This window comes from Methylomonas sp. MED-D, from assembly GCF_050276835.1.
GTDB lineage: Bacteria > Pseudomonadota > Gammaproteobacteria > Methylococcales > Methylomonadaceae > Methylomonas > Methylomonas koyamae_A.
Map to the genome: position 1 here is coordinate 287,230 of NZ_CP189965.1, position 230,686 is coordinate 517,915.

Consider the following 230,686-nt stretch of genomic DNA (forward strand, 5'->3'; position numbering starts at 1 on the left):
CTGTATCCGGCTGATCCTTACCAACGCGCGAAATGCCGCGAGTTCATTCAACATATCGAATTGAACGTCGAACTGATCGCTCGCCGCCTCTACGGCGAAGTGTTGTTCGGCACCGCCGTGTCCCAGGAGGTTAAGGACGAGGTAAAAACCAAGGTGGAAAACGGTTTGAAAGGTCTGAACCGCATCATGCCCCGGAGCCCTTACGCGCTGGGCGAGCACTTCACGTTGGCCGACGTGATCGCCTGGCCGCACTTGCAATTGGTGGGGTTCGTGACGCAGAAGATTTACGGCGTCGATTTAGTGGCGGAGCATTTGCCCGACGTTGCCGCTTACATCGCGCTGATCGAAAGTCGTCCGCATGCGCAAACGGTGTCGGCGGGACGAGCCGAAGCTCTGGCGAAGTTTTTCGCACGTTAATTGTCGGGAAGACGGGCTGGCCTTAACTCAGATGTTCCCAAGCGACGTCGGCGCTCAAAAACGCGGAGATGGCCTGGGGCGAGTCGAAATTGGCGAGCGCCAGTATGAGTTTGGCGTAAGCCGCTTCCAGCGATATATTCCAAATCATTTCGGCGCCGGCCGAAAGCAATGCGCGGGTCGAGGCGTAAGCGTCGTCCGAATACAGCGCCGGGGCCAGATACAGCGGAATGCCGCGCTGCCGGCACGTGGCGGCGAACTCGATAAGGTTGTATTCGGCGCCAGCCTCGGCCGATACGCAGGCGGTGCCGGAGTGGTACAGGTCGTGCAGCACTGCATCGCAGCCATCCAGACGGAAGTCGCGGTAATTCAAGCCGGGATAGGGGCGGATCACCAGCAATTTTTTCGAGAAGTCAGGTTTTAGCGCGTACGGGCTACGTGGCGACAGCGGATGATGGAATTCGAAACCGTCGGGCGAATAGGTCGCGTAGGGCCGGGATTGAGCGCTGATGAAATCGCTACCTAGCGGCAGACAGGAGGCCAGGCGACTGGCCAGATGTAAGCGCATCACGCCGCCTGGGTTGCGATACGCCGCAAACACGCCGGCCGTGCCGATGTCGCGGATATAAGAAACCGCGCAACTGAAGTTATCCAGCCCGTTAGCCCGCGGATCGGCAAGCGGTTTATCGCTGGAGACCAGTACCAGCGGTATAGGCAAACGGTTGAAGTACAGCGCCAGCATCGCGGCGGAAAACGCTAGGGTGTCGGTGCCGTGGGTAACGATGATACCGGCGAAACTCGCCAGATCCAGGGCTTCTATCGCGGAGACCATGGATCGCCAATGGCTGGGGTGTAGATTTTCCGATAGTATGCCAAACGGCTGCATACTGGAAAACGTCACGGTTTCGGCAATGTCCGGGTGGCTTTGCCGGTAGAGTTGCAACAACGCGAAGCCGGCGTCGGCCGAGGTGTTTATCGTGCCCGCCTCCGATTTGGAGCCTATCGTGCCGCCGGTAAATACCACCAGTATGTTTTTCTTCATGGGCTGATGTCTAGTATCATCTTCGGTTTGAACAAGGCTAGCCATCTTAACCCACTCCATGAAAATTTCACTGATCGTCGCGATGTCGTCCAATCGGGCGATCGGCTTGGACGGCCGTATGCCCTGGCATTTGTCGGCCGACTTGCGGCGCTTCAAACGCATCACGCTGGGCAAACCGGTTTTAATGGGGCGTAAAACCCATCAGGCGATCGGCCGGCCGCTGCCGGGTCGGGAAAATCTGGTGGTCAGCCGCGCGAGCGATTACAAAGCCCAGGGTTGTCTGGTGTTCGCAGGCATCGACGCGGCGCTGGCGCATTGCCGGGACAATGACGAGGTATTCGTGATCGGCGGCGCCGAACTTTACCGGGCCTTGCTGGACCGGGCCGACTGCTTGTATTTGACCTGCATAGACCGGGATTTCGCCGGCGACACGTTTTTTCCGGAAATTGATGCCGAAGCTTGGCTTGAGGTCGAATCCGAGGAAGTCGACGACGACCCCGTCGTCGATTTCCGCTATCGGTTTTTGACGCTACGCCGCGCCGCCGTAGCCGATAGCTCGGTTAGGCGCGAGTGACGCCGGCGGCCGGCTAGGCCTACAATTCGCCGGCAATTGTCACAAAACTGTCATATTCGCTTCATACTATTGTCACGCTTGCTTGGCAAACTGTTTGCAAGTTTTAAAACAAACCTTTTCGAGATCATTTATGAAAAATACTTTCGCGCTGAAGTCACTGGCATTAGGATTCGGGTTCGTATCGGCAACGCTGACTGGAGTCGCGGCCGCCGCGCCTGCCACCTTAGATCCCGCTCTGCCCGAATACGCGCCGGCCAGCGGCGTCTCCGGTAACATTTCCAGTGTCGGCTCCGATACCCTGGCCAACCTGATGACACTGTGGGCGGAAGAATTCGGCAAGATTTACCCTAACGTCAATATTCAAATTCAAGCCGCCGGCTCATCGACCGCGCCGCCGGCGTTGACCGAGGGAACCGCGAATCTGGGTCCTATGAGCCGGAAGATGAAAGACAACGAAATCGACGATTTCGAAAGCAAATACGGTTATAAACCAACCGCTATCCCGGTCGCGATCGATGCGTTGGCGGTATTCGTCAACAAGGACAACCCGATCAAGGGTTTGAGCATTCCGCAGGTCGACGCCATCATGTCGTCCACCCGAAAATGCGGCTATGCGAACGACATCGGCACCTGGGGACAAGCCGGCCTGACCGGCGGCTGGGCGAGCAAGCCGATCCAGTTATACGGCCGCAACTCGGTTTCCGGCACCTACGGCTTCTTCAAGGATGAAGCACTGTGCAAGGGCGATTTCAAAAGTAACGTCAACGAACAACCCGGCTCGGCTTCGGTCGTGCAATCGGTGACCACGTCCAATAACGGCATCGGTTATTCCGGTATCGGCTATTCGACTTCCGGCGTAAAAGCCGTGCCGCTGGCCCGCAAGGACGGCGAAGCCTTCGTCGAAGCGTCTCCCGAAAACGCCACCTCCGGTGCTTATCCGTTGTCGCGCTTCCTATACATTTATGTCAACAAAAAACCCAACGAGCCGTTGGCACCGTTGGAAAAAGAGTTCTTCAAGATGGTGCTGTCCAAAGCCGGTCAGCAAGTCGTGATTAAGGACGGCTATATTCCGCTGCCGGCCAAAGCGGTCGAAAAAGCCCTGTCCTTGGTACAGTAATCTAAGTTTCAGGGATGGACGATACATGGATTTCGTTGCAGGGATGCAACCAAGGAACGGCGACTTGCATCAATGCCTATTCCCCACTCCCCCTTTCTACGGGCGTTGATCTTGTATAATGCTCAAGCCGATAATCCCTAAAGGTTATCGGCTTTTTTGTTGGCGCCGCGTCGTTTCCAAGCGGCGCAACCCAAGTTAACTACACATGCCTTGTTATGACTGAAGTCCAATCGATTCCGGCGAAACCTACGTTGCTGCAGAGCGCCTCGAGCGAACGTCATCAGCGTTGGCGGCTGTTAAAAGACAAAATCGTCGCGCGCGGCGTGGTGGCGGGTGGTCTGAGCATCATTGTCGCCGTCGTCCTGATTTTCTTCTATTTGCTGTATGTGGTGTTTCCGTTGCTGTTGCCGGCGACACTGCAGCCGGCCGGCGGTTATCCGGTGCCGGAGCCGGCCTTGGGCAAGACTCGTTTCCTGGCCACCGAAGAGCAAAACGAATTGGCCGTGCGCTTTACCGATACCGGTAATGCGGTATTTTTTCGGGTCGCGGACGGGCAGACAGTGAAAGCCCAGGAATTGCTTGGCGCCGACGCCGCCAAGATTGCCAGTTTTAGCCACGGCAGCCCGGACAGCGGTGTCGTCGGCTACGGCCTGTCCGACGGTCGCGCGGTAATTATGAAGCACGAGTACAAATTAAGTTACCCCGACGGCAAGCGGGTGGTGACGCCGAATATCAGTTACCCGCTCGGCGAGCAGCCGTTGACGATAGACAACTCCGGTCAGTCCTTGCTGCAATTGACGTTCGCGATCGGCGATGAGCATAGCCTGCTGGTTGCCAAGACCGCCGATCATCGTTTGATTCTGGTTAGGCTCAGCAAGAAAGAGTCGATGTTCGACGACGAAGTCACGTTGGATAGAAGCGATGCAACGCTGGATGTACCGGGCGACGATGTCGAATTCATGTTGTTGGATAAGGAACAGCACAACCTTTATCTGCTCTCCAAACAGAGCCTGACGGTGGTCGATGTTGGCGAATCGTCAACCTTGGCTGTCAAGCACAAAATGAACTTGGTCGATAACGGCCGGCAAATTACCGACGTCGAGTTTTTGAATGGCGAAAATTCGCTGCTGGTCGGCGATTCCAAGGGCGAATTGGCGCAGTGGTCGATGGTACGCAACGAGCAGAATTACGTTAGCTTGCAAAAATTGCGCAGTTTCAAGCTCGCCGACAGCCCCATCGTCAAAATCAATCCTGAGCAGCGCCGGCGCGGCATGCTGGTGGTCGATAACAGCGGTATGCTGGGCGTGTTTAATTCCACCGCCGAGCGCGAACTGATCAAACAGCCGGTAATGCCCGGCGCGCCGATGGCAATGTCGTTGTCGCCGAAAGCCGACCATGTGCTGGCCGAGGACGCCGACGGCAACCTCAAGGCCTGGAAGCTGACCAACGAACATCCGGAAATTTCGATGAAATCGTTGTGGCGGAAGATTTGGTACGAGAGCTATTCCAAGCCGGATTATATTTGGCAATCCTCCTCCGCCAGCAACGACTTCGAACCGAAAATGAGTTTGACGCCGCTGGTGTTCGGCACATTGAAGGCGTCGTTTTACGCGATGTTGGTCGGCATTCCGCTGGCCTTGTTCGGCGCGATTTACACCGGCTATTTCATGTCTTCGGGGATTCGCCAATACGTCAAACCGGGCATCGAAATCATGGGGGCGTTGCCGACCGTGATATTGGGTTTCCTGGCAGGTTTGTGGTTGGCGCCGTTCGTCGAAGCGAATCTGGCGGGAATCTTCGCACTACTGATGATCGTGCCGTTGGCGGTAATGCTGTTTGCCTACGCTTGGCAGTTCCTCCCGGAGCAAAAACGGCAAAAAATTCCGGACGGCTGGGATGCCATTGTATTAATCCCGGTCGTGGTTTTCGCCGCTTGGCTGGCCTTTCAAGTCAGTCCCGGTATCGAAGCCTTATGCTTTAACGGTGATCTGCGCACCTGGATGCGCGAGGAATTCGGCATCGCTTACGATCAACGCAATACATTGGTTGTCGGCCTGGCGATGGGGTTCGCGGTCATTCCTATGATTTTTTCGATCGCCGAGGATGCGATTTTCAGCGTTCCCAAGCATTTGACCACCGGATCGCTGGCCTTGGGAGCGACGCCCTGGCAAACCTTGACCAAGGTGGTTTTACTGACGGCCAGCCCCGGTATTTTTTCGGCGATCATGATCGGCTTCGGCCGGGCGGTCGGCGAGACGATGATCGTGTTGATGGCGACCGGCAATACCCCGGTGATGGACCTGAGTATTTTCCAGGGCCTGCGGACCTTGTCCGCGAATATCGCGGTGGAAATGCCCGAATCCGAAGTCAATAGCACCCACTATCGGGTGTTGTTTTTGGCCGCGCTGGTCTTGTTCATGTTTACCTTTGTGGTCAACACCTTGGCTGAAATGATTCGGCAGAATCTGAGACAAAAATACAGTTCATTATGATGAAAGAATGGTTCAAAAGCGGCACGCCGTGGATTTGGTTCACCGCCGGCGCGGTCAGTATCAACCTGGTTCTGGTGATCGGTTTGCTATTGTTGATTGCGGTGCGCGGTCTGGGGCATTTTTGGCCGGCCGACATCGTCGAATATCACTACCGCGATCAGCAAGGCTTGGACAGCGTTATCGTCGGCGAGCAGGTTGCCACCGCATTGCTGCCGACCGCGCAAGCCAGGGCCGCCGGTCACGAAGTCTTGAACAATGCCGAATACTTGGAACAGCATCTGGTCAAGACCGGCAATCGGGATATATTAGGTAGCGATTTCCGTTGGATATTGCAGCAATACATTACCGGAATAGCGCATCCGGACGATCTGGCGTGCATCGAGCGCCGCGAGTGGGGCAATTTTTACGGCCGACTGGTCGCGGTCAAGGAGGACGGCAACGTCCTGGCGCAAGGCGGATCCGCTTGGTCGGTAGCCCAGCAAAAACTGAATGACGCGCTGGCCTTGCATGAACAGATCGACCGTTTGCAAAACAAGGACATCGGCGCGATTAATTACAATCTGGAGCGCCTGCGCTTGCGGCAACGCAAGCTGGAGTTGGAAGGTACCTGGAGCGCCGACACCGAGCGCGAATTCGCCGCCCAAAAGCAGGCCTATCAGGTGCAATATCAGCAAATTCAACAACAACTCGCACAGCTCAACCGGGAGATCAAACGCGTCAATCTGGTCGTCGCGGAAGCCGGCGGAAGAGAAGTCAATCTACCGTTGCATCGGGTCGTCAAACTGACGCGGCCCAATGCGATGAGCACCTTCGATAAATCGATCGAATACGTAGCGCGCTTTATCGACTTCATCAAGGAAGAGCCGCGCGAAGCCAACACCGAGGGCGGCATATTCCCGGCCATTTTCGGTACGGTGCTGATGGTGTTGCTGATGGCGGTGGTCGTGACGCCATTCGGCGTGATTGCGGCGGTTTATTTGCGCGAATATGCCAAGCAAGGTTTCATCACCCGGGTGATCCGCATCGCGGTGAACAATTTGGCCGGGGTGCCGTCCATTGTGTATGGCGTGTTCGGTTTGGGCTTTTTCGTTTATATCATCGGCGGCAATATCGACCGGCTGTTTTATCCGGAGGCGGCGCCCGCGCCGGTGTTCGGTACGCCGGGTCTGCTCTGGGCGGCATTGACCTTGGCGTTAATGACCCTGCCGGTGGTTATCGTCGCCACCGAGGAAGGTTTGTCGCGGATACCCAAATCCATCCGCGAAGGCAGTCTGGCGCTCGGCGCGACCAAGGCCGAAACCTTGTGGCGCACGGTGCTGCCGATGGCGAGCCCGGCCATCATGACCGGTTTGATCTTGGCCGTGGCTCGTGCCGCCGGCGAAGTGGCGCCGCTGATGTTGGTGGGTGTCGTCAAGCTGGCGCCGACCTTGCCGCTGGACGGCAATTTTCCCTATCTGCACTTGGACCGCAAGTTCATGCATTTGGGTTTCCATATCTACGACGTCGGTTTTCAAAGCCCCAACGTCGAGGCGGCCCGGCCGCTGGTATACGCGACATCGCTGCTGCTGGTGATGGTCATCGTCGGTCTGAACATGACCGCGATCGCGATACGCAATAACTTGCGGGAAAAATACCGCGCCCTCGAAAACTAACAGCCATCGATATCCCGATGTTCGGACCCGATAACATGACGACACTACAAAAACGCACTCACGGCATTGACATTAATGCGCTGAATCGAGAAGAGAAGCCCGATGCCGGCAAAATCGAAACCTGCATCAAAGTTGAAAATCTGGAATTGTTTTACGGCCAAAAACAAGCCTTGCATAGCATCAATATGGAAATGCCGCGTAAGAAGGTCACGGCCTATATCGGTCCCAGCGGTTGCGGCAAATCGACCCTGTTGCGTTGCATCAACCGGATGAACGATCTGGTTGACGGTGTCAGCATCCGCGGCAAAATATTGCTGGACGGCGACGACGTCTACGACAAATCGGTCAATGTCGCGGCCTTGCGGCGCCGGGTCGGCATGGTGTTTCAAAAGCCTAATCCTTTTCCGAAGACCATTTACGAAAACGTCGCTTACGGTTTGCGTATCCAAGGCATCAACGACCGACGGGTTCTCGATGAAGTGGTCGAGAAATCGCTACGCGGCGCGGCGCTGTGGGACGAGGTGAAAAATCGCTTGAACGACAACGCCTTGGGTATGTCCGGCGGCCAACAGCAGCGCTTGGTGATTGCCCGGGCCATCGCAATCGAACCGGAAGTGATTCTGCTCGACGAACCCGCTTCGGCCTTGGACCCGATTTCTACGTTGAAAATCGAGGAATTGATTAACGAGTTGAAGGAACAGTACACCATCGTTATCGTCACTCATAACATGCAGCAGGCGGCGCGGGTATCGGACTACACAGCGTTCATGTACATGGGCGAACTGATCGAATTCGGTGAAACCAGCGAGTTGTTTACCAACCCGGCTAAGAAACAAACCGAAGATTACATTACCGGCAGGTACGGCTAGGAGGTAAACATGGATAACAGCAAAATCAAACAACACATCTCCCAGCAGTTCAACCAGGAAATGGAGGAGCTGCGTAACAAAGTGATGATGATGGGCGGGTTGGTGGAAGAGCAAGTCGATCTCGCTACCAAGGCCTTCATGAGTTACGACATGGAAAGCGCCGATCAGGTGGTGTTGCAGGATCATCAGGTCGATACGCTGGAAAAGGAAATCGACCACGAATGCACCGATATCATGGCGCGCCGCCAGCCCGCCGCCTACGATTTACGGATGCTGATCGCGACGATCAAGATCATTACCGACCTGGAGCGGATCGGCGACGAGGCTACCCGGATCGCGCGGATGGTGATGCGTCTGGAAGGCACCGACTACTACCAGGACAAATACTACGAAATCGAGCATTTGCTGAATCTGGTCAAGGGTATGCTGAACGGCGCGCTGGATGCCTACGCCCGCAACGACGTCGAGGAAGTCATCGCGATCACCGCGCAAGACGCCAAGGTCGACCGCGAATACAACAGCATCACCCGCCAGCTGATCACCCAGATGATGGAAGATCCGCGCAATATCACCCGCGCGTTGGATATGCTGTGGACCGCCCGCGCCCTGGAGCGGATCGGCGACCATTCTTGCAACGTCTGCGAACATGTAATTTACATGGTCAAGGGCAAGGACGTTCGCCATCTCAGCCGCGAGGAAATGGAACGCACCATCAATTCCGTGCGTTAGCACCGAGCTCGGCCGGAACCCGCGAGCCAGGGGGCCGGCCTTGCGCCCTTACGGTTACCGGTGAAGGGAAGTTCCCGCCCTACCCTTGACTGGACTCAGGGGTCACGCCGTATCCGGTATAAACCCCTGGCTCCGACTGGTCGGCGTCGGTGGAGGCGACCGGCAGTAAAATCGTGAAGCGACTGCCCACGCCGGGCCTACTGTCGACCAATAATTCGCCGTTCATCAACTCCACCATGTGTTTGGTGATCAAAAGACCGATCCCGGTGCCTTCGATGGTTTCCTGTTCCAAATGAAAACGGGTGAAGGGTTGAAACAGCAGGGGCATATTCTCGGCGGCGATGCCGCGGCCGCTATCTTCGACGGCGATTGCGACTTTGGTCTCGGCCATGAAGATCGATACCTGGATCGTGCCGTCGGCGCGGTTGTATTTCATGGCGTTCGACAGCAAATTCAACAAGCACTGTTTCAAACGCAAACGATCGGCGCTCGCCGGCGGTAGCGCTTCGCCGCCGCTGATGCCGATTTGCAGTCCCGCTTGATGAACTTGCGGGGTGACAAGTCGGACGGTTTCCTCGACCAGCGATCGGCACTCGATCGGTCCGGGTACCAGATTCAGTTTGCCGCTTTCCACGGTAGCGAGGTCCAGCAACTCGCTGATCAGCGCCAGCAAGTGATTTCCGGAATTCAGGATATGCCGCACCGAGTCGTGTTGCTCCTCGCTTAGCGGGTGTTCGGGGTCCGATTCCAGTAATTGGCCGAAACCGATAATGGCGTGCAGCGGTGTGCGCAGTTCGTGGCTCATCCTCGACAAAAACTCGGATTTGGCGCGGCTGGCGCGCTCGGCTTCCCATTTGGCGTGAGATAGTTTGACGATCAGGGCATTCTTGTTGTGTTCCTGTTGTTCGAGTCGGTCTAGCATGTTGTTGAAACTGTGGATTAAAACGCCGGTTTCGTCGCGGCTGTCGGTATTTAGGCGCGTGTTGAAACTATGATTGCGGCTGACTTGTTCGATGCTACGGGTCAGACGTTGCAATGGACGGCTGACCCGCCGCCCCAGCCAACGGGCTAGTAATACCGAAAATAGAATGGCGATCGCTAAGCCGGAAACGGCTTCGTGGACCGTGCGTCTGAAATGTTCCGAAGTTTCCGCCAGCGACAGATGCAGGTCGATGAACCCGACCCATCGGCTGTCCAGTCGAATCGGTACGACGACGGCCAGACAATCGTCATTAAAGCGGTAGGTCGCGTCGTCGCTGGATAGCGTGTCGACGGTGTGGGAACCCGCTGAAATCCCTTGGTCGATTTCAGCCAATAACGCCATGTGTTGGCTTAAGCGGCTGCGATATTCCGCGAAAACCTGGCGGTCCGGTGTGAATACGTGGGCCGAGATCACGTCGGACTTTTCCTTCAGCGCGGCCAATACCTCGGTCGCGGTGGCCGGATCGTGGTAAATCACGGCGGCGGCCACGTTACTGGCTAGGATGCGCGAGAGTAATTTGCTTTGCTCCAGCAGGGTTTGTCGCTGCTGATGAAAATCGGTAACCAAAAAAAACGACAACGACAGGATTCCGGTCAGCAAGGCAGTCGCAAGCGCCATCGCTAGAATTTTTTGTCTGATGGATGGCGTGCCGCTGAACATAATGCCGCCTACTCGACCAGATGGGAGCTGCGCAACAACTTGGAGCTGATCCGCAGGTTGCCGTTCGAGACATTGCGCAGTTGGATCACGGGTACTATCCGCCGACCCTCGCTAGCGAGTCGAATCATGCCGCCGCGTTGTTCGAAATCCGGTATGTCGCTAACCGTCAACACCGGGTATGGCTTGATTTGTTCCAGCGCGGCGGCCGTTATGCGCTCCTGTTGCAGCGGAATGAACAAAATCTGGCATTCGCTCAGTCGATCGGAACCCGGATCGACAACTAGCCGGAACGGACGGTTGTGCAATCGTTCGCCGTCAACCAATCGGGCCAACACCGGCGTCACCGGCGAGGCGGAATAGCTGCAAATGTTGAAGTTCGCATGGATGTCGTCATCGGGCCAGCTGGCGAAATACGCGAAGTTGTATAAGAACGCGGCTTTTAGTTCGTGTTCGCTAAACTGGTGTTGCTCGGTGGCGCAAACGATGCCGGAAAGCAGCCAGCCCAGCAGCCAGCCGCGTCGCGGCCCCTTGGCGGGACCCGGAAGTCCGGGCTTGCGGATGCGGAAGCTTTGCTTCGCCGGCATTTAGTAGCGCACCGTGGCTTTAAGATAAAAATTGCGTTCGATTTCGCTGGCAACCAGGGCATTGTCCGGGCTGGGTGCGAATTCCAGGTGCCGGTTGTCCAGCAGGTTCTGGGCGCCGAGTGCTAGTTCGAGATGTAAATTAGGCTGCCAGCCCAGTCTCGCGTCGAAGCGGTGGTATCCGTCAATTTGGCTGCGCAAGCGGCCGGTGTAGTACCAGTGTAGGTCCAATTCCAGTTGGTGGGGCAGGTTCAAGTACGAGCTGATGTTGAAGCGGTTGGAGGGGCTAGCGGTCTCGGCGGCTTCGGCGGCGCTATCCAAACTGGCCGGACGCTTGTGCAGCGCAATGCCGAACAAGCTGTAGCTGGCTTGCAACCGCCAACTTTGCGCGGGTCGCCAATTCACAGCCGATTCCCAGCCGTAGGTTTCGCCATAAGCCTGATTGTCGATCAATAGCGGGATCGTTATGGTCCGATTCCCGTTGATGGGATCGAGCGGTTCGGTCGTGGTCAGTCGGCTATAGTCGCCGTAGAACAAGGTGGTGTCCAGACTAAACGCCGAATTGGGAAAGAAGCGATAGCCGATCTCGTAATTGACGACCGTTTCGGCAGCTAAGTTCGGGTTGCCGCGAATGTTGGCGGTCGTGCCCGGTCCCAACGAGAAAAAGGTATTCAGGTCATGTTCGACGCGCGTCGGAACGCGGACGGCCCGCGAAACGCCGGCCCAAGCACCGTGATGGGGTGCCGGTTGCCAAAGTAGGCGGGCGGAGGGTTGCAACTGGTAACCGCTAAAATCGTTATGCTCAAGACGGCCGCCCAAAACCAGGCGCAGTTCTTCCGCCAGTAAGCGCCACTCGTCTTGGGCAAACAGGTTGAACCAATGTCGGTCTCGATGCGTTGGGCATATCGTCAACGACGGCGACTTAAGTTGGAGCATGTCGCCGACGTAACGATAGCCGGCGCCCCAAGTCAACAGATGGTCATTCCAGGGGAAATCGTGCTGCATGTCCAAGTCGAGGGAGTCGCGGCTGTAGTCGAGTAACGACTGGTCGCGGGTGGCATGGTCGAAGTAGCCGCGAATTTGCAGGCGAGCGTCGTCGGCCAGCGCCTGCTGCCAGCGAAGCAGTAAGTTGCCGCCGTAGGATTTACCGGGATCGGCCGAGATGCTCATACCGTCCAGCGGATTGCTTAGAGTCTGGTCGGTGTTACCGTTGTAATAGTCGCCTTGGGCGATCAAGCTATGGCGAGCGTCCAAACTCCAATCGCTACGAAAACCGGCACGGCCGATGTCCAATGCGTCGTAAGCCAGATCGCCGCCGTTCAGATGTAAACGGTCGCGGTGGTTGTATTTGCCGTATACGCGATAATGCAAGTCGTTGTCGAGTTTTCCGCCGTAGCGGACACTGACGAAGCCGGGTTCTTCCTGGCTCGTGCCGGTACTGACCAGCGTGCCTTGGGTCTCCTGCGCGGAGCGAGTGACGATATTGATCACGCCGTTAACGGCATTAGAACCCCACATTGTAGCGGCGGGTCCGCGAATCACCTCAATACGGTCGATATCCTCGAGCGGATAATCCTGTTCGTTCCAAAACACGCCGGAGTTGAGAGGATCGTAGACGGTGCGGCCGTCCACCATCACCAACAATTTATTGGCGTAAAGTCCGTTGAAACCGCGACTGGTGATAGCCCAATGATTTCCGTCCACTCGGGCGACTTCCAGGCCGGGCACTCGGCGGAGAATCTCCGGGATAGACTGCAAACCCGAACGGCGGATTTCTTCCTGATTGACCACGAATACCGCGGAGGGTGTTTCGCCGACCGCCTGGCTGCGCTTGGCGGCGATCGCCACGGTACTGCTGCTTAGCGCCTGGAGAGACAGCGATTTAAGCTCCGAAATCGCTTCCTCGCCATGGGTCGGTTCGGCGGTGACCGCCAACAGCAGTAAGAGGCGCGCTCGCGCGATGATATGTGAAAGTGGCATAAACCCAAAGCCGATTGCGTTAGCGTCCGGCCATTTTAGACCGGGGGGCGCAAATGGTAAAACCGGGATGCCGTTGGCCTACTTGACCGCGCGGATCAGTTTGATCATGTCGCCGCTGGCCGGATCGACGTAGATATGTCGGAAGGGGCAGGATTGGACGTTTTTGACGGTCTCTCGGTTGATGTTGGCACCGAACAGACGGACGGTTAATGGATTGCACAGCCGCATCAGTGCTGCCATGATCCGGTTCGTGCTTAATACGTGTTCCAAAAGCAGCACTTGACCGCCGGGCTTGCAGACTCGGTAAAGTTCCTTCAAGCCCTTGCGCGGACGCGGTACCGAGCAGAACACGAAGCTGGCGATCACGGTATCGAAACAGTTATCGGCGTAATCCAGAGCCTGCACGTCCATCAGCGCCAGTTCCGCGCTCAGGCCCTTGCGTTCGCGCTTACGTTGGGCGATCGTCAACATGTTGGGGCTGAAGTCTATCGCGGTCACGCGAGCGTCGGCCGGGTAAAACGGAAAATTCTTGCCGGTGCCGACTCCCACTTCGAGTATGTGCTGCCCTTGGACCTCGGCCCAAAGTCGCTTGCGCCAGCGGCGGAAGAAAAGCCCTTCCAGGACGCTCTCCAGGCCGTCGAACCACGGCGCCAGCCGGTCGTAGCGCCGCCGAATCTCGCGACTGTCGGCCGCCATGCTCAATTCTCGATTTGCTGGATACCGTCCAGATACCAGCGCGGCTCATTACTGAATTTCGGTTTGGTAAAATGCCAGGCTTCCCTTACGGGGTTCGCTTGACCGCCGTTTTCGCGGATCGTGGCATCGAATAGCACCGAGGCTTCCAGTTCGCTACCGACTTCCCGGACATCCAGTAACTCAGCGGTCAGCGCCAGCACTTCGGTGCTGTGGGTTTCGCCGGAAGCGCGCAGCTGCTCCTGTATCTCGGCGAACACTTTATCGGTAGTGAGGCTGCGGATTTCCGCCAGATCCCGGTTGTCCCAGGCCGCTTGCAAATGTCGATAGACGTTTTGCGCGCCGTTCAGAAAGGTTTTCGCGTCGAAACCGGCCGGCAGGTTGCCGGCGTCGAAGGCTTGCGGCGCCGGAGCGCTACCGACTGCCTTGCCCTTGCCGAATAATAAATCGGTGTTGAAACCGGCCGTGCTTTGCGCGGGTTGTCGGTAGTCCGCCGGATCTGCTTGGGGCGGGTAAGCTTCGCGGGCATGCGCGCCTTCAACGGCGGGCTGGCGCGCGGATTTGGCGGCGAACAGCCGGTACAGGAGGAAGGCGAGGCCGGCGAATAGCGCGATATCCATCAAATTGAGACCCTCGAAGGCGCCTCCGAAGAACATCGAACCGAGCAAGCCGCCCAACGCCAATCCGCCCAGCATACCCATCAGGCCACCACGTCCGGCCCAGTTTTGCCGGGCGGCCTGATTTTGCGCGGCGGCTTGTTGCTGAGCCGGCGAGCGGATAGGTTGGCTGGTCGGCGCGCTGGGTGTGGGACGCTGGTACGGCGTGCTGTAACTGGGTTTACTGCCGAACGATTTGCCGCCGCCCATGCGCTTGGCGTGGGCCGCGTCAATGCCGCCGAACGCCAAGGCCATTGCGATCAGCAAGCCGGCTAAAGTACGCGTTTTGTTGTTCATGTTGTGGTTTACCTGGTGTTGATTGAAGTCTATGCCGATAGTCGGGGTAAGATCGTCTTTTTCAAGTAGAATAACGGTTCGTGCCAACGGCAACAACCCGAGCTTACCTGAATCCGCCATCATACAGAGTATTAAACATTAAAATGGTTGCATTCTTGCGTCGGTTTCTCGTGGTGTTTTTGGTGTTGCTGCAATTGGTAGCCCCGCTGGTGCATGCGCATGTCGGCGATGAAGTCGGTGTCGGCGGCTGGCATTTGCATGAATTCGAGCAATGGCGTGCCGCGAACGCCGACGAAGTGCTGGCCCATATCCATCACGAGCTCCATGCGCAAAGTGCCGTGGTTGAAGTCGGTTCGGCAATTAAGCTCAATTTACCGTTATTTTACGCCGATAACCTTTCCCATGCGTTCGACACGTCGATATTCGGCCCAGCACCGCTAGCGTCTGCGACTTTGGTATTCCGTCGTCTCGATCCCCCTCCGGAACTCATCCAGCCCGGTGTTAGTCTCCATTCTTCTCGCGCGCCTCCCTGTTGATTAGTCAAACGTCGCGCTGACGTCCGGCTTGCTTCGGCCAAGCTCGGTATTTTGGCGCTCACCCGTTTCAAATCGGGTATTCTGGATTTCTGCATACCTACATTTTCGGAGAAAAATATGACCGGATTTCGTCATATTCCAAACGCGTTGTTCGGCGCGTTGTTGTCAGCTGGCGCGTGTTGGGCGGAGCCGCCGGCCACTGAGTTACCGCCGCCCGTTCACGCAATGTCGGCGGGGCCGATGATCGTCGAGCATCTCGATCCGATAGAAACCGATCCGCAACTGAGTTTACCGGGCTTGATCGAACAAACCTTGGAAAAATACCCCGACCGCTTGATCAGCGAGGCCTTGAGCCAGGAGGCCGAGGCTCTGACCGAGCGTAGCGACAGCTGGGTGGCGGGTTCCACCGCCTTGCAATTGGGTTACATGGACGACCGGATCGCCGACGATCTGGGTTCGCGGGAAGCGTCGGCCCAAGTGGAGATCACCACCTGGAAATGGGGGCAGCGCGAAGCAGGTCAGGTCGTGGCGGATCGCGCCGGCGCGGCCGCGCAAAAACAACTGGCAGCGGTTAAGTTGGAAGTCGTTCGGCTGGTGCGCGATGCCTTGTGGAATATGGAAATTGCCAACATCGGCTTGCAGCAGGCGCAAAACGCGCTGTCGATCTCCGAGCAATTGATGAAAAAGGTCGAGCGCCGGGTCGAGCTGGGCGATTTGCCGCGCGCCGACTTGCTTTTGGCCAAGGGCGAATATTTGCAAAATCGGGCGCTGGTGACGCAGGCGGAAGCCGAAGTCATGCACAGCCGCAAGGCCTACACCAATCTCACGACACTGACCAAGGTGCCGAGTAGCTATCGCGAACGCCAGAGCGAGATTACCACGGTCGCCAACGATCATCCGATGTTGGATGCCATCAACGCCATCATCGAGCGGCGGCGCGCCGAGGTCGAATGGATACGCACGACCGATCCGATCAACCAGCCGAAACTAGGCGTAGGCGCAAAGAGCCAACGCGACGGCCGGGGCGGGCAGAATGTCGAAAGCGTGGGCGTGAACGTCGTCATGCTGTTTGGTGGCGATGCTTACAACGCGCCGGAAATCGCCAAGGCTAATCTGGAGTTGAACAATGCGATGGCCCAACGCGAACATTTGTACCGGCAGCTCGAAAAGAATTTGCACGAAGCTGAGCATGCGCTGGAAGTGACCCGCGCGGAACTGGCCATTGCCAACGAACTGAAAGACATCGCCGAAACCCATTTGAAGATGACCGAGATCAGTTTCTCGGCCGGCGAGATCAACCTGCTGGATTTGTTAAAAATTCAAGCCAGAGCCTTGGAGGCGATTCGTAACGCCAAGCTGCAAGAGGTCAAGTTGGAACGCAATATCGCCTTTTATAATCAGGCAGTAGGAGTAGCGCCGTGAGATCGATGTTTTTGTACGGTCTTTTTATCGTGTCTTGCGGACAAGCGAGCGCGGAACTCTCGCAAATTCGCATGTCCCAACAGCAAATCGACAATCTGGATGTGCGAGTGGCGCCTCTTGCCGCCGGCTCGGACATCCCGCTGTTTTACGCGCCGGCGCGCGTGACTGTGCCGGCCGATCGCGAAGCGCTGGTCGCCAGCAGCGTGGCGGGTCTGGTCACTAAAATTCACGTCAATATCGGCGATCGGGTGGTCAAGGGCCAGGTGCTGGCCACGTTGAACAGCCCGGAGTTGGTTGGTTTGCAACAGGCTTATTTGACGGCCGGTAGCGAGCATAATTTGGCCGATATCGAGCAAGGGCGCGACCAAAAGTTGTTGCAGGAAGGCGTGATCGCCGAACGGCGTTTGCAAGAAACCGAAGTGTTGCATGGCAGCAAATCGGCCAAGGCCGATGAAACCAGACAATTGCTCGAGCTTGCGGGCATGTCGGTTGGCGAAATTAAGCAACTGGCGAAAACCAAGCGCTTGAATAACCAACTGGCGATCCGCTCTCCGCTGGATGGCGTGGTATTGGAACGGCTGGTGGTGTTGGGCAGTCGATTGGATATGCAGACGCCGCTGTTCCGGGTCGCCGATCTCTCGCAATTGTGGCTGGAAATCAATATTCCGCAAGAACGGATGGGGCAGGTCAAGATTGGCGACAGCGTCGGCGTCGAAGATAGCGGTATCGTCGCCCGCGTTGCTTTGCTGGGCCAAAGCGTCAACCGAGATAACCAAACCGTCGCCGCCCGGGCCGTGCTCGATGGCAAGGCCGAGGGCTTACGCGTCGGTCAAAGCGTCAACGTCAAACTGCTGGGTGGTGGTCAGACCGGTTTCCGGGTACCGAATACCGCGTTGGCGCAAAACGAAGGCCATAGTTATGTATTCGTGCGCAATGCCGAAGGCTTCGCGGTGACCGAGGTCAGCGTGGCTGGTAAACAAGCCGATGTGACTTTGGTTAACGGCCCGTTGACCGGTAACGAGCAAATAGCCGTCAAGGGCGCGGTGGCGTTGAAGGCTAACTGGTTGGGTTTAGGGGGCGACGAATAATGGCCGGCTTGATCCGCTTTGCGCTGATCCAGCGCCTGTTGGTCATGCTGGCGGTCGCGTTGCTGACCGGCGGCGGCTATTACGCGTTCACCAATATCCCGATCGACGCGTTTCCAGAGGTGTCGCCAACTCAGGTCAAAATTATCGTCAAGGCCAACGGCATGACACCGGAAGAGGTCGAAGCCAGAATTACCGCGCCCGTCGAAGTCGAGTTGCTGGGCATTCCCCACCAAGTCATGCTGCGCTCGCTAGCCAAGTACGCGATCACCGATATTACGCTCGATTTCGAGGAAGGCACCGATATTTATTGGGCGCGGCAACAGGTGGCGGAGCGGCTGAACGGGATTTGGGGCAACTTGCCGGAAGGGGTTCAGGGCGGTATCGCGCCAATGACGACGCCGCTCGGCGAGATGTTCATGTTCGCGATCGAAGGCGGCGATTTGACTCTGATGCAGCGCCGCGAGCTGCTCGATTGGACGATACGGCCGGCCTTGCGGACCGTTAAGGGCGTGGCGGATGTCAACGCCTTGGGCGGCGAGGTTCGCAGTTTCGAAGTGGTGCCGGACAACATTCGAATGGCGGCACGCCATATCGACATCGCACAACTCAGCGCGGCCTTGAAGAAAAACAATGCCAACGATGGCGCGGGGCGCTTGACCGAGGGCGAGGAGGCACTGATCGTCCGTGCGGAAGGCCGGATTCGCGACGAGCACGACATCGCGACGATCGTGGTCGCCGAGCGCGACGGTCTGCCGGTCAAAATCGAAGACGTCGCCGAAATCAGGATAGGCGCGCTGACTCGTTACGGCGCGGTCAGCAAGGATGGGGTCGGCGAGGCGGTCACCGCGGTGGTGCTGGGCTTACGCGGCGCCAATGCTCGGCAGACCATCGCGCTGCTAGAGGAGAAATTGGGGCAATTGCAGCCCAGTTTGCCTGAAGGCGTCAGGATCAATGTGTTTTACAACCGGGGCGTGTTGGTCGGCAAGGCGGTTGCGACCGTATCCCAGGCGCTGCTCGAAGCGATCGTCCTGGTCGTGATTCTGCTGATTGTGTTTCTGGGCGATTTGCGGGCCGCTGTAACCGTGGCCTTGGCACTGCCGATGGCGGCGCTGATAACGTTTATCCTGATGCAGGCCTTCGGCATGTCGGCCAATCTAATGAGTCTGGGCGGCTTGGCGATTGCGATCGGCATGCTGGTGGACGGTGCCGTCGTGGTTGTCGAAAACATCATTACCCAACTCGCCGACCATCGTAAAGCCGAGCGTTTGCCGCGCCTGCACCTGATTTATCGGGCGACCCGGGAAGTCGCCGCGCCGGTGACGTCGGGCATCCTGATCATTGTCATCGTATTTTTGCCGTTGTTGACGCTGCAAGGGCTGGAAGGCAAATTGTTCGGCCCGGTCGCGATGACGATCGTGTTCGCGCTGAGCGGTTCCTTGTTGTTGTCGCTGACGGTGATTCCGGTGTTGGCCTCGTTTCTGTTGAAGAATGTGTCGCACGAAGAGCCTTGGTTGCCGCGTAAATTACTGGCTTTGTATCAGCCGGTGTTGGCGTGGTGTTTGGCGAACGCCAAAACGGTGTTTATCGTTGCGGGAGGATTGCTGCTGACAACGCTACTGGTTTTCAGTCGAATCGGCAGCACTTTCATACCGACGATGGACGAAGGCGACATTATCGTGCAACTCGAAAAATTGCCGTCGATTACGTTGGCGGATTCGGTGGCGCTGGATGTGCGGGTGCAGAAAAACATTCTCGAGCATGTTCCGGAAGTGGCTCACGTGGTGTCCAGGGTCGGCACCGACGAATTGGGTTTGGATCCGATGAGCCTCAACGACACGGATACCTTTTTAATTCTGAAACCGAAAGCCGAATGGCGGATGCATACCAAGGAAGCGCTGATCGAGGAAATCCGCAAGGTCATGCCGCACACGCCGGGTATTGCGTTCGGCTTTACCCAGCCCATCGAAATGCGGGTTTCCGAGATGTTGACCGGTACGCGCGGCGACGTGGCGATCAAGCTGTTCGGCAGCGATCTGAATGTGTTGAATCATAAGGCGGAGGAAATCGAAGCGGTATTGAAGACAATACCCGGCGCCAGCGACGTCTTCACTCGCAAGAACGAAGGCATGCAATTTCTGCAATTGAAAATCGACCGGTCGGCCGCCGGTCGTTACGGTTTGGATGCCGAAGGTATCGAGAATCTGCTCAGAGCGCAGATAGAAGGTTTGCAGCTCGGTATCGTTCAAGAAGGCGTCAAGCGCACACCTCTGTTACTGCGCGGCGCCAGCAACACCGCGAATTTCGATAATTTGCAAATCACGCTGCCGAGCGGCAGCCACATTCCGATTTCGGCGGTAGCGAAAATCGAAGCGGTAGAAGGCGTGGTATCGATAGACCGGGAAAAAGGCCAGCGCTTTGTCGTGATTCGCTGCAATGTCGAAGAGCGCGATCTGGTCGGTTTCGTCGAAGAGGCTCGCAAGACGGTCGCGGAACGTGTCCGACTACCGACCGGTTTTCACGTCGAATTCGGCGGTCAGTTCGAGAACCAACAACGCGCCGCAGCCCGGCTCGGTTTGGTGATCCCGTTGGCGCTTGGCTTGATCTTCCTATTACTGTTTTCGACCTTCGGTTCGGTGCGGCAAGCCTTGCTGGTGTTGTCTAACATTCCGTTGGCGATGGTGGGCGGCGTGTTCGGACTGTGGTTATCCGGGGAATATTTGTCGGTGCCGGCCTCGGTGGGTTTTATCGCGCTGCTCGGTATCGCGGTATTGAATGGCGTGGTGATGGTCAGTTACTTTAATCAGCTATGCGCGACCGGTATGGAATTGTCGCGCGTCGTGATTGTCGGTTCTTGCCGTAGGCTGCGTCCGGTGCTAATGACGGCTAGTATCGCCGCGTTCGGCTTGATTCCGCTATTGTTCGCCTCGGGGCCTGGCTCGGAAGTGCAACGGCCCTTGGCCATCGTGGTCACCGGAGGGCTGGTGTCGTCGACGCTACTCACGCTGATTTTGTTGCCAATACTGTATCGTGCTTACGGGCGCGGCGAGGAGACCGCTGAATGAATCATGAGGCTTATCTGCTAATGGTCGACGTTCCGCCGGATTTGGAGGAGCAATTCGTGGACTTTTTATTGGCGTTGGCGTGGCGGCAAAGTTTTTCCTGTATGCCGGCGAATATCCACGACGCGGACGACCAGGGCCTGTCGCTGGCCGAGCAGGTCAGCGGTTATCGGCGCAAGGTCCGCTTTCAAATTTTTATCGAAAAAACCAACATTTCCGGGTTATTGACTAAGCTAAAAGCGGACTTCGCGGGCGCCGGCTTAAAGTATTGGTTGTTGCCGGCATTGGAGCGCGGAAAAATCTGACCGCGAGGTATGCAGAATTCAGTACGGAATGCTACAGTTGTCTCGTATGTTTAAAAAACCGACCCTGTCACTTTGCAAGCGAACCGATGAACATATTTCTGAGAAGAATTCCGGCCAACACCAGACACTCTGAAATTACCGAATTCATTAGTCCTGCCTTGAAAAGCGGCTTTTTCCTGAAGCCGGGCCGGATAGTGGACGTGCAGATTCTGGCACTGCAAGACAGTCGCTTTGGTTCCATGGAGTATCACGGCTTGGTGACGCTGGATTCGGAGTTGACCGTGCAGCGGGTCATCAAGGGTTTGAAAAACCGGCGCTTCAACGGCCGGATGGTGGTCGTTAGACCTTATTACCATCGCAGTTGGTATAACGATCCCCGGCAGCATCAGCGAGCCGATAACGAATTTGTCGAAAAACGCAAGGGAGACCGGCGGCGCGGCAAATTTCTGCAAGTCGTCAAAAATGCGTCGGATCGATTCAATAGCGAGGACGACTTTGTCAACACGCTACAGCATCAGCAGTTTTCGATTTCGTTTGTCGTGCCCGGCGATATGGAAGCGGCGGTGATGGAGTGTTTGGACGAGTTCGAAACCATGTGCTTGAACGGGGACGCGGCCAGTCACAAAATCGTCAAGCTGCCCAGCGAGCATGACGAAGCAGAGCCCAGAAATACCAGTTTTCAGATTTACTCGGAAAAAATTGTGATTTCCGCGCTTTTGGAGCGCTTAAAGGCGGAGTTCGCCGGCTCGGGTATCCATTATTGGATCATGCCGGTCGTCGAGAAAGGCGAGATTTGATGCTTTAAAGCGTTAGCCTACGTTGTTGGCGGGGAGCGCCAGCGATGTCGCGGCGCTCCCTGTATCCCGTAACGGATTATTTTTCCAGCAATTTAAATTTGTCCGGCTTGCCGTTCCATTCGTCGGCGTCCGGCATCGCGTCCTTGACTTCTGTGATCAACGGCCAGGTTTTGGCCAATTCGGCGTTCAACGCCGCGAAGTGCTCTTGGCCTTCCGGCAGCTCATCTTCGGCGTGAATCGCACCGGCCGGGCATTCCGGTTCGCACAGCGTGCAATCGATGCATTCGTCCGGATCGATAACCAGAAAATTGGGTCCTTCGTGAAAGCAGTCGACAGGGCATACGTCGACGCAATCGGTATATTTGCATTTGATGCAGTTTTCGGTAATTACAAATGCCATAGTGTTCTCCCAAAGTGGGGTGCGGGATTAAGCTGACGTACATCGCGCAAGCTTTATCGTTAAAGAGACGCCTGAAAGACAGGCGGCCAAATCGCAAAAAAGGCTGCTCGGAGACCTTGCGGTCTCGGGGCAGCCCCACTGTTTACTTGTCTTTGTTTTTGTTGCGTTCGTTGACTTCCTTGATCACTTCGTCGGCCACGTTTTTCGGGCAGGCGATGTAATGCGAGAATTCCATCGAGAATTGGCCGCGACCGGAGGTCATCGTCCGCAAGTCGCCGATGTAACCGAACATGTCGCTCAGCGGTACGTCCGCTTTGATGCGAACGCCGGTGACGCCTGGATCTTGGGATTTGATCATGCCGCGGCGGCGGTTCAAGTCGCCGATCACGTCGCCCACGTGTGCTTCCGGTGTGAACACGTCGACTTTCATGATCGGTTCCAGCAATTGCGGACCGGCTTTCGGAATCGATTGACGATACGCGGCGCGGGCGGCGATTTCGAACGCGATGGATGACGAGTCAACCGCGTGGAACGCACCGTCGGTCAGGTTGACTTTGAAGTCCAAGCAAGGGAAGCCCGCCAATACACCTTTCTCGATACTGGCTTTGAAACCTTTTTCGACGGCTGGCCAGTATTCGCGAGGTACGTTACCGCCGACAACCGAGGATTCGAATTGGAAGCCGCTGCCGGGTTCGCCGGGTTCGATGATGTAGTTGATTTTCGCGTATTGGCCTGAACCGCCGGATTGTTTTTTGTGGACGTATTCGTCTTCGATACGTTTGGTGATGGTTTCGCGGTAAGCCACCTGTGGTTTACCGACGTTCACTTCGACACCGTGGGTCCGTTTCAGGATGTCCACTTTAATATCCAAGTGCAGCTCGCCCATGCCTTTGATGATGGTTTCGCCGGATTCCTGGTCGGTTTCGACGCGGAATGACGGGTCTTCGGCGACCATTTTGCCGATCGCGATACCCATTTTTTCGTTGCTGCCCTTGTCTTTTGGCGAAATCGCAATCGAGATAACGGGGTCAGGGAATACCATCGGCTCCAATGTGGCCGGTTTGTCAGGATCGCACAAGGTGTGACCGGTTTGCACGCTTTTCAAACCGATCAGCGCGACGATGTCGCCGGCTTGCGCGGTTTCGATTTCGTTACGGTCGTCGGCGTGCATTTCCACCATCCGGCCGACCCGCTCGGTTTTGCCTGTGTAGGTGTTCAGGACCGTGTCGCCTTTTTTCAGCTTGCCGGAGTAAATACGTACGAAGTTCAGCGCACCGAAACGGTCGTCCATGATTTTGAACACCAGGCCGCGGAATGGGCGCTCGGGGTCGACGATCGCGTGTTCGCCGGTCGGAACGCCTTCGATGTCGGTTTCCGGTTGCGGATTGACTTCGGTCGGGTTCGGCAGGTATTCGACGACGCCGTCCAATACCAATTGCACGCCTTTGTTTTTGAACGAAGAGCCGCAAAAGGTTGGGAAGAAATCCATCGCGATGGTGCCCTTGCGGATACACTTTTTGATTTCTTCGATGGTCGGCTCTTCGCCTTCCAGATATTTTTCCATGATGTCGTCGTCTTGATCGGCGACTTGGTCGATCAGTTTGGCGCGCCATTCTTCGACTTGCTCGACCATATCGGCCGGCACGTCTTGGATTTCATATTTCAACGGGTCGCCGGAGTTATCCCAAATCCAGGCTTTGCGGGTCAATAAGTCGATCACGCCGACAAAGTTTTCTTCCTCGCCGATCGGCAGGGTCATAACCACTGGTTTGGCGCCTAGTACGTCCTCGACTTGTTTGACGACGCGGTAGAAGTTCGCGCCCAAACGGTCCAGTTTGTTGACATAGATAACGCGAGCGACTTTGGAGTCGTTCGCATAGCGCCAGTTGGTTTCCGATTGCGGTTCAACGCCGCCGGAGCCGCAGAATACGCCGATACCGCCGTCCAACACTTTCAGCGAACGATACACTTCGATCGTAAAGTCGACGTGGCCCGGGGTGTCGATGATGTTGAAGCGGTGCGGCGGAAATTGGTTGGTACTACCCGGCCACATACAGGTGGTCGCGGCCGATTGAATGGTGATGCCGCGTTCTTGCTCTTGCACCATGAAGTCTGTGGTCGCCGCACCGTCGTGTACTTCGCCGATTTTGTGGATTTTTCCGGTCAGCTTCAAAATCCGCTCGGTCGTGGTGGTTTTACCGGCATCGACGTGAGCGAAGATCCCGATGTTTCTATAAAGCGATAGATCAGTCATGGTTATACTCTAAAAATGGACATAAAAATTCTTTAACCCCAGCACCATTGCCACGGTTTTAGTGGGTCACATAGCTGCTGTTCTAGCGAAGTATGCGGCCGGACTCCACTTTCCAAGCAACTTGGAAGTCAGCGAGCGGCTTCTTCAAAGACAAGGTCAATGAAAATCTTCACATTCTAACCGAAAAATCGGTAAAAACGGAATGTCAATTGTGTAACGGGTGTTTTCCGCCCAGGCCCGTCGCCGACTGTTGTTCCCGTAAGCGCATCAACGCATATAAGGATTGCAGGCAAGGCACATCCAAACCCAAACGTTCGGCGGCGCGGACAGTATTGCCGAGTATCGCCTCGGTTTCCATACTCTGGCCGGTTTCGAAATCCAGCAACATACTGGTTTTGTAGGGCGGCATGCTTCGAGTCATCGCGATATTTCGCTCGATAATGTCGGCAGGCAGCGGATGGCCGGCGGCTTCGGCGATGGCTTGGACTTCCGTCATGATACGTCTGACCAGTGATTCCTGATTCTGCAGGATGGTCTGAGTCGCCAATCCGCCGGACAGTACCGACAGCGGGTTGAACGGCGCGTTCCAGACGCATTTTTGCCAACGGCCGCCGACGATGTCTTCGCAAGTTTCGGCCTCAATGCCGCTGGTCCGGTACAGGTCCGCCAAGCGGCGGGTTTTGTCCGAGACTCCGCTCGGCATATTGCCTAACAGCAGCCGGCCGTAGGCCAGATGTTGAATTTCGCCCGGTGCGATCCGGTTACAGCAAACGAAGGCCAGGCCGCTGATCAGTTCGTTATCGGGAAACGCGGCCTGCAACTCCGCTTCGATGTCGATGCCGTTTTGAATGAAGACGATCGCGGTATTTGGGCCAACCGCGTCGCGAATCAATTCGGCCCGGTCCAAATCGGGTTTGACCTTGGTACACAGCAGCAGGAAATCCGGCTCGCCGCCGTATTCGCCGGCGCGTTGCACCAGGCGCCGCGGAAAAAACCGCCAACTGCCCAGCTCCCGGCTGTCAATTCGGAAGCCGCGCCGCTTGACGGTCTCGAAATCCGAGCGGCAGGTCATCGTCACGTCGGCACCGGCCTTGGCCAGTAAGGCGCCGTAAAAGCCGCCGATCGCGCCGCTGCCCACCACCAATACTTTATTGCTCATAGCTCACCCGCCAAAATTTGTTTCAGGAACGGCACGGTCAGTTTGCGCTTCGCCGCTAGCGTCGCTTGGTCGATTTTGTCCAATAACAACCAAAGTGCCGGCAAATCGTGGACGTAGTGGCTCAGTAAAAACCGTCCGACCGATGCCGGAATGTCGAAACCCAGAAAATGCGCTTTGTGATTTAACGCCGCGATTAATTGATCGTCGCGCAAACTCTGGATTTTTAGCGTCAGTCCCCAACCCATTCGGGTTTTCAAATCCAGTAGCTCGTAAGGCAGGAACTTGGGTGGACAATCGGCCGCCAACACCAATTTGTGTCCGTTTTGGCGGTGGCGGTTGTAAAAATTGAATAAAGCTTGCTGCCAATCGGCGCGCCCGGCTAAAACCGGCAGGTCATCCAGACAAACCAGTGCCATGTCTTCCAGGCCTTCCAGTACGGCAGGCGGCGGCAGAGGCTCCGCGGTCAGGCACAGGTAAAATGGGTCCATGCCGATCGCCTTGGCGTGTTGGCAACATGCCTGCAGTAGATGGCTCTTGCCGCTGCCGGTATCGCCCCAGATATACAATTGCTGTTCCCCGTTCGGTGCCGCCAAGCTTTGCAGTTGTCCGACGATTTCGGCGTTCTGGCCGGCGTAATAGCTCGCGAAGGTCTGATGGCTCTGGAATTCGAACTGAAGCGGCACTTGCATCGCGGCTAGCCTCTGATTTTCTCGGCTTTATACACGTAAAGCCCCGCGCCGAAACACAGTAACAGGCTGAAGCCGACCTCGGTCAGTGCATAGGTCCGGCTAGCCGGATCGACATAGGCTTCGATAATGCCGTGCACGAAGTACGGCAAACTCAGGTAGCTCATCCAGGTGCAGCTTTTCAGGTCGCGGTTTAACAAGCCGCGCATCGGCAACAGCAATGGACCGGCGCTGACCAACAATACCAGTGCCGTCGGAATGTGCTTGGGCGGCGCCAGCAGCGTGGGCCAGGCCATCAATAACAAAAACAGGCCGAAAAATCCGGCCAGGCCGGCGTAGTAATAATGGATGCGTTGCATGAACGGGACAGGGCGTTGAGCGATTCGACAGGCGGCTATTATCACAGACTCGGCTCGGGAATGTTGGCCGGCTACCTTCGGCTGCCCGGGCGGCGCTAAGAAATCTTCGGTAGCAGCGCGTATAATCTCGCCATTTTACGACAAGGCAGATCCAGATGAGACCCAGCGGACGCACCCCCGAGCAACTGAGAGAAATACGCTTTACCTGCAATTACACCAAACACGCGGAAGGTTCGGTGTTGGTGGAGTTCGGGGATACTCGGGTCTTGTGTACCGCCAGCGTCGACACTAGCGTGCCGCGCTTTCTGAAGGGCAAGGGCGAGGGCTGGATCACCGCCGAATACGGTATGTTGCCGCGTTCCACGCACAGCCGGATGGAGCGCGAAGCCGGTCGCGGCAAGCAGGGCGGGCGTACCCTGGAAATTCAACGCCTGATCGGCCGGTCGCTGCGTGCCGCTATCGACCTGAAAGCCTTGGGCGAAAACACGATCACCATCGATTGCGATGTGTTGCAGGCCGACGGCGGCACGCGCACCGCCTCGATTACCGGCGGCTTCGTGGCCTTGTCCATCGCCATCGAACATATGCTGAAAACCCAACGAATCAAGAAAAATCCGCTGCACGGCCAAGTGGCCTCGGTTTCGGTCGGAATCTACGGCGGCGTGCCGGTACTGGATTTGGATTATGCCGAGGATAGTCAGGCCGAAACCGACATGAACGTTGTGATGAACGATGCCGGTGCTTTCATTGAAATTCAGGGCACCGCCGAGGGGCATGCGTTCCGCAAGGACGAACTGAATGCGATGCTGGAGCTGGCCGAACTCGGCATACGCGAGTTACTGGACAAGCAAGCAGCGGCATTGCAAGCCGCCAAGACGCCGGCCGCCGCATGAGTTCCATCGTGCTGGCCAGTGGTAATGCCGGCAAGATTCAGGAAATTCAGGCGATTTTGCAAAACGATTTGATTCTGCCGCAATCGCAATTTCAGGTCGTCGAGCCGGAGGAAACCGGTTCGACCTTCGTCGAAAATGCCATCATCAAGGCGCGCAATGCCGCGCGGCATTGCGGGTTGCCGGCCATCGCCGATGACTCCGGCTTGGTCGTCGATGCGCTGGGCGGCGCGCCCGGTGTGCTGTCGGCCCGCTACGCCGGCGCGGCTGCGTCGGATAGCGACAACAACGCCAAGTTGCTCGATGCTCTGTCGGCTGTGCCCGACCACCAGCGCACGGCCCGCTTTGTCTGCGTAATGGTGTTCATGCGTCATGCCGACGATCCGACCCCGATCGTCGCTCAGGGCGTTTGGGAAGGGCGTATCCTACGCGAACCGCTCGGCGGCAACGGCTTTGGCTACGATCCGTTGTTTTGGGTGGAGACCTTCGCAAGTTCTTCGGCGCAACTGGCGCCCGAGCAAAAAAATGCCGTCAGCCATCGCGGCCAGGCTCTGCAAGAGCTGCGCCGCCGACTCGGCGGCTTGTGAATAGCCTACGCGGCATCGCCGAGCATTTTGCCGGCGGGCAGTCGGTGTTGGCCGTCGAACCGCTCGGTAACGGTCTGATCAACGATACTTACGCGGCGGCAACCGCAACCGGGCGGTTCGTGCTGCAGCGCTTGAATTCCGAGGTGTTCGTTCGGCCCGATTGGGTGATGGCCAACTTGCGGTGCCTGACGGCTCACGCCGCACGGTGCGCCGAAACTAGCGGCTTGCAAGTACCGGGCTTGTTGACCGGCGCGAACGGCGCCGACGTTCTAATCGACGATCGGGGCCAATATTGGCGAGCGCTCGAATACCTCGGTCCGTCGGAAAGCCGAGAGGCGCTCAGCCGTCCGGCCGAAGCCACGGCCGTCGGCGAGGCGCTGGCCCGGTTTCACCGCTTGTGTGCCGATTTGCCGGGCGAAGCGCTGCACGATACCTTGCCGGGCTTTCACATTACGCCGACCTATTACCAGACGTATCTGCAACGCCTCGAGCAGCCGTTACGGGTGGCCGCCGATGCCGACTTTGGTGAATGCGTTGCTTATATCGAGCGCCACGCCGCCGCTATTCCGGTGCTGGAGCAAGCCAAACAGCGCGGCGAGCTGGTCGAGCGAGTGATCCACGGCGACCCTAAACTCAATAATTTTCTGTTCCGGCCCGGTAGCGAAAGCATTATCGGCCTGATCGACCTGGATACCGTCAAACCCGGCCTGCCGCACTACGACATCGGCGATTGTTTGCGATCTTGTTGTCATACGGACGGCGACCGTTTCGATCTGTCCACCGCGCGGCGCGTTCTCGGCGGTTATTTGACAGTCTGCGGCGATCTTATCGATGCCGCCGCCGACGAAAGCCTGTATGCGGCCATCTGGTTGATTCCGTTCGAGCTGGGTTTGCGATTTTTCAGCGATTATCTGGACGGCAGTCGCTATTTCAAGGTGAGCGATCCGTTGCACAACTTGCGGCGCGCCCTAGCGCAGTTTCGGCTGTGCGGCAGCATCGCCGAGCAGCGCGCGGCGTTGGAAAGCAGCATTTCGAAAGCGCGTCGCGGGATGGTTTGACAATCCGCAAGGCGCGGGAACACTGGTTTATGTCAACAATCCGCCAGGAGACGATTATGACAACTACCGTGGTTTCCGGACTGCCTTCCGCCCGTTCCGAATTCTCCGACGCCGTGCTTGTCGGCGCTATCGTCGATCGCGTTTGCGAAAAGATGCTCGACGATTATCGGATCAACCGATTTTTCAACAATCGCCCGGTTGCCGAACACGCCAAGGCACTAAAGGCCTATTTGAACGTGGCCTTATCCAGCGACTTAGACGCGTCCAAGCTGTTGGATGCTTATTTCGCGGTGGCTTTCGGACGCGACAGTTCCAAGCCCAGGACGTCGGCCGGTCATAATTTCGTGCCTTTGCCGGACGTCGTCCGCGCGGAGGAAGCACGCGCGAACAACTTGTTATGTCCGGCGCATCGGTGTTTGATGAAATTCCATCCGGACGACGCGCATTACGACGTAGCGATGGCGCATTTGGCTGCCGTCTTGGGCGAGCTTAAGGTTAGCGAAGCCGGCACCTACCGTCTGACCATGCTGGCGGAATCCGTCAGGGATGCCGTGTTGGGGCGGCGCGTTTATGACCGTAAAGTGGCCTAGGATTCGCTTGAGCGGCGGCCAAAGCCCTGTCCTGATTCGGTCCGGTTCCCGCCGGGCGATTTTTTTTCTTTGGCGTCACCGCGGGAGTAAGATACTCCGCCCCGGACCGCGCACAGCATTGGTCTCGGTCCGAAATCCACGACTCCTGGTGCTTTGCCATGGCCGTTGCCAATCTAAAATTTGCCGATCTTGTCGATGTCGCGAGTTTGCAGACATTGATGGACGGGTTATGCGAGCTGATTGGCATCGCCAACGCCGTCATCGATACCGACGGCATCGTTATCACCCACTCCGGTTGGCAAGACGCCTGCGCGCTCTATCATCGCGTCGATCCCCGCACTCGCGGCAATTGTTTGGACAGCGATACGGTATTGGCCGCCAGTTTGCTGAAGGGAGAGGCGTTTGCGATTTACGCTTGCCTGAACGGTTTGGTGGACTGCGCGATGCCGATTATCGTCGACGGTTATCATGTCGCGAATATTTTTACCGGCCAGTGTTTTACCGAGCCGCCCGACTCCGATTATTTCCGGGAGCGAGCACAGAATCTGAAATTCGATGAAGAAGCGTATTTGCGTGCCATCGCCAAGATTCCGGTGGTGCCTCGAGAGCGTTTGGAGAAAATCACCCGCATGTACGCCGATCTGGCGCAAATTCTCGGCGCATACGGACTGGATCGCTTGCGCCAGCGGCAGACCGCCGAGGAATTAGTGACGTTAAGTCAGCGGCTGGCTGAAAAAGTCGAGGAACGTACCCTGGAGTTGCACGAACGCAATAGTCAGTTGCAGCGCGAGAAGCAGGCATTGACGGATAGCGAGGCGCGCTTGCAGGCCTTATTCGAAAACATGAGCAGCGGTGTTGCCGTGTATTTGCCGATTGACGATCAAGCCAGCGATTTCGTGTTTCTGGCCTTTAACAAAGCGGCCGAGGCAATTGACAAGATTCAGCGTGACCAAGTGATAGGCCGCCCGTTGAGTCAGGTGTTTCCGGGCGCCGCCGAATTCGGTTTGGCGGCGGTATTGCGCCGGGTCGCCGCGACCGGTCGGGCCGAGGCGTTTCCATCCGCGCATTACCGGGACGGACGAGTCGACGGCTGGCGCGACAACTACGTTTACCAATTGCCCAGCGGCGAATTGGTGGCGATTTACGACGATGTGACCGAACTTCGCGAGCGCGAAACCGTGCGTCAGGAACTGGATGCCCGCTTCCGCTCCACCTTCGACGCCGCCGCCATCGGCATGGCGTTGGTTTTACCGGATGGCCGTTTCATGCAAGTCAACGCCGCGTTGTGCAAGATCGTCGGTTACAGCGAGGCGGAATTGCTGGGTCTGACTTTTCAAGACATCACCCATCCCGACGATTTACAAAGCGATTTGAGTCAAGTTCAAGCGCTGTTGGACGGTGACGGTACCGGCTATCAGATGGAAAAACGTTATTTTCATAAGGACGGCCGGCTGATTTGGATTTTGCTGAGCGTTTCGGCGGTTCGGGACGGCGAAGACCGGATTTTGTACTTCGTGTCGCAAGTACAGGACATCACCGATCGCCGACATTTGCTGGAACAATTGGAACGACAGGCTCATCTGGATTATCTGACCGGTATCGCCAATCGGCGGTACTTCATGGAGCAGGCCGAACTGGAACTGGCCAGGGTACAGCGTTACGGCAACCACTTGTCGGTGTTGATGCTGGATATCGATCGCTTCAAGGCCATTAACGATACTTACGGCCACGCGATCGGGGATAGGGTTTTGCAGAAAATGGGGCAAATCTTCATCGAGACGCTCCGCGAAATAGACATTCCCGGCCGCTTGGGCGGCGAGGAATTTGCGGTGTTGTTGCCTGAAACCGGTTTGCAAAAAGCGGTCGAAGTGGCCGACCGCTTGCGGGTCATCGTCGCCGCCAGCAAAATTGCGCTGGCGTCGGGGTTGCCGTTACGGTTCACCGTGTCCATCGGTATCGCTACGTTGCGCGAATCCAGCGTCAACATCGATACCTTGCTGAATCTGGCGGACCAAGCGCTATACCAAGCCAAGCAAACCGGGCGTAACAAGGTGTGCTGCCTCGAGGAATAACGGCAACGACAAACGAGAGTCGCGTCTCGCGCTAAACTTACCCTGTCCGACTTGACTTGCGTCGGTACCCTTGTCGCGGATTTCGCATGTACCGATGCCATGGATCGCGACTAGCGGAATCGTGCAGGCGATTTGATCGGCGACAATTCCGGCCAATTTTCCGGCGATGTGATCGGTGCTAGCATGTCGGCGCTTAGTCATCGTTGCCAACTCGAACCCAAGGATGTCATGAATTCGGAAATTTTCAGCAAGCTGCATATCGACGTCGCCCGCAACTCCACCGACGACTTCAACCTGTTTCACGACAGTAAGAAGTGGGGTCGGATCAGTCGGAATCCGTTCGCCGGCCCGATCGTGATGGGGTTTCAGTTGGAATCGCTGGTCGAGGGCAAAGTGGCGGATTTCCGCCGCGAGCTGGGTGAAGAGCGGTTGATTGCCGAGCACGGTCTGCATTTCAGCAATTACCAGTTTACTTTCGCCAACGCGGTCAAGCCGGGTCAACACGTGGCGGTCGAGATCAAACAGTCGCAATTCAAACTCGAACCCGAGCCGGTACTGAGCAACCGGATCGCGGTCAAGGCCGATGGCGGCCTGGCGTTGATGGGCTTTAAAAAGGAAACCACCCGGCCGTTGGTGACGGGCAAGCCGGATTTGCTCGGCATTGGCGAGATGCGGATCCAGCCGGATCGCTGCTTTCTGCCGAACGGCTATTTCCTGAAACGCAAGTTCATGATGAACAGCAATGCCAAGAATTTTCTGTGCGGCTCATTGCGGGATCAATCGGAATACATCGACGAAATTCAGGATGTCGTCGGTTTTCCGGAGTTGTTTCCTTGCGCGCTGTTGTCCAGTGCCTTATTGGAAAAAGCGTTGAAATGGCAGCACGACTTCGAGCGTAATCCGATGGTGTACACCTCTCACAAAATCAGCATCGACCGGCGGCTGTTGGCCGAATTACGCAGTAACGACGCTTTACATATTCTGATCAAACCGGCCGCCAATTGCGCCGAACACGATTTCGGCGATCTGCGCGCCACGCCGCTGGATTACGAATGTTACGGGCTATTTCGCGCGGACAACGCCTTGTTGTTCAGCGCCGAAATTTCGTTGGTGCCGCTGGAAACCATCTTGCAGGCCATGGCCGCTTCCGCTTGAAGCCGTATCCCGTCCAACGCCATTTCACCTCTCGAGGAAATTCAATGAAGTTTTTGTTTGCGATGTTGCCGCTGCTGATGTTGATCGGCTGCGAGCAACCGGTGCCGCCGCCGCCGCCGCCCAGGCCGGCATTGGTGACGACGGTGGGGGAACGCACTGCCGAAGCGCCGACCACGCTGGTCGGCGAGGTTCGTTCGCGATACGAAAGTGTGCAGGGTTTCAGGATCGCCGGCAAGATTATCGAACGCAACGTCGACGTCGGCGCCGTGGTCGTGGCCGGTCAGATGTTGGCGAAGTTGGATGCGGTCGATACCGGCTTGTCCACTCAGGCCGCCCAGGCCGAAGTGCGGGCCGCCGAAGCCGATCTGGCGCTGGCGCAGGCCGAATTGGACCGGCAGCGGCAATTGTACGCCCGCAAGTTTATCTCCAATCAGGCCTTGGATATTCAGGAAGCCCAGTACAAGGCCGCCGCCGCCCGCGCCAAGCAGGCACGCGCTCAGGCCGCCGTGACCGGCAATCAGTCGCGCTATACCCATCTATTGGCCGAACGCGACGGCGTGGTGACCGAGATCCGCGCCGAGCCGGGGCAGGTTGTCGCGGCTGGCGAACCCATCGTTCGGATCGCGGTGGCCGAAGCCAAGGAGGTAGCGATCGCGGTACCCGAGTCGCGGATGGCTGGAATTGCGGTCGATACGCCGGCTGAAGTCCGCTTATGGGCGTATCCGGGGGTGACGTATCAGGGCCGGGTCAGGGAGGTGGCGCCGGCCGCCGATAGCGCCACCCGCACCTTCCAGGTGCGGGTGGCGCTTCAGAATCCCGATGCGGCGGTACGCTTGGGCATGACGGCCGGGGTGCGTTTTTATCGGCAAGATACCGCCGCCTATTTGCTGCCGACGCCGGCGTTGACCGAGCGGGACGGACGGACGGTGGTTTGGGTCGTCAATCCAGCCAATGGCGAAGTGCGGCCCAGACCGGTGCGGGCCGGCGATTACCGTGAGGATGGCGTGCTGATCCTAGAGGGTTTGCAAAGTGGGGAGCAAGTCGTCGCGGCGGGTGTTCAGACCTTGGTGCCGGGCCAGATCGTCAGAGCGGTGCCGTCGCGGAGTCGGCCATGAAGGGATTCAACCTGTCCGAGTGGGCCTTGCGCCACCCGGCGCTGGTACTGTACGCGATGCTGGTAATGACGTTGGTCGGGATGGCGTCTTATACCAAGCTGGGGCAATCCGAGGACCCGCCGTTTACGTTCAAGATCATGGTGATAAGAACCGGTTGGCCTGGAGCTAGCGCGGAAGAGGTCGAGCGGCAGGTCACCGATAAACTCGAGAAAAAACTCCAGGAAGTGCCGTGGCTGGATACCTTGCGCAGCTACTCGCGAGCCGGCGAATCATTGATATTTCTGTCGGCCCTCGATTCGACGCCGCCCAGCGAAGTCCCCAATATTTTTTATCAGGCGCGGAAAAAGGTCGGCGATATTCGCTATACCCTGCCCGACGGCGTCGAAGGGCCAACCTTTAACGACGAATTCGGCGATGTCTACGGCAATTTATACGCGTTGACAGGGCCGGGTTACGACTACGCCGAATTGAAACGGCACGCCGAAACGGTACGCGCCGAATTGTTGCGGGTGCCGGACGTCGTCAAGGTGGATTTTTTCGGCGAGCAAAAACAGCGTATCTACGTCGATTTGTCGAATGCCAAGTTGGCGACGATGGGTATCGATGTGGTCAGCATGCTGCAGACCCTACAGGCCCAAAATCTGGTCACCGGCAGCGGCAGTTTCGACTCGCCCGACGAGCACGTCCGGATCGCCGTATCCGGTCGCTACGACCAGGTGGAGGCCTTGCGGGATGTGAGACTCCGGGTTAACAATCAGGAATTTCGCCTCGGCGATGTCGCGACAGTCGGCAGGGGCTACGAAGATCCGCCCAAGGACAAGGTGCGTTTTAACGGTCAAGAATCCTTATTGCTCGGTGTCGCCATGCGTGACGGCGGCGACATCATTCGGCTGGGCAAGGCTCTGGACGCCGCGGTCACCCAAATTCAAAGCCAGTTGCCGGTCGGTCTGGAACTGCATCCGGTTTCGTCTCAACCTAAAGCCGTGCAGCGATCGGTCAACGAATTCGTCAAATCGCTGGCGGAAGCGGTCGTGATCGTGTTGGCGGTTAGCTTGATGTCGCTGGGATTACGTACCGGCATCGTCGTGGCCATTAGCATACCGGTGGTATTGGCGATCACCTTTTGGCTCATGCATTTGTTCGGCGTCGGTTTGCATAAGATTTCGTTGGGCGCGTTGATTTTGGCGCTCGGCTTGCTAGTGGACGATGCCATCATCGCGGTCGAAATGATGGCTTCGAAAATGGAGCAGGGCTGGGAGCGTACCAGGGCGGCGGCCTTTGCCTATACCTCGACCGCGATGCCGATGCTCAGCGGTACCTTGGTCACCGCCGCCGGTTTTTTGCCGATCGCCACCGCCGAATCTTCGACCGGCGAATACACCCGCTCGATTTTCCAGGTGGTGGTGATTGCGTTGTTGGTGTCTTGGGTCGCTGCGGTGGTGTTTGTGCCTTATTTGGGATTTCGGCTACTGCCGAATTACCGAGATCGCCACGCCCGACCGTCGGTGTTTGCCCGCTGGTTGGCGCGCGCGGGAATCGGCAGCGAGGCGACCGGTCACGACGATTTGTACCAGACGCCTTTTTATCGCCGGTTTCGCGGGTTGGTGGCCGGCTGCGTCTCGCATCGTTGGTTGGTGATTACGATTACGTTGGCAATGTTCGTCGGGGCGATCGTCGGTTTTAAATTCGTGCAACAACAATTTTTTCCGGATTCGACCCGGCCCGAACTCGTCGTGGATCTACGTTTGGCCGAAGGCGTATCTTACGCGGCGACCGAAGCCGAGGTGAAAAAACTGGAAGATTGGTTGAGCCGGCAATCCGGCATCGAAAACTACGTGGCCTATGTGGGCAACGGCAGTCCGCGCTTTTATCTGCCGTTGGATCAACAGTTACCGCAGCGCAATTTTGCCCAATTCGTGGTTTTGACTCAGGGACCCGCGGAACGCGAGGCGCTGCGGCTTCGCTTGATTCAATTGTTCGAACAGGATTTCCCCAATTTGCGGGGCAGCGTTCTGCGTTTGGAAAACGGCCCGCCGGTCGGTTTTCCGGTGCAGTTTCGGGTATCCGGACCGGATTTGAGCGAATTGCGCCGTCTGGCTCGACAGGTGGCCGATACGATGCGCGCCACCCCTTATTTGTCCAATGTGCAATTGGACTGGGAGGAACCGGTCAAAGTCGTCAGGGTCGATGTCGATCAATCCAAGGCTCGTCTGCTCGGCATTGGCTCCAACGACATTGCCAATCTGATCAACGGCGCTTTGCAGGGATTGTACGTCACCGAGTTTCGCGAGGACATCGAGCGCATCGATTTGCTGATTCGCGGCACCAAGGTTGAGCGCCAGCATTTATCGCTATTGCAACATCTGATGTTGCCTACCAGGAGCGGGCATAGCGTGCCGCTGTCGCAAATCGCGATTCTGGAATACGGCTTTGAGGAGGGCGTGATCTGGCGCCGGAATCGGATTCCGACCGTGACGGTGCGGGCGAATCTGTACGGCGACATCCAGGCGCCGATGGTTTCGGCCCGGATCGAGGCCGATCTGGCCGAATTCAAACGTAAGCTGCCGGTCGGGTATCGCTTGGAAACCGGCGGCGCGGTCGAGGAGTCGGCGAAAGGCGGCGAGTCGGTGGCTGCCGGTATGCCGCTGTTCGTCATCAGCGTCTTGACGGTGTTGATGATTCAGTTGCAAAGTTTTTCCCGAGTCGCGTTGGTCGTATTGACCGCGCCGCTTGGCATGATAGGCGTGACACTGTTCTTGTTGCTGTTTCATCAGCCGTTCGGCTTTGTGGCGATGTTGGGCACGATCGCGTTGTCGGGCATGATCATGCGTAATTCGGTAATCCTGGTCGATCAAATCGATCAGGATAAAGCGGCCGGCCGTGCCGATTTCGATGCCATCGTCGATTCCACGGTGCGGCGTTTTCGCCCTATCGTGTTGACGGCGGCGGCGGCGATATTGGCGATGATTCCGCTGACGCGCAGCGCGTTTTTCGGCCCCATGGCGGTCGCCATCATGGGCGGGCTCACTGTGGCCACGTTGCTGACCCTATTGTTTTTGCCAGCCCTATATGCCGCCTGGTTTCGAGTCGAAATGCCGGAAGCGAGCGATTAGTCGTCGCATCTCCGTGTGCGGCGATCCTTTCAATTTTCAATGATAAACCGATTGCATGAGCAGAATTGTATCTTCGTTGCCTGGACGAATCAGAATACGCGACAAAGGCTTGCGGGACCCGGCTCGACAAACTCAACTTAGCCGGGAGTTGGCAAACATCACGGCGATTACCCAATGGCAAGCCAATCCACGCACCGGCAGTGTCGTCGTGAGTTTCGATCCCGGCGATATAGACATGGCGGTGCTGGAAACTCATCTCGATGCCGCCGTCGACAAGGTGTTGGGCGACACGTTAACGCCGCCGCTGTTGACCAAGAAGCGCATTAACCGTTACAACAAAATCGCCATGTTGGGGAGTCTGGCGGCCTCGCTGGCACTTACTACGGTGCGCCGAAAACGCTGGCGGCACTGGCATGCGGCGACGGGCTACCTGTTCGTCGCCAATTTAGGCGTGCATTTATATCTTTACCGGAAATCGCTATTTCGCTAAGTACCGCGCTCGCGGTTGTAAAAGGTGGAGCGTGCGACCTTGGAGTCCGCCGGCGACTTGGCTGGATTGCCAAAGTGATGGTGGCAATCGAGGCTGCGGGTTTTTGTATCTGAAAAAGGCATAATAGTATTCATTTTTATCATTAAAATGCCGACCGGTAACACTGGCATAATGTCCGCGCTTATCTGAATTAACGAAATAGAAGGCCGGAAATTATGAATTTAATGTATACGCTGTCGGGTTTTGTAGTCGGTTTGCTGGTGGGCGTGACCGGCGTCGGCGGCGGCTCTTTGATGACGCCGTTGTTGGTGTTCCTTTTCGGTTTCAAACCAGCCGTCGCGGTCGGTACCGATCTGTTATACGCGGCGATTACCAAAACCGCCGGCGTTTTTGTTCATCACGGTAAGCACAAGTCCGTGGATTGGCGCATCGTCGGTTGGCTCGCGCTGGGTAGCTTGCCGTTCGCGGGTATGACGCTTTACGTGCTGAAAAATCTGATGGCGGTCGGTAAGGAAACCACCGGTATGATTACTTTCACGTTGGGCGTGGCTTTGTTGCTGACGGCCTGCGCGTTGCTGGTTCGTAGCTGGATGCTACGTCATTCGGCGAAAGAAGAAATCGACGACGAGCATAGCAATCAGGATAACAGTGGCCGGTTTTCGCCGAGTTGGGAGCGATTTGCAACGGTGTTGACCGGCGCGATATTGGGCGTGTTGGTGACCCTGTCGTCGGTGGGAGCCGGTGCGCTGGGTACCGTCGCGCTGCTATTTCTATATCCGAGAATGACGACGCTGAAAATTGTCGGCACCGATCTGGCCCATGCGATTCCATTGACCGCAGTGGCCGGGCTTGGGCACTTGAGTCTCGGAAACTTCGATTTGCAATTGCTGTTGAGCTTGTTGGCGGGTTCTCTGCCGGGTATCTGGCTGGGTAGCCACTTGAGCGCGAAGATTCCGGAGCAATTTCTCCGTCCGGCCCTGGCAACCTTGTTGCTCGTGATCGGTTTGAAGTTTGTGCTGCAATAAACCGAGGTTCAACGCGTGCGGCAATACCGGTTGGCGCGTGCCGATTTTTGTCGATGATGCTGTTTGGCTGGATTGACTGAGTGCGGCAAGACGGCGTGGCGGGTCGTGGATTCGCCGGTCCGGCAATAGCGGGGTTCCGGACCACTCGATCAGATCGCCGGCCTCGAAGCGAGAAACCGGCGATTTTCAGGTTTGCGCGTGCTGGTTTATTCAGCTGAACGCGAGGCGCGTTTGCGGTCGTTCTCGGATAGCAGCTTTTTACGCAGGCGTATCGATTGCGGCGTGACTTCGACCAGTTCGTCCTCGTCGATGAATTCCAAGGCCTGTTCCAGCGTCATTTTTTGGATGCGGGTCAGGATCAGGTTTTCGTCGGTGCCGGCCGCGCGGATGTTGGTGAGCTGTTTGGCCTTGGTCGGGTTCACAACCAAATCGTTGGCGCGCGAATGAATGCCAACCAGCATGCCTTCGTAGACTTCGTCGGCATGCACGATGAACAATTCGCCGCGTTCTTGAAGGGCGAACAGCGCGTAGGCCAAAGCCTTGCCTTGAACCATCGAGACCAATACGCCGCGCTTGCGCACACCGAAGGTGCCGGGTTTGACCGGGCCGTAATGGTCGAAGACATGGTAGAACAAGCCGGAGCCGGAGGTGGCGGTCATGAACTCGGTCTGGAAACCGATCAGGCCGCGCGACGGTACCATATATTCCAGGCGGATACGGCCCTTGCCGTCCGGGACCATGTTCAGCAAATCGCCCTTGCGCTCGCCGAGTTTTTCCATGATCGCGCCCTGATGTTCGTCTTCCACTTCGATGGTGACCATTTCGAACGGTTCGGTGGTGACGCCGTCTTCTTCCTTGAAAATCACTTCAGGACGCGACACGCCTAATTCGAAGCCTTCGCGACGCATGTTTTCGATCAAAATCGACAAATGCAATTCGCCTCGGCCGGACACTTTAAATTTGTCCGGATCGCTGGTGTCCTCGACGCGCAATGCGACGTTGTGCTGCAATTCCTTGTGCAACCGATCGCGTATTTGCCGCGACGTGACGAACTTGCCTTCCTTGCCGGCGAACGGCGAGTTGTTGACCTGGAACGTCATGCTGACGGTCGGTTCGTCGACTTTCAGCGGCGGCAAGGCTTCGACCGCGTCCTGCTGACATAACGTGTCTGAAATTTCCAGTTTGTCGATACCGGTGAACGCGATGATGTCGCCGGCTTGCGCTTGCGGCACTTCGATACGTTCCAGCCCCTTGAAACCGAAGATTTGCAGCATTCGGCCGTTGCGGGTGGCGCCTTCTCGGTTGATCAAGGTCAGCGGTTGGTTGGTTTTGACGCTGCCGCGCTGGATGCGGCCGATGCCGATCACGCCGACATAGCTGTTGTAGTCCAGGCTGATGACTTGCATTTGGAACGGGCCGTCGATATTGACCGGCGGCGGACTCACCTTGTCGACGATGGTTTGGAACAGCGGGGTCATGTCGCCGCCCTCGACGGTGCTTTCCAGTTCCAGACCCGCGTAACCTTTCAGCGCCGAGGCATAGACGATCGGGAAATCCAATTGTTCGTCGGTGGCGCCGAGCCGGTCGAACAAATCGAAAGTTTGGTCGATGACCCAGTCCGGGCGGGCGCCGGGGCGGTCGACTTTGTTGATGACGACGATGGGTTTCAAGCCCAGGGCGAAGGCTTTCTGAGTCACGAAGCGGGTTTGCGGCATAGGGCCGTCCACGGCGTCGACCAGCAACAATACGCAATCGACCATGGACAGCACCCGCTCCACTTCGCCGCCGAAATCGGCGTGGCCCGGTGTGTCGACGATGTTGATGTGATAGCCGTTCCAGTCGATCGCGGTATTCTTCGCCAGAATGGTGATTCCGCGTTCTTTTTCCAGCGCGTTGGAGTCCATCACGCGTTCGTCGACTTTTTCGTGGGCGTCGAAGGTGCCGGATTGTTGCAGCAATTGATCGACGAGGGTGGTTTTGCCATGGTCAACGTGAGCGATGATGGCGATGTTTCTAAGTTTTTCTATCACAGGATTGTCGGATTTTTAGAGAATAGGGAAATCGATGTAGGTAGAGGCGCTTGCCTCGATACTGAAAAATACTTGCGACGGCTTAGCTTTGTTCCCAGGGCAGGCCGTGGAAACGCCAGCCGCCGAGTTTTCCGCGGTGTTTTTGCTCGTCCAGCGGGCCTTCGAAGCCTTCCAGGATGTTGACCAAATGCCGGTAGCCGGCCGCTTCCAGAGCTTTGGCGGCTTCGACCGAGCGGACGCCACTGCGGCATAACAACAAAATCGGCGCCGATGGGTCCGGGGCGTGTTGTTGCACCTGCTCCACGAAGGTCGGGTTGAGTTGCATGCCGGGGAATTCCTTCCAGGCGATGTGTATCGCTTTAGGCGGATGGCCGACGAAACCGTGTTCGATCGCGGTTCTAACGTCGATCAGTACTGCGGATGGGTTGTTCTGCAGTAAGGCCCAGGCTTGTTTGGGGTCGAGATTGTCTATCATGGTGTCGAGTCAAGGTTGGTATTCTGTCCGATGAAGGCCGCTTCGTTGCGTGGTCCGCGCCGCAAGTCGCCGGTGCGGGCGTATTCCCGGTAATATACCGGCGTCAGCGGGGCAAACAGTTGTAACAATTCGTTGCGGTTCAGCAGGAAAGCGGGGTTGCTGGGGCCGATCGGTTCCGGTTTGTCGCGGATAAAGGTTTGATAAAACAACAAGCCTTCGGGCTTCAAGGCCGTCATTATCGCATTACACAGGGTGCGGTCAAGAAAACGACTGATGACAATTACATCGAATAGCTGATTGCGCAAGCTGTCGGCTTCGATACGGTGTTGCCGGCAGGTGATGTCGAGCGATCTTAGCTTGGCGTGGGAGGCCAGTATTTCCAGTGCGCGCGCGGAGATGTCCCAGGCTTGGACGCGCAGGCCTTGCTCGGCTAAATACAAAGCATTTCCGCCTAATCCGCAAGCCAGATCCAGCGCAGAGCCCTCGGCCGGTAACAGGAAGGGGTGTTCAGCCAGCACTTCGGTCGGCGGTCCTGGTTGGTGGGCGGCTTGATAGATCGCGTCCCATTTTGCTTGCAGGTCGTTCACGGCGGATCCATGCCGATGCGATGCGGCAGCCAAGCTTGGATAAAGTCCAGAAAAGATCGTACCTTGGCCGACAAATATTTGCGGTGCGGATAAACCGCGTAAATTTCCAGCGGGGTGATGCCGTATTGTTCCATCACCACTTGCAAGCGACCTTGTTCGATGTCGCGGCCGACGATGTAGCGCGGCAGCATGATCAGGCCAAGGCCGTTGACGGCGGCATTGCGGATCGGGTCGGCCATATTGGCCTGCATCCGGCCGGTCACGGTCACTGTCCGTTCGCCGAGAATGCCTTTGAAACGCCATTTGTTACGTGGCGGAATCGCCCAGTTGATCAAGCAGCTATGATCCTCCAGGTCTTCCGGATCTTGAGGAGTGCCGTGCAGCTTCAGATATTCCGGCGAAGCGCAAACCACCAGCGACGAGGTGGCGATTTTGCGGGCGACCAAGCTGGTGTCGTTAAGTTGGCCCAGGTAAATCGCCAAATCGACGCCTTCGTCGATCAGGTCTACCTGGCCGCCTTTTAGCACCATATCGACCGACAGGTCCGGATAGTTTTTCAGATACTCGGTCAGTCCGGGCGAAATGTGGCTGGCGCCAATGACCGGCGGCGCCAGGATTTTCAACATGCCGCGCGGTTCGGTTTGCAAATGGGTGACCGCCGACTCCATCTCGGCGACGTCCAACAGCACCTGCTGACAGCGTTCCAAATAGGCTTCGCCGGCCTCGGTTAGACTTAGGCTGCGGGTGGTGCGGTTGAACAAGCGGGTGTTCAATTCGCTTTCGAGCTGCATGATGTGTTTGGTGGCCATCGCCCTGGAAATGTCCAAGTCCTTGGCGGCACCGGCAAAGCTACCGGCTTTGGCGACGCGTACAAACACATTCATGCTGGTCAGTTTATCCATCGAAACCTCCTTGGTCGTCTGGGGGGGATAGGCGTGCTAATACGCTAATTGTTTCTCTAATGGATACAATTTATTTAATAAATTCCGAATTGTAAACTTTTTTTTGTACTGTATAGTATGCGGCAACTGAAAAGCAAACAGATGGAATCTTGTCAAGGGCAAGGTTGAGAGGAGATGAAAGCGATGCAAGGCATGAAAAAAGATATTCTGATCGGTACTTTGTTTTTTGCCGGGATTTGGAACTTTATGTCCGGTTTGTTTTTGGTCTCGACGGTTCTGTTTGCGGCGACGTCGATGTTTAGCAATATGTCCAAAGCTCAGTCCAACGGCTGATCCCGAATTTGTAACTACCTCCTGGTGTTGTAATAACGAGCGGTAACCTCCTTCTTAAGTACTCCGCTTGGTTTTTTGCCTTCCACCGCGCAAGCGCTGGGAGGTTTTTTTTGCCCGTCGGTTTTTGCGGCGGTCGTGTTATGATTTTGACTTTATTAACCATTGTCCCTGGTTGAATGAGCGACGTTCTGCACCAACTTGCCGAAGTTCTCGAACAGCGCAAGCAACAATCCGCCGATCAGTCTTATGTGGCGGGTCTTTACGCCAAAGGTCTGGATCAAATCCTAAAAAAGATCGGCGAGGAGGCCACCGAGACGGTTATGGCCGCTAAAGACGGCGATCCGGAAAAGATTGTCTACGAAGTCGCCGACCTCTGGTTTCACAGCATGGTGTTGCTGGCGCATCAAGGGCTGGGCCCGGATGCCGTGTTGAACGAGTTGCGCCGGCGTTTCGGCTTGTCCGGACTTCAAGAAAAAGCGCAGCGTCAATCTTCCCAAACGAATTAATTAGGAGCGAGTCATGGGCTTCAGTATTCCGCATTTGTTAGTGGTGTTGGTGATCGTGGTTCTGGTCTTCGGTACCAAGCGCTTAAAAAACGTCGGTGCCGATCTGGGCGAGGCGATCAAGGGTTTTCGTTCGGCGGTCAAGGAAGGAGGTGAATCCGATAAGTCGTTAGCTAAGGAAAATGGCGAAACCCTGGAAGGCGAAGTGACTCATAAAGAAAAAGATCAGGTCTAAGCCATGTTCGAAGTCGGTTTTTCCGAGTTGCTGATGATAGGGCTAGTGGCCCTTCTGGTGCTGGGGCCCGAAAAGCTGCCTAAGGCCGCGCGCATCGCGGGTTTATGGGTGGGTAAGGCGCGCGGCATCATTTCGACCGCCAAGGCCGAAATCAAACAGGAATTGCAGGCCGAGGAAATGCGGCAATTGTTGCAACAGCGAATCGGAACCGACGAATTGCAACAGGCCTTGAGAGACACCCAGTCCGCCGTGGACGACATCAACTTTAGCTTGCAGGCGCCGACCGAGACCGATCAGCCCAATGACCCGCCCAAATCCGCAGGATAGCGAACAATCTTTTTTCAGTCATCTCGTCGAATTGCGCGACCGCCTGCTTAAGGTGGTGTTGTGCGTACTGTTGGTGTTCATCGGTACCGCCAGCTATGCCAACGAGATTTACGCCTATTTGGCGGAGCCGCTGTTGGCGCACATGCCTAAAAACAGCTCGATGATCGCTATCGACGTCGCTTCGCCGTTTTTCACGCCGTTCAAGCTGGCCTTCGTCGTCGCGGTGTTCGCCGCTATTCCGTTTATTCTCTATCAGTTTTGGGGCTTCGTCGCGCCGGGTTTATACCGCCATGAAAAGCTGATGGTATTGCCGCTATTGGTTGCCAGTACCTTGTTGTTTTACGGCGGCGCGGCATTTGCGTATTTTCTGGTGTTTCCGTTGGTGTTCGGTTATTTGACCGCGACCGCGCCGGCCGGGGTCGCTGTGATGACCGACATCGCCACCTATCTCGATTTTGTATTGGGGATGTTTTTTGCGTTCGGAGTTTGCTTCGAGGTACCGATTTTTACGATCGTACTGGTTTGGGCCGGCATCGTTTCGCCGGAAAGTTTGGCCGAAAAGCGTCCTTACGTCATCGTCGGTGTGTTTGTGGTTGCGATGTTTTTGACGCCGCCGGATGCTTTGTCGCAAACCTTGTTGGCCGTGCCTATGTGGATGCTGTTCGAGTCCGGCTTGTTGTTTTCCCGTTTGTTCGTGGGTAAGCGGAGCGATGAGTCGTCATGACGACGATAGCAGAGCGCTTCGCGGCGGTGACCGCCGAATTGCGTGCCGCCGAGATCGCCGTCGGCCGGGCGACCGGATGCGTGCGTTTGTTGGCAGTCAGTAAAACCAAACCCGCCGCCGACGTGGCCGCCGCCTATCGTTGGGGGCAGCGCCATTTCGGCGAAAATTACCTACAGGAGGCTTTGATAAAGCAGCAGGCATTGTCGGCGTTTGCGATCTCCTGGCATTTCATCGGGCCGATTCAATCCAATAAAACCAAGCCGATCGCCCAGCATTTCGCCTGGGTGCATAGCGTCGATCGACTGAAAATCGCCGAGCGGCTCAGCGAGCAGCGGCCGGATTATCTGCCGCCGTTGAATGTTTGCTTGCAAGTCAACATCAGCGGTGAAGCCAGTAAATCCGGTGTGGCGCTGGCCGAGCTGCCGGCGTTGGTCGAACAAGTGGCGAAGTTGCCCCGGTTGAGGTTGCGCGGCGTGATGGCCATACCCGAGCCGCAATCCGACTATGCCGCGCAATGCCAGCCTTACCGCTCGCTTTGCTCGGTGGTTCAGGCGTTGAATCTGCCTGGGTTGGATACCTTGTCTTATGGCATGAGTGGCGATTTGCGGGCCGCGGTCGCCGAAGGCTCGACGTTGGTGCGGATCGGCACGGCGCTGTTCGGCGAGCGTTCTAGCCTTCGCTAGGGTTTTCGTGGATAATGGCGAACATTTTTCGACGAATCCGCATCGACCGACGCAATGAAACAAACGCTGGAATCTCTGTTACAACAATCCGTTAACGCACTGAAAGCGGAAGGCATACTCGACAGCGATTTTGAAGCTCAAATCAATCTGGAGCGGACCAAGGACGCCCAGCACGGCGATTTCGCGACCAATCTAGCGATGTTGTTGGCCAAGCCGGCCAAATCCTCTCCCAGAGTTCTGGCCGAGAAAATCGTGGCAGCGTTGCCTGTCGATACGTTGGTTAGCAAAGTCGAGATCGCAGGCCCCGGCTTCATCAATTTTTTCATTAATCCCGACAGTCAGTTCGAAGTCGTCAAACAAGTCCTGGACGCCGGCGCCGGTTTCGGCTTGAGCACGATCGGCGCAGGCCAGCGGGTACAGGTCGAATTCGTTTCCGCCAATCCGACCGGGCCCTTGCATGTCGGGCACGGACGGGGAGCCGCCTACGGTTCGGCGGTGGCCGATCTGCTCGAAGCGGCCGGTTTCGAGGTCGAACGCGAGTATTACGTTAACGATGCCGGCCGACAGATGGATATTTTGGCCACCAGCGTCTGGCTACGCTATTTGGAGGCCGTAGGCGAAGTCTTGACGTTTCCGAGCAACGGCTATCGCGGCGAATACGTTCGCGACATCGCGGCGAATCTGCAGCGAAATGCCGGCGAGGCCTACCGTCGGCCAGTGGAGCAAGTGCTGGCGGATTTGCCCGCCGACGAGCCGCAAGGCGGCGATAAGGAAAAGCATATCGATGCGCTGATCGAACGCGCTAAAAGTTTGTTGGGTGCCGAGGCTTACGGCGCGGTATTCGATGCCGGCCTGAATGAGATTCTGGCTGATATCAAGGACGATCTCGAAGAATTCGGCGTTGGTTACCAGCACTGGTTTTCCGAACGCTCGCTGATGGACGACCGGTCGGTGCAAACCGCATTGAAGCGCTTGGAAGACGCCGGGTATTTGTACGTGCAGGACGGCGCCACTTGGTTCGCGTCCAGTCGGCTCGGCGACGAGAAGGATAGAGTGGTGGTGCGCGATAACGGGCAGACCACCTATTTTGCGTCCGATATTGCCTACCACATGAATAAGCTGGATCGAGGTTTCGACCGGATCGTCAACATTTGGGGTGCCGACCATCACGGTTACATTCCGAGGGTGAGGGCGGCGATGCAGGCGCTGGGCGCCGACGAGGCCAAATTGAAAGTGCTGCTGGTGCAATTCGCGGTGTTGTATCGCGGCGACGAGAAGGTGCAAATGTCCACGCGATCCGGCGAGTTCGTCACGCTACGCCAGCTTCGCGGCGAAGTCGGCAGGGATGCCTGCCGCTTTTTCTACGTCATGCGTAAGTCCGAGCAGCATATGGATTTCGACCTGAAATTGGCGACCTCGAAAACCAACGAAAATCCGGTGTACTACGTGCAATACGCGCACGCCAGGGTGTGCGCCGTGTTACGGCAGTTGGACGAGAAAGGCCGCCGCCGCGATCCGCAATTGGGCCTGGCCAATCTAAACTTGCTGACCGAGGAACAGGAAAGCGCGTTGTTGACCACCTTGGCTAAGTATCCGGAGGTGCTGGAAAAGGCCGCCGTTCAATATGAACCTCACCAATTGATTCAGTATCTACGCGAGTTGGCCAACCAGTTCCACGCTTATTACAACGCCCACCAATTCCTGGTCGATGACGAGCGCTTATGCAATGCCCGCCTGAATTTGATTTGCGCGGTCAAGCAGGTACTGGTTAATGGTTTGACCTTGCTGAAAATTAACGCTCCAGAAGCGATGTAAATGGCCAGAGATTACAAACATCGCGTCCAGTCGGCCAGTTATGCCAATAGCCGCAGGCGCCCCCAGAAAAAAGGGATAGCGCCGTGGCGTTGGTTGGTTGTGATCGGCTTGGTGGCGGCTTTTGTGGTGTTTTTGAATATGATCCGCAAAATGGTACCGGAACTGACCGCCGCCAAGCCGGAATCGGCGACGCCGCCGGCCGCCGAGATCGTCAAGCGCGAATTGCCGGTGCAAGCGCCGACGCCGGCCAAGGTGGATTCGAAAGAGACCAAGCCCGAGGAGGCTAAAGCCGAAACGGCCGCGCCGGCGGAGCCGGAAGAGCCGCGTTACGAGTTTTATACCATCCTGCCGCAGGCCGAAGTCGTGGTCCCCGATTACGAAATCAAGACACGGGTGCGCGAGCAGTTGGTCGGCAAAACCAAGGCGACCAAATACGTGATGCAGGCCGGCTCGTTTCGCGAGGCGGCGGAAGCGGAGCGGCATAAGGCCAAGCTGGCTTTGTTGGGGATAGAATCTCGCGTCGAGAAAGCGAAGGTCGGCGAAACCATTTGGCACCGTGTCAAGATTGGCCCCTATGACAACCCGGCCAGCGTATCGACGATCAAGGAATTGCTGCAGAAAAACGGCATCGGCGTGATTGTGACCGAGAACGGTCATTAGTCCGCTTATTTATTCAGATGCCGCTGCCGGCGGCGCGGCGCGATGATGCCGGTCGCCAGTGAAATTTCCCGCAAAAAGCATAACAATCCGGCAATCAATGCCAGCATCGCCGCGACGAATAGCGTCGACACCAAATTCGACAGATCCACCGTGACCTGGACGCCTAGGAACATCGTGACGATCGATAAGCAAATCAATAGCGCGCACACCGTGCACAACGTAATCGCCCAGCGAATCCAGAGGCCGCGTCTGGCCAGTGTTTGCATCTCGGCATAGTGTTTGTCGCCTTCCTCTCCGGCCAGCTTGGACAGCGTCCGAAACCGGTCTACAGCTCGGCCAAGCCGGTTAGTTAGGACACTCAACAAGCCGGCGACACCGGTCAGCAGAAACACCGGGGCAACCGCCTGTTGGATAACGTGGGCGACGGTGGGGATATTGTCTATGGCGTCCATCTGATTTTTTCCGCGAATGAATTGTATTTTGACCGAAGGTGGGGCCTGAACTATTCGGTCGGCTAAGCGATCGAACAGCTATCTTGTGGCCCGCGCATTGGTTTGGGGATTTTACAAATCCTGGTTGCATTTAGGCCAGTGCCGACTACATTGGCGGTTTAGCTTTACTCGTCGGCAGTCGTCTTTTTGGAGTTCCCCGGTGTCCTATCTTCGAATCCTCAACTTGGCGTTAATCGCTTTATTGGCGAGCGGCGTATGCTCGCGGGCCGGGCTGGCGGCGATTTCGCCGCTCTATCAGCCGTCGCCGGCGCTGGAGGCGGCCGATTTGGCGGTCATTGTAAATGACGCCGATCCGTTGAGCCGGCGCATTGGCGAATATTATCAGGTCAAGCGGCGCATCCCGGCCGATCAGATCATCCATGTCAGCTTCGCGCCGAATCGACCGGTCATGTCTAAGCAGGAATTCACGGCGCTGAAACAAAAGCTGGACCAGCGGACGCCGGAAGCCGTGCAAGCGTATGCGATCACTTGGTTGCAACCGTTCCGGGTTGAATGTATGTCGATTACGACCGCGCTGGCGGCCGGTTTCGATTCGGCGTTTTGCGCGAATGGCTGTCAGCAAACCCGTGGGAATCCGTATTACGCGTCCGAAACCGATCGTCCTTTTAAGGCGCACGGCTGGCGACCGACGATGGCGGTGGCCGGTGCGACGTTCGAGGAGGCCAAGCGCTTGATCGATACCGGTGTCGCCGCCGACTACAGTCAGCCCAAGGGCGCGGCCTATTTGCTGAAAACCTCGGATAAGGCGCGCAGCTCGCGGGCCGTTTTGTTTCCGGAAATCGCCAAGGGTTTGAGTCAGTTTTGGCCGGTGTATTATTTGGAACAGGATTACATTGCCGGTCGGCAGGATGTGATGTTTTATTTTACCGGCTTGACCAGAGTGCCGCATATTGCCGATAACCGCTATTTGCCCGGCGCGGTGGCCGATCATTTGACGTCGTCGGGCGGCGTGATGTCGGGCAGCGATCAAATGAACATTCGGGAATGGTTGCGGGCCGGGGCGACCGGCAGTTACGGCGCGGTGGTCGAGCCGTGTAATTTTCCGGCCAAGTTTTCCAATCCGGGTGTACTAATGTACTTTTATTTACGCGGCAGCAGCCTGATCGAGGCTTATTGGAAGAGCGTCGCGCAACCCGGTCAAGGTATTTTTGTCGGCGAGCCGCTGGCCAAACCGTTTGCCTACCCGCCGCGCGTCGGCGCGGAGCATTGAGTACTTTGCGTCAATCCGCGACGACAACCCGGTTGCGGCCGCCGTTTTTGGCCAGATACAGGGCCTGATCCGCGCGGGTAATCAAATCCAGGCGGTTATCGCCGTGCTCTGGATAGAGCGACATACCGATCGAGGCCGTGACGCTCGTTCTGGTCCCGGTTTCGGTTTTGTAAGACAGGCTTTCCACCGCCGACCGTAGCGAATTCAGGCGTTCGACGGCGGCGTCCACGGCGATTTCGGTCATGACGATGACGAATTCCTCGCCGCCGTATCGGCAGACGATGTCGTTGCCGCGCCGGAAGCGACTCATCAATTGCGCGACTTGCCTTAATACCTCGTCGCCGGTGTCGTGTCCGTAAGTGTCGTTCAGCCTCTTGAAGTGATCGATGTCCAGTATGGCGATTGCCAGCGTTTGGTCGGCTCGGTGCATACGGACCAGCTCCCGATCCACTGCTTCTTCTAGAAAACGGCGATTGAACAGTCCGGTCAACGGATCCCGTATCGATAGCGCATGCAATTCCTCGCGCAAGGTCAGATTGGCGAGCGCCAGACGGGCGCTGTCGGCCGCGGTTTCGGCAATCGAGAATTTGCGCTGAATTTCTTCCGGGTCCATACCGCCTAAGTGGTACTCGATGTGAATCAGGCCTAATCCGTGAGAGTGGGCCAGTAGCGGAATGCAAATATAAGCGGCGGTCGTTTGCTTAACGTGCCGGCAAATTGGATTGATGGCGCGTCCGTCGCCGGCGATATGAATTCGCCCGCGCCGCATGCCCCAGCAATCGTTCGGCATGAACAGTTTTTCCAAGTCCGTCCGGCCCCATTGATCCACCAGAGTCAGTGCGCGGGATTGCGGTTCCATGATGTAAACCCCGCCTTCGGTGTTGGGAAACAGTGCGACCAGCGCCGTTTTGATAATCGGGTAGGCTTCGTCCGTTTTCTGGCAGCTCTGCAACAAGTCCGTCATTTCCCGAATCAATTGCATTTGGGCGATCGCCGATTCGAGTTCCCGTTGGGCTTTTTTCAGCGCGGTGATGTCGCGCGCCGCCGCGAATAGGCCGGCAACATTGCCTTCCTCGTCCCGGTATACCGACGCGTTATAGAGCACCTCGGTGATTTTGCCGGAGGCGTGGCAGATTGCTAGCGGGTAGTCCATCACCGTGCCTTGCGAGAAGGCCAGCTGATAACCGTCTCGGGCTCTCTGTGGCTCGGTGAAGTAATTGGAAAAATCGCTGCCGATCAGGGCTTTTCGTGGGACGCCGGTGACTTTTTCGGTAGCTCGGTTTACATCCATGATTTTGCCGTCGGCGCTAATCGTTACCAAGGGGTCCAAACTGGCTTCTATCAGGCTGCGGGCGTAAGAGCTTCTAGAATGTTTCATGGCATGGGCTCCGGCGACGACGATATGGCGCTCCCTGCGACGCGCGACATAAGGCGGCTAGACGCGCGCTTGGTCTGGACGCGCGAAATCCTTGAGGTTTCAAGAGATTCTTCGAACGGCGATTTTACCTGCCTGGCGCCGGGATTATTCGTCCCAGTGGCCGAAGTATGCACGTTGCCGCAGTTCAGCGCGGCTCCGAACCGCCAGTTCGGCCGTTCGAAATTCCTCGGGAAGTTCCTCGGCGTCCGCTTGATAACCGATCGCCAGCATCGCCATCGGCGTGCATTGCTCGGGTAGGCCGAAAGCTTGCCGGGCCGCCGCCGCGTCGAAACCGCCCATTTGATGGCTCGCCAGGCCCAGCGCACCGGCTTGCAGGCATAGGTTTAAGGCCGCCGCCCCGGTATCGTACATCGCCCAACGGTTGGCTTGGCCGTTGTGGTTGAAGTTCGCCATCGCGACCGATAGGATTAGTACCGGCGCGTGGCGGGCCCATAGCCGATTTTTGTCGTTGATGATTTCCAAAGCCCGCGCCCAAGCGTCCGGGTGGGTGGATTTGTCGCAAACCACGAAGCGCCAGGGTTGATCGTTGAAGCAGGAGGGCGCCCAGCGCGCGGCTTCCAGTAACGCGGTCAGGTCTTCGGCCGATACCGGACGATCCGGGGCGAAAGCCCTGGGACTCCAGCGTTTGGCGATCAGTGGGTGAATGGCGACCGAGGTGAGGGCGGGTTTGTTGGACATCTCGACTCCTTGCCGCAGGTGTAGGGAAGTGACTTGCAAAAACCGAAATTAGCGCTAATATAATAGCGAATCAAAATTATAATAACGAGAAGGGGGTTCATTATGCCAAAAAGCACTCACTTTTGGACCATGATTTATTTCGGTATGGCCTTTATTGTGGCGCAGTTTGCCGAATCCGCCATCGCGATAACGGGGGATTCCGCCGCATTGCGAATGTCCAACCTTTTGGATTACGACCATCCGTTTACCGCGGTCGCCGTCAGCGCCTTGATTGCGGGCGTCTACTGGCTGTACTGGTTGCGACACAGGGTCTGACACGACTCTCTCTTTGACATCCGCGTCAAGCGGATAGCGCCCGTCGGATTCCGGCCGTCATTCGGCTGGATAACCGCAGTCCACGCTTTCTAGCGGTCAGTTAATGATGCTAGAATCGCTCGTTCAATTATGCCATTTAATTCATCAGGCTAATCGATACCGGCGCTTTTCGCTCGCTCGGCGTCGATTCGCCCATCCAGATACGAGCATGGACTACAAACAAACCCTGAACCTCCCCAAGACCGAGTTCGCGATGAAAGCCAATCTGGCCCAGCGCGAGCCGGAGATGCTGAAACAGTGGAACGAAAACCAGCTGTATCAAAAAATTCGCGAGGTTTGCGCCGGCCGGCCCAAGTTCGTGTTGCACGACGGCCCCCCTTACGCCAACGGCGCGATCCACATCGGTCATGCCGTCAATAAGGTCCTGAAAGATATCATCGTCAAATCGAAGACCCTGGCCGGTTTCGATGCACCCTATGTGCCGGGTTGGGACTGCCATGGTTTGCCTATCGAATTGATGGTTGAAAAGTCGGTCGGCAAGGCCGGCGTCAAGGTTTCGCCGGCCGAATTTCGCAAGGAATGCCGCGCTTACGCCAAGAAACAGGTTGGCATTCAAAAAGAAGAGTTCATTCGTCTCGGGGTATTGGGCGATTGGGACAATCCCTATCTGACGATGGATTTCGCCTTCGAGGCCGACATCGTCCGCGCCTTGGGTCGCATCGCCGCCAAGGGTCATCTCAGCAAGGGTTTCAAGCCGGTGCACTGGTGTACCGATTGCGGCTCGGCGCTCGCCGAGGCGGAAGTCGAATACGAGGACAAGCACTCGCCGGCGATCGATGTGCGCTTTGCCGTCGTCGACGAGCATGCCTTCATGGAAAAATGCCATCACGCCGGCGACCGCGAAGGTAAAGGCCCGCTGTCGGTGGTGATCTGGACCACCACGCCGTGGACCTTGCCCGCCAACCAGGCCGTGGCCTTGAATCCGGAGCTGGAATACGCCGTGGTGCAATGCGAGATCGACGGCCAGACCGAGCGGCTGCTATTGGCCGAGGCCTTGTTGAAAGACGCCGTGTTGCGTTACGGTATCGGCGAGCACCACATCGTCGGCTACTGCAAGGGCAACGCGCTGGAAGGCTTGTTGTTGGAGCATCCGTTCTATGACCGGCAAGTGCCTATCATCCTCGGCGAACACGTCACCACCGATGCCGGTACCGGCGCCGTGCATACCGCGCCCGGCCACGGCCAGGAAGACTACGTGGTCGGCATGAAATACGACCTGCCGGTCGATAATCCGGTCGGCGGTAACGGCGTGTTTCTGCCCGGTACCGAGTTATTCGCCGGCCTACACGTATTCAGTGCCAACGACAAAGTACTGGACGTGTTGCGCGAACGCGGAAAGCTGTTGCACCACCATGCCTTGCTACACAGCTACCCGCATTGCTGGCGGCACAAAACCCCGATCATCTTCCGCGCCACGCCGCAATGGTTTATTTCGATGAACCAAAATGGTCTGCGCGACACTGCATTGAACGAAGTCAAGCGCGTCGATTGGGTGCCGGATTGGGGCCAGGCACGCATCGAGGCGATGATTTCGAATCGCCCGGACTGGTGCGTCTCGCGCCAGCGCACCTGGGGTGTGCCGATTGCCTTTTTTGTGCATAAAGAAAGCGGCGAGCTGCATCCGCGCAGTGCCGAATTGATCGAACGAGTCGCGCAGCGTATCGAACAACACGGCATTGATGCCTGGTTCGAGCTGGATGCGGCTGAGTTATTGGGTGCCGAAGCGGAAGACTACGAAAAAGTCGCTGACACGTTGGATGTCTGGTTCGACTCCGGCGTGACCCACGCCGCCGTGTTGGAACGCCGCGAGCAACTGAAATTTCCGGCCGATTTGTATCTGGAAGGCTCGGACCAACATCGCGGTTGGTTCCAGTCGTCGCTGATGGCCTCGGTGGCGATGAACGACGTCGCGCCGTATAAGGAAGTGTTGACCCACGGCTTCACGGTCGATGCCGAAGGCAAGAAAATGTCCAAATCCAAGGGCAACGTGGTGCTGCCGCAAACGGTGATGAAATCGCTGGGCGCCGACGTGTTGCGGCTTTGGGTGGCCAGTACCGACTACCGCTACGAAATGTCGGTCTCCGACGAAATCTTGAAACGCACTTCCGACGCCTATCGCCGCTTGCGCAATACCGCGCGCTTTTTGCTGGCAAATCTGGACGGCTTCGATCCCGCGCATCATCTGGTCGCCAAGGATGACTTGCTGGCGCTGGACCGTTGGGTAGTCGACAAGGCCTGGCAGTTGCAGGAAGAAATCAAGGCCGCTTACGACAGCTACCAATTCCAGGTGATCTATCAAAAAGTGCTGAATTTTTGCAGCATAGACTTGGGTGGCTTCTATCTAGACATCGTCAAGGATAGGCAATACACCGCTAGGGAAGATTGTCTGGCGCGCCGCTCCGGCCAAACTGCGATGTATCACGTGGTGGAGGCGTTGGTACGCTGGCTGGCACCCATTACCAGCTATACCGCCGACGAAATCTGGTCTGTCATTCCCGGCCAGCGAGGCGAATCGGTATTTATGGAAACCTGGTACCAAGGCCTGTTCCCGTTGGAGGCCGATGCCACGATCAATCGCGACACTTGGGAGAAGGTCATGGCGGTGCGCGCGGCGGTTTCCAAGGAACTGGAAGCCCTGCGTAAAGACGGGGCGATTGGCGCGTCGTTGAATGCCGAAGTCGAACTTTACTGCGACGAGGTCTACGGCGCGGAATTGAACAAGCTGGGCAAGGAGCTGCACTTCATCTTCATTACGTCGAACGCCGGCGTTTCCGATATGCGATTCTGCCCGGACGATGCGGTCGCAACCGACATCGACGGCTTGAAGGTCAAGGTCAGCGTCTCCGAACAACAAAAATGCGTGCGCTGCTGGCATCAGCGCTACGACATCGGCGAACATCCGGAGCATCCGGAGTTGTGCGGCCGGTGCGTCGAGAACGTGGCGGGCGTAGGCGAGACGCGATTGTATGCTTAAGTGGTTATGGGTTTCCGTATTGGTGTTGGTGCTCGATCAGGCCAGCAAACTGGCGATCGACGCCCACTTTCAGCTCTACGAATCAATTCCGCTGTTGCCGAATTTCAATTTGACTTACGCCCGCAATACCGGCGCCGCGTTCAGTTTTCTGGCCCAGGTCGGGGGATGGCAGCGCTGGCTGTTCGCCGGACTGGCGGTAGTGATGAGCGGTATTATCGGCATTTGGCTGTACAGGCTGAAACGGCACGAAACCATGATGGCCTGGGCCTTGTCGCTGGTGTTGGGCGGCGCGATAGGCAACCTCATAGACCGAGTGGCCTATGGTTATGTGATCGATTTTCTCGATGTTTTTTACCGGGATTGGCACTGGCCCGTCTTTAATATTGCGGATTCGGCGATCTGCGTCGGCGTTGGCTTGATGGTGTTGGAGAGCTTCGGCATCGGGCGACGAACGGCGGAGGTTCTGGAGTAGCGTTGCGCCAACCAGTTGACTTGCCGCAACGAACCCTATCGGTTGCGCGATTGGTATCGGTAAATTGCGGCGTCGGTTGAGGATCTAAGGCTCGCCAGTTTGGCGAGCCTTTTTGTATCAAGCTTTCCGTAAGCGTTTGTAAGCGTTGATCAAACCATTGGTAGAAGAGTCGTGGTCGTCGATGACATCCTCATTCTTCAATTGCGGAAGAATGGCGCGAGCCAGCACTTTGCCGAGTTCCACGCCCATCTGGTCGAACGAATTGATGTTCCAGATCACGCCTTGCACAAAGATTTTGTGTTCGTAAAACGCGATCAGCATCCCTAGCGTTCTCGGCGTCAGCTTTTTGAATAAAAAGGCATTGGACGGTTTATTGCCTTCGAAAATTTTCGAGGCAATCAGCGCGTCGTCCAGATTAGGTTCGTGACTTAGGTCGTTACGGACTTCGGCTTCGGTCTTGCCGCGCATTAGCGCTTCGGCCTGCGCCAGGAAATTGGAAATCAGGATGTCGTGATGATCCGGCAAATCGTACTGGCTCTGAGCCGCCGCCAAAAAGTCGCCGGGTATCAGTTTGGTGCCTTGGTGGATCAACTGAAAAAACGCATGCTGACCGTTGGTGCCGGGCTGGCCCCAGATGATGGGGCCGGTGTTGTAATCGACTTTGTCGCCATTGACCGTCGCGCTCTTGCCGTTGCTTTCCATGTCGCCCTGCTGGAAATAGTCGGCGAAGTATTTTAGCGATTGCGCATACGGTAGGATTGCGTAGGTTTCGGCTTCGAAGAAGTTGTTATACCAAATCCCAAGTAGGCCCATGATGACCGGGATATTTTGCTGATAGGGCGCGGTACGAAAATGTTGGTCGGCCAAGTGCGCGCCCATCAACAGCTCCTCGAAGTTGTCCATCCCGATGTACAACGCGACCGACATGCCGATCACCGACCACAGCGAATAGCGGCCGCCGACCCAGTCCCAGAATTCGTACATATTCCGCGGGTCGATGCCGAATTCCTTGACCTTTTCTTCGTTGGTGGAAATCGCAATGAAGTGTTTGGCCATGTGTCCGGGGTCCCGCGCGGTTTTGAGAAACCAGTTGCGCGCCGAACGTGCGTTGGTCATGGTTTCCTGGGTCGTGAAGGTTTTGGATGAAATCAAAAACAGGGTGGTTTCCGGGTTTAGCGGCGCCAGGGTTTCGACGATGTCGGTCTGGTCGACATTCGAAACGAAGTGGGCTTTCAAGCCCTCCTTACCGTAGGGAGTTAGCGCGGTATCGACCATTTTCGGCCCCAAATCGGAGCCGCCAATGCCGATATTGACGATGTCGGTAATCGCCTTGCCGGTATAGCCGGTCCAGGCGCCGGAACGGACTTGTTCGGTGAATACCCGCATGCGCGACAACACGGCGTTGATTTCGGGCATGACGTCCTCGCCGCGAAAATAAACCGGCGTGTTGCTGCGATTTCGTAGCGCGGTATGCAAGACAGCGCGTTTTTCCGTGGTATTAATGATGGAGCCGGAGAACATCGCCTCGGTTTTTTCCTTCAGCTTGGCGCGTTCCGCAAGCTGAATCAACAGCGGCAGCGTTTCCTCGGTGATGAGATTCTTGGAGTAATCAAACAGTAAATCATTGAAGGTCACCGAGAAGTTGTCGAAGCGATGTTTATCCTTGTCGAACGCATCCTTCATGCAAAATTTGCCGGCAATTTGTTGGTGGTGTTGTTTGACGGCTTTCCATTCGGCGGATTCGATTAGTTTGGACATATATTAGTGAGACAGGATGAGAGATTCTTTCAGCTGATCAGAACAGATCGGCGCAGTTTGGGAGAGAATTCATAACCCCATTATAAAGATTGTCTTTGATTGCTGACAAAAAAAATTGAACATAGCCGGTCGCCAACTATTGCCTTTCTTTGGATAGGGTGATGTGCTAGAGTTAGCGCCGGTTTAAGGCCGATTCGAGCGGATTTCTTGCACGGCGGCTTTAACGATATTCGTGCATAAGTGCATGAATCATAATAAAAAATGATATTAGAACACGGGAAGGGTGTATATGAGAAACTCACGCATAGTTAGAAAAGGCTTGTTGGTATTGTGGGGTCTGTTTTTTTCCTCCGCGCTTTGGGCGCACGGTGGCGCGGCCGGTACCGATACGGACCAATGTAAATTCGAGCTGGAGAAAGACCACTGGATCCACTACACAGCCTATCAGCCCCAAGCTTATCCCGCCGAAGAATTCTGCGGCAATATCCCCGATACTGCTACGTTGACTCAATTGGTATTTGACTATCAAGATCAACGCTATCGCGGTATGGCGGTGGAATTCGAAGTCACCAAGGAGCCGGAAGGCAAACGGGTGTTTTTCCAGGGCGCCGAGAAACACAAATCCGGTACCGTCGTTCTGTCGTTGCCGCAGGGCGTGCCCGAGCAAGGCAAATACCTGATTCATATCACGCTGCTGCAAGATAACGGCGAGCGTTTGGACGCACACATGGGCTTTAAGGCTGGAGCAGGTCAACCGACTAGCAAAGGTAGCATGGGGTTGTACGCTTTGGTTTTGTTTGCCGGTCTGTACATTCTTTATCTGTCCAACGCCGGTTTCAAACGTCAAATCGACGGATTGTTGGGTAAAGCCAAGGAGTTTTAAGGCTTGCGGTATCCGCCATTCCGTCGGTGCTACGCGGCGGAATGGCTTGGGCATTACACACACGTGTATGCCCGCGTCGGAACAGTAGATGGACAGTATTAAGATTCGCCCCTCAGAGGTAAACCCGCCATGTTCGAAAAGAACAAACTCGCATTCCTAGCCCCGTTAATCTGCCTACTCTCGCTATCCTCGGCCCGCGCGGTCGAGATCGAGGATCACAACCAGATGATGAATCACGGCGACGGGCATCTGATGGACATGGAGGGCGCCATGGTGATGGGACAAAACACCGATACACTGCCCGGCGGCTGCGAAAAAATCGCCGCTACCAAAGAAATTACGGTTCGGGCTGGGCACAAGTATTCGGAGAAATTTCCTGGAACGATGTACGCGTTCGATCAGCAGGAGTTTCACTTCGAGCCTTGTACCAAACTCACCGTTCACTTCATCAATGAGGACCAAATTCGCCATCAATGGATGATGCACGGTCTGCCTAAGTATTTGTACCCGAAAGGCATGTTTCACCTGGAGGTCAGTGGTCCCGGTAAAGTGTCCGGCACTTTGATTTTGCCGCCCGGCGATAAAACCTATCTGGTGCATTGCGACATTGCCCAGCATATGGAAAAAGGCATGAAGGGCCAGTTGAAAGTCGGCAAGGGCAGTGAAGATTTGCCGAGTATTCCCGGCGTGACGCCAGCGGTGTTTCCGGACGATTACAGCGGAAAGGTTTACGATCCTAAAGTCGACGCTCCTGTGACGCCGGTTGCCCTCGCTCAGCCGCCGGCACAGCCTGCCGCGCCAGTCGCCGCGCCCGCTCCGGAGCCCGGCTTTATCTCCGGCGGCTCCGTGATCGGCTTGGCAATCGGTCTGGTATTGGCCCCCTGGCTGGTCAAGCGCTTTAAAGGCATGTCGGCCGGCGAAATCGTCGCGACATTGATTGAGCAAGCCGCTCATTTAGTGAGTGTCGCGATAGAGTTTATCGCTAAATTGATCAAATTGGTCGGTGGCAAAAAAGCGATTCCGCTCCCCGATAAATAATTCGTTACTTATCAAGCCCCTGAAACTTGCGGTTTCAGGGGCTTTTTTGCGGGACAAAACACCATGCCGTTCGAATCCTGGGGCCTGATCGGTTTATTCGCCAGCGCCTTTATCTCCTCGACCGTCGCGCCGGGCGGATCCGAAGCGGTGCTGGCCTATTTGGTAAGCCGGCACGGCCACTCGGTGCTAGAGCTGGTAGCGATCGCGAGTGTCGGTAATACCCTGGGGGCGCTGACCACCTGGTGGCTAGGACAGTGGGGGGCGCAAAAATACCCGGCTGAATCCCTGGTCAAAGATCGGCAAAGATCGTTGCAAACGATCCGGCGCTGGGGGGCTTGGGCCTTGCTGCTTTCTTGGTTGCCTTTAATTGGCGATGGCCTGTGTTTTGCCGCCGGCTGGTTGAGGTTATCCTTTTTGGCCTCGCTGACCGCGATATTTTTCGGTAAAGTGCTGCGCTATATTGCCGTGGCTTACGTTTTCGTTTGATCGCCTATGAGTTTTTTCTCGCTCCCTCATTTTCCGTCGGTCGACTGTCAGGCTGAACACCGCTCGCGCGACTACCAGATCGCCGCATTCACGTTCGTGACTACCACGATCTGTCTGACCACCGATGGCTTCGCGCCGCAATTCATGCAATATCTACTGGCGTTTTTCGGCTGGCTGTTTTTGTTTGCCTGGTTGCGCGGCGAATGTAAATACGTGCGGACCCAGGTTGCGGTCGCCGTGACGTTTGCGGTGATTGGCGAATATTTCGCGTCGGTCTACATGAAGGGCTACATCTACCGTTTCGGCAACGTACCGGCTTACGTGCCGGCCGGGCACGGTCTGGTCTACTTGACTGCCGTGGCTTTGGGGCGCTCCGGATTGTTTCAACGCCACGCTCGTCGGATCGCCGTGTTGGTGGTCGCTGCTTGCGGCGGTTGGGCGGCGGTCGGTCTGAGCGGCTTGGTACGGCTGGACATCATCGGCGCAGTGCTGTTTTTGGTGTTTTTAGCTTATCTGTTTAAAGGTCGCTCGCCGATGGTTTATCTCGGCGCGTTCTTTATTACCTCATGGCTGGAAATTGTCGGTACCGGCGCGGGCACCTGGGCTTGGGCCGAGATCGACCCGGCCTCGCATTTGCCCCAAGGTAATCCGCCCAGCGGCGTCGCGGCTTGGTATTGTCTGGTCGATGCGGTTGCGATTGCCGGCGCCGGGCCGGTACTGCAACTATTCGGCAAGACCGCGCAAGCCTTACAGCGGCAACGAGCTTGACGTAGTTGGGCGCGAACGTCTAGCCGAATTTATTGATTCGCCGATTCGGTCCGCACCTGGATCAAGTTAACCGAATCGCCGACGCGAATTTTGCCGCCCGTCAAGATCCGCGCCGTGACGCCGCCATGCCCTCGCAGCGCGTTATAACTCCCCATGCCCAACTCGGCCGCTATCTTTGAACAAGGATCGCAAGGACCGGTCACTTGCATGCGAACTTCCTCGCCTATCGCCCATTCCAACCAGACACCCGGAAACAGTGAGCGCATTCCGATCAGATTTATGCCGGACACCAGCAGATTTCGCCGCAAGCGAATCGGGTTCAATGTCGCAAGACCACACCAGTTGGCAACGAGAGGCAAGTGTTCGGCTTGGAACAACGTCAATTCGCGCTTCGATGCCTGCCGGCGGGTAGCGCGGTGGTCGCCGAGCAAGCCTCGTCCCGGTTCGGCGATGGCCTCGCCGACCGATAGCGCCGGTTCCCGGCGCAACGGGCGTAAGATGATCGCTTCGATACGGCCCGTGGTATTGAATTGCTGGCTGAGATCGCGGAGAGTCGTAATGGAGATCGGCGCGGATAAATTGGATGGCATAAGCCCTTGGTATTGGGGTTTCGGTAACCGGCGAGTGGTTCAGTCGGCCGTCAAGCGTTTTTGATATTCCATCGTCTATTCGTCGGCGCTTCTGGTACAAGCGTCCGCGGACGGGTGAGTAACTTCATTTCTTTTTCGGTCCGGTTAGGTTAGATTTTATCGGTCTTTATCGGCCGGAGCTCTTAGGATGTTTCATTCGGTTGCGATAGTAGCGTTGAACCTCACCCCCATCTCCATCGACCGAGAGTTGCCCCATGCCAGTCCGCTCAGTTTTGACGCCGCTCGATGTATTTTGTACCGTTTTATTGGTGGCGTTGCTAGGCGCGGTGATCTTTTTGACGCCGGTCGACATACCGGATGGCTTTCCATTCCGGGCCGAGGCCATACCGACGTCTAAGTTGGTCAAGGCGGCGCATCCGTCGGCGGCGACGTTCGCCGATCGGACCTGGGAGTCGGGATTAATGTTTTCCCATCAACAAGGCGACGAACATCTGGCCGGCATCGACGAGTCTTTAGGTTCGGGAGCGTGCGCGGCGGATTTTAATAACGACGGCTATGTGGACTTGTTTCTGGTGAACGGCTCCGGGCAAACCCGTTATTACGGCAAAGCGTATTGGTGGCAACAAGCCGAGGGTAATGCGCTTTTTTTGAATGAAGGCGGTCGTTTTAGAAATGCCACCGAAGAGAGCGGATTGGTCAGGACAATCTGGGGCATGGGCTGTTTGGCGGTTGATTTGGATAACGATGGCAACACCGATTTATTGGTGACCGGCAAAGACGGCAACCTGCTCTACCGCAATAGCGGCGCGGGGCGTTTCGTCGACGTGACGGCCGATGCCGGGTTTGCCGGCGACGGGTGGGCGACGTCGGCCGCGGCGGCCGACTTTAACCGCGACGGTCTGTTGGACCTCTACGTCGGCCAATTCGTCGATTTCGAGAAAGGTAAGAAAACCTTCGAAGCCAACAGCCAATTTGTCGGCGAAAAAAAAGGCGTGTTCGACGCTAGTCTGTATCCGGCGCTACCCAACCGTCTGTATTTGAATGACGGCGGCTTTAAATTCCGGGAAATCGCCGAGGCTGCGGGAGTTCGGGATGCCGACGGCCGCACCCTGGATGTGAGCTGGCAAGATTTGGATAGCGATGGTTGGCCGGATTTGTTGGTGAGTAACGATCGCGGCACCGGCTCTAACAGCGCTTATCTGAACCGGAGTGGTGAGCGGTTCGAAGCCGGAGGCCAAGCCTTGGGCTTGCGGTCGGCGTTGGGCAATCGCGGCATCGCCTCCGGTGACTTGGATGGCGATGGGCGTGGCGATCTGGCGGTGGCCAGCGCCGCCGGTGAAAATACGGTTGCGTTAATCCGGGAAACGGCGGCGGATGGGAGCGAGCATTTTAAGGATAAGGCCAAGGAAAACGGCATCGGCGCCAATCGCTATCTCAGTCTGTCCGGTTGGTCGCCGTTGATTCACGATTTCAATAACGATGGGTTTGACGACCTGCTTCTGGCCGCCGGACATTTGGAGCCCGATCCCGACACCGCCCGAATCAGCCAAGGGCAAGCCAAACAACTTTGGCTAAACGACGGCAACGGTCAATTTGTAGACGCGGGTAGCGAAGCGGGTTTGGCTCTGAAAGACGCTCAGTCGGCGCGCGGCGCGGTGGCTGCGGACTTCGACAACGATGGGGATATCGACGTCTACGTCAGTCATAACAACGATTTGGGCCAGTTTTTAGCGAACGAGTCGCCGCCTCGGCATTGGTTAGGCTTGAAATTGGTCGGCGAAAAATCCAACCGCGATGCAGTCGGCGCGGTCGTCCGTGTGTATGCGGCCGGACGAGTTCGAATCAAATCGGTGCTTAGCGGTGAAGGATTTTTGTCCGATAGCGACAAGCGTTTGGTGTTTGGGTTGGGAGACACCGCTGCGGTCGAAAGATTGGAAATCGCGTGGCCGAGCGGCCTTCGCCAGACGCTGCATCCAACCGTTATCGATCGTTATTGGTTGATACGCGAGGGGAGCGACGAACTCGTCGCATTGGGCGGATCGCAATCCGGTCCACCGGTGCGGCCGCAACTGAGATTGAAATTGGGGGCCGACCGTCCGGAACTGCGGATTCGCTATTTGCACCTGCTAGAGCATCGCCAGTCCGAAGCCGATATTTGGCCGGAATTGACGGCCGGCGCGCGCGATCCGGAGCCAGCGGTGCGACGCGCGGCTATCGATATCGCGGCTCGGGCCGGCAATGGGCGGGGATTAGGCCTACTGATCCAGTCCCTGGAAGATTCCGAGCCAGCCAATGCGGTCGCCGCGGTCGCCGGCCTGCGAAGTCTCGAGGACGAAGCGTCGGTGCGCTGGCTGCTCAGGGCGTTCTCGCGGGAGAGCGCCGAGGTCAAAATCGCACTCGCCGATACCTTTGCCTATTTCTTTCAGGAAGAAGAGGCGGTGGTTTACCGCAAGTATTTGGCGGTGCCGTATTTGATTCGCCTGCTGGAGGACGCCGAGCCGAGCGTGCGCGTCGCCGCCTCGCGGGCCTTGGCGAATGCTGAACGCTTTCGGGGTGTGCATGCCTTGCTTGCCGGCTTGAGCGACAGTGATGCCTCTGTCCGGGCGGAATTCGTCCGCGCCTTGGGATTGATAAGGCAGACCGAGGCTAGTCCAAAACTGGCTAAGCTACTAACCGATGAAACGCAGGAATCACAGGTTGTCGCCAATGTGTTCGTAGCTTTGAAGCGATTGGGCGATACGGAAAATGCCGGCAGATTGTCGGATTACATTGGTGGACGTGGCGATTTCTCGGGCTTGGCGCAAGACAAGCGGTTGGCGACGCTCGAATGTTTGCTGGCGCTTGGCGACGAAGCGGCGGTATTTAATGCCGATGAAATCAATTCGTTGGTTCGAGAAAGTTTCGGGCGAACGAAGCCGACTGAAACCGCGTTGCGCGCGCGTTGGATTTCTATTTGGCGGTATGTGGCCGACCCGGCGGGTTCGGCTTGGTTGGTGGCTCAAACCAGGGCCGCCGAAGCGGATATCCGCACAAGGGCTTTCTCGGCGCTATCGACTCAAAACCCTCGCGACACCGAGTTGTTGCGACAAGCCTGGCGCGACCCGGACGAGTCGATTCGCCGATGGGCGCTCATCGAGCTTCTGAAGCGAAAAATCGACCTGGCGCGCGACGAGTACCAGTCGATTTTGAAGAGTTCGGACTGGCGAGAAGTGGCTGTGGATGCCTGGATGGAGCAGGGTTTGCCCGGAGATTCGTCGCGCTTGCTAGAGGCGCTGTCGGCGGTGTTTCCAATGGCCGGCAAGCCGGCGACATTGGCATCGGTTTGCGGCAACTCCGACATGCGAATTCAAGCGCTTTGCCCGGTATTGTTGCTCGCCGATTCGAACGCCGAAAGCCGTCGGCTTGCTGGGCAACTGTTAGCAGACCGTTCGACGGCCTTATCCTTACGTCAGGCGGTGTTGGCGCGGTTGACGCCGGTCTTCGAGCCGGATGCGCTGAATGTCGTGTTTGCTCTGGCTCAGGCCAAAAAAGATCCGTTACGCCACGCGGCAATAGAGAAGTTGTTGACGTTTGATGGGGAATCGTTGGTCGCCTTTGCGCGGAAAATCGCCGACAATCCTAGCGAAGACCCTGAAATTCGATTCCTGGCCGTCGAGTTTTTACTGCGCAACGGTGATCAGGCTGCGCTGGACATACTGTACAGATAACACCACGCGGGGAAGCTTATGAACGTTTCGAATAGCCAAATGATCGCCGAGCGCCGCTTCGCCCGGCCCTTGGTCGCCGTGACGGCCGTGTTGGCGTTGAGCGGATATATCAGTTGGTGCTGGCCTGGGTTCTCGGTAACCGAGCAATGGCTGTATTTGCTGCATACCTTGTTGGGCCTGGTGGTCGCGGCGTTGCTGGCGCCATATTTGATCTTGCATTTTCGGCGCACGATAGGTCTCAGGCGTTCCTGGATTGCGTTTTCCGGCATCTTGACCGCGCTGCTGTTTTTGGCGCTTGCGCTGACCGGAGTTCAGATTGCTTGGCAAGGCCAGTCGGAAGCCGGACGCTGGATTTTCGAATCCCACGTAGGCTTGTCGGTCGGTGTGTTGCTAATGACGCTCGGACATGTGTTGTTTCACGCGGTGTCTTTGCCGGAACGCAGAAAACGAAACGAACCCAGCCGATTTCCCTCGCTAATCGGCGGAATGACAAAGGCGGTCATCGGCTCGGTGGTTGTCGCGGCGATAGCGGTGCTGGTGGCTAGCGCGGCTTATCAATGGCGCACAAGCCCTTATCGGGACGCGCCGGCCGTCGAGCCTTATCTCTACAGCTACGGCGAACATCCTTTTCGGCCCAGTCAAACCGAGACCAGTACCGGCGGTTTTTTCGATCCCCGGCGGATAGGGGCTTCCGAGCGGTGTGCCAGTTGTCATCGCGAGATCGCGGAACAGTGGAAGGCATCGATTCATTCCCAGGCCGCTTCCGACAAAACCTACCAAACCAATATCAAGCTGCTTTCAGAGCGCAAAAACATGGAAGCCACCCGCTATTGCGAAGGCTGCCACGCGCCGGCGGCATTGTTGAGCGGACAACTAACCACGGGCGGTAAGCTTGATACGCCAGGCCATCTGCAGGAAGGCGTCAGTTGCATGACTTGTCATGGCATCGAGCGCATTGAGCATCTAAAGGGCGTCGCCAGTTATCGATTCGCTCCGCCCCAACCATATTTGTTCAACGGCGCCGAGCGAGCGCTGCCGGTGTTTTTGCATAATCTGCTGATTCGCTTGAAACCCGAGCAGCACAGGGCCGATTTGGCCAGAAATGTGTTGTCGACGCCGGAAATGTGTGCGACGTGCCATGCTCAGTTTATGGACAAGGATTTTAATAACTGGGGTTGGGTGAAAATGCAGGACGATTACACGGCTTGGCTGAACGGACCGTATTCCGGCCAAACCCGACAGACTTTCGCTCATGCGCAACAACGCCGCTGTCAGGATTGCCATTTTCCGTTACAGCCGGGTAGCGACCCTTCCGCGAGTAGCAGCGGATTGATCAAGACCCATTTCAACGTCGGAGCCAACACGGCCATTCCCTGGGTGACTCGAAATCAGGCGCAACTTGAGCGAACGCGTCGGTTTTTGACGGCCGATCAAGTCAGGATCACTATTGACAAGCCGAATCGTAGTGACGCCGTTGAAAGCGCCCGTCATGTCGACCCGGCCTTGATCGCGTCTTCCGAGGCGCCGGCGTATTGCTACTTGGGCGAAGCCGTGACCTTGAAAGTCGCGGTGACTAATGCCCAAGTCGGTCATGCCTTTCCCGGTGGAACTACCGATATCAACGAAGCGTGGATACACTTTCTGGTTAAAGACGGTCAGGGCCGGACGGTCTACGAATCCGGACAATTGGATGCCGGCAACAATGTCGAACCGGCCGCGTATTTTTACCGCTCCATTCCAATCGATCGGATCGGCAACGCGGTTTGGCGCCACGACTTGTTCAACATGGTCGGCGACAGTTTCAAGCGCATCATTCCGCCTGGCGGTACCGATGTGACGAGCTACGTATTCAACGTGCCGGACGACATTAAAGGGCCACTAACCATCACGGCCGGCGTCAATTACCGCAAATTGAATAACCGTTATGCGCGTTGGGCGTTGAAGGATGAGCAAGTCGAGCTGCCCATCGTGGAAATGGCTTCGACATCGCTGGTTTTACCGGTGCGGATTAAACCGGAAGTGGTGAATAACCTCCAAGTCGATTCCGGCCGGTAAGTCATTACCGTGGCAGGGAGTTGTTGGTTTTTTTTACACTTTTTCTATATGGTTATGGTCTTCGTCTCTGTTTGAATATATAAGTTATTATTTATTCTATGGAATATTTTGAATGGAACGAAAATTGAGTGCCATTGGCTTCAACAAATTTATTCAGGATGTAGGACTATGCTGAAAACACGCCTATTCTTTTCAAGCTTAATACTCGCGGCATTGAGTTCCGCCAACCCTGCGGTGGCCGGCACCATCGTGAATGGCAGTTTTGACAACGATCTCTCCGGTTGGGCGGCATTGACCAGCGGAGGGAGTGCGCAATGGGAAGCCGGCGCCGCCGTTTTAGCGGGTGGACAAGGCGCAAATCCGTTCGCGGCCAGTCTGGTGCAAGGCGATGACGGTAGTTTTAGTTTTACTTCACCGATCATCCTTAGTGCCGGTAACGACTGGTTAAAGTTTGATGTCAGTTTCACTTCGCTAGGCGTTGATGCGCTGGAGACCCCAAGCGGATTTACCGACAATTTGACGCTTACCTTATACGACGCGGACGATATTACGGGCGCCAGCGATGCGTTGATCGCATCAATCGATTCGACGACCATTGGAGTGACCTCTATCGCTTTCGATCTGTCGGCGTTTATCGGTCGATCCGTCGCGTTTTCCTTCGAGTTTAACGACGAGAACGATGGTTTCGATTATTCGGCGGCCATAGACAACGTGCGTTTTGAAGCCAGTCCGGTACCCGTGCCGCCGTCGGTTTTATTCGAGGCCACAGCACTAGCCGGTTTCGCGGTTGCCTCTATCCGCCGTCGCAGAAACGCTTGATTTGATCTAGAAAGTTTGAATTGCCTCAGGTGTTGGCCGCTGATAGACTCGGCGGCCAATATTCGCGGGAAGTGTCGGAAGATTTTACGGATATAAATCTTCTCAGACGGCTAAGGTCGCGAATCGTAAACGACAAAGGTTCCCCTTGTAATGGGTGTCTAAGCGATCGATAAAAATTATAAAAGGAGTGAGGGATGTCGCCGAGCCAGCGAGCGATCAAGTCGAAAGTGGAGCTTGATCCAAATACGCCGATTCTAAAGTCAGGCGAGACGAGGACCGCAAATTCGGCAGTCTGGCTGTTGTTGCCTTTGCTCGTGCTGTCTTTTTTTTCCAAAACGGCTTTGAGCGTCGCGGCGACCAACTGGGAACCTGTCTCGACCAGCCAAGTGACGGTGAAGGTAGCCAACCCGGTGCGCAACCGACGTGCGGCGGACGCGACGGTGGCGGTGACGCTGAACAACGTCAGCGGCCAAAGCCTGAAAGGCCCGTTCCGGCTGGTCATCGTCGGCCTGAGCCCGGCGGCGAAAGTGGCTATCGGCAACGCCAGCGGCACCACCGCGGCCGGCGAAGCCTACTACGACCTGACCGGCTATCTCGGCAACGACTTCACGCCCGGCGGCAGCGGTCTGGTCTCGGTCATCGTCACCGGCGGCGGCCCCAATACCTTCAGCTTCACGACCCGGCTGGAACGCCAGGTGCAAAGCCCAGCCCTGGCCGTCAAAATCACCAGCCCGGCCACGCTCTTGACCGTCGGCCACACCCCGCAAACCGTCAAAGGCACCGTCAACGACCCCAGCGCCCAAGTCACCCTGAACGGCGCGCCGGTCACCCACGGCAACGGCAGCTTTCAAGCCGACGTCGCACTGGAAGAAGGCCACAACACCATCACCGCCCGAGCGGTCAACGCCCAGGGCGAAGACGTCAGCGACACCATCTCGCTATCGCTGGACATGACCCCGCCCTACCTGACCGTCGAATCGCCGAAAAATGGCGACACCGTGCGCACCGACCACATCGCCGTGTCCGGCCTGATCAACGACATCGTACGCGGCACCGTCGCCGCCGGCCAAGCCAACGTCAAAGTCAACGGCATCGCCGCCACGATCGCCAACCGCAGCTACCTGGCCCAAAACATCCCGCTCGCCGTCGGCACCAACACCCTCAAAATCGACGCCGCCGACAACGTCGGCAACACCAGCAGCCTCAGCCTGCAAGTCAGCTACCAACCGCTGGCGCCGCAACACATCGAACTGCTCGGCGGCCAAAACCAAAGCGGCAAGATCAACAGCGTGCTGGCCCAAACCCTCAAAGTCAAACTGCTGGACGGCGCCAACCAAGCGGTCGCGGGCAAACCCGTGATCTTCCGCGTCACCGAAGGCGACGGCATCGTCGGCGCCGGCAACAGCGACCAAGGCCAAGGCGTCCTGGTTCAAACCGACGCCCAAGGCATCGCCGCCACCGCCTTCAAACTCGGTAGCCGAGCCGGCAGCGGCAACCAACGGGTCCGCGCCACCTCGGTCGGCTTCGACGGCGAAGCCCTGTTTTATGCCAGCGCCTCAGTCGGGGCCGGCGGCAAAGTCACCGTCAACAGCGGCAACAACCAACGCGGCGCGGTCAGCCAAGCGCTGCCGCTACCCTTCGTCGTCGCCGTGGTCGACGACGGCGCCAACGTCGTGCCCGGCGCCCAAATAGAATTCAAAGTCACCCAAGGCAGCGGCCGCTTCCAAAACGGCCAAACCACGCTGACCGCCACCACCGACAGCGACGGGCGGGCCACCGCCGAATTCACGCTGGGCAGCGAAGACGGCCTCGACGTCCACCGCGTCACCGCCACCCTGGTTGGCACCAGCCTCTACGCCGGCTTCACCGCCTCCGCGCTAAAAACCGGCAACGCCGGCCAAACCAGCATCAGCGGCGTCGTGCTCGACAACCAAGAACACCCGTTGCCGAACGTCACCGTCCGAGTCGACGGCACCACCCGCGAAGCACAAACCGACGCCCAAGGCCAATTCAAAATCAGCGAAGTCCCGGTCGGCGCGGTACGCCTGGTCGCCGACGGCAGCACCACCAGCGCCGAAGGCGAATGGCCCACGCTCGCCTTCAACCTCGTCACGATCGCCGGTGCCGACAACCCGCTGTCCGCGCCGATCTACCTGGTCAAACTCGACACCGTCAACGCCAAAACCGTCGGCGACCAAGACGTCACGCTGACCCTGCCCGACGTACCCGGCTTCGCGTTGGAAATCAAACGCGGCTCGGTCACCTTCCCGGACGGCAAGAAGACCGGGAAGCTCTCGGTCACGCCGGTCAACGCCAGCAAAATCCCGATGGCGCCGCCGAACGGCATGCAGCCGCAGTTTATTGTCACCATCCAACCGGTCGGGGCCAAATTCGACCCGCCGGCCCGGCTGACCCTGCCCAACGTCGACGGCCACAAACCCGGCGCGCAAGTGGAAATGTACTCCTACGACCACGACCTGGAAGAATTCGTAGCGATCGGCCTCGGCACGGTCAGCACCGACGGCAGCATCATTAAATCCAATGACGGCGTGGGAGTAATTAAGGCAGGGTGGCATTGTGGGAGTCAGCCGGGCGGGAGCGGGTGTGCGGCCAGTCCGGGGGAATGTCAAAAATGCGAGGGCAATTGTGTCATCGTCGATTTACCCAAGGTGCCGAACGTGGCGGGCGATTGCTTGAAACCCAAGGATTGCAAGTCCTCGGAAGCCGACCCGAGCGACGTTCCGGCTGATGTTGCCGGCGATTGTAAAAAGCCCGCTTGCCCGTCTCCAACCGTGGATACCAGCGACAAGCCGTCCGAGGAATGTAAACAATGTCAATCCGACGGCTCGATCGGTAACAAACCTGATGGTCAGTTTCCGGAATCGACAACGCGCTGTTGCTATCAAGGTGAATCGGTGCCGAAAACGCCGGCCGATTTTGCAAGCTTGGCGAAGTGCCCTCAAAAAACGCAGAACACCACACGAAATCATGAAATCGACGGTTGCTCCAATTCGCCCGACGACTTGGAGAGTTGGGACAACCTGCCGTTCGCCACGAATTACGACATGTACGTGACTAATCCGATCTGGGGTACCGTGTTGGGCACGATTTCCAATGCGACTGCCGCGACCCAGACCTTGCCGTGCAATTTGCACGACATTTGTTATCAAACCTGCGGCTCCAGCCAAGCTACTTGCGATGCCGCCTTGGGCGCCGGAATTACCGCGAGTTGCGATACCGGCTACCCCTTCCCCTGCCCTTATGCAACGGCGTCGCAATGTCTGGAATACGATGAGGAATACGCGAGTTGTCGTGGTATCGGCCCGGTCTATCAAGACGGGGTTGCCAATTTCGGTAGCTCGGCTTTTGAAGAACGGCAAACTCAGTATTGCGAGTGTTGCTAAGCGCCATGAAAACGATTAGCTGGGGAATCTTTTTAGTGCTGGCGGTGATGCTGCGAGTCGAACTCGCGGCGGCAGACGTCAAAGTCTTCGAGTCATTATTTGCTAGGTATCAGGCAAATATCGATCAACAGTTTATTCGAATGATTCCGGAGGACGCGGATTCCCCTGCGATCCTGTATAAAAAATATCTGGATCACCGCAAGGCAAAAGCGCTTCCAGGCCAGGCCGAAAGCGTCGAATATTTAATCTATGATAGCCGCGCCGGTAAATCGATTAGTTTATGGGAAGCGAGAGCGGCCGATAAAACCGTCGTTGGCAAGATCGTCAAGAGAGATGACGGATATCTGATACCTTTGCTGAACGGAAAAGATCTCAAGATATTTAAATACAGTCCGAAGCAACAAAAACTTGAATCGGTAAATTTGAAGCCGTTCGGTGTTAAGGCCGGTAATTCAGTCAAGCAACTTTTTCACATTTCTACCGGTTATATTGCCTTGGTTGACGCGGAAAAAACTTCAAAATTGGTTTTCCAGGCCTATGGCTCCGATGAGCAATTGTCCGTGGATTTTGCCTACCTCCAATTGCCGATCGTCGGAATAGAGGATGTTGCGGAGGCTAATGATACGATCTACATCGCAGCTAAGGCGAAAAAGAATTTGGATGAAGCAGCTAGCTTTCTTTTTAGAGTTAATAACAAGTTTGCGGCGGACAGCGTAAAAGTGGAAGGATTGGATGTTGATCCGAGATTAGCGCAGCATGCGTCGTTTATATCGACGACGCATGTTCAGCCCTCGCTACAAATAGTCAGTCGTAAGCGAAACCCTAGTCCGCCAAGTTTGTACTTGTATCGTGTTGGAGAGAAGGCCAAATTGATTTGGCATTTCGACTTCGATGAAATCGAAGCCGGGAGTCATTTGCAGATATCTGGAATTTGTCATGATAATTACCTGTTCGCAAGGCGAACAAAGCCAAACGGTAAAATTTCCGATACTGCTGAATTCAGATTACTGAATGCAGAGGGAAAGGAGTTGATGACTTGGACGAAGCAAATGATGACTAACGGATCACTGGTTGATGTTCGGCCTGAATCGATTGGACAAAGCGTTTTCTTAGTCAGCAATTTTTCAAAACTGGAAGATGCCCGCCGGCAGGACGGTTGGTACAGTTGGATGGGATTACAGATTGATAGAGTGCCGGTTTCAGAAGTATGTGCTACCAATCAAAAGGTTAATTGAAACAGTATTTCCGGCTCTTAACGAGTCTATGACTAATGCAGTTTTTCAAGAAATTCAGGTGTGTAAGGTATTGATTGAAGCTGAAATTCGACATGACGAATTAATCAGAGGCTTCTTAAGGTTTCAAGGTCCTAAAATTTAGCGAAGAAATTAGATTTAAAGCGCAGGATTTGATAATGCTTTCCGCGACATTAATTTAGCTTGAAGTTATTTAGGCAGGTTGCGAGGAATGACAAGTGATTAGAATTTTTCGGGGGTACTGATGTCGGTTTTTTGGCACGTATTGAGTAATACGATATCGAGAAAGTTAGTTGGCCAAGTTCGCGGTTCCGTATTGGTTAACTTTATAATGGTTCTGTCGGTAGTCTTAATTAGCTGGATCACCCCCCCGGCGGAAGCGGCGGCGAACTGGGAACCTGTCTCGACCAGCCAAGTGACGGTGAAGGTAGCCAACCCGGTGCGCAACCGACGTGCGGCGGACGCGACGGTGGCGGTGACGCTGAACAACGTCAGCGGCCAAAGCCTGAAAGGCCCGTTCCGGCTGGTCATCGTCGGCCTGAGCCCGGCGGCGAAAGTGGCTATCGGCAACGCCAGCGGCACCACCGCGGCCGGCGAAGCCTACTACGACCTGACCGGCTATCTCGGCAACGACTTCACGCCCGGCGGCGGCGGTCTGGTCTCGGTCATCGTCACCGGCGGCGGCCCCAATACCTTCAGCTTCACGACCCGGCTGGAACGCCAGGTGCAAAGCCCAGCCCTGGCCGTCAAAATCACCAGCCCGGCCACGCTCTTGACCGTCGGCCACACCCCGCAAACCGTCAAAGGCACCGTCAACGACCCCAGCGCCCAAGTCACCCTGAACGGCGCGCCGGTCACCCACGGCAACGGCAGCTTTCAAGCCGACGTCGCACTGGAAGAAGGCCACAACACCATCACCGCCCGAGCGGTCAACGCCCAGGGCGAAGACGTCAGCGACACCATCTCGCTATCGCTGGACATGACCCCGCCCTACCTGACCGTCGAATCGCCGAAAAATGGCGACACCGTGCGCACCGACCACATCGCCGTGTCCGGCCTGATCAACGACATCGTACGCGGCACCGTCGCCGCCGGCCAAGCCAACGTCAAAGTCAACGGCATCGCCGCCACGATCGCCAACCGCAGCTACCTGGCCCAAAACATCCCGCTCGCCGTCGGCACCAACACCCTCAAAATCGACGCCGCCGACAACGTCGGCAACACCAGCAGCCTCAGCCTGCAAGTCAGCTACCAACCGCTGGCGCCGCAACACATCGAACTGCTCGGCGGCCAAAACCAAAGCGGCAAGATCAACAGCGTGCTGGCCCAAACCCTCAAAGTCAAACTGCTGGACGGCGCCAACCAAGCGGTCGCGGGCAAACCCGTGATCTTCCGCGTCACCGAAGGCGACGGCATCGTCGGCGCCGGCAACAGCGACCAAGGCCAAGGCGTCCTGGTTCAAACCGACGCCCAAGGCATCGCCGCCACCGCCTTCAAACTCGGTAGCCGAGCCGGCAGCGGCAACCAACGGGTCCGCGCCACCTCGGTCGGCTTCGACGGCGAAGCCCTGTTTTATGCCAGCGCCTCAGTCGGGGCCGGCGGCAAAGTCACCGTCAACAGCGGCAACAACCAACGCGGCGCGGTCAGCCAAGCGCTGCCGCTACCCTTCGTCGTCGCCGTGGTCGACGACGGCGCCAACGTCGTGCCCGGCGCCCAAATAGAATTCAAAGTCACCCAAGGCAGCGGCCGCTTCCAAAACGGCCAAACCACGCTGACCGCCACCACCGACAGCGACGGGCGGGCCACCGCCGAATTCACGCTGGGCAGCGAAGACGGCCTCGACGTCCACCGCGTCACCGCCACCCTGGTTGGCACCAGCCTCTACGCCGGCTTCACCGCCTCCGCGCTAAAAACCGGCAACGCCGGCCAAACCAGCATCAGCGGCGTCGTGCTCGACAACCAAGAACACCCGTTGCCGAACGTCACCGTCCGAGTCGACGGCACCACCCGCGAAGCACAAACCGACGCCCAAGGCCAATTCAAAATCAGCGAAGTCCCGGTCGGCGCGGTACGCCTGGTCGCCGACGGCAGCACCACCAGCGCCGAAGGCGAATGGCCCACGCTCGCCTTCAACCTCGTCACGATCGCCGGTGCCGACAACCCGCTGTCCGCGCCGATCTACCTGGTCAAACTCGACACCGTCAACGCCAAAACCGTCGGCGACCAAGACGTCACGCTGACCCTGCCCGACGTACCCGGCTTCGCGTTGGAAATCAAACGCGGCTCGGTCACCTTCCCGGACGGCAAGAAGACCGGGAAGCTCTCGGTCACGCCGGTCAACGCCAGCAAAATCCCGATGGCGCCGCCGAACGGCATGCAGCCGCAGTTTATTGTCACCATCCAACCGGTCGGGGCCAAATTCGACCCGCCGGCCCGGCTGACCCTGCCCAACGTCGACGGCCACAAACCCGGCGCGCAAGTGGAAATGTACTCCTACGACCACGACCTGGAAGAATTCGTAGCGATCGGCCTCGGCACGGTCAGCACCGACGGCAGCATCATTAAATCCAATGACGGCGTGGGAGTAATTAAGGCAGGGTGGCATTGCGGCAGTCAGCCGGGAGGGAGCGGCTGCGCATATAGCGCGGAATGCCAGACTTGTAGCGGAAACTGCCAGCTAAGCAATAAGCCGGATGGACCAATCGCTGGAGAGCCATGTGCCAGTTGTAGCAACGGCAGTAAGGTTCCTCCTCCCACGGATGGCGAATGTTGCACTCAGCCGGATATACAAAATGACTCTGATTATCAGGCGGGAACATTACTTGGCACGGTGACCTGTTGTCGAGGTGCGCCAATTTTATGTATGTATCCCGGTAATTTTCCTAGTAGAGGGAACGTTCTCGGTGACGCAATCGCTCAGCAATGCGTTGCTGTCCACGAAGGAAAGCATAAAGATCACGTTAATTGTGTTGGGGGGGACTGTAAAACTTGGCCTGGTTTCAAACCGGAAGTAAGCCAGGCTCAGGGCGAATGCGAAGCGAGTAAGGCTGAAAAGCAGTGCTTAGACAACGCTCGGTCTTCATGTAATTTGAGTCCCGATCCGGATGCCTGTAGAGCGGTAGTAGATCATTGGATTCAAGAAGCTATTTCATATGGCAATGGCTTCTTTACTCCGCCCGCCACCTGTTTCTAATGACTTTGTGAGGAACGCATAATGTTTTTTCAGAAAATAATAAATTTGGCGATTCTAGTTTTAATGGTGGATCTGGCTTGCGCGGAGCCAAACTGTACTGCTCTAGAATTATCAAAGGAACAGGTGGTGGATATTGTCAATGCCGAGAGACGGAGTAGAGGCGATTTGCCGAAAGCCTTTTCGGAAAGTCAATATACGTTGAACAGACATGGTTGTTATTATATTTTAATTGAGTCGGCGGTCCCCTTGCGTCCGGGTAAAAACATTGTTTTTAAACTGAATCAGAATGGTGTTATTGTTGATGCCATGCGCGGTCGATGACCTTGGAGATGCGATGAATAAAATTTTTCTGGTCTTGTTTGTTTTATTTTCGAATTCGGTTTTGGCGCAGGAATTAAGTTGCCCAGGTAGAGGACTTTCGGAATCTGAAATTATAGATATTGTAGAAAAGCAACGTGCGTTGAGGCCGGAGCTCCCTAAAAAATATGGCGTTTATGAAACCAGCGTCACGAGATTAAGGTGTCTATACGTGATGTACGAAAGACAGGTCCCGGTTGAGAATGGGATATACCAGACTTTTACTGTCGATCCATTTGGGGAGTTGATGGAGTATTACGTGAACAGGAAATAATGACTATTTTAAGTAGATACACCGTGGTGAATAAGTTAAGTGTGCTTGTGATTCTTTTGCTTGGATTAACAGAACTCGTTTGGGCAAAGGATGACTGGGTCGCCGACGAAATCTTTATGCAAATTTCGGAAATGCGCAAAGAAATTAGTGGGCTAAAGGAAAAAGTCGCTAATTTAGAGAAAAAATTAGCGGATGCCAAACCTAAAGTGGCACCTGTTTCCTTGTCCGATACCGAGGCAATGGCGTTGGGAAAGAGCGATGCACCCATAGCAATATTGGAGTTTTCGGATTACGAATGCCCATTTTGCGGAAAGCATTACAAAAACGTTTTCCCCAAACTGCGCGAAAGTTATATCGATAAAGGCAAGGTTAAATACGTTATGAAGGATTTCCCGCTGGATTTTCACGCGCATGCCAAAAAGGCCTCGCTGGCCGCGCGTTGCGCGGGCGAGCAGAAGCAATACTGGGCGATGCACGATGCAATTTTCGAGGCCCGCGGCCAGGCTAGCGACGAATTAATTGCCGGCGTTGCGCAACAACACAAATTGGATGAATCCGCATTGAAGAAGTGTCTTGATGACCCGGCGCAATTAACAAAGGTACAGAACGACATCGCGCTTGGCAGTCGTTTGGGCGTTAACGGTACGCCTGCGTTCTTAATTGGGCGGATCAAGGATAAACAGTTAGTCGATTACCGGCGCTTCGACGGCATGCAGTCGTTCGAAACCTTCGTCGCCGCGATCGACAGTTTAAAAAAGTAATATTCGAAGCGTCTGCGGTATCGGGAGATAAAGACGATGAACACTCAGGTCATGAAAGCTTTTTATGTGTTGGTCTTGTTGTTGGGGCTTGCTGGAAGCGGGCAATCGGCGGCCAACGTGCTGGATGAGAACTGCGTCGTCAATATTCTCAACCGAACCGTACAGGTCGGCAAGGATGGTGCTTGGTCGATGCCTAACGTGCCCTCGCAAATGGGCCGGGTCAGAGCCAGGGCGACTTGCACCAAGCTGGGCGACACCTTCTCCGGAGAAAGCGATTACTTCAATATTGTCCAAAACGGCATCGTTAACGTGCCGGACATCACGTTTGAGAATATTGAACCCATCCCTGTTAGCCTGAAGGTCAGCGAACCCACAGTCGAAACTCTCTCCAGCCAAGGCGCAACCGCGCAGTTAAAGGTTGAAGCAACCTACCGCGACGGTACCGTCAAAAACGTCACCGCCTCCTCGAACGGTACAAACTATAGTTCCAGCAACCCGGCTATTGTGTCGGTCAACGCCGAAGGCTTGGTTACCGCGGTCTCCAGCGGTAGCGTATTGATCACTGCCCGCAAGGATGAAGTCGTCGCCTTCAAACGCATCAGCGTGTCGACGACCGGAGATGCCGATAACGACGGTCTGCCGGACGATTTCGAGCTGGCCAACGGTTTGAACCCGAACGATCCTCTCGACGCGCAAGAAGACCCCGATAACGACGGTTTGACGACCAAACGCGAGTACCAGTTGGGTACTAATTTCCGTTTGGCGGATACCGACGGCGACGGCTTAAGCGACGGCATTGAAGTCGCCGGCTCCAACGGCTACACCACCGATCCGCTGAAAGCCGACAGCGACGGCGACGGCGTCAACGACAACGATGAAATCCTCGCTGGTTACAACCCGACCGACGGTACTGACGGCGGCGGTCGCAGTTTTGTCGAGCTGATCGTCGCGCCAGCTAATCCGACGATGACGTTCAATACGGTTTATAACGAGGCCAATTTACAGGTGAAAGTGTCCGGCAAGCGCGGAAACGGCACGCTTGAGGACATTACCGCTAAATCCACCGGCACTAGTTACAGCTCCAGCAACTTGAGCGTTGTTAGCTTCGGTGCCAAGGACGGTTTATTGTTTGCAGGCCAGGCCGGAACCGCGAATTTAACGGTTCGTAACGGCGGATTGGAAAAAACCGTCACAGTCACCGTCGGTTCGTTCAGCCCGACCGCGCTATCGTCGATTTCAATCCCCGGTTATGCCAACAATGTCGATGTGGCCGGCGATTTCGCTTACGTCGCCGCCGGTAGCAAGGGCTTACAAATCGTTAACGTGGCCAACCATGCCAGCCCGACGATAGTTGGCGGTTTGGATACTGCGGGTACCGCGATCGACGTCAGGGTGGTTGGTAACGTGGTTTATCTTGCCGACGGCGAAGATGGTTTGCAGATTATTGACGTCAGCGATCCGGCCAATCCTCTTCTACTCGCCTCTTACGAAACGGCGGGCGTCGCGCAAGACGTCAAAATCGACAACCAATTCGCCTACGTTGCCGACGGTAACGGTGGCCTGGAAATCGTGGATGTCCATAAACCCGCACAACCGATCGCGGCTGGCTCTCTCGGTGGACTCGGCGAAGCTAAAGGTGTGGATGCGCAAGGTAATATCGTGGCCGTGGTCGCTGGAACTTCGCTGCATATCATTGATGTAACCGACAAAGCCAATCCTGTTAAAAAAGGCAGCCTTAGTATCGGTCCGGTAAAAGACGTTGCCGTCAAGGACGGTTACGCGTATGTCTCGGCCTATACCTCCGGCTTCAAGGCAGTCAATATAGGCGATCCAACAAATCCTATCATCGTGGCTTCCGATGCGGCGTTTTATCCGTACGACGTTGAATTGACCGATAGCTTTGCGTTTTTCGCCGAAGTCTTGTTTGTCAATTCAGTCCCGTACGTCAATATCGAAGACCCGGAATCCGCGGTGTTTCAAGGCACTGTCGACTTTAGAAATTTCAACGACTACAACGGCACCGGCGTCGCGCTGGATTCCAACTACGTTTACTTGACCGCATCCAGTTCAATCTCCGATTTCGAAGCGAACGGTACCTCGACGTTATTGATCGGACAATACCGTTTGACCGAAGACAAAGGTGGCGTCGCGCCGACGATAGAAATCAGCGAGCCGCCGCAAGATACCATTGTTGTCGAGGGTAAAAAAGTTACCGTGACGGCGACCGCCGATGACGATATTGGAGTGAAGTCGGTATCGTTCATTGTAGATGGTCAGACGGTCTACACCGATACCTCTCGGCCTTATCAGTACCCGGTAACCGTGCCGTTCGGCACCGTCGGCAACACGATAACCGTGGTCGCCAAAGCAACCGATTTCGGCGGAAACCAACAAACCTCAACCAGTTTGACGCTGACCGTGCAAGCGGATACCGACCGGGATGGCTTGAGCGACGAACAAGAAGCTGTATACGGTTCGAACGTTAACGACACCGATTCCGACGACGATGGTCTTTCCGACGGCGACGAAGTCGACATGCACACCAACCCGATCGATACCGATTCCGACGACGACGGCGTTCCCGACGGGACCGAGGTGCAAAACGGTACCGATCCTTTGAATCCCGACGTAACGCCGCCGACGGTGTCCGGAACGTCGCCGGCCGACGCATCGATCGACATTCCGGAGAACAATCCGATCATTGTCAGCTTCGGCGAGCCTTTGTCCGCCAAATCGATTAATGCCGATTCTATTACCATTTTTCAAGGTTTGTTGGAAGGGGGCGCCAAGATTGCCGGGAAGGTGCGATTGTCGAGCGACGGCTTGCAACTGATTTTTACGCCCTCCGATTTATTGGCGGACTATACCGAATATAAGGTTGTAGTCGCTGGAGTGCGCGATCGCGCGGGAAATCCGATCGCGACTCCCTATTCGTTCCATTACAAAACCGGAAACACTGTCGATACGACGCCGCCCACGGTAGCGGCTATCGACCCAGCCGCCAACAGTACCGGCGTAGCAGTCAATGTTGTAGTCGGTATCCGCTTTAGCGAACCGGTGCATGGAGATACCGTTAACGATCAAAGCGTTCAACTCTACGATCAAGTCACGGGGCAACAAATTCTCGGCGTCGTAACGCTAAACGGCGACGGGCAAAGCGCGACCTTCGTTCCGAACGTCGCGTTGGCGGTTGGGCGGCAACACCGGATAGCCGTCACTAACGCCATCAAGGACTTGTTCGGAAACCCACTGGGCTACGTCAATTACTACTTCACGACCTCGTTTGACCGAGACGCGAATGGGCCACGCATCCTTGGATTCAGCGTCGGCGCAGCTCAACTCGACGTCCCGACGAACGCAGTGCTGCAAGTGCAATTCGACGAACCGGTGAGCGGTTTGAGCTTGGGCGGAGTGGAACTGCGCAAGGGCGGCGACGCGATCGCGACGACCCGCGAGCTGAGCGGCGACCGGAAAACCCTGACGCTGAAGTTGCAACAACCGCTGCTGGCGAACACCGGCTACAGCCTGCACGTCGAAGGCGTGGAAGACCTGAGCGGCAACGTACTGGGCACGGCACAGGACAGAAGCTTCACGACCGGCGCGGGTGCCGACCTGCTCTCGACCAGTGTGGTGCAATACAGCCCGGCCAACAACACCAGCGGCATCGGCCTGAACAGCCCGGTGGTGATCACCTTTGCCGAACGGCTCAACCCGCTGGCATTGAACAGCGACACGATCGCGCTGTACGACGCGGTGACCGGGCAACGGCCGAGCGCGAGCTACGCGCTGAGCGCCGACGGCAAAACCGTCACGCTGACGCCGAACGCCGCGTTGACCGCCAACCGGCAGTATTATATTTACATCAGTAACTGGGCACCGCTACCGGACCAAGCCGGCAATCGGATCAACTACGCCAACTGGTACTTCCGGACCGGAAGCGCCAGCGACCAGGAAGTACCGCTGGTCAGCGGTCAAAACATCGTTGACGGCGCCAGCGGCATCGCGGTCAACGCCAAACTGCGCTTCGTGCTGGACGAACCGATCAGCGCCTTCAGCGTCGCCGGCAGCGTCCGGCTCAGCGTCGGCGGCGTCGACGTGGCCGGCACCGCCAGCCTGGGTAGCGACAACCGGACCATCACCTTCACCCCGAGCAGCACGCTGGCGATCAACAGCGACTACACCGTCGTGCTGGATGGCCTGTACGACTATATCGGCAACCGGCTGAGCACCGTAACCAGCCACTTCACGACCGGCGCCAGCGCCAGCGCCGACACCACCGGCGCGACGGTAACGATCAGCCCGGCCAACGCCGCCACCGGCGTTAGCGCCAGCGCGCCGATCACCTTCAGCTTCAGCGAAGCGATCGACCCGACCACCCTGGACAGCGGCATCGCCATCAGCGCCAGCGGCTATAGCGGCCAACTGGCCGGCAGCTTCGCGCAAAGCGGCAACGTCGTCACCTTCAGCCCATTGACCCCGCTGCCCGGCAACACCCAGATCAACATCACCGTCAACGGCGTCCTCGATCTGGCCGGCAACAGCAACAGCTACCGCTACCAATACTTCACCACCGGCACCGGCGGCGACAATACCGCGCCGCAACTGCTATCCATCACCCCGAACGACGGCGCGATGGACGTTTACGGCAACAACCCGATCGTCCTGACCTTCTCCGAATCGCTCAACCAAAGCACGGTCAGCAACAACGTCGGCTTGTTCGTCAACGGTGACGTCGTCAGACCGTCGATCAGCTACTCGGCCGACAGCCGCACCGTCACCCTCAACTACAACCTGCCGGCCTCGGCCCTGGTGACCGTCCTGCTGACCGACGACATCAAAGACCTCAGCGGCAACCGGCTAGCCGACACCGTCAAAGTCTTCACGACCGCGGCGGCCAACGACACCGGCCGGCCTAGCATCGCCACCGCCTTACCCGGCAACGGCGCCTACAACGTGCTGTCCAAAAACAAAATCGTGCTGTACAGCAACGAAGCGCTCAAAGCCAGCAGCCTGGCCGGCGCGCTGCACGTCTCGCAAAATGGCGTCCTGATCACCGGCAACCTGCAACTGATCGGCGACGGCCGCACCTTGGTCTACACCCCGGCGCAGCCCTGGGCGAAAGACGCGCGGATCGAAGTATTCTTGGACAGCACCGCCCAAGACCTGAGCGGCAATGCCCTGAACAGCTTCTACACCTCGTTCCGGACCGAAGAAGACCCGGCGACGAAAACCCCGTACGTCCTGGCGTTGAACACCGACGACGGCATCACGCTGCCGCTGAACCCGGCGATCGAGCTGCAATTCAACGAAGCGCTAGACCCGGCCACGGTCGACAACAGCCGCTTCGTCCTGCGCAACTACTACTACGGCGCCGAAATACCGACCACGGTCAGCCTGCTGAAAGGTAACCGCGTCGTCAGGCTCGTGCCCAACGCCGCGTTGCAAGCCAACCAAGGCTATCAAATCGGCATCCGCGCCGGGGTCAAAGACGCCAGCGGCGCCGAATCGACCTACAACAGCGACTACCTCTGGTACTTCGCGACGGCAGTCGGCGCCACGGCGGACAGCATCGCGCCGAAAGTCACGGCGCTCAGTCCGATCGACGGCGCCGGCCAAGTCGGCATCAACAACCGCGTCTCGATCCGCTTCGACGAAGCGGTCAGCCCGCTGAGCTTCCTCGGCGACGACGGCGACCAGCCGCTGGCGCAAGTGCCGAACTACGATGCGCGTAGCTACTCGCTCAGCTTCAGCGACGGCAACCGGCAAGTCAGCTACCTGCCGCACGAACCGTGGCCGGTGGACAGCGACGTCACGCTAACGGTGGATCAACCCCAAGACTACGCCGGCAACGCCGTGGTCAGCCGGAGCAGCCAATTCAGCACCGGCAACGGTCCGGATACCGCCTCGCCCAGCGTCGTGGAATGGAGCATGGCCGCGAGCGCGACCAACGTCCCGGTCAACGCCGTCTTCAAAGCACGGATGAGCGAAGCGATCGACCCGGTCACGGTCAACGACGGCGGTTTGTACCTGTACGACACCGTCACCGGCCAGCACGTCCCGGCGAGCCTCGACCTGAGCACCGACGGCCGCACGCTCACCCTCGTGCCGACGCAAGCCTTGGCGGTAGGGCGCAACTACTACTTCTACGTCTACTCCGTTCAAGACATGAACGGCAACAACGCCTATCAGAGCCGCTACTTCACGGCGGCACTGACGGCGGACAACCTGGCGCCCAACGTCGTCGGCTACAGCATCGTCGCCGACCAACTCGACGTCCCGACGAACGCAGTGCTGCAAGTGCAATTCGACGAACCGGTGAGCGGTTTGAGCTTGGGCGGAGTGGAACTGCGCAAGGGCGGCGACGCGATCGCGACGACCCGCGAGCTGAGCGGCGACCGGAAAACCCTGACGCTGAAGTTGCAACAACCGCTGCTGGCGAACACCGGCTACAGCCTGCACGTCGAAGGCGTGGAAGACCTGAGCGGCAACGTACTGGGCACGGCACAGGACAGAAGCTTCACGACCGGCGCGGGTGCCGACCTGCTCTCGACCAGTGTGGTGCAATACAGCCCGGCCAACAACACCAGCGGCATCGGCCTGAACAGCCCGGTGGTGATCACCTTTGCCGAACGGCTCAACCCGCTGGCATTGAACAGCGACACGATCGCGCTGTACGACGCGGTGACCGGGCAACGGCCGAGCGCGAGCTACGCGCTGAGCGCCGACGGCAAAACCGTCACGCTGACGCCGAACGCCGCGTTGACCGCCAACCGGCAGTATTATATTTACATCAGTAACTGGGCACCGCTACCGGACCAAGCCGGCAATCGGATCAACTACGCCAACTGGTACTTCCGGACCGGAAGCGCCAGCGACCAGGAAGTACCGCTGGTCAGCGGTCAAAACATCGTTGACGGCGCCAGCGGCATCGCGGTCAACGCCAAACTGCGCTTCGTGCTGGACGAACCGATCAGCGCCTTCAGCGTCGCCGGCAGCGTCCGGCTCAGCGTCGGCGGCGTCGACGTGGCCGGCACCGCCAGCCTGGGTAGCGACAACCGGACCATCACCTTCACCCCGAGCAGCACGCTGGCGATCAACAGCGACTACACCGTCGTGCTGGATGGCCTGTACGACTATATCGGCAACCGGCTGAGCACCGTAACCAGCCACTTCACGACCGGCGCCAGCGCCAGCGCCGACACCACCGGCGCGACGGTAACGATCAGCCCGGCCAACGCCGCCACCGGCGTTAGCGCCAGCGCGCCGATCACCTTCAGCTTCAGCGAAGCGATCGACCCGACCACCCTGGACAGCGGCATCGCCATCAGCGCCAGCGGCTATAGCGGCCAACTGGCCGGCAGCTTCGCGCAAAGCGGCAACGTCGTCACCTTCAGCCCATTGACCCCGCTGCCCGGCAACACCCAGATCAACATCACCGTCAACGGCGTCCTCGATCTGGCCGGCAACAGCAACAGCTACCGCTACCAATACTTCACCACCGGCACCGGCGGCGACAATACCGCGCCGCAACTGCTATCCATCACCCCGAACGACGGCGCGATGGACGTTTACGGCAACAACCCGATCGTCCTGACCTTCTCCGAATCGCTCAACCAAAGCACGGTCAGCAACAACGTCGGCTTGTTCGTCAACGGTGACGTCGTCAGACCGTCGATCAGCTACTCGGCCGACAGCCGCACCGTCACCCTCAACTACAACCTGCCGGCCTCGGCCCTGGTGACCGTCCTGCTGACCGACGACATCAAAGACCTCAGCGGCAACCGGCTAGCCGACACCGTCAAAGTCTTCACGACCGCGGCGGCCAACGACACCGGCCGGCCTAGCATCGCCACCGCCTTACCCGGCAACGGCGCCTACAACGTGCTGTCCAAAAACAAAATCGTGCTGTACAGCAACGAAGCGCTCAAAGCCAGCAGCCTGGCCGGCGCGCTGCACGTCTCGCAAAATGGCGTCCTGATCACCGGCAACCTGCAACTGATCGGCGACGGCCGCACCTTGGTCTACACCCCGGCGCAGCCCTGGGCGAAAGACGCGCGGATCGAAGTATTCTTGGACAGCACCGCCCAAGACCTGAGCGGCAATGCCCTGAACAGCTTCTACACCTCGTTCCGGACCGAAGAAGACCCGGCGACGAAAACCCCGTACGTCCTGGCGTTGAACACCGACGACGGCATCACGCTGCCGCTGAACCCGGCGATCGAGCTGCAATTCAACGAAGCGCTAGACCCGGCCACGGTCGACAACAGCCGCTTCGTCCTGCGCAACTACTACTACGGCGCCGAAATACCGACCACGGTCAGCCTGCTGAAAGGTAACCGCGTCGTCAGGCTCGTGCCCAACGCCGCGTTGCAAGCCAACCAAGGCTATCAAATCGGCATCCGCGCCGGGGTCAAAGACGCCAGCGGCGCCGAATCGACCTACAACAGCGACTACCTCTGGTACTTCGCGACGGCAGTCGGCGCCACGGCGGACAGCATCGCGCCGAAAGTCACGGCGCTCAGTCCGATCGACGGCGCCGGCCAAGTCGGCATCAACAACCGCGTCTCGATCCGCTTCGACGAAGCGGTCAGCCCGCTGAGCTTCCTCGGCGACGACGGCGACCAGCCGCTGGCGCAAGTGCCGAACTACGATGCGCGTAGCTACTCGCTCAGCTTCAGCGACGGCAACCGGCAAGTCAGCTACCTGCCGCACGAACCGTGGCCGGTGGACAGCGACGTCACGCTAACGGTGGATCAACCCCAAGACTACGCCGGCAACGCCGTGGTCAGCCGGAGCAGCCAATTCAGCACCGGCAACGGTCCGGATACCGCCTCGCCCAGCGTCGTGGAATGGAGCATGGCCGCGAGCGCGACCAACGTCCCGGTCAACGCCGTCTTCAAAGCACGGATGAGCGAAGCGATCGACCCGGTCACGGTCAACGACGGCGGTTTGTACCTGTACGACACCGTCACCGGCCAGCACGTCCCGGCGAGCCTCGACCTGAGCACCGACGGCCGCACGCTCACCCTCGTGCCGACGCAAGCCTTGGCGGTAGGGCGCAACTACTACTTCTACGTCTACTCCGTTCAAGACATGAACGGCAACAACGCCTATCAGAGCCGCTACTTCACGGCGGCACTGACGGCGGACAACCTGGCGCCCAACGTCGTCGGCTACAGCATCGTCGCCGACCAACTCGACGTCCCGACGAACGCAGTGCTGCAAGTGCAATTCGACGAACCGGTGAGCGGTTTGAGCTTGGGCGGAGTGGAACTGCGCAAGGGCGGCGACGCGATCGCGACGACCCGCGAGCTGAGCGGCGACCGGAAAACCCTGACGCTGAAGTTGCAACAACCGCTGCTGGCGAACACCGGCTACAGCCTGCACGTCGAAGGCGTGGAAGACCTGAGCGGCAACGTACTGGGCACGGCACAGGACAGAAGCTTCACGACCGGCGCGGGTGCCGACCTGCTCTCGACCAGTGTGGTGCAATACAGCCCGGCCAACAACACCAGCGGCATCGGCCTGAACAGCCCGGTGGTGATCACCTTTGCCGAACGGCTCAACCCGCTGGCATTGAACAGCGACACGATCGCGCTGTACGACGCGGTGACCGGGCAACGGCCGAGCGCGAGCTACGCGCTGAGCGCCGACGGCAAAACCGTCACGCTGACGCCGAACGCCGCGTTGACCGCCAACCGGCAGTATTATATTTACATCAGTAACTGGGCACCGCTACCGGACCAAGCCGGCAACCGGATCAACTACGCCAACTGGTACTTCCGGACCGGGACGGAATAGCAGAAGAGGGCAAATCGATGATGAAGTTTCCCAGGCGGGTTACCGAGCCATATGGCGTTTGGTCACCGCGCTTTAATACGCAAGCTATCGACCGGGTTGAATGACGATGAGGCTCCGGTTTAGTGTGGCTGCTTTGGCTATGTTACTAAGTGCTTGTTCGTCCGACGACAGTTCGTCGAACAAACAATCCGTACAACAGACGAGTGCAAGGCCGCCGACTTCCGGGGCGGGGGGCGGCGTGCCGCCGGTTGGGCAGAGCGTCGTACCCGGGATTTCGGATGAGCCGGTAAAACCTAACCGTAGCGAATTGCGGGTGATGACTGAAGACGCCAAGGCTACCGAAAACGCCGTCAAGAATGTTATTGAGCGCTTCGACGCTAATTTAAGCGATCATCAGGCTCGAGAATCCGCGCAAAACGAATTTAAAGCGATGCTGCCCGACTATAAGGAAAAGATGTTGCAAATCGGTAAGGCCAAAATGAAGGGCGAGTCACATCCAGTTGAAACGCCGTGAACACCCTATTTCGGAATGTCGTTAAAAATCCGCGGGGATTGATACATCGGAGTGATGATCTGTGATGGTTGCCGTTCTCGCGGCGCGTCGGCGTTCCTGCTCGGAATTCCGTAGTCGGCGCGGAGTATGCTGAGTAAGGTCTAATAATTTTTTAGGTATTGCAATAATTCCAATACGCGGCTTTTGATCAGAGCGGTTCGGTAGCCGTGACGGGAAATCGCTGAAGAAGAGCCGAATTGCTCGATGGTCCAATTTCCGTTAATAAAATCCAGTTCAGCATCGCGAAATTGTAGCCATAAGCGTTGCGAACGCAACAAGGTTTGTTTGCTCGGTTCGGGCAGATTTTTCTGCAGAGATGAATACGCGCGGTTAAGCGCCTTATCCAAAAACTCTGCGTAGTCGCGGTAAGCCTGATCGGTTTGTTCCGCGGTTTGCGCGTGTTGGTAAATTGCCTGTTCGAACGCATCGGCGCGAGATAGGAATTCCGCTGTAAGATCCGGGGTGTCGGGGTTGTCGATCGCGTGCGCGAAATTAAAACTTAAGCTCAACACAACCGCGATCAACGCGGAACGGCGACGGAATCCGATCATTTGCTCACCATTTTTTGTAAACGCCTTGTGAAAAAACCACCCATTCGCATGCGAGGCGATTCTCCAAGCCTTTCAATACCTTGCCTTGCGACTTATTCCAAGCCTTCCAGGCGGCTTCCAGATTGGGGTAATTGGTTTTCGCGGTGGGGTCGTTGATCATCTTAACCACTGAGGAACCGGCAAAGCCGTTGGCACCGGCGCCGATGTTGAAAGCCAGCATCACTAAGGCATCAAACTGGTGCTGTTCCAAGGAACTCGTAATCCCGCTACGAACCGCCGTGACAAACGGCGTGAGGTCCAGACCGAACAATGTTCTCGCGGTAAACTCGGTGATGCCGTTTTTGTACAAATTCCATTCGGCGGCTTTGATCAAATGCCCGTAACCGACGGTTGCTCCCGCGACCCATGCGTTAACCAAAAATGAGAAATCCCCCGGCTTAGCCGGGGAGACAGCAGGAGTTTGACATTTAGAGGAGTCCATCAGGAAACTCGAGAGCGTGAGCCGCCAAGCAAACGCAAGAGGAGAACCTGATGGACGAGAACGGTAAGCGATCTTTGAAGGACGCACTAGAACTGAAACGGACAATGACTTAACCGTTGGCGTACGATTAGTCCGTTAGGGCGTCGAGATTCCAAGGCAACAGCGCTTCGAACTCTTCGACAGTTTTTGCGGTGGGAAGCTTTCGGAACAGATCGACCAGATAGGTGTAAGGGTCGACGCTATTGGCCTTACAGGTTTCGATCAACGAGTAAAGATTAGCGCTGGCACGGGCGCCGGCCACCGTATCGCAAAACAACCAATTGCGGCGGCCCACCACGAAGGGGCGTATGGCGTTTTCGCAGAGGTTGTTGTCGATGGGCCAAGCGCCGTTGTCGACGAAGCGGATCAGTTTGGACCACTGCGATGACAAGTAATGCAAAGCCTTGCCCAGCAAACTACCGGGGATTACCGCATGCAGATGTTGTAGCAGCAGGGCTTCGATTTTGACCAAAACCGGTCGGCTTTGCTCCTGGCGCCGCTGCCCACGCTGTTCGACGCTCAGGTCTTCCGTCTGAGTTTCAATCGCGTACAGTTCACCCATCGCCGCGATAAACTGCGTCGCCAGTTGCTCCGGGCCGCGCGCGGCTTTAGGAATGGCGGCTTCGGCCTCGACAAAATAACGCCGCGCATGCGCCCAACAGCCGAGGTGAATCGCACCCCGGCTGGCTGCAATGGCGTTATACACCTCATAGCCGTCGCTCATCAGTACCGCGCCGGGTTTGATGCCTTCATACAACGGCTGCGCATGCGTTCCGCCGCGCCCCGGCGTGTAGCTGAACAGCCGAATCGGCGGTCCGGAGCCGGTCATTTGTGCCCACAGATAGCTTTTGCTTTGCGCGGCTCGGCCGGATTCTTTGAGCACTTGAACCACGGTTTCGTCGCCCAGGATCAGATCGGCATCGAGCAGATGGTCGCGCAGCAAGTTGATGATGGGTTGCACTGCGTCGCCAACCCGCACCATGCTAGCCGCCAGCGTGTTGCGCGACAGATCGCCGCCGAAACGGCTCAACAGCGCGGCTTGCCGATACAGCGGCAGGCTATCCTGGTATTTGGCGGTGACGACCCAGGCTAATGCCGTTTCGGTGAGTAAGCCTTTGGGGATGATGCGAACCGGTGCCGGCGTCACGCGAATGCTTTCATCGCAGCACGGGCAGGCATATTTGACGCGGTGATGTTGAATGACTCGCACCTGTTGCGGCACGATGTCGAGCTGCTCGCTGATTTCAGCGCCGATTTCCACCAGACGAGTACCGTCATGCGCACAGATGCGTTCGGCTTCCGCTAATTCATGGCGCACGATCTCACGCGGCAGATGCGGATCGAGCGGTTTGCGACCGCGTTTCTTACGGCGGTGACCGGCCACCTCGACCGCTTCGGGCGTGGCTTCCTCGGCGATTGGAGCACCGTTCGGCGCCAACACTTCGGCTTCGTTCAGGAACAGGTCGCGCTGGGCCGGATTGGCCCGCGCCTCGGATTTTGCGGCATACAGCCTATGCAGAAAGGCATCCACACGTTCTTTCAATAAATCCCGCTCGACCGTCACCAACCGCAGTTGACTCGCCAGCCGTTGCTGCTCGGCCAGCAAGGCTTGGTAGTCTTCGGTGGACAGCGTGATGGTGGGCGTCATGCCGTTATTTTACCGGCTTTACATCCGCGTTTCAGCCTACTTGGGTATAGGTTCGTGCCGGATGCGGCCGCATCGCGGCCAAGTCAATACCGGCTAACAACCAGTGGAGTTGCTCGACCGTCAACATCACAACTGCTGCCTCTTTCGGCCAGTGAAAACGGTCGGCTTCCAGCCGCTTGAGCATCAACCAAAAACCGGTGCGGTCCCACAACAGCAGTTTGATCCGATCCCGCCGGCGGTTGCTGAACACGTAGATGGCCGGCTCGAACGGATTCAAGCCTAATGCCTGCTCAACCAGCAGCGCTAAACCATTGATGGCCTTGCGGCCGTCGACCGGCTCGCGGTGCAGGTAGACCTTCAATCCTGCGTCGAAACGAAACATGGCAGCTCGGCCAACGCCTTCAAAATCACCGGCAGGTCGCTCAGTGCGACAGGCTGTAACGCGAGTTTAACGCCGTTGGGCAACTCCGCACTGAGCGCTGACTCAGCCGGTTTCTCTGCGCTCAGCGACTGAACGGGCACAAAAGCCGGCAACGTTAATGGACTGTTCGGATTCGGATGTCCTGTTTCTCGGTAATGCCCCATCCACTTGCGCAGCAGATTGGCATTGATACCGTATTGCAGAGCGATCTTGGCAACCGATGTGCCCGAATGCAAGCAAACTTTCACTAGCTCCCGCTTGGCTTCCGGATCATAAAGGCAACGGCCGTCTCGCCCGTGCCCCACGATTAATGGCCGCGATAATCGCGTGTTATGCTCCTTCATAGGTGTCCACCTGATTATAAGTGGACACTATCTTCGTTCCTTTCGAGCTGTTTATACAGATGCTGTTAAAGGACCGCTTACCGAGAACGAAAGCTTAAGCCACTCGAAATGGGAGTGCAAATATCACGTTGTGTTTATTCCCAAGTGCCGTCGCCGAACGCTGTATAGGGCGTTGCGCAAGCATTTGGGCGAGGTGTTTCGAAGGTTAGCGAGCCAGAAAGAAAGCCGAATATTGGAAGGGCATTTGATGCCGGATCATGTGCATATGTTGATATCGATTCCACCGAAATATGCGGTGTCGCAGGTGATTGGCTACATCAAAGGGAAGAGTGCGATTCACTTGGCCCGTGTTTATGGTGAAAAGAAGCGTAACTTTGTCGGTCAACATTTCTGGGCGCGAGGGTATTTTGTTTCGACGGTGGGCCGGGACGAAAGGATGATACGGGAGTATATCCGTCATCAAGAACAGGAAGACCAACGAATCGAACAAATGAACCTTTGGCAATGAGTCGCCGCCTATTGGCGGCTAAAGTTAAAGGGCCGCGTTAGCGACCCTATTTACCGCTTTGAGCGGTTCACAACATAAAGCCCCCGGCTTTGCCGGGGGATATTTACTTTCCTTGCCGGTTTGGTCGTCGTATGGCTTTAAACGCAATGTTTCGATGTCTTTCAATAGCTTCAATCCGTCTCCGCTCAGGGCTAGTTCCTTGGCGGGGTTGGTGTCGCTTTGCAGCGAAGTGCCACTCAAGCTCGACCTGCCGGAGGAGACTTCCGCGAACAAGCAGGGTATCCAGTCGTGAGTATGTGCGGGCCGGGTAATGGGCTAAGCGACCGGCATAGCGTGCCTTGGTCGATATCGTTGTCGAACAATCCTTGTAACGGGCCTGGAATGCGGTAGCTCGCCATATCGAATTCTCATTGCAAAAAAGCGCGGCATACAAGCTGTCTGGAATGCGTGTTAAGCGCTTAACAACAAATCACCATGCATTAAAATAGCGAGATTTCAGGTGTGGTGGTAGCGACAGAATGCGGGCAAGAGCAATAGAATTGAACGAAAGCGAACGAGAGCAGCTCCAGCAAATTATCAAAAAAGGGAGCGATTGGCGAGAACGGGAGCGGGCACAGACCATTTTGATGTTAGCCAATGGCCAGACAGTCATTGCGATTGCAGAACAGCAAGGCGTGAAACCGGAAGCTATACGGGAGCGGCGGCGGAAGTGGTGGAGAAATGGGCTGAACAGTTTACCGGATCAACCCCGCAGTGGTGCACCAAGTAAATTGACTGACGCGCATCGATGCCGGCTCAAAGAATGGATCGATGCGGAACCTTTAAACTGCCGGGCATTGGTCAGTCGTCTAACGACGGAATGCGACGTGACGATTAGCGCCAGCACCTTGCGGAACGAGTTAAAACGGATGGGCTATGTATGGAAGCGCACCCGTTACAGTTTAAAAAAAAGCGTGATCCCGAGCGCTTCGAGCGGGCCCAACACGACATTGCCGCACTGATTCAGCAAGCGCAAGCCGGCGAAATCGAATTGGCCTATGTGGATGAGGCCGGATTTGCACCACAACCACCGAATCGTTCGGCTTGGACCAAAAGCGGAGAAGTTCATGCCATTACCGCTAAACGCGCGCAGCGGATGAACGTCATTGGCGCTTTGCTTTCATCGGGTCGATTAATGCTGACTAAGCTGTGGCAAAGCGTCAATGGTCTGTGGTTTTTGGGCTTTCTGATGGCATTGGTCCAACGCGTCAGCAAGCCATTGGTGGTGATTTTAGATAATGCGTCCATTCATACGGCCAAAAAACTGAAGCCGTATTGGGATTTGCTGGAAGAGAAAGGTATTCGATTTTATTTCCTGCCGCCCTATAGCCCTGAGTTGAATCGGATTGAATTGCTGTGGCATAAAATGAAATATGAATGGCTGCCATTCAAAACATTTATGCCGGATGAGCTTGAGCAGGCTATTGACGAAATTGGCCGAGGGTTTGGCTCACAATACACGCTAACTTTTTGCTAAGAGCTTACCGGAGTATAGACCGGAATTGTTTCTCAGCAGGCATCGGGCCGATGCCGCAGTCCAAATTTTCCGGATAAAAAAACCGGTAGAGAGCCTAGCCCTCTACCGGTTTTTGCTCTACGGCCTTGGCTATTAGTGTACGTCTTTCCAGTACTCCTTCTTCAATAAGTAAGCGAGTGCGATGAACATCAGCAGGAAGAACAGCACGAATTTACCCATTTGCTGGCGTTCCAACTGCACCGGCTCGCCAACGTAGACTAGGAAGTTAACCAAGTCGGTCACCATCTTGTCGAATTCCTTGGGCGACAACTGGCCGGGTTGCTCCAATTTGAGCTCGGTGATCACGTCGCGACCGTCGACCTTATGAACCACTGCGGTCTGCGTGCCTTGCAACTGCCAGAATACGTTGGGCATGCCGACATCCGGAAAGACCGAGTTGTTGACGCCTAGCGGCTTGTTTTTGTCGTTGTAAAAGCTCCGCAGATAGGTATATAACCAGTCCGCGCCGCGTGAGCGGGCAATTAGCGACAGATCCGGCGGCGTAGTGCCAAACCACTTTTCGGCGTCGTGGGCATTCATCGCCGAATGCATCTGATCGTATATGCCGGCACCGAGCGGCGCGACGTTTTTCAGGATTTCGCTTTCATCCAGCTTTAAATCCATCGCGATGCGCTTGTAACGAATGTGCTTCGCGGAATGGCAGCCCAAGCAATAGGTGACGTAATGCTTGGCGCCGCGTTCCAACGATGCGGTGTCGCTGAGATCGATGTCCGGACTATCCAGTTCGATTCCGCTACTGGCGTTAACGCAAAAAGGCAGCAAAAACAAAAGAGTGCAGAGTATCTTTTTCATGGCTTAGTCCAGGCTCTTTTTCAGGTTTTTGACAAAACGAATCAGCACGGCTTGAACGCCGGCCCAATTCGGCCTTTTCTTGGCGATGGTTCCTCCTAAATTGTCGGGAACATGATGAACTTCGACGACTTCGTCTATCAGTGCCAATACCGCTGGAATGCGGTCTTCCAGCGTTGGTTGCTCCGTCAGGCGCTCGGGCAGCGGTTTGGTCTTCTCCCAGCGGGTATATAACGGCATCAGAAGGAAGAAGCCGAAGTAGATCGCGGTCAGGAAGCGGGCTACCGTCGTCGCCGCCGGCGTGGCCGGTTGGGTGCCCAAATAACCCAAGCCGATGAAGCTAATCACGAACAGCAACAGTGCTTTCTTGAACATACCGCCGCGATAGCGGATGGATTTGACCGGGCTGCGATCCAGCCAAGGCAGCATGAACAGCACTACGATCGCGCCGCCCATCGCGATGACGCCGGCGAACTTGTCGGGAACCGCGCGCAGAATCGCGTAGAACGGCGTGAAGTACCAGACCGGCGCGATGTGTTCCGGGGTCTTCAGCGGATCGGCCGGGATAAAGTTGGCGTGCTCCAAAAAGAATCCACCCATTTCCGGCATATAAAAAATTACCGTCGCGAAAAAGAACATGAACACGCCGACGCCAACGATGTCCTTGACGGTGTAGTACGGATGGAAGGGGATGCCGTCAATCGGATGTTCTTTCCAGTTCAGATTTTCCTTGATTTCGATGCCGTCCGGATTGTTCGAACCTACTTCGTGCAGTGCGACGATGTGCAGGAATACCAGAATCAGCAAAACCAGCGGCACCGCAATGACGTGGAACGCGAAGAAGCGGTTCAAGGTAGCGTCGGAAACCACGTAGTCGCCGCGGATCCACAGCGACAATTCGTCGCCGACTACCGGTATCGCGCTAAACAGCGAGATGATGACCTGCGCGCCCCAGTAGGACATTTGGCCCCAAGGCAGTAGATAGCCCATGAAAGCTTCGGCCATCAGGCACACGAAGATCAGCATGCCGAAAATCCAAATCAGCTCGCGCGGTTGTTTGAACGAGCCGTACATCAGGCCGCGGAACATGTGCAGATAGACGACGATGAAGAAGGCCGAGGCACCGGTGGAATGCATGTAACGCACCAGCCAGCCCCAGTTGACGTCGCGCATGATGTATTCGACCGAGTCGAAGGCCAGTTTGGCATCCGGTTTGTAATTCATTGTCAGCAGAATGCCGGTTATGAACTGGTTGACGAGTACGAACAGCGCCAGCGAGCCGAAGAAATACCAGACGTTGAAATTTTTCGGCGCGTAGTAATGCGCCATGTGTTCGTTCCACAAATCGGAGAGTGGAAAACGCTCCAGCAGCCAGTCGCTGCATTGATTCATTTTTTGCTTCATGCTGATTTCGCCTCGTTGTCTTCGCCGATCATGATCAGGCTGTCGGTCACATAACGGTAGGGTGGAATCTCGAGATTGGTCGGAGCCGGCACGCCGCGATAGACGCGGCCGGCTAAATCGAACCAGGAGCCGTGGCAAGGGCAGAAAAATCCGCCTTTCCAATCGGGGCCTAGATCGTTAGGGGCGATTTCCGGGCGAAACGTGGGCGAGCAGCCCAGATGGGTACACAGGCCGACCGCGACGAAAATTTCAGGTTTCAGCGCGCGCAACGAGTTTTTGGCGTAATCAGGTTGATGAGATTCGTTGGAGACAGGGTCTGCGAGTTTGCTGTCCAAAGTCGCCAGCGTAGATAAAACCTCCGGGGTTCGATTCAAAACCCAAACGGGTTTGCCGCGCCAAGCGACGCGGATCAATTGGCCGGACTCCATTTTGCTGATATCGACCTCGACCGGCGCGCCGGCGGCCATGGCCTTGGCGCTCGGCTGCATTTGCGAGAGAAAGGGAACGGCCAGATAGCCGGCCCCCACGGCTCCGACCACCGACAAAGCCGAGGTCAGAAACTGGCGTTTTGAATGATCGACGCCTTCTTGGTTCATAGGTAACACTCCTGCGTGATGTGCGGTGTATCGGGCAATACACCGATTATTATAGTTTTTGGCAAATATACCTTACTGGCCCGGATTAATGAAATGGTTCTTGGGCTGGCGGCCGCGCCTGGCGTGGGTTGCTGGCGGTTTTGGCCCAAACGGGGAGCTGGCGCCTTCAGCGCGGTAATTCGGCCAGAGCAGCGGCCAGCGCGTTCAGAAAACTCTGGTTTTCTTCGGGTTTGCCTATCGTGACACGTAGGCAGTCGCTTAGCACGCCGCCTTGGCCGGACAGATTCTTGATTAAAATTCCGCGGGCTTTCAGTCCGGCGAACAATTGGTCGGCTGTGCCAACCGGTGTGCGAAACAGGATGAAATTGGCCGAGCTGGGATAGACGGTCAGCGTCGGCCAGGCTTTTAAGGCCTTGGCCATTGCAGTTCGCTCGGCACGGATGGCTTGGGTTTGTTGCGCGAGGAAATCGCCGTGTTCCAACGCGAAGCCGACCGTCGCTTGGGTCAGGCTGTTGATGTTGTAAGGTAGACGGACTTTGTCAAGTTCGGCGACGATCTCGGCCGGGCCGGCCAAATAGCCCAGACGTAAACCCGCCAGACCGAGTTTGGAGACGGTACGCATCACTAGCAGATTGGGATAATTCCCTAATTCGCCGACGAAGCTGGCGTCGGCGAACGGCGCGTAAGCCTCGTCAACGACAACCAATCCCGGCGCCGCGGCGATGATGGTTTTGATGGCTTGGGCGTCGAACAGATTGCCGGTTGGGTTGTTCGGATAGGCGATGAAAATCGCCGCCGGCCGGGTGTCGGCGATGGCTGCCAGCATCGCGGACAAGTCCAACGCGAAATCGGTCGCCAACGGTACGCCGACATAATTTAGTCCCAGGCTACGGGCGATTTGTCGGTACATCACAAAGCCGGGTTCCGGAGCCAGTACCGTGGCATCGGCGGATAGCGCCATCAGCAGAATCTGGATGATTTCGTCCGAACCGTTCCCGAGCAATAGCGCGGCATGATCCGGAATCGCGTTCGCGCGTCTTAATTGTTCGCACAAGGCGGAACCGGTCGGGTCCGGATAGCGGTTGATCGGGCAGGCTTTCAACGATTCCAACCAGCGTTGCTGAATGTCTTCCGGCCAGGTGTACGGATTTTCCATCGCGTCGAGTTTGATCAAGTTGCGGGCATCGGCGACATGATAGGCCGACATGGCGAGAACTTCGGGGCGGAACAGCTTGGTAAGCGCGTGGTTAGGCATGGTGTCGAAATCGGCGAAATCGGAATGGGCGGCGAGGTACTAGGTCCGGTCAATCGGACGGCCGCAGGCAAATTGGGCCGATTCTACCAAAGCGGAGAGCGAAAGCCTAACCTCGGAAAACCGACGGTCCAGCGTCCCCGTTGACGCACATCGTTCGCTTCGGCGCGAGATCGATGCCGCGCGGATTCTAACACCGCTGGCGATAAGCAGGCAAAGCCCGGCCGCACCCTTCACAGAGTTCCAGAAGGTATGCGCGCAAATGGCCGAAAGCGAACGCCTCCATGCACAAATTCGAACACCGACTACATTTTTAGGCCTGGTTCTAAAGTAGCAAGTCAAGGCTCCGTCGTGCACAAACAAACCCACATTAGCTATCTCGACACGATTCGCGGCTTGGCGGCGTTGACCGTGGTCAGCGAGCATTATGTGATTGCTTATGGCTTGCCCTGTCAAACACCGTTATGCGAACAAATTTTGGATTTTTCGCCGTTGCATTTTTGGTGGGAAGGTTCCGCGGCGGTGTCGATGTTCTTCGTGTTGAGCGGTCTGGTGCTTTCCCTAAAGTACTTCCAGCATGGCCACATGCCGGACTTGACGCGCTTCGATTTGACACGGTTTTTGATCGGTCGAGTGTTTCGAATTTGGTTTCCTTACCTATTGGTGTTGGGGCTCAGCGCCGGATTGTTCAATCACACCTTCGGTCGCCCGGTACCGGTTACCGCGCTGGCGCCGACCGACTGGATCGTAAATATGTGGCATAAATTTCCGTTGGATGCGTCGGCGATGGTCAGGGAGGGCTTTTTGCTGGATATGCCGGATCTTATCGTGCTGTTGCCGCAATCCTGGACCCTGGGCGTCGAGTTGGTGTTGTCCCTGTTACTGCCGGTTGGCTTGCTGCTGGTCGATCGTGGCACGTCCTGGGTAGTCTTTTTCAGCGTGTTGGCCATTGCTTTGTTGGGCGTATCGGCCTTTTTGCTGCATTTTTTGTTGGGTTTGACCATTGCCCGCTATCTGCCTACGATCAAAGCCTATCTGGTCGGATCTCCGGCGCTACGGCGTTTCTTGTTAGGCGTGGGGGTTTTGTTTTATACCGGAGCAACTTTGCTACCCAAGCCGTGGATAGCGTGGAGCGACGGTCAATTGGTGTGGTTAGGAACCGGTCTGGGTGCCGGCATGATCTTGCTGTTCGTGCTTGCGTCGGTCCGCGTGCAGGCCATTTTGTCGAAGGCCTCGCTGCGGCAAATCGGCAAGGTTTCCTACAGCACCTACCTGATTCACATGGCGGTCCTGATATGTCTGACCCCTTACGTTTTGATGGGTCTGCAAGCGTTTAGCGAGAACCGCCTGTTCTTGTGGTTGGGGGGATGGTTGCTGACGATGTTGATCGTGCAAGGCTTGGCCTTGCTTTGTTATCGTCTTGTGGAGATCCCCAGTATAGTGGTCGGTCGTTGGTTGGCGGACCGCGTCGTGCTCGCAAGACACTGATCGTACCTCGGGCAATTGGAGCTTAGGAAGGCCGGAACGTCGCCTGGGATGGTTTGACTCGGTCCGGTGTTTTACGAAAAACACTGAGGCGAACGGGCCGTCGATGGCAAACGGCTCTGCCTCGGGTACTATGTTAACTATCATCGTAACCACTCAGCGCGACCATGTCTCTACTCAGATCGGTGCACACCGACATTGATGCCCGAGTCGCCGCGACCCGTACCGCGTATTCCGGTTGGCTGTGTCGGCGTGGTTGCGAAGGCTGCTGTCACAGGCTGGCGGACATCCCCAAAATCAGCCGTGCCGAGTGGGAGCTGCTGGCCGAAGGGCTAGCGTTGTTGCCGCCGGACGTGATGCGGACGGTGGGTCAAGAGATCGTTGATCTTGCTAAACAAGTCAATCGTCCGTTAGTTTGCCCGCTACTCGATCGCTCAACCGGCAGTTGCCGGGTTTACCTTCAGCGCCCGGTCGCCTGCCGCACTTACGGCTACTATGTGCAACGCGACAAAGGTTTGTACTGCAAAGATATCCAAGCTCAAGCCGACAGCGGCGTTTTAAACGATGTGGTTTGGGGTAATCACGATGCGATCGATAGACGGCTTGACGCGATGGGTGTGGCCAAGGCGTTAACGGAGTGGTTTCAAGAGTCGTTGCTTGCTGAGAATTCTGGATGATGTTTGAGTTGTGCCTGTCGCTGGGATGTAACTCCTACTGATTTGACGAAGCATTTGCGTGCGTTTCGAGGGAAATTAAGCAACTTCATGAGCTCTGTGCCGACCTTTCTTCGGCGAATCTCAACCGGTCCTGGTCTTGGACTCCAGTCGGCCATTCGAGCGGTCGACCATCTATTGCGGTCACTTAAAGGAACTTTCCCCAGTCTTGCATTGACTTAAGCTCGAGGACTCATGGAAAATAACCCGTTTAAATCTAATATCCGCCGGCGAACTCCGCAAATGCCCAGCAGCGCAAGCCCCGAAAACCATATCGTTTCCGTCAGCAACTTGAGCTTTGCCAGGGGCACTAGAAAAATTTTCGACGGCGTCGATCTGTCCATACAGCGCGGCAAAATCACTGCGATCATGGGGCCCAGTGGCACCGGTAAAACCACTTTGCTGAAACTGATCGGCGGCCAACTGGCGCCGGACCGGGGTCAAATTCTGGTCGATGGTCAAAACGTGCATCGCCTGAAAACCCGCGAGCTTTACGAATTGCGCAAGCGGATGGGCATGCTGTTTCAAAGCGGTGCCTTGCTGACCGACATGAACGTTTACGATAACGTGGCGTTTCCGTTGCGCGAGCACACTCATCTGCCGGAATCCATGATACGTACGCTGGTGCTGATGAAGTTGCATGCGGTCGGCTTGCGCGGTGCTCACCGTCTGATGCCCAACGAATTATCGGGCGGCATGGCGCGCCGGGTGGCTCTGGCTCGGGCCATCGCCCTCGATCCGTTGATGATTATGTACGACGAACCGTTTACCGGCCAGGACCCGATTTCGATGGGCGCATTAGTGCATTTGATCAAGTCGCTGAACGTGACATTGGGATTGACCAGCATCATCGTATCGCACGACGTGCAGGAAACCGCCGCGATCGCTGATTACATCTACGTCTTGTCGGAAGGCAAAATCGTCGGCCAGGGCACGCCGCAACAGTTGCGACAGTCGGACTCGGCTTGGGTGCAACAGTTTATGCACGGCGACGCGGACGGTCCGGTACACTTCCACTACCCAGCGCCCGATTACCTGGACGACCTGCTGGCCGGCAAAACTACCTTGTAATTAGCGATGCTAGAATTTTTGCAAAACCTGGGCAAAACCACCCGCGACAGCTTTGCCAAGCTCGGTCGCGGCGCGTTTTTCCTGTCCCATACCTTGACCGGCATCGGCGACGTGTTGCCGCGTCCCAATTTGCTGCTCAAACAACTGTATTCGGTCGGCGTTTTGTCCTTCCTAATCATCACCATTTCCGGTCTGTTCGTCGGCATGGTGCTCGGCTTGCAAGGCTTTAATATCCTGTCGGACTTCGGCGCCGAAGAGTCGCTGGGCGTGATGGTCGCCGCATCGCTGGTTCGAGAGTTGGGGCCGGTGGTGTCCGCTCTGTTGTTCGCCGGCCGGGCCGGTTCGGCGCTGACCGCCGAGATCGGTCTGATGAAGGCTACTGAACAACTGTCCGGCATGGAAATGATGGCGGTCGACCCGATCAAGCGCATCATTTCGCCGCGTTTTCTAGCCGGCTTCCTGTCGATGCCGCTGTTGGCGGCTTTGTTCAGCGCGATCGGCGTGATGGGCGGCCATCTGGTTGGCGTCGGCATGCTTGGCGTGGACGACGGCGCGTTTTGGGCGCAGATGCAAGCCAGCATCGATTTTCAGGAAGACATCGTCAACGGTGTCATCAAAAGCGTGGTATTCGGCTTCGTGGTGTCGTGGATTGCGCTATTCGAAGGTTACGACGCTATCCCAACGTCGGAGGGCGTCAGTCGCGCCACCACCCGTACCGTGGTCAACTCGGCGTTCTCGGTACTGGCTCTCGATTTCATACTAACCGCACTGATGTTTGGAGACATTTAACATGCAGCATTCCAAGACACAGGACACCTTGGTCGGCCTGTTCGTCGCTTGCGGCATTGCCGCACTGTTTTACATGGCCTTGCAGGTCAGCAACCTGGGTACTTATACCAGCGACGACAGCTATACCGTGATTGCCCGCTTTCAAAACTCCGGTGGTCTGAAAGTCAAGTCGCCGGTGTCCATCGCTGGGGTCCGCATCGGCAGGGTGTCGGCGATTACGTTGGACCACGAAAGCCACGAGTCTGTCGTGGAAATGCGCATAGAAGCCAAGTACGACAATCTGCCCGAAGATTCCGGTGCCAGTATTTATACGGCGGGTCTGCTAGGCGAGCAGTACATCAATATCGATCCGGGTTCGTCGGACAGTTTTTTAAAGGACAAGAGTAAGCTCGATATCACCAGCTCGGCCATCGTATTGGAGGAAATGATCAGTAAATTCATGATGAATAAGGCGGAAGGCAAGTAATGGCCGTATTGACGCTGAGCGAACTGGCGCCCGGTCACTACGCCGTCACCGGCAATTTGACCTTTGCCAGCATCGACAGACAATCCCTGAAATCGTTTAAGTTCCTGAAAGGCATGGACAGTATCTGCATCGACCTGGCTCAAGTCGGTACCACCGACAGTGCCGGTTTGGCTTTGATGATCGAATGGATCAAGCAGAGCCGGGCCAGCCGGGTGCGCCTGACTTTCAAAAACGTGCCGGCGCAACTGCTGGCGCTCGCCAAACTCAGCGGTTTCGACGAAACCGAATATTTTGCCAACCGCGGCTGATCGCGCCGCCAAACCATCGCATACACCCATGGATAAATTGTTAATAACCGGCGGTAAACCGCTGACCGGCGAACTGAGAATCTCCGGCGCCAAGAACGCCGCTTTGCCGATTCTAGCCGCCACCTTGCTGTCCGAAGTGCCGGTCAGCGTCGGCAACATTCCGCATTTGCACGACATCACCACCACAATGGAATTGCTGGGGCAAATGGGCGTCGGCTTGACCGTCGATGAGAAAATGAACATCGAAGTCGATTCCAGCACCATTCATAAGTACGAAGCGCCCTACGAATTGGTAAAAACCATGCGCGCGTCGATCCTGGTACTGGGCCCCTTGCTGGCTCGCTTCGGCGAGGCTTACGTGTCATTGCCGGGCGGTTGCGCGATCGGTACTCGGCCAGTCGATATTCACATCGATTCTCTGATCAAAATGGGCGCGGACATTACTGTCGAATCCGGTTACATCCACGCCAAAGCCAAGCGCCTGCAAGGCTGCAGGCTGGTGCTGGACAAAATCACCGTGACCGGTACCGAAAATATTCTGATGGCCGCCACGTTGGCCGAAGGCGTGACGATTATTGAAAACGCCGCCAAGGAACCGGAAGTCACCGATCTTGCACACTTTCTCAATAAAATGGGCGCCAAGATCACCGGCATTGGCACCGACATTCTGACAGTGGAAGGTGTCGAAAAGCTGGGCGTGGCCGGCCTGCACTACGACATCCTGCCGGACCGCATCGAGACCGGCACCTATCTGGTGGCCGGCGCGATCAGCCGCGGCCGGGTTAAACTGAAAAACACCGATCCGACGATTCTTGACGCGGTACTGGTCAAACTCAAGGAAGCCGGCGCCGACATCACCTGCGGCGAGAATTGGATCGAACTGGACATGCACGGCAAGCGACCCAAGGCGGTCACGGTGCGTACCGCGCCCTACCCCGCCTTCCCGACCGATATGCAGGCCCAGTTCACCGCGCTGAATTCGGTGGCCGAAGGCGTGGGCTTGATCACCGAGACCGTGTTCGAAAACCGCTTCATGCACGTCCAGGAATTGCAGCGGATGGGGGCGCAAATCAAATTGGAGTCCAATACCGCGATCTGTACCGGTATCGAACAAATGAAGGCCGCGCCGGTGATGGCGACAGATTTGCGGGCCTCGGCCAGCTTGGTTTTGGCCGGTTTGGCCGCCGAGGGCGAAACGCTGGTGGATCGGATCTATCATATCGACCGCGGCTACGACCACATTGAGGAAAAGCTGGCGCAACTGGGCGCCACCATTCGCCGCGTTCCCAACTAGCCAAGACATCCGCCATGCTGACCATCGCCGTATCCAAGGGCCGAATTTACGAAGAAGCCTTGCCGTTTTTGGAACAAGCCGGTATCACGCCGACCGACGATCCTGACAAAAGTCGCAAGCTGATTTTGCAAACTACCCGGTCCGACGTGCAATTGGTGATCATCCGCGCCACCGACGTGCCGACCTTCGTTGAATACGGCGCGGCGGATCTGGGCATTGCCGGCAAGGACGTGTTGCTGGAGCACGGCGCGGAAAGCCTGTACGAGCCGTTGGATTTAGGTATCGCCGGCTGCCGGCTGATGACCGCCGCGCCGGTCGGGGCCCCGGCCTTGAAGGCTAACTTGCGGGTGGCGACCAAATATGTCAAAACCGCCCGACGTTATTACGCCGACTTAGGGGTGCAAGCCGAAATCATTAAGCTCTACGGCTCGATGGAGCTGGCGCCGCTGGTAGGTTTGGCCGATTGCATAGTCGATCTGGTCGATACCGGGAACACGTTGAAAGCTAACGGTTTGGAGCCGCGCGAATTGATCGCTAACATCACCTCGCGGTTGGTGGTCAACAAGGCCGCGATGAAAATGAAACATCAGGCTATCCAGGCGTTAATCGACCAGTTCGAAACCACCTTAGCGCGGAGGTCCGCATGACCGCGATCAAGATGCTCAGACTCGACGGCAACTCCGCCGACTTTGAAAAACGCCTGCAAGCCCGTTTGGCTTGGGATGCCAGTGAAGACCTGGAGATCCACAAGCGCGTGTTGGACATTATCGGCGATGTCCGCAACCGCGGAGATCGGGCGTTAATAGACTACACCAACCGCTTCGACCGAACCGCCTTTAAATCCGGTGCGGAACTGGAGCTGTCCAGCGGCGAGCTGAAACTAGCTTGGGACACGCTGCCCAGCGCTCAAGCCATCGCCTTGCAAACCGCCGCCGACCGGGTAAGCGCCTACGCCGAGCATCAGAAGCTGCAATCCTGGCAATTCACCGAACTCGACGGCACGTTGTTGGGCCAAAAGGTCACTCCACTGGATAGGGCTGGTCTGTACGTGCCGGGCGGCAAGGCGGCGTATCCGTCGTCGGTATTGATGAACGCGATACCGGCCAAAGTGGCAGGCGTCGGCGAACTGGTCATGGTGGTGCCGACACCGGGCGGCGAAACTAATCCGTTGGTGCTGGCAGCCGCTTACGTGGCAAGGGTCGACCGGGTGTTCACGATCGGCGGCGCTCAAGCCGTCGCCGCACTGGCCTACGGCACCGAAACCGTGCCGGCCGTCGATAAGATCGTCGGCCCCGGCAATATTTACGTCGCGACCGCAAAAAAACTAGTGTTTGGCCAGGTCGGCATCGACATGATTGCCGGACCTTCCGAGATTTTGATCATTTGCGACGGTCAGACTAATCCGGATTGGATTGCGATGGATCTGTTTTCTCAAGCCGAGCACGACGAAAACGCCCAAGCCATTCTGATTAGTCAGGATGCGGTTTTTCTAGATAAGGTTGAAGCCAGCATTAACCAACTATTGCCGACGATGGAGCGGGCCGACATTATCCGTGCTTCCTTGACCGGTCGCGGCGCCTTCATCAAAGTCGCCGACTTGGCTCAAGCGGCCGAGGTTGCCAATCGCATCGCGCCGGAACATCTGGAGTTGTCGGTTGAAAACCCGGAGGCGCTGGCCGATAACATCCGTAACGCCGGGGCTATCTTCATGGGCCGCTACACCGCGGAAGCACTGGGTGACTATTGCGCCGGGCCTAATCACGTATTACCCACTTCGAGCACTGCCCGTTACTCGTCGCCGCTAGGCGTTTACGACTTCCAAAAGCGCAGCAGCCTGATCAACTGTTCCGCCGCCGGCGCGCACAATTTAGGCAAGATTGCGTCCGTGCTGGCGCGCGGGGAAAGTTTGACGGCACACGCGAGGTCGGCGGAGTTCAGGGTTTGATCCGGCGGTTGACACTCCGCACAGGGTCATTTTGCGGGTAATTCCATTGCATTGTTCCGTGCGTTCGGCGGTAGCAGGTTGCGTGGCTTGCGATTACGTCGTATCATAAGCGGCTGTCTATCAAGTTAAGTGGCCCCAAGCGGGTATGTGAGCGCTATGAAACCAGAAATCCACCCTCAATATAAACAAATTACAGTGACCTGCGGTTGCGGCAACACGTTCGAAACCGGTTCGGTTTTGGGTAATGACCTGCATATCGAGGTCTGTTCGTCTTGCCACCCTTTTTACACCGGCAAACAACGTGTCGTTGATACTTCTGGCCGGGTAGATAAGTTCCGTAAAAAATTCGGTAAGTAATTTGTTGTGTCCCTCGAGCCTCGGTAAGCGTTATTTGTAATTTGTACGCTTGCCGACGGTTCGCTGATGTTTGGCTGGGTTTTCCGCCGCCCTCTTTCAGTTAAAACAGCGCGTCTTCCGGGGTGAAGTCCTCAAACTCAGGTTCAAGTTTGGGTGTGGACATCGCGGTTGGCGCGGTCTCCTTCGCGAAATATTCCCAAATCCCGCCTTTTTGGTCTTGCGGTAACAGTAAGCCGTCCGAAGGATTGATGTAGGCTTGGACGATGCCTTCCGGTACCGTTAGCGGTTTTTCCGGAAAATGGTGCTGTATCGCTTTCATGAATTTTATCCACATCGGCAGCGCCGCTTTGCCGCCGGTTTCGCCGTGTCCAAGCGGCGCGGAGTTATCGAATCCAATCCATGCGGAGGCAACGATGCCGGTCGCAAAGCCATTAAACCAAGCGTCTCGTTGCGCGTTGGTTGTGCCGGTCTTACCCGCTAAATCTGCCCGGTTCAGTTGCTTGGCTTGAGTGGCGGTGCCGCGCTGTACCACGTCGCGTAGCAGGCTGTTCATCAAAAAATTGGTTTTCTCGGAAATAACTCGCGTGGCCATGTTCGGCCGGATTTCGCCGGTCGTCGCGCAGTCCTGGCAGGCCGTCGCCGGTTTCGCGGAGTATATCAGTCGATTCTCGCGATCTTCGATGCGTTCGATTAAATAAGGTTGAATCGAAAACCCGCCGTTGGCGAACACTGAATAGGCGGCCGCCATCTTTAGCGGTGACGCCGAGCCGCTACCCAGCGCGAGCGAAAACGTGGTCGGCAGTTGGTCCTTGTCGAATCCGAAGCGTTGGGCGGTATCGATAGCGTGAGGGATGCCGACTTCTTGCAACAAGCGTATCGAAACCAGATTGATCGATTCCCTTAGCGCCACTCGCAATGAGGTTGGCCCCAAATACCGGCGATTGTAGTTTTCAGGGCGCCAGTCGTTTTCCTGAGAGGGGTCTTCTATGACGATGGGAGCGTCGTTGATGATACTGGCCAGGGTGTAACCTTTTTCCAGCGCGGCCGTGTAGATGATGGGCTTGAAGCCCGAGCCGGGTTGTCGTTTGGATTGGGTCGCCCGGTTATACTTGCTGTGGTAAAAATCGAAGCCGCCGGCCAGGGCCAAAATAGCACCGTCATCGGGGTTCAAGGCTACGAACGCGCCTTCCACGGTGGGGATTTGGGTCAACGCCCAGCTTTGGTTTTCGAGTTGTCTGACCCAGATCAAGTCGTTGGTTTTAATAATGTCGCGGCTTTCCCGTGCAGTTTTTGCCGATGCCTTTGCCCAATTCACAGATTCCCAAGCCAGTTCGATATTGGTGCCATCGTGGAGCTTGGCCGCAACGCCGCTGTCAGTCAGACCGGTAACGATGGCTCGATGCGCGTCGCCGACCAGGGTGTCGCCGTCGCCCTGGCCATTTATATGAGGAGCATTTCGGTAGCCGTGACGTTCTTCGTACTCATGTAGCGTCGCTTGCAGGGCGCGATCAGCGGCAAGCTGAAATTCTTGGGTGATAGTCGTGTAAATTTTCAATCCTTGCGTGTAGGCATCTTCGCCGTATTTGGCCATGATCTCCTGTCTAGCCATTTCCGCGGCGTAGGGGGCCTGCATTGCGATGCCTGACGGTTGTTGGGCGGCGTCATCGCTCGTGCTTAGCGCCGCATCGTAGGCGCGCTGGCCGATATACCCAAGTTCCAGCATTCGTCTGAGTACGTAATTGCGACGCTGCAGCGCACGTTCCGGGTTCGTTAGCGGGTTATAAATTGACGGAGCCTTGGGAAGGCCGGCGATCATGGCCTGTTGCGCTAGCGTGAGCTGGTTTAGTTCCTTGCCGTAGTAGGTTTGCGCCGCGGCCGCCAGGCCATACGCGCGTTGCCCCATGTAAATTTTGTTTAAATACAGCTCGAGTATCTGATCTTTTGAATAGCGCTGTTCGATCTTTAGCGCCAGCATGATTTCCTTTAACTTGCGTAGGTAAGTCTTCTCATTACTCAGCAGGAAGTTTCTGGCGACCTGCATCGTAATCGTACTGCCGCCTTGACGCTTTTGTCCGGTCGAAATCAAGCGATTCGCGGCCCTGGCCAAGCCTTTGAAATCCACGCCGCCATGCTTGTAAAACCGGTCGTCTTCAGCGGCGATGAACGCCTGTAATTGGCGTTGAGGGACTTCGGCGATTTCGATAGGGATGCGGCGCTTTTCGCCGAATTGGCCGATCAACAAGCCCTCGCGGCTGTAGATGCTGATTGGTGTTTGATATTGGACGTTATCGAGCAGGGATATGTCAGGCAATTCTTTATCAAGCTCCAATAGGAAGTAGTAGCAGGCTACCGCCAGGGTGCCGACGAACGTGAAGATGACCAACATCAGCCATTTGAACAAGGTTTTGAGCAATGACTTCGGTTTGGGGGGCTTTTTTAACGGCACTGGCGGCGGGGCGTTTGGAGTTTACCGGAAATCGGCAAATATCAGCGTATAAGATCTTAGGAACAACTTAAAGTATGTTCTATAACTTACTGTCATAAATGTGTGAAAATCAAAAAATCTAACTATACTTCGGCTTTAAACGGGTGGCGCGTTGCGGCGCTGCTCCCGAATTGACTTTCAATGTTTGGTAAGGGTTTGTTCATGAGCTGGTTTAGCAGTGGTCAATCGGCTGTGCTCGGTGTGGATATTAGCACCGCGGCGGTAAAATTGTTGGAGTTAAGCCGGGTGGGCGCGCGTTACAAAGTCGAGAGCTATGCGGTGGCGCCTTTGCCGCAAGACGCTATCGTCGATAAGAACATTACTAACGTAGAGCAAATCGGCAGTGTGATCAAGACCGCCGTCAAGCAATCCGGAACGCGCGCCAAGCACGCTTGCGTGGCGGTGGCCGGTTCGTCGGTGATGACTAAAATCATTTCCATGCCGGCGTCGTTGTCGGAGGCGGAAATGGAAGAGCAAATCATGGTCGAGGCCGATCAGTACATTCCGTATTCCTTGGACGAGGTTAATCTCGATTTCGAAGTGCAGGGCGCTACCAAGGCCAACCCGCAAATGGTCGATGTGTTGTTAGCGGCGTCCAGACGTGAAAATATCGAAGACCGAGTGGCGGCCTTGGCTTACGCCGGGCTAAAGGCGGTCGTTGTCGATGTCGAGGCTTTTGCGATGGAAAACGCTTTCAAATTGTTGGCCGATCAATTGCCGGAGGCTGTCGAACACAAGACGGTTGCGATTGCCGATATCGGCGCCACGATGACCTCGCTGAATATTCTGCATGACGGCAAGACCGTCTATACCCGGGAACAAGGCTTTGGCGGCAAACAGTTAACCGAGGAAATACAGCGTCGCTACGGCTTGTCTTACGAAGAGGCGGGGTTGGCGAAAAAGCACGGCGGCTTGCCGGACAACTACGTCAGCGATGTTCTGGAACCTTTCAAAAAAGCCATGCTGCAACAAATTGCCAGATCGTTACAGTTTTTTGTGTCTTCCAGCGCTAACCGGGATGTCGATGCGTTGATCTTGGCTGGCGGTTGCGCCTCGATAGCCGGTTTGGACAAATTGGTGGAACGTGATTTGGGCATCGCTTCCTATATCGCCAACCCCTTCATCAACATGGCTCTGTCCAACAAGGTTAAGCCGCAGAGCCTGAATAACGATACTCCGGCGATGATGATCGCTTGCGGTTTGGCGCTGAGGAGCTTCGACTGATGGCGAAAATCAATTTACTGCCCTGGCGGGAAGAATTAAGGAAAAAGAAGCAGCAAGAGTTCGTCGCCGGTATCGGCGCGGGTGTGGCGGCGGCGTGCGCTATTTTGGGTTTGGTTTACCTCTATATCGAAGGATTGAAGGAATACCAAACCCGCCGCAATACTTTGTTGCAGAACGAGATCGCGATTTTGGATAAGCGGATTCAGGAGATCAAGGACATTGAAGACAAGAAAAACAAACTGTTGACCAAAATCGAAGTGATTCAAAAATTGCAAGAAAGTCGGCCGGAAGTGGTGCATTTGTTTGACGAGCTGGCCAGGACGACGCCGGAAGGGATCAATCTGAGTAAATTCAGTCAGGCCGGCAGCGATTTGACGTTGGTTGGCAAGGCGGAATCGAACGCCAGGGTCTCGGCCTATATGCGGGCTATCGACAATTCGCAATGGATCAATAGCTCGGTACTCACCGTGATTAAAGGTGAAGGCAAATCCGGCGGACAAATGAACGACTTCACGTTGACGGCAAAGCAAGGCCGAAAAACCGACAAGCCGGCGGGAGGTGCGGGCAAATGAATCTTTCCGAAATCAATTGGGATGTCAACGCGGCTGGAACTTGGCCAACGCCGTTAAAAGCGATTGCTATTCTGCTGATCGCGTTGGTCACCGGCGGTATCGGCGTGTATTTGTTGACGGTACCGCAACTGGAAGAACTCGATACGCTTGAGAAGCAGGAAGAAAGTCTGAAAACCGCATTCGAAGCCAAGCAAAAAAAGGCTGCGAATTTGCAGGATTATCGGGATCAGCTGGATCAGATCGAAGCATCGTTGGGCGAGATGCTCAAGCAAATGCCCACCAAAGCGGAGGTTGCCAGTTTGTTGGTGGATATTTCGCAGACCGGTTTGGCTAGTGGTTTGGAGTTCAAGTTGTTTCAACCAAGCGGCGAGATTAACCGCGAGTTCTATTCCGAGCTTCCCATTGCGATACAGGTTGTCGGCAAATACGAGGAATTGGGGTTGTTTGTCAGCGGATTGGCATCGTTGCCCCGAATTGTCACCGTTCATGACGTGGTGATGACGCCGCTCGGCAAGGACGGCATGATGACGATGAATGCGACGATCAAGACCTACAACGAAGGCGAGAGCGCTAGTAAGGGTCAACCCGCCAAACGACGGAGAGGCTGATGATGGGAAATCGGACGGCAAGGCCGAAATGGTCTGGCGCCTGTTTAGCGGGCATGACGCTACTGATGCTGGCGGGCTGCGATAACGACGACTTCAGTGATTTGAACAAATACATTCAAGAAATCAAAGCCAGACCCAAGGGGGCAATTGAGCCGCTGCCGGAAATCAAAGTGGTCGAATCCTTTATTTTTAAACCGGATGGACTGCGTGATCCGTTCCAGCCGATTGAGCGTAAGGACAGCGAAGACAGTATCGATGTGTCCGGAGTTACCGGCGTCAAACCCGATGTCGAGCGGCGGAAGGAAGAGTTGGAAGCCTATCCGCTGGATTCTTTGCGGATGGTGGGTACCTTGCGCGACCCCAAAGGATTTTGGGGGTTAGTCCGGGCTCGCGACGGCACGATACATCGGGTTCAGGTGGGCAATCACCTGGGGCAGAATTACGGCAAGATCATTCGTATTGTCGAAGATAAGATTGAATTGATGGAAATTGTTCCGGATAAGCCGGGTACGTGGCGCGAACAACCGACTTCATTAGCGCTGGCTGGCGACAAAGGGTTATAAACATGGCGAAATTACGAAACACCTTAGAATCTCAATCCGCCGGCGCGGGGCGCCTATGGCCGCTGTTGCTGGTCTTGTTGTTGAGCTTGTCCTTGTCCTTGGCGAACGCCGAAGATGCCGCCATCAACAATCTTGAGTTTTCGACGTTAGCGGGTAATCAGGTGCAAATTCAATTGGATATGGTCGGAGAGGTTGTGACGCCGAAAATATTCGAAACCGATAATCCGAATCGGATCGCGCTGGATTTTGCCGGGGTCAAGAGTAATTTGGCCAAGAAAAGCTTTCCAATCAACCAAGGCGCGGTGGGTACGGTCTACGCGGTAGAGGCGTCGGGAAGGACGCGCGTCGTGGTTAATCTGCTGGAGAAGGTGCCTTATGAAATCAAGGCGGAAGCCGGCAAATTCTATTTGGTCTTAAAGTCGGCCGCCACCGTGGCGTCGGTCAGTCAGGTGTCGCCGTTAAAGCAAGCAGCCAAGGATTCGGTCGTCAGCAAATTTTTGCCCGAACAAACGATAAAAACCCTCGACTTTAGACGCGGCCCCAATGGCGAGGGGCGCTTGTTGTTGGGCCTGTCGAACGCGAACACGGTGGTCGATACCAAGCAGAACGCCGGCAAGGTGGTCCTCAACTTTTTGAACACCAAGCTGCCCGACTCATTGACCAAGAATTTCGATGTCTCCGATTTTGCCACTCCGGTGCAAAAGATCGAGGCCTTGCCCAAGGGCGAAAATGTGAGGCTGACGATTACCCCGAATAATGAAAATTACGAATATTCGTCCTATCAAGCGGACAACCTGCTGACGGTCGAGTTCCGGCCATTGACGCCCGCCGAGAAAGAGGCGCAGCAAAAGGAAAAATTTCCTTATATCGGCAATAAGTTGTCTTTAAATTTTCAGGACATTGAAGTCAGGTCCGTATTGCAAATTCTGGCCGATTTCACCGAACTCAATATTATTGCCGCCGACTCGGTAGCCGGCAACGTGACATTGCGTTTAAACGACGTGCCTTGGGATCAAGCGTTGGAGCTGATTCTGAAATCCAAGGGCTTGGCCAAACGTCAAAGCGGGAATGTGGTGATGGTGGCTCCTGTTGCGGAGATCATGAAAATCGAGCAGGAAGAGCTGGATTCCAAAAAAATCTTCGAAGAGCTCGAGCCTCTGAAGACCGAAAACATTCAAATCAATTACGCGAAGGCTGGAGAGATTTGCGGTGTGCTGATGGGGGTGGGCAATAGCTCGCAGGGCGGACAATCCGGCGCGGCAGGCAGTTCAGCAGGGAGCGGCGGTGGCGGCGGAGGTGGTTGCGGCGGTGGCGGTGGCGGAGGAAGCGGCGCGGGCGGTCAGTCTGGCGGAGCTGGTCAAGGCGGCGCTACCAGCATGCGTCTATTGTCCCCGCGCGGTACAGCTATCGTCGATGCTAGAACCAATACGCTGATTGTCAAGGATACCGCGAAGGCGATGGAGGACATTCACAAAATGGTTAAGTTGTTGGATGTGCCGGTTAGACAAGTGCTGATCGAATCTCGGATAGTGATTGCCGACACTAGTTTCGCGCAAAATTTGGGAACTAAGTTCGGAGTCGCCAACAAAGGCGCGGCGGGTGGCGGCAAGCAATATGGATTTACGGCATCCGGTGCGGAGACCAGTGAAAACTCGCAAATTCTGTCCGACTTGGGTACTGCTTTGGCGGCCTCCAGCGGAGGCTCTCTGGCCATGACCCTGGCTCGCGGCGCGGATTACATGCTGAATCTTGAAATTAGCGCGTTGCAAGACGATGGCAAGGGTGAGCTGGTATCGAATCCTCGGGTGATGACCAGCGATCGGGTGTTGGCCTCGATCAAACAGGGGGTGCAAATTCCCTATCAGACTCAGAGTCAGGCGACCGGTCCGGTGACGCAATTGGTCGATGCGGTTCTGGAGCTTAGTGTAACGCCGCAAATCACCCCCAGCGGTAGCGTCATTATGCAATTGGACATCAAAAAAGATTCGCCGGGTACGCCATTGGCAACCGGTGGCAATTCTACCGTGCCTATCGATACCCGGCAGTTGAAGACCAAGGTGCAAGTTGAGGACGGCGAGACAGTCGTGCTTGGCGGTATCTACGAGTCGACGGTTCAAGATTCCTACAATAGCGTGCCTTGGTTGGTCGATTTGCCGGTGGTTGGATGGATGTTCAAGAAAACCGTCAAGACCGACAACAAGAAGGAATTGCTAGTATTTATTACGCCTAAAGTCGTTAAGGAATCGTTGACGATCAAATAATCGGCGACTGCTTCGTAGGCTTGGGAGCGGGCCCGTATGGCCAATGGCAGGTGAATATTTGCGGACGGCCTATGTTATATTGGTCTACGTTGATCTTTTGATGTCTAACCTATGATTGTCTTTCGGCTTTTAATTGCTGTATTCGGGTGGTTGTTGTTGCAGGGCTGCGGTCAGACTGGCCCCTTGTACCACCCGGACAGTCCGCCGCCTATCTACGTACCCAAATAAGCCTCTATCCATGGATTTTTTTAATTATCGGCAGAGTACGCTCTACGCCGAAGGCGTGCCTGTCGATCAAATTGCGGCCGAGTACGGAACGCCTTGCTATATCTACTCGCGAGCGACATTGGAGCGCCACTGGCTAGCCTTCGATCAGGCCTTGGAAGGGCGCCGGCATTTAATCTGCTATGCGGTAAAAGCGAACTCCAATCTGGCGGTCCTTAATCTCCTGGCCAGATTGGGGTCGGGCTTCGATATCGTGTCGCAAGGTGAAATGCGGCGTGTTTTAGAGGCGGGTGGAAGTGCCGACCGAATTGTATTCTCCGGGGTTGGCAAGCGCGAAGACGAGATAGTCGCAGCGCTCAAGGTTGGAATTCGCTGTTTCAATGTCGAGGTTAGTGGTGAATTAGATCGGATTAACCGGCTAGCGGGAGAGTTGGGTGTAATTGCACCGGTGTCGTTCCGGGTCAATCCGGATGTGGATGCCAAAACTCACCCGTACATTTCCACCGGACTAAAGGAAAATAAATTCGGTGTTGATATTGCTTCGGCGCGGGATGAATACCTCCGCGCGGCCCGGATGCCTCATATTCGGGTGGTCGGCGTTGATTGCCATATTGGATCGCAATTGACCGAAACCGCGCCGTTTTTGGATGCCTTGGATAAAGTACTCGAATTGGTCGATCAGTTGGCTGGCGACGGCATTGTGCTTGAACATCTGGATTTGGGCGGTGGCTTGGGCATTTGTTACCGCAACGAGCAGCCACCGGAACCGGGAGAATATATTTCCGCCGTGTTAAGTCGCTTAGGCAATCGGAACATCGAAATCATGCTCGAACCGGGCCGTGCAATCGTCGGAAATGCCGGCATTCTGGTGACTCGGGTCGAATACTTAAAGCCGACCGAGAACAAAAATTTTGCGATCGTCGACGCAGCGATGAACGACCTGATCAGGCCGGCGTTGTATAGCGCTTGGCAAGACATTATCCCGGTACTCGCTGGGAGTGGTGCCGAGGAGCAGGTTTGGGATGTTGTCGGTCCGGTTTGCGAGACCGGGGACTTTCTCGGAAAGGAACGTCGATTGGGTTTAAGTCCAGGCGACTTGCTGGTGGTTCGGTCGTCGGGAGCGTATGGTTTCACGATGAGTTCGAATTACAATTCCCGTCCCAGGGTCGCCGAGGTCATGGTCGACGGCGATCGTTGTCATTTGATTCGGCAACGGGAACCCGTCGAAATGCTCTGGGCCGGTGAGCAAATATTGCCTTAGAAGCGCCCATGCGAATTCACTTCACCAAAATGCAGGGGCTGGGTAACGATTTTGTAGTTATCGATGCCATCAATCAGTCGGTACGGCTGGACGCGCGGCAAATTCGCTTTATCGCGGATCGGCATTTTGGCGTTGGTTGCGATCAGTTATTGTTGGTCGAGCCGCCTGTTAGCGAAAATGCCGATTTCAAATACCGGATTTTTAATGCCGATGGTAGCGAAGTTGCGCAATGCGGAAACGGCGCGCGTTGCTTCGCTCGTTTCGTGCTTGATCAAAGCTTAACCTCGAAACGTTCTATCGTCGTCGATACCGACGCCGGTCAGCTAGTGTTGAACGCGAATGAGGATGGCGACATCACCGTTAATATGGGCGTTCCGCGGTTCGAGCCTAAGCAAATTCCGTTGCTGATGCCGGAGGAAGCGCTGGTATACACCGTCTTTCTCAATGGAGATCAGGTAGCATTTTCCGCTCTGTCTATGGGGAATCCTCACGCGATCATTTGTGTTGAGGATATCGAAACGGCTCCGGTGAGTGCTCTAGGGAAAGTTCTGGAAAGTCATCCGCTGTTTCCCGAACGCGTCAATGTTGGCTTTATGAAGATCATGGATCGCCAGAGTGTTAAGCTCCGCGTGTATGAGCGAGGCGCCGCTGAAACCTTGGCATGCGGTAGTGGTGCTTGCGCGGCGGTGGTCGCGGGAATCGAGCGGGGGGCATTGGAACGGGTGGTTTCCGTGCAGTTGCCGGGAGGATCGTTAAAGATTGCTTGGCAAGGTCGCGGTCATTCCGTTTTTATGACGGGTCCTGCCGTTTCAGTATATGAGGGGCAAATTGAATTATGACTGGTGAAGCATTAACGGATCAGCAAGTGGAGGCGTATTTGCAAGCGCATCCCGATTTTTTTCAACACCATTTGTCGTTGCTGGAAAGAATGCAGATACCGCATCCCAGTGGAAATGCCGTTTCGTTGATCGCAAAGCAGTTGGAGATTTTTCGCGTTAAACACCAAGAGCAGGAAAACCAGCTGACCGCGTTGATCGAAATCGCCAGGGAAAACGACGCTTCGTTCGGGCGTATGCACGAATTAACGTTGGCAATGTTGGAGGCGAATTCGCTGGAGGATGTCGTAGCGAATTTAAGCGAAGTGCTAGCGGAGTGCTTTTTGACCGACTTTGTAGCGGTCAAGATTATCCGGGAGTACGCCGACAGTCCCATCGGGCAATTGTTTGTTTCGCCGGGGGACGAAGGGTTAAAGCTGTTTTCCGCCGAAATGTCCGGAGAGCTGCCTAAGTGCGGTCGGCCGACTCTGGCTCAGGCCAAATTCTTGTTTGGGGATATAGCGCCAGAGGTCAAGTCCTGCGCAATTATTCCGATGATGTACACCCAGCTGGAAGGATTGCTAGCTATCGGAAGTCGTGATGAAGGGCGTTTCCATTACAGTCTGGGAAGTCTTTTTTTAACCCAAATGGGAGAGATTGTAGGTACCCGTCTAATCTCGTTGATGCAGCGTGTGGAGTAAGCTGCGTGGAAGAGTCCTGCGAGGCAGTTTTACAAGCCTACCTTGACTATCTCTCTTCTGAGAGGCGATTAGCAGCGAATACGCTAAGTAGCTATCAGCGAGATTTGTCGCGGTTTGTAGGTTACTGTGGCCAAAAGCAGATTCCAGTATACGGCGTCAAAACGTCAGATGTTCGTCGTTATATTGCCGGTCGGCACCGCGACGGGTTGGACGCTAAGACCATTCAACGCGAATTGGCTGCCATTCGGGGATATTATCGGTACTTGGTGAGGACGGGAGTCTTGGATCAAAACCCTGCTTTGTCGGTTCGCGCGCCGAAGGGTGAGCGAAAAATGCCGAAGGTGCTGGATGTTGATCAGATGTGCGGTTTGCTCAGCGTCAACCCGAATTCGATATTGGAGATTCGGGACTTGGCAATGTTTGAATTATTCTATTCATCGGGGCTGCGGCTGACTGAGTTGGTCGGGCTGGATGTTCGCGATCTTGATTTAAACAGCGGAATGTTAAGGGTGCGTTTCGGTAAGGGAGGCAGGCAACGATTGCTGCCGATGGGAATGCGTGCCGTATCGGCGGTAAGGCATTGGCTGGAATATAGACCGTCTTCGGAGTGTCAGTCCCTTTTTGTAGGTTTAAAAGGTAATCGTTTAAGCCCTCGAAGTATTCAGTCTCGGTTAGATAGATGGGGTAAGAAGCAGGGCGCTGCTGAGCGCTTGCATCCTCATATGTTAAGGCATTCGTTTGCTAGTCATATGTTGGAAGCCAGTCACGATATTCGCGCTGTTCAAGAGTTGTTAGGGCACAGCAATTTAGGAACTACACAGATATATACCCATTTGGACTTTCGCTATTTGGCTGACATCTACGACAATGCGCACCCAAGAGCTAGGAAAGTGAAAAATAGTTGACAGATGATGGTATCTGGCTATAATGAGCGGCTCTTCGTTACTGACTGAGTTAGCGACGAAGAGCGGCAAGATTTGCCGGGCTTGCGGTAGTGTTGTGGTGGCTGGTTTTTCGGAAGTTGTTGGTTTCTGGCTTCGAAAATAAAGTGTTGACACTTTCTGAAAGTTCTGTAGAATATGTCGGCTCAACAGGGCGAGATGCTCTGGCTCTTTAACAAGATGAATCGAAATAATTTGTGTGGGTATGTGTGGCGATACGTTTCTGTTAGAAATTATCGGCGCAGAGAATCCACGTCAATTCGCAAGAAACGACGTTCTGTAGTCGAGCCAAGATTGGATACTAATCTTATTTAGTATCAAGCATTATTAAACTGAAGAGTTTGATCATGGCTCAGATTGAACGCTGGCGGTATGCTTAACACATGCAAGTCGAACGCTGAAGGGTGCTTGCACCCGGATGAGTGGCGGACGGGTGAGTAATGCATAGGAATCTGCCTATTAGTGGGGGATAACGTGGGGAAACTCACGCTAATACCGCATACGATCTACGGATGAAAGCCGGGGACCTTCGGGCCTGGCGCTAATAGATGAGCCTATGTCGGATTAGCTAGTTGGTGGGGTAAAGGCCTACCAAGGCGACGATCCGTAGCTGGTCTGAGAGGATGATCAGCCACACTGGGACTGAGACACGGCCCAGACTCCTACGGGAGGCAGCAGTGGGGAATATTGGACAATGGGCGAAAGCCTGATCCAGCAATACCGCGTGTGTGAAGAAGGCCTGAGGGTTGTAAAGCACTTTCAATAGGAAGGAATACCTATCGGTTAATACCCGATAGACTGACATTACCTATACAAGAAGCACCGGCTAACTCCGTGCCAGCAGCCGCGGTAATACGGAGGGTGCAAGCGTTAATCGGAATTACTGGGCGTAAAGCGTGCGTAGGCGGTTTTTTAAGTCAGATGTGAAAGCCCTGGGCTTAACCTGGGAACTGCATTTGATACTGGAAGACTAGAGTTGAGTAGAGGAGAGTGGAATTTCAGGTGTAGCGGTGAAATGCGTAGAGATCTGAAGGAACACCAGTGGCGAAGGCGGCTCTCTGGACTCAAACTGACGCTGAGGTACGAAAGCGTGGGTAGCAAACAGGATTAGATACCCTGGTAGTCCACGCCGTAAACGATGTCAACTAACTGTTGGGTTCTTAAAGAACTTAGTAGTGGAGCTAACGTATTAAGTTGACCGCCTGGGGAGTACGGCCGCAAGGCTAAAACTCAAATGAATTGACGGGGGCCCGCACAAGCGGTGGAGCATGTGGTTTAATTCGATGCAACGCGAAGAACCTTACCTACCCTTGACATCCTCGGAACTTGTCAGAGATGACTTGGTGCCTTCGGGAACCGAGAGACAGGTGCTGCATGGCTGTCGTCAGCTCGTGTTGTGAAATGTTGGGTTAAGTCCCGTAACGAGCGCAACCCTTATCCTTAGTTGCCAGCGAGTCAAGTCGGGAACTCTAGGGAGACTGCCGGTGATAAACCGGAGGAAGGTGGGGACGACGTCAAGTCATCATGGCCCTTATGGGTAGGGCTACACACGTGCTACAATGGTCGGTACAGAGGGCAGCAAACTCGCGAGAGCCAGCAAATCCCAAAAAGCCGATCCTAGTCCGGATTGCAGTCTGCAACTCGACTGCATGAAGTCGGAATCGCTAGTAATCGCGGATCAGAATGCCGCGGTGAATACGTTCCCGGGCCTTGTACACACCGCCCGTCACACCATGGGAGTGGGTTGCAAAAGAAGTAGGTAGTTTAACCTTCGGGAGGGCGCTTACCACTTTGTGATTCATGACTGGGGTGAAGTCGTAACAAGGTAGCCCTAGGGGAACCTGGGGCTGGATCACCTCCTTACAAAGACAGAACACTGTCACACGTACTCACAACAAATTATTTCGATTGAAAGACGCACCTGGGTCTGTAGCTCAGTTGGTTAGAGCGCACCCCTGATAAGGGTGAGGTCGGAGGTTCAAATCCTCCCAGACCCACCAACTAACGAAAAGGCGAAAGTCTGAATCTATTCGGGGCCATAGCTCAGCTGGGAGAGCGCCTGCCTTGCACGCAGGAGGTCGGGAGTTCGATCCTCCCTGGCTCCACCATCACGTGACGTCGATCTTAAGCCAAGATATCAACATCAACGCTATACAGCTTTTCGGTTAATAACCCAAGGCTCGATAGCATTGATATTCGTATCAATACGCTCTTTAACAATATGGAAATCTGTAACCTAAGTCTTGATCGGCTAACGATCAATACTTAAAAACGAGTTGCGGGCGGTAGCCAGCGGCTTTCGAAAGAAAGCGGCCCAAAACCTCCGTAAAACGTTCTCAAGCAACATCAGCGAACATGTCAGCGACTAAAAACCTTAATACAGACGTATTCGGGTTATATGGTCAAGTGAATAAGCGCATACGGTGGATGCCTAGGCAGTAAGAGGCGATGAAAGACGTGGTAGCCTGCGAAAAGCGTCGGGGAGGTGGCAAACAACCTGTGATCCGGCGATGTCTGAATGGGGAAACCCGGCGAGGATAACCTCGTCATCTTTGAGTGAATACATAGCTCACTGAAGCGAACCCGGAGAACTGAAACATCTAAGTACCCGGAGGAAAAGAAATCAACCGAGATTCCCTAAGTAGTGGCGAGCGAACGGGGACTAGCCCTTAAGCTAGGATAAGGTTAGTGGAACGGTCTGGAAAGTCCGGCGATACAGGGTGATAGCCCCGTACACGAAAACCTTTTTTTAGTGAAATCGAGTAGGTCGGCGCACGTGAAACGTTGACTGAATATGGGGGGACCATCCTCCAAGGCTAAATACTCCTTACTGACCGATAGTGAACCAGTACCGTGAGGGAAAGGCGAAAAGAACCGCGGAGAGCGGAGTGAAATAGAACCTGAAACCGTATGCGTACAAGCAGTGGGAGCCCCTTCGTGGGGTGACTGCGTACCTTTTGTATAATGGGTCAGCGACTTACATTTTGTGGCAAGCTTAACCGAATAGGGGAGGCGTAGGGAAACCGAGTCTTAATAGGGCGTTGAGTCGCAAGGTGTAGACCCGAAACCGGGCGATCTATCCATGACCAGGTTGAAGGTGTGGTAACACACACTGGAGGACCGAACCCACTCCCGTTGAAAAGGTAGGGGATGAGTTGTGGATCGGAGTGAAAGGCTAATCAAGCTCGGAGATAGCTGGTTCTCCTCGAAAGCTATTTAGGTAGCGCCTCGTGTATCACTGCTGGGGGTAGAGCACTGTTTCGGCTAGGGGGTCATCCCGACTTACCAACCCGATGCAAACTCCGAATACCAGCAAGTGTCAGCACGGGAGACACACGGCGGGTGATAAGGTCCGTCGTGAAAAGGGAAACAGCCCAGACCGTCAGCTAAGGTCCCCAAATCATAGCTCAGTGGGAAACGATGTGGAAAGGCACAGACAGCCAGGAGGTTGGCTTAGAAGCAGCCATCCTTTAAAGAAAGCGTAATAGCTCACTGGTCGAGTCGGTCTGCGCGGAAGATTTACCGGGGCTAAGCTATGTACCGAAGCTACGGATTCACGCTTTGCGTGAGTGGTAGAGGAGCGTTCCGTACGCCTGCGAAGGTCGATTGAGAAGTCGGCTGGAGGTATCGGAAGTGCGAATGCTGACATAAGTAACGATAAAGGGGGTGAAAAACCCCCTCGCCGTAAACCCAAGGTTTCCTGCGCAACGTTAATCGACGCAGGGTTAGTCGGCACCTAAGGCGAGGCCGAAAGGCGTAGTCGATGGAAAACAGGTTAATATTCCTGTACCAGTTGTAACTGCGATGGGGTGACGGAGAAGGCTATATCAGCGGTCGGTTGGAAGTGGCCGTTTAAGCGTGTAGGCAGGCATCTTAGGCAAATCCGGGATGCTATATGCTGAGGCGTGATGACGAGTGTCTCGAAAGAAACGCGAAGTGATAGATGCCCTGCTTCCAGGAAAAACCTCTAAGCTTCAGGTTACAAGTGGCCGTACCCTAAACCGACACAGGTGGGTGGGATGAAAATTCTAAGGCGCTTGAGAGAACCCAGGTGAAGGAACTAGGCAAAATGATACCGTAACTTCGGGAGAAGGTATGCCGTTGATAAGTGAAGTCCCTCGCGGATGGAGCGTAAGGCGGTTGCAAAAAATCGGTGGCTGCGACTGTTTAGCAAAAACATAGCACTCTGCAAACACGAAAGTGGACGTATAGGGTGTGACGCCTGCCCGGTGCTGGAAGGTTAATTGATGGGGTTAGCGTAAGCGAAGCTCTTGATCGAAGCCCCAGTAAACGGCGGCCGTAACTATAACGGTCCTAAGGTAGCGAAATTCCTTGTCGGGTAAGTTCCGACCTGCACGAATGGCGTAACGATGGCCACACTGTCTCCACCTGGGACTCAGTGAAATTGAAATCGCTGTGAAGATGCAGTGTACCCGCGGCTAGACGGAAAGACCCCGTGCACCTTTACTATAGCTTGACACTGGACTTTGAACCTACTTGTGTAGGATAGGTGGGAGGCTTTGAAGCAGGAACGCCAGTTCTTGTGGAGCCAACCTTGAAATACCACCCTGGTATGTTTGGAGTTCTAACCTCGATCCATTATCTGGATTAGGGACAGTGTCTGGTGGGTAGTTTGACTGGGGCGGTCTCCTCCCAAAGAGTAACGGAGGAGCACGAAGGTACCCTCAGCCTGGTCGGAAATCAGGCAATGAGTGCAAAGGCATAAGGGTGCTTGACTGCGAGACGGACAAGTCGAGCAGGTACGAAAGTAGGTCTTAGTGATCCGGTGGTTCTGTATGGAAGGGCCATCGCTCAACGGATAAAAGGTACGCCGGGGATAACAGGCTGATACCGCCCAAGAGTTCATATCGACGGCGGTGTTTGGCACCTCGATGTCGGCTCATCACATCCTGGGGCTGAAGCAGGTCCCAAGGGTATGGCTGTTCGCCATTTAAAGTGGTACGCGAGCTGGGTTCAGAACGTCGTGAGACAGTTCGGTCCCTATCTGCCGTGGGCGTTTGAGATTTGAGGGAAGCTGCTTCTAGTACGAGAGGACCGAAGTGGACGAACCTCTGGTGTTCCAGTTGTCCTGCCAAGGGCATTGCTGGGTAGCCACGTTCGGACAGGATAACCGCTGAAAGCATCTAAGCGGGAAGCCCCTCCCAAGATGAGATCTCACTGGGACTTTAAGTCCCCTGAAGGGCCGTTGGAGACGACAACGTTGATAGGCACGGTGTGGAAGTCCAGTAATGGGCGTAGCTAACGTGTACTAATTGCCCGTGAGGCTTGACCATATAACACCCAATGCGTTTGGGTTGTCTAAGACAATCGCTGAAAACAACGCAAGAGAACGAACTCGATACAGATTTCCATGAAAAGCAGGTCAAAGGCAAAACCACGTAAGCGCGAATGTCCGCACAAGCTGTGGTTAGATTAAATAATGCCTGAAGGCTAAGCCAAACGGCTTAACCGACCTGTTGCATGACAGTTGGTCAACAACCGACTTAACCAGTTTGCTTGGTGAACATAGCAAGCGTGAACCACCCGATCCCATCCCGAACTCGGAAGTGAAACCGCTTAGCGCCGATGATAGTGTGGCAGGTTGCCATGTGAAAGTAGGTCATCGCCAAGCGCCTATACCAAAAGCCCGCTTATTAATCTAATAGGCGGGCTTTTTTTGTCTTGCTCGATTAGTAACTGTCTATTTGGCGACTTATTCTGAACGATAGCCCATCGCTCGTTCCAACGCCCTTGAGCGCAAGGTGAAATAAGCTTCAAGCCGCGCTACTAGATTTTTATAAGGTGTGGCTAGGTATTCGGTTGGGAATGCTTCGTTAAGACGCGCAGATGGCACAACAACAAGCGAATTCAAGCCAGATCCAAAAAGACTGAAATAATCTCCATCTGCCGGCCTAAAATGCTTTTCTTGCGATTTCCATCGACCACATGCCAAGAATACCAGAATAAGAGCGATTTCATGTATGTAATGCTGTATGGACTCTAGAAGCGGTCTAACCCCTGCCAACTGGGCGTTTTCATTTGCCAATTCGCCAACAGAGCGATGCGTTAAGTATCCAAATTTATGGTCGGAGAGCTAAACCAGATTTAACGATATGGCTGAACGTAATATGCTGCTTAGGCGGGCGCAAGCACTTATTGTAGGAAACGATGAATTGACTTGACAAGGATTTGCAAGATGGTAGACTGCCTCGCACCTCAAGGGAGGGGGTGTCTTCTTAATTTAGAAGGCTTGAATTCAGGAAAAACAAAGAACTCCCGATATGATCGGGGATTTAGACAATCTTTTAGGAGGTAGAAATGGCTGCTACAACTGAATCAGTTAAGGCTGATGCTGCGGAAGCACCGCTTTTAAATCAAAAAAACCTGTGGGCAGGCATCGCACTGTACTTGGGTTTTTATTCATTCATTCGTTGGTACGAAGGCGTTTACGGCTGGTCAGCTGGTCTGGACTCATTCGCGCCTGAGTTCGAAACATACTGGATGAATATGCTGTACATCGAGATCGTAGTCGAAGTTATCCTGTTCGCAGGTATCAACGGCTATATCTGGAAAACTCGTGACCGTAAAGTAATGTCGATCACTCCACGTGAAGAGTTGCGTCGTCACTTTACTCACTGGACTTGGTTGGTTTGCTACGGTTGGGCAATCTACTGGGGTGCTTCTTACTTTACCGAGCAAGACGGCACATGGCACCAAACCATCGTTCGTGATACCGACTTTACCCCAAGTCACATCATCGAGTTCTATCTGTCTTACCCAATCTACATCATTACTGGTTCTGCTTCTTTCATGTACGCAAAAACCAGACTGCCTACCTATCAAGAAGGTTTGCACCTGATGTATTTGATCGCAGTTATCGGTCCATTCATGATTCTGCCAAACGTTGGTTTGAATGAATGGGGTCACACATTCTGGTTTATGGAAGAGTTGTTCGTTGCACCTTTGCACTACGGTTTCGTATTCTTTGGTTGGGCTGCTCTGGCTGTAATGGGTGTTGTGAACACCGAAGTAATGGCAATTACCAAATTGCTGAAAAAAGACCTGGCTTAATTCAGGCTTTTAAAAGTAAAAACTATCTCCTTTCTTGCTCCGGTCCGCCATTGGTCGGAGCAGGATAAGAGAGTGGTAAAAAATATAATTTTAATTCTTTAGGAGGTAAGCTAATGAGCGCATCTCAATCAGCTGTACGTTCTCGTGCGGAAGCGGTACAAGTTTCCCGTACGTTTGACTGGATGATTCTTTTTACACTGTTCACAGCGGTTCTGGGCGGTTATCACATTCACTACATGTTGACCGGTGGTGACTGGGACTTCTGGACCGACTGGAAAGATAGACGTCTGTGGGTAACCGTGGCGCCTATCGTTTCTATTACTTTCCCTGCGGCTGTTCAAGCATGCTTGTGGTGGAGATACCGTTTGCCAGTCGGCGCAACTCTGTCTGTTGTTGCTCTGATGATTGGTGAGTGGATTAACCGTTACATGAACTTCTGGGGTTGGACATACTTCCCAGTCAATATCTGCTTCCCTTCAAACCTGATTCCTGGCGCAATCGTGCTGGATACAATCCTGATGTTGGGCAACAGCATGACTTTGACTGCGGTAGTTGGTGGCCTTGCTTATGGTCTGTTGTTCTACCCAGGTAACTGGCCAGTAATCGCACCTCTGCACGTTCCTGTAGAGTACAACGGTATGATGATGACTTTGGCTGACTTGCAAGGTTATCACTATGTTCGTACCGGTACTCCTGAGTACATCCGGATGGTTGAGAAAGGTACTTTAAGAACTTTCGGTAAAGACGTTGCTCCTGTATCAGCGTTCTTCTCCGGTTTCGTTTCTATCATCATCTACTTCTTGTGGCATTTCTTCGGCAGATGGTTTGCTAAAACCGATTTCATCGCTGACGACGCTTCTTAATTAGAACGGTTCGATAAAAATGAAGCTGGCAATTTAATTGCATATAGATTGCCAGAAAGTCTTAATTTAAATTCTCTAGTGATAGAGGAGGAAATATGAAAATAATAAAAGACAAAGTTGCAAAACTGTCCTTTGTCGCACTGTTGGTCGCAATGACAGCAGCGATGTTTTACGCTCCAACGGCATCTGCTCATGGTGAAAAGTCACAGGCTGCGTTTATGCGGATGCGGACTATTCACTGGTTTGACTTGAACTGGTCAAAAGAAGAAGTACCCGTTAACGAAACGATGACCATTTCTGGTAAGTTCCTGGTATTCGCAGGCTGGCCTGAAACCGTTGATAAACCAGAAGTTTCGTTCTTGAACGTTGGTATTCCTGGTCCAGTATTTATCCGTGCTGGTTCTTGGATTGGTGGCCAACTGGTTCCTCGTTCAGTTTCCTTGGAATTGGGTGAAGTATACGAATTTAAAGTTCTGCTGAAAGCTCGTCGTCCTGGTGACTGGCACGTTCATTCCATGATGAACGTACAAGGCGGTGGTCCTATCATCGGTCCTGGTAAATGGGTAACCATTACCGGTTCAATGAAAGAATTCGTAAACCCTGTTACCACTCTGACCGGTCAAACCATAGACCTGGAACACTACGCTCTGGATAACGTCTATTTCTGGCACGCAGTATGGTTCGTAATTGCGTTCGCTTGGTTGCTGTTCTGGATCAAACGTCCTCTGTTCGTTCCACGTCATATCGCTGTAAGCACCGGCAAAGCAGATTCTTTGATCTCAGCTGGTGACAAAAAAGTTGGTATGCTGTTCGCAGTTGGTACTATGGTTATCGTTGCCGCCTCAATGGGCACAACCAACGAAAAATACCCTGTAACAACTCCGCTGCAAGCTGGTTTGTTGCGTGGTATGAAAACTTATCAAATGCCAGAAGCTACTGTTTCTGTAAAAGTTGATGACGCTTCTTACCGTGTACCTGGTCGTGCGATGCAAATGACCTTGACTATCACCAACAACGGTGATTCTCCTGTTCGTTTGGGCGAGTTCAACACAGCGGGTGTTCGCTTCCTGGATCCTGCGGTTCATGAAGACGATACAGCTTATCCTGACGACTTGTTGGCTGAAGAAGGTCTGACTGTTAGCGATAACAGCCCTCTGGCTCCAGGCGAAACCCGCACTGTCGAAGTTACAGCTTCTGACGCTGCTTGGGAAGTATACCGTCTGGCCGACTTGATCTACGATCCAGACAGCCGCTTCGCTGGTCTGTTGTTCTTCTGGGATGCTAACGGCAGCCGTCAATTGGTAACTATTGACGCTCCGCTGATCCCGACTTTCATCTAATTAATGAAAGTCTAAGCGTAAAAGCTTAGAGGATTGAAAGCCCTCGCTATTGAAAAATAGCGGGGGTTTTTTTTTAATCTGTGTATTTAATTTGCCAGGCAACGCAATGCCCAAGGCTTAAATGTGTAGCACGGATTGAGGTTGTAACAGGATTATTTAAGAGCAAGGCATGAAAAAAATCTTATTAATTGTACTGTCAGTAACTATCTTGGCAGGATGTTCGGAAAAAGAAGACTATAAACTAGCCGTATTAGAACAAATGAAAGCAGATAAGGACATACAGGATTACAGAATATCACCGGAGATTATGACTAATTGCGTAGTAGCTTCAACGTCAAGCAATATGCCTGGATTGTTCTTATTAGATCCAGTACGTCGAGTAGCCTACAAAAATTACACAAAAATGTTGAGCTTGAATAAATCTCCTGATCCTAAAAAAACGCTATCGGAATTGAGAAGCGACTTTGGTGATCCAAAAAAACTTGCGGATGCACATTCAAATTACACCGAGAGCATAGTTGAATGTATGTCGAATCAGGTGACCAGCACCGAAGAGAGTAATCCGCAAAAATAAGATTTGCCGATAACTCAGTAGCCAAGCTTGTATCTGGTTAATACGTATCGCACAGGGGATAAAATGTGCACTACACTTTACGACGCAGAAAAATGAAGAACAAACCTTCGGCTATGTTTCGAAGCAAGCCGTCGTTCACAATTTGGATATTTTGTCAAAGTTAGGTAAACGCAAACTTTATGAACCTCACTCTGCAAGTGCTGACTTATAAAGGGGTGCCTATTGCTCAACCGCTGAACGCGGAATTCGATGAGAAAGGCGGGACGATAGGCAGAAAGCCGGGAAATACGTTAGTCTTGGTTGATCCAGAGAGCTTTATATCCGGTCACCACGCGAATATCTCTTTTCAAGCCAACTGCTTTTATATCCAAGATGCCAGTAAAAATGGCACACACTTGGTCAATGAGGGACTAACGTTAAATAATGAATTACACTTATTGCCTGATAATTCCTTAATACGTATCGGTGAGTACGAGCTTATCGCTAACTATCGAGTTAGCGAGCCAATTACTTCGCCGGTAACTGAAAACACAAGCGGAGCGTTTGAGTTTTCAATGCCGGGCCCTTTCAGTGCGGATAATTCTCCGTTTGCCGCAGTGCAAGATGACATTGCTCCGTTTCAAAAAAATGCGTTCGCCGAAGAGCTAATATCTTCTACCTTTAATGATAGCTTTACACCTCCTCCGGCATTAAGTGTTGGAGATGCGCCTAAGGATATTGGAGATTTATTGAAGGGACTCGATGCGCTGGCAAAAAGTAGTGACGAATCGGAACTATCACCCTTTCAGAGTGCCCCTGATTTCTGTATTGACGCACCAAGGGAGATACCTGAGATTAAGCAGTTTGAGGTAGAGGCACCGAAATCCAGTGTCGCGCAACCTTCGCCTTCTTTCCCCGAGGCTCCAAAACCGTTTACCGTAGCAAAGTCTGCAGATGAAGATGCTGTATACGGAACGGCAACTGACACGAAACACCTACTCTCATGTTTTTTGGAAGGCGCAGGTGTGCACGAAGCGGCGTTTTCAACGCCCGAGCAATGGCCCGAGGTTATGCGGACAGCTGGGATATTATTCCGGAGTTTAACTGTAGGCCTTATGGACGTGTTAAGGGCCCGGGCAGAAATGAAAAGCGAATTCAGAGTTTCGGTGACGACTATCAAATCATTCGACAACAACCCGTTAAAATTTAACCCGGATGTCGAAAGCGTGCTGAAACTAATGTTAATGCCTGGAAATCCAGCGTTTATCGACCCGAAATCAGCGGTGGATGAGGCGTATAACGACATTAGTTCGCATCAAATGGCCATGACTGCCGGAATACAGGCATCGCTTGTCGCGATATTAAAACGTTTCGATCCAGATTTATTCGAAAAGTCACTCGGTGAAGGTATCGTGTTTCAAAAGAAAGCGAAATGTTGGGATCAATACTGCGAAGCCTATCCGCATTTGACAAAATCGGCACAAGAGGATTTCTTCGGTGAAGAATTCGCTAACGCGTATGAAATGCAAATGAAATTGCTCATGCGCCGGTAAAAGGCCGGGAGCGGAGCGCTAAACGACTTCCCTGTAACTAGCAAAATGTTTGACTAAATATGTCTAATAACAACAGGATCGTTTGGTCCGAGGGTATGTTTCTTCGCCCGCAACATTTCCAGCAGCATGATCGCTATTTGGAAGCGCGGATAGACGGACGCTGTCATGGCATTCGTGCATTCGATTGGGGTTATTCTGCCCTGGAAATTGATCACGGATCATTGGCGATTGGAAAAATCTGCCTGTTAAGGGCAAGGGGAATCTTCCAAGACGGTACACCATATAATCTGCCTACGGAAGACGAATTACCGTTACCACTGGATATACCATCAGGGACTACTGACGAAAGGGTCTATTTAGCCTTGCCTATGCGTCGGTCAGAAGCTGCGGAAACCGATGACGAGTATACGCCCGATTCATTGGCTCGTTACCGGATAGCAACTAGGGATGTGAGAGATAGCAATGCTGGGAATGATGGACGCTACCCGGTTCAAATTGGGGTTATTCGCCCGCGCTTAATGTTGGAAAGCGAGGAGCGCTCGGGTTTTTTGTGTTTGGGCGTTGCTCGAATAATTGAAGTTCGCGCGGATAAAACTGTGCTACTGGATGAAAACTATATACCCCCTGTTTTAAAGGCGGGTGCGTGCGGCTTATTATCCGGCTTTTTACGAGAACTGAATGGTTTGTTACACACTCGTGGGGAAGCTTTGGCCTCGCGAGTATCCGGCGCATCGCAAGGTGCCGGGGTTGCGGAAGTCGCCGATTTCATGTTGCTGCAAACCATCAATCGCTACCAACCGCTGCTTCAGCACTTAGCCAACGAAACGAGTCTCCACCCGGAAAGCATGTTTAGTCTAAGCTTGCAAATCATGGGAGACCTCTCAACTTTTTACAGGCAGAACAAGCGTCCGGCGAAAATGCCGGACTACCAGCATGACGATTTACGGTTAAGCTTCATTCCGTTGATCGAAGAATTACGTCGGTTACTGAGTATGGTGCTTGAGCAGAACGCCATCCAGATTCCGCTAAACAAACATAGTCAATCCGTTTACTACTCCGGTCGTCCAGACGTCAAACTGTTGGATAGTGCGATATACGTGTTGGCGGCAGGCGCGCAGATTTCGTCGGAAATGCTACGTACTCACTTTCCGCCACAAGTCAAAATAGGTCCCGTCGAAGAAATCACTCAACTAGTGACAGCGGCGCTACCTGGAATCTCTATTCACCCACTACCGGTCGCCCCAAGACAGCTGCCCTATCACGCCGGCTATTCATATTTCGAACTCGACAAACATAGTCCGTACTGGAAGAAGATGGCGGATTCAGGTGGTTTCGCTTTCCATATCGGCGGTAATTTTCCAGGCTTGGAATTGGAATTTTGGGCCATCAAAAAAGGGTGATGATTATGGTGCAAGGTGGACCTTTCGGTGACGACGACAAAACCGTACTTCGGCCCATGCCTGGCGGGCGATCACCGGATGTCGGCGCCAGCCGGCCAGCCGCTCAGATTCAGCCCCCCCTAAATATTCAGGCGCCTGTCAACTTGATAGAGGCCTTGCCGTTTAGGCAATCCGGCTCCTTGGTCGATTTGGCTGCGGGCTTGTTGTCACTAGCGTCCAGATTGAAACAAACGGTAAGCTACCCTGCGGTTGATGAACTCAAGCAAAAATTGGGAAAGGAGGTGCGCGAGTTCGAAAACCGCACCTTGGCCGCCGGCATTCCGACTGAACAAGGCCGAATGGCCAGCTATTGTTTATGTACGTTTCTGGATGAAATCATTCAAAACACCCCTTGGGGCAGTCAAAGTAACTGGGGGCACCAGAGCTTGTTAATCGTGTTTCATAAGGAGGCCTGGGGTGGAGAGCGTTTTTTTCAAATCGTCGATTATCTGGTCAAGCAGCCGGCGCAAAGCTTGTCATTATTGGAGTTTTGCTATGTATTAATGAGTTTTGGGTTCGAAGGGAAATACCGAGTTATTCCGAATGGTTTAAACGATATAGAGCGCCAGCGCTTGGAGTTATATCAGCTCATCCAACGAGTTCGGGGCGACTTTGAACCGGAGTTGTCGCCACGCTGGCGCGGCCAAAATACTGGAAAAAGCAACTTGATGAAGCAGGTTCCCCTCTGGATATTCGGAGCGGTGGCGGCGGGTTTGCTGATACTGTGCTATCTAGGGTTTGCCTATTGGATCAATTCGACTTCAGACCCGGTATACCGAGATTTATTAACGTTGACCGCCGCGCCAGCCCAAACTACCGTTGATACGTCCGCGGCGCAATCTGCTCAAACGCAAGTAAAAGCCGTGCCGCATCTGGAGAGGTTCAAGCCGCTGCTGAAGGACGAAATCGCCGCGAATATGGTAGAAGTTGTCGATGATAGCGTCATTCGCGTCCGTAATTCGTTTCCATCCGGTAGCGATCAGGTGAAACCCGAGTTTCTGCCAATGCTCAAGAAAATCGCCAAGGAGCTGGAAAATGGTCAGGAGAGTATATTAGTAACCGGCCACACCGATGATAAGCCCATTGTGTCGGCCAAATTCCCGTCCAATTGGAGTCTGTCCACCGCTAGGGCAAAAAACGTATTGACTATTTTGCAACAGTCGGCCCAATTGGCAGGCACTGCCCGAGCCGAAGGCCGGGCTGACGGAGAGCCGCTGGAGCCTAACGATAGCCCGGAACACCGGGCGTTCAATCGTCGTGTCGATATTTTGGTGAAGTGAGATAGCCGCGTGGGACGGATTATGGTTTTCTTGAAAACAAAATGGGTGCTGGAACTGCTTGGCGTGCTTGCCGTTGCGCTGCTGATCTGGTTTATCGGTCCGTTGATTGCGATAGCCGGAGCAGTTCCGTTGGAGTCCGAATGGGCTCGCTGGTTGGCGATAGGGATTTTGGTCGCTGTCTGGTTGGCATATCGTATGCTGCATAAGGTACTCTCGACCAACCGCGAGAAAAAACTGATCGCGGACTTAGCGACGGCCGATGCCAACGACGCGGCTTCCGCCAGCGAAGCGGAATTGGACGTGCTGCGGCGCGGTTTTGAGGATGCCCTACAGCTATTAAAAACGCCGACCGGTAAATCGCGCGGTAGCCAGTATTTGTACGAGCTACCCTGGTACGCCATCATCGGTGCGCCGGGCTCCGGTAAAACTACCGCACTAATCAACTCCGGCTTGCATTTTCCTCTGGCCGAGCGCTTGGGCAAACATGCGATTAAAGGCGTCAGCGGGACCCGAGATTGTGATTGGTGGTTTAGCGACGAAGCAGTGCTGTTAGATACCGCCGGTCGATACACAACCCAAGATAGCCATCAGCAGGTCGATGCATCGGCTTGGCACGGCTTTTTGCAGTTGTTAAAAAAATACCGGCCGCGTAGGCCGTTAAACGGGGTTTTCGTCGCCGTCAGCGTCGGCGATTTAATGCGGCAAACCGAGGAAGAAATTCGCCAGCATGCCACGGCTGTGCGCCAGCGTATCATGGAACTAAACGGCCAATTGGGCGTGCAGTTGCCCGTTTATGTATTGTTCACCAAAACTGATTTGCTGGCCGGGTTTACCGACTTTTATGCCAATCTGAGCGAGGACGGGCGTGGACAGGTATGGGGTGAAACTTTTGCGCCGGGAGCGGGCGTTCAAGACCTGCCGCAGCACCTCGATCAATTTCGGCTCGCGTACGACGAATTGGTGGACCGCTTGCTGCAGCGCCGCCTGAAGCGCATGCAAGAAGAGCGCGACCTACAACGCCGTGCGGCGATATTCGATTTTCCGCAGCAAATGATGTTGTTGAAATCGTCAGCTTTGCAATTTCTCGAAACCACGTTTGCGGTTAGCCGATACGAGGAGCCGTTTTTACTACGCGGGGTTTATTTCAGTAGCGGTACTCAAGAAGGCACGCCTATCGACCGGGTGTTGTCAGCCTTGGCGAGCAGCTTTCGCTTGGAACGTCAGGCCGTGCCGATGATGAGCGGACGCGGCAAGAGTTTCTTTCTCGGCAAATTGCTCAAACAGGTCGTATTCCCGGAAGCCGATTTGGTGGGTGTCGATCCGAAGATCGAACGCCGCTATCGATTGTTGTCGCTTGGCGCTTACGCCGCCACGGCGGGCGTCGTCGCTATTGCCGTGGTTTGCTGGTTTGTTAGTCTGACCGCAAATAAACTGGCGCTGGCTGAAGTCGAGAAACATGTAGCCGCGTTTCGCGCCAGCAATGCGGTCGGCACGGACACCCGCAGCGGATTTATCGCGTTGTTGCCCAAACTCAATGCTCTTACCGATGCACGAGAGGTTTATCGCCAAGTGGGTTGGAGTGGGGGGGGCGGCCTCTACCAGGGCGACAAGATCGAAGCCGGTGTCAATGTGGCCTACGAAAAACTGCTTAGGGATAACTTCTTGCCGTTAGTTGTCGTGCGCTTAAAGGAACGTATGCAGGGCGACGAAGGCGCTAATCTGGATGTGTTATATCAGTTGTTGCGCGTATACCTGATGTTCGGCGATCCGAAGCGCATGGATATCAAGGTCGCGCAACCCTGGGTTAAGCTGGATTGGGAGCATCAGTTTTCCACGGACCCCGAAACGCAGGCCCAGTTGCTGACTCACTTGGACAATTTACTGGCGCTCGACTTGGATTCGGCGCCGATTGATAACAGCTTCGTCACGTCGGTTCGTAACAAACTAACCCAGGTGCCGCTGGTCAACCAAGTTTATAGCCGCTTCAAAAGCGAAGCCCTATTCGATCACGATCACGATGTCATATTGGCCGGCCAATTGGCGCCGAACGGCGATCGCGTATTTTCCGCCGCCAATGGCAAGGGCCTGGATAGTCTGATTGTGCCCGGTTTGTTTACCGGGTACGGCTATACTGACTGGTTTTTAAAGAAAGGCATGGATTACGTCAAGGAAGCCGCCTCGCAAAATTGGGTGCTGGGTGTCAGTGCCACCGATACGGTGTTGGAATTGGATCGCCTGTACGGCGACTTCAAACGCCTGTATCTGGCCGATTATCAAAAGATGTGGGATGGCGTGCTGACGGCGGTCAAGTTTCGACCGCAACCGAGCACGACGCAACTGGTCGATACCTTGGATCTGCTGTCCCGACCCGATTCGCCGTTAAAACTGCTGCTGGAGTTGGTCGAGAAAAATACCTCGTTGAGCAAGCTGTCGGCCAATCTGGCGGATAGTTTGACCAAAGCGGCCGGCGGCGGGTTAGCCGTTCCGGAAGCGGCAACCCAAAAGTTGCTTGCCATGGCCAAGCAAGGCGACAGCGGTATTGATCCGGTTAAAGCTTTGGAGGCTTATTTCGAGCCCTTCAACTTACAAGTGCGTGGCGCGGCCGATAGGCCTGCGCCGATAGCATCTACCCTGACCAGTCTGAAGAATTTGCACGACTATCTGATGCAGATCGGCGCGGCCAGTAATGCCGGAGGCCAGGCACTGTCCACCGAGGCCGCCAAAGCCGCCGGCGGCGGCATCGATCCCATCCAAGCCGCCAAAATGGAGTTCGCGCGTTTGCCAGGTCCGATCGCCGCGTCGTTGAACGCATTGACCGCGACTGGCGGCCAGCAAATCAAGACGGGCGCCAAGGGCCAGTTGAACGATTTGTTGAAGACTTCGGTCAGTTTGCCGTGCAAAGCCGCATTGACCGGTCGCTACCCGTTCGCAAAAAACACTCCGCAAGACGTGTTGATGGCCGACTTCGGCAAGGTCTTTGCCGCGAACGGCGTGGTAGATCAATTTTTCAACACCAATCTGAAGGCCTTTGTCGATACCGCGCAGGTGCAATGGCGGGAGTTGGCCTCCGATAACGCGCTGGGCTTGGCGCCGGCGAGCATCCGCCAATTCCAAATTGCCGCCAAAATTCGCGACGCGTTTTTCCCGAACGGCGGGGCGGTGCCGCAAGTGCAATTCGAGTTAAAACCGTTGACCCTGGACGACCGGATCGGGACTTTTCGGCTGAATGTCGAAGGCCAGGAGCTGGTTTACCGCCATGGTCCGGAGCAGTTGACCAAATTCCAATGGCCCGGCACCAACAACAGTGCCGGGGTTCGGGTCGTGTTCGAAGCCTTGGACGGCAAGCAAGTCAGTCGGACTAAGGAAGGGGCATGGGCTTTATTTCGGATGCTGGACGAATTCAATATCGAGCCGACTAGTCTGCCGGACCGCTTCAATTTGACCGTGCAATTGGAGGGTTATAGCGCCCGTTTCGAGCTGCGTGCCGCTAGCGTCAATAACCCGTTCGGCATCAGCGAGTACCAAACTTTTCGTTGTCCGGAGTCGTTGTGAGCGTTCCGGAAAATCACCGCGTCGGTTTTTTCGGCAAAGTACCGGCGCTGGGTGATTTTGTCAGTCGGCGCTTGCCCAGACAGTTTATCGATCCCTGGGATCAATGGCTGCAAGGATCGTTGCGTGCCAGCCAGGAAATGTTGGGCGACCAGTGGCTTTCGCTATTTCTGGTCAGCCCGATTTGGCGCTTTACACTTAGTCCCGGCCTTTGCGGGCCGTCGGCTTGGGCCGGCGTGATGATGCCCAGCGTCGACCGGGTGGGGCGTTATTATCCGCTGACCTTGGCGCAGGCGGTCGATGCCAATGCCGTTTCAGCTTTGTTTTTGCCGGAGTCCGATTGGTTTTCCCGTTTGGAGGAGGCGGCTTTGGCCGGCTTGGCCGAACAGTTTGATCTGGATGGCTTTGATCGCGAGATTCTGGCGATCGATGCGGCGTCGGCCGGTCAGTTCGCGCTGGATTCCCCGGGAGAACGCGTAGGTTCCGCTAAGCAAGCGGTTCGCTTCGACCTGGACTCATTGGCGCAGGTGGGCAACGTGTTCCCGCGCTTGAGTCAGTTGTTGCTTGACCGCTATTTGGGCAATTACAGCCTATGGGCTTGTCATGGCACTCAACAGGGCCGGCCGAATTTTTTGTATTGCGAAGGTTTGCCGCCACTCGATGCCTACGCTGGTTTCCTACAAGGCGCGCCGCGCCGCAGCAATGCTTGGCAGTGCCAGGTTTTCAGTCTTGCGACGCCGCCGGTTTCCGAGGCCGTCGGTGGCGTGAATTCGGAGCCGCCGCCGCTGCCACCGCTGCCGGAGTTATCCGGCGTTGTGCCGAGTTTGGCTTGGAATTCTCACGGGATTACCGTGGTGGGCAACAAGCGTAAACACAACGAGGACGCGATGCTGTGTCGACCAGGCCAGGGTTTATGGGTGGTGGCCGACGGTATGGGCGGCCACCAGTCCGGCGATTTGGCTAGCCGCCTGTTGGTAGACAGTCTCGCGGAAATGCCTGAATTGGCCGACTTGGATGCGGAAATTGCCTGGGTCGGTAGTCGTTTGATTAAGGTCAACGACGATTTGTGCCGTTTTGCGCTAAGTTTGCAGCAAGGTGCGGTGATCGGTACCACCGTGGTAGTGCTGCTGGCCAGGGGGCGCCAGTGCGCGGCGGTCTGGGCCGGGGACAGCCGCTTGTACCGGTTTCGGGCCGGCCGGATAGAGCAGGTCACCCGCGACCACACATTATTGGACGAATTGATGGAAACCGGTTTGATGAGCCGAGAAGACGCCTTGCAGCAAGTCGGCGCCAACGTAATTACTCGGGCAGTCGGCGGTCAGAGCAAGTTGGAACTGGATACACTGCGCTTCGTTGCCGAAGCCGGTGACCGCTATCTGTTATGTAGCGACGGATTGGATAAGGAGCTGGCTGACGATGAAATTGCCGACATGTTGGCCGGTGCCAGCTGCCAAACGGTTGCGGAAGCCTTGATCAATGCCGCGCTAAATCGCACGGGTCGGGACAATATTACCGTCGTCGTCGCCGAGTGGGCATGACTGCGGTTGAGTGGCTTCGCGAGCGGTGATAGTTTTATACTCATTTTTTGGAAAGCAGGGGGAAGGCCATGAACAATAACGCCAGTTGGTTGGGTTTAACGGTAATTGCCGGATTGCTGGCTACCGAGGTCTGGGCCGAAGACAAAAACTTCGGTAAGGCTACTCCCAATCCCAACGAGATTATCGAACATTTCAAGGAACCGGCGGCGCAGCCGGCACCGGCGGATGCCGACGATTACCAGGACGTACCCGAGTCCGAGTTAGAGAATGTCAGGGGGCTGAAGAAAATCAGCAATATCGACAAAGCCACCGGTCGTAAGGTGCAGTTACCGACGACGGTGGCCGAGAAGGCTATTTCGATGGAGATTTTGTTCGACTATAACTCAGCGACCCTGAATGCCCAGGCCAAGACTCAGTTGGAGCCGGTCGGTAAGGCCTTGGCTTCCGGCGAACTGGAAGGGATCAAATATCGGATCGAAGGTCATACGGATGTTGTCGGGGGTGATCAATTCAATATCGAATTGTCGAGGCGGCGCGCGGAGGCGGTTAAGGCGTATTTGATCGATAAATTCGGTGTTGCCGGCAATGCGATTCAGATTGAAGGGCGCGGAAGACAGGAATTGGCCGACGCCAAAAATCCAACCGCCGAGGCGAATCGACGGGTACGTATCGTCAGTCTGGGTAAGCAATAGCCACGATTTCGGCGGGACGAGAAGAGAATTCACTTGAGCGTAAGCAATCTGCCCGCTACTGATGCCGTGCCGGTCGAAATGACAGCCGTTGACGGAGAGCGTCCGTGACGCCTGCTGAAGACGACGACAAAACTCACTTGTTTACCGCAAGCGCGGGTCAGGGCGTGCCAGTCGCCGATGCGCCTAATTCCGACGCCACGGTATTGGCCAACGAGGCCACCGAACTCGCCAACGACAGGCTACCTCCGGCGTTTCAGCAAATCGCCCGCCCCCCGGCTATCGGCGATTTGCTGAAAGACCGTTTCGAGCTCATTCAAAGTTTGGGCGAGGGCGGTATGGGTATGGTGTTCAAGGCCGTTGATCGACGCAAAGTTGAAGCCAGGTCGAAAAACCCCTATGTCGCGATCAAGGTATTGAATCCCGCACTGGCGCTGAACGAAATGCTGGTGGCAGGTTTACAGCGCGAATGCGAAAAGGCCCAGGAACTCTCGCATCCCAACATCATCACGGTCTACGATTTCGATAGAGACGGCGATCACGTGTTCATGTCCATGGAATACCTGGCTGGTCGGTCTTTAAGCCAGTTGATCCGCGACGCCTCGGCGTCCGGTGGTGTTGCATTAAAGAGGGCCTGGCCGTTGATATTGAGCATGGGCGAGGCCTTGGCCTACGCGCATCGCAAGGGAATCGTGCATAGCGACTTCAAGCCGGCCAACGTGTTCGTCACCGAGGGCGGTGACGTCAAGGTGCTGGATTTCGGCATCGCTACCCGCACCAAACAAAGCGGCGATCCGGACGCAACGGTTTTCAATGCCCGGGTCGAAGGCGGGCACACGCCACCCTACGCCAGTTTCGAGATGATGAACGGTGCCCAGGCCGATCCGCGCGACGACATCTACGCTTTTGGGTTAGTGGTTTACGAATTATTAACCGGCCGGCATCCCTACGGCCGCAAACCAGCGTCTACCGTGTTCATCGGGCAGCAACGCGGGGAGAAGCTCGCGCCGGCACCGGTCAAGGGCCTGAATCGCCGCCAATGGCAATTGTTGAAATCGACCATCGAAATACTGCAGGAGCGTCGGCCCAAGGCGCTGGAAGAGTGGTTGGAACAATTCGATCCGGAAGCAGGTTGGTCGCCGCAATTGGTCGGTGGCAGCGTGGCGATCGCTTTGGTTTTGGCGGGCGGACTCGCCAATTGGTGGTTGACCCGGCAGTCGCCGGAACCGTTGCCCGCCTCCGACGCCCAACGTTGGCAGATCGCCGCTCCGCCTCAGGTTGCGGCGCCGCCTTCGGCCGATGCCGGCGCCGATCGGCAAGCGACCGTCGGCGACAGCGTCAAACTTGACGCTAGTGCTTCCAGATCCGGCGACGGGCAGCCGCTGACTTATACCTGGAAACTGGCGCAAATGCCGGATGGCAGTGCCGTTTCTTTGCAAAATGCGGATACAGCGCATCCCGAGTTGACTCCCGACAAAGCCGGCGATTACCGCGTGGAGTTGACGGTCATGGACGGCCATACCCGTTCGGCCGTCGATGTTGTCGAAGTCAGAGCGGAGGCGGTTAAGGCCGCAGAACCGAAGCATCAGGCGGTTAGTGCCGACGGCGTTCTCAGTTTGGCATCCAGTAAACCGCAGTATCGGATTGGAGAGGAGCTGAAGCTGACGCTCTATACGGCCAAGTCCGGCTATCTGCGCGTGGCTTACATCGGTGCGACCGGCGAAATCAGCGAGCTGTTGCCCAACCAATACCAGAATGGCAAAGTCAAGGCGGACACCGAATACCGAATTCCGCCGCGGCCCGACAAATTCAAGCTGGAAATCACCGGCCCGGTCGGTACCGACAACATCGTCGCCGTTTTCAGCGAGCAAGCCTTGCCAAATGTCGAGAGTATCGCCAATAGCGATGGTTCGTTAGTCCCGGCGATGCAGGTACCAGGCATTATATGGGTCCGGATTCAATACGAAGTCGCCAAGCGAAAATAGCCACCAGTGGATGCATTGTTTAAGTGGGTTGATGCGTGTCTTGGAAACATAACTTAGATTGACCGGATTCGTGCTTTTGGATAAAGTTACCTAAAGTTTTTTTCAAAAATGTGAGCTAATTAATAAAAGAGGGTTCGGTTGGGGATGGATGCCGTGTTTGCGTCAGTTCTGCCGACCGGGCGTTAAACCCGCATTCCCGAGCCGAAAAACTAAGGTTCCGCAACACTTTTATTAAACCTTAGGTGAGGCGCCGGCAACTTTTAATCCCAATGAGGTGTTTCGTTGTGGCAATCCATCGTAAGCACCCCGCGGATTTGGGTCTCGTAGCTGGGCTAGCGCTGGTGTGGTATGGCGTGGATGCTTACGCGGTCGGGGAAGTGGTTGTCGATTCGACGCTGAGAGCCGGACATACCCTCACGCCGAGCTCAGGCGTGACGACCATTACTGGTGAAACGGATGGTGTCAAATCCGGATCCAATCTGTTCTTCAGTTTTTCTAAGTTCAATCTCCCCGCAAATACCGATGAGGCGCGTTTCGTTTGTTCCGGCGCCAATTGCGGTGCCGGTTCAAGTGTGGATAACGTTATTGCCCGCGTAAATTTTGACGGCACTAATGGGGCATCCACGATCAACGGTATTGTTAGTTTTGGCAATCAACTGACCAATGCTAACTTTTGGTTGTTCAATCCCGAAGGAGTAGTGATTGGCGCGGGCGCTTCGATAAACGTGCCCGGATCGTTTCACGTTGGTAATGCCACGCAGGTTAGTTTTTCATCTAGCGAATTTAGTCTGGCCACGACGGATGTTAGTTCATTGAGCATCGCTCCTACCGGGTTCGGTTTCACCAGTGTTGATCCCGACGGCGCAGGGGTCAAGTCGAGTGTTTCCCCCTCCGGAAGCGTCAGTCTTAGCGGCGGTGCGATTAATACCGCCTCAGGATCGGTGGATATTCAAGGCTCCCAGGTTCTTTTAAATGGTTCGACGGTGACAGCGGGCGGTGCCGGTACTATTTCGATTTCAGGCACGAATTTATTAATTCAAGACGGATCGACGACGACATTGACGGGAGGAGGCGCGACACTTGTCAGTTCTAGCGGTGCGATCCAAATCGGGAGCGGCACCAACCTGCAAGCCGACAGCGTGACGGCCGGCACGACCTTAAGCAATGCCGGCACGCTCAGCGGTTCCGCCACGGCCGGCACCGACCTGACCAACTCCGGCGACATCGGCGGCAACGCCAGCGCCGGCACGGTACTGACCAATAGTGGCACCATCGACGGCAACGCGACAGGCGGCACCTCGGCCGGCGGCGTTGCGGGCCTGACCGCCGACGGCAACGGCAAGATTTACACCGTGGTGAACCAATTCGGCGGGACATTGGGCGACGCCGGCGGCGATACCGTCAGCAGCCAGAACGGCACGGATATTCAAAACTTCGGCGTGACCGGCGGCGCGGTGACAGCGGCGCGCTATCTGGACAACAGCGGCACGATCGGCGGCCTGGCCCGCGCCAATAACGGCGGCAGTCTCAGCGGCGTGACCAGCTTGACCAACGCCGTGGGCGGCAGTATCAACGGCGGCGCCCAAAGCCAAAACGCCACCGATCTGAACAACCAGGGATCGATCACCGGCACAGTCACCGCGTCGCGCAACTTGAGCAACAGCGGCACGATCACCGGCGACGCGACCGCTACCAGCGGAACGCTGAGCAATGCGGCAAGCCAAACCATCGCCGGCAACGCCAGCGCCGGCACGGTGCTGACCAACGCCGGTACGATCGGTGGCAGTGCCACAGCCGGCACCGACCTGACCAACAGCGCGACCGGTACGATCAACGGCAGCGCCGTGGCTACAACCGGAGACTTGCTCAACCAAGGCCTGATCGCGCTGACTGGGTCCACCGATCAAAGCGTGACAGCCGGCGGCGCACTGACCCTGGACGGCAACGGCAGCAGTACCGGCGTGGTCACCGTCAACAAAACCTCCGGTACGGTCACCGTCTCGTCCGGCGGCGCGCTGAACCTGGGCGACACCAACGTCGGAGCGATTCTTAAGAACGCTGGCAGCGGCGATTTGACCGTGACCAGCGGCACGACGCTGAGTATGACTGATGGCTCCAAAATCGAATCGAATAGCGGTGTACTACAAATTCAGGATGCGGTTGTTGACGTTGCCACCGCGTCAGGCAATGCGTCACTGTTACAAAGTGCTGGCCTGCGAACCTTGACGGCAAACGTGGATATCAGTAACCAGGGACAGTTTTCTGGGAATCTGGTCTCAACGGCAGGCAGTTTAACCAACGACGGCATGATCAACGGCTCCGCCACGGCCGACGTCGACCTGACCAATAGCGCGACCGGTACGATCAACGGCAGCGCCGTGGCGACAACCGGCAACTTGCTCAACCAAGGCCTGATCGCGCTGACTGGGTCCACCGATCAAAGCGTGACAGCCGGCGGCGCACTGACCCTGGACGGCAACGGCAGCAGTACCGGCGTGGTCACCGTCAACAAAACCTCCGGTACGGTCACCGTCTCGTCCGGCGGCGCGCTGAACCTGGGCGACACCAGCAGCGTCGGTGCGATCCGCAAGAGCGCCGGCAGTGGCGCTTTGACCGTGACCAGCGGCACGAGCCTGGGCGTGACCGCCGGATCGGCGATAGAGGACAGTAGCGGCGGGGCGGGGAATCTGACGGTAACGGTTGGCAGCGGCAACTTGGTGCTAAGCGGCGGTAGCGCCGTGACCAAAACTGGTGGCGGCGCGCTGAGCGTGGACGTGCAAGCCGGCGACCTGCAAATCAGCGGGGTCGGCAGCGAAATCAGCGCCGATCAATCGGGCGCTAGCGACAGCATCCGAGCCAGCGGCGCGATCCAAATCGGGAGCGACACCAACCTGCAAGCCGACAGCGTGACGGCCGGCACGACCTTAAGCAATGCCGGCACGCTCAGCGGTTCCGCGACAGCCGGTACCGATTTGACCAACACCAGCGACATCAGCGGCGACGCCAGCGCCGGCACGGTACTGACCAACAGCGGCACCATCAATGGCAACGCGACAGGCGGCACCTCGGTCGTTGGCGTCGCGGGCCTGAGCGCCGACGTCAACGGCAAGATTTACACCGTGGTGAACCAAAACGGCGCGACATTGGGCAATGCCGTCGGCGATACCGTCAGCAGCCAGAACGGCACGGATATTCAAAACCTCGGCGTGACCGGCGGCGCGGTGACAGCGGCGCGCTATCTGGACAACAGCGGCACGATCGGCGGCCTGGCCCGCGCCAACAACGGCGGCAGTCTCAGCGGCGTGACCAGCCTGACCAACGCCGTGGGCGGCAGTATCAACGGCGGCGCCCAAAGCCAAAACGCCACCGATCTGAACAACCAGGGATCGATCACCGGCACAGTCACCGCGTCGCGCAACTTGAGCAACAGCGGTACGATCACCGGCGACGCGACCGCCACCACCGGAACGCTGAGCAATGCGGCAAGCCAAACCATCACCGGCAACGCCAGCGCCGGCACTAGCTTGACCAACGACGGCACGATCAACGGTAGCGCCACGGCCGGCACCGATTTGAGCAACACTGGCGGTATCAGCGGCGACGCGACGGCAACCGCCGGCACCTTGACCAATGCGGCCAACAAAACCATCGGCGGCAGCGCCAGTGCCGGCACGGTGCTGACCAATAGCGGCACCATCAATGGCAATGCGACGGGCGGTACCTCGGTCGTTGGCGTTGCGGGCCTGAGCGCCGACGTCAACGGCAAGATTTACACCGTGGTGAACCAAAACGGCGCGACATTGGGCAATGCCGTCGGCGATACCGTCAGCAGCCAGAACGGCACGGATATTCAAAACCTCGGCGTGACCGGCGGTGCGGTGACAGCGGCGCGCTATCTGGACAACAGCGGCACGATCGGCGGCTTGGCCCGCGCCAACAACGGCGGCAGTCTCAGCGGCGTGACCAGCTTGACCAATGCCGGCATCATTAACGGTGGCGCCCAGAGCCAAACTAACACTGATTTGAACAACCAGGGATCGATTACCGGCACAGTCACCGCGTCGCGCAACTTGAGCAACAGCGGCACGATCACCGGCGACGCGACCGCCACCACCGGAACGCTGAGCAATGCGGCAAGCCAAACCATCACCGGCAACGCCAGCGCCGGCACGGTGCTGACCAACGACGGCACGATCGGTGGTAGTGCCACGGCCGGCACCGACCTGACCAATAGCGCGACCGGTACGATCAACGGCAGCGCCGTGGCGACAACCGGCAACTTGCTAAACCAAGGTTTGATCGCGCTGACTGGGTCCACCAATCAAAGCGTGACGGCGGGTGGTACGCTGACCCTGGACGGCGACGGCAGCAGCACCGGCGTGGTCACCGTCAACAAAACCACCGGCACGGTCAGCGTCTCGTCCGGCGGCGCGCTGAACCTGGGCACCACCAACGTCGGCGCGATCCGCAAGACCGTCGGCAGCGGCAATCTGAGCGTGACCAGCGGCACGACCCTGAATATGACCGCCGGTTCGGTGATCGAAGACAGCAGTGGTGGGGCGGGGAATCTGACAGTAACGGTTGGCAGCGGCAACTTGATACTAAGCGGCGGTAGCGCCGTGACAAAAACTGGTGGCGGCGCGCTGAGCGTGGACGTGCAAGCCGGCGACCTGCAAATCAGCGGAGTCGGCAGCGAAATCAGCGCCGATCAATCGGGCGCTAGCGACAGCATCCGAGCCAGCGGCGCGATCCAAATCGGGAGCGACACCAACCTGCAAGCCGACAGCGTGACGGCCGGCACGACCTTAAGCAATGCAGGCACGCTCAGCGGTTCCGCGACAGCCGGTACCGACTTGACCAACATCAGCGACATCAGCGGCGACGCCACGGCCACCGCAGGTGGCTTGAGCAACGTGGTGGGCAGCAGCATTGGCGGTAACGCCAGCGCCGGCACCAGTTTGAGCAACGATAGTACGATCGGCGGCAGCGCTACTGCCGGTACTGATTTGACTAACAACGGCGACATCGGCGGCGATGCTACCGCGACGGCGGGGGCTTTGACCAACGCGAGCGGCAAGACCATCGGCGGCAACGCCAGCGCCGGTACGGTGCTGACCAACGACGGGACGATCGGCAGTTCCGCGACGGCCGGTACCGACCTGACCAACACCGGCGGCATTACCGGCAACGCCACGGCCACCGCCGGTGGTTTGAGCAACGCGTCGGGCAGCAGCATCGGCGGCAACGCCAGCGCGGGCACCGGTTTGAGCAACGACGGCAGGATCGGCGGCAGCGCCGTCGCAAACGTCGGCAACTTAATCAATGGCTTGACTAGCGAGATAGGCGGCGAGGCCAGTGCCGGAGCGGAATTGAACAATAGTGGCAGCGTAATCGGCAAGGCGACCGCGAATACCGGCGGTAGCCTGAATGGTGCCGTCGCGCTGACGAATAACGCGGCAGGCCGAATCGAGGGCGGTGCGGAAACTCGGAACGGCGGTCATCTCGACAATTTGGGAACTATCGTTGGCAGCGTGGCGGCTGGCGGAAATTTGACTAACGACGGTGTCATTAGCGGCGACGTCAATGCAATCGGCAGCGTGGTTAATGTCGCCAGTCGCACCATTTCCGGTGACGTCGAGACTGGAACGAGCTTGATCAACGAAACCGGTGCCAGTATTTCGGGGTCGGCCAACGCCGGAAGCGACTTGACCAACGATGGGACGATAGGCGGTAGCGCCAGCGCGGCGACCGGTACGTTGGCCAACGCCGGCAGCGTCGGCGGAAATGCGACGGCTACGTCAGGCGCACTGACCAATGCCGCGGCCGGTTCAATCAACGGTAACGCCAGCGCCGGGACGACGCTGGTTAACGCTGGCGACGTCGCTGGCTCCGCCACGGCGGGTACCGATCTAGTCAACACCGGCACGGTCGGTGCCGCCGCCATAGCCGGTGCGGGAGCGTTAACCAACAGCGGTAGCGTCGGCGCGTTCGCTAACGCCGCGAGTTCGCTAAGCAATACCGGAAGCATTTCCGGCAATGCCGATGCCGCTGACATCGATAATGCCGGCCAAATTGGCGGCGATGCGAGCGCCGGTAACGACCTGATCAATTCCGGCGCGATCTCAGGTAGCGCCCGGGCCGACCGCGATGTCGACAACCAGACCGGCGGCGTGGTCGGAAGCGGTATTCATGCCGGCCGGGATGCGTTCAATAACGGCACTGTCCAGGCCGGTGGCATTTTCGCCGACCGGGATATTGCCAGCCTTGCCGACGGCGATATTACCGGTGCCGCGGATGCCGGACGGGATTTGAGCAACGCCGGCCGAATTCGTGGCGGCGCTCAGGCCGGCGGCGCCTTTAATAACGCCGGACGGCTGGACGGGGACGCGGTGGCCGGTGGCAAAATCACGAATACCGGTACGATCAACGGTCGTGCGGAGGCGGCCGGTTCCAGCAGTCAAGCGCTACTAATCGCGCTCGAAGCCGACGGAAACCGCATCGGCTTGCTGAATACCGGTACGATCGACAATGGCGCGGAAAGCCTAAACGCTACCGATATCGACAATCGCGGCCGTATCGGCGGCGATGCCGCCGCCGCCGGCAATCTGACCAATGATGGCAGCATCGGCGGCGACGCGGTGGCGCGAGGCGGTTATCTGCTGAACAATCGCGGCATCGTCGCGGATGCCAACGTTGAAATCGACGGCGATGCCGAGGCTGCCAGTTATTTGGTCAATGCCGGCCGCATCGGCGGTCAGGCCTGGGCCAAGGCAGGCGATTTGACCAATGCCGAAGGCGGGCGGATCGGCGGCTTGGCCTTAGTCGGAGACGGGGCGCCGGCGGCGGGCGACACGGCCCATGCCGCGTTGACGATGGCGGCGCTGCCGGCCGACGCCGCCTACAATATCGTCAATGCCGGCAGGATCGACGGCGATACCAGCGCGCCGGGCAATATCGTCAATAGCGGCACGATAGGCGGGCGGACGACGGCCGGCGGCAACGTCGAAAATACCGGCACATTGGACGGCCGAGTTCGCGCCGGAGGCAGCGTCACCAACGCCGGTAACATCGACGGCGATATCATCGCCGGCGGCGATATCGACATCGGCGGCCGCGTGAATGCGGCCTTGCTGCAAGCTGGGAACAACATCCTGGTTTCCGGCAGTTTGACCGGTAGGGCCGACAGCGGCCTGACCCTACAGGCGGTGCAACTGATTTTGGCCGGCGCGCGGATTTACAGTCCGGCCGCAATGAACATCGGCACGCCATTGCAAATCACCCAAGTGATTTTTTCAGGCGGAGGTACGACGGTTTGGGTGCATGGCGATTTGGGCGTTAAAAACGAGGTTTACTATCGGCTGCCGGAAGGCGGCGATTACGGCAATATTCTGGGTAGCGAGACCGGAAAACTTTGGGTGCAGGCCGACAATTTGAAAGCGATCAAAGCTAATCCGCAATACCAGGGCTATTTGGCGCCGGCCGGCAGCAGTCGTTCCGATTGGACGCCGGCCGCCGGATTGAACCTGTTCGTCAACGGTTTCCAAAGCGGGCAACCCGGTAATTTGGTCAATGTCGATGTTTCCATCGTCGCCAAGCCGGTGGATTTACCGGACGTTCCAAACGACCCCTGCGGTAACGGTAGTTCGTTGGAGTTTAAGCAAAGCAACGGTGTCGTCTTGGCCTACGAGCAAATTCTGCCGTTTTCGGTATTCGGCGATGCGCCACTCTCGCTGAGTTTGGCCGCGGCCGATCGCTTAAGCGTCGCTTTCGCGGCCCCTTCGACCGGCCGCTCTTGCGGTAAGGCGTAAGCGATGGGGATACGGCGAAAGCTTGGGATGTTGGACGGTCGCGGTCTGGTACAAAGCGGAGCCAAGCCGGCGCCGGATGCGGGGACTGTCGGCCCGGACAGATTGAAGGCCGCCACGGCGCTCGCTAAGCAAAACCCGATTTGGTCTCGCCGCTTGGGAATTGGATTAGTGATTGCCGCCTTCGCGACCAAGACCGTGGCGGACGAACCGCCGCCGCTGAATGCCGACCCGACCAAGTCCCGACAGCCGACCTTGGCCCAGCCGGAGCGGCCGGCTGTTGGCAGCGGCGGTTTCGTGTTGCCGGAACTGCCTAAGTCGGGAGCCCCGGCGTCGACCGGCGGCAGCGTCGAGCTGCAGCGTGTCATTTTCGACGGAAATACTGTTTTCGAAGACGCGGAACTACAGAGCGTCGCGGCGGCATTTTTGCGGCGTCCGATTGGCGCCGCCGATATCGAAATGCTACGCCGCGCGGTCAGCCAATACTACATCGATCACGGCTACATCAATTCCGGCGCCGTGCTGGCGAGTCAGTCGCTGGCCGACGGCGTGTTGCGCCTGAATATCGTCGAAGGGCGGTTGACCGAAGTCCGGCAGAGCGGGCAACAGCGTTTGCGCGAGGGGTATTTGCGAGACCGCTTGTTGGTTGGGGCCGGCGAACCGTTAAGGGTCGAGGATTTACAAGACAGTTATCGGCAATTGCTGGCCGACCCGTTGATTCAACAACTGAATGGTCGCTTGGTGCCGGGGGAAAAGCTGGGCGAGGCGATTTTGGATTTGCGAGTCGAGCGGGCCAGGCCTTACCAGTTATATTTGGGCGCCGACGATTACCAGACGCCGGCCGTGGGCGCGTATACCGGCCGGGTTGGCGGTTGGGTCGACAACTTGTTGACGCTCGGTGAACGGATAGACGGTCAGTTCATCGTCAATGAAGGCGTGCAGGGTTACAACACCGGTATCAGTGTGCCGCTGACCGCACGCGATTTGCGGGCCAGTTTTCGCTACAGCGACACCTACAGCAGCATCGTCGAACCGCCGCTGGAGACTCTGAACATTACCAATCACATCGTCGGTTTCGAAGCCGGACTTAGCCATCCGATCTATCGGCGCTTTAACGACGATCTGACATTCAGCGTGAATATGGCGTTTCGCGAAAATCGCAGCCAAGTCAGTAATACTTGCCAACCGATTTCCGGCGGCGAAGGCTTGGGGTGCGCGACCCAAGCCAGCGTCATGCGAATTGCCCAGCATTTTTCGCATCGCGGCGAGGACACGGGATTGGTGTTTTGGTCTACCTTCAACGTCGGTTTGGATATGTTGGGGGCGACGACTAATCGACCGGGTTTGCCCAGCGGCCAATTTTTCAGTTGGTTGGGCCAGAGTTTGTTTTCGGTGAAGTTGCTGGAGAACGGCGCCGCCCTGTTGGTGAAGGCGAATATTCAGTTGGCGGATAAGCCGCTACTAAACTTGGAACGTTACGCGTTGGGCGGGGCCTACACGGTCAGAGGTTATCGGGAAAATACGTACGTGCGCGACAACGGCTTCAATGTCGGCGCTGAAGTCAAATATCCGCTTTACCTAGATGTCGGCGGCCGCGACGGCCTGCATTTGGTGCCGTTTATCCAATACGGCGGCGCTTGGGACAGCCCGACCGCGACCAATGCTCGGCCATCCACTCATTATCTGTATTCGGCCGGTATCGGCTTGCAGTGGCAGTTTCGAGGTTTGACGACCGAATTTTATTGGGCGCATGCGTTTACGCCGGTGCCGAATCGGCAGCGCAGCAGCCACAGTATTCAAGACGACGGTATCCATTTTCGGGTCAATTTCAACGTTTTTTAGCGGAATAGACCCTAGCGGAGTGGCGATATATCGCGAGTCTTACGAAATCCCGTGCCGATTTCGGTAGGCGAATGGCGGTTCTGACGTTCGGCGCTCCGCGAGATATTCGTTAAATCCTTTTCAGAACAAGTTGTTATCGGAAACGAGGCGGCTTTGGTCGTGGTTGGCACGCTTGTTGACATATTAAGCTGGTTGGAGACGCCAACCTCGACGCCGGAGCGACGATAGCGAAATCGGTTCTCGGCGGATCGGCAGGGGGATCGGTCGAATAGCCGCGATAGCGATTGCCGAAAATCCGGTCCAGCCATGGCCAATCCAAGACGAGGAAATCGAATTGCCAAATTTAATGCTAGAAGCGCAAATGCGGCTAGACTTGATTGCCATAACTGTTCTGGCGCTGGGAGTGGCGGTCGGAAATGCCGCGTCGGCCGAGATGCCGGTGCCGGTTTCCGCCGCCGAGATTCGATCGGTAGTCTTGCGCGGCGAGCAACTGCGAGACAACGGTGAGTTGCAAGCGGCGCAACAACAGTTCGATGCCGCGCTGCAAGCGGTGGTCGATGTTAAGGGCGATATAGGTTTATTGGCGGCGGTCGAGGCGGCGGCGGGTTACAACCTGTTCTTGTTGAACAGTAAAGAGGCCGCCGAACCCTTGCTCAAAGCCGCTTATCGGAATACCGAGACCGGGCCGGACTATTTACGCGGATTAGTTGGGCTCTATTTGAGCGAACTGGCTCTAGCCGGGGGCGATCGGCAACAGGCCTTGCAATACGCAGATCAGGCTGAAGCGGCATTGCGGAGCCAGGGCGACAGCCCGTTACGAATGAGCGTGGCGTTGAGTCGGACGGCGGCGGGTGAAGATAAAAGCGGTCGAGTTGCCGCATTGCTTGAGCTGGCTGCCAGAAGTGAAGGTTTGCCGAACGATTTTCCGGCGGCCAAGGTACGGCTGAAAACCGCCGAGGCTTTGCTGGCCGAGGCGGCGCCGAGCGATGGCCAGGGCTGGGTTGGCGCGGCGTATGCCGCACTGGACAAGGTGTTGGTGGGCGCTAACCCGCCGCCGCGCATGCGGGTGGAGGCCTTGTTGGGGATGGCTAGATTATATCGCCAGCAAAACCGCGATCGCGAGGCCCTGGCACTGACCGAGCAAGCGTTGGCCTTGGCCGGAGATCGACGCTACCTGGAATTGCTGGCCGAGCTTGAAGCACTGCAAGGCGACTTGTTGCTGCGTTTGGGACAACAGGTACCGGCGCTACGCGCCTACGAGCAGGCGGTGAACGATTTGTTGGCGATTCGGGGCGATTTGCCGATCAATTTACCCGATGGTCGCAGCGCGATCGATACCGTGATCGATCCGTTACACCGTGGCTACGTCGATTTGTTGTTACGGCAAGCCGGCACCGGCGATTCCGAGCAACAGGCGCTGAACAAGGCCATGTCCAGCATGGAAGCGATCAAGGAAGCCGATTTGCAGGACTTTTTTTTGGGGCGGTGTTCGATCTCGGTGCAAACCCGGGACGATTGGCGAGAACTGGCGTTTCCGGAAACCGTCATCGTTTACCCGATTTTGTTGACCGACAGGCTGGAGTTGTTGATGAAGCATGGCCCGCTCGTTGTGCGACGTAGCGTGCCGGTGTCGGCCGAGCGGGTACGCGAACAGGCGCAAATCCTGACGCAGCGCTTGCATGCCGGCAAGGACTACCGGGCTGCGGCCAAACAGCTTTACCAGTGGCTGTTCGAACCGATTGCCAACGATGTCGCGGCGGCCGGCGCGAAATTGCTGCTCTACGTGCCCGACCGCAATTTGCGGGCGGTGCCGTACTCGGTGTTACAGGATGGCGGCCGGTTTTTGGTCGAACAATACGCGATCGTGACATTGCCGGGTTTGACGTTTCAAAATTGGGACAAGCAGGTCGCGAAACGGAAGAACTTGCGGGCCCTGGTCGCCGGTTTGAGCCGGCCGGACGGCGCCGCGATCGACACGCTGCCAGACAACGTCGTCGAACGTTTGATCGGCAATAAACCCGCCGATGTCGCGCAGAAAGCCATGGACCGTTCGCGCTTGGTCGAAGAATTGAGCTTGCCCAATATCGAGCGGGAAATCGATTCGGTCGCGAAACGACAGAACAGCACGATGTTATTGAATAATCAATTCACGGCGTCGGCGTTGAAGAGGGATATAGAAACCGGCGATTACGCGAAGGTGCATATCGCTTCGCACGGGTATTTCGGTAAGAACGCCAAGGAAAGTTTCGTGATGGCTTACGATCAGAATCTGACCTTGCTGGATTTCGAGGGCAGCTTGGGTGGCGATCGGTTGAAGAGCGAACCTATCGATTTATTGACGCTGAGTGCTTGCGAAACGGCCGAAGGCGACGACCGGATGCTATTGGGTTTCAGCGGATTGGCGGTCAAGAGCAACGTTTTAAGCGCGGTCGGCAGCTTGTGGTCGATCAACGATCAGGCCGCCACCGAATTCATGCATTTGTTTTACGACGGATTGGGCAATTCCTTGAACAAGGCGGAAGCGATGCGCCAGGCGCAGATCGCGATGATCAAGTCCAAACGTTTTAAACACCCGTTTTTTTGGTCGCCGTTCATTCTGATCGGCGGGTGGCAATAACCGACCCTAACAGGAGCAGGACTGAACCATGGCCGATTTATCCGGTTTACTGGACGAGATTTCCGCCGACAACCCTTGCGGCGACAATCTGGAATACGACAACGCCAGGGTGGCGTTGGATACCGATATTCTAGGGACGCCGGAGAATCAATTTTCCGGCGAAAAAGCCATGCCGCCCAATTGGCGGCAAGTGCAAAAGGATGCGTTGGCCTTATTGGGGCGGTCTAAGGATCTGCAGGTCGCCCTATATTTAATCCGTTGTCTGATTCCGACCGAAGGCGTGCGCGGTTTTCGAGACGGTTTAAACCTGTTGACCGAGTGGATAGATCGCTACTGGGAGCACCTGCATCCCCAACTCGATCCCGACGATGGCCTCGATCCGACCCTCAGGATCAATATCATCGAAGAACTGAACAATTTCGATTGGGTGCTCAGGCCCTTAAGTCAGACGATGTTGGTTGAGTCAAAATCGGTGGGTCGGTTTTGTTTGCGCGATATGCAATACGCCACCGACAAGCTCGACCTCCCGGCTGGCCAGACCAAGCCGGAAATCAGCGCGATCAACGCGGCTTTTCTGGATGTCGAACTCGAGGAGCTCGCGGCCAATTTTCAAGCCATCAATGACAGCATGGCGCTATTGGACCGCTTGGATGCGGCCGTTGTCGATCGAGTAGGCAATAGCCAGGCGGCCAGTTTGAGCGCGGCCAAGGCCTTGTTTAAAGAGATTCGGCATTTTTTCGAGCAATTTGCCGGTAGCCGCTTGGCTGACCAAGCCGAGCCGGAAAGCGACGTTGCCGAGGAGGATGTGGCGGATGCCGGCGAAACGGTCCGAGTGTCCGCCAAGCCCAAGGCGGGGGTAGGCGAAATAGCGACGCGCCAGGATGTTTTGAAATCGCTGGATTTGATTTGCAAGTATTACGCGGAGAACGAACCCTCCAGTCCGGTACCGATTTTATTGTTGCGGGCAAAACACCTGGTGACCGCCGATTTTCGCGAAATTGTCCTAAATTTGATGCCGGATGCCCTGACGCATATCGATGCGTTGAAAGGCCCCGATCCACACTAACCTTTTTTGTAGTCGTTAAATATCTCAAGCGGAGAATATCATGGCAGAAAGCAGTCAAAAGTTTATTCAAAGGAACCGGGCGCCCCGGGTCCAGATCGAGTACGACGTCGAGTTGTACGGCTCGGAAAAAAAGGTGCAGTTGCCGTTCGTGATGGGCGTCATGTCCGATTTGTCCGGCAAGCCGGCGGAACCGTTGGCGCCGGTGGCGGATCGTAAGTTACTGGAAATCGATGTCGATAATTTCAACGAACGCTTGAAATCGATGAAGCCGCGCGTGGCTTTCCAGGTGGCGAATACTCTGACCGGCGAAGGAAACCTGAATGTCGATATTACCTTCGAAAGCATGGATGACTTTTCGCCGGCCGCCGTCGCCAAACGGGTCGCCGGCCTGGATAAAATCGTCGAAGCCCGCACGCAGTTGTCCAATCTGATCACTTATATGGACGGCAAGACCGGAGCGGAGGAATTGATTGCCAAATTGATCAACGATCCAGCGTTGCTGCAAACCTTGGCCGCCTCGGCCAAACCGGCCGACGCCGAAGGCAGCGAGGGTTAAGTCATGGCGGAATTGGAAAATCAAGCCGCGCAAGGCGCAACCCAAACTCTGGAACTGGACGACTTTTCGGCGCTGTTGGCGAAGGAATTCAAACCGGGCACCGAAGCCGCCAGCCAAGTCAATACCGCGGTCGGCACCTTGGCTCAATACGCGTTACAGGACGTCACCAAGGTCTCCGACGATGCGATCAAGAGTATCCAAGCCATCATTGCCGGCTTGGATCAAAAAATCACCGAGCAGCTTAACCTGGTTCTGCACCACCCGGATTTTCAAAAACTGGAAGGGGCTTGGCGAGGCCTGCACTATTTGGTGAACAACACCGAAACCGACGAGATGTTGAAAATCAAGGTATTGAACATCTCGAAAAACGAATTGGGTAAAACCCTGAAAAAATTCAAGGGAACGGCCTGGGATCAAAGCCCCTTGTTTAAAAAGATGTACGAAGAGGAATACGGCACCTTTGGCGGCGAACCCTTCGGCTGTCTGGTGGGCGACTACCACTTCGACCACAGCCCGCAAGATGTCGAGTTGTTAGGCGAGATGGCGAAAGTCAGCGCCGCCGCGCACGCGCCGTTCATCTCCGGCGTCGCGCCTTCGGTGTTGCAGATGGAAAGTTGGTCGGAGCTCGCCAATCCCCGCGATCTAACCAAGATTTTCCAAACGCCGGAGTATGCGGCCTGGCGCTCGTTGCGGGAGTCCGAGGACTCGCGTTACATCGGTCTGGCGATGCCGCGTTTCCTGAGCCGCTTGCCTTACGGTTCGAAAACCGATCCGGTCGAGGAGTTCGATTTCGAAGAAGATACGTCCGGCGCCGACAGCAGCAAGTACACCTGGGCCAACGCCGCGTACGCAATGGCGGTCAACATCAACCGCTCGTTCAAGCTTTACGGCTGGTGTTCGCAAATTCGCGGCATCGAGTCCGGCGGCGCGGTCGAAGGTTTGCCGGTGCACTCGTTCCCGACCGACGACGGCGGTGTCGATATGAAATGCCCGACCGAAATCGCAATCACCGACCGGCGCGAGGCCGAATTGGCGAAAAGCGGTTTCATGCCGTTGTTGCATAAGAAAAATACCGATTTCGCGGCCTTCATCGGCGCGCAGTCCTTGCAAAAACCGTTCGAATACCAGGACCCCGACGCGACGGCCAACGCCAACTTGGCGGCCCGCTTGCCTTACTTGTTCGCGACCTGTCGCTTCGCGCATTATTTGAAGTGCATCGTCCGCGATAAAGTCGGATCTTTCAAGGAGCGTCAAGACATGCAGGCTTGGCTGAATACTTGGATTAGTCAGTACGTGTTGACCAATCCGGCGGTAGCCACCGAAAAAGACAAGGCGCGCAGGCCGTTGGCGGGCGCGGAGGTGATTGTCGAGGAAGTGGAAGGCAACCCAGGCTACTATCAGTCCAAGTTCTTTCTGCGGCCGCATTATCAATTGGAAGGGTTGACGGTGTCCTTGCGCTTGACCTCTAAATTACCGTCACAAAAAGGTTAGACCGGTTCGGCGAACCGAGTTTGGTATGCGTTGGCGGCGGCCGCCTATTTGGTCGCCGCCAGCGGCAGATGTTTTATACATCCCGGCGCGCCGGGGCTATAAATCTCAGGGTAAAGATACCCGTTAAATTTTTTCTTAAAACTTGATCGGAAAGGAGAGCACCATGATTTTATTAAAATTCGCAACCGAAATTAAAGGCGACAGCACCGTAGCCAGCCACAAGGACTGGATTACGCTGGACAGCCTGCAAATGGGCGTGGGCCGGGCGATTTCGCAAAGTGGCGGCGGTAAGGACCGCGATACCAGTAATCCATCGTTTTCGGAAGTAACTTTTACCAAAAATATGGACGTGGCGTCGGTGGATTTGTGGATGCAAGCCATTTGCGGCAAAAGTTTGGGAACCGCAACCATTCACTTCATCCAAACCGGCGGCAGCGATGCCAAGGGCCAGGTTTATTTGGAAATCGAACTCGCGGATGCGATTATCAGCAGCTACAGTCAAGGTAGCGGCGGCGATCGTCCGACCGAGAGTATCTCGATCAATTTCAACGAAATTAAAATGAAATACAACTCGTTCGGCGAAGGCGAGGCACCGATTACCGGTGCGTTCAAAGGTTGGAGCGTCAAAGCCAACGAAACCGTTTAAGGGCCTATCCCCGGCGGTTTTCCGCCGGGGTTTTTCCATCTTTTGGAGTCATCCATGCAGGACGTTTCACGCTTGATTGCCGACGGCGACTTGGACGAGGCGTTGCGGAACACGCAACAACTCATCCGGCAAAACCCAGCGGAGCCTAAATCCCGCATCTTGCTGTTCCAGCTTTATTGCCTGATTGGTCAATGGGACAAAGCCCTGACCCAATTGAACGTGTTAAGGGACCTGGACAAGTCCACCCTGCTGATGGTCGGCACTTACGAACAAGTATTGCAATGCGAGGCATTGCGCAAGGATGTTTTCGCCGGACTGAAAACACCACTGATTTTCGGCGAGCCGCGGGAATGGCTGGCTTTGTTGCTGGAAGCGCTAAAGCTGGAAAATAACGGCAACTATCAACAGGCCGCCCAGATGCGCGGACAGGCCCTGGAGCAGGCGCCAGCCACCTCGGGGAGTGTCGACGGTACGCCGTTTGCGTGGATCGCCGATGCCGATAGCCGGCTTGGGCCGTGTTTGGAAGCGATCATGAATGGTCGCTATTACTGGATTCCTTTTTTGCAAATCGGCAAGATTCAGTTGGAGCCGCCCACGGATTTACGCGATTTGGTTTGGGTCCCTGCCCACTTTACCTGGGTCAACGGCGGCGAAGCGGACGGTTTGATTCCGACCCGTTATTCCGGTTCGGACGCATCCGACGACCCGCGGATACGCCTGTCGCGGCTGACCGACTGGCAAGCGGTCGCCGACGGAATCGTTCACGGACTTGGGCAACGTTTGTTGGCCACCGATGTCGACGATTACGCATTGCTGGATTTGCGCCTGATCGAATTGGCTAGCGAGTAGGGGCACGCGAAATGGCTGAATTGTTGCATTCCGAGCGCCTGCAACCCTCGTTACTGGATCGTCTGACCGACGATGCGCCGGAGAATCGGACCGAGGCGCGCGAGCAGCGGGTGATGTCGTTGCGTCAGTTGCGGCAAAGCGTGCTGCGCGATTTGAGTTGGTTGCTCAACACGGCGGCACTGGAGAGCATGGTGGATTTGTCCGAAGTGCCGCATGCCGCGCGTTCGGTGATCAATTTCGGTTCGCCGGTGTTTTCCGGCGTGGCGGTGACCGGCATCGACGTGCGTAAGGTCGAAACCAAGGTTCGGCAAGCCATCGCTCAGTTCGAACCGCGCATTTTGGCCGACAGCCTCAGCGTCGAATTGATCAAGGACAGCGAACAAATGAGCAATAAAGCGCTGTCGTTTCGAATAGAAGGCGATTTGTGGGCGCAACCGCTACCCGTGCATTTGTATATCCGTAGCGATCTGGATTTGGAAACCGGGGAAATCACCGTGAAGGATTGGGACGGTTAGGCGATGGACCCCAAGTTGCTGAAATATTACAACCGCGAGCTGCAATACGTGCGCGAGGTCGGTGCGGAATTCGCGGCCGAATATCCCAAGATTGCCAGCCGTCTCGGTCTAGACACTTTCGAATGCTCCGATCCCTATGTCGAACGCTTGTTCGAAGGCTTCGCCTTTATGGCGGCGCGGGTGCAGCTTAAGGTCGATGCCGAGTTTCCCAATTTTACTCAGCAATTGCTGCAAATCGTTTACCCGCATTATTTGTCGGCAACGCCGTCGATGGCGGTCGTCGAGTTCAAACCGGATTTTGCCGAAGCGGCCTTGGCCGACGGTGCGACGATTCCCAAGGGGACGGTGCTGCGTTCGCAAATTGCCAAGGGCGAACAGACGGCTTGCGAATATCGCACCTCGCAAGCGGTGGAATTGTTGCCGCTACAGATTGGCCAACTCGAATACCTGCCGACCCTGGCGGCGGTTTCGAGTCATGGCGTGTCGGCCGGCAAATATGCCGTGCCGGTCAAGGCGGCCTTTCGCATCGTGCTACGCAGCTTGGGCGGCGCCAAATTCAATAAAATCGCGCTCGACCGCTTGCCGCTGTTTCTGCGCGGGGCCGGCAATATTCCCTATCGGCTCTACGAACAATTGTTGGCCAATGTCGTCGGCATTGCCGGAAAACACACCCGAGCCAATGCTTCCACGGTGCGTTATTTGGACGGCGGTCGTCATTGGGTGCGAGGAATGGGCTTCGAGCCGGAAGAGGCCTTACTGCAACAAACGCCGAGGTCGTTCGACGGCTACCGGATTTTGCAGGAATATTTCGCGTTTCCGGAGCGGTATCTGTTTATCGAATTGGATGGCTTGACCGAACTGGCGGCGGCTTGCGACGGCGAGGAACTCGAATTGTTCGTGTTGCTGGACCGTAGCGACGCTCAATTGATTAACGTGCTGGATCAAAACAATCTAGCCTTATTTTGCGCGCCGGCCATCAATCTGTTCCCGAAGCGGACCGATCGGTTGCAGATCGATCAGCGCCAATCCGAATATCACATTGTCGTCGACCGCAGTCGCCCGATGGATTACGAAGTCTACAGCGTCGCCGAAGTGACCGGTTATAGCAAGGATCAGGGCAGCGAACGCGCGTTCCTGCCGTTCTACGGCTCGAAAACCGCTTACCAGGGCCACGGCGAGACCGCCTTCTACTCGCTCAGGCGCGTGAAACGGGTGCTGTCATCGAGACAGCGGCGTAAGGGCGTGCGCTCCAGCTATATCGGCAGCGAGGTGTTCGTCGCGTTGGTGGACGCCGCCGAAGCGCCGTATGCCGGCAATTTGGCGCAATTGGGGCTGGAGACGCTATGCACCAATCGCGACTTGCCGTTGGTGATGCCGGTCGGTCTCGGCGATACCGATTTTACGTTGCAGATTAGCGCCCCAGTCAAGGCGATACGTTGCATCGTCGGGCCTACCCGGCCGTTGCCGGCGGCCTACGAAGCGGACTCGGTCTGGCGTTTGGTAAACCATTTATCGCTGAATTATCTGTCGCTGATCGATACCGATCCGAAAGTCGGCGCCGGCGCGTTACGCGAACTATTAAGTCTGTACGCCGACCAGCGCGAGCCGGCCGTCAAAAAGCAGATCGAGGGCGTGATATCGGTCAACGCTAAAAACGTGGTCAGGCGTATCGACGCCAACGGCCCCATGGTCTTCGGCCGCGGGCTGGAAATTACCGTGGTGCTGGACGAGTCCGCCTTCGAGGGTGGCGGTTATTTTCTACTGGGTACGGTACTGGAACGCTTCTTCAGCCGTTATGTGTCGATCAATTCGTTCGTCGAAACCGTGATTCGCAGCACCGATAGAGGCGAGGTGGCGCGTTGGCCTGCGAGGATGGGATGTCGTCACACGATTTGATGGCCGAATTGATCAAGGACGCGTCGCGATTCGATTTTTTCGAGGCGATGCGCTTGATCGAGTGCGCCAATCCCGACAAGCCTCGGCTGGGAACCAGCGTTAAAGCCGTGGACGATCCGGTGCATTTATCGCAAGAGCCGGAGTTGGAATTCCCGGCTTCGACGGTGGCTCGCTACCACGCCGACGGCGCCAAGCCACGCTTGGCCGTGAATTTCATGGGTTTGTTCGGTCCCAACGGACCGTTACCCTTGCATTTGACCGAGTACGCCCGCGAACGTCTCCGACATCATCACGACCCGACCTTCGCGCGCTTTGTCGACGTGTTTCACCACCGGATGATAGGCCTGTTCTACCGGGCCTGGGCCAATGCTCGGCCGGAGGTGAGCTACGACAGGCCCGAGACCGACCGCTTCGGTTTCTACGTGGCGGCCCTGCAAGGCACGGCCGGCAACGCTTTTCAGGATCGCGACGCGCTGCCGGATCGGGCTCGGCTATTTTATGCCGGCCATTTTTCGGGACAGGCCAAGCACCCGGATGGGTTGCGGTCTATTCTTTCCGATATTTTGCGGGTTCCGGTGCGGATCGCCGAATTCGTCGGCGAATGGATGGATATACAGCCGCGCGAACAGACTCGTCTGGGCTTGAGCATGGTCACCGCCGCGCTGGGACAGTCCGCCGTGATCGGTGCCAGCGTGTTCGGTTGTCAGCACAAGTTCAGAGTCGTGCTGGGGCCGTTGCCGTTGGTTTTGTATTTGGCGCTGCTGCCGGGCGGGATCTTGCTGCCGCAACTGGTGGCCATCGTCCGGCAATACGCCGGCGACGAGTGGGTGTGGGATGCTCAACTGAGTTTGCAGGCCGATCAAGTGCCGGCCGAGCTCTGCTTGGGGCAACCGGCCCAGCCGGCCGTTCTGGCCGAGCGCGGTGGCGGGCAGCTGGGCTGGAGTCTGTGGTTGGGGCCACGCTCGACCTGCGCCGATGCCGACGATTTAACGCTTAACCCGTTCATCGCCGCTGTCGGCGCCCGATGAGCGATATCTAAAACGATAACGATGGGAACCAACGATGGCGGAAATTAGCCGAGTCAAGCTGTTCGGGAAGTTAAATAAGGTTTGCTACAAAGCCGTGGAAAGCGCGACGGTGTTTTGCAAATTACGCGGTAACCCTTATGTCGAACTGGTGCATTGGTTGAGCCAGTTGCTGCAATTGCCGGACTCCGATATTCACCGTCTGCTCAAGCATTACGGCTTGGACGGTTCGGTGATCGCCAAGGAAGTGACAGCGGCGTTGGACAAATTGCCGCGCGGTTCCACCGCCATTTCCGACTTCTCGCCGCACATTGAGGACAGTGTCGAGCGCGGCTGGGTTTACGGCACCTTGCTGTATGGCGAAAATCAAGTGCGTAGCGGGCATCTGTTGATCGGCATGTTGAAAACCAAGGCGCTACGCAACGAATTAATCGGCATTTCCCGCGAGTTCGACAAACTGAAACCGGACACCGTTACCGACGAATTTCCGAAAATCACCGCCGGTTCCCCGGAAGAAGGTTTGGCGGCCAGCGACGGCTCGCATATCGCCGCGACGCCCGGCGAGGCCAGCGGCGCGATCGCGCCGGCGGCGATGGGCAAGCAAGAAGCATTGAAGCAGTTTACCGTCGATCTGACCGAACAGGCCCGTAACGGCAAGATCGATCCGATTGTCGGTCGCGACGAGGAAATCCGCCAGGTTATCGACATCCTGATGCGCCGCCGCCAGAACAACCCGATCCTGACCGGCGAGGCGGGCGTCGGCAAGACCGCCGTCGTCGAAGGCTTCGCGCTGAAAATCGTTGCCGGCGACGTGCCGCCGTCGTTGCGGGACGTCAGTTTGCGCACCTTGGATGTCGGCTTGCTGCAAGCCGGCGCCAGCATGAAGGGCGAATTCGAAAACCGTTTGCGTCAAGTGATCGAAGAAGTTCAGGCTTCGCCGAAACCGATCATTTTGTTCATCGACGAAGCCCATACCCTGGTCGGCGCCGGCGGCGCGGCGGGTACCGGCGACGCGGCCAACCTGCTGAAACCGGCATTGGCGCGCGGCGCATTGCGTACCGTCGCGGCCACGACCTGGGCCGAATACAAAAAACATATCGAAAAAGATCCGGCCTTGACCCGCCGCTTTCAAGTCGTGCAAGTTCACGAACCCGACGAAGCCAAAGCCATCGGCATGATGCGCGGTGTCGTATCGGTGCAGGAGAAGCACCATCAAGTCTTGATTCTGGACGAGGCGCTGGAAGCCGCCGTCAAACTGTCGCATCGCTACATTCCGGCTCGGCAATTGCCGGATAAAGCGGTCAGCTTGCTGGATACCGCCTGCGCCCGTGTCGGCGTCAGTCAACACGCGGTGCCTGCGGAAGTCGACGATTGCCGCAAGCGCATCGACGCGCTGGAAACCGAACTGGCGATCATCGGCCGCGAGAAAGCCGTCGGCGTCGAAGTGGCGGGGCGCGAGGAACTGGCCAACGAAAAACTGGCCGCCGAACGCGAGCGCCTAGTCGGTTTGGAAGAGCGCTGGAATGCGGAGAAAGCATTGGTCGAACAGATTCTGGCGCTGCGCGGCAAGCTACGCGCAGCCGGGCACGCGGTGGACGGGGCCAGTGACGCCGAGGCCGGCGGCGAGGATCGCGACGCGTTGCTCGCCGAATTGAAAGCCCTGCAAACCCAGTTGCACGAACAACAAGGCGAATCGCCGTTGATTTTGCCGACCGTCGATCACCAGGCCGTGGCTTCGGTGGTGCAGGATTGGACCGGCATTCCGGTCGGCCGGATGGTCAAAAACGAAATCGAGACCGTGCTGAAATTGGCGGACAATCTGGAGCAACGCATCATCGGCCAACGCCACGCGTTGGAGATGATCGCCAAGCGCATCCAGACCTCGCGCGCCGGTCTCGACAACCCCAACAAACCGATCGGCGTGTTCATGCTGGCGGGTACCTCCGGCGTCGGCAAGACCGAAACCGCGCTGGCGCTGGCCGAAGCGCTCTACGGCGGCGAGCAAAACGTCATCACCATCAACATGAGCGAATACCAGGAAGCGCACACTGTCTCCACGCTGAAAGGCGCGCCTCCCGGCTACGTCGGTTACGGCGAGGGCGGCGTATTGACCGAAGCGGTCCGGCGGCGGCCCTACAGCGTCGTGTTGCTGGACGAAGTCGAAAAAGCTCATCCGGACGTGCACGAAATCTTCTTTCAAGTGTTCGACAAGGGCTGGATGGAAGACGGCGAGGGCCGGGTCATCGACTTCAAAAACACGCTGATCCTGCTGACCACCAACGCCGGTACCGATTTGATCGCGAACCTGTGCAAGGACCCGGACCTAATGCCGGAACCGGAAGGCATCGCCAAAGCCTTGCGCGAGCCCTTGTTGAAAGTGTTCCCGCCGGCGTTGTTGGGCCGTCTGGTTGTGATTCCGTACTACCCGCTCAGCGACGAAATGATAGGCGCGATCGCCCGCTTGCAGTTAAACCGGATCAAAAAGCGGGTGGAAGAATCCCACAAAGTGCCGTTCAGCTACGACGACGAGGTGATCAAACTCATCGCCAGCCGCTGCACAGAACTGGAAAGCGGCGGTCGAATGATAGACGCGATCCTGACCAATACCGTGTTGCCGAAAATCAGCGAGGAATTTTTGATCCGGATGATGGAAGGCACGCCGATCGAGCGAGTGCATGTCAAGGTCGAGGACGGGGAGTTTGGGTATGGGTTCCAGTGAATGGCCAAATCGGGTAGATATTATTTATTAACAAGTACTATTTGAAAATTGTGGCTAATTGAATATGTAGTGGAAATATCCATTCTTGAATATTGTTTTATTCAGGAGTGTTTCGCCTCGGGCTAGCAAGAGGTTTCAATTTCTGGGCTGAAGATTATTAGGGGGGATGATGTGTGACTTTGTCGATTTTAGTTGGGGGCGGTTGCCCAAATACTATTTGAATGCGCAGGTTGATAAACCGGATGCGAATATGTATTTCTATGAGTTGGAAACGCCTATTAAGGGCGGGAAGGGGTTTTTGGTCGATGATGAGAAAGTATCGGCGTTTGGGCGAACCGGCCAAAATAAGATCCAAAAGCCGCTTCATATTAACGTGACAAGGCAAAAGCATAGCTTTCAGGCTGGTTTTCATTTGACGTGGAAGATTAGAGGTGTTGGTGGTTTTCCTGGTATGCAAAAAGCATATTTTTTCTGGGATCTCGTGCCTGCTAGAAATGGGAATAGATCATTTGAATACCGAAGTGGGAATTCCGGGAAGGTTTGTGTATCGGCAAATGGGTTCTACGAAGGAACTGATTCTCCGTTCGACGAGGCTTCGGACGCAAAAGTGTTAGAAGAACACTCCTTTAGAATAGCGTATGGATTCATTGAAAAAATTTGTAAATTAAATGGAGATATAATACATCCTGATTTGGCCTAATGAGCAATCTGGATGAAGCCTAATGATAGTCTGAGTAAGGGCTCTTCAAAATTGGCGGGGCTGATTAATAGATTATTCGATCGAGGCCTTTTTCTGAAATCGCACTAAATAAAAAGAAATATATTCAGCTAGTGGTCGGTATAGAGTATGGTTGCGAATTTTTTGGTGCTAATAAACCAGAGGGGGCTGCTGTTCGGATGCATTTAAGCGAATAAGCTAATAGAGAAGTTTAAAAGCCTAGTGCTTTGGAGTGTCTACGGGCGCTGTTTCTTTAGATATTTTCAATAAATCGAGTTTTAGGTAGTCTCTGATTTATTCGCAATATTAAATTTCAATAACAATTAAATCAATGGCTTAAGCATCAGTTTGTCTTGAAAAACTGAATTAATCAGAAGTTCCTTAGGCGCTTGGTTTTATAAGGTGTAGTGCTTTTGTTAAATGATTTCGGCGCCTACGCAGTAGGATACTGAGGGACATGTCACTGTGCTAAGTCTTTTTAAAATTATCCTCTTTCTTGGTCGAAAGATATATATGGGAGTCTGTTCATGCAAATGAGCAAAACGTTGGTACTTAACACGCTTTCCGGTTTAGGGGCTACCAATAATAATTGGGGTATTTGTGGAATCAATGCTTGCATGATGTTGCTGTTTGATTTTAGAGCCGGCCCGAGGAGACGTGAACTAATCAATCATACGCAATTTCATACGGTATTGATTGCCATCAGCAAATGGTTGGAAAAAATCGAGCAAACGGGTGACCCAATTAAGCAGAGTATCATCGCGTTTGCCGGCGATTTCGGTATGCCGAATGGGACTAAGTTGGTGTGGGACTATCAAAAAACCAGGGGAGAAATCCTGAAGGTTTTGTCTGGTGACAAATCTCAAGTCACCGAAGAGAATTTAGCGAAATTGGAAATTAATCTTCCGCTGCCGCCGGAAGCCGTGACGCACTTTTTAAATAGCATGTATGGCGTGGACGCCGCTTGGGAATCAACGAGTAGTCAGACGGCAACCGGTATTATCGGTGTCAAGAGTCCTTTAGCAAAAGGCAATACCAGTTATGGCGGATTGGGGCATTGGATTTATGGCGGAAGAGGTAAGTATTATACTTGGGGCTCGGGATACGACTCTATTAAAGAAATAAAGCCTTGGGATTTTGAAGCCGTGTATAGGGTTTATTTGAAGAGTAATTTGAACGTTAGGACGACAACCCAATCTCTGGGCTAGATTTGTCGATGTTTTGGGTTTGTCCTTGCGGAGTTAGACAAATGGTTCCACGACTCGGGTGTTTTCGGTGGGGGCGTAAATTACGATTGTTGTGTTATTTCTGGGTTCAGACTGAGTGACTCAATTGAGGTGGGGTAGCGTTAAATGGATTTCTTGTTTCTTTAATATGGTGCGTGTTTTAAAAATTATATATTCGGAGCAGTTAGATGGCTAATTGGATTATTTCTTGTCACGGTTACAGCGACGTTAAGTCAGGGAACAAATTAGCGCTTACCACGAGACAATCTTACGAGAATTGCGCTATACCCATGGGTGTCGAGTTGGTGACTTATACCGAGCAAGACCAGAATCTTTCGATGGCCGATGGTTGGGATCTTTGGACTAAACTGACCGGCAATCAGGAAGCGGCCGCTTATGCTCTTAGGCATAAAGGTAAAAAATGGCCGACGTCGATCATCAATTACGGTCTTAGTGGTCCCCACGACGCTTCGGATTACCAAGGGTGGCTTGATGCAAACGGCGACTACGCGTGCGGATTGTTTGAAGTTGGTAACCGGCAGCCGTTTTGGGCATTTCAAATTGGCGTGCAGGTTACCACGCTAAAGGATGTATTAAATCAAGCTAAGACGGCGAAGGTTGCCCGCGTTTATTATCTGGCCTGCCAGGAGTTGGGGTAGGCTTTTCGAACGTAGTGAGAATTGGCTGAATCGACTACGGAAAATGTAGTTCGTTGCTGGGCAAATTGAATTTTGAACGGATGGAAAGGCGACGAAACACCGTTGTTTGCTTGTTCGATGATTGGAAGGTTACGTTTCCATTTTTCCCACATATACAATCGACTGAAGAAAATATATGGCCACCTGTCTAGACTACGCAAAAATCGCCATCGCCGCTTATTACAAAAGCGCCAACCAATATTACGCCGAACCTCCCGGTCATATGGTGGACGATTGGCAGGTGCAGAAATGGGAATCGGGGACTTGGTACGGCGATGGTTTTCAAGGCGGCATATGGTGCAATAGCACCGACGTCGTGGTTGGTTGCTGCGGCACGAATCCGGGGCAAAAAGGAAAACTATTCTCCGATATTGGGGCGGATCTGAGAATCGGTTTGCGCATCCTGCCCAACCAATGTTCGTCGGCGCGGCAGATGCTGAAGGCCGCCAAGCAAATCGCCAACGGCCGGCGGTTGTCGTTAACCGGCCATTCGTTGGGCGGCGGTTTGGCGCAAGTGGTTGGCGTTTGGGAAGGCGTGCCGTTCGTGACGTTCAATGCGCCGGCGATGGCGCAAGTGATTAAGGCCGCGCACGTGAATATTCTAAAACCGCAAATGATGATTCGGACTTGGCAATCGAAAAGTGCGTCCGATTGCCCCGGCGTCAATTTTCGGATCGCCGGCGATCTAGTCAGCATCGAAGGTCTGGCCGGCGATCATGTCGGCATGGTGGTCGATTTGCCCAATGCCACCGGCGGCGGCGCTCACGGCAAAACCAATTGCTGGCAGGCGGTTTTGCAGACCGATTGGGCGAATATCGATCCTTTCGAAGCGCTGTAATGTTCGGCGCCCGCTAAGCGTATCCGGAGTGGCTCGAGAAATGCCAAGCACGTTTTGATTTCACTTGCTGGGATGACTTTTTGCAATCATTCGCCATCGGATTAGATCGACGTCGGCGACAGGAGACAACATGACAGGTGCGGTTACTTTACAAAAAGTGACGATACCCAAGGCGGTGCAAATCTGCCAGGATATTCAGCTCGACCCGGCGGCGATGCAATGCCTGGCGGCCGACACGACGCCGGTGGCGTTTTTGTTGGCTTTGATCGAACTGAAATTATTTCCGGACGCCGTACGTTTTCTGGCCCGGGCCTTACCCAAGCGCGAGGCGGCCTGGTGGGCCTGTGTCTGCGCGCGTAGCTCGATTGACGACAAAACGCCGCCTGAAGTCGTAAAGGCTCTGGAGGCCGCCGAGCTTTGGGTTTACAAACCGACCGAGCCCAACCGGCGCAACGCGAACGCGGCCGCTCACAGCGCGTCGTTCGAGAATCCGGCGGCTTGGGCGGCGATGGCCGCGTTCTGGAGCGACGGCAGCATGGCGCCGGAAGACGCGCCGTCGGTTCCGCCCGCCGACAACTTGACCGCCAAGGCCGTCGCCGGAGCGGTGATGCTGGCGGCGGTGCTCACTTATCCGGAGAAGGCCCAGGAGAAATACCGGTTTTTCCTGGAACAAGGCATCGACATCGCCAACGGCGGCAACGGCCGCATTTGGCAACCGACTTAATCAGGAGTAAAACCATGGGTCAGCCCGCCGCGCGCATCACCGATATGCATGTTTGCCCGATGTTTACCGGTCCGGTGCCGCACGTCGGCGGTCCGATATTGCCGCCGGGCGCGCCTACCGTGTTGATCGGCAAGATGCCGGCGGCGCGCGCGACCGACATGGCCGTCTGCGTCGGTCCGCCCGATACCATCGTCAAGGGCTCGGCGACAGTGATGATTGCCAACATGCCGGCCGCCAGGATGGGCGATAGTTGCGCTCACGGCGGAACGATCATCCTAGGTTGTCCAACGGTATTGATTGGCGGTTGATTCGCGCTCCAACCATTAAAACAGCGTTAGTTTTAGGATTTCAACATGGCTCTCTTACAATCTCAACGTGCCGCAAAGGTGACTACCGCGCTCGGCGAAGGGGCCTTCGTGCTTTACCGGATGACCGGCACCGAACCGGTCAGCCGGTTGTTCGAATACGAGCTGGAATTACTGAGCGAAAGCGAAACTCTGGATTCTCAGGCCTTACTCGGTACCGGAGTGACGGTCGAACTGGCGCTGGAAGACAATGCCAGCCGGATCTTCAACGGTATCGTTACCCGGGTAAATCAGTTCGGCATGATAGGCGATTTGTATTACTACCGAGCCACCGTGCATCCCAAGCTATGGTTGCTGACGCGGGCCGCCAATTGTCGGGTGTTATCGCCGGCCATCGACGCCGATAGCGGTGCCAGCGAAGCCGCGCCGACCACGGTGCCGGAGATTGTCAAGAAAGTCTTGGCCCAGCACCAAGTCACCGATGTCGTCCTGGATTTGCAGGAGACCTATCAGCCGCGCGAATTTTGCGTGCAATATCGGGAGACCGATTTCAATTTCATCAGCCGACTTCTGGAAGAAGAGGGTATCTATTACTACCACCGGCATAGCGTCGCCGGCCATACCCTGGTGTTATGCGACAACATGCTCGCCCACTTGCCCAGGCCTGTTAGCGCGACCGTCAAATACTACCCGCTGGCGAATCAAGGGGGGCGCGACGAGGAACACATGTTCGAATGGAGCATTAGCCGGCAAATCCAAACCGGCAAGTACTCGTTGAACGACTACAACTTCGAGACCCCCTCCGCCGATTTAAAAAACTCGACCACCATCGCGGGGACGCATGCCGGCGCGGACAAGGAGGTTTACGATTACCCCGGCGAATTTGCCGTGGGATCGGCCGGCGAGCGCTATTCCAAATTGCGGATGGAAGAAGTCCGCGCCGAACATGAACAAATCGTCGCCAGGGGTAATGTGCGAAATTTGGCGACCGGCTTGACCTTTACCTTGTCGCAATTCCCGCGCGACGATCAAAACCGCGAATATCTGGTTTTGGCCACGCAATTTCAGATTCAGAACAACGATTTCGGCGCGGGCGGCGGTGGCGATCCCGAAGAGTTTCAATGCACGTACACCTTGATCCCGACCAGCTACGTGTATCGTCCGCCCAGGATGACCAGAGTCCCCGTGGTACAGGGCGTGCAGACCGCCGTGGTGGTCGGCGCGGACGGAGACGAAATCCTGACCGACTCGTATGGTCGGGTCAAAATCCAGTTTTATTGGGATAGATTGGGTGTCAGAAACGAAAACAGCTCTTGCTGGGTTAGGGTCGCGCAAATCTGGGCCGGTAAGAACTGGGGTGGAATATTCATTCCGCGGGTTGGTCAGGAAGTGATCGTCGATTTTCTGGAAGGCAATCCGGACGCGCCGATCATTACCGGCCGGGTGTATAACAACGAAAATATGCCGCCCTACGCTCTGGATGCCAACAAGACGCAGAGCGGCATCAAAACGCGCAGCACGCCGGGAGGCTCCGACCAAAACTTTAACGAAATCCGCTTCGAGGACAAGAAAGACGAAGAAGAACTTTACGTCCACGCCGAGAAGAATTGTACCCGCATCGTCGAGAACAACGATGTCCAAAAAATCGGCTTCGAAAAGACAGACGCCGGCGACCAGACGATAGACATCTACAATCACCGCACCGTCACGCTGGATCAAGGCAACGATACGCTGACGATCAAAACCGGCAACCGCGTGGTCGAGGTCAAGCAAGGTAACGATAATTTGACCATCAGCACCGGCAATCGAACCGTCAAGCTCGATCAAGGTAACGATGATCTGACGATTAGTTCGGGAAACCGGACCGTATCGCTGGGCACGGGCAATCTGACGGTGAAATTGGATGGCGGTAGTATTTCGAACGAAGCCGCGCAAGGCATCGAACTCGTGGTCGGCTCTAACAGCGTCAAAATCGATCAGAGCGGCGTGACGATTAAGGGCGTGATGGTCAAGATTGAAGCCGATGCGCAGGCCGAACTGAAAAGCCCGATGACGACGGTCAGTGGCGACGGCATGATGACGGTCAAGGGCGGTATGGTGATGATCAACTGAGGCGGTCGCCGGCAACCTTGTTCGGTTCCGTTAGGAAATGGTTGCGCCAATTCATACTCACGATCATGAAAATACGGCATCGTCCCGGAACATGAAAGCCAGTGGAGTGGGAGCGGTTTTAGCCGCGACTGACAGGGCTCCGACCCTGGATTCGGTAGCGGCTCCTCTGACTTTTATATTACCGCTCGGGCGAGAAGGAATACCCGCAATGCATACATCGGTAACGGACCGCCAAAATCCCTCAATGTTGAAATTCGATCCCATCCAGGCTCTGTCGTGTTTCGCTCGACAAGCCGGGAGCTTCGACCGTGACTAGCTCTCGCGATCCCCGACCAACCGGCGCGGAACTCAGGCTCCGCAATTTGAACGACGGTACCACGACTCGCGACTTGTCGCCGCGGCCATTACCGGTCGGCGTCAAGTCGGCCAAACCCGGCGCTAGCCTTAAGTCTCCCCGCGTCCGCGTCGCGAAATCCGCGCCACCGACGCTCAAGCAGGGCCAGCAAGGCGACGACGTTCGCCGCCTGCAACGATTACTTAATGCCTGTCTGAAGCCCAGTCCGCAGTTGGACGATGGCATTTTTAATTTGGCCACGCTGCAAGCCGTGCGGCAATTTCAAACCGGCGTTGGCCTGACCGCCGACGGCATTGTCGGCATCGACACCTGGTTTTATTTGTTCAAGGGCGAATCGGTTCAAGGCGCGGCGTTGGCGGCGCCCAAGCCGGTTGCTCCCGGCAACGTGACGGCCGTATCGGCGGTGCCGGTCAAGCCCGGCGTCGCGGACTGGCCGCTGGCCGATAAATTTGCCGAGGTACTGCGCCGCACCTTGCCGTTGTTGCCGGCCGGTGTGCGCGGCGAATTCGAGGCGATGATCAGCCCGCAAAATTTGGGGATTACCGCCGGTGTATTGGTGGTTTGGGCGGGCTCCCATGCGTTTGGCGTCGGCGAGGTGGTCGATGTCGTGATGCTGATCGGCGGCGCGTTTTTCCTGGGAATGGCGGTATTCGACGTGGCGGCCGATATTGGCGACTTCTTGACGTTGACGATAGACGCCGGCAGCGACCGCGAACTCGACGAAGCCGCCCGCCATCTCGCGAGCGTGATCGCGGTAATCGGCGTCGCGGCGTTCTTTGCGCTGTTGGCGAAGGTGCGGGCCATGAAAGGACGCAAGGCCCAGGCGAGGGTGTCGGCGTCCGAGTCGCCCGGCAACGCCGTCACGCCCTCGGAAGCCGCACGCGGATCGGGCGGTACCGGCAACGCGAAGAGCCGAAGCCCAGCGCCACCGGCCGATGCGAATTCAGGACCGCCGACATCTAATCAGACGGCCAATACTCCGAGCAATTTATGCAAGAAAGAAGGTTGCCCGATTAGCATGGTCACCGGCGAGGAAATGCTGGAAAAGGTCGACTTTACCTGGGAAGGTCCGCTACCTCTCGACTGGCGACGGTTTTACCGTAGCGGCCAGTCCGACATCGACCGGCAACTGGGTTACGGTTGGCTGACGCCGCTGGACGAATGGCTGGAAATCGGCCAACGCGCAACCTTTTGCAATGCCGACGGCCAACGCATCGATTTGCCGCTGCCAGCGGTGGGTGGCTACAGCATCAATCTGCCGGAACAATTGCGCTTGTACCGGGAAAATGATCATTTTCGCCTGGTCGAGCAAAGCGGATTGGCGAAAACCTTCACCGGTCGGTCTGGCCGTTGCCCTCTGCGGGCCTGGCACAACAGCCAAGGCCAAAGCCTGTATTTTCATCGCGACGCCAACGGTGATGTCGAGCGCATCTCCTCTAGCTGGAACAAACATTTACTGTTCGAGCGCCAAGGCCGGCGCATTGTCGGGATTCGTCCCGGCAAACGACACGGAAGCGGATTCGCAGCGGCCGGCGAGCCGCTGGTGAGCTATCGGTATAGCGACGCAGGCGATTTAATCGGTGCTCGCGACCGGCTCGAGCAAGGCGAAACCTACGCCTATCGCAATCATGTCATCGCCCGCCGTACTCTGGCTAGCGGCTTTAACTTTTATTTCGAATGGGATCAAGACACGCCGCAAGGCAAATGTCTGCACAACTGGGGCCATAACGGAATCTACGATTACCGCTTCGAATGGTTGCCGGATGGCGTCAGTCATGCCATCGACTCGCGCGGCGGCGTCGCGATTTATCGGCACGATCCGCAAGGCCTGTTGCTTTCCGAGCGTAGCCCGGAAGGCCGGGAAACCCGCCACAGTTACAATGCCGATAACCAACTGGCGCAAACCGTGGCGCCGGACGGCGGTATCACGCGTTTTAGTTACGATAAGGAAGGCCGCTTGACCGGTGTCTCCGATGCGCTGGGTTTTAGTCAGCGCGTCAAGTACGACAAACAAGGCAACCCGGTCGAGTTAATCGACGCCTTGGATCAACGTTGGCTGCGCCGCTACGACGCCAGCGGTCGTTTGGAAGAAACCGTCGCCGCCAACGGCGCGGTCACCCAATACCAATACAATGCTCAAGGCGTACCGGTACGCATCACCGATGCACTGGGCCGGACTCGCTCGTTGTTGTGGGACGAACAGTTACGCCTGATCGGCGAGATCGGCTTCGACGGCATCAAGACCCGCTACCAATACGACGATGACGATCGAGTCGTCGCCATCGTCGATCAAGACAAACGCACCACGCGTTATGGCTACGATGCCGCAGGTCGGGTCACGGCCGTGCAACACGCGGACGGCAGCACCGTGCAATTGCGCTACAACGCCGCCGGCTTGTTGACCCATTACATCGACGGCCTCGGCAACACCACCGAATATCGCTACGACGACGGCCTCTCCCAACCCACCGCCCGCATCGATCCGCTGGGCCATGAAATGCGTTATCGCTACGACAGCGAACGCAATCTGATCGGCCTGATCAACCCGAAAGGCGAAACCTACAGCATCAACTACGACCGCGACGAAAACCTCATCGAAGAAATCGGCTTCGACGGCCGTATCCAGCGTTACCGCTACAACGCCGCCGGTGCGCTGGAAGCCTACCTGCAACCCGGCGCCGACGGCGATTGGAGCGTCACCCGCTTCGAACGCGACCGTCTCGGCCGGCTGCTAAAAAAGCATGCCGCCGACGGCCGCCTGACTCAATACGGCTACGATCCGCTGGGCCGCTTGCAACTGGCCAAAAATGCCGACAGCCTGGTGCTGTTGGGGTACAACGCCCTGGGTCAGATCAACCAGGAAAACCAGAACGGTGCCATCGTCCGCCACAAATACGACCTGCTGGGCCGGCGCATCCACACCGAAACCCCGGACCGGCATCGCATCGACTACCGTTTCGGCGAGCGCTACCTGGACAGCATCGAATTCGACGGACAAACCCTCACCAGCCACCGTTACGACGAATTGGGCCGGGAAATCGGCCGTAGCCAAGGCCAGCTCAACACCGACTACGACTACGATCCGCTGGGGCGTTTGTTGCGGCAACGCGCCGCGCTCAAAGGCCAAGCGGTGCTCATCCGTCGCCAGTACAACTACGATGCGGCCGGTAAGCTCCGCGAACTGGACGACCTGCGCCAGGGCCGCAGCCAATACCACTACGATCCCGCCGCCCGGCTGATCCGCAGCGAAGGCCTTAGCCCGGAAAGCTTCGTCCACGATCCGGCCGGCAACCTGCTGGGCGCCAGTGCGGAAGGCGGCCGAATCGAAGGCGACCGCTTGCTGATGATGGGCGACCGGCACTACAGCTACGACGCCGCCGGCAACCTGATCGAAGAAAAACGCGGCAAGGCCGGCCAAATCGTCACCCGCTACCAGTACGATAGCGACAACCGCCTGATCCGCGCCGAAACCCCGCAAGGCGCCGCCCAATACCGCTACGACGCCCTGGGCCGGCGCATTGCCAAACACACCGCGCAAGGCGAAACCCGTTTTCAATACGACGGCCCGCGCCTGCTCGCAGAAACCGATAGCCAGCGCAGCCGTATCTACCTATTCGAACCCGGCAGCTTCCGGCCCTTGTTGCTGCACGAACAGGACAACACCCAAGCCAGCGGCACCACCTACCACTACCACCTGGATCATCTCGGCACCCCTAGGGAGTTGACCGACGGTCAAGGCCACATCGTCTGGTCTGCCCGCTACCGCGCCTACGGCAACCTAGCCCTGGCAGATATTGAGGAAATCGACAATCCGCTACGCTTTCAAGGCCAGTACTACGACGCCGAAACCGGTTTGCATTACAACCTGAACCGGTATTACGATCCGAATGCTGGAAGGTTTATTCATCAGGATCCGATTGGGTTGGAGGGTGGCACTAACGTTTACCGGTATGCGCCTAATCCTTTGAATTGGGTTGATCCTTTAGGCCTAGTTAATTTAAACACCAACTCGGCAACGGGAAATTTTGGAGTTTATGAAATTCAGATTGATGATGTGCTTTACAAATATGGGAAAGCTGACTTGAGTAGGGTAACGCAAAGCTCCGGCCTCCCTACTAGGTTGCATCAGCAAGTTGTAAAATTGGGAAAACAAAACCCCGATTCTGAGGTGGTTGGTAGAGTTATTGATAAAGGTATGTCTACGACAAAAGAGGCAAAGGCCGTGGAGACTAAGAAATTACAAGAGTATTTTGATCAGACTGGTAATATACCGGAAGGTAATAAGAAAAGCTTTAAGCCGACAAAAACTAAGGATTGTTGAAGCAATGAATATATCTACATGTCAAGTTTATCCGGAAGTTGATGTCAGTTATAAAATTCCTAGTTTTCTTATGAAAGAGTTGCGTAAAGGATTAAACTCCTTGGGTAAGGAAATAACTTCTTTTAAGGAAAAATTCAAAGGACAAGATTTTGAGCTTGGCATTGTTATTTCGGCAACGCGTGAAAAAGATAAGCCTTTAGTCATGGGGCCTACATTTTTTAATCGATATAGGCGTGTTGATTTTGTATTACATATTCCTTATAAAAAATTCGATAGCTCTTATGATGAGTTTTCTTATATTGTCGAAAACCTGCGAAGTGGATTGGTGAGTATTTTTGACAAATATAGTGAGGATAGCTCTGGTATAAATGAAGTCTTGCAGGGTATATTGGAAATGGCGCCGCATCCCTAAATCGGAATAGCCCGAATAGAAAGTGTTAGCGTCAGCGTAATCGCAGGCCTGGAAGTGTACTGATTCGCTGCAAAGTCCTGAATCAGAAAGTTTCGTCCTCGCTGGGCCGGCAACCTGATCGAAGAAAAGCGCGGCAAGGCCGGCCAAATTGTCACCCGCTACCAATACGACAGCGACAATCGCCTGATCTGCGCGGAAACCCCGCAAGGGACCGCCCGGTACCGCTACGACGCCCTGGGCCGGCGCATCGCCAAACACACCGCGCAAGGCGAAGCCCGTTTTCAATACGACTGCCCGCGCCTGCTGGCGGAAACCGATAGCCAGCGCAGCCGTACCTATTTATTCGAACCCGACTGCTTCCGGCCCTTGGCGCTGCACGAGCAGGACAACACCCAAGCCAGCGGCACTGTCTACCACTACCACCTGGACCATCTCGGCACGCCTAGGGAACTGACCAACAACCAAGGCCACATCGTCTGGTCCGCCCGCTACCGCGCCTACGGCAACCTCCCTGGCAGCCGTCGAAGCCATCGACAACCCGCTACGTATCCAAGGCAAGTATTGCGACCAAGAAACCGGTTTGCAGGACACGCTTACGCGGATGGGGTTTTGCCGGCGCGGCGGATATTCGAAACCGATCCGTCTGTATCGCTCCGAGAGCCGACTCGTAACGTGTTTTACGGTTAAAATACCTGTTCTGTTTTCAATGCAAGCTGATCCGACACACCTCATGGACAAAACCTATTCCCCGCACGCGATCGAACAACGCTGGTACCAACATTGGGAAGACAGCGGCTATTTTGCCGCCAAGCGCGAAGGCGCATCGTATTGCATCATGATTCCGCCGCCCAACGTCACCGGCAGCTTGCACATGGGGCATGCGTTTCAGGACACCATTATGGACGCCTTGACTCGCTACCACCGGATGAAGGGTTGTAACGCGTTGTGGCAGCCGGGTACCGACCATGCCGGTATCGCCACGCAAATGGTGGTGGAGCGCATCATCAACGCCGACGGCAAGACCCGCCACGATTACGGTCGCGACGCCTTCATCGAAAAAGTCTGGGAATGGAAGGAACAATCCGGTGGCACCATCACCCGCCAATTGCGGCGGATGGGTTCGTCGCTGGATTGGGAAAAAGAACGCTTCACGATGGACGACGGCATGTCCGCCGCCGTGCAGGAAGTGTTTATCAAGTTGTACGAAGAAGGCTTGATCTATCGCGGTAAGCGTCTGGTGAACTGGGATCCGGTGTTGCACACCGCCGTCTCCGATCTGGAAGTATTGTCGGAAGAAGAAGCCGGCTCAATGTGGCACATGCGCTATCCGCTGTCCAACGGCACCGGTTATTTGATCGTAGCGACCACGCGCCCGGAAACCCTGCTCGGCGATGCGGCGGTGGCGGTGCATCCGGACGACGACCGTTACAAACATTTGATCGGCGAGTTGGTGGAACTGCCGCTGACCGGCCGCTTGATCCCGATCATCGCCGACGATTATGTCGATCCCGAATTCGGTACCGGTTGCGTCAAGATTACCCCGGCCCACGACTTTAACGACTACGAAGTCTGGTCGCGGCACAAGCAAATGACCGTCATCGCCGACCAGCCGCACGGCGGCTTGATCAACATCTTCACCGTCGACGCGGCGATCAGAGCCAACGATGATGGTTTTGCAATCCTTCCGGAAGCTTACGTCGGCCTGGACCGCTTCGAAGCCCGCAAATGCATCGTGGCCGATCTGGACGCCCAAGGCCTGCTGGAAAAAATCGCCGATCATAAGTTGATGGTGCCGCGTGGCGACCGCACCGGCGCGGTGATCGAACCGTTTTTGACCAATCAGTGGTACGTCAAAATCGCACCATTAGCCAAGCCGGCCATCGAAGCCGTCGAAACCGGCGCGATCAAATTCGTGCCGGACAATTGGAAAAACACTTATTTCGAGTGGATGCGCAATATCCAGGATTGGTGTATCTCCCGGCAAATCTGGTGGGGCCACCGCATTCCGGCCTGGTACGACGATAAGGGCAATACATACGTCGGCCATAACGAAGCCGAAATTCGCGCCAAGCACGGTTTGGCCGCCGATTACCCGCTGTTCCAAGACGAAGACGTGCTGGATACCTGGTTCTCGTCCGCGTTGTGGCCGTTCTCGACGCTGGGCTGGCCGGACAAAACCCCTGAGCTGGCCGCCCATTATCCGACCAGCGTGTTGGTGACCGGTTTTGACATCATCTTCTTCTGGGTGGCGCGGATGATTATGATGGGTCTGAAGTTCATGGGCGACGTACCGTTCAAGGAAGTCTACATCCACGGTCTGGTGCGCGATGCCGAAGGCCAGAAGATGTCCAAGTCCAAGGGCAACGTACTCGACCCGATCGACATCATCGACGGTATCGAACTGGATGCCTTGGTCGAAAAACGCGTGTCGGGCATGATGCAACCGCATCTGGCCAAGAAAATCGAGCAAGCCACCCGCAAACAATTTCCGGACGGCATTCCGTCCTACGGCACCGACGCCTTGCGCTTTACCTTCGCTTCGCTAGCATCCACCGGTCGCGACATTCGCTTCGATTTGCAGCGCACCGAAGGCTACCGCAACTTCTGCAACAAGCTGTGGAACGCGGCGCGTTACGTGTTGATGAACACTGAAGAGCAAGATAACGGCGTCGATTGCGCCGAGTGCCGCTACAGCCAGGCGGATTTGTGGATTTTGTCGCGGTTGAACAAAACGATAGCCGCAACCACGGATGCCATCGACAGCTACCGCTTCGATCTGGCCGCGCAAGCGATCTACGAGTTTACCTGGAACGAATACTGCGACTGGTATCTGGAGCTGGCGAAAATCTCGTTGCAAAGCGACGATGCGCTATTGCAGCGTGGTACCCGGCAGACCCTGGTCAGGGTGCTGGAGACCGTGTTGCGCTTGGCGCACCCGATCATGCCGTTCATCACCGAGGAAATCTGGCAACGCGTAGCGCCGTTGGCCGGTGTCACCGCCGCGACCATCATGTTGCAATCCTATCCGGAAACGGATGCCGAAGCGGTTAACGCCGCCGCCGAAACTCAGGTGCAATGGGCGATGGCCTTCATTCTCGGCATCCGCCGTATCCGCGGTGAAATGAACATCGCACCGGGCAAGCCGCTGAACGTGTTGCTGCAAAACGGCTCCGTCACCGACCAAGCCAACCTCAAAGAGCTGGAAAGCTATTTGCTGAAACTGGGTCGCCTGGAAAACATCACTTGGCTGAACGCCGGCGATAACGCGCCGGAATCGGCGATTGCGCTGGTCGGCGATATGAAAATCCTGATCCCGATGGCCGGCTTGATCGACAAGGACGCCGAACTGGCAAGACTGGATAAAGAAATCCAGCGCATCGAAAAAGAACTGCCGCGCATCGAAGGCAAATTAGGCAACGCCGCCTTCGTCGACAAGGCGCCTGCCGACGTGATTGCCAAGGAACGGGAAAAACTGGCCGGTTTGCAATCATCATTAACGAATCTGAAGGAACAGTACGCGAAGATCAACGCGCTGTAGCGGATGCCCGGCAACATGCCAACGCCGCCTAAAACCCTGGACGAATGGGCCGAAATGCTCCGAGTCCAGGAAATGCCGATCTTTTCCAATACCGCCAGTCATATCTACGCTTATCTGGACGATCGTAATAAGGGGGCGATGGAGTTGGCTGCCATCATCCTGCAAGATCCCAACTTGACCGCGAAATTGCTCAAGGTCGGCAATAGCCCTTATTACAACCCGTCCAAGCAGAAAATGAACACGATCTCGCGCGCCATCGTGGTGCTGGGCGCCGAGGTGATTCGCGAACTGACTTTGGCCTGTTCGTTTTTCGAAGCGATATTGACGTCGTCCAACAAGGAGCGCGCCAACCGGGAAATCGCGTTGGCGCTGCATGCCGCCGTGCAGGCGCGGGAGTTGGCGGTCATCGTCGGCGATACTTCGCCGGAGGAAGTGTTCATCGCGGCGCTGTTGCACAACATTGGTCACATTGCGTTTTGGTGTTCGAATAATCCGCAGGCGCGCAAAATTCACGAATTGATCGAGCGTAGCGGTTTGCGGTCGAGTGAAGCGGAAAAGCAGGTGCTGGGCTTTTCATTACGCGATTTGGGCAAGCGCCTGGGCAAGTCCTGGCACTTAGGTGGACTGATAGAGGAGGCGATGAGCCGGCCGGAGGCGGCCGATTCGCGCATTCGTGCCGTAACGATGGGGCATAAGATCTGCGAAGCCTTGAAAGCCGGCGGCGATTCGGCATCGATGCGCGATTGTCTGAGTAAACTGGCCGGCATGACCGGTAAAACCACCGACGAACTTAGCGAACGCATCGAGAAAAGCACTCGGCAAGCGATACAGATTGCCCGCCAGTTCGGCGCCAACGATGCGTCGCGCTTTATCGGCGGCGGGTTGGCGGTCGCCAGGGTCGCCGACGAAGAAGCCGACGCCAAGCCTGACAAGAAACAACTGCAAATTCAAATTTTGCAAGACATCAGCAGCCACATCAGCGGCGCCATTGATTTGAACGTGTTGTTTCAGATGGTCTTGGAAGGCATACACCGCGGCGTCGAAATGGATAGAACGCTGTTTATGTTGCTGACGCCGGACAAGCACACTCTGAAGGAGAAGTTTTCGCTGGGATGGCAAAAGCCGGTCGGCGGCGAGAAAATCCAAGTGCACAACGGCGAAGCCCAGGCCAATTTGCTGTTCGGCGCGCTGAATCAATCCGAAGGCGTCTGGCAGTATCCGGATCAACAGCCCACCTTGTACACGGCGCAAATCGTCGAGCGTATCGGTCGCCATCCGTGCTTTGTCTTTCCGGTCCATGCCGAAAACAAAGCCATAGGCTTGATTTATTGCGACCGTTCGATTAATGGACTACCCTTATCCGGCGAAGATTTTACCGCCGCCAAGCACTTCGCCAAACAGGCTCATATCGGCCTTACGCTTTATCGGATGAAAGCCCATTAGCGAATGAACAGTCCAATACTCAGCAACTTGCGCGTCTTTCTGGTCGAGCCTTCCCACACTCAGCAGCACATTATTGTTCAGTATCTCAACCGTTGCGATATTCACGATATCGACATGATAGGCAGCGGTGCCGAGCTGTTCGAACGCCTGCGTCAGGAACGGCCGGATTTAATCATCAGCGCGATGTATTTACCGGATATGACCGGGGTCGAACTGGTTCACGAACTGCGGCAGGACTCGGCGTCCTACGAAATGGCTTTCTTGCTGATTTCCAGCGAAACCAACATCAAGTACTTGGAACCGATCCGGCAGGCCGGCGCGATTGCCATATTGCCCAAACCGTTCACGCTGCAAGCCTTGTCAACGGCTTTGCATTCGACGCTGGATTATGTCCATCCGGAAAAAGCGGCGTTGGAACATCTCGATATCGAGGACTTGCGAGTATTGCTGGTGGACGACAGCGAGTTCTCGTTGAAATATCTGACCAAGGTTTTCAACAACATCGGCATCGATCAAATCAGCACCGCGACCGACGGTCGTGAAGCGCTGGACTTGTTCAACCAGCAATATTTCGATTTGATCGTTACCGATCTGAACATGCCGGACATGGATGGCTTGCAGCTCGTCGATCATGTCCGCAAGCATCCGGAGCGCGGTAGCGTGCCGATTCTGATGGTCACCAGCGAGCAAAACCAGAATCGGCTCGCCGCCATTGAAAAATCGGAGGTTTCGGCAATACTGGACAAGCCGTTCGAGCCAATGTCGATAAAACGCCTACTGATCAATTTGCTGAATTAGATCGCGCATTTGGCGGCCGCGCCTTTGCGGAGGGCGTGGCATCAAATAATAACATTACAAATTTCTAGGCATTTTCAGCCTTCAGGCACGGTCAAATGAAACCAGCGATCACCCCGATCAATCAAGAACGCAAACTTGCCGAAGACGACTTTATCGTTTCCAAGACCGATACGGCGGGACGCATCACCTATGCCAACCGGATCTTCATGGAAATCGCCGGCTACCCCGAGCAAGAATTACTCGGGGTGCAGCACAACATCATCCGTCATCCCGAGATGCCGCGCGGCGTATTCCGGTTTATGTGGAATACCTTAAAAGCCGGCAACGAATTCTTTGGGTTCGCCAAAAACCTGTGCTCCGATGGTAGCTTTTATTGGGTTTTTGCCAATATCACGCCGGATTACGACAAGAATGGCAAATTGCAGGGTTACTATTCCGTGCGCCGTAATCCGCCGCGTTCGGCGCTCGAGGCGTTGATCCCAGTATACCAAGCGATGTTGGCGATCGAGAAAGCCAGTTCCGTAAAGGACGCTCCGGACAAATCGTTGGAATATCTACTGGATTTCGTTCAACAAACCGGTGCGAAGAATTATGACAGCCTGGTTCTGAGCCTCTACAAACCGCACGGAGTTTAAGTCATGAAGAAAAGGGCCAATTCCAACGCGAATATTCCGTTTCTGCGTACTCGCCTCAATTTTGCGGTAGCGATTATCCTGGTTTCGTCGATCGGACTTTTTCTCTACCACCTGCTTAGCGACGGATTCTCGATAGTCACGCTCGGTTTGACGCTGCCTTTACCGGCGGTGGCTTACTATCTTTGGAAAACCGGCAAGCAAAGTTTGACGGTGCTGGAACGGATAGAAGACGTGTTGCGACTGACCAATAACGGCGAACTTTATCATCGCGTCACTCAAGTCCACGGCATGGGTGAAATCGGTAAGGTGGCCTGGGAGTTGAATGAAGCGCTGGATTTGATGGAAGCCTATTTCAAGGAAGTCAACTCCTGCTTCAAACATTCGGCGGAAGGCAATCACGGTCGTTACGCGTTGGTGGATGGCTTTCCGGGCCTGTTGAAGCAGTCGGCGGTTAGCGTTAACGACGCTATCAAACACATGCGGGAAAACGAGCGCTTGATGATTCGGCGGCGCTTGTCCGCTGGACTGCATGCCTTGAATACCACTAACTTGCTGGGCAATCTGAAGGGCAATCAAAGCGATTTGCTCAATATCACCGAACAGCTGGAAAAGGTCGAGATCATTGCCGCCGACACCGGCCGCAATGCCGATGCCAGCTTGTCGACCGTCGAAACCATCAGCGGGTCGCTGACCGACATCAACGCCAACGTCCACTCGGTGTCGGAAGTGATCGGCGCCTTGATCGCCGATAGCAAGAAAATCACCGAATCGCTGTCAATGATTACCGGCATTGCCGATCAAACCAACTTGTTGGCGCTGAACGCCTCTATCGAAGCCGCGCGTGCCGGCGAGCACGGTCGAGGCTTCGCGGTGGTGGCCGACGAAGTGAAGAATTTGTCCGAGCATACCAAGAATGCCGCGCTGGAGGTGTCGAAAACTTTGAACGCCTTCAACAAGCGGGTGCAACAGATGCACGCTGAAGCCGAAAATTCGGCAGGCCTGTCCCAGCAAATTCTCGAGCAGGTCAGCGCGTTTCGTCACCAATTCTCGAATCTGTCCGAATCCGCCAAGGCTTCCGTTGGCTACATAGCTTATGCCAAGGATAAATCTTTCGGGCTACTGACCAAGCTCGATCATATCGTTTACAAGCAAAACGGCTACATTTCGATCGAAGCCGCTGGAGAGTGTCCGCAGCAGCAAGCCATACTGGTCGACCATCACAATTGCCGTTTGGGCAAGTGGTATTACGAGGGCATGGGCCATCAAAGCTTCCGGACCACCCAGGCCTACGCGAAACTGTCGTTGCCGCACGGCGATGTCCATGACGCAACGCAAGCCGCTTTCAAAATTTCCAGGGATCGCTGGATGGAAGATCCCAGGCTACTCGACGAAATTATCAATCAAATGCGCCGAGCCGAGGACGCCAGCGCCATCGTGATGCAATGCATAGATGAAATGGTTCGCGAAAAACACGTCGACGATAAATATTAAAAAACCGTTGAGGCTTGCGAGAAAACTCGGCGGGCAACACATTCGGTCGCGCGGACGGATACGCCTATTCGCCTGCTCCGCGCCAAATCCCCCCAACGGACCAACACAACCAAGCCCAACGCAGCCAGTTGAGCAAGGCTCTGGCCAGCCACAGCGCCCAGGCCAGCATCAGCAGATGGTAGGCGAAAATCGGTAGGCTGACCACGCCGGCCGTCGGCAATCGCGCTGGATTGCGGTCTTGATACCAGTTCAGTCGATAGGCGTCGGAGTGATTTCCGGCAATTTGCATGTCCGGGGTGCCCAGCAATCCCTGTCGCACCGCTAGGCCTAGCAGGGTCAGCGCCAGCAAGCCTAACAAGGCCAAGCCGATCTGGCTGGCGTTAAAGGCCAGTCGGGAATGGGCCGGCCGTCGGGCGCGCCAATCCAGTGCAAACAAGCAAGCGACCACGGTCAGCGCGGCGGCGATATGTAGCTGGCTCAGGCCCACCAGCAACAAAAACCAGGCGCCGCCGCCGAGCGGCACGCGGCCAATTTTCGCTAAGCCCCAGGCCGCGCCGGCCAGCACGACCAATAAGCCCCAAATCAGCGCGGCCGGTCCGAAACGCGGTCCAACCGTCCAGACTGGCCAGCGATCACGAGGTATAGTCATATGGATATCGCTGTTGACGCTAGGCGTGCCCAAGTCCATCGGCGGGGTTTCCAACCAAAAGCCGGGCTCGGCGGCGGCTTGCCAATGGACTTCGATCCGTTGTTCGCCCGGATGAATCGGCAGACTCAGCGTCGCGCCTTGTTGGCGTATCGGTTGACTGGCGCCGTCTATCGTTACGCCTTGCAATTCAGCGCCGGCCGGCAGCGTCAGCTTATGCTGGCCGCCCTTGGAGCTACGTAAGTGCAGATTTAAGCGGCTATCGACGCCGCGTTGGCCAGGCGTAACCTCCAGATCGCTATGATCGATGGTCAGCGTATCGCCCGCTAGGGCCGCCGGCCTGTCTATGCTCAATTCGACCGTTTCGCCCGGCCACGGCCGCCACTCCGGCAGCCAGACGCCGGCATCGCCGTGATGAACCACCGCGATGCCGGCGATTCGTAAATGCCAAACCGGGCTGACGTCGGCTCGCCAGACTTCGGTCCATTGAGTCGTGTCCGGCGCCTTCAGCGTCAAATGCGCGGATTTTTCCAACAGCGATTCCCAAACCAAACCCTCTTGGCCGGCGGCCATATTGATCAGTACCTTGCCGTCCTTGACGCGGACCTCCGAGCTGGTGACCGCTTCGCCCGGCAATAGCGGCAACTCCAGCAAAACCGGCTGACCACTGGCAACCAATGGCTCGATGCGGGTGGTGACGCGCCAATCCAAGCCCAGATGCAAGGTCCGTTCGACTCGGACGAAAGCCGGTAGCGGTTTGGCCGCTTTTTGGCCTGGTTCGCCGGACTCGCGCGGCTCACGGCTAAATTCCAGCTGCGGTCCGGCCAAGCCGTCTTCATAGACGCCGCCGATCGTCCAGCCTAGGGCTTCCAGCGTGACATGGCGCGGCGCCAACGGTAGTGGTAGCGCGAACTTGTCCAGGTTGGCGTAGCGACCTTGCAATTTGAAAACATGCACGCCGGCCGGCACCAGCACGCTCAAGCCGCCATCTTCGCGGCGAATTGCTGTCCGGGCGGCGCTGCCGTCGACATCAATGCGTTCGGGAAACCAGATGCCCAACTTGGCGGGCAGCGGCACGGCCACTTCGCGCTCGGCGGCGATTCTCAGTTCGATGGTCAAGGTGTCCTGGCGGGCAAACACCTGCATCTCGGCAATCTGCGCGCATTGCGGGACGCAGGCTGGCGGCTCCAGCAGGCGAGTTTTCAGTTGTTCCAGCAAGGCCTGATCCGGCCAATCAGCGGCATGGACCGGTGGCTGGGGGGCGATCAGCAGGATCAAGATCAATGACGCGACCGAGCCTTTGCCCAGGCGCCAGGCGGGCAGTGTGAAGCCGGCCAGACGTAGGACCAATAAGGCCGCGATAGCCGTTTGCAGCACGCGTAGCAGCGCGGTGGCCCACGGCGGTAGATACCAGAACCGCAAGTGCTCGGTGCTATCGACCGGACCGTTCCAGTTTAAACGGACCCGTTGCCAATGCCAATTCGGCAAACCGGGGCCGGTTTGTAGATTGGCGTCCGGATCGATGCGGTCCAGGCCGGCGGCCGACGAGAGTGGCGCCGACATCGGCAAGGCTTTGCTCAAATACGCGCGCCTCGGCGCCTGCTCGGCAGCGGCGGTTTCGGCCAGTTCGGCGGGCGCCGCGGCCGTTATCGCGTCGGCGCCGGCCGGCACCTCGGAGTAGCCGAAATCATTGAAGGCCGCCGGCTCGGCCAGCTGCGGATAGACGGCCGCGCGCAATTGGTCAATCGCGAACGGCACCGCGACAATCACCAGAGCCGCCAAGCTGGCGCCGCGATACCAAGTCAGCCAGCGGGCCAAGCGTCCGCTCGGTACCACGCGAAGGAGTCCGGCGATGGCCAGACCGTTCGGCCACAACCAGCGCGGCGCATCGGCTTCGTGCCAGATCAAGACCAATCCGAGCAAGGCCAAGCCGCCCCAAGCCGGCGACCAGAGCCTGCCGGCCGCGATCGCGGCCAGCGCGACCAGAAACAAGTCCAGCAAAGTCCAGCGCGCCAGCCAGGTGTCCGAGCTGTTGTCGACGCCGGTCACGGCCAATAGTCGCCAACCCGGCGGCAGGTTGAGTTCGGCGCGCAGCGATTGAAAACGTTGCTGCCAGCCGTCGGCGGCTATTTCAGAGATGCCGTTTTCGATGCGGCTATCCGCGCTGAGCTCGATCGCGCCGCGCCGGACTTCGATGCCGTCGGATTGATCGAGCCGGGTCAGCAGTTGGTTTTGGCCGTTCAATTGCACCTGCCCGAGCCGGGTTTCCGGCAGCGCGTTCAGCCGCCAATCTCGGCTCATCGTGCCGCTGATCTTGTCGTTAACGGTGTAGCCGCCGCCGTCGAAATCCAGCCACAAGGTCCGGACCAGGGACAGTTGATTGGGTTCCGGCTCCGGATCGCCTCGACGCAGCAGTTTGAAATGCAGACTTTGCCCCGGTGTTACTTGATAGGTCGGCAAGTGCCGCCAGTCTTCGGGTAAATTGGTCTGGCTGCCGTCGATCGCCGGCAGATTGTCGATTTCCACCAGGCGCAGGGCAGGCATGGCTTGAAAGGTCCACAGTTCGGCGCTCGGCCATGAGGCTTCGCCGGTCGGCAAGGCCATCTCTTCGACGGGGCCGGGATGGCGGGCGAGCAATTCGACGCGCCAGCGTCCAGGGCGCAGTTGTAGCCAAAGCCGGCCGTCGCCGTCCAGCCGGGCCGGCAATGGGCTGGTCAGCTCGACGGGAATTAGGCCGGGCAGCAAGGCCAGCGGCAGCGCGATTTCCCGGGCGGCGCCGGATACTTCCAGATCGAGGCGAGTGAGCACTTGCAAGGGGATATCGTCGATGATTTGGCGGAATACTTGCACGTCCAAGCGATCCTGACCGGTGCCGCCGGCATCGGCGCGCGGCCAAACCGCGCCTTGCTCGATGGTCGGATAAGGAATGGTTAGTCCGGCCACGCTGAGTTGCAGCGGACCCACAATCTCCGGTAGCGCTAACTGTTCGGGTAGCTGTTGCCAGCGAAACTCGCCGGCGATCCGATAGCGTCCGGCCGGCAGATAGACCGCCGGCTTGCCGTTGCGAATCAATACCGGCAAGGCTTGCCGGTCGGCGCTTACCGCTTGCGGCCAATGGCGTTCGTCGCCGGGCAGTTCCAGCCAGTCGCGGCGATACAGGGTCCAGTCGCCGGCGAACCGGCCGCCGTCGCTTTCCAGTTGCAATTGCAACGGTCCCGGCCATAGGCACTGCTTGGATTGAAAGTCGTCGTGGGCGAACGGACAGCCGTGTTCGGGCTGGTCGTGCAGCACCCACTCGGCCCAGGGTACCAATGGGGCTGGCAGCGCATCGGGCGGGATGGCGCCGGCCGTACGCCAGAACCAGAGTCCGAAACATAACACCACGCACATCAATCGCCACATTCTTGCCTCCCGAATCAATTCCCGCTCAAGCGCCGATAACGGCGTCATTATGCGGCATGGATTGGTGCTTGTGAAAATCCGCGGTCGGTTTCAGAATGCCCAGCTTGTTTCCACTCTCCGCAAGGCAATTTCCGCGATGGCAAGTACGCTACTGGTAGTCGACGACCTTTCCGACTGGGGACCTTATTATCCCAGCGAACATGTCATCACTTTCGAAACCTATCTGGCAACCGCGTATGCCGATCCGGATCGGCGGATGCGGATCATCAATTTGTGCGGCGACTATGCCTATCTATCGGACGGGTACTACTGTTCGCTGCTCGCGGAAGCGCGCAATCACCATGTGATTCCGTCGGTAAAAGTCATCAACGATTTGGGCAAGAATGCCTTGTACCGTCTGCAACTGGAAGATTTTACCGAGCCTTTGCTGCGAGCATTCAAGAAGCAGAACAAGGATGGCGAGTTCGCGCTGTACAGCTATTTCGGCACCACACCCGATCCGGCGTTTCAAGAGTTGGCGCGCTTGCTGTTCGAGCGCTTTCCCTGCCCGATTCTCAAGATTACGCTCCGCCCGCAACAGCAATGGGAAATCACCGATTTGACCGCAGTATCGCCGCGGCAGTTGAACGACGACATGCAAACCTTGTTCGCCGACGCGCTGGACAAATTCAGCAAGAAAGTCTGGCGCAAGAGCCGGGCCCGAAAGTCCGCGCGATTCGATCTGGCGGTGCTGATCAACCCGGCCGAAACCTTGCCGCCCAGTAATCGCGGCGCGTTGAAGAAATTTATCCACGTCGGGCGGCGGATGGGCATCGACGTGGAACTGATCACCCAGAATCACTACGGCCGGATTCCCGAGTTCGACGGCTTGTTCATCCGCGAAACCACCGCCATAGACCACCACACTTACCGCTTCGCAAAAAAAGCCGAGGCCGAAGGCTTGGTGGTGATCGACGATCCCAATTCGATTTTGCGTTGCGCCAACAAAGTCTATTTGGCCGACCTGTTCCGTACCCACCGCGTGCCGTCGCCGCGCACGTGGATTTTGCACAAAGGCAATGCCGCGCATCTGGACCAATTGGAAGCCGCCGCCGGTTTCCCGGTGGTGATCAAGATTCCGGACGGTTCGTTCTCGCGGGGTATCGTCAAGGTGAATAATCGGGCGGAATTGGATCAAAAAGTCGCGGAACTATTTCAGCAATCGGCGTTGCTGTTGGCTCAGGAGTTTTTGTATACCGATTTCGACTGGCGTATCGGCGTGTTCAACCACAAGGCTTTGTACGCTTGCCGTTATTTCATGGTGAAAAATCATTGGCAGATTTACCGGCACGGCGCTAACCGCACCGATAGCGGCAGTTTCGCGACGTTACCGACCTTCGAAGTACCGAGGGTGGTGCTGGAGGCCGCGCTGAAAGCCACCCAGCCGATAGGCAACGGATTGTACGGCGTGGATGTCAAGGAAGTGGCCGGCAAGGGCTATGTCATCGAGGTCAACGACAATCCCAGCATCGACAGCGGCGTCGAGGACCAGTATCTGGGCGACGAACTTTACCGCGCCATCATGGCGGAATTTCTGCGGCGGATGGAAAACCGTGGTAAGGGTTTGGCGTGAATGCCCTGCTCGGCTTATTGGCGAGGCAGGGCTACGTAGAGTTAACCGCAAGTTAAAAAAGGCGGGAATAAAATCGATTCAGACAGGCTTCAATACCGTCCGTTGTTAACGTTTCTTCGCCACAATTCTCGCCCAGCGTGCAACTCAGGTTGCGCCAGCGATGCTTTTTGCTATAGGACTCTCCAGTCTGGGTTTTGATCCAGTCTAGAAAGCTAATACCTTCTAACGCCGACGTATAAAACTCACTGTAGCTTAATATCGTATGGTCACAACCGGGGTCGATATAGCTGCGATAATTGTGTGGCAGGTTGGTTTGATTAGCTACAGTCATTTCCAGCATACGAGTGCTCCAGGTCGCCAGGTCTGGTAAAGGTTGCGGGATTGGTTGCATAAGATTCCAAAATATTGCTTGAACATAATCGTATGCGTTGGTGTATTGGCTGAATCGATCTTCGGGATATTGATTAGCGAGTATCCTCAGTGCTGAAGGTATAAAATTTAAACCTTCAGTTACCTTCGATAATCGCCTTAATGCGGGGTGCAAGGTTTGCTCTATCGACCAGGATGTATTTGTTCCAAACAGTGAGTCTTGGATGAATTCATCGGTCAGTACTCCGATACTGCCGTCACTGACCAGAGAAGTTTTCGCATTGCGGCCCAGAATTTTCTTAATCCAGGGATAGTTCAGCGTACTACCGTATCCGCCAGCACTGGAGCCGGATACCAAAATTTTATCAAGATGTCTGTATCGGCTATCCAGGTAGTTCATCACGTACAGGAAGTTATCGAAACCGCGGTGATGAACAGTAAACACATCGGGAACGGCGTTGTTCGGACTGAGCTGCGGGTTGCTGTAAACGGTTTCTTTCGCCCCGATGAACACGTCGCCCGTACAGTAAGGTAGAAAGACTATTGTCCAGTCCTTGTATGGGTTGCTAGGGTTGTCTATCGCAAGAAGGCCATCCCAAGTTGCCGGATTATTGGCGAGATTGGTGCTCGGTATAAAAGTTGCCTGACTCGGATCGTTGCCGAATGCGGTGGAACAGGTGCTGTAATTCCAGCAAGCGCCACCTCCGTTGAAATACACCACCAACTTTTCAGAGTTGCCTGGCTTCAAATAAAACTTGTACCCATCCTCAAACGCGCAGCTCGGATGAATTCGCCGCGCTTGGCCGGTTACATTAACCCGATAGTCTCCAGGAGCAACGACAACTTCTTGCCAAGTGTCCTTGGCTTGCACACAGGTGGTGGCCAATAATGCGGCGGCACCAAAATAGCGCCAAAACTTCGAATTCATAGTTTTTCCTCGTAGTTATTGAACAAATTAAGAAACACCCCGATTCGCATCGAGTGGTTATAGGTTCGGTTCGACAAGTCATTCCGCCGGCTTGACCGCTAGCGCGGGCGGCGGCTCGGCGGATGCATCGGCAGCCAGTGTATTCCCCTTGATTTTCAAAGTCACCATGTTGTTTTGATGCGCGACCACCGGCGCGACGGCGCGCCATTGAGCGTTATCCAGCTTTCGAAAAGCCGCGAAAAACCCTAGTGAGCGAGTGTCGCCGGCGGGTTCGATATGTATCGCTTTGTTCTCGCCGGGTTTGATCAGCAATTCCTGCTTACGGACCAAATCGGCGGCCAGCGTGGCCTGATCTTTATCGAACAGTGCAAAAAAGTCCGCGCCATTGAACGAGCTTTGTTCACGCAGCTCGTAAACCCGCAGCAAAACCGGGGCGGCCTTGCCGTCGGTATCGGGGTTGATCATCGGCGCGCTTTCGATCTTCAGATCGACCTGAGTCGGCGGTAAGGGCGCCGGTTGCTCCGGGGTTTCGGCACATCCGAGAACCAGGAGTAAGGGCAAGTTGAACAACAGTCTGGTTAACCACATATTGAAAGTCTCATCGGTGTTGGTAGACGCCGAACGCCGCTTAGGATACGGCGTCAGGGTTTGCGGACAGTATAGTCCTATCCGGTGTTTCGGTGGATGGTAGGCGTCGGAGCCGGTTAGGCGAATCGCGCGCGGAAAATTTCTCTGCAACGGTCTGCAATCGCGGCACACTGGCGGAAACTTTTGCGGTGCTTTTGTCATCGCTGGCGCAAAGAACAAGGTTGCTGGCGAGGTTCGGACCGGGGGAGGAATGGAGGTTTCAAACGAGTGTCGTCTCAGTACTCGGTAGACCAATTTGCCGATATCAATGCCTGAACGCCTAGCAATGCGCAGGTTTTGTCGCGGGAACCTCTCCCTCCCTGGTGTCGCCTTTCGCGACGTATGTTAGTGGGTCGCGACGCCACCAAATCTCTAAGGACATCGAATGAAAACGATGAACACTCACTTGTTACTGGTCGCGCACGGCAGTCGCCGAGAACAAGCTAACGACGAGATTCGTCGATTGGCGGACACCTTGGCCATCGGCAGCCGTTATGCCGGTGTCGCGTGCGCATTCCTGGAAATTGCCGAACCGAGCATCTCGGACGGTTTACGTAGGCAAATTGCGGCCGGCGCGCGGCGTATTGTCGTCTTACCTTACTTTTTGGCGGCCGGTCGTCATGTTGGCATCGATATTCCGGCGCAAGTAGAGGGCATGCGCTGTCAGGCGCCGGAGGTCGAAATTCTGATTGCCGAGCATTTAGGCAGCGCGGCCGCGATGCGGCCGGTGTTACTCGATTTGGCGTTCGATTGTCTGGGCGAGCTTTCGTGAAAACATAGCGGATGAGAACAGCGATTTCGGTCGTTCCGGCGTGCTAGCGATTTTCATTTTTTTCGCTGATTTTGCTCGGGGCATAAAAAAGCCCGCATATTGCGGGCTTCGTCCGGTTTATTATTGTGTTTTGGACGTCTGTCGAATTGATTTCGACAGCTTAACTTGCTGCGCTTATTGTTGTTGTTTTACCAGCGAACTGGCCGCTCTCCTCCCCCGTTGAAAGATGACGATTCTTGCCAATCGCATCGACCTAATTCAAGGTGAATGCATTCTAAGAGATTAAAACCGGGTTGTCCAGAAAAACTGCGACAAATTGCCGCAGTTTTTTCCCGATTCCTCGCGGTCAATAGGCGGCGTCGTGATAAACGTTTTGCACGTCATCCAGTTCATTCAGCATATCTAAAAATTTTTCGAATAACACCGCGTCGTCGCCCGCGATCGGCGTTGAACCCTTCGGTAAAAACTGAATTTCATCGACTTCGAAATCGATTTCACCTAGCAAGTCGGTCAGCGCCTGCTTGGCTTTGAAATAGTCGGCTTGCGGCGTGAATACCGTTAACTTGCCTTCGTCGTTTTCAATATCGCTGACATCGACGTCGGCGCTCAGTAGGGCTTCGAGAACGCTGTCTTCGTCATCGTGGCGAAACGCCAGAATCGCGGCGTGATCGAACATGTGGCTGACGGTGCCCTGCGTACCTATCTTGCATTTGGTTTTAGTAAAACACAGACGTACGTCGCCGAAAGTGCGATTCGGATTATCGGTCAAGCAATCGACGATCACCATGCAACCGCCCGGGCCAAAACCTTCATAGCGAGCCGGCGCGAAATCCTCGCCGCCGCCGCCCTTGGCTTTGTCTAGGGCTTTGTCGATGACGTGGCCGGGGACCTGATCCTTTTTAGCCCGGTCGATAAGTCCGCGTAAGGTCAAATTGCCGGACGGGTCGACGCCGCCGGACTTGGCGCAGACATAAATTTCGCGGCCGTATTTGCTGTATACCTTGGTCTTCGCATCGGCCGTTTTGGCCATCGACACCTTTCTGTTCTGGTAGGCTCTACCCATCGGACTGCTGCTCCATAGACAACGCGGTTAAAGGCGCGGATTTTAACGCCAAGTATTTTTTCGCGGGAAACTTTTCGCTGTCGGCTGGTCAGCGGGGCGCGGTCGAGCCGATTGGCGAGGATGGCCTTGATGAATCTTCTTTGTATCCGACTCCGGCAAAAATACCGCAATCCGGTCCAACGTAGCCGAAAACCGGAAAAACTCCCGCACGATATTGAAATTTAATTTACTTTAACAATGAATTTTAACGGCTTGTTTTAAATTGTATTGTTGTTGTACTTCATTGATTGTGTTGCCAAAACCCCTGAAAGGGGCTATTGAGTTTTATCGGGAAAGTGGCAAACTCGCCAAACGGGAGGCTTTAATTGGGAGGTACTATGAAAATACTAGCTATCTTGGTCTTGGCGGGGCTCGGCTACGGCGCGGTCAGATTTATTCTTACAGTGGTTAAAGAACTGGCGTTGTTTGCCGTCGAAGCTTGGCGCGATATCGAGGTTGAGCAATAACGCTAACCAAAAATCAATTCATACAAAAGGGCTACGGGCCTATTATTGCAGATCAGCAAACAGCCGGGTAAAACCGGCTTTTTTGTGCCCTAGAGTCCGAGAAAGCCGAGCTTGGCTAATAAAGGAAGACGTAGCGTAAAACAGCTGTCGCAGTGTTGTTGGTGGTCAATTGCCGGTGAGATGTGGGTAGGCCCTGACAAAATTGAAACCGCTAGTCGTCCGAGATGTATTGGTACGCGGCCTACTCGCCGAACGATATACTTTGCATTTTCCGTCGGCATGCGACGTCGTCGCCATCAGTCTGTCCGAGTAGTTAGCCGGTTATAATGCGCGGCCAGTATTCGCCCTTTCCGTTGCCATGTCCGAAGATTATTACTTTTCTCCCGATCAAGCCGTCGAGTCTCTGAAAGTCCCGCCGCATTCGATCCAGGCCGAACAATCCGTGCTGGGTGGCCTGCTGCTGGATAATCGCACCTGGGATTCGGTGGCCGATAAAATCGTCGAGGGCGATTTTTACCGACGCGACCATCGTTTGATCTTTCGCGCGATCGCTCAATTGGCCGAGAAACAGGATCCGTTCGATGTCGTGACGATTTCGGAAGTCTTGGAAGCCACCGGCGAACTGCAGGACGGTGGCGGCCTCGCGTATCTGGCTTCACTGGCGCGCGACACGCCCAGCGCCGCCAATATCGTCGCCTATGCCAACATCGTCCGCGACCGCTCGGTCTTGCGGCAGCTGATTCATGTCGGTACCGAAATTTCCGACTCGGCCTTCACCACCGAAGGCCGGGAAACCGCCGATTTGTTGGAAAACGCCGAGCGCAAGGTATTCGAAATCGCCGAGCAACGCCAACGCGGTCAAGGCGGTTTTGCGTCGATCAAATCCTTGCTGGCCAAGGCGGTGGACAAGATCGAAATGCTGTACGAGCAGGACGGCGACATCACCGGCGCCAGTACCGGCTTCACCGACCTCGACGAAAAAACTTCCGGACTGCAACCGTCCGACTTGATTATCGTCGCCGGCAGGCCTTCGATGGGCAAGACCACGATCGCGATGAACATGGCCGAAAACGTGGCTTTGAAAAGCGGGATGCCGGTCGCCGTATTCAGTATGGAGATGCCGGGTGAAGCCCTGGCGATGCGGATGATGTCGTCGCTGGGCAGGATCGATCAGCACAAGGTGAGGACCGGCAAGCTCGACGACGACGATTGGCCCAGACTGACCTCGGCGATCAATCTGCTGGCCGAGACCAAAATGTTTATCGACGACACCCCGGCGCTGACGCCGACCGAGGTGCGTTCCCGCGCCCGCCGTTTGACCCGCGAGCACGGCCAACTGGGTTTGATCGTGCTCGATTACCTGCAGCTGATGCAATCGCCGTCCAGCGGCGATAACCGCGTCCAGCAGATTTCCGACATCTCGCGCGGCCTGAAGGCGCTGGCCAAGGAGCTGAACGTGCCGGTGATCGCTTTATCGCAGCTCAACCGGAATCTGGAGCAACGCCCGAATAAACGGCCGGTGATGTCGGATTTGCGCGAATCCGGCGCGATCGAGCAGGATGCCGATTTGATCATTTTCGTGTATCGCGACGAGGTGTATCACGAGGACAGTCCGGACAAAGGTATTGCCGAAGTCATCATCGGCAAGCAGCGGAACGGTCCGCTAGGCACGGTGCGACTGACCTTCCTCGGCCAATACACCCGCTTCGAAAACTTCGCGGGCGTTTATACCGGTAGCGAGGATTACGAATGACGCCGGCCGCTTACGTGCATCTGGATCTGGACGCCGCCCGCCACAATCTGGCCCAGGTTAAACGCTATGCGCCGAACAACCGGATCATGGCGGTCATCAAGGCCAACGGCTACGGCCACGGTATGGATAGAGTGGCGGCGGCGTTGGCCGAGGCCGACGGTTTCGCGGTGGCGCGGGTCGATGAAGGCGTGCGCTTGCGCGAGGCCGGATTCACGCAAGCGATTACGGTCTTGCAGGGCTTTGTCTGTCTGGACGAGCTGCGTTTGATGGTACGCCACAAACTAGCGGCGGTGATTCATACGCCGCAGCAAATCGGCATTTTGCGGCAACTGGCGCCGGAATCCGAAAAATTACCGGTTTGGTTGAAAATGGATACCGGTATGAACCGCCTGGGTTTCAAGGGCGGCGACTTTTTGGCCGCTTATCAGGCGCTGGCCGATTGTGTCGCCGTCGCGCAACCGATCAATCTGATTACCCATTTCGCCAACGCCGACGACTTGCTCGACGACAAAACCCGCCGCCAGATCGACGTATTCAACCATGCGGTCAAAGACTTCCCCGGTCAGCGTAGTATCGCTAATTCGGCCGGCATCATTGGCTGGCCCAACGTGTCTTCCAACTCGGCACAGGTTAGGGGGGGGGATTGGGTCAGGCCGGGATTGATGCTGTACGGCTGCTCGCCGTTTGCCGGTAAAACCGGCGCGGATTTCGGTCTGCGACCGGTGATGAGTCTGCATTCGCGGTTGATCGCGGTCAAGTATGTCGCCGCCGGCGAATCGGTCGGTTACAGCGGCACCTGGACTTGCCGGCAACCGACCCGGCTGGGCGTGGCGTCGATAGGCTATGGCGACGGCTATCACCGTCACACCCAAAGCGGCGCGCCGGTGTTGGTCAATGGTCGGCGTGTGCCGTTGATAGGCCGGGTGTCGATGGACATGATCACCGTCGATCTTAATAGCCAGCCGGACGCCCAGCCCGGCGATCCGGTCACGTTGTGGGGCGAGGCCTTGCCGGTCGAGGAAATCGCCCGTCACGCCGACACGATACCTTATACCTTACTCTGCGGGATTACCCAGCGGGTGCAAGTGATAGAACGAAGCCCGGCGGAAACTTTTGTCTCCGCGACGACCATGGCCGGTTGAGTTGGCCGTTGCATCGTGGACAGCCAGGCTTAACGCTGCTTATGCCCTTTGAAAAACGCCAGCGCGCTGGTCGGACCCGGTGCGCGAGGTAGCTCGCGATGTGCCGACACGAGGCGGTGCGGCTTGGCGAGGCTGTAGGCCTTGATCGCCGCCTGAAATCCCAAAGATGGATGATCCCAGTTTCAGGTGGTCGAGATGCGCTCGATTCGAGTTTCAGGCGATCAAAGCATGTCGTACAAACTGCGGAGTGCCACCGGCGAGAACTGTCCGAACCGGTTCTGTTCGATTGCGAACGACCGGTTCTTGACTAACGGGCTCTCGACCAGTTTGGTTCACGCTGCCGTCGCTAAGCGGCAATCCCGTTGTGCCGTAGCAAGGCGTCAATCCGTGGTTCGCGGCCGCGGAAGTTTTTAAATAAAGTCATCGCGTCGCTGCTGCCGCCTTGTTCCAGGATATTGCGCAGGAAGGATTCACCGGTAGCGCGATCGAAAATGCCTTTTTCCTCGAACAGCGAGAAGGCGTCGGCCGACAGGACTTCCGCCCATTTATAGCTGTAATAACCGGCCGCGTAACCGCCCGCGAAGATGTGCGAGAAGCTGTGGGCGAAGCGGTTGAATTCGGGCGGCTTGACCACCGCGACTTGCTCTCGCACTTGTTGCAAGGTCTGATATATCCGTCCGCCCTTGGCCGGGTCGTAGTGCTGGTGAATTTTGAAGTCGAACAGGCTGAATTCCAGTTGCCGCACCATCATCATGCCGGCCTGAAAGTTTTTCGCGGCCAGCATCTTATCGTACAGCGCATCCGGCAATGCCTCTCCGGTTTGGTAATGGCCGGAAATCAGGCCCAGGGCTTCCCTGTCCCAGCACCAGTTTTCCATGAACTGGCTGGGCAGTTCCACCGCGTCCCATTCCACGCCGTTGATGCCGGACACGCCGAGGTGGTCGATCCGGGTCAGCATGTGATGCAGACCGTGGCCGAATTCGTGGAACAGGGTTTCCACTTCGTCGTGAGTTAGCAGGGCGGGGGCGTTGCCGGACGGCGGTACGAGTTCCATACTCGTTACCGCACCCCCACCATCCCTGGCGATCGGCGGCGTGAAGTTGCAGGTCAGGTAGGCGACTGGCGTTTGCAGGCCGGTCGAGGTTTTCTTGCGGCAGACGCAATCGTCCATCCAGGCGCCGCCGCGCTTCTTGGCGCGGGCGTACAAGTCCAGGAAGAAGCGGCCGCGTAGTGCGCCGTCCTTGTCGGCGATTTGATAAAAGCGCACATCCGGGTGCCAGGCGTCGAACTCCTGGATTTCGCTGATTTGCAGACCATACAGGCGTTCGACGATCGCGAACAAGCCAGGTACGACTTTGTTGTCCGGAAAGTAGGTCTTCACTTCTTCTTGCGACAATTGATAGTAGTGCTGGCGCATTTTTTCCGAGTAGTAGCCGATGTCCCAGGCTTGCAGATCGTGCAGGCCGTGTTCCTGGGCGGCGTATTCCTTCAGCTCGGTCAGGTCGCGGCGCGCCTGGCGCCAGGATTTGTCGGCCAGGTCTTCCAGAAATTTGACCACATCGTCGGTGGACTTGGCCATTTTGGTGGCCAGCGAATATTCCGCGTAATTGCTGAATCCCAGCAATTGGGCCTTTTCGTGGCGCAGAGCCAAAATCTGCTCCATGATGTCGGTGTTGTCCCATTGGCCGGCGTGCGGACCCTGGTCGGATGCGCGGGTGCAGAAGGCTTCGTAATGCTCGCGCCGCAGTTCCCGATTGTCGGCGTAGGTCATGATCGCCAGATAGGACGGAAATTGTAGATTGATCAACCAGCCGTCCTTGCCTTCGGCTTCGGCAGCCTGCTTGGCTTGGGCAATGGCCGACTCGGGCAGGCCGGCCAAATCGTCGAGATGGGTAATTTGCTTGTGCCAGGCGTTGGTGGCGTCGAGCAGGTTTTCCTCGAACTGGCTGGCCAACTTGGACAGTTGCTGACTGATCTCCTTGTAGCGCGCTTGTTGCTCGGCTGGAAGGTCGACACCGGACAAATGAAAATCGCGTAGTGCGTTATCGATAATCTTTTGTTGGGCGGGTTCGAGATTGGCGAATTCATCGCTGTCGCGAATGGCTTTGTAGGCTTGTTGCAGCGCCTTGTTTTGGCCGGTTTCGGTGGCGTAGGCGCTGAGTTTGCCAAGGCAGGCGTTGTAGGCGTCGCGCATGGCGTCGCTGTTCACGACCGAATTCATGTGGCTGACCGGCGACCAAGCCTTGTTCAAGCGGTCTTCGGCTTCCTCGATGGGCTCGATCAGGTTATGCCAAGTGTAGGGGCCGCCGCCTGCTAGCTGGGTATCAATGGCGGCGCGAGCATTGGCCAGTAATTGATCGATCGCCGGTTCGACATGTTCGGGCAGAATTTTGGAAAATTGCGGGAGTTCGGTACGTTCTAATAAAGGATTGGTCATTACGGTAGCCGGAAAGTAATCGGAAAAAATCAGGATAACAGTTGCATCGCCACCTGCACGCGGGCCTGAGCCTTTTGTAACACGGAAAGCGAAAAATCGGGGTTGAGCTTGCCCTCGCTGAGTTTGGCGTAGGCCGGTATCGAGCAAATATAGGGTAGGTCGCGGGATTTGCCGCTACCGAAATAGCTGTGTAATTTGGCTAGCATGACAATGTCGCTCAGCGTCAGTTCCGAGCCGCTGTCATACAGCCAATTTTCGGCGAGTGGCGGAATGCCGGTTAGGGTTTCCGAGAAGCCCAAGGTATGCAGTACCAGAGTGCCGACCGGAGCGCGCAGATAGGTTAGCGAGGCTTGTAACTCCTCCAGGCTGGGGCTGGCGTCCGGGAAGTGTTCGGCAAAATGCAGTAGCGGTATCGCGCCAATGTCGGCGACCAAACCGGCCAGCAATGCGTCTTCCGGGTTGATGCGGCTGCACGCCTGGGCCAGCACGAAGCTGAGGCTGGAGACGTACAAACTGCTCCGCCATAACGCTTGCATGGCTTTCATCAGCGCTGGGTCCTTGCAATGGAACAGTTGCTTCAAGCTGATGCCCAGAACCAAGTTGCGAGTCGCGTTGAGGCCGATGCGCGATACCGCGTCGTGGCAATTGTGGATCGTGTTGCCGGTGGAATACAGAGCGCTGTTGGCAACCTGAATCAGTTTGGCGACGATGGGCGGATCGAGTTGAATAATTTCGACGGCGTCGGCTATCCCTATCTCCTTGCGCATCGCTTCCTTGAGTTTAAGCGCGACGTCGGGTAACGAGGGCAACCTTAACTGATTTTCCCGGTAGGCTTGGGCAAAGCTGACAAAGAACTGGTGGCCGTTCAACGACTCGGGGAGTTCGATATCCACCAGTTCAACACAGCTGGTCGATTCTCGGCAGTGGTCGGACCATAGCCGGTTCAGCTCTATCGAGACTTCCAGGATCAAGACGTCGTCGAGCGCGGTGGCGGTGGCGCCGCAACGCGTGGCGCTGTTTAACGGCAGATGGGCTCGCGGGGTGTCGGCGACGATTTCGTAGCTGCTTTCGCTGTCGGGTTGCATGTTGAGCCGCCCTCGCACTAAATAAAACACGCTGTCGGTGCGCTGGTCGAAGGTGAAAATCACCGAATGTTTGGCGTAGCGGAGGGTTTGGCGCGGCAGCGCGGCCAAATGCGCATCGTCGAGATTGCGTAGCGGAACGAATTGCTTGAGTTCCGCTGGAGGCAGGGATTGTTTGAGCCTCGACATCGGCGGTGTCACGCCCGGTATTTCCACCGGTATGTTTACGTTTTTCGCGGCGATGTTGGTTGGCGCCGAAGACGTTGGCGGCGGCGTTTTTTTGAAGAGGCGCGTGAACCAGTTCATGTCAGGCCCGGAAAAATGCCAAGGCCTCGGCGATTTGCTGTTTGGCGTCCTGCAGTACTTGCAGGGACATGTCGGGCGTTAACGCGCAGTCGTCCAGTTTATGAAAAGCCGGCAAGGTGTTCAGCGGCGGCAACTTGTGCATCCGGATGCCCCCCAACTGACTGTGAAATTTGGCTAACAATACAATGTCGTGCAATTGCAGGCCCTCGCCGGCGTCGTAATACCAGTTTCCGGTTTGCGCCGGAATTTGGATCAGCGTGTCCGGAAAATGCCATTTTTTCAGTATGAAAGTGCCGAATAGCCCCTGTAGGTAGTCGATGCAAGCGTCGAGTTCGGCCTCGGTGTACTCTGAAGCGGGCAGGCTACCAGCCAATGTAATGATAGGCAAGACGCCGATATTGTGAGTCAGGCCGGCAAGCAAGGCTTCGTCGGCGTTGATCTTTTTACCGAGACCGGCCAAGGTACAACTCAAACTGGCGATTTGTATGCTCTGCTTCCAGGCTTGCTGGGATTTTTGCTGAAGCACTTTATTGGTGCTGCGGAACAATTGGTGCAGGCTGACGCTGGTGACCAGATTTTGAGTAATTTTGAAGCCCAGATGATTGACCGCATCGTGGCTATTGCTGACCTGCTTTAAGCCTCGGTAGATCGGACTGTTGGCGACCTGTACCAGTTTGGACGAAATCGCCGGGTCCAGATTGACGATTTTCACCGCATCGGCGACGCTGATGTCTTTTTGCAATGCACTACGCAGCCTTAAGGCGACGTCGGGCAGGCTGGGGACTTGCAGCGCGTCGGCGTCGTAGGCCGCGCAAAGTTTCGCGAATAGCCGGCTATTACGCAGTTCGGCGGGCGGATTGGCGCGGTTTGCCAGCGGATTGTGTGGCTGAGCGCTGCTTTGTCGCAGTAACGATAGTGGTAGGTAAATCAGCTGGGATGGGGTTTGGGCAATGGCGCTGACGCTATGTTCGCCGTGAGCCGCCAACGGATAGCAGGCCTTGAAGGTATTCTCTTCAACCGTGTATCCGCCGTTGGCCGACTCCAGAAACACTTTGCCGCTGTAGAGATAAATCAAGGTGTCGGAGGCTTCGCCGCGATTGAAGACGATGTCCCCGGCATTGAACTGGCATAACGCAATCGGCAGTTTTATCAGTTCTTTGCTGTCCAGCTCGCCGATCGGGATCAGTTTGCGTAAAAACTCGATGGGCAGACGGTGGGCCGGACGTTCGCCGTTGCTTGCCGCGGCGACGGGTTTGGTCGCCGCCCGTTTAAATAACTTGCCGAACATATCAAGTGATGAAGGTGTTCAAAGCTTCCTGAATCTTGGCTTTGGCGTCGTGCAGGATCGCCAGCGTGTTTTCCGGCGATAGCGAAAAGGTTTTCAGTTTGGCCGCCGCCGGGATCGCGCTGATTGCGGGCAGATCGGCGTTGGCCTTTTTGCCGATCAAGGCATGTAGTCGAGAGAGCACGACAATGTCGGTCAGTGTTAACGTGTCACCGCTAGCGTGAAACCAATCGCTGGAATGTTTGGCCGCCTGAATGAACTCATCGGCAAAATCCCATTCCTTGAGCACGACCGCGCCGACGGGCGCTCTGACGACGGGGATCGCTTGTTCGATTTCGGTCTCATTGTGGTACTCGAGCGGCAAGTCCGCCACGAAGCTGAGAAACGGAATCACGCCAATGTCGCAGGTTAACCCGGCCAACAGCGCATCTTCCGGATTTTGTTGCTGGCTATGGCTGGCCAGCACGTGACAAAGGCTGGACAAATACAGGCTTTGTTTCCACAAATCTTCGAGGTAAGTCTTCAGCAGCGGCGATTTGGATTTGAAAATCTGCTTGATACTCAGTGCCGTGACCAAGCTGCGCGTGGCGTTCAGGCCGATGCGGATCACCGCATCCTTACAGTTTTTGGCGGGGACAGTGGTCAAGTACAACGGGCAGTTGGCCACTTCGATCAGTTTGGCCGAGATAGCCGGGTCGAGTTGAATGATCTTGACCGCGTCATCGATATTGACGTCTTTTTGGATGGCTTGGCGCAACTTGATCGCCACTTCCGGCAGCGACGGAATTTCCAGTTCGTGGTGGTGGTGCTGGAAATGGTCGGCGAACAGCGATAACAGGCGGTTACCTTGCAAGTCTTCCGGTACGTCCAGTTTGCCGTGGTCGAAGCGGCCGGAGGTGAGCATGATTTTTAACGACACCCGCAGAATACTAATGTCGGTTTTGGCGGTGGCCGTCGCGGTTTGTTTGGCGCCGCTACAGATCGGAAACTTGGCTTGCGCGCTGCCGGCGCTGATTTCGTAACCTTTACCGTGCTGATCGGCCAAAATCACGGTTCCGTCAAGCAAGAAAATCGCGCAGGTCGAAGGCTCGTTGACCGAAAACAGGGTTCGACCGGCTGAGTAGGTTTCGACGTGGTTCTCGGCCGCGAAGGTTTGCAGGATTTCTTCGCTCAGGTTTCTGATTGGGAAGAGTTGCCGCAAGGTTTCGGTCGTGATGGGCTGTGTTCCCAGCGGGGCTGGGGATTTGCCGGAGACTTTGCCGAATAATGATTTGATGGCCTTCATGTTGGTCCGTTAAGCAATGATGGATCGTGGAAGAGTGATTGTCGTTGGGGTGGACGGAGGTCAATCGTTTCGAAGCGGAGGCAGCGTTCGCTCGCGGTTCAGCAAATCGATGACCGGACGGGTGTCCGGTCTGACGCCCCGCCAAAGATAGAAGGCTTCGGCGGCCTGCTCCACCAGCATGCCCAAGCCGTCGAGGCAGAGCGAGGCGCCGTGCCGAAGGCCCCAGTTTACGAATGCGGTAGGCTGGTTGGCATAAGCCAAATCGTAGCAGCAGCCGCCGTCGGCGAGAATATCGTCGGCCAGCGGCGGCAGGTCGCCGCCCAAACTGGCGGAGGTTGCATTCAAAATGACGTCGAAGCGGCTGTTCAAATCGGCGTAGCCGCAGGCGTGCAACTCTCCAAGATCGGCAAACTCATCGGCAATGGCCTCGGCTTTTTCGAGTGTCCGATTGGCGATGACGAGCTGCGCCGGTGCCTGTTCCAGCAGCGGCGCGACGATACCGCGTGTCGCGCCGCCGGCCCCGAGCACTAAGATCCGGCTGGCACGCAACGGAATGCGATGGTTGATGGTCAAGTCGTTGAGCAGACCGACGCCGTCGGTATTGTCGCCGAGGATGCGGCCGTCGGCCTGGCGCGCCAGGGTGTTGACGGCTTTGGCGAGCAGGGCGCGGTCGCCGAGGCGGTCCGCGAATTGCCAGGCGAGTTCCTTGAGCGGCACCGTGCAATTGAGACCTTTGCCGCCGTCGGCAAAGAAGGTCTCGACCGCGGAACGAAATTGCTCGGCCGGTACGTCCGCCGCCCGGTATTGCAGACGTTGACCGGTTTGTTCGGCGAATAGGCCGTGGATGCGCGGCGATTTGCTGTGGTTAATCGGGTGGCCGAATACGGCGTATTGGTCGATGGCTGTCATTGGTCGGCTTGTTTGCGGGATTTGAATTCCCAATACAGGGTGACGATGACGAGCAGGCCGGCGAGCACGCTGACGGGCAACATGAACTGTTCAACGTAGGCGATAATAATTGCGCATGCGCCGAGAAACAGGCCGATCAAACCCAGTTGCCAGCCGATACGGATGCCGTCCAGCATCGTGGCCAACGACAGAATCAGCAACACCACCAGCGTCGCGGCGTTTTCGTCGATACGGCCCGATTTCTGCAGCAGAAACGCGCCGCCGGCGACCAATACCGCACTGGCCCAATGCAGCAATTGTTCCTTGAACGCAGCGGCGAAGTCGAACGTGTGGTTTTTGGCTTTCATCCGGCCGATGGCGATCGAAATGCCGGCGAATACGGTGACCATGAACAACCAGAAAGCGTAACCGTCTTCCGGCGAAAAGCGGGTGACGGCGATACCCAGCATGGACAGCAGCAGGAGCAGAATAAATACACCTTCCTCCAGTCGTGATTGCCGACGCTGTTCGGCATTGCGGATGTCGCGCGCGGTCGCCATGGCTTGTCGATCTAGGTTTGTTGCAGCCATTGTGCCGCCGGTTTGGCGAAGTAGGTCAAAATTGCGTCGCAGCCGGCCCGTTTGAAGGCGAGTAAGGATTCCAGCACGACCTGACGTTCGTCTAGCCAGCCGTTTTGGGCGGCGGCTTTCAGCATCGCGTATTCGCCGCTGACTTGGTAAGCGAACGTCGGAACGCCGAAACGATCCTTGGCGCGGCGAATGATGTCCAGATAGGGCATGCCCGGTTTAACCATGATCATGTCGGCGCCTTCTTGTAAATCGAGCGCGATTTCGCGGATCGCTTCGTCGGAATTGGCGGGGTCCATTTGGTAGCTGTATTTGTTGCCGCCGCCCAGATTGCCGGCCGAGCCGACCGCGTCGCGGAACGGGCCGTAGAAACTGGAGGCATATTTGGCCGAATAGGCCAGAATGCGGGTGTTTGGGTGGCCCTGGGACTCCAGGACGTTGCGGATCGCACCGATTCTGCCGTCCATCATGTCGGACGGCGCGACGATGTCGGCACCGGCCTCGGCATGGGATAGGGCTTGTTTGCGCAGCACGTCGACGGTGGCGTCGTTGACGACGTATCCGTCAGCGTCAATCAGGCCGTCCTGGCCGTGCGTGGTGAACGGGTCGAGCGCGACGTCGGTAATTACGCCGAGCTCCGGAAATTCAGATTTCAGCGCTCGCGTACAACGTTGCGCCAGGCCGTCGGGATTGTAGGCTTCTTCTGCGTTCAGCGATTTTTGACCGGGGTCGACGACCGGAAAGAGCGCGACGGCGGGGATACCCAACTTGACTAAGGATTCGGCTTCCCGCAACAGCCGGTCGATGGACAGGCGGCTGACGCCGGGCATCGACGCCACGGCTTGTTGGACGGATTGGCCTTCGACGACAAATAATGGGCAGATCAAGTCGTCGGTAGTCAGGCGGTTTTCCCGCATTAATCGGCGGGAAAAATTCTGGGAGCGCATGCGGCGCATCCGGGTGGTTGGGAAAAAGTCGTTAGGGGTAGACATCTTTTCCATAGTAAAATAGTGAGGTGTTTGCCGATCCTCCGCGGGTTGGTCGAGCCTGAGGCTGGGTTTTCCGCTTCGGACCTTAATTGTAGCAGTGTATGGTTTGGGAAGGCTGAAATTAGCGCCCTGTATCCTTATTAAGAGATGGTTTATATGTATATCAAACGTTATTTGCAGTTTTTATTGATGGCGATTTGGGCGGCGACGGCGTTGGGCTGGGCTTCCGGCGCGGCGGCGGAAGGCGAGCCGCAGAAGATTATCGAGGACGCCTCGAACAAGCTGAAGCAACGCATGCAGGAGCCTGGGTTTACGCAGGATTTCAAAAAAATCACGGTGTTCGTACACGACGTGATCTACCCGCATGTCGATTTCGACCTAATTTCGACGTTGGTGCTCGGCAAAATGTGGAAAGACGCTACGCCGGCCGAGAAGGACGGTTTTAAGAAGGAGTTCCAAACCCTGTTGATTCGCACCTATTCCAGAGCGTTTGTCGAGTTCAAGGACTGGTCGGTGCGTTTTCTGCCGGTTAGCAGCGAAGGCGACGATAAAAAGGTATTGATCAAAACCGAAATCTTGCAACCTGGCTTGCAACCGATTGCGGTCAACTACCGTATGCTGAACGAGAAAGGGGCTTGGAAAGTCTACGACATCCTGATCGAGGGTGTTAGCTTGGTCACCAACTATCGGACCAGCTTTAAAAACGAGGTCGAACGTTCCGGATCGTTGCAGGAAGTGATCAATCAGTTGGCCAAGCGCAATACCGAGGCGCTCAGCAACAACAACGTCCCCAACAATTCTTAAGCATTCGCCAGTCTTGCTTGGCCGCGCTTGTTCAAACCAGCGCGGTCGCTCCTCATGCCAGCTTCGAAAGATTCTTTATACGCCAGTCCGCTAGGCGAAATCGCGGCATTTAGCTTCGACGAGAACGTCGTCAAGGTCTTTCCGGACATGATTCGACGCTCGGTGCCGGGCTACGGCACGATGATTTCCGCAATTGGTTTGTTGGCCGGCCGTTACGCCCGCGAAAACAGTCGATGTTACGACTTGGGATGTTCGTTAGGTGCGGCGGCATTGGCCATGCGCGCCAACATTGCTGTCCGAAACTGCAAAATCGTCGCGGTCGACTGTTCGGAGGCGATGATCGAGCAATGTCGGCGCGATATTGAGCTGGCCCCGGCGGAGGTCGACATCGAATGGCGTTGCGCCGATATTCGCGATATTGAAATTCGCGATGCATCGGTGGTTGTGCTGAATTTCACGCTGCAATTCATACCTCTCGAAGACCGTGGTCGCTTTATCGCTGGGCTTTACGACGGCCTACTGCCTGGCGGCGTGTTGATCTTGTCCGAGAAGCTGGCGTTCGATGACAAACGTCAGCAGGATCTGCAAACCGAAATGCATCATCTGTTCAAGAAAGCGCAAGGGTATAGCGAACTGGAGATCAGTCAAAAGCGAACTGCGTTGGAGAACGTCTTGATACCGGAGACTTTCTCCGAGCATCGCGCGCGCCTGGAAGCAGCGGGGTTTTCCAGTGTCGAGGTTTGGTTCCAGTACTTCAATTTCGCGTCAATGATCGCGTTGAAATGATCGATTACCGGCCTTTATTCAACTTGCTTGTCGAGGCGGGAGGTCAGCGCTGGGCGGCATTATTGCCGAGGCAGTTAGCTACGGCATTCGATGAAACCGGGCATGGCGATTTGCGACGCTGGCGGAGCGTGGTCGATGCATTGCCGCCTCTGACACCGAGCGTTTGCGACTTGCTCGATCAAGTACAAATCGGCGGCGACTCGGACATTTCCGAAACGGCACGCTCCGAGTTACGCGAGCGGTTGATGGCCTTGCATCCTTGGCGGAAGGGGCCGTATCGTCTTTTCGGTATCGAGATCGACACCGAATGGCGCTCCGATTGGAAGTGGTGTCGTGTTAAAGATGCCATTGCGCCGTTGCGCAACCGATTGGTGCTGGATGTCGGTTGCGGAAACGGTTACTACGCCTGGCGGATGTGGGGCGCCGGCGCCAGAATGGTGATCGGTATCGATCCGACTCTGTTGAGCGTGATGCAATTTCAGGCGGTTCGTCGTCTGCACGGCGGCGATGCGCCAGTCTTCGTTTTGCCGCTGGGTATAGAGGATGTGCCGGCGGACTTGGGAATTTTCGATACGGTATTTTCGATGGGGGTTTTATATCACCGGCGTTCGCCGATCGATCATTTGCTGGAATTGAAAGGTTGCCTGAGGTCGGGTGGCGAGTTGGTGTTGGAAACGTTGGTGATCGACGGCGGGCCGGACCGCGTACTGTTGCCGGAACGACGTTATGCCAGCATGCGCAATGTTTGGTTTTTGCCGAGTTGTGAAGCAATGTTGGTTTGGTTGCGTCGTTGCGGTTTTCGAGACGTGCGATTAACGAGCGTTGAAAAAACGCGTGTGGAAGAGCAGCGTTCGACAGATTGGATGCGCTTTCAGTCGCTGACGGACTTTTTGGATCCTAACGACTCGGATAAGACTATCGAAGGCCTGCCGGCTCCTGTCAGAGCTGTGTTTGTCGCCACGGCATAGGGGTTAGTTATTTTCGGAATTTCGTATTGAAAAAATAGGTTTAGCTTCTACAATCGACTAGCTTTTCAAGTCATTCTTAATGGAATGAGCCGATTAAGCCTAATCTCTAACTAAATTACGAGGTCGAATTATGAAAAAGCTATTTCTGGTTCTATTGCTTTGTTCGTTTTGGGTGAATGCTGAACCCATCAATATCAATCAGGCAGACGCGGAAGCAATTTCCACTGCCTTAACCGGAGTCGGCCCGAAAAAAGCCGAGGCCATCGTGCAGTATCGCAAGGAGCATGGTGATTTTAAAAGTTTGAAGGATTTAGAGGCGGTCAAAGGCATTGGCGAAAAAACCGCTATGGCGAACGAGAAAAATATTCTGTTTGGCGATGGTGTGCCAGTTCCATCTGATACTAAAACGGAAAAAACGGAAAAAGCCGGTAAGGCAGCAAGCGCCGAGAAGCCGGACAAGGGTAAATCCGAAGTTAAGCCTAAATAACGCGACTGAACCGGCGCGCTTGCGCGCCGGATTTTGCGCTGTCAGCCGAACGTCGAGCTGTTCCAGCCCCAAAACTCAGCCGGACAATTACTGAACTCAATGTAAATTCGGTCGCCAGCGATGCCGAGTTCCTCGGACAATATTTGGCAGAGGGACGCTGAAAGCTTTGTGGCTTGGCTGGCGCTGAGCCCTATGCTTTTGCACTCCAAATAAGCTAAAGGAGAATCGCTGCCGGTAAACAGCATGAAGTGATTTCCGGAAATGTCGATCATGACATAGCGTTCCGGTTTTCCGGTCTCCTGGGCTAGCAAGCGCGAGAAGGCTTTCAGCAGGTTAGGAGATTGTTCGGCGGTAATAGGGATGTTAGTGCGCAGTTTCAGCATGGGCATGGTCGGTTCTCCTCAGGTTTGTATCGGCTGCTTATGACAATGATGGCCACTCCTCGAGAACCCGATATTGGCGGCGTCCGGAGTTTGATACCGACTCGGCCAGGCAAAAGCCGGTGGCGCGCCAAGTTATCGGTTCGAATTCGGTATCGAGTGGGCGTTTGATTTTACGACATAGCGTGATGTGTGGAGTGAAGGGGCGGTTGTCGATTGGTATGTCCAGCCCCTTGCTGATTCTGGTCAATTGTTCGGAAAGTTCGCTCGCGGCTGTTAATCCGTCGGTGGAGGTCAGGCAAAGTATGCTGGGTTTTTGCCAAAAATCGAGTCGGTCGAACGTCAGTTCGGCGCCGTGAAATTTGATGGTGTTGGCTCGTCTGCGCAGTTCCCGTTCTTGTTTGTGATTTACGGTGCCTAAAAACACCAACGTAACGTGCAAGTTGGAGATAGCCAGAGGAGTTATTGGGCGATCAAGGTGTTGAATTAGCTGCTGGAGTTTGGCTAGGGCGTCAAGTGGTGGCCAGAGCGCGAAAAATAAGCGTTTCATAGACAGTGCTAGGGTGAGCGGGTTGGTGTTTTAGAGTCAACTATCGTCCTGAAAAGGCGATTTCCCATCGGGAAATTTCGCGGTTTGCGATGTTGGGTTTTTCGGCTGATAAAATCTTGGTCCGAGTGCCCTGAAGCTTTGTATTTGGCGGCAGTCAAGCATTGACAGCCGTGCTATTTCTATCTTACAGTTACAGATGCATCACACGTACGTGACTAGCCTAGCGGGTTGTGGCAATTTGCGAGAATCAGCTATCAATAAAATAAAACTTTTCGGAGCACATCACATGGCAAGACCATTAATTCAAATGGCGTTGGACTCACTGGATTTCAACCAAACCGTCGCGCTGGCTGACCAAGTAGCCCCTTACGTCGACATTTTCGAAATTGGCACCCCTTGCATCAAATACAACGGTGTCAATTTGGTCAAAGAACTGAGACAACGTTACCCCGATAAATTGTTGTTGGTTGACCTGAAAACCATGGATGCCGGCGAATACGAAGCTGGTGCTTTCTACGCTGCCGGCGCGGACATCTGCACCGTATTGGGTGTTTCCGGTCTGGCTACTATTGGTGGCGTGATCAAGGCGGCTAAAAAATATGCTGCCGAAGTGCAAGTCGACTTGATTAACGTGCCTAACAAAGGCGAGTGCGCTCGCGAATCCGCGAAGCTGGGCGCCCAAATCATGGGTGTACACACCGGTCTGGACGCACAAGCGGCCGGTCAAACGCCTTTCACCGACTTGGCCGAAGTCGCCAACCTGGGCTTGAACGTTCGCGTTTCCGTTGCTGGCGGTATCAAACCAGCCACTATCGATCAAACCGTTAAAGCTGGAGCCAATATTATAGTTGTCGGCGCGGCTATCTACGGCGCTCCATCACCTGCCGAAGCGGCTCGTGAAATCCGTGAATTGGTCGACGTGGCGGCGGTGTAAGTCATGCATCAAGAGTTAGTCTTAAGCAAAATTTCCAGCATTCTGGAAGCGACACCCGATTCGCACGACAAAACTTTGGTCGACATGTTGGACCAGGCCAAGCGCGTGTTCATTTCTGGTGCTGGTCGCTCTAAATTGGTCGGTAATTTTTTCGCGATGCGGCTGATGCATGGTGGCTATGATGTCAGCGTTGTCGGTGAAATCGTCACGCCTAGTATTAAAGCCGGCGACTTGTTGATCATTATTTCCGGCTCCGGAGAAACTGAGCAGCTGGTGGCCTTCACCAAGAAAGCTAAAGAAGTGGGTGCGAAAATCGCGCTGATTTCGGCCAAAGACGATTCGACTATCGGCGATTTGGCCGACGTTACGTTGCAAATCGGTCGTGCCGAACAATACGGTAAAGTCAGAGGCATGCCTATGGGTACCGTATTTGAATTGTCTACTCTGCTTTTCCTCGAGGCTACGATTTCCCATGTCATTCATGAGAAGGGTATCCCGGAAGAAGAAATGAGATCGAGACACGCCAACTTGGAATAAGGACGGCGTCAAAGCCGCGGGCGTCACTTGTCGGTCGCGGCTTTGGACATTTACAAGGTATCAAGGTGATGCCAATTCCGGCAGTCTGTTAAACAGTAGCGTCGTGTTGGTTTTCCTTGCAATTACCAAGCCCCAGCCAGAGCGATGTTCTAGTTTACGGGCATCGTACCTAAAATAACAAAATAAAGGAGACCAACATGCCTTCGCGCCGAGACTTAGCGAACGCCATACGCGCACTCAGCATGGACGCCGTCCAAAAAGCCAACTCCGGCCACCCTGGTGCGCCGATGGGCATGGCCGACATCGCTGAAGTATTGTGGAACGATTTTCTGAGCCACAACCCCACCAACCCCAAATGGCCGAATCGCGACCGCTTTGTCCTGTCCAACGGTCACGGCTCCATGCTGATTTACTCGCTGTTGCACCTGAGCGGCTATAACCTGCCGATCGACCAGTTGAAACAGTTCCGGCAACTGCACTCCAAAACCCCGGGTCACCCGGAATACGGCTACACCGACGGCGTCGAAACCACCACCGGCCCGCTCGGCCAAGGCATCACCAATGCCGTCGGTTTCGCCATCGCCGAACGCGCGCTGGCCGGTCAATTCAACCGTCCGGGTCACGACATCGTCGACCACCACACCTACGTGTTCCTGGGCGACGGCTGCTTGATGGAAGGCATTTCCCACGAAGCCTGCTCGCTGGCCGGCTCCATGGGCCTGGGTAAACTGATCGCCATCTACGACGACAACAACATCTCCATCGACGGCGAAGTGCGCGGCCACGGCGACGTCCACGGCTGGTTCCTGGACGACACCCCGAAACGCTTCGAAGCCTACGGCTGGCACGTCATCCCCAAAGTCGACGGCCACGACCCGGAAGCCGTGAAGAAAGCCATCGAGGCCGCCAAAAGCGTCACCGATAAGCCCTCCATCCTCTGCTGCCAAACCATCATCGGTTTCGGCTCGCCGAACAAACAAGGCAAGGAAGAATGCCACGGAGCCGCCCTCGGTGAAGCCGAAGTCGCCGCCACCCGCGAAAAACTCGGTTGGCCGCACGCCCCATTCGAAATCCCCGCCGACATCTACGCCGGATGGGACGCCAAAGCCAAGGGCGCCGAACGCGAAGCCGCCTGGAACGCCCAATTCGCCGCCTACCAAGCCGCGCATCCGGCCCTGGCCGCCGAATTCGAACGCCGCGTCGTCAAAGGCCAACTGCCCGGCGACTGGAGCGAAAAAGCCAACGCCTTCATCGCCGACGTCAACGCCAAAGCCGAAACCATCGCCAGCCGCAAAGCCTCGCAAAACACCCTGAACGGCTTCGGCCCACTGTTGCCCGAACTCTTGGGCGGCTCCGCCGACCTGGCCGGTTCCAACCTGACCCTGTGGAAAGGCTGCAAAGACATCAACGCTGCGGGCCACGACGGCAACTACGCCTACTACGGCGTGCGCGAATTCGGCATGAGCGCCATCATGAACGGCATCGCCCTGCACGGCGGCTTCAAACCCTACGGCGCCACCTTCCTGATGTTCTCGGAATACGCCCGTAACGCGTTGCGGATGGCCGCGCTGATGAAAGCGCCGACCATCTTCGTCTACACCCACGACTCCATCGGTCTGGGCGAAGACGGCCCGACCCACCAACCGATCGAACAAACCGCCACGTTGCGCATGATCCCCAACATGCAAGTCTGGCGGCCGTGCGACGCGGTGGAATCGGCGGTCAGCTGGAAAGCCGCGATCGAACGCACCGACGGCCCGAGCACCCTGATCTTCTCCCGGCAAAACCTGCCGCACATGCCGCGCAGCCAAGCCCAGATCGACGCGATCGCCAAAGGCGGCTACATCCTGAGCGGCGAAGGCAATCCGGACGCCATCATCATCGCCACCGGCTCCGAAGTCGAACTGGCGGCGAAAGCGGCCGAAGCGTTGAGCGCCAAAGGCAAAAACATCCGCGTGGTGTCCATGCCGTCGACCAACGTGTTCGAAGCGCAAGATCAGGCGTACAAAGACAGCGTACTGCCGCCGAGCGTGACCGCGCGAGTGGTAGTCGAAGCCGGCGTGACCGATAGCTGGTGGAAATACGCGGGCAGCCAAGGCCGAGTGGTTGGCCTGGACCGCTTCGGCGAATCGGCCCCGGCCGGCCAACTCTTCAAAGAGTTCGGCTTTACCGTGGATAATGTCGTCGCTAATGTGGAAGCCGTACTTTAATTTTTATAAACAGTAGCAGGGGTTTAAATTGTTGGTTCGTCAATGATTTAAACCCTGTGTTTCTAACAGCATAGGTGAAAGACGTGAAAACAAGTGAATTGACGAAAGGTGTGATGGCAGCCCTGCTGCTGAGCAGCTCCATGGTCGTGGCTCAGGATTATCCCGCCGCCGACTATCAGCCTAAGGTGCTATACAGCAACCCGGACTACGCCAACAGTAGCTCGGCTAGCAATGTTGCCGCGCCGGCTGCTAAAGTGGTGGAAACTGTGGAGGCGGATCCTAATTATCCCGCTACCAATTTCCAGCCGAAAGTGTTGTATTCCGATTCGGCTTACAAGCATGACAAAACGGCTCCTTCGATAGGCGGAGCCGCGACAAGTGTTAGCAGTGCGAGTTCGGATGCTGTGGTCGAATCGGCCAGTGCCGAACCAGCCAAGGAATCGTCTAACAACGCCTTGTTGGGCTTGGTTGGGTTGGCTGCGGTTGGTTTTTTCTTGTACAGCAGGAAGTCAGGGTCCTCTTCGTCCGGAGCCGGTTCTTCATCCGATAGTTCGGCTACCTCCGGTGAGGCCACCGGTGTTGAAAAATACATCGATCGCCTGGGTATGAATAAAACCGGGGTTGCTAAATACTTGGAAAAACAAGGTTCCAACCAAACTACCGGTGTGGCCAGATACATGGCTAAGCAAATCGTGAAAGACCGGGAAGCGGCGGCAGCCAAAGCTACCGGCGTGGAAAAATATCTGCGCGACCGCGGCTAATATAATCTGCGATAGCCGATAGATGTTGGCGAGTTAGTTTTCGCGCCCGCGAAATCGATCGTCGGCTTTCTCCGAGTCGCCACTTCTCAAGGATGGACGCAAGCTATTTGCGTTGAACCTTGTGGAGTGGCGATTTGGTCTTTACCGGTCTTATTAATCAACCATCCTTTCGCGAGTTCGATGCGCCCGCTTTTCCGAGCTTGGGGCTTTCCGATAGCGAAAGACGAGTTTCATTTCAATCTGAGGATATTTTCATGGCAAAAAATTTATTGGAACAATTGCGCGAAATGACCGTCGTGGTCGCGGATACCGGCGACATTCAAGCGATCGAAACTTTCAAACCGCGCGACGCGACTACCAACCCGTCGTTGATTACCGCCGCCGCGCAGATGCCGCAATACCAAGGTATCGTTGACGATACGCTGAAGGGTGCTCGCGTAACCTTGGGTGCCGGTGCGTCTGCTGCTGAAGTAGCTTCACTGGCCTTCGATCGCTTGGCGGTTTCGTTCGGTTTGAAAATTCTGGAAATCATCGAGGGCCGCGTTTCAACCGAAGTGGACGCTCGCTTGTCCTACGATGTTGAAGGAACGATTGCCAAAGGCCGTGACATCATCGCTCAGTACAAAGCCGCCGGCATCGACACCGAAAAACGCATTCTGATCAAGATCGCCGCGACTTGGGAAGGTATTCAAGCTGCCGCCGTACTGGAAAAAGAAAACATTCATACTAATCTGACACTGTTGTTCGGCATCCACCAAGCAATTGCGTGCGCCGAAAATGGTATCCAACTGATCTCGCCATTCGTTGGCCGTATTCTGGATTGGTACAAAAAAGATACCGGCCGTGACTCGTACGCACCGTCCGAAGACCCTGGTGTATTGTCGGTCACCGAAATCTATAACTACTACAAAAAATTTGGTTATAAGACCGAAGTTATGGGCGCCAGCTTCCGTAACATTGGCGAAATCACCGAATTGGCGGGCTGCGATTTGTTGACGATTGCCCCTTCTCTGTTGGCCGAATTGCAATCAGTTGAAGGCGAATTACCACGTAAACTGGACGCAGCTAAAGCGGCGAGCGCGAATATCGAAAAGATTAGCGTGGACAAAGCGACTTTCGAACGTATGCATGAAGAAAACCGCATGGCGAACGATAAACTGAAGGAAGGTATTGACGGTTTTGCCAAGGCTCTGGAAGCTTTGGAGAAACTGCTGGCCGATCGTTTGGCCGTGCTGGAAGCTTAATTCCAGACATCGGATTTGCGCGTCGTAATTTGCGCGCGATCTTTTTCCGATACGAAAGGCCGCCGAATCGAGTAAGCGGCCTTTGTTCATTAATATAGGTAAGTTAAATGGCAAAAATTTTTGATGTAGTAAAACCCGGTGTCGTAACCGGAGAAGATGTGCAAAAAGTCTTCGCGATTTGCAAGGAAAACAAATTTGCGTTGCCAGCGGTCAATGTTATTAGTACGGATACGATCAACTCTGTGCTGGAAGCCGCCGCGAAAGCCAAGTCTCCGGTTATTGTGCAATTTTCTAATGGCGGTGCCGCGTTTGTTGCCGGTAAAGGCCTGAAGTTGGAAGGCCAAGGTTGCTCCATCGCCGGCGCTATTTCCGGTGCGCGCCACGTTCACGCGATGGCCGAGTTGTACGGCGTACCCGTCATCCTGCACACCGACCACGCGGCGAAAAAACTGCTGCCTTGGGTTGACGGCATGCTGGACGAGGGCGAGAAACATTTTGCGGCAACCGGTAAACCGTTGTTTAGCTCGCATATGCTGGATCTTTCAGAAGAGAGTTTGGCGGAAAACATCGAGATCTGCGGCAAATACTTGGAGCGGATGTCTAAAATGGGCATGACGCTGGAGATCGAACTGGGCTGCACCGGCGGCGAGGAAGACGGGGTTGACAATTCCGGAATGGACCACTCCGCGCTGTATACCCAACCGGAAGACGTGGCTTATGCTTACGAGCATTTGAGCAAAATCAGCCACCGTTTCACGATTGCTGCATCATTCGGGAACGTGCACGGCGTCTACTCGCCAGGTAACGTTAAACTGACCCCGAAAATTTTGGACAACTCGCAAAAATATGTGTCCGAAAAATTCGGTTTGCCGAACAACGCACTGACCTTCGTTTTCCACGGCGGATCGGGTTCTTCTCCGGAAGAAATTAAAGAATCCATCAGCTACGGCGTCGTCAAAATGAACATCGACACCGATACCCAATGGGCGTCTTGGGAAGGGGTGATGAATTATTACAAGAAAAACGAAGGCTATTTGCAAGGCCAAATCGGTAATCCGGAAGGCGCTGACAAACCGAACAAAAAATACTACGATCCGCGTGTGTGGCAACGTGCAGGCCAAGAAGGCATGGTGACCCGTTTGTTGCAAGCATTCCGCGAATTGAACGCGGTCGACTCGTTGTAATCCGTTCGTCCGGCTGCAAAGGTACTCGCGACCTTTGCAGTCTCGTCGCTTCACCTCCGTCAACTAATTGACGGCAAATCCCCGCAAAATCTATTTACGGCCATTCTTTAGGCTCGGCTGACGACATCCGCAGGCTATACTATCTTTTCGCGACCCCGGTGTTTCTTATATTATCCGGTGCCTCGACAGCGGTCCGGCGAGCTACGTTAGGACTTGAAGCAGTTCTTGGCACGACCGGTGCTTATTCAATTCAACAGGTGGAATATGGCAGAAGAGCAAGGTAAATCGGAAGGAAAAAAGTCGCCTTTAAAGTTGATTTTAATCATCGTGGTAGTGTTGTTGGCGATGGTGGCTGGCGCTGCAGGTGGCTATTTTTACATGGCGAAAAAAGCAGAATCCGAGCACGGTAAACCGGATAACGAAGTAAAGCACGAAGAGGAAAAACACGACGAGGAACACGCCGAAGCGGTTCCGGAGGTTTATTATGAATTACCCAGCCCCCTGTTGGTCAATTTCCCGGCGGGGGCTAGCGCTAAGGTCATCAAGATTTCCTTGACGATTTTGACCAAGGGCGAGGCTAGTATCGAAGCGATGAAAAAGCACGAGCCGATGATACGCAACAATTTGTTGATGGCGATCAGCACGATTGGCGCCGATAAGGCCAAAACCACCGAGGGTAAGCAGGAGTTGCGGGCGATGATGCTGGCGGAAATCGGCAAGGTATTGGAAAAAATGGCCGGTAAGAATACGGTCAAAGATGTCTATTTCACTGAATTTGTAATGCAATAAATGTCTACTGCCGATCTGTTATCGCAAGACGAAATAGATGCGCTGTTGCACGGCGTCGACGATGGCGACGTTGAAACCGGGCCCGATGACGACGACTTAAGTCGAGGTGCGGCCAGACCTTACGACTTTAACAGTCAGGAACGCATCGTTCGGGGGCGGATGCCGACCCTGGAAATGGTTAATGAGCGTTTCGCGCGGCATTTTAGGATTGCATTGTTTAATTTCTTGCGGCGGGCTGCGGAAATTTCGGTATCGGGCATTCAAGTACAAAAGTTTTCGGAGTTTATCCAGGGCTTGTTCGTACCGACCAATCTGAATGTTATCCGCATGTCGCCATTGCGGGGCCGAGCCTTGATTGTCATGGAGCCGAGGTTGGTATTTACCGCGGTGGACAACTTCTTTGGGGGGGGCGGGCAGTTTTACAACAAGGTTGAAGGCCGCGAGTTTACCCCGACAGAAATGCGGATTATTCGTCTGATCATCGATATGATCTTCAAGGATCTGGCTGAGGCCTGGAGACCGGTGATGGACATCGATTTCGAATACATCAATTCAGAGGTCAACCCGCAGTTCGCCAACATCGTCAGTCCTTCGGAAATCGTTGTGATTTCGACGATACACGTTGAACTGGAAGGCGGCGGAGGGGATATTAATATCGCGATGCCGTATTCGATGATAGAGCCTATCCGCGAATTGTTGGATGCGGTGACCAGTGATCGCGGCGAAGTGGACGGTCGTTGGCAAGAGTCTTTGCGTATCGAGGTGATGCGTAGCGAAGTGACCTTGAACAGCAATCTGATCGAAAAGGAAATGTTGATCAGCGATGTGATCGAATTAAAGAAGGGCGACGTGATACCGATCGATATGCCCGAAACCGTGGTCCTGGAAGTGGAGAGGGTGCCGGTTTTTCGCGGAAAGTTGGGTTTGTCCGATGGCAATTACGCGATCGAAATTACCGAAAAAATGAATTTGGACAACATTTAAACGATTGTAGGTTGTGGTCATGAGCGAAAACGACGAATTGGGCGACGACTGGGCGGCCGCGCTGAACGAGCAATCGGAAGCAGAGGCCGAAGCCGACTGGGGCGATGCGCTCAAGGAGCAAGCTGCCTCGGGGGCCGGAGGGTATACGGCTGCGGAGTTCCCGGAATTAGACGGAAAAGCCGGCCCGAAGGACGGCGCGCGCGGGGATGAAGTTAAACTGGATGTGATTCTGGATGTGCCGGTTACGGTTTCGTTGGAGATTGGCCGGACCAAGATCAACATCCGCAATTTGTTACAGCTTAACCAGGGGTCCGTGGTCGAACTGGACCGTTTCGCCGGCGAGCCGATGGACGTTTTGGTCAACGGAACCTTGGTCGCTCACGGCGAAGTAGTAGTGGTTAACGATAAGTTCGGTATACGTCTGACCGATATTATCAGTCCGTCCGAACGAGTTAGAAAGCTAGGCTGAGTGCCGTGCGGATTGCTTGCATGATCGGGTTGACGCTATCGGCGGGAGCGGCCGGCGCCGACGACGCCGCATCGCTGGCCCGAGCCGGCGGGCGCGTGGTTTCCCCGGCCGATGTCGGGCAGTGGTTGTTGGCATTATTGATTGTATTGGCGGTATTTTTTTTGGCGGCTTGGCTGTTGCGCAAGACCGGCGGTTTCGGAATATCCGCGAAGGGGCCGTTGGCTGTAGTCGCCGGCTTGCCGCTAGGTGTGCGCGAAAAGTTGGTGTTGGTCAGGGTCGGCGAAAAACAACTATTGTTGGGCGTCAGTAACGGCCGCATCGACAAATTATTGGAACTGGAAGGCGATCAGCGCTTGTTTCTGGGGGGCGCCGATACGGCAGATACCTCGCCCTTCGCGAAGAAATTGCTGGAAGTGCTACAAGGTAGGGTGGGCTGATGCGGTGGCGGCTGTGGGTCGGGCTGGTTGGCGCTGCCTTGCTGATGCTGGGGCCGGTCGCCGCGGACGCGGCGGGTATCGACGCGGTGACGGTGACGACCAATCCCAAGGGCGGAGAAACCTATTCGGTGACGATCCAAATCCTGGCGCTGATGACGATGCTGACCGTGTTGCCGGCATTGTTGCTGTCGATGACGGCATTTACCCGGATCATGATCGTGCTCGGTCTGTTAAGGCAAGCCATCGGCGCCGCCCAGGCGCCGAGCAATCAAGTGTTGCTGGGGCTGTCATTGTTTCTGACGATATTCATCATGATGCCGGTGTTCGAAAAGGTTAACGAAACCGCGGTACAGCCCTACCTGGAAGAAAAAATCGATACGCTGACCGCGTTGCAAAAAGCCTCCGAACCGTTCAGGCAGTTCATGCTCAAGCAGACGCGCGAGGCCGATTTGGACACCTTCGTGCGGATTTCCGGCCGGCAACAGATCGATAAGCCCGAGGATGTGCCGTTTTCGTTGCTGGTGCCGGCTTACCTGACCAGCGAGTTGAAGACCGCATTTCAAATCGGTTTCCTGATCTTTCTACCGTTTCTGGTGATCGATTTGGTGGTTGCCAGCGTGCTAATGTCGATGGGGATGATGATGCTGTCGCCGATGATCGTGGCTTTGCCGTTCAAGATCATGTTGTTCGTGTTGGCGGACGGTTGGACGATGGTGTTGGAAATGCTGGCTGCCAGTTTTTACGTTTAATGCGGGGGCGGCAATGACTAACGAGACTATTTCAATCATTGCCCAGGAAACCGTCTGGGTTTCTTTAAAATTGATGGGGCCGGTGCTGCTGACGTCGTTGTGCGTCGGCTTGTTGATTTCGATGTTTCAGGCCGCGACGTCGATACAGGAGCAAACCCTGACTTTTATCCCTAAATTGGCCTCCATCATTGTTGTGTTGATGATCGCCGGCCCCGGCATGTTGCAGACCCTGATCGATTACTTTCAGGATTTGATGCGAGACATTCCAACGCTGATAGGATGAATGTTCGCGAAGACGAATTGCTGGCTTATTTGACGACCTTTATTTGGCCGTTTTTTCGGATCAGTTCGATGTTCGTGACGATACCGGTATTCAGCGTTCGCGCCTTGCCGGCCAGAATTCGTGTGCTGGCCAGCTTATTGATTACCTTCACTTTATTACCGGCGTTGCCGGCGATGCCCGATGTCGAACTGTTCGGGTACGATGGCTTGGTCGTCGCGGTGCAACAGGTGGCATTAGGTATGACGACCGGTTTCATTCTGCAAATGGTCTTCTCGGTGATGTTGTTTGCCGGGCAAACCATCGCCTACAGCATGGGCTTGGGCTTTGCGTCGATGGTTGACCCTGCCACCGGTGTGCAAGTACCGGTTATCGCGCAGCTGTTTGTCATTGCCGGCAGCTTCAGTTTTTTGGCGGTGGACGGGCATTTATTGTTGATCGAGATGCTGGCGCGTAGCTTCCATGCCCTGCCGGTTTCGACCGAGGGCTTACGCAAGGAAGATCTGTGGTTGATCGTGATGTGGAGCGGTCAAATCTTTGCCGAGGGCTTGTTGTTGGCGCTGCCGGTGATGGCCGCGTTGCTGTTCGTCAATATCAGCTTCGGCGTTGCCTCCAAGGCGGCTCCGCAATTGCAAGTATTCGGCGTGGGTTTTCCAATCACGATATTGTTGGGCATGATCCTGGTCTGGATCGGTTTGCCGGTGTTGCTGGAAGGCTTTGGCGAAAGTTTGCGGGACGGCTTTGCTCTGGTTGGGCAAATCTTGAGGCTGGGCTGATGGCTGAAGATTCCGGCCAAGACAAAACCGAAGACCCTACTGGCAAGCGGCTCTCCGAGTCGCGTAAAAAAGGCCAGCTACCGCGGTCCAAGGAGCTTAACACCTTTGTCACGTTAATCGTGGCATCGGCGCTGTTCGTTTACATCGGCCGACATATGGCGGAGGGCCTGTTGGCGATGATGAAGCAACAATTCCGACTTAGCCGCGATCAGGTGTTCGATCCGGCGACACCGGTCGCCCACCTTAAGCTGGCCTTGGTCGACGGCTTCACGGTCGTGGCTCCGTTTATGCTGATTCTTCTGGTCGCCGATTTTTTGGCATCGCTACTCCTCGGCGGCTGGAATTTCGCCAGCGAAGCCTATCACCCCAAGTTTTCCAAGTTGAATCCGCTCGCCGGCATGAAACGTTTGGTCGGTATTCAGGGCGTTGTCGAATTGATCAAAGCCGTCATTAAAACGCTGCTGGTGGCGATCGTGGCGTGGAATTTATTCAAATTGCATTTCGACGACTTCATGGGTATTAGCCGGATACCGGTCGATCAAGCCATCTACCGGGTCGGCGATATTATCGTGGTCGGCCTGTTGATCATGAGCTCGACGCTAGCCTTGGTGGTGATGCTGGACGTGCCTTACCAGCTCTGGAACAACCAGCGCCATTTGAAAATGACTAAGCAGGAAGTGCGCGAGGAAGCCAAGGATCAGGAGGGCAGTCCAGAGGTTAAGGGCAAGATCCGGCGCATGCAAATGGAAGCGGCGCGGCGGCGCATGATGGACGCAGTGCCTAGCGCCGATGTCATCGTCACCAATCCGACGCATTTCGCGGTGGCGCTGAAATACGATCCCAGCGGGGCCGGCGCGCCGATTTTGGTCGCAAAAGGGACGGACTTGATTGCCAGCCAAATCCGCGAATTGGCGCTGGCGGCCAAAGTGCCGCTGGTGGCAGCCCCCGCGCTCGCGCGCGCCTTGTACTACTCTACCGAACTGAACCAAGAGGTGCCGCGCGGCCTGTTTTTGGCGGTCGCGCAAGTGCTGGCCTACGTGTTTCAATTGCGGGCCTCCACTCAACAAGGCTGGGGACGGCCGACGCCGCCGACCGACGTATATGTCCCAGACGATTTCAAGCAATAACTTATTCCGATGGATTTCAGCAAAATTCTTGCTACGCTAAAGTCGCTGACCGGCCTGGGGCTGGGCGCGCCACTATTGATTGTCATGTTGTTGGCGCTGCTGATATTGCCGCTGCCGCCGTTTTTGCTGGATCTGTTCTTCACCTTTAACATCGCGTTTTCGCTGATTATCCTGCTGGTTGTCATTTATACGCTGAAACCGCTGGAATTCGCGTCGTTTCCGACCGTGATTCTGATCGCCACTTTGTTACGGCTGGCCTTGAACGTCGCATCGACTCGTGTGGTGTTGATCCGCGGTCACGAGGGTGGCGATGCGGCGGGCAAGGTCATCGAAGCCTTCGGCTCGTTCGTGATCGGCGGCAATTTCGCGGTCGGTATCGTCGTGTTCGTGATTTTGGTCGTCATCAATTTTGTCGTCGTGACCAAGGGCGCCGGCCGGGTCGCCGAGGTGAGCGCCCGCTTTACGTTGGATGCGATGCCCGGCAAACAAATGGCGATCGACGCCGATTTGAATTCGGGTTTGATCAATCAGGACGAGGCTCGCGCTCGCCGTGAGGAAGTCGCCGCCGAGGCGGATTTTTACGGGTCGATGGACGGTGCCAGCAAGTTCGTACGCGGTGACGCGGTCGCGGGCATCATCATCTTGTTCGTCAACATGATCGGCGGTTTGGCGATCGGCGTCGGCCAGCACGACATGAGCTTCGCCAACGCGGCCAATGTTTACGTGTTGCTGACGATAGGCGACGGTTTGGTGGCGCAGATTCCGTCGTTGCTGTTGTCGGTGGCCTCGGCGATGGTAGTGACGCGGGTGCGCGGCTCCAAACAGGACATAGGCAAGCAGGTCACCTCGCAGTTGTTCGAGGACCCGCGTACCTTGCTGGTGACGGCGGCGGTGATGGGTTTGTTGGGCATTATCCCCGGCATGCCCAATCTGGTGTTCATACTGCTGGCCTTGTCCCTGGTGGGAGCCGCTTATTTGATCGATCGGCGCCGCAAGCTCGAGGAAGAAAAAGCGCTGGAAATGGAGCGGATGGTCTCGCCGCAGCAATTGGCCAAAACCGAAATCAAGGAGTTGGGTTGGGATGATGTGATGCCGGTCGATGCGATCGGCCTGGAAGTCGGTTATCGGTTGATTCCGTTGGTGGATCGCAACCAAGGCGGTCAATTGATGATGCGCATCAAGGGCGTGCGCAAGAAGCTGTCTCAGGAGCTGGGCTTTTTGATTCCGTCGGTGCATATTCGCGACAACTTGGATTTGTCGCCGACCGAATACCGGATTTCGTTGATGGGGGTGACGGTCGGCGAAGCCAGCATCATGCCGGAGAAAGAAATGGCGATCAATCCAGGGCGGGTGTTTGGCACGGTGCAAGGCACGGCCTGTAAGGACCCGGCGTTCGGTTTGGATGCTGTCTGGATCGACGCCGGCCAAAAGGATCAGGCGCAAACGCTGGGATACACTGTCGTCGATCCCAGCACCGTGGTCGCGACCCATTTAAGCCATATTCTGCAAAGCAACGCGCACGAACTGTTCGGGTACGAAGAAGCGCAGCAATTGCTCGACAATCTAAGCAAGTTGGCGCCGAAACTGGTCGAGGATTTGGTGCCTAAGACCCTGCCACTGGGAATCCTGGTTAAAGTGCTGCAAAACCTGCTGCAAGAGCGGGTGTCGATCCGGGATATGCGGACGATCGCCGAAACTTTGGCGGAGTACGGGGTCAAGAGTCAAGATCCGGACATCTTGACCTCCGCGGTTCGGGTGGCCTTGGGCCGATCTATTGTCCATGAAATCAATGGTGCGCAGGCCGAGATCCCGGTGATTACTCTCGATCCTGGCTTGGAACAGATATTGCATAAGTCATTGCAGACGGCGGGCGATGGCGGCGCGGGTTTGGAACCGGGCTTGGCCGAGCAGATGCACAGGTCGTTGGAGGAAAGTGCCCAGCACATGGAATTGGAAGGCCAAGTGCCGATATTGCTGGTGTCCTCCTTCATCAGGCCTTGGCTGGCGCGCTTCGTCCGTCATTCGATATCCGGCTTACATGTGCTGGCCTATAATGAAATTCCTCAAGATCGGCAGATCAGAGTGGTTTCCACGGTTGGGCAGCGTGCAAAATGAATTGAGGTTGCGCGATGAAAATTAAACGCTTTTTTGCGGCAGATATACGTCAGGCCATGCGTATGGTCAAAGAAGAGCTGGGAGCCGACGCGGTGATTATGTCGAACCGCTCAGTGGATGGTGGTGTCGAAATTGTGGCGGCCCGCGATTTTGATGAACAAGTCATTCATAAAAATCTGAAGCAGCGGGAACAAGAGAAACAGGCGGTCGCCGAACCCAAGAAGTTGGAGTTGCCGGATTTCGACGCTGAACAAAAGCCCGTCCACTTAGTCAGCAGCGCCAGAAAGCGCGGCGCCGAAAATTCGACACCAGTCAATCCGATCCGCCGCCATCTCGATCAATATATCGGCTACGCTGAAAAGCTGCAGGTTGCCAACGTTAATGCCCAAAAAATCGGCGAAAAACTGAAAGCCGCCGACAAACCAGCCGAGAAACCGGCTTGGGCGGGCGGTGACCCGAAAATCCGAACCGTCGCGGAAGCCAAGCCGGCCGCCCCCGCCAAACCAGCGGTCGCCGACCAGTTCATGGCCGAGATGCGTGGCGAGATGAAAGAGCTGAGGGCCATGCTGGATGCCAAATTGTCCGGTTTAGTCACGCAGTTGCCGCAATCGGCGGCGCCGGTTCGGCAAGCCTTGCAGGATCGGTTGATGGATAGCGGTTTTTCCCGGACGCTGGCCGGCAAGATCGCCAATCGATTGGGCGGTCACCAACAATTGGATACCGCCTTCGCTAAGTCGCGGGACATGTTGGCCGGCTTGCTGCCGATCGCCGACGACGATTTGCTGGAGTGCGGCGGTATCGCCGCCCTGGTCGGTTCCACCGGCGTCGGCAAGACCACGACGATCGCTAAACTGGCCGCCCAGTTTATTTTGAAACACGGTACCCGCCAGATCGCGCTGATTACCACCGACAACTTCCGAATCGGCGCCCACGAGCAGATCAACACCTATGGCCGTATTCTGGACGTGCCGGTGCGCGTCGCCAACGACGCCAACGAATTGCGGCGGCATATCGACAGTTTTTCAGACAAGCGTCTGATTTTGATCGATACCGCCGGCATGAGCCAGCGCGACATGCGCCTAGCCGAGCAACTGAAAACCCTCCAGCACGGCGATTTGCCGATACGCACGTATTTGGTGATGTCGGCGACAACCCAATACAAATCGATGTTGGAAATTATCGAGGCGTTCCGGATACTGGAACCGCAAGCGACTATACTTACCAAATTGGATGAGGCGGTCAGTAAGGCGACGGCGTTGTCGGCGATAATCGAGCGACGCATGCCGTTATCGTTCGTCACCGACGGTCAGCAAGTGCCGGAAGATATATTTCTGCCCGATGCCGGTGCTTTGATACGGCAATGTCTGGCCGACGCCGAAGAGGCGCCGGCGTACGAGGGCGAGAACCAAGACGACTGGATGGCGGAAAGCCATGCATAAGCCACTCGATCAGGCAGCCGGAATTAGACAAATGAGACAGATGAAACCAGTACGAGTAATCGCCGTGACTAGCGGCAAGGGTGGCGTCGGCAAAACCAACTTGTCCGTCAACATTGGTGTGGCCCTGGCCAAAATGGGACGGCGGGTGGCCATACTCGACGCCGACATGGGCTTGGCGAACGTCGATATTTTGTTGGGGATGTTTCCCGAATACAACCTGTCGCATGTTCTAAACGGCGAAAAGACGTTGCGGGAAATCATGATGACCGGACCCGCCGGCCTGAAGATTATCCCGGCGTCGTCGGGCATCCAGCGCATGTCCGATCTGTCGAATGTCGAACAGGCTGGCGTGATTAGGGCTTTTAGCGACATCGACAAGGATCTCGATGTGCTGATCGTCGATACGGCGGCCGGTATTTCGTCGAGCGTGGTCAATTTCGCTCGTGCCTGCCAGGAAGTGATCGTAGTGGTCTGCGACGAACCGACTTCGTTGGCCGATGCGTATGCCTATATCAAGTTGTTGAACCGTGACTACGGCTTGAACAGTTTTCATATTGTCACGAATATGGTGCAGTCCGCCGAACACGGGCAGGCCCTATTTACCAAACTGAGCAAGGTTACCGATCGCTATCTGGACGTGGCGCTACAATTTGTCGGCGCGGTTCCGCAAGATGAATATCTGCGGAAATCGGTACAGAAACAGCAGCCAGTCGTCGAAGCCTTTCCGCAGAGCAAGGCGGCCTTGGCGATTAAAAATCTAGCGAGAAAAATCGACAGTTGGCCGATCAAGCCCAAGGCCGGCGGCTATTTGGAGTTCTTTGTCGAGCGGATGATTCAATATAGCGCCAAAGAGGATGTTGCATGAGTGGAGCGGCAATGTACGCTGCCGTGCAGGCCGGAAATCTGGATAACTTGGTTATCCAGCACGCGCCGCTCGTCAAACGCATTGCCTACCATTTAATGGGTCGTTTGCCAGACACTGTACAAATCGATGACATGATTCAGTCCGGCATGCTCGGACTGTTGGAAGCGCTAAAGCATTACGACGCTGCTCAGGGTGCCAGTTTCGAAACCTACGCCGGCATCCGAATCCGCGGAGCGATGCTTGACGAATTACGCCGCTCCGATTGGACGCCGCGCTCGGTCCATAAAAAAGCCAGGGCGGCGGCCGAAGCGATTCGCGATGTGGAGAGCCGCCTGGGTCGAGATGCCAAGGATAGCGAAGTCGCCCGGCAGATGGGCATCAGCCTGGAGGAATACGGCCGGATTTTGCAGGACGCGATGTCTTGCAAAACCTTTAGCGTCGAAGAATTGGTGCAGGGCGAAGACGGCGTCATCGACGCGGTACACGATGGATTTCAGCCGGAAGAAGCGTTAATCCGGCAAAGTTTTCAACAAGCGCTGGCCAAGGCGATTGCCGAGTTGCCGGAGCGTGAGCGGTTGGTTATATCGTTGTATTACGACGACGAACTGAATTTGCGCGAGATTGGCAAGGTATTGGATGTCAGCGAATCCCGGGTCAGTCAAATATGCAGTCAAGCCCTGCTGCGGCTCCGGGCTAGGCTTGCAGATTGGCTGGAAGGAACAGATAATGAAAAGTCGGGTTAATTTGTGGTTATTGCCGAACGTTGGTTCGGTTTTTTCAGCGAATCGCCTCTTTCTCAAATGAATTAAGTAGTCAGGGTGGAGATTTTCCTTGGATAAGAATATGCGCATTCTGGTTGTCGACGACTTTTCGACAATGCGGAGAATTGTAAAAAACCTTTTGAAAGATCTGGGGTTTACGAACACTGTGGAAGCCGACGATGGCCGAACGGCGTTGCCGATACTCGAGAAGGGCGGTATCGATTTTCTGATTACCGACTGGAATATGCCGGGGATGACCGGTATCGATCTGCTAAGAGCGGTGCGAGCCCACCCGAGCCTGGCCAATCTACCGGTGCTGATGGTGACGGCGGAAGCCAAGCGGGAGCAGATTATCACCGCGGCCCAAGCCGGTGTGAACGGTTATGTGATCAAACCGTTTACGGCGGCAACGTTGAAAGAAAAAATCGAAAAGATTTTCGAGCGTATCGAAGGCTAATTGTCCGGAACGAGGCCCATGAATAGTGATTTGCTGAATTTGACCCGGAATTTGGTCGCGGCGCTGGAAAAGCAGGATGAAAACGAGGCGGATCGCCTGTTGGATCAAGTCGCCGGGCTCCGGGAGACGCAATTGTTCAAGGAAGTCGGTCGTTTGACTCGGCAGCTTCACGACACCATGGTCAGCTTTTCCGTCGACTCGAAAATTACCGAATTGACTGCCCACGACATTCCGGATGCCAAGGAGCGCTTGCATTATGTGATCGCGATGACCGAGCAGGCCGCCGACCAGACCTTGACCGCCGTCGAAGAATTGCTGCCGGTTTCCGATGAGTTGAGCGATAGGGCCAAACAATTGGCGCAACAGTGGAACCGGTTTTTAGATAGGGAAATGCCTTTCGAAGAGTTCAAGGCCATGAGCGTGGAACTCAGCCAGTATTTCAATCAAACCCAAGGTTCGTTTGAGCGGATTCAACAAGGTTTGAACGATATTCTGATGGCTCAAGGCTTTCAGGACATCACGGGCCAAATCATTCGTCGCGTCATCGACTTGGTTCAGGAATTGGAAACCAGCATGGTCAATTTGATCAGTATTTCCAGCTCGCGGGTCGTGCCGCATGCCGCTCGCGCCGAGTCGGCATCGCACGAATTGCCGGGGCCTGTAGTGCCGGGCGTGGACGACAAGGCTGGCGATGTCGCCACCAGTCAAGTGGATGTCGATGATTTGCTCTCCAGCTTGGGTTTCTGAGGAAAGACTATGGCGATCGATTTGGACGACGAAATTTTGCAGGATTTCTTGGTCGAAGCCGGAGAAATTCTGGAGTCACTTGGCGAACAATTGGTTGAACTAGAGCAATCGCCCAGTGATTTCGAACTGCTAAACGCGATTTTTCGCGGCTTTCATACCATCAAGGGTGGCGCCGGTTTTCTGTCGATTTCCGCACTGGTCGATATTTGTCACAGTGCCGAGGATGTATTCAATGTCTTGAGGCAGGGCGATCGCCAAGTTACTCCGGATTTGATGGATGCAATTCTGCAAGTCATCGACATCGTCAATGAGATGTTCAATATTGTGCGTACCGGCAACATGCCGAAAGCCGCCGATCAGGGGTTATTGCAGCGTTTGCACGGTTTCGCGACAGCTTCTTCCTCTGAAGATACGCTCCCGGAGCCGGAGCCGGAGCCGGAGCCGGAGTCTGATGCTGAGCAGGAGTCCGACCATTTGGAAGTCGTCGACCCACAGGGTTTGACGCCGCAGGAATTGGTTGCGCAAGAATTCGAGGCGATGCTGGATCCAGAGGAAATGGACGAATCCGAGACCGGAGCCAGCGACTTAATTACCGAACAAGAGTTCGAAGAACTGCTCGACGCATTGCACGGGAAGGGCGGTTCACCGACGGTGCCCGCATCCGCCAAGCCGGTTGCCGACGACGAAATCACCGAAGACGAGTTCGAAAATTTACTTGATGAGTTGCACGGCAAAGGCAAGTTTTCTGCCGCTCCCGTTGAGAACCCAAGCCCGGCCACCGATTCCGGAGACATCACCGACGAAGAATTCGAGCAGGTCCTGGACTCATTGCACGGAAAAGGTAGGTTCGATGCCGCGAATTTACCGTTAGGCGACATCGAGCCTATGGTTATCGATCCGGAACCGGTCGTGGAAGCCCCCAAACCGGAAACGGCAAAACCGGTCGTGCCCCGAGCCGAGGTCAGCAAACCCCTTTCGGACAACGAGCGGACCCCGGCCGCCAAGGTAGTCGGTGTTGAAAACGGCAATGCCAAGGCGACTCCTCAAGCCGATACCACGGTTAGGGTAGACACCCAGATCCTCGACGATATTATGAATATGGTGGGCGAGTTGGTCTTGGTCCGTAACCGGTTTCAGACCTTGAAGGCGACCGCCGAAGCCAACGAACAGCTTTCCAAGGCAATTTCCAATCTGGATGTCGTGACCGCCGATCTGCAACTTGCGGTGATGAAGACCCGAATGCAACCGATTAAAAAAGTGTTCGGTCGCTTTCCTCGGGTGGTACGCGATTTGGCCAGAAATTTGAAAAAGGAAATTCGCTTGGACTTGGTCGGCGAAGACACCGATCTGGATAAAAACTTGGTGGAGGCTTTGGCCGATCCGTTGGTGCATTTAGTTAGAAACGCCGTCGACCATGGCATAGAGTCTCCCAGCGAGCGCGAAGCGCAAGGCAAGCCCAGAGAGGGTGTCGTGGTATTGAAAGCGTCGCAGGAGGGCGACCACATCCAACTGTCGATCACCGATGACGGTAAGGGCATGAATGCCAACGTGCTGCGAGCGAAAGCGGTCGAAAAAGGTCTGATGGATGAAGAAAGCGCGGCCAGGCTGGACGACAAGGAGTGCTACAACCTGATCTTCGTGCCCGGTTTTTCGACGAAAAGCGAAATTTCCGATGTGTCCGGTCGCGGTGTCGGCATGGACGTTGTCAAAACCCGGATCGCCCAAATGAACGGTATCGTCGAGATCGATTCGGTCGAGGGGCGCGGCAGTACCATTATTATTAAAGTTCCGCTGACGCTGGCGATCATGCCGACTCTCATGGTCAAACTGGGCGGGCAGGCCTTTGCATTACCGTTGGCCAGCGTGTTGGAAATCCTCGATCTGGATTTGAGCAAAACCAACAAAGTGGACGGGCAGTTGGTCGTCATGGTTCGTAATAAGGCCTTGCCCTTGTTTTATCTTAGCGAATGGTTGGTGCAGACGCCTTATTACCGGACGTCGGAGGCGCAGGGTACCAGTCACGTCGTCGTGGTGAACGCCGGCGGTCGTCAGGTCGGCTTCGTCGTCGACCAGCTGGTCGGCCAGGAAGAGGTGGTTATCAAGGCATTAGGCGCAAAGTTGCACGGCTTGGATGGCTTATCGGGAGCTACGATCACCGGGGACGGAAAAATCGCGTTGATACTTGACGTGCCGGGTCTGGTGAAAAAATACGCGATCTGACGACTGCCATGACCATACGGGTTTTGGTGGTGGATGACTCCGACTTTATCTGCAAACGTATCCGGGACATTTTAGAGGAAGAGTCCGACTTTAAAGTGGTTGGGATTGCCGCAAACGGCAAGGAAGCGGTTCGGATGGCGGCCCTGTTAATGCCTGATGTGATCACGATGGATGTCGACATGCCGGTCATGGACGGCATCACCGCCGTCAGGCAAATCATGGCGACCCGGCCTTGCCCGATTCTGATGTTCTCGGCAATGACGCAGGTCGGCGCGAAGGCGACGCTGGATGCGCTGGAAGCCGGGGCCCTGGATTTTCTGCCGAAGCAGCTCGAAGATATCGACGCCAATCGCAAGCTTGCCTGTCAAACCTTGCGCTTGCGTCTGCGGCTATTGGCCGCGCAAGCGCGGCGAATGCCCGCCAAACCCGTCGCGGGTCCGGGTTACAGCTCTCCTACCGCACCCCGGCCCACCGATGTCGAGCGCCACCCGGCGGCGTCGCTCCGCGCTGAACATGGCGGCGAGTCGATCGAGCGTATTGATTTACTGGTTATCGCGGCTTCCACCGGCGGCCCGATGGCTATCCAGGACATTTTGACGCACTTGCCGCCAGCTTGCCGTTTTCCGATTGTGTTGATTCAGCATATGCCGGCGCATTTCACCAAGAGTTACGCCGATCGCTTGAATCAACTATGCGGTGTCGGGGTCAGGGAGGCCCAGGACCACGACGAACTGCAAAACGGCGTGGCTTTATTGGCGCCGGGGGGCGTACAGACCGAGTTCGTTCGCACCGCCGGCAAATTGACGGTGGCGTTGCGAAATAAAACGCCCGGTGAACTCTACGCGCCGGGGGTGGATATCGCCTTCGCCTCGTTGGCGGCTGAATTCAAAGGGCGTATGTTGGCGGTCGTATTGACCGGCATGGGGTCGGACGGGCGCGAAGGTGCCAAGCAACTCAAACGAGCGGGCGCCGCGATTTGGGCTCAGGATGAACGCAGTTGCGTGGTTTACGGCATGCCCAGAGCGATCGCCGAAGCCGGTTTGGCCGACAAAATTTATTCGTTGAGCGAAATCGCCAATCAATTCAAAAGACTGCATTAATGGATATTCTCAGCATTTTCGGAGTTCTGATAGGGTTTGCCGCGATCATCGGTGGCAACCTGATGGGTGGCGGCGAAATCGGATCGCTGGTCAACGTCCATGCCTTCGTGATTGTGGTTGGTGGTACGCTGGGAGCGACTCTGTTGCAGTTCCCCCCCAAGGTTTTTCTACGTAGCGTGCGCATCTTCGGTTGGATATTCGTGCCGCAGAACTTACAGCTGAAAAAGCAGATCGACAAAATCGTGCGCTGGAGCACCTTGGCCAGAAAAGAGGGCTTGCTGGGTTTGGAATCGGTGATAGAGTCCGAGAAGGACGGGTTCGCCAAGAAGGGTTTGCAACTGTTGGTGGACGGCAACGAGCCGGAAGTGATCCGCGATTGTCTGGACGTGGAATTAACCACTAAGGAACATCTGGACATGCAAGCCGCCAGGGTGTTCGAAGCGATGGGCGGTTACGCTCCGACGATAGGCATTATCGGCGCGGTGATCGGCTTGATCCATGTCATGCAGAATCTGGCCAAGCCCGAGCTGTTGGGCAGTGGTATCGCCACCGCCTTCGTGGCCACGATTTACGGCGTCGGCTTGGCGAACTTGTTGTTCATTCCGATTGCCAATAAGCTGAAAGCGTTGGTGTTCGAAGTCACTCAGGCCAGGGAAATGGTCATCGAAGGGATTTCGTCGATCGCCGAGGGTGAAAACCCGCGCAACATCGAATTGAAACTCTCCGGTTTTTTGCTGGATAAGTAACGATGGTACGCCGCCGCCGCAAACCGCCGCATCAGTCCGATAACCACGATCGCTGGATGGTGTCCTACGCCGATTTCGTCACGTTGCTGTTCGCGTTTTTCGTCGTGATGTACTCGATTTCGTCGGTCAACAAAGGCAAATACGAAACCTTTTCCGAATCTCTGGATCAGGCGCTGTTCCACAACGAGAAAGTCCAGCGCGACGCCGAGCCGATTCAAATCGGCGCCATTCCGACCACGGTTCAACCGATCGAGTTGCCCAACCTCGTTACGGCCGAGGAGCGTGAGCTGAGCGAGGAGATTATGCAGGAAAAGCGCCGTCTGGACGAAGTCTCCCAAGAATTTCAACGCGCGCTGCAACCCTTTGTCGAAAGCCA

The 230,686-nt window shown here is 55.9% G+C and carries 188 protein-coding genes, 2 tRNA genes and 3 rRNA genes (2 of these 193 running past the window's edge); 149 read left to right on the forward strand and 44 right to left on the reverse strand.

Annotation, left to right across the window (positions count from 1 at the left end):
* Positions 1–417: the 3' portion of a glutathione S-transferase family protein gene (locus tag ACQE3E_RS01275; RefSeq protein WP_427501160.1), read on the forward strand. 231 nt of this gene lie to the left of the window's left edge; only the last 417 of its 648 coding nucleotides appear in the window; the start codon falls outside the window, past its left edge; its stop codon occupies positions 415–417.
* A 22-nt stretch (positions 418–439) separates the two neighbouring features.
* Here the strand turns inward: ACQE3E_RS01275 and ACQE3E_RS01280 are convergent, their stop codons facing one another.
* On the reverse strand, positions 440–1,456 hold the full coding sequence (locus tag ACQE3E_RS01280; RefSeq protein WP_427501161.1) for an asparaginase: 1,017 nt from the start codon (positions 1,454–1,456) through the stop codon (positions 440–442).
* Between the two features lie 58 nt (positions 1,457–1,514).
* Between ACQE3E_RS01280 and ACQE3E_RS01285 the strand changes: the two genes are divergently transcribed.
* The 6 genes from ACQE3E_RS01285 to phoU all read left to right on the forward strand — a co-directional run bounded on the left by ACQE3E_RS01285 (position 1,515) and on the right by phoU (position 8,889).
* The gene (locus ACQE3E_RS01285; protein ID WP_313729292.1) at positions 1,515–2,030 is read left to right on the forward strand and encodes a dihydrofolate reductase; all 516 of its coding nucleotides are present in this window, start codon (positions 1,515–1,517) and stop codon (positions 2,028–2,030) included.
* A gap of 130 nt (positions 2,031–2,160) precedes the next feature.
* Positions 2,161–3,147 (forward strand): PstS family phosphate ABC transporter substrate-binding protein, encoded by a 987-nt coding sequence (locus tag ACQE3E_RS01290; protein ID WP_064025348.1) that lies wholly within the window; start codon positions 2,161–2,163, stop codon positions 3,145–3,147.
* A gap of 215 nt (positions 3,148–3,362) precedes the next feature.
* Positions 3,363–5,639 (forward strand): ABC transporter permease subunit, encoded by a 2,277-nt coding sequence (locus ACQE3E_RS01295; RefSeq protein ID WP_313729291.1) that lies wholly within the window; start codon positions 3,363–3,365, stop codon positions 5,637–5,639.
* Positions 5,636–7,291: a phosphate ABC transporter permease PstA gene (pstA, locus tag ACQE3E_RS01300; protein ID WP_064025344.1), complete on the forward strand. Its 1,656-nt coding sequence runs from the start codon at positions 5,636–5,638 to the stop codon at positions 7,289–7,291. Before ACQE3E_RS01295 ends, pstA begins: the two co-directional genes overlap by 4 nt.
* Positions 7,292–7,326: 35 nt before the next feature.
* Positions 7,327–8,160 carry a phosphate ABC transporter ATP-binding protein PstB gene (gene pstB / locus ACQE3E_RS01305; RefSeq protein WP_064025385.1) on the forward strand — a complete coding sequence of 278 codons (834 nt, stop codon included), beginning with the start codon at positions 7,327–7,329 and terminating at the stop codon, positions 8,158–8,160.
* Positions 8,161–8,169: 9 nt separating this feature from the next.
* Entirely contained in the window at positions 8,170–8,889 is a 720-nt protein-coding gene (gene phoU / locus ACQE3E_RS01310) for a phosphate signaling complex protein PhoU (protein WP_064025342.1), read from the forward strand.
* Positions 8,890–8,968: 79 nt separating this feature from the next.
* Here the strand turns inward: phoU and ACQE3E_RS01315 are convergent, their stop codons facing one another.
* The 5 genes from ACQE3E_RS01315 to ACQE3E_RS01335 form a co-directional block, all read right to left on the reverse strand.
* Positions 8,969–10,489 (reverse strand): ATP-binding protein, encoded by a 1,521-nt coding sequence (locus ACQE3E_RS01315; RefSeq protein ID WP_427501162.1) that lies wholly within the window; start codon positions 10,487–10,489, stop codon positions 8,969–8,971.
* Positions 10,490–10,539: 50 nt separating this feature from the next.
* The gene (locus ACQE3E_RS01320; RefSeq protein WP_313729289.1) at positions 10,540–11,115 is read right to left on the reverse strand and encodes a YfiR family protein; all 576 of its coding nucleotides are present in this window, start codon (positions 11,113–11,115) and stop codon (positions 10,540–10,542) included.
* A complete protein-coding gene (locus ACQE3E_RS01325) occupies positions 11,116–13,092 on the reverse strand; it encodes a TonB-dependent receptor plug domain-containing protein (RefSeq protein ID WP_313729288.1) in 1,977 nt (658 codons plus the stop codon).
* A gap of 78 nt (positions 13,093–13,170) precedes the next feature.
* Positions 13,171–13,788 carry a class I SAM-dependent methyltransferase gene (locus ACQE3E_RS01330; protein WP_427501163.1) on the reverse strand — a complete coding sequence of 206 codons (618 nt, stop codon included), beginning with the start codon at positions 13,786–13,788 and terminating at the stop codon, positions 13,171–13,173.
* A gap of 2 nt (positions 13,789–13,790) precedes the next feature.
* The gene (locus ACQE3E_RS01335) at positions 13,791–14,738 is read right to left on the reverse strand and encodes a Tim44 domain-containing protein (protein ID WP_427501164.1); all 948 of its coding nucleotides are present in this window, start codon (positions 14,736–14,738) and stop codon (positions 13,791–13,793) included.
* Positions 14,739–14,881: 143 nt separating this feature from the next.
* Between ACQE3E_RS01335 and ACQE3E_RS01340 the strand changes: the two genes are divergently transcribed.
* The 6 genes from ACQE3E_RS01340 to ACQE3E_RS01365 all read left to right on the forward strand — a co-directional run bounded on the left by ACQE3E_RS01340 (position 14,882) and on the right by ACQE3E_RS01365 (position 21,945).
* Positions 14,882–15,274, forward strand: a complete 393-nt coding sequence (locus ACQE3E_RS01340; RefSeq protein ID WP_157197747.1) for a hypothetical protein — start codon at positions 14,882–14,884, stop codon at positions 15,272–15,274.
* Between the two features lie 117 nt (positions 15,275–15,391).
* Positions 15,392–16,696, forward strand: coding sequence for a TolC family protein (locus tag ACQE3E_RS01345; RefSeq protein ID WP_064025330.1), 1,305 nt, complete (start codon positions 15,392–15,394; stop codon positions 16,694–16,696).
* 71 nt (positions 16,697–16,767) lie between these two features.
* Complete coding sequence (locus tag ACQE3E_RS01350) at positions 16,768–17,784, forward strand: efflux RND transporter periplasmic adaptor subunit (RefSeq protein ID WP_427501165.1); 1,017 nt, start codon at positions 16,768–16,770, stop codon at positions 17,782–17,784.
* Positions 17,784–20,846, forward strand: coding sequence for an efflux RND transporter permease subunit (locus tag ACQE3E_RS01355; RefSeq protein ID WP_427501166.1), 3,063 nt, complete (start codon positions 17,784–17,786; stop codon positions 20,844–20,846). Before ACQE3E_RS01350 ends, ACQE3E_RS01355 begins: the two co-directional genes overlap by 1 nt.
* A complete protein-coding gene (locus tag ACQE3E_RS01360) occupies positions 20,843–21,148 on the forward strand; it encodes a DUF3240 family protein (RefSeq protein WP_064025324.1) in 306 nt (101 codons plus the stop codon). Before ACQE3E_RS01355 ends, ACQE3E_RS01360 begins: the two co-directional genes overlap by 4 nt.
* Positions 21,149–21,234: 86 nt before the next feature.
* Positions 21,235–21,945, forward strand: coding sequence for a DUF3240 family protein (locus ACQE3E_RS01365; protein WP_427501167.1), 711 nt, complete (start codon positions 21,235–21,237; stop codon positions 21,943–21,945).
* Between the two features lie 76 nt (positions 21,946–22,021).
* On the opposite strand, the gene fdxA is transcribed toward ACQE3E_RS01365, so the two are convergent.
* From fdxA to ACQE3E_RS01390, 5 genes are all read right to left on the reverse strand, one after another.
* The gene (gene fdxA / locus ACQE3E_RS01370) at positions 22,022–22,345 is read right to left on the reverse strand and encodes a ferredoxin FdxA (RefSeq protein ID WP_064025319.1); all 324 of its coding nucleotides are present in this window, start codon (positions 22,343–22,345) and stop codon (positions 22,022–22,024) included.
* Between the two features lie 142 nt (positions 22,346–22,487).
* A complete protein-coding gene (gene fusA / locus ACQE3E_RS01375) occupies positions 22,488–24,599 on the reverse strand; it encodes an elongation factor G (protein WP_071160258.1) in 2,112 nt (703 codons plus the stop codon).
* 205 nt (positions 24,600–24,804) lie between these two features.
* Positions 24,805–25,758 (reverse strand): ketopantoate reductase family protein, encoded by a 954-nt coding sequence (locus tag ACQE3E_RS01380; RefSeq protein ID WP_427501168.1) that lies wholly within the window; start codon positions 25,756–25,758, stop codon positions 24,805–24,807.
* On the reverse strand, positions 25,755–26,447 hold the full coding sequence (gene hda / locus ACQE3E_RS01385; protein WP_427501169.1) for a DnaA regulatory inactivator Hda: 693 nt from the start codon (positions 26,445–26,447) through the stop codon (positions 25,755–25,757). The genes ACQE3E_RS01380 and hda overlap by 4 nt, the downstream gene beginning before the upstream one ends.
* Positions 26,448–26,452: 5 nt before the next feature.
* On the reverse strand, positions 26,453–26,803 hold the full coding sequence (locus ACQE3E_RS01390; protein WP_427501170.1) for a DUF2069 domain-containing protein: 351 nt from the start codon (positions 26,801–26,803) through the stop codon (positions 26,453–26,455).
* A 155-nt stretch (positions 26,804–26,958) separates the two neighbouring features.
* Between ACQE3E_RS01390 and rph the strand changes: the two genes are divergently transcribed.
* The 10 genes from rph (at position 26,959) to ACQE3E_RS01440 (ending at position 38,898) form a co-directional block, all read left to right on the forward strand.
* A complete protein-coding gene (rph, locus tag ACQE3E_RS01395) occupies positions 26,959–27,696 on the forward strand; it encodes a ribonuclease PH (protein ID WP_064025309.1) in 738 nt (245 codons plus the stop codon).
* Positions 27,693–28,280: an RdgB/HAM1 family non-canonical purine NTP pyrophosphatase gene (rdgB, locus tag ACQE3E_RS01400; protein ID WP_427501171.1), complete on the forward strand. Its 588-nt coding sequence runs from the start codon at positions 27,693–27,695 to the stop codon at positions 28,278–28,280. The genes rph and rdgB overlap by 4 nt, the downstream gene beginning before the upstream one ends.
* Entirely contained in the window at positions 28,277–29,338 is a 1,062-nt protein-coding gene (locus ACQE3E_RS01405) for a phosphotransferase enzyme family protein (RefSeq protein WP_427501172.1), read from the forward strand. Before rdgB ends, ACQE3E_RS01405 begins: the two co-directional genes overlap by 4 nt.
* Positions 29,339–29,394: 56 nt before the next feature.
* Positions 29,395–29,928, forward strand: a complete 534-nt coding sequence (locus ACQE3E_RS01410; RefSeq protein WP_427501173.1) for a hypothetical protein — start codon at positions 29,395–29,397, stop codon at positions 29,926–29,928.
* 158 nt (positions 29,929–30,086) lie between these two features.
* Positions 30,087–32,000 (forward strand): diguanylate cyclase, encoded by a 1,914-nt coding sequence (locus tag ACQE3E_RS01415; protein WP_427501174.1) that lies wholly within the window; start codon positions 30,087–30,089, stop codon positions 31,998–32,000.
* 228 nt (positions 32,001–32,228) lie between these two features.
* Positions 32,229–33,155, forward strand: coding sequence for a hypothetical protein (locus tag ACQE3E_RS01420; RefSeq protein WP_427501175.1), 927 nt, complete (start codon positions 32,229–32,231; stop codon positions 33,153–33,155).
* A 44-nt stretch (positions 33,156–33,199) separates the two neighbouring features.
* Positions 33,200–34,270 carry an efflux RND transporter periplasmic adaptor subunit gene (locus ACQE3E_RS01425; RefSeq protein WP_064025301.1) on the forward strand — a complete coding sequence of 357 codons (1,071 nt, stop codon included), beginning with the start codon at positions 33,200–33,202 and terminating at the stop codon, positions 34,268–34,270.
* Complete coding sequence (locus ACQE3E_RS01430; protein WP_071160274.1) at positions 34,267–37,383, forward strand: efflux RND transporter permease subunit; 3,117 nt, start codon at positions 34,267–34,269, stop codon at positions 37,381–37,383. Before ACQE3E_RS01425 ends, ACQE3E_RS01430 begins: the two co-directional genes overlap by 4 nt.
* 55 nt (positions 37,384–37,438) lie before the next feature.
* A complete protein-coding gene (locus tag ACQE3E_RS01435; RefSeq protein WP_313729281.1) occupies positions 37,439–37,873 on the forward strand; it encodes an HMA2 domain-containing protein in 435 nt (144 codons plus the stop codon).
* Positions 37,874–38,088: 215 nt separating this feature from the next.
* Complete coding sequence (locus tag ACQE3E_RS01440) at positions 38,089–38,898, forward strand: sulfite exporter TauE/SafE family protein (protein WP_064029022.1); 810 nt, start codon at positions 38,089–38,091, stop codon at positions 38,896–38,898.
* A 206-nt stretch (positions 38,899–39,104) separates the two neighbouring features.
* Here ACQE3E_RS01440 and typA read toward each other — a convergent pair whose 3' ends face one another.
* The 4 genes from typA to ACQE3E_RS01460 form a co-directional block, all read right to left on the reverse strand.
* Complete coding sequence (gene typA, locus ACQE3E_RS01445) at positions 39,105–40,928, reverse strand: translational GTPase TypA (RefSeq protein ID WP_064029024.1); 1,824 nt, start codon at positions 40,926–40,928, stop codon at positions 39,105–39,107.
* Positions 40,929–41,010: 82 nt separating this feature from the next.
* Positions 41,011–41,403: a rhodanese-like domain-containing protein gene (locus ACQE3E_RS01450; RefSeq protein WP_064029026.1), complete on the reverse strand. Its 393-nt coding sequence runs from the start codon at positions 41,401–41,403 to the stop codon at positions 41,011–41,013.
* A complete protein-coding gene (locus ACQE3E_RS01455; protein WP_313729280.1) occupies positions 41,400–41,990 on the reverse strand; it encodes a class I SAM-dependent methyltransferase in 591 nt (196 codons plus the stop codon). Before ACQE3E_RS01455 ends, ACQE3E_RS01450 begins: the two co-directional genes overlap by 4 nt.
* Positions 41,987–42,892, reverse strand: coding sequence for a LysR family transcriptional regulator (locus tag ACQE3E_RS01460; RefSeq protein ID WP_064029030.1), 906 nt, complete (start codon positions 42,890–42,892; stop codon positions 41,987–41,989). The genes ACQE3E_RS01455 and ACQE3E_RS01460 overlap by 4 nt, the downstream gene beginning before the upstream one ends.
* 174 nt (positions 42,893–43,066) lie before the next feature.
* On the opposite strand from ACQE3E_RS01460, the gene ACQE3E_RS01465 reads away from it, so the two are divergent.
* The 8 genes from ACQE3E_RS01465 (at position 43,067) to ACQE3E_RS01500 (ending at position 48,172) form a co-directional block, all read left to right on the forward strand.
* Positions 43,067–43,225 carry a hypothetical protein gene (locus ACQE3E_RS01465; protein ID WP_313729279.1) on the forward strand — a complete coding sequence of 53 codons (159 nt, stop codon included), beginning with the start codon at positions 43,067–43,069 and terminating at the stop codon, positions 43,223–43,225.
* Between the two features lie 176 nt (positions 43,226–43,401).
* Positions 43,402–43,731: a phosphoribosyl-ATP diphosphatase gene (locus ACQE3E_RS01470; protein WP_064029032.1), complete on the forward strand. Its 330-nt coding sequence runs from the start codon at positions 43,402–43,404 to the stop codon at positions 43,729–43,731.
* A 13-nt stretch (positions 43,732–43,744) separates the two neighbouring features.
* Entirely contained in the window at positions 43,745–43,963 is a 219-nt protein-coding gene (gene tatA, locus ACQE3E_RS01475) for a Sec-independent protein translocase subunit TatA (RefSeq protein ID WP_064029034.1), read from the forward strand.
* A gap of 3 nt (positions 43,964–43,966) precedes the next feature.
* On the forward strand, positions 43,967–44,290 hold the full coding sequence (gene tatB, locus ACQE3E_RS01480; RefSeq protein ID WP_313729278.1) for a Sec-independent protein translocase protein TatB: 324 nt from the start codon (positions 43,967–43,969) through the stop codon (positions 44,288–44,290).
* Positions 44,265–45,014 (forward strand): twin-arginine translocase subunit TatC, encoded by a 750-nt coding sequence (gene tatC / locus ACQE3E_RS01485; RefSeq protein ID WP_064029038.1) that lies wholly within the window; start codon positions 44,265–44,267, stop codon positions 45,012–45,014. The genes tatB and tatC overlap by 26 nt, the downstream gene beginning before the upstream one ends.
* Positions 45,011–45,697 carry a YggS family pyridoxal phosphate-dependent enzyme gene (locus tag ACQE3E_RS01490; protein ID WP_313729277.1) on the forward strand — a complete coding sequence of 229 codons (687 nt, stop codon included), beginning with the start codon at positions 45,011–45,013 and terminating at the stop codon, positions 45,695–45,697. The genes tatC and ACQE3E_RS01490 overlap by 4 nt, the downstream gene beginning before the upstream one ends.
* A gap of 54 nt (positions 45,698–45,751) precedes the next feature.
* Complete coding sequence (gene argS / locus ACQE3E_RS01495; RefSeq protein WP_313729276.1) at positions 45,752–47,512, forward strand: arginine--tRNA ligase; 1,761 nt, start codon at positions 45,752–45,754, stop codon at positions 47,510–47,512.
* Positions 47,513–48,172, forward strand: coding sequence for an SPOR domain-containing protein (locus ACQE3E_RS01500; RefSeq protein ID WP_313729275.1), 660 nt, complete (start codon positions 47,513–47,515; stop codon positions 48,170–48,172).
* A 5-nt stretch (positions 48,173–48,177) separates the two neighbouring features.
* On the opposite strand, the gene ACQE3E_RS01505 is transcribed toward ACQE3E_RS01500, so the two are convergent.
* On the reverse strand, positions 48,178–48,624 hold the full coding sequence (locus ACQE3E_RS01505; RefSeq protein ID WP_064029046.1) for a DUF2721 domain-containing protein: 447 nt from the start codon (positions 48,622–48,624) through the stop codon (positions 48,178–48,180).
* Positions 48,625–48,823: 199 nt separating this feature from the next.
* Here ACQE3E_RS01505 and ACQE3E_RS01510 point away from each other — a divergent pair, with 199 nt between their 5' ends.
* Positions 48,824–49,894 (forward strand): TIGR03790 family protein, encoded by a 1,071-nt coding sequence (locus tag ACQE3E_RS01510; protein WP_313729274.1) that lies wholly within the window; start codon positions 48,824–48,826, stop codon positions 49,892–49,894.
* A 10-nt stretch (positions 49,895–49,904) separates the two neighbouring features.
* Here the strand turns inward: ACQE3E_RS01510 and ACQE3E_RS01515 are convergent, their stop codons facing one another.
* Together ACQE3E_RS01515 and ACQE3E_RS01520 are read right to left on the reverse strand one after the other, a co-directional pair.
* Positions 49,905–51,272 carry a sensor domain-containing diguanylate cyclase gene (locus ACQE3E_RS01515; protein WP_064029048.1) on the reverse strand — a complete coding sequence of 456 codons (1,368 nt, stop codon included), beginning with the start codon at positions 51,270–51,272 and terminating at the stop codon, positions 49,905–49,907.
* 144 nt (positions 51,273–51,416) lie between these two features.
* Positions 51,417–52,010, reverse strand: a complete 594-nt coding sequence (locus ACQE3E_RS01520) for a nitroreductase family protein (protein ID WP_313729273.1) — start codon at positions 52,008–52,010, stop codon at positions 51,417–51,419.
* 102 nt (positions 52,011–52,112) lie between these two features.
* Here ACQE3E_RS01520 and ACQE3E_RS01525 point away from each other — a divergent pair, with 102 nt between their 5' ends.
* The 3 genes from ACQE3E_RS01525 to lspA all read left to right on the forward strand — a co-directional run bounded on the left by ACQE3E_RS01525 (position 52,113) and on the right by lspA (position 55,831).
* Entirely contained in the window at positions 52,113–52,325 is a 213-nt protein-coding gene (locus ACQE3E_RS01525; RefSeq protein ID WP_139306337.1) for a hypothetical protein, read from the forward strand.
* A gap of 208 nt (positions 52,326–52,533) precedes the next feature.
* Positions 52,534–55,359 (forward strand): isoleucine--tRNA ligase, encoded by a 2,826-nt coding sequence (gene ileS, locus ACQE3E_RS01530; RefSeq protein WP_313729272.1) that lies wholly within the window; start codon positions 52,534–52,536, stop codon positions 55,357–55,359.
* Positions 55,352–55,831 (forward strand): signal peptidase II, encoded by a 480-nt coding sequence (gene lspA, locus ACQE3E_RS01535; RefSeq protein WP_071160292.1) that lies wholly within the window; start codon positions 55,352–55,354, stop codon positions 55,829–55,831. The genes ileS and lspA overlap by 8 nt, the downstream gene beginning before the upstream one ends.
* 117 nt (positions 55,832–55,948) lie before the next feature.
* On the opposite strand, the gene pgi is transcribed toward lspA, so the two are convergent.
* Entirely contained in the window at positions 55,949–57,589 is a 1,641-nt protein-coding gene (gene pgi / locus ACQE3E_RS01540) for a glucose-6-phosphate isomerase (protein WP_064029058.1), read from the reverse strand.
* A 289-nt stretch (positions 57,590–57,878) separates the two neighbouring features.
* On the opposite strand from pgi, the gene ACQE3E_RS01545 reads away from it, so the two are divergent.
* The 4 genes from ACQE3E_RS01545 (at position 57,879) to ACQE3E_RS01560 (ending at position 60,764) form a co-directional block, all read left to right on the forward strand.
* Positions 57,879–58,472 (forward strand): hypothetical protein, encoded by a 594-nt coding sequence (locus tag ACQE3E_RS01545; protein ID WP_064029060.1) that lies wholly within the window; start codon positions 57,879–57,881, stop codon positions 58,470–58,472.
* Positions 58,473–58,601: 129 nt separating this feature from the next.
* Complete coding sequence (locus tag ACQE3E_RS01550) at positions 58,602–59,510, forward strand: cupredoxin domain-containing protein (RefSeq protein ID WP_313729271.1); 909 nt, start codon at positions 58,602–58,604, stop codon at positions 59,508–59,510.
* A 63-nt stretch (positions 59,511–59,573) separates the two neighbouring features.
* Positions 59,574–59,996, forward strand: coding sequence for a YqaA family protein (locus ACQE3E_RS01555; RefSeq protein ID WP_064029063.1), 423 nt, complete (start codon positions 59,574–59,576; stop codon positions 59,994–59,996).
* A gap of 6 nt (positions 59,997–60,002) precedes the next feature.
* Entirely contained in the window at positions 60,003–60,764 is a 762-nt protein-coding gene (locus ACQE3E_RS01560; protein WP_064029065.1) for a hypothetical protein, read from the forward strand.
* Between the two features lie 29 nt (positions 60,765–60,793).
* Here ACQE3E_RS01560 and ACQE3E_RS01565 read toward each other — a convergent pair whose 3' ends face one another.
* Complete coding sequence (locus ACQE3E_RS01565) at positions 60,794–61,354, reverse strand: MOSC domain-containing protein (protein ID WP_313729270.1); 561 nt, start codon at positions 61,352–61,354, stop codon at positions 60,794–60,796.
* Positions 61,355–61,608: 254 nt separating this feature from the next.
* Here ACQE3E_RS01565 and ACQE3E_RS01570 point away from each other — a divergent pair, with 254 nt between their 5' ends.
* The 11 genes from ACQE3E_RS01570 (at position 61,609) to ACQE3E_RS01620 (ending at position 87,492) form a co-directional block, all read left to right on the forward strand.
* On the forward strand, positions 61,609–65,061 hold the full coding sequence (locus tag ACQE3E_RS01570) for an FG-GAP-like repeat-containing protein (protein ID WP_313729269.1): 3,453 nt from the start codon (positions 61,609–61,611) through the stop codon (positions 65,059–65,061).
* Between the two features lie 18 nt (positions 65,062–65,079).
* A complete protein-coding gene (locus ACQE3E_RS01575) occupies positions 65,080–67,116 on the forward strand; it encodes a cytochrome c family protein (protein ID WP_313729268.1) in 2,037 nt (678 codons plus the stop codon).
* A 108-nt stretch (positions 67,117–67,224) separates the two neighbouring features.
* Positions 67,225–67,935: a hypothetical protein gene (locus tag ACQE3E_RS01580; RefSeq protein ID WP_313729267.1), complete on the forward strand. Its 711-nt coding sequence runs from the start codon at positions 67,225–67,227 to the stop codon at positions 67,933–67,935.
* Positions 67,936–68,129: 194 nt separating this feature from the next.
* The gene (locus ACQE3E_RS01585; protein ID WP_427501176.1) at positions 68,130–71,339 is read left to right on the forward strand and encodes a carboxypeptidase regulatory-like domain-containing protein; all 3,210 of its coding nucleotides are present in this window, start codon (positions 68,130–68,132) and stop codon (positions 71,337–71,339) included.
* 5 nt (positions 71,340–71,344) lie between these two features.
* A complete protein-coding gene (locus ACQE3E_RS01590; RefSeq protein ID WP_313729265.1) occupies positions 71,345–72,574 on the forward strand; it encodes a hypothetical protein in 1,230 nt (409 codons plus the stop codon).
* Positions 72,575–72,923: 349 nt separating this feature from the next.
* A complete protein-coding gene (locus ACQE3E_RS01595) occupies positions 72,924–75,785 on the forward strand; it encodes a carboxypeptidase regulatory-like domain-containing protein (protein ID WP_427501177.1) in 2,862 nt (953 codons plus the stop codon).
* Between the two features lie 21 nt (positions 75,786–75,806).
* Positions 75,807–76,106, forward strand: a complete 300-nt coding sequence (locus ACQE3E_RS01600; protein WP_071159947.1) for a hypothetical protein — start codon at positions 75,807–75,809, stop codon at positions 76,104–76,106.
* Between the two features lie 13 nt (positions 76,107–76,119).
* Positions 76,120–76,416 carry a hypothetical protein gene (locus ACQE3E_RS01605; protein ID WP_139306314.1) on the forward strand — a complete coding sequence of 99 codons (297 nt, stop codon included), beginning with the start codon at positions 76,120–76,122 and terminating at the stop codon, positions 76,414–76,416.
* On the forward strand, positions 76,416–77,177 hold the full coding sequence (locus tag ACQE3E_RS01610; protein ID WP_313729263.1) for a DsbA family protein: 762 nt from the start codon (positions 76,416–76,418) through the stop codon (positions 77,175–77,177). The genes ACQE3E_RS01605 and ACQE3E_RS01610 overlap by 1 nt, the downstream gene beginning before the upstream one ends.
* 36 nt (positions 77,178–77,213) lie before the next feature.
* The gene (locus tag ACQE3E_RS01615) at positions 77,214–86,978 is read left to right on the forward strand and encodes an Ig-like domain-containing protein (protein ID WP_427501178.1); all 9,765 of its coding nucleotides are present in this window, start codon (positions 77,214–77,216) and stop codon (positions 86,976–86,978) included.
* A gap of 316 nt (positions 86,979–87,294) precedes the next feature.
* Positions 87,295–87,492, forward strand: coding sequence for a hypothetical protein (locus ACQE3E_RS01620; protein WP_313729261.1), 198 nt, complete (start codon positions 87,295–87,297; stop codon positions 87,490–87,492).
* 140 nt (positions 87,493–87,632) lie between these two features.
* Here the strand turns inward: ACQE3E_RS01620 and ACQE3E_RS01625 are convergent, their stop codons facing one another.
* The 5 genes from ACQE3E_RS01625 to ACQE3E_RS01645 are packed head-to-tail and all read right to left on the reverse strand — an operon-like array spanning position 87,633 to position 91,015.
* Complete coding sequence (locus ACQE3E_RS01625; RefSeq protein ID WP_313729260.1) at positions 87,633–88,082, reverse strand: lysozyme inhibitor LprI family protein; 450 nt, start codon at positions 88,080–88,082, stop codon at positions 87,633–87,635.
* A gap of 4 nt (positions 88,083–88,086) precedes the next feature.
* Positions 88,087–88,668, reverse strand: a complete 582-nt coding sequence (locus ACQE3E_RS01630) for a lysozyme (protein WP_313729259.1) — start codon at positions 88,666–88,668, stop codon at positions 88,087–88,089.
* Between the two features lie 22 nt (positions 88,669–88,690).
* On the reverse strand, positions 88,691–90,250 hold the full coding sequence (gene tnpC, locus ACQE3E_RS01635) for an IS66 family transposase (protein ID WP_313728405.1): 1,560 nt from the start codon (positions 90,248–90,250) through the stop codon (positions 88,691–88,693).
* A gap of 31 nt (positions 90,251–90,281) precedes the next feature.
* Complete coding sequence (gene tnpB / locus ACQE3E_RS01640; protein ID WP_313727828.1) at positions 90,282–90,632, reverse strand: IS66 family insertion sequence element accessory protein TnpB; 351 nt, start codon at positions 90,630–90,632, stop codon at positions 90,282–90,284.
* Positions 90,608–91,015 carry a transposase gene (locus tag ACQE3E_RS01645; protein WP_231883784.1) on the reverse strand — a complete coding sequence of 136 codons (408 nt, stop codon included), beginning with the start codon at positions 91,013–91,015 and terminating at the stop codon, positions 90,608–90,610. Before ACQE3E_RS01645 ends, tnpB begins: the two co-directional genes overlap by 25 nt.
* Before the next feature lie 16 nt (positions 91,016–91,031).
* Between ACQE3E_RS01645 and tnpA the strand changes: the two genes are divergently transcribed.
* A complete protein-coding gene (gene tnpA / locus ACQE3E_RS01650) occupies positions 91,032–91,523 on the forward strand; it encodes an IS200/IS605 family transposase (RefSeq protein WP_427501633.1) in 492 nt (163 codons plus the stop codon).
* A 24-nt stretch (positions 91,524–91,547) separates the two neighbouring features.
* Here the strand turns inward: tnpA and ACQE3E_RS01655 are convergent, their stop codons facing one another.
* Complete coding sequence (locus ACQE3E_RS01655; RefSeq protein ID WP_313729258.1) at positions 91,548–91,796, reverse strand: hypothetical protein; 249 nt, start codon at positions 91,794–91,796, stop codon at positions 91,548–91,550.
* A gap of 245 nt (positions 91,797–92,041) precedes the next feature.
* Here ACQE3E_RS01655 and ACQE3E_RS01660 point away from each other — a divergent pair, with 245 nt between their 5' ends.
* Together ACQE3E_RS01660 and ACQE3E_RS01665 are read left to right on the forward strand one after the other, a co-directional pair.
* Entirely contained in the window at positions 92,042–92,524 is a 483-nt protein-coding gene (locus tag ACQE3E_RS01660) for a helix-turn-helix domain-containing protein (RefSeq protein ID WP_313728406.1), read from the forward strand.
* A complete protein-coding gene (locus tag ACQE3E_RS01665) occupies positions 92,443–93,039 on the forward strand; it encodes an IS630 family transposase (protein ID WP_427501179.1) in 597 nt (198 codons plus the stop codon). The genes ACQE3E_RS01660 and ACQE3E_RS01665 overlap by 82 nt, the downstream gene beginning before the upstream one ends.
* 132 nt (positions 93,040–93,171) lie before the next feature.
* Here the strand turns inward: ACQE3E_RS01665 and ACQE3E_RS01670 are convergent, their stop codons facing one another.
* The 4 genes from ACQE3E_RS01670 to hisC all read right to left on the reverse strand — a co-directional run bounded on the left by ACQE3E_RS01670 (position 93,172) and on the right by hisC (position 97,143).
* Positions 93,172–93,891, reverse strand: a complete 720-nt coding sequence (locus ACQE3E_RS01670; RefSeq protein ID WP_064031248.1) for a cytochrome c1 — start codon at positions 93,889–93,891, stop codon at positions 93,172–93,174.
* A gap of 3 nt (positions 93,892–93,894) precedes the next feature.
* Entirely contained in the window at positions 93,895–95,292 is a 1,398-nt protein-coding gene (locus ACQE3E_RS01675; RefSeq protein WP_313729257.1) for a cytochrome b, read from the reverse strand.
* Positions 95,289–95,888, reverse strand: a complete 600-nt coding sequence (petA, locus tag ACQE3E_RS01680; protein ID WP_064031250.1) for a ubiquinol-cytochrome c reductase iron-sulfur subunit — start codon at positions 95,886–95,888, stop codon at positions 95,289–95,291. Before petA ends, ACQE3E_RS01675 begins: the two co-directional genes overlap by 4 nt.
* Before the next feature lie 166 nt (positions 95,889–96,054).
* A complete protein-coding gene (gene hisC / locus ACQE3E_RS01685; RefSeq protein WP_313729256.1) occupies positions 96,055–97,143 on the reverse strand; it encodes a histidinol-phosphate transaminase in 1,089 nt (362 codons plus the stop codon).
* 348 nt (positions 97,144–97,491) lie between these two features.
* On the opposite strand from hisC, the gene ACQE3E_RS01690 reads away from it, so the two are divergent.
* The 10 genes from ACQE3E_RS01690 (at position 97,492) to rpmE (ending at position 105,568) form a co-directional block, all read left to right on the forward strand.
* A complete protein-coding gene (locus ACQE3E_RS01690) occupies positions 97,492–98,628 on the forward strand; it encodes an acyltransferase family protein (protein WP_313729255.1) in 1,137 nt (378 codons plus the stop codon).
* 164 nt (positions 98,629–98,792) lie between these two features.
* The gene (locus tag ACQE3E_RS01695) at positions 98,793–99,302 is read left to right on the forward strand and encodes a YkgJ family cysteine cluster protein (RefSeq protein ID WP_313729254.1); all 510 of its coding nucleotides are present in this window, start codon (positions 98,793–98,795) and stop codon (positions 99,300–99,302) included.
* Between the two features lie 279 nt (positions 99,303–99,581).
* Positions 99,582–100,409: an ABC transporter ATP-binding protein gene (locus tag ACQE3E_RS01700; protein ID WP_071158608.1), complete on the forward strand. Its 828-nt coding sequence runs from the start codon at positions 99,582–99,584 to the stop codon at positions 100,407–100,409.
* 6 nt (positions 100,410–100,415) lie between these two features.
* Positions 100,416–101,198, forward strand: a complete 783-nt coding sequence (gene mlaE / locus ACQE3E_RS01705) for a lipid asymmetry maintenance ABC transporter permease subunit MlaE (protein WP_064031254.1) — start codon at positions 100,416–100,418, stop codon at positions 101,196–101,198.
* Between the two features lies 1 nt (position 101,199).
* Complete coding sequence (gene mlaD / locus ACQE3E_RS01710; RefSeq protein ID WP_071158594.1) at positions 101,200–101,664, forward strand: outer membrane lipid asymmetry maintenance protein MlaD; 465 nt, start codon at positions 101,200–101,202, stop codon at positions 101,662–101,664.
* Entirely contained in the window at positions 101,664–101,972 is a 309-nt protein-coding gene (locus ACQE3E_RS01715) for an STAS domain-containing protein (RefSeq protein ID WP_064031256.1), read from the forward strand. The genes mlaD and ACQE3E_RS01715 overlap by 1 nt, the downstream gene beginning before the upstream one ends.
* Before the next feature lie 28 nt (positions 101,973–102,000).
* Complete coding sequence (gene murA, locus ACQE3E_RS01720) at positions 102,001–103,266, forward strand: UDP-N-acetylglucosamine 1-carboxyvinyltransferase (protein WP_313729253.1); 1,266 nt, start codon at positions 102,001–102,003, stop codon at positions 103,264–103,266.
* A gap of 14 nt (positions 103,267–103,280) precedes the next feature.
* A complete protein-coding gene (hisG, locus tag ACQE3E_RS01725; protein WP_071158592.1) occupies positions 103,281–103,913 on the forward strand; it encodes an ATP phosphoribosyltransferase in 633 nt (210 codons plus the stop codon).
* The gene (hisD, locus tag ACQE3E_RS01730; RefSeq protein WP_409521096.1) at positions 103,910–105,211 is read left to right on the forward strand and encodes a histidinol dehydrogenase; all 1,302 of its coding nucleotides are present in this window, start codon (positions 103,910–103,912) and stop codon (positions 105,209–105,211) included. The genes hisG and hisD overlap by 4 nt, the downstream gene beginning before the upstream one ends.
* Before the next feature lie 156 nt (positions 105,212–105,367).
* The gene (gene rpmE, locus ACQE3E_RS01735; protein ID WP_082885273.1) at positions 105,368–105,568 is read left to right on the forward strand and encodes a 50S ribosomal protein L31; all 201 of its coding nucleotides are present in this window, start codon (positions 105,368–105,370) and stop codon (positions 105,566–105,568) included.
* Between the two features lie 100 nt (positions 105,569–105,668).
* Here the strand turns inward: rpmE and ACQE3E_RS01740 are convergent, their stop codons facing one another.
* Entirely contained in the window at positions 105,669–107,981 is a 2,313-nt protein-coding gene (locus tag ACQE3E_RS01740) for a penicillin-binding protein 1A (RefSeq protein WP_313729252.1), read from the reverse strand.
* A 234-nt stretch (positions 107,982–108,215) separates the two neighbouring features.
* Between ACQE3E_RS01740 and ACQE3E_RS01745 the strand changes: the two genes are divergently transcribed.
* The 53 genes from ACQE3E_RS01745 (at position 108,216) to ACQE3E_RS02005 (ending at position 181,725) form a co-directional block, all read left to right on the forward strand.
* Positions 108,216–109,277: a pilus assembly protein PilM gene (locus ACQE3E_RS01745; RefSeq protein WP_064024049.1), complete on the forward strand. Its 1,062-nt coding sequence runs from the start codon at positions 108,216–108,218 to the stop codon at positions 109,275–109,277.
* A complete protein-coding gene (locus ACQE3E_RS01750; protein ID WP_064024031.1) occupies positions 109,277–109,849 on the forward strand; it encodes a PilN domain-containing protein in 573 nt (190 codons plus the stop codon). The genes ACQE3E_RS01745 and ACQE3E_RS01750 overlap by 1 nt, the downstream gene beginning before the upstream one ends.
* On the forward strand, positions 109,846–110,457 hold the full coding sequence (locus ACQE3E_RS01755; protein ID WP_064024033.1) for a type 4a pilus biogenesis protein PilO: 612 nt from the start codon (positions 109,846–109,848) through the stop codon (positions 110,455–110,457). Before ACQE3E_RS01750 ends, ACQE3E_RS01755 begins: the two co-directional genes overlap by 4 nt.
* A 2-nt stretch (positions 110,458–110,459) precedes the next feature.
* Positions 110,460–111,020, forward strand: coding sequence for a pilus assembly protein PilP (locus tag ACQE3E_RS01760; RefSeq protein ID WP_082885274.1), 561 nt, complete (start codon positions 110,460–110,462; stop codon positions 111,018–111,020).
* A 2-nt stretch (positions 111,021–111,022) separates the two neighbouring features.
* A complete protein-coding gene (gene pilQ / locus ACQE3E_RS01765) occupies positions 111,023–113,281 on the forward strand; it encodes a type IV pilus secretin PilQ (RefSeq protein WP_313729251.1) in 2,259 nt (752 codons plus the stop codon).
* 111 nt (positions 113,282–113,392) lie between these two features.
* Positions 113,393–113,509, forward strand: coding sequence for an LPS translocon maturation chaperone LptM (gene lptM, locus ACQE3E_RS01770; RefSeq protein WP_139306267.1), 117 nt, complete (start codon positions 113,393–113,395; stop codon positions 113,507–113,509).
* A gap of 10 nt (positions 113,510–113,519) precedes the next feature.
* On the forward strand, positions 113,520–114,767 hold the full coding sequence (gene lysA, locus ACQE3E_RS01775) for a diaminopimelate decarboxylase (protein WP_313729250.1): 1,248 nt from the start codon (positions 113,520–113,522) through the stop codon (positions 114,765–114,767).
* Between the two features lie 8 nt (positions 114,768–114,775).
* Positions 114,776–115,606 (forward strand): diaminopimelate epimerase, encoded by an 831-nt coding sequence (dapF, locus tag ACQE3E_RS01780; protein ID WP_313729249.1) that lies wholly within the window; start codon positions 114,776–114,778, stop codon positions 115,604–115,606.
* Positions 115,603–116,283, forward strand: a complete 681-nt coding sequence (locus tag ACQE3E_RS01785; RefSeq protein ID WP_064024044.1) for a DUF484 family protein — start codon at positions 115,603–115,605, stop codon at positions 116,281–116,283. Before dapF ends, ACQE3E_RS01785 begins: the two co-directional genes overlap by 4 nt.
* Before the next feature lie 5 nt (positions 116,284–116,288).
* A complete protein-coding gene (gene xerC, locus ACQE3E_RS01790) occupies positions 116,289–117,188 on the forward strand; it encodes a tyrosine recombinase XerC (RefSeq protein ID WP_313729248.1) in 900 nt (299 codons plus the stop codon).
* A gap of 365 nt (positions 117,189–117,553) precedes the next feature.
* A 16S ribosomal RNA gene (locus tag ACQE3E_RS01795) occupies positions 117,554–119,087 on the forward strand.
* A 60-nt stretch (positions 119,088–119,147) separates the two neighbouring features.
* Positions 119,148–119,224: transfer RNA gene (locus tag ACQE3E_RS01800), tRNA-Ile, on the forward strand.
* A 32-nt stretch (positions 119,225–119,256) separates the two neighbouring features.
* Positions 119,257–119,332, forward strand: a tRNA-Ala gene (locus ACQE3E_RS01805).
* Between the two features lie 292 nt (positions 119,333–119,624).
* Positions 119,625–122,518 (forward strand): 23S ribosomal RNA (locus tag ACQE3E_RS01810).
* A 222-nt stretch (positions 122,519–122,740) separates the two neighbouring features.
* Positions 122,741–122,856, forward strand: a 5S ribosomal RNA gene (gene rrf / locus ACQE3E_RS01815).
* The 16S, 23S and 5S rRNA genes sit together here with 2 tRNA genes alongside, the layout of an rRNA operon.
* Before the next feature lie 686 nt (positions 122,857–123,542).
* Positions 123,543–124,295 carry a bacterial ammonia monooxygenase, subunit AmoC gene (gene amoC, locus ACQE3E_RS01820; RefSeq protein WP_071156219.1) on the forward strand — a complete coding sequence of 251 codons (753 nt, stop codon included), beginning with the start codon at positions 123,543–123,545 and terminating at the stop codon, positions 124,293–124,295.
* Positions 124,296–124,408: 113 nt separating this feature from the next.
* The gene (gene amoA / locus ACQE3E_RS01825; RefSeq protein ID WP_064028762.1) at positions 124,409–125,158 is read left to right on the forward strand and encodes a bacterial ammonia monooxygenase, subunit AmoA; all 750 of its coding nucleotides are present in this window, start codon (positions 124,409–124,411) and stop codon (positions 125,156–125,158) included.
* Positions 125,159–125,253: 95 nt separating this feature from the next.
* Positions 125,254–126,498, forward strand: a complete 1,245-nt coding sequence (gene amoB / locus ACQE3E_RS01830) for a bacterial ammonia monooxygenase, subunit AmoB (RefSeq protein ID WP_064028764.1) — start codon at positions 125,254–125,256, stop codon at positions 126,496–126,498.
* A gap of 169 nt (positions 126,499–126,667) precedes the next feature.
* Complete coding sequence (locus tag ACQE3E_RS01835) at positions 126,668–127,072, forward strand: hypothetical protein (protein WP_313729247.1); 405 nt, start codon at positions 126,668–126,670, stop codon at positions 127,070–127,072.
* A 179-nt stretch (positions 127,073–127,251) separates the two neighbouring features.
* Positions 127,252–128,604, forward strand: coding sequence for a type VI secretion system-associated FHA domain protein TagH (gene tagH, locus ACQE3E_RS01840; protein WP_313729246.1), 1,353 nt, complete (start codon positions 127,252–127,254; stop codon positions 128,602–128,604).
* A gap of 59 nt (positions 128,605–128,663) precedes the next feature.
* Positions 128,664–130,004 carry a type VI secretion system baseplate subunit TssK gene (gene tssK, locus ACQE3E_RS01845; protein ID WP_071156213.1) on the forward strand — a complete coding sequence of 447 codons (1,341 nt, stop codon included), beginning with the start codon at positions 128,664–128,666 and terminating at the stop codon, positions 130,002–130,004.
* Between the two features lie 56 nt (positions 130,005–130,060).
* Entirely contained in the window at positions 130,061–131,323 is a 1,263-nt protein-coding gene (gene icmH, locus ACQE3E_RS01850) for a type IVB secretion system protein IcmH/DotU (RefSeq protein WP_231883660.1), read from the forward strand.
* A 21-nt stretch (positions 131,324–131,344) separates the two neighbouring features.
* Entirely contained in the window at positions 131,345–134,875 is a 3,531-nt protein-coding gene (gene tssM, locus ACQE3E_RS01855) for a type VI secretion system membrane subunit TssM (protein WP_313729244.1), read from the forward strand.
* Complete coding sequence (gene tagF / locus ACQE3E_RS01860) at positions 134,872–136,410, forward strand: type VI secretion system-associated protein TagF (RefSeq protein ID WP_313729243.1); 1,539 nt, start codon at positions 134,872–134,874, stop codon at positions 136,408–136,410. The genes tssM and tagF overlap by 4 nt, the downstream gene beginning before the upstream one ends.
* 68 nt (positions 136,411–136,478) lie before the next feature.
* Entirely contained in the window at positions 136,479–137,102 is a 624-nt protein-coding gene (locus tag ACQE3E_RS01865) for an OmpA family protein (RefSeq protein ID WP_313729242.1), read from the forward strand.
* A gap of 104 nt (positions 137,103–137,206) precedes the next feature.
* Entirely contained in the window at positions 137,207–139,084 is a 1,878-nt protein-coding gene (locus ACQE3E_RS01870) for a protein kinase domain-containing protein (protein WP_427501180.1), read from the forward strand.
* Positions 139,085–139,896: 812 nt separating this feature from the next.
* Complete coding sequence (locus ACQE3E_RS01875) at positions 139,897–146,892, forward strand: hypothetical protein (RefSeq protein ID WP_427501181.1); 6,996 nt, start codon at positions 139,897–139,899, stop codon at positions 146,890–146,892.
* A 3-nt stretch (positions 146,893–146,895) separates the two neighbouring features.
* Positions 146,896–148,731: a ShlB/FhaC/HecB family hemolysin secretion/activation protein gene (locus ACQE3E_RS01880; protein WP_427501182.1), complete on the forward strand. Its 1,836-nt coding sequence runs from the start codon at positions 146,896–146,898 to the stop codon at positions 148,729–148,731.
* A gap of 334 nt (positions 148,732–149,065) precedes the next feature.
* A complete protein-coding gene (locus ACQE3E_RS01885) occupies positions 149,066–151,348 on the forward strand; it encodes a CHAT domain-containing protein (protein ID WP_313729239.1) in 2,283 nt (760 codons plus the stop codon).
* A 28-nt stretch (positions 151,349–151,376) separates the two neighbouring features.
* Entirely contained in the window at positions 151,377–152,414 is a 1,038-nt protein-coding gene (gene tssA, locus ACQE3E_RS01890) for a type VI secretion system protein TssA (protein ID WP_281022073.1), read from the forward strand.
* 40 nt (positions 152,415–152,454) lie between these two features.
* Complete coding sequence (tssB, locus tag ACQE3E_RS01895) at positions 152,455–152,970, forward strand: type VI secretion system contractile sheath small subunit (RefSeq protein ID WP_064030005.1); 516 nt, start codon at positions 152,455–152,457, stop codon at positions 152,968–152,970.
* A gap of 3 nt (positions 152,971–152,973) precedes the next feature.
* The gene (tssC, locus tag ACQE3E_RS01900; RefSeq protein WP_064030003.1) at positions 152,974–154,461 is read left to right on the forward strand and encodes a type VI secretion system contractile sheath large subunit; all 1,488 of its coding nucleotides are present in this window, start codon (positions 152,974–152,976) and stop codon (positions 154,459–154,461) included.
* A gap of 163 nt (positions 154,462–154,624) precedes the next feature.
* Positions 154,625–155,107 carry a type VI secretion system tube protein Hcp gene (locus ACQE3E_RS01905; protein ID WP_064030001.1) on the forward strand — a complete coding sequence of 161 codons (483 nt, stop codon included), beginning with the start codon at positions 154,625–154,627 and terminating at the stop codon, positions 155,105–155,107.
* A gap of 54 nt (positions 155,108–155,161) precedes the next feature.
* Positions 155,162–155,956 (forward strand): type VI secretion system accessory protein TagJ, encoded by a 795-nt coding sequence (locus ACQE3E_RS01910; RefSeq protein WP_313729237.1) that lies wholly within the window; start codon positions 155,162–155,164, stop codon positions 155,954–155,956.
* An 11-nt stretch (positions 155,957–155,967) separates the two neighbouring features.
* Positions 155,968–156,471, forward strand: a complete 504-nt coding sequence (gene tssE / locus ACQE3E_RS01915) for a type VI secretion system baseplate subunit TssE (protein WP_071156198.1) — start codon at positions 155,968–155,970, stop codon at positions 156,469–156,471.
* 3 nt (positions 156,472–156,474) lie between these two features.
* Complete coding sequence (gene tssF / locus ACQE3E_RS01920; RefSeq protein ID WP_281022076.1) at positions 156,475–158,367, forward strand: type VI secretion system baseplate subunit TssF; 1,893 nt, start codon at positions 156,475–156,477, stop codon at positions 158,365–158,367.
* Complete coding sequence (tssG, locus tag ACQE3E_RS01925) at positions 158,349–159,395, forward strand: type VI secretion system baseplate subunit TssG (protein ID WP_064029991.1); 1,047 nt, start codon at positions 158,349–158,351, stop codon at positions 159,393–159,395. Before tssF ends, tssG begins: the two co-directional genes overlap by 19 nt.
* Before the next feature lie 34 nt (positions 159,396–159,429).
* Positions 159,430–162,111 (forward strand): type VI secretion system ATPase TssH, encoded by a 2,682-nt coding sequence (gene tssH / locus ACQE3E_RS01930; protein WP_313729236.1) that lies wholly within the window; start codon positions 159,430–159,432, stop codon positions 162,109–162,111.
* 169 nt (positions 162,112–162,280) lie between these two features.
* The gene (locus ACQE3E_RS01935) at positions 162,281–162,811 is read left to right on the forward strand and encodes a hypothetical protein (protein WP_313729235.1); all 531 of its coding nucleotides are present in this window, start codon (positions 162,281–162,283) and stop codon (positions 162,809–162,811) included.
* 545 nt (positions 162,812–163,356) lie between these two features.
* Complete coding sequence (locus ACQE3E_RS01940) at positions 163,357–164,037, forward strand: hypothetical protein (RefSeq protein ID WP_313729234.1); 681 nt, start codon at positions 163,357–163,359, stop codon at positions 164,035–164,037.
* Between the two features lie 206 nt (positions 164,038–164,243).
* Positions 164,244–164,714 (forward strand): putative adhesin, encoded by a 471-nt coding sequence (locus tag ACQE3E_RS01945; protein WP_281022082.1) that lies wholly within the window; start codon positions 164,244–164,246, stop codon positions 164,712–164,714.
* Positions 164,715–164,889: 175 nt separating this feature from the next.
* Positions 164,890–165,591, forward strand: a complete 702-nt coding sequence (locus tag ACQE3E_RS01950) for a hypothetical protein (protein WP_313729233.1) — start codon at positions 164,890–164,892, stop codon at positions 165,589–165,591.
* Between the two features lie 130 nt (positions 165,592–165,721).
* Positions 165,722–166,315: a DUF6931 family protein gene (locus ACQE3E_RS01955; RefSeq protein WP_064029981.1), complete on the forward strand. Its 594-nt coding sequence runs from the start codon at positions 165,722–165,724 to the stop codon at positions 166,313–166,315.
* Positions 166,316–166,329: 14 nt separating this feature from the next.
* Positions 166,330–166,623: a PAAR domain-containing protein gene (locus ACQE3E_RS01960; RefSeq protein WP_064029979.1), complete on the forward strand. Its 294-nt coding sequence runs from the start codon at positions 166,330–166,332 to the stop codon at positions 166,621–166,623.
* A 45-nt stretch (positions 166,624–166,668) separates the two neighbouring features.
* Positions 166,669–168,732 carry a type VI secretion system Vgr family protein gene (locus ACQE3E_RS01965; protein WP_427501183.1) on the forward strand — a complete coding sequence of 688 codons (2,064 nt, stop codon included), beginning with the start codon at positions 166,669–166,671 and terminating at the stop codon, positions 168,730–168,732.
* 308 nt (positions 168,733–169,040) lie between these two features.
* On the forward strand, positions 169,041–173,408 hold the full coding sequence (locus ACQE3E_RS01970; protein ID WP_427501184.1) for an RHS repeat-associated core domain-containing protein: 4,368 nt from the start codon (positions 169,041–169,043) through the stop codon (positions 173,406–173,408).
* A 4-nt stretch (positions 173,409–173,412) separates the two neighbouring features.
* Complete coding sequence (locus tag ACQE3E_RS01975; RefSeq protein WP_157197912.1) at positions 173,413–173,820, forward strand: hypothetical protein; 408 nt, start codon at positions 173,413–173,415, stop codon at positions 173,818–173,820.
* A gap of 366 nt (positions 173,821–174,186) precedes the next feature.
* Positions 174,187–174,507: an RHS domain-containing protein gene (locus tag ACQE3E_RS01980; RefSeq protein ID WP_427501185.1), complete on the forward strand. Its 321-nt coding sequence runs from the start codon at positions 174,187–174,189 to the stop codon at positions 174,505–174,507.
* Between the two features lie 43 nt (positions 174,508–174,550).
* Entirely contained in the window at positions 174,551–177,358 is a 2,808-nt protein-coding gene (locus tag ACQE3E_RS01985; protein ID WP_427501186.1) for a valine--tRNA ligase, read from the forward strand.
* A gap of 15 nt (positions 177,359–177,373) precedes the next feature.
* Positions 177,374–178,801: an HDOD domain-containing protein gene (locus tag ACQE3E_RS01990; protein WP_427501187.1), complete on the forward strand. Its 1,428-nt coding sequence runs from the start codon at positions 177,374–177,376 to the stop codon at positions 178,799–178,801.
* 3 nt (positions 178,802–178,804) lie between these two features.
* Positions 178,805–179,599: a response regulator gene (locus ACQE3E_RS01995; protein ID WP_064029959.1), complete on the forward strand. Its 795-nt coding sequence runs from the start codon at positions 178,805–178,807 to the stop codon at positions 179,597–179,599.
* Between the two features lie 95 nt (positions 179,600–179,694).
* The gene (locus ACQE3E_RS02000; protein WP_064029957.1) at positions 179,695–180,234 is read left to right on the forward strand and encodes a PAS domain-containing protein; all 540 of its coding nucleotides are present in this window, start codon (positions 179,695–179,697) and stop codon (positions 180,232–180,234) included.
* A gap of 3 nt (positions 180,235–180,237) precedes the next feature.
* Positions 180,238–181,725, forward strand: a complete 1,488-nt coding sequence (locus tag ACQE3E_RS02005; protein ID WP_064029955.1) for a methyl-accepting chemotaxis protein — start codon at positions 180,238–180,240, stop codon at positions 181,723–181,725.
* Between the two features lie 64 nt (positions 181,726–181,789).
* On the opposite strand, the gene ACQE3E_RS02010 is transcribed toward ACQE3E_RS02005, so the two are convergent.
* On the reverse strand, positions 181,790–185,773 hold the full coding sequence (locus ACQE3E_RS02010; RefSeq protein WP_313729227.1) for a hypothetical protein: 3,984 nt from the start codon (positions 185,771–185,773) through the stop codon (positions 181,790–181,792).
* 136 nt (positions 185,774–185,909) lie between these two features.
* On the opposite strand from ACQE3E_RS02010, the gene ACQE3E_RS02015 reads away from it, so the two are divergent.
* Entirely contained in the window at positions 185,910–187,385 is a 1,476-nt protein-coding gene (locus tag ACQE3E_RS02015; protein ID WP_313729226.1) for a RimK family protein, read from the forward strand.
* Between the two features lie 52 nt (positions 187,386–187,437).
* Here ACQE3E_RS02015 and ACQE3E_RS02020 read toward each other — a convergent pair whose 3' ends face one another.
* Both ACQE3E_RS02020 and tssJ read right to left on the reverse strand, forming a co-directional pair.
* Entirely contained in the window at positions 187,438–188,682 is a 1,245-nt protein-coding gene (locus ACQE3E_RS02020) for a pectin acetylesterase-family hydrolase (protein WP_071156173.1), read from the reverse strand.
* A 78-nt stretch (positions 188,683–188,760) separates the two neighbouring features.
* On the reverse strand, positions 188,761–189,270 hold the full coding sequence (gene tssJ / locus ACQE3E_RS02025; RefSeq protein WP_064029949.1) for a type VI secretion system lipoprotein TssJ: 510 nt from the start codon (positions 189,268–189,270) through the stop codon (positions 188,761–188,763).
* A gap of 424 nt (positions 189,271–189,694) precedes the next feature.
* Between tssJ and ACQE3E_RS02030 the strand changes: the two genes are divergently transcribed.
* Positions 189,695–190,081, forward strand: a complete 387-nt coding sequence (locus ACQE3E_RS02030; RefSeq protein WP_313729225.1) for a sirohydrochlorin chelatase — start codon at positions 189,695–189,697, stop codon at positions 190,079–190,081.
* Positions 190,082–190,427: 346 nt separating this feature from the next.
* On the opposite strand, the gene ACQE3E_RS02035 is transcribed toward ACQE3E_RS02030, so the two are convergent.
* Positions 190,428–191,144, reverse strand: coding sequence for a YebC/PmpR family DNA-binding transcriptional regulator (locus ACQE3E_RS02035; RefSeq protein ID WP_064029947.1), 717 nt, complete (start codon positions 191,142–191,144; stop codon positions 190,428–190,430).
* 377 nt (positions 191,145–191,521) lie between these two features.
* Between ACQE3E_RS02035 and ACQE3E_RS02040 the strand changes: the two genes are divergently transcribed.
* The 3 genes from ACQE3E_RS02040 to alr all read left to right on the forward strand — a co-directional run bounded on the left by ACQE3E_RS02040 (position 191,522) and on the right by alr (position 194,545).
* On the forward strand, positions 191,522–191,650 hold the full coding sequence (locus ACQE3E_RS02040) for a hypothetical protein (protein WP_313729224.1): 129 nt from the start codon (positions 191,522–191,524) through the stop codon (positions 191,648–191,650).
* 358 nt (positions 191,651–192,008) lie between these two features.
* The gene (gene dnaB, locus ACQE3E_RS02045) at positions 192,009–193,403 is read left to right on the forward strand and encodes a replicative DNA helicase (protein ID WP_064029946.1); all 1,395 of its coding nucleotides are present in this window, start codon (positions 192,009–192,011) and stop codon (positions 193,401–193,403) included.
* Positions 193,400–194,545 (forward strand): alanine racemase, encoded by a 1,146-nt coding sequence (alr, locus tag ACQE3E_RS02050; protein ID WP_071156165.1) that lies wholly within the window; start codon positions 193,400–193,402, stop codon positions 194,543–194,545. Before dnaB ends, alr begins: the two co-directional genes overlap by 4 nt.
* Positions 194,546–194,891: 346 nt before the next feature.
* Here the strand turns inward: alr and prlC are convergent, their stop codons facing one another.
* The 7 genes from prlC to hemB are packed head-to-tail and all read right to left on the reverse strand — an operon-like array spanning position 194,892 to position 203,416.
* Positions 194,892–196,982 carry an oligopeptidase A gene (prlC, locus tag ACQE3E_RS02055; protein ID WP_313729223.1) on the reverse strand — a complete coding sequence of 697 codons (2,091 nt, stop codon included), beginning with the start codon at positions 196,980–196,982 and terminating at the stop codon, positions 194,892–194,894.
* Between the two features lie 29 nt (positions 196,983–197,011).
* Positions 197,012–198,370 (reverse strand): HDOD domain-containing protein, encoded by a 1,359-nt coding sequence (locus tag ACQE3E_RS02060; protein WP_313729222.1) that lies wholly within the window; start codon positions 198,368–198,370, stop codon positions 197,012–197,014.
* A 1-nt stretch (position 198,371) separates the two neighbouring features.
* A complete protein-coding gene (locus tag ACQE3E_RS02065; RefSeq protein ID WP_281022097.1) occupies positions 198,372–199,658 on the reverse strand; it encodes an HDOD domain-containing protein in 1,287 nt (428 codons plus the stop codon).
* 1 nt (position 199,659) lies between these two features.
* Entirely contained in the window at positions 199,660–200,940 is a 1,281-nt protein-coding gene (locus ACQE3E_RS02070) for an HDOD domain-containing protein (RefSeq protein WP_071156157.1), read from the reverse strand.
* 60 nt (positions 200,941–201,000) lie between these two features.
* Complete coding sequence (gene aroE, locus ACQE3E_RS02075) at positions 201,001–201,849, reverse strand: shikimate dehydrogenase (protein WP_071156155.1); 849 nt, start codon at positions 201,847–201,849, stop codon at positions 201,001–201,003.
* Positions 201,846–202,418, reverse strand: coding sequence for a hypothetical protein (locus ACQE3E_RS02080; RefSeq protein ID WP_313729221.1), 573 nt, complete (start codon positions 202,416–202,418; stop codon positions 201,846–201,848). The genes aroE and ACQE3E_RS02080 overlap by 4 nt, the downstream gene beginning before the upstream one ends.
* Entirely contained in the window at positions 202,400–203,416 is a 1,017-nt protein-coding gene (gene hemB / locus ACQE3E_RS02085; RefSeq protein ID WP_313729220.1) for a porphobilinogen synthase, read from the reverse strand. Before hemB ends, ACQE3E_RS02080 begins: the two co-directional genes overlap by 19 nt.
* Positions 203,417–203,560: 144 nt before the next feature.
* Here hemB and ACQE3E_RS02090 point away from each other — a divergent pair, with 144 nt between their 5' ends.
* From ACQE3E_RS02090 to ACQE3E_RS02105, 4 genes are all read left to right on the forward strand, one after another.
* Positions 203,561–204,208, forward strand: coding sequence for an MlaC/ttg2D family ABC transporter substrate-binding protein (locus ACQE3E_RS02090; protein WP_064029930.1), 648 nt, complete (start codon positions 203,561–203,563; stop codon positions 204,206–204,208).
* A gap of 54 nt (positions 204,209–204,262) precedes the next feature.
* The gene (gene cmoA, locus ACQE3E_RS02095) at positions 204,263–204,994 is read left to right on the forward strand and encodes a carboxy-S-adenosyl-L-methionine synthase CmoA (protein WP_064029928.1); all 732 of its coding nucleotides are present in this window, start codon (positions 204,263–204,265) and stop codon (positions 204,992–204,994) included.
* A complete protein-coding gene (gene cmoB / locus ACQE3E_RS02100; RefSeq protein WP_409521104.1) occupies positions 204,994–205,962 on the forward strand; it encodes a tRNA 5-methoxyuridine(34)/uridine 5-oxyacetic acid(34) synthase CmoB in 969 nt (322 codons plus the stop codon). Before cmoA ends, cmoB begins: the two co-directional genes overlap by 1 nt.
* A gap of 130 nt (positions 205,963–206,092) precedes the next feature.
* Positions 206,093–206,449 (forward strand): ComEA family DNA-binding protein, encoded by a 357-nt coding sequence (locus ACQE3E_RS02105; protein WP_071156151.1) that lies wholly within the window; start codon positions 206,093–206,095, stop codon positions 206,447–206,449.
* A gap of 41 nt (positions 206,450–206,490) precedes the next feature.
* On the opposite strand, the gene ACQE3E_RS02110 is transcribed toward ACQE3E_RS02105, so the two are convergent.
* Together ACQE3E_RS02110 and thpR are read right to left on the reverse strand one after the other, a co-directional pair.
* Complete coding sequence (locus ACQE3E_RS02110; protein ID WP_313729218.1) at positions 206,491–206,838, reverse strand: phenylpyruvate tautomerase MIF-related protein; 348 nt, start codon at positions 206,836–206,838, stop codon at positions 206,491–206,493.
* Positions 206,839–206,869: 31 nt separating this feature from the next.
* Entirely contained in the window at positions 206,870–207,379 is a 510-nt protein-coding gene (thpR, locus tag ACQE3E_RS02115) for an RNA 2',3'-cyclic phosphodiesterase (protein ID WP_313729217.1), read from the reverse strand.
* A gap of 286 nt (positions 207,380–207,665) precedes the next feature.
* On the opposite strand from thpR, the gene hxlA reads away from it, so the two are divergent.
* The 24 genes from hxlA to motD form a co-directional block, all read left to right on the forward strand.
* A complete protein-coding gene (gene hxlA / locus ACQE3E_RS02120; RefSeq protein ID WP_064029921.1) occupies positions 207,666–208,313 on the forward strand; it encodes a 3-hexulose-6-phosphate synthase in 648 nt (215 codons plus the stop codon).
* A 3-nt stretch (positions 208,314–208,316) separates the two neighbouring features.
* Positions 208,317–208,850 (forward strand): 6-phospho-3-hexuloisomerase, encoded by a 534-nt coding sequence (hxlB, locus tag ACQE3E_RS02125; RefSeq protein ID WP_071156145.1) that lies wholly within the window; start codon positions 208,317–208,319, stop codon positions 208,848–208,850.
* Between the two features lie 182 nt (positions 208,851–209,032).
* Positions 209,033–211,060 (forward strand): transketolase, encoded by a 2,028-nt coding sequence (gene tkt, locus ACQE3E_RS02130; RefSeq protein WP_313729465.1) that lies wholly within the window; start codon positions 209,033–209,035, stop codon positions 211,058–211,060.
* A 74-nt stretch (positions 211,061–211,134) separates the two neighbouring features.
* Positions 211,135–211,821 carry a hypothetical protein gene (locus ACQE3E_RS02135; protein WP_313729216.1) on the forward strand — a complete coding sequence of 229 codons (687 nt, stop codon included), beginning with the start codon at positions 211,135–211,137 and terminating at the stop codon, positions 211,819–211,821.
* 254 nt (positions 211,822–212,075) lie between these two features.
* Entirely contained in the window at positions 212,076–213,065 is a 990-nt protein-coding gene (locus ACQE3E_RS02140; protein ID WP_064025095.1) for a transaldolase, read from the forward strand.
* Positions 213,066–213,172: 107 nt separating this feature from the next.
* Entirely contained in the window at positions 213,173–214,249 is a 1,077-nt protein-coding gene (gene fbaA, locus ACQE3E_RS02145; protein ID WP_064025093.1) for a class II fructose-bisphosphate aldolase, read from the forward strand.
* Between the two features lie 213 nt (positions 214,250–214,462).
* Complete coding sequence (locus ACQE3E_RS02150; protein WP_427501188.1) at positions 214,463–215,038, forward strand: flagellar basal body-associated FliL family protein; 576 nt, start codon at positions 214,463–214,465, stop codon at positions 215,036–215,038.
* Entirely contained in the window at positions 215,039–216,022 is a 984-nt protein-coding gene (fliM, locus tag ACQE3E_RS02155; RefSeq protein ID WP_071154988.1) for a flagellar motor switch protein FliM, read from the forward strand.
* Between the two features lie 19 nt (positions 216,023–216,041).
* Complete coding sequence (fliN, locus tag ACQE3E_RS02160; RefSeq protein WP_064025086.1) at positions 216,042–216,491, forward strand: flagellar motor switch protein FliN; 450 nt, start codon at positions 216,042–216,044, stop codon at positions 216,489–216,491.
* Positions 216,492–216,511: 20 nt separating this feature from the next.
* Positions 216,512–216,928 (forward strand): flagellar biosynthetic protein FliO, encoded by a 417-nt coding sequence (gene fliO, locus ACQE3E_RS02165; protein WP_313729215.1) that lies wholly within the window; start codon positions 216,512–216,514, stop codon positions 216,926–216,928.
* Positions 216,929–216,972: 44 nt separating this feature from the next.
* Positions 216,973–217,677 carry a flagellar type III secretion system pore protein FliP gene (fliP, locus tag ACQE3E_RS02170; protein WP_254786662.1) on the forward strand — a complete coding sequence of 235 codons (705 nt, stop codon included), beginning with the start codon at positions 216,973–216,975 and terminating at the stop codon, positions 217,675–217,677.
* 13 nt (positions 217,678–217,690) lie between these two features.
* A complete protein-coding gene (gene fliQ / locus ACQE3E_RS02175; protein WP_064025080.1) occupies positions 217,691–217,960 on the forward strand; it encodes a flagellar biosynthesis protein FliQ in 270 nt (89 codons plus the stop codon).
* Positions 217,957–218,733 carry a flagellar biosynthetic protein FliR gene (fliR, locus tag ACQE3E_RS02180; protein ID WP_064025078.1) on the forward strand — a complete coding sequence of 259 codons (777 nt, stop codon included), beginning with the start codon at positions 217,957–217,959 and terminating at the stop codon, positions 218,731–218,733. Before fliQ ends, fliR begins: the two co-directional genes overlap by 4 nt.
* The gene (flhB, locus tag ACQE3E_RS02185; RefSeq protein WP_281022104.1) at positions 218,733–219,860 is read left to right on the forward strand and encodes a flagellar biosynthesis protein FlhB; all 1,128 of its coding nucleotides are present in this window, start codon (positions 218,733–218,735) and stop codon (positions 219,858–219,860) included. The genes fliR and flhB overlap by 1 nt, the downstream gene beginning before the upstream one ends.
* A 9-nt stretch (positions 219,861–219,869) precedes the next feature.
* Entirely contained in the window at positions 219,870–221,975 is a 2,106-nt protein-coding gene (flhA, locus tag ACQE3E_RS02190) for a flagellar biosynthesis protein FlhA (protein WP_064025074.1), read from the forward strand.
* Positions 221,976–221,989: 14 nt separating this feature from the next.
* Complete coding sequence (gene flhF, locus ACQE3E_RS02195; RefSeq protein WP_168033614.1) at positions 221,990–223,414, forward strand: flagellar biosynthesis protein FlhF; 1,425 nt, start codon at positions 221,990–221,992, stop codon at positions 223,412–223,414.
* Between the two features lie 40 nt (positions 223,415–223,454).
* On the forward strand, positions 223,455–224,279 hold the full coding sequence (locus ACQE3E_RS02200) for a MinD/ParA family protein (RefSeq protein ID WP_427501189.1): 825 nt from the start codon (positions 223,455–223,457) through the stop codon (positions 224,277–224,279).
* Entirely contained in the window at positions 224,276–225,022 is a 747-nt protein-coding gene (locus ACQE3E_RS02205; protein WP_071154984.1) for an RNA polymerase sigma factor FliA, read from the forward strand. The genes ACQE3E_RS02200 and ACQE3E_RS02205 overlap by 4 nt, the downstream gene beginning before the upstream one ends.
* A gap of 100 nt (positions 225,023–225,122) precedes the next feature.
* Positions 225,123–225,497, forward strand: a complete 375-nt coding sequence (locus ACQE3E_RS02210) for a chemotaxis response regulator CheY (protein ID WP_064025066.1) — start codon at positions 225,123–225,125, stop codon at positions 225,495–225,497.
* 18 nt (positions 225,498–225,515) lie between these two features.
* On the forward strand, positions 225,516–226,244 hold the full coding sequence (locus ACQE3E_RS02215) for a protein phosphatase CheZ (RefSeq protein WP_064025064.1): 729 nt from the start codon (positions 225,516–225,518) through the stop codon (positions 226,242–226,244).
* A gap of 9 nt (positions 226,245–226,253) precedes the next feature.
* Positions 226,254–228,464, forward strand: a complete 2,211-nt coding sequence (locus ACQE3E_RS02220) for a chemotaxis protein CheA (RefSeq protein WP_427501190.1) — start codon at positions 226,254–226,256, stop codon at positions 228,462–228,464.
* Positions 228,465–228,472: 8 nt separating this feature from the next.
* Complete coding sequence (locus ACQE3E_RS02225; RefSeq protein ID WP_313729213.1) at positions 228,473–229,564, forward strand: protein-glutamate methylesterase/protein-glutamine glutaminase; 1,092 nt, start codon at positions 228,473–228,475, stop codon at positions 229,562–229,564.
* On the forward strand, positions 229,564–230,310 hold the full coding sequence (locus ACQE3E_RS02230) for a flagellar motor protein (RefSeq protein WP_064025057.1): 747 nt from the start codon (positions 229,564–229,566) through the stop codon (positions 230,308–230,310). Before ACQE3E_RS02225 ends, ACQE3E_RS02230 begins: the two co-directional genes overlap by 1 nt.
* A gap of 2 nt (positions 230,311–230,312) precedes the next feature.
* On the forward strand, positions 230,313–230,686 hold the start of the coding sequence (motD, locus tag ACQE3E_RS02235) for a flagellar motor protein MotD (protein WP_064025055.1). Its footprint extends 490 nt past the window's final position; the window shows 374 of its 864 coding nt (coding positions 1–374); it begins with the start codon at positions 230,313–230,315; its stop codon lies off the right edge, out of view.

Coding starts and splice junctions, on each gene's coding strand:
- fliQ (WP_064025080.1), top strand. CDS start 217,691: ATGACTAACGAGACTATTTCAATCATTGCCCAGGAAACCGTCTGGGTT.
- ACQE3E_RS02070 (WP_071156157.1), bottom strand. CDS start 200,940: ATGAAGGCCATCAAATCATTATTCGGCAAAGTCTCCGGCAAATCCCCA.
- flhA (WP_064025074.1), top strand. CDS start 219,870: ATGGATTTCAGCAAAATTCTTGCTACGCTAAAGTCGCTGACCGGCCTG.
- ACQE3E_RS02040 (WP_313729224.1), top strand. CDS start 191,522: ATGAAAATACTAGCTATCTTGGTCTTGGCGGGGCTCGGCTACGGCGCG.
- hemB (WP_313729220.1), bottom strand. CDS start 203,416: ATGGAAAAGATGTCTACCCCTAACGACTTTTTCCCAACCACCCGGATG.
- ACQE3E_RS01950 (WP_313729233.1), top strand. CDS start 164,890: ATGGCCACCTGTCTAGACTACGCAAAAATCGCCATCGCCGCTTATTAC.
- ACQE3E_RS01575 (WP_313729268.1), top strand. CDS start 65,080: ATGAACGTTTCGAATAGCCAAATGATCGCCGAGCGCCGCTTCGCCCGG.
- tagH (WP_313729246.1), top strand. CDS start 127,252: ATGAACCTCACTCTGCAAGTGCTGACTTATAAAGGGGTGCCTATTGCT.
- dnaB (WP_064029946.1), top strand. CDS start 192,009: ATGTCCGAAGATTATTACTTTTCTCCCGATCAAGCCGTCGAGTCTCTG.
- ACQE3E_RS01760 (WP_082885274.1), top strand. CDS start 110,460: ATGGGAAATCGGACGGCAAGGCCGAAATGGTCTGGCGCCTGTTTAGCG.
- ACQE3E_RS01465 (WP_313729279.1), top strand. CDS start 43,067: ATGAAAGCGATGCAAGGCATGAAAAAAGATATTCTGATCGGTACTTTG.
- ACQE3E_RS01595 (WP_427501177.1), top strand. CDS start 72,924: ATGGTTCTGTCGGTAGTCTTAATTAGCTGGATCACCCCCCCGGCGGAA.
- thpR (WP_313729217.1), bottom strand. CDS start 207,379: ATGAAACGCTTATTTTTCGCGCTCTGGCCACCACTTGACGCCCTAGCC.
- icmH (WP_231883660.1), top strand. CDS start 130,061: ATGCCTGGCGGGCGATCACCGGATGTCGGCGCCAGCCGGCCAGCCGCT.
- ACQE3E_RS01600 (WP_071159947.1), top strand. CDS start 75,807: ATGTTTTTTCAGAAAATAATAAATTTGGCGATTCTAGTTTTAATGGTG.
- ACQE3E_RS01555 (WP_064029063.1), top strand. CDS start 59,574: ATGCCGTTCGAATCCTGGGGCCTGATCGGTTTATTCGCCAGCGCCTTT.
- ACQE3E_RS01285 (WP_313729292.1), top strand. CDS start 1,515: ATGAAAATTTCACTGATCGTCGCGATGTCGTCCAATCGGGCGATCGGC.
- ACQE3E_RS02015 (WP_313729226.1), top strand. CDS start 185,910: ATGGCAAGTACGCTACTGGTAGTCGACGACCTTTCCGACTGGGGACCT.
- rph (WP_064025309.1), top strand. CDS start 26,959: ATGAGACCCAGCGGACGCACCCCCGAGCAACTGAGAGAAATACGCTTT.
- ACQE3E_RS01295 (WP_313729291.1), top strand. CDS start 3,363: ATGACTGAAGTCCAATCGATTCCGGCGAAACCTACGTTGCTGCAGAGC.
- tssG (WP_064029991.1), top strand. CDS start 158,349: ATGTCGTCACACGATTTGATGGCCGAATTGATCAAGGACGCGTCGCGA.
- fusA (WP_071160258.1), bottom strand. CDS start 24,599: ATGACTGATCTATCGCTTTATAGAAACATCGGGATCTTCGCTCACGTC.
- ACQE3E_RS01460 (WP_064029030.1), bottom strand. CDS start 42,892: ATGGATAAACTGACCAGCATGAATGTGTTTGTACGCGTCGCCAAAGCC.
- pstB (WP_064025385.1), top strand. CDS start 7,327: ATGACGACACTACAAAAACGCACTCACGGCATTGACATTAATGCGCTG.
- ACQE3E_RS01985 (WP_427501186.1), top strand. CDS start 174,551: ATGGACAAAACCTATTCCCCGCACGCGATCGAACAACGCTGGTACCAA.
- ACQE3E_RS01525 (WP_139306337.1), top strand. CDS start 52,113: ATGCCAAAAAGCACTCACTTTTGGACCATGATTTATTTCGGTATGGCC.
- mlaD (WP_071158594.1), top strand. CDS start 101,200: ATGCAGCATTCCAAGACACAGGACACCTTGGTCGGCCTGTTCGTCGCT.
- ACQE3E_RS01880 (WP_427501182.1), top strand. CDS start 146,896: ATGGGGATACGGCGAAAGCTTGGGATGTTGGACGGTCGCGGTCTGGTA.
- ACQE3E_RS01745 (WP_064024049.1), top strand. CDS start 108,216: ATGAGCTGGTTTAGCAGTGGTCAATCGGCTGTGCTCGGTGTGGATATT.
- hisD (WP_409521096.1), top strand. CDS start 103,910: ATGACCGCGATCAAGATGCTCAGACTCGACGGCAACTCCGCCGACTTT.
- ACQE3E_RS01565 (WP_313729270.1), bottom strand. CDS start 61,354: ATGCCATCCAATTTATCCGCGCCGATCTCCATTACGACTCTCCGCGAT.
- ACQE3E_RS01390 (WP_427501170.1), bottom strand. CDS start 26,803: ATGCAACGCATCCATTATTACTACGCCGGCCTGGCCGGATTTTTCGGC.
- ACQE3E_RS01620 (WP_313729261.1), top strand. CDS start 87,295: ATGACTGAAGACGCCAAGGCTACCGAAAACGCCGTCAAGAATGTTATT.
- ACQE3E_RS01550 (WP_313729271.1), top strand. CDS start 58,602: ATGTTCGAAAAGAACAAACTCGCATTCCTAGCCCCGTTAATCTGCCTA.
- ACQE3E_RS01380 (WP_427501168.1), bottom strand. CDS start 25,758: ATGAGCAATAAAGTATTGGTGGTGGGCAGCGGCGCGATCGGCGGCTTT.
- fliP (WP_254786662.1), top strand. CDS start 216,973: ATGCTGGGGCCGGTCGCCGCGGACGCGGCGGGTATCGACGCGGTGACG.
- ACQE3E_RS01995 (WP_064029959.1), top strand. CDS start 178,805: ATGAACAGTCCAATACTCAGCAACTTGCGCGTCTTTCTGGTCGAGCCT.
- pgi (WP_064029058.1), bottom strand. CDS start 57,589: ATGTCCAAACTAATCGAATCCGCCGAATGGAAAGCCGTCAAACAACAC.
- ACQE3E_RS02210 (WP_064025066.1), top strand. CDS start 225,123: ATGCGCATTCTGGTTGTCGACGACTTTTCGACAATGCGGAGAATTGTA.
- ACQE3E_RS01290 (WP_064025348.1), top strand. CDS start 2,161: ATGAAAAATACTTTCGCGCTGAAGTCACTGGCATTAGGATTCGGGTTC.
- ACQE3E_RS01435 (WP_313729281.1), top strand. CDS start 37,439: ATGAGCAGAATTGTATCTTCGTTGCCTGGACGAATCAGAATACGCGAC.
- ACQE3E_RS01545 (WP_064029060.1), top strand. CDS start 57,879: ATGAGAAACTCACGCATAGTTAGAAAAGGCTTGTTGGTATTGTGGGGT.
- rdgB (WP_427501171.1), top strand. CDS start 27,693: ATGAGTTCCATCGTGCTGGCCAGTGGTAATGCCGGCAAGATTCAGGAA.
- ACQE3E_RS02090 (WP_064029930.1), top strand. CDS start 203,561: ATGTATATCAAACGTTATTTGCAGTTTTTATTGATGGCGATTTGGGCG.
- mlaE (WP_064031254.1), top strand. CDS start 100,416: ATGCTAGAATTTTTGCAAAACCTGGGCAAAACCACCCGCGACAGCTTT.
- hxlB (WP_071156145.1), top strand. CDS start 208,317: ATGCATCAAGAGTTAGTCTTAAGCAAAATTTCCAGCATTCTGGAAGCG.
- tnpC (WP_313728405.1), bottom strand. CDS start 90,250: ATGACGCCCACCATCACGCTGTCCACCGAAGACTACCAAGCCTTGCTG.
- ACQE3E_RS01450 (WP_064029026.1), bottom strand. CDS start 41,403: ATGATAGACAATCTCGACCCCAAACAAGCCTGGGCCTTACTGCAGAAC.
- pilQ (WP_313729251.1), top strand. CDS start 111,023: ATGGCGAAATTACGAAACACCTTAGAATCTCAATCCGCCGGCGCGGGG.
- fbaA (WP_064025093.1), top strand. CDS start 213,173: ATGGCAAAAATTTTTGATGTAGTAAAACCCGGTGTCGTAACCGGAGAA.
- ACQE3E_RS01615 (WP_427501178.1), top strand. CDS start 77,214: ATGAACACTCAGGTCATGAAAGCTTTTTATGTGTTGGTCTTGTTGTTG.
- ACQE3E_RS01645 (WP_231883784.1), bottom strand. CDS start 91,015: ATGAAGGAGCATAACACGCGATTATCGCGGCCATTAATCGTGGGGCAC.
- ACQE3E_RS01605 (WP_139306314.1), top strand. CDS start 76,120: ATGAATAAAATTTTTCTGGTCTTGTTTGTTTTATTTTCGAATTCGGTT.
- ACQE3E_RS01360 (WP_064025324.1), top strand. CDS start 20,843: ATGAATCATGAGGCTTATCTGCTAATGGTCGACGTTCCGCCGGATTTG.
- alr (WP_071156165.1), top strand. CDS start 193,400: ATGACGCCGGCCGCTTACGTGCATCTGGATCTGGACGCCGCCCGCCAC.
- dapF (WP_313729249.1), top strand. CDS start 114,776: ATGCGAATTCACTTCACCAAAATGCAGGGGCTGGGTAACGATTTTGTA.
- amoA (WP_064028762.1), top strand. CDS start 124,409: ATGAGCGCATCTCAATCAGCTGTACGTTCTCGTGCGGAAGCGGTACAA.
- ACQE3E_RS01515 (WP_064029048.1), bottom strand. CDS start 51,272: ATGAAACATTCTAGAAGCTCTTACGCCCGCAGCCTGATAGAAGCCAGT.
- ACQE3E_RS02035 (WP_064029947.1), bottom strand. CDS start 191,144: ATGGGTAGAGCCTACCAGAACAGAAAGGTGTCGATGGCCAAAACGGCC.
- ACQE3E_RS01940 (WP_313729234.1), top strand. CDS start 163,357: ATGCAAATGAGCAAAACGTTGGTACTTAACACGCTTTCCGGTTTAGGG.
- ACQE3E_RS02105 (WP_071156151.1), top strand. CDS start 206,093: ATGAAAAAGCTATTTCTGGTTCTATTGCTTTGTTCGTTTTGGGTGAAT.
- flhB (WP_281022104.1), top strand. CDS start 218,733: ATGGCTGAAGATTCCGGCCAAGACAAAACCGAAGACCCTACTGGCAAG.
- ACQE3E_RS01965 (WP_427501183.1), top strand. CDS start 166,669: ATGGCTCTCTTACAATCTCAACGTGCCGCAAAGGTGACTACCGCGCTC.
- ACQE3E_RS01470 (WP_064029032.1), top strand. CDS start 43,402: ATGAGCGACGTTCTGCACCAACTTGCCGAAGTTCTCGAACAGCGCAAG.
- ACQE3E_RS01670 (WP_064031248.1), bottom strand. CDS start 93,891: ATGAAAAAGATACTCTGCACTCTTTTGTTTTTGCTGCCTTTTTGCGTT.
- ACQE3E_RS01660 (WP_313728406.1), top strand. CDS start 92,042: ATGCGGGCAAGAGCAATAGAATTGAACGAAAGCGAACGAGAGCAGCTC.
- amoB (WP_064028764.1), top strand. CDS start 125,254: ATGAAAATAATAAAAGACAAAGTTGCAAAACTGTCCTTTGTCGCACTG.
- ACQE3E_RS01500 (WP_313729275.1), top strand. CDS start 47,513: ATGGCCAGAGATTACAAACATCGCGTCCAGTCGGCCAGTTATGCCAAT.
- tssH (WP_313729236.1), top strand. CDS start 159,430: ATGGCGGAAATTAGCCGAGTCAAGCTGTTCGGGAAGTTAAATAAGGTT.
- ACQE3E_RS02000 (WP_064029957.1), top strand. CDS start 179,695: ATGAAACCAGCGATCACCCCGATCAATCAAGAACGCAAACTTGCCGAA.
- ACQE3E_RS01345 (WP_064025330.1), top strand. CDS start 15,392: ATGACCGGATTTCGTCATATTCCAAACGCGTTGTTCGGCGCGTTGTTG.
- ACQE3E_RS01750 (WP_064024031.1), top strand. CDS start 109,277: ATGGCGAAAATCAATTTACTGCCCTGGCGGGAAGAATTAAGGAAAAAG.
- ACQE3E_RS01665 (WP_427501179.1), top strand. CDS start 92,443: ATGGAAGCGCACCCGTTACAGTTTAAAAAAAAGCGTGATCCCGAGCGC.
- ACQE3E_RS02060 (WP_313729222.1), bottom strand. CDS start 198,370: ATGAACTGGTTCACGCGCCTCTTCAAAAAAACGCCGCCGCCAACGTCT.
- fliN (WP_064025086.1), top strand. CDS start 216,042: ATGAGCGAAAACGACGAATTGGGCGACGACTGGGCGGCCGCGCTGAAC.
- ACQE3E_RS01410 (WP_427501173.1), top strand. CDS start 29,395: ATGACAACTACCGTGGTTTCCGGACTGCCTTCCGCCCGTTCCGAATTC.
- hxlA (WP_064029921.1), top strand. CDS start 207,666: ATGGCAAGACCATTAATTCAAATGGCGTTGGACTCACTGGATTTCAAC.
- fliM (WP_071154988.1), top strand. CDS start 215,039: ATGTCTACTGCCGATCTGTTATCGCAAGACGAAATAGATGCGCTGTTG.
- ACQE3E_RS02200 (WP_427501189.1), top strand. CDS start 223,455: ATGAAACCAGTACGAGTAATCGCCGTGACTAGCGGCAAGGGTGGCGTC.
- ACQE3E_RS01945 (WP_281022082.1), top strand. CDS start 164,244: ATGGCTAATTGGATTATTTCTTGTCACGGTTACAGCGACGTTAAGTCA.
- tatC (WP_064029038.1), top strand. CDS start 44,265: ATGACCCGCCCAAATCCGCAGGATAGCGAACAATCTTTTTTCAGTCAT.
- ACQE3E_RS01415 (WP_427501174.1), top strand. CDS start 30,087: ATGGCCGTTGCCAATCTAAAATTTGCCGATCTTGTCGATGTCGCGAGT.
- lysA (WP_313729250.1), top strand. CDS start 113,520: ATGGATTTTTTTAATTATCGGCAGAGTACGCTCTACGCCGAAGGCGTG.
- ileS (WP_313729272.1), top strand. CDS start 52,534: ATGGACTACAAACAAACCCTGAACCTCCCCAAGACCGAGTTCGCGATG.
- ACQE3E_RS02065 (WP_281022097.1), bottom strand. CDS start 199,658: ATGTTCGGCAAGTTATTTAAACGGGCGGCGACCAAACCCGTCGCCGCG.
- ACQE3E_RS01755 (WP_064024033.1), top strand. CDS start 109,846: ATGAATCTTTCCGAAATCAATTGGGATGTCAACGCGGCTGGAACTTGG.
- ACQE3E_RS02225 (WP_313729213.1), top strand. CDS start 228,473: ATGACCATACGGGTTTTGGTGGTGGATGACTCCGACTTTATCTGCAAA.
- fliR (WP_064025078.1), top strand. CDS start 217,957: ATGAATGTTCGCGAAGACGAATTGCTGGCTTATTTGACGACCTTTATT.
- ACQE3E_RS01505 (WP_064029046.1), bottom strand. CDS start 48,624: ATGGACGCCATAGACAATATCCCCACCGTCGCCCACGTTATCCAACAG.
- tssE (WP_071156198.1), top strand. CDS start 155,968: ATGGCTGAATTGTTGCATTCCGAGCGCCTGCAACCCTCGTTACTGGAT.
- ACQE3E_RS01610 (WP_313729263.1), top strand. CDS start 76,416: ATGACTATTTTAAGTAGATACACCGTGGTGAATAAGTTAAGTGTGCTT.
- ACQE3E_RS01315 (WP_427501162.1), bottom strand. CDS start 10,489: ATGGCGCTTGCGACTGCCTTGCTGACCGGAATCCTGTCGTTGTCGTTT.
- ACQE3E_RS01835 (WP_313729247.1), top strand. CDS start 126,668: ATGAAAAAAATCTTATTAATTGTACTGTCAGTAACTATCTTGGCAGGA.
- ACQE3E_RS02215 (WP_064025064.1), top strand. CDS start 225,516: ATGAATAGTGATTTGCTGAATTTGACCCGGAATTTGGTCGCGGCGCTG.
- ACQE3E_RS01560 (WP_064029065.1), top strand. CDS start 60,003: ATGAGTTTTTTCTCGCTCCCTCATTTTCCGTCGGTCGACTGTCAGGCT.
- ACQE3E_RS01910 (WP_313729237.1), top strand. CDS start 155,162: ATGCAGGACGTTTCACGCTTGATTGCCGACGGCGACTTGGACGAGGCG.
- ACQE3E_RS01440 (WP_064029022.1), top strand. CDS start 38,089: ATGAATTTAATGTATACGCTGTCGGGTTTTGTAGTCGGTTTGCTGGTG.
- ACQE3E_RS01905 (WP_064030001.1), top strand. CDS start 154,625: ATGATTTTATTAAAATTCGCAACCGAAATTAAAGGCGACAGCACCGTA.
- cmoA (WP_064029928.1), top strand. CDS start 204,263: ATGCCAGCTTCGAAAGATTCTTTATACGCCAGTCCGCTAGGCGAAATC.
- ACQE3E_RS02205 (WP_071154984.1), top strand. CDS start 224,276: ATGAGTGGAGCGGCAATGTACGCTGCCGTGCAGGCCGGAAATCTGGAT.
- tssC (WP_064030003.1), top strand. CDS start 152,974: ATGGCGGAATTGGAAAATCAAGCCGCGCAAGGCGCAACCCAAACTCTG.
- aroE (WP_071156155.1), bottom strand. CDS start 201,849: ATGACAGCCATCGACCAATACGCCGTATTCGGCCACCCGATTAACCAC.
- ACQE3E_RS01585 (WP_427501176.1), top strand. CDS start 68,130: ATGTCGCCGAGCCAGCGAGCGATCAAGTCGAAAGTGGAGCTTGATCCA.
- ACQE3E_RS01320 (WP_313729289.1), bottom strand. CDS start 11,115: ATGCCGGCGAAGCAAAGCTTCCGCATCCGCAAGCCCGGACTTCCGGGT.
- ACQE3E_RS01340 (WP_157197747.1), top strand. CDS start 14,882: ATGGTTGCATTCTTGCGTCGGTTTCTCGTGGTGTTTTTGGTGTTGCTG.
- ACQE3E_RS02140 (WP_064025095.1), top strand. CDS start 212,076: ATGGCAAAAAATTTATTGGAACAATTGCGCGAAATGACCGTCGTGGTC.
- argS (WP_313729276.1), top strand. CDS start 45,752: ATGAAACAAACGCTGGAATCTCTGTTACAACAATCCGTTAACGCACTG.
- petA (WP_064031250.1), bottom strand. CDS start 95,888: ATGAACCAAGAAGGCGTCGATCATTCAAAACGCCAGTTTCTGACCTCG.
- ACQE3E_RS01960 (WP_064029979.1), top strand. CDS start 166,330: ATGGGTCAGCCCGCCGCGCGCATCACCGATATGCATGTTTGCCCGATG.
- ACQE3E_RS01625 (WP_313729260.1), bottom strand. CDS start 88,082: ATGATCGGATTCCGTCGCCGTTCCGCGTTGATCGCGGTTGTGTTGAGC.
- ACQE3E_RS01590 (WP_313729265.1), top strand. CDS start 71,345: ATGAAAACGATTAGCTGGGGAATCTTTTTAGTGCTGGCGGTGATGCTG.
- ACQE3E_RS01350 (WP_427501165.1), top strand. CDS start 16,768: ATGTCCCAACAGCAAATCGACAATCTGGATGTGCGAGTGGCGCCTCTT.
- ACQE3E_RS01425 (WP_064025301.1), top strand. CDS start 33,200: ATGAAGTTTTTGTTTGCGATGTTGCCGCTGCTGATGTTGATCGGCTGC.
- ACQE3E_RS02010 (WP_313729227.1), bottom strand. CDS start 185,773: ATGTGGCGATTGATGTGCGTGGTGTTATGTTTCGGACTCTGGTTCTGG.
- hisC (WP_313729256.1), bottom strand. CDS start 97,143: ATGCCTAACCACGCGCTTACCAAGCTGTTCCGCCCCGAAGTTCTCGCC.
- phoU (WP_064025342.1), top strand. CDS start 8,170: ATGGATAACAGCAAAATCAAACAACACATCTCCCAGCAGTTCAACCAG.
- tssF (WP_281022076.1), top strand. CDS start 156,475: ATGGACCCCAAGTTGCTGAAATATTACAACCGCGAGCTGCAATACGTG.
- ACQE3E_RS01420 (WP_427501175.1), top strand. CDS start 32,229: ATGAATTCGGAAATTTTCAGCAAGCTGCATATCGACGTCGCCCGCAAC.
- lptM (WP_139306267.1), top strand. CDS start 113,393: ATGATTGTCTTTCGGCTTTTAATTGCTGTATTCGGGTGGTTGTTGTTG.
- ACQE3E_RS02020 (WP_071156173.1), bottom strand. CDS start 188,682: ATGAATTCGAAGTTTTGGCGCTATTTTGGTGCCGCCGCATTATTGGCC.
- tssM (WP_313729244.1), top strand. CDS start 131,345: ATGGTTTTCTTGAAAACAAAATGGGTGCTGGAACTGCTTGGCGTGCTT.
- tatB (WP_313729278.1), top strand. CDS start 43,967: ATGTTCGAAGTCGGTTTTTCCGAGTTGCTGATGATAGGGCTAGTGGCC.
- ACQE3E_RS02110 (WP_313729218.1), bottom strand. CDS start 206,838: ATGCCCATGCTGAAACTGCGCACTAACATCCCTATTACCGCCGAACAA.
- pstA (WP_064025344.1), top strand. CDS start 5,636: ATGATGAAAGAATGGTTCAAAAGCGGCACGCCGTGGATTTGGTTCACC.
- ACQE3E_RS01280 (WP_427501161.1), bottom strand. CDS start 1,456: ATGAAGAAAAACATACTGGTGGTATTTACCGGCGGCACGATAGGCTCC.
- ACQE3E_RS01700 (WP_071158608.1), top strand. CDS start 99,582: ATGCCCAGCAGCGCAAGCCCCGAAAACCATATCGTTTCCGTCAGCAAC.
- tnpB (WP_313727828.1), bottom strand. CDS start 90,632: ATGTTTCGTTTCGACGCAGGATTGAAGGTCTACCTGCACCGCGAGCCG.
- ACQE3E_RS01935 (WP_313729235.1), top strand. CDS start 162,281: ATGTGTGACTTTGTCGATTTTAGTTGGGGGCGGTTGCCCAAATACTAT.
- ACQE3E_RS01490 (WP_313729277.1), top strand. CDS start 45,011: ATGACGACGATAGCAGAGCGCTTCGCGGCGGTGACCGCCGAATTGCGT.
- tssJ (WP_064029949.1), bottom strand. CDS start 189,270: ATGTGGTTAACCAGACTGTTGTTCAACTTGCCCTTACTCCTGGTTCTC.
- ACQE3E_RS02230 (WP_064025057.1), top strand. CDS start 229,564: ATGGATATTCTCAGCATTTTCGGAGTTCTGATAGGGTTTGCCGCGATC.
- ACQE3E_RS02080 (WP_313729221.1), bottom strand. CDS start 202,418: ATGGCTGCAACAAACCTAGATCGACAAGCCATGGCGACCGCGCGCGAC.
- ACQE3E_RS01520 (WP_313729273.1), bottom strand. CDS start 52,010: ATGTCCAACAAACCCGCCCTCACCTCGGTCGCCATTCACCCACTGATC.
- ACQE3E_RS01675 (WP_313729257.1), bottom strand. CDS start 95,292: ATGAAGCAAAAAATGAATCAATGCAGCGACTGGCTGCTGGAGCGTTTT.
- ACQE3E_RS01715 (WP_064031256.1), top strand. CDS start 101,664: ATGGCCGTATTGACGCTGAGCGAACTGGCGCCCGGTCACTACGCCGTC.
- ACQE3E_RS02220 (WP_427501190.1), top strand. CDS start 226,254: ATGGCGATCGATTTGGACGACGAAATTTTGCAGGATTTCTTGGTCGAA.
- flhF (WP_168033614.1), top strand. CDS start 221,990: ATGAAAATTAAACGCTTTTTTGCGGCAGATATACGTCAGGCCATGCGT.
- fdxA (WP_064025319.1), bottom strand. CDS start 22,345: ATGGCATTTGTAATTACCGAAAACTGCATCAAATGCAAATATACCGAT.
- ACQE3E_RS01355 (WP_427501166.1), top strand. CDS start 17,784: ATGGCCGGCTTGATCCGCTTTGCGCTGATCCAGCGCCTGTTGGTCATG.
- lspA (WP_071160292.1), top strand. CDS start 55,352: ATGCTTAAGTGGTTATGGGTTTCCGTATTGGTGTTGGTGCTCGATCAG.
- hda (WP_427501169.1), bottom strand. CDS start 26,447: ATGCAAGTGCCGCTTCAGTTCGAATTCCAGAGCCATCAGACCTTCGCG.
- ACQE3E_RS01955 (WP_064029981.1), top strand. CDS start 165,722: ATGACAGGTGCGGTTACTTTACAAAAAGTGACGATACCCAAGGCGGTG.
- tssK (WP_071156213.1), top strand. CDS start 128,664: ATGTCTAATAACAACAGGATCGTTTGGTCCGAGGGTATGTTTCTTCGC.
- tssA (WP_281022073.1), top strand. CDS start 151,377: ATGGCCGATTTATCCGGTTTACTGGACGAGATTTCCGCCGACAACCCT.
- ACQE3E_RS01695 (WP_313729254.1), top strand. CDS start 98,793: ATGTCTCTACTCAGATCGGTGCACACCGACATTGATGCCCGAGTCGCC.
- ACQE3E_RS01365 (WP_427501167.1), top strand. CDS start 21,235: ATGAACATATTTCTGAGAAGAATTCCGGCCAACACCAGACACTCTGAA.
- ACQE3E_RS02030 (WP_313729225.1), top strand. CDS start 189,695: ATGAAAACGATGAACACTCACTTGTTACTGGTCGCGCACGGCAGTCGC.
- ACQE3E_RS01570 (WP_313729269.1), top strand. CDS start 61,609: ATGCCAGTCCGCTCAGTTTTGACGCCGCTCGATGTATTTTGTACCGTT.
- ACQE3E_RS01990 (WP_427501187.1), top strand. CDS start 177,374: ATGCCAACGCCGCCTAAAACCCTGGACGAATGGGCCGAAATGCTCCGA.
- murA (WP_313729253.1), top strand. CDS start 102,001: ATGGATAAATTGTTAATAACCGGCGGTAAACCGCTGACCGGCGAACTG.
- rpmE (WP_082885273.1), top strand. CDS start 105,368: ATGAAACCAGAAATCCACCCTCAATATAAACAAATTACAGTGACCTGC.
- hisG (WP_071158592.1), top strand. CDS start 103,281: ATGCTGACCATCGCCGTATCCAAGGGCCGAATTTACGAAGAAGCCTTG.
- tssB (WP_064030005.1), top strand. CDS start 152,455: ATGGCAGAAAGCAGTCAAAAGTTTATTCAAAGGAACCGGGCGCCCCGG.
- ACQE3E_RS01330 (WP_427501163.1), bottom strand. CDS start 13,788: ATGGCGGCCGACAGTCGCGAGATTCGGCGGCGCTACGACCGGCTGGCG.
- ACQE3E_RS01335 (WP_427501164.1), bottom strand. CDS start 14,738: ATGAACAACAAAACGCGTACTTTAGCCGGCTTGCTGATCGCAATGGCC.
- ACQE3E_RS01430 (WP_071160274.1), top strand. CDS start 34,267: ATGAAGGGATTCAACCTGTCCGAGTGGGCCTTGCGCCACCCGGCGCTG.
- ACQE3E_RS01975 (WP_157197912.1), top strand. CDS start 173,413: ATGAATATATCTACATGTCAAGTTTATCCGGAAGTTGATGTCAGTTAT.
- amoC (WP_071156219.1), top strand. CDS start 123,543: ATGGCTGCTACAACTGAATCAGTTAAGGCTGATGCTGCGGAAGCACCG.
- ACQE3E_RS02005 (WP_064029955.1), top strand. CDS start 180,238: ATGAAGAAAAGGGCCAATTCCAACGCGAATATTCCGTTTCTGCGTACT.
- ACQE3E_RS01865 (WP_313729242.1), top strand. CDS start 136,479: ATGAACAATAACGCCAGTTGGTTGGGTTTAACGGTAATTGCCGGATTG.
- ACQE3E_RS01785 (WP_064024044.1), top strand. CDS start 115,603: ATGACTGGTGAAGCATTAACGGATCAGCAAGTGGAGGCGTATTTGCAA.
- tatA (WP_064029034.1), top strand. CDS start 43,745: ATGGGCTTCAGTATTCCGCATTTGTTAGTGGTGTTGGTGATCGTGGTT.
- prlC (WP_313729223.1), bottom strand. CDS start 196,982: ATGACCAATCCTTTATTAGAACGTACCGAACTCCCGCAATTTTCCAAA.
- ACQE3E_RS01325 (WP_313729288.1), bottom strand. CDS start 13,092: ATGCCACTTTCACATATCATCGCGCGAGCGCGCCTCTTACTGCTGTTG.
- fliO (WP_313729215.1), top strand. CDS start 216,512: ATGATCGGGTTGACGCTATCGGCGGGAGCGGCCGGCGCCGACGACGCC.